This window comes from Nonomuraea sp. NPDC049141 (genome assembly GCF_040648415.1).
Classification (GTDB): domain Bacteria; phylum Actinomycetota; class Actinomycetes; order Streptosporangiales; family Streptosporangiaceae; genus Nonomuraea.
In genome coordinates this window covers 455519-682519 of record NZ_JBEZDR010000001.1, presented here as the reverse complement: position 1 = coordinate 682519, position 227001 = coordinate 455519, and the positions used below count along the sequence as shown (strand labels likewise).

At 70.5% G+C, this 227001-nt stretch carries 212 protein-coding genes (2 of these 212 only partly in view); 111 read left to right on the top strand and 101 right to left on the bottom strand.

Annotated features, from left to right (window positions below):
* On the top strand, nt 1-295 hold the final stretch of the coding sequence (locus AB0B91_RS03160) for an ABC transporter permease (RefSeq protein WP_358314461.1). Its footprint begins 968 nt before the window's first position; the window shows 295 of its 1263 coding nt (coding positions 969-1263); its start codon lies beyond the left edge, outside the window; the stop codon is at nt 293-295.
* A 35-nt stretch (nt 296-330) separates the two neighbouring features.
* Nucleotides 331-1536 (top strand): ROK family transcriptional regulator, encoded by a 1206-nt coding sequence (locus AB0B91_RS03155; protein WP_358314458.1) that lies wholly within the window; start codon nt 331-333, stop codon nt 1534-1536.
* Here the strand turns inward: AB0B91_RS03155 and AB0B91_RS03150 are convergent.
* Together AB0B91_RS03150 and AB0B91_RS03145 are read right to left on the bottom strand one after the other, a co-directional pair.
* The gene (locus tag AB0B91_RS03150; protein ID WP_358314456.1) at nt 1533-2303 is read right to left on the bottom strand and encodes a neutral zinc metallopeptidase; all 771 of its coding nucleotides are present in this window, start codon (nt 2301-2303) and stop codon (nt 1533-1535) included. The genes AB0B91_RS03155 and AB0B91_RS03150 overlap by 4 nt on opposite strands.
* A gap of 110 nt (nt 2304-2413) precedes the next feature.
* The gene (locus AB0B91_RS03145; RefSeq protein ID WP_358314454.1) at nt 2414-3250 is read right to left on the bottom strand and encodes a neutral zinc metallopeptidase; all 837 of its coding nucleotides are present in this window, start codon (nt 3248-3250) and stop codon (nt 2414-2416) included.
* A gap of 147 nt (nt 3251-3397) precedes the next feature.
* Between AB0B91_RS03145 and dxs the strand changes: the two genes are divergently transcribed.
* Nucleotides 3398-5278, top strand: coding sequence for a 1-deoxy-D-xylulose-5-phosphate synthase (dxs, locus tag AB0B91_RS03140; protein WP_358315684.1), 1881 nt, complete (start codon nt 3398-3400; stop codon nt 5276-5278).
* 58 nt (nt 5279-5336) lie between these two features.
* Nucleotides 5337-6803, top strand: coding sequence for an amino acid permease (locus AB0B91_RS03135; RefSeq protein WP_358314452.1), 1467 nt, complete (start codon nt 5337-5339; stop codon nt 6801-6803).
* A 33-nt stretch (nt 6804-6836) separates the two neighbouring features.
* Here AB0B91_RS03135 and AB0B91_RS03130 read toward each other — a convergent pair whose 3' ends face one another.
* From AB0B91_RS03130 to AB0B91_RS03115, 4 genes are all read right to left on the bottom strand, one after another.
* The gene (locus AB0B91_RS03130) at nt 6837-7217 is read right to left on the bottom strand and encodes an SSI family serine proteinase inhibitor (protein WP_358314449.1); all 381 of its coding nucleotides are present in this window, start codon (nt 7215-7217) and stop codon (nt 6837-6839) included.
* A gap of 92 nt (nt 7218-7309) precedes the next feature.
* Nucleotides 7310-9403 carry a 3-hydroxyacyl-CoA dehydrogenase NAD-binding domain-containing protein gene (locus AB0B91_RS03125; RefSeq protein ID WP_358314446.1) on the bottom strand — a complete coding sequence of 698 codons (2094 nt, stop codon included), beginning with the start codon at nt 9401-9403 and terminating at the stop codon, nt 7310-7312.
* Entirely contained in the window at nt 9400-10584 is a 1185-nt protein-coding gene (locus tag AB0B91_RS03120) for a thiolase family protein (protein WP_358314443.1), read from the bottom strand. The genes AB0B91_RS03125 and AB0B91_RS03120 overlap by 4 nt, the downstream gene beginning before the upstream one ends.
* Before the next feature lie 39 nt (nt 10585-10623).
* Nucleotides 10624-11391 (bottom strand): hypothetical protein, encoded by a 768-nt coding sequence (locus tag AB0B91_RS03115; protein ID WP_358314441.1) that lies wholly within the window; start codon nt 11389-11391, stop codon nt 10624-10626.
* Between the two features lie 338 nt (nt 11392-11729).
* Between AB0B91_RS03115 and AB0B91_RS03110 the strand changes: the two genes are divergently transcribed.
* From AB0B91_RS03110 to AB0B91_RS03090, 5 genes are all read left to right on the top strand, one after another.
* Nucleotides 11730-12881, top strand: a complete 1152-nt coding sequence (locus tag AB0B91_RS03110) for a hypothetical protein (RefSeq protein WP_358314438.1) — start codon at nt 11730-11732, stop codon at nt 12879-12881.
* A gap of 103 nt (nt 12882-12984) precedes the next feature.
* A complete protein-coding gene (locus AB0B91_RS03105) occupies nt 12985-13977 on the top strand; it encodes a LacI family DNA-binding transcriptional regulator (protein WP_358314435.1) in 993 nt (330 codons plus the stop codon).
* 68 nt (nt 13978-14045) lie between these two features.
* Nucleotides 14046-14822 (top strand): sugar phosphate isomerase/epimerase family protein, encoded by a 777-nt coding sequence (locus AB0B91_RS03100; RefSeq protein WP_358314433.1) that lies wholly within the window; start codon nt 14046-14048, stop codon nt 14820-14822.
* A 3-nt stretch (nt 14823-14825) separates the two neighbouring features.
* Nucleotides 14826-15755, top strand: a complete 930-nt coding sequence (locus tag AB0B91_RS03095; RefSeq protein ID WP_358314431.1) for an alkaline phosphatase family protein — start codon at nt 14826-14828, stop codon at nt 15753-15755.
* Between the two features lie 86 nt (nt 15756-15841).
* The gene (locus AB0B91_RS03090) at nt 15842-18517 is read left to right on the top strand and encodes a PEP/pyruvate-binding domain-containing protein (RefSeq protein ID WP_358314428.1); all 2676 of its coding nucleotides are present in this window, start codon (nt 15842-15844) and stop codon (nt 18515-18517) included.
* 33 nt (nt 18518-18550) lie between these two features.
* On the opposite strand, the gene AB0B91_RS03085 is transcribed toward AB0B91_RS03090, so the two are convergent.
* From AB0B91_RS03085 to AB0B91_RS03065, 5 genes are all read right to left on the bottom strand, one after another.
* Complete coding sequence (locus AB0B91_RS03085; RefSeq protein ID WP_358314425.1) at nt 18551-19402, bottom strand: sugar phosphate isomerase/epimerase; 852 nt, start codon at nt 19400-19402, stop codon at nt 18551-18553.
* Nucleotides 19399-20526 carry a dihydrodipicolinate synthase family protein gene (locus tag AB0B91_RS03080; RefSeq protein ID WP_358315681.1) on the bottom strand — a complete coding sequence of 376 codons (1128 nt, stop codon included), beginning with the start codon at nt 20524-20526 and terminating at the stop codon, nt 19399-19401. The genes AB0B91_RS03085 and AB0B91_RS03080 overlap by 4 nt, the downstream gene beginning before the upstream one ends.
* Nucleotides 20527-20555: 29 nt before the next feature.
* Nucleotides 20556-21701 carry a Gfo/Idh/MocA family oxidoreductase gene (locus AB0B91_RS03075; protein ID WP_358314422.1) on the bottom strand — a complete coding sequence of 382 codons (1146 nt, stop codon included), beginning with the start codon at nt 21699-21701 and terminating at the stop codon, nt 20556-20558.
* A gap of 72 nt (nt 21702-21773) precedes the next feature.
* Nucleotides 21774-23000, bottom strand: a complete 1227-nt coding sequence (locus AB0B91_RS03070; RefSeq protein ID WP_358314419.1) for a ribonuclease D — start codon at nt 22998-23000, stop codon at nt 21774-21776.
* A 45-nt stretch (nt 23001-23045) separates the two neighbouring features.
* The gene (locus tag AB0B91_RS03065; protein ID WP_219530972.1) at nt 23046-23642 is read right to left on the bottom strand and encodes a DUF3000 domain-containing protein; all 597 of its coding nucleotides are present in this window, start codon (nt 23640-23642) and stop codon (nt 23046-23048) included.
* Between the two features lie 652 nt (nt 23643-24294).
* Between AB0B91_RS03065 and hemE the strand changes: the two genes are divergently transcribed.
* On the top strand, nt 24295-25245 hold the full coding sequence (hemE, locus tag AB0B91_RS03060; RefSeq protein WP_358315678.1) for a uroporphyrinogen decarboxylase: 951 nt from the start codon (nt 24295-24297) through the stop codon (nt 25243-25245).
* Here the strand turns inward: hemE and AB0B91_RS03055 are convergent.
* Nucleotides 25233-26183 carry a DUF4349 domain-containing protein gene (locus AB0B91_RS03055; RefSeq protein ID WP_358314394.1) on the bottom strand — a complete coding sequence of 317 codons (951 nt, stop codon included), beginning with the start codon at nt 26181-26183 and terminating at the stop codon, nt 25233-25235. The genes hemE and AB0B91_RS03055 overlap by 13 nt on opposite strands.
* A 114-nt stretch (nt 26184-26297) precedes the next feature.
* On the opposite strand from AB0B91_RS03055, the gene hemG reads away from it, so the two are divergent.
* The 4 genes from hemG (at nt 26298) to AB0B91_RS03035 (ending at nt 30699) form a co-directional block, all read left to right on the top strand.
* The gene (gene hemG / locus AB0B91_RS03050; RefSeq protein ID WP_358314391.1) at nt 26298-27701 is read left to right on the top strand and encodes a protoporphyrinogen oxidase; all 1404 of its coding nucleotides are present in this window, start codon (nt 26298-26300) and stop codon (nt 27699-27701) included.
* A 4-nt stretch (nt 27702-27705) separates the two neighbouring features.
* Entirely contained in the window at nt 27706-28407 is a 702-nt protein-coding gene (hemQ, locus tag AB0B91_RS03045; RefSeq protein ID WP_358314388.1) for a hydrogen peroxide-dependent heme synthase, read from the top strand.
* A 398-nt stretch (nt 28408-28805) separates the two neighbouring features.
* A complete protein-coding gene (locus AB0B91_RS03040) occupies nt 28806-29543 on the top strand; it encodes a hypothetical protein (RefSeq protein ID WP_358314385.1) in 738 nt (245 codons plus the stop codon).
* A gap of 331 nt (nt 29544-29874) precedes the next feature.
* Complete coding sequence (locus tag AB0B91_RS03035) at nt 29875-30699, top strand: patatin-like phospholipase family protein (protein WP_358314382.1); 825 nt, start codon at nt 29875-29877, stop codon at nt 30697-30699.
* Between the two features lie 235 nt (nt 30700-30934).
* On the opposite strand, the gene msrB is transcribed toward AB0B91_RS03035, so the two are convergent.
* From msrB to AB0B91_RS03020, 3 genes are all read right to left on the bottom strand, one after another.
* A complete protein-coding gene (gene msrB / locus AB0B91_RS03030; protein WP_358314379.1) occupies nt 30935-31336 on the bottom strand; it encodes a peptide-methionine (R)-S-oxide reductase MsrB in 402 nt (133 codons plus the stop codon).
* A gap of 466 nt (nt 31337-31802) precedes the next feature.
* Complete coding sequence (locus tag AB0B91_RS03025; RefSeq protein WP_358314376.1) at nt 31803-32651, bottom strand: ABC transporter permease; 849 nt, start codon at nt 32649-32651, stop codon at nt 31803-31805.
* Nucleotides 32651-33568 (bottom strand): ABC transporter ATP-binding protein, encoded by a 918-nt coding sequence (locus tag AB0B91_RS03020; protein ID WP_358314373.1) that lies wholly within the window; start codon nt 33566-33568, stop codon nt 32651-32653. Before AB0B91_RS03020 ends, AB0B91_RS03025 begins: the two co-directional genes overlap by 1 nt.
* A gap of 367 nt (nt 33569-33935) precedes the next feature.
* Between AB0B91_RS03020 and ligD the strand changes: the two genes are divergently transcribed.
* Nucleotides 33936-34943, top strand: coding sequence for a non-homologous end-joining DNA ligase (gene ligD / locus AB0B91_RS03015; RefSeq protein WP_358314370.1), 1008 nt, complete (start codon nt 33936-33938; stop codon nt 34941-34943).
* 13 nt (nt 34944-34956) lie between these two features.
* Here ligD and AB0B91_RS03010 read toward each other — a convergent pair whose 3' ends face one another.
* Nucleotides 34957-35565 (bottom strand): TetR/AcrR family transcriptional regulator, encoded by a 609-nt coding sequence (locus AB0B91_RS03010; RefSeq protein ID WP_358314367.1) that lies wholly within the window; start codon nt 35563-35565, stop codon nt 34957-34959.
* A 134-nt stretch (nt 35566-35699) separates the two neighbouring features.
* Between AB0B91_RS03010 and AB0B91_RS03005 the strand changes: the two genes are divergently transcribed.
* The 3 genes from AB0B91_RS03005 (at nt 35700) to AB0B91_RS02995 (ending at nt 37714) form a co-directional block, all read left to right on the top strand.
* Complete coding sequence (locus AB0B91_RS03005; RefSeq protein ID WP_358314364.1) at nt 35700-36317, top strand: VC0807 family protein; 618 nt, start codon at nt 35700-35702, stop codon at nt 36315-36317.
* Nucleotides 36318-36471: 154 nt separating this feature from the next.
* Nucleotides 36472-36960, top strand: a complete 489-nt coding sequence (locus AB0B91_RS03000) for a hypothetical protein (protein WP_358314361.1) — start codon at nt 36472-36474, stop codon at nt 36958-36960.
* A 46-nt stretch (nt 36961-37006) separates the two neighbouring features.
* Complete coding sequence (locus AB0B91_RS02995) at nt 37007-37714, top strand: class F sortase (protein ID WP_358314358.1); 708 nt, start codon at nt 37007-37009, stop codon at nt 37712-37714.
* A gap of 15 nt (nt 37715-37729) precedes the next feature.
* Here AB0B91_RS02995 and AB0B91_RS02990 read toward each other — a convergent pair whose 3' ends face one another.
* Nucleotides 37730-39835 (bottom strand): acyl-CoA dehydrogenase, encoded by a 2106-nt coding sequence (locus AB0B91_RS02990; RefSeq protein WP_358314355.1) that lies wholly within the window; start codon nt 39833-39835, stop codon nt 37730-37732.
* A gap of 61 nt (nt 39836-39896) precedes the next feature.
* Nucleotides 39897-40778 carry an SDR family oxidoreductase gene (locus AB0B91_RS02985; RefSeq protein ID WP_358314353.1) on the bottom strand — a complete coding sequence of 294 codons (882 nt, stop codon included), beginning with the start codon at nt 40776-40778 and terminating at the stop codon, nt 39897-39899.
* An 84-nt stretch (nt 40779-40862) separates the two neighbouring features.
* Between AB0B91_RS02985 and AB0B91_RS02980 the strand changes: the two genes are divergently transcribed.
* Nucleotides 40863-41435: a TetR/AcrR family transcriptional regulator gene (locus AB0B91_RS02980; protein ID WP_358314350.1), complete on the top strand. Its 573-nt coding sequence runs from the start codon at nt 40863-40865 to the stop codon at nt 41433-41435.
* Nucleotides 41436-41482: 47 nt separating this feature from the next.
* Here AB0B91_RS02980 and AB0B91_RS02975 read toward each other — a convergent pair whose 3' ends face one another.
* Complete coding sequence (locus tag AB0B91_RS02975) at nt 41483-42262, bottom strand: type II CAAX endopeptidase family protein (RefSeq protein ID WP_358314347.1); 780 nt, start codon at nt 42260-42262, stop codon at nt 41483-41485.
* A gap of 128 nt (nt 42263-42390) precedes the next feature.
* Between AB0B91_RS02975 and AB0B91_RS02970 the strand changes: the two genes are divergently transcribed.
* A complete protein-coding gene (locus AB0B91_RS02970; RefSeq protein WP_358315676.1) occupies nt 42391-43506 on the top strand; it encodes a sensor histidine kinase in 1116 nt (371 codons plus the stop codon).
* Nucleotides 43503-44138, top strand: a complete 636-nt coding sequence (locus AB0B91_RS02965) for a response regulator transcription factor (RefSeq protein WP_358314345.1) — start codon at nt 43503-43505, stop codon at nt 44136-44138. Before AB0B91_RS02970 ends, AB0B91_RS02965 begins: the two co-directional genes overlap by 4 nt.
* 9 nt (nt 44139-44147) lie before the next feature.
* Here the strand turns inward: AB0B91_RS02965 and AB0B91_RS02960 are convergent, their stop codons facing one another.
* From AB0B91_RS02960 to AB0B91_RS02950, 3 genes are all read right to left on the bottom strand, one after another.
* The gene (locus tag AB0B91_RS02960) at nt 44148-45026 is read right to left on the bottom strand and encodes a tetratricopeptide repeat protein (protein ID WP_358314342.1); all 879 of its coding nucleotides are present in this window, start codon (nt 45024-45026) and stop codon (nt 44148-44150) included.
* 17 nt (nt 45027-45043) lie between these two features.
* On the bottom strand, nt 45044-46483 hold the full coding sequence (locus tag AB0B91_RS02955) for an aldehyde dehydrogenase family protein (protein ID WP_358314339.1): 1440 nt from the start codon (nt 46481-46483) through the stop codon (nt 45044-45046).
* Nucleotides 46484-46635: 152 nt separating this feature from the next.
* The gene (locus AB0B91_RS02950) at nt 46636-47580 is read right to left on the bottom strand and encodes a hypothetical protein (RefSeq protein ID WP_358314336.1); all 945 of its coding nucleotides are present in this window, start codon (nt 47578-47580) and stop codon (nt 46636-46638) included.
* Between the two features lie 211 nt (nt 47581-47791).
* Here AB0B91_RS02950 and AB0B91_RS02945 point away from each other — a divergent pair, with 211 nt between their 5' ends.
* The 5 genes from AB0B91_RS02945 to pgeF all read left to right on the top strand — a co-directional run bounded on the left by AB0B91_RS02945 (nt 47792) and on the right by pgeF (nt 55248).
* Nucleotides 47792-48802, top strand: a complete 1011-nt coding sequence (locus tag AB0B91_RS02945) for a hypothetical protein (protein WP_358314334.1) — start codon at nt 47792-47794, stop codon at nt 48800-48802.
* Between the two features lie 98 nt (nt 48803-48900).
* Entirely contained in the window at nt 48901-50106 is a 1206-nt protein-coding gene (locus AB0B91_RS02940; RefSeq protein WP_358314331.1) for a histidine kinase, read from the top strand.
* Nucleotides 50103-50774 (top strand): response regulator transcription factor, encoded by a 672-nt coding sequence (locus tag AB0B91_RS02935; protein WP_358314329.1) that lies wholly within the window; start codon nt 50103-50105, stop codon nt 50772-50774. The genes AB0B91_RS02940 and AB0B91_RS02935 overlap by 4 nt, the downstream gene beginning before the upstream one ends.
* A gap of 242 nt (nt 50775-51016) precedes the next feature.
* Nucleotides 51017-54220 (top strand): efflux RND transporter permease subunit, encoded by a 3204-nt coding sequence (locus AB0B91_RS02930; protein WP_358314326.1) that lies wholly within the window; start codon nt 51017-51019, stop codon nt 54218-54220.
* Nucleotides 54221-54540: 320 nt separating this feature from the next.
* The gene (gene pgeF, locus AB0B91_RS02925) at nt 54541-55248 is read left to right on the top strand and encodes a peptidoglycan editing factor PgeF (protein WP_358314323.1); all 708 of its coding nucleotides are present in this window, start codon (nt 54541-54543) and stop codon (nt 55246-55248) included.
* 135 nt (nt 55249-55383) lie between these two features.
* Here the strand turns inward: pgeF and AB0B91_RS02920 are convergent, their stop codons facing one another.
* Genes AB0B91_RS02920 through AB0B91_RS02910 form a run of 3 tightly spaced genes read right to left on the bottom strand, consistent with a single transcriptional unit; the run spans nt 55384 to nt 57673 of the window.
* On the bottom strand, nt 55384-55731 hold the full coding sequence (locus tag AB0B91_RS02920) for a hypothetical protein (RefSeq protein WP_358314320.1): 348 nt from the start codon (nt 55729-55731) through the stop codon (nt 55384-55386).
* 26 nt (nt 55732-55757) lie between these two features.
* A complete protein-coding gene (locus AB0B91_RS02915) occupies nt 55758-56954 on the bottom strand; it encodes an ATP-dependent DNA ligase (RefSeq protein WP_358314317.1) in 1197 nt (398 codons plus the stop codon).
* The gene (locus tag AB0B91_RS02910) at nt 56951-57673 is read right to left on the bottom strand and encodes a pyrimidine reductase family protein (protein WP_358314314.1); all 723 of its coding nucleotides are present in this window, start codon (nt 57671-57673) and stop codon (nt 56951-56953) included. The genes AB0B91_RS02915 and AB0B91_RS02910 overlap by 4 nt, the downstream gene beginning before the upstream one ends.
* Before the next feature lie 167 nt (nt 57674-57840).
* On the opposite strand from AB0B91_RS02910, the gene AB0B91_RS02905 reads away from it, so the two are divergent.
* A complete protein-coding gene (locus AB0B91_RS02905) occupies nt 57841-58245 on the top strand; it encodes a hypothetical protein (protein ID WP_358314312.1) in 405 nt (134 codons plus the stop codon).
* A 261-nt stretch (nt 58246-58506) separates the two neighbouring features.
* On the opposite strand, the gene glgX is transcribed toward AB0B91_RS02905, so the two are convergent.
* Both glgX and AB0B91_RS02895 read right to left on the bottom strand, forming a co-directional pair.
* On the bottom strand, nt 58507-60609 hold the full coding sequence (gene glgX / locus AB0B91_RS02900; protein ID WP_358314309.1) for a glycogen debranching protein GlgX: 2103 nt from the start codon (nt 60607-60609) through the stop codon (nt 58507-58509).
* Between the two features lie 33 nt (nt 60610-60642).
* On the bottom strand, nt 60643-61068 hold the full coding sequence (locus tag AB0B91_RS02895) for an OsmC family peroxiredoxin (protein WP_358314306.1): 426 nt from the start codon (nt 61066-61068) through the stop codon (nt 60643-60645).
* A gap of 151 nt (nt 61069-61219) precedes the next feature.
* Here AB0B91_RS02895 and AB0B91_RS02890 point away from each other — a divergent pair, with 151 nt between their 5' ends.
* Nucleotides 61220-61777 (top strand): sigma-70 family RNA polymerase sigma factor, encoded by a 558-nt coding sequence (locus AB0B91_RS02890; RefSeq protein WP_358314304.1) that lies wholly within the window; start codon nt 61220-61222, stop codon nt 61775-61777.
* Nucleotides 61777-62670, top strand: a complete 894-nt coding sequence (locus AB0B91_RS02885) for a maleylpyruvate isomerase family mycothiol-dependent enzyme (RefSeq protein ID WP_358315673.1) — start codon at nt 61777-61779, stop codon at nt 62668-62670. Before AB0B91_RS02890 ends, AB0B91_RS02885 begins: the two co-directional genes overlap by 1 nt.
* Nucleotides 62671-62728: 58 nt before the next feature.
* On the opposite strand, the gene AB0B91_RS02880 is transcribed toward AB0B91_RS02885, so the two are convergent.
* A complete protein-coding gene (locus tag AB0B91_RS02880) occupies nt 62729-64072 on the bottom strand; it encodes an ankyrin repeat domain-containing protein (RefSeq protein WP_358314301.1) in 1344 nt (447 codons plus the stop codon).
* A gap of 173 nt (nt 64073-64245) precedes the next feature.
* On the opposite strand from AB0B91_RS02880, the gene AB0B91_RS02875 reads away from it, so the two are divergent.
* From AB0B91_RS02875 to AB0B91_RS02865, 3 genes are all read left to right on the top strand, one after another.
* Nucleotides 64246-64926 carry a DUF1707 domain-containing protein gene (locus AB0B91_RS02875; RefSeq protein WP_358314298.1) on the top strand — a complete coding sequence of 227 codons (681 nt, stop codon included), beginning with the start codon at nt 64246-64248 and terminating at the stop codon, nt 64924-64926.
* A 152-nt stretch (nt 64927-65078) separates the two neighbouring features.
* On the top strand, nt 65079-65576 hold the full coding sequence (locus tag AB0B91_RS02870; protein ID WP_358314295.1) for a SigE family RNA polymerase sigma factor: 498 nt from the start codon (nt 65079-65081) through the stop codon (nt 65574-65576).
* Between the two features lie 2 nt (nt 65577-65578).
* On the top strand, nt 65579-66292 hold the full coding sequence (locus tag AB0B91_RS02865; RefSeq protein WP_358314292.1) for a hypothetical protein: 714 nt from the start codon (nt 65579-65581) through the stop codon (nt 66290-66292).
* On the opposite strand, the gene AB0B91_RS02860 is transcribed toward AB0B91_RS02865, so the two are convergent.
* The gene (locus AB0B91_RS02860; protein WP_358314289.1) at nt 66287-66682 is read right to left on the bottom strand and encodes a nuclear transport factor 2 family protein; all 396 of its coding nucleotides are present in this window, start codon (nt 66680-66682) and stop codon (nt 66287-66289) included. The two genes, AB0B91_RS02865 and AB0B91_RS02860, sit on opposite strands and share 6 nt — an antisense overlap.
* 86 nt (nt 66683-66768) lie before the next feature.
* Between AB0B91_RS02860 and AB0B91_RS02855 the strand changes: the two genes are divergently transcribed.
* Nucleotides 66769-67329, top strand: a complete 561-nt coding sequence (locus AB0B91_RS02855) for a TetR family transcriptional regulator (protein ID WP_358314286.1) — start codon at nt 66769-66771, stop codon at nt 67327-67329.
* A 22-nt stretch (nt 67330-67351) separates the two neighbouring features.
* On the opposite strand, the gene AB0B91_RS02850 is transcribed toward AB0B91_RS02855, so the two are convergent.
* The 5 genes from AB0B91_RS02850 to AB0B91_RS02830 form a co-directional block, all read right to left on the bottom strand.
* Complete coding sequence (locus AB0B91_RS02850) at nt 67352-68155, bottom strand: sirohydrochlorin chelatase (RefSeq protein WP_358314283.1); 804 nt, start codon at nt 68153-68155, stop codon at nt 67352-67354.
* A 23-nt stretch (nt 68156-68178) separates the two neighbouring features.
* On the bottom strand, nt 68179-68907 hold the full coding sequence (locus tag AB0B91_RS02845) for a phosphoadenylyl-sulfate reductase (RefSeq protein ID WP_358314280.1): 729 nt from the start codon (nt 68905-68907) through the stop codon (nt 68179-68181).
* Nucleotides 68904-69074, bottom strand: coding sequence for a DpnI domain-containing protein (locus tag AB0B91_RS02840; protein WP_246651562.1), 171 nt, complete (start codon nt 69072-69074; stop codon nt 68904-68906). Before AB0B91_RS02840 ends, AB0B91_RS02845 begins: the two co-directional genes overlap by 4 nt.
* Nucleotides 69071-70747: a nitrite/sulfite reductase gene (locus tag AB0B91_RS02835; protein ID WP_358314278.1), complete on the bottom strand. Its 1677-nt coding sequence runs from the start codon at nt 70745-70747 to the stop codon at nt 69071-69073. The genes AB0B91_RS02840 and AB0B91_RS02835 overlap by 4 nt, the downstream gene beginning before the upstream one ends.
* A gap of 109 nt (nt 70748-70856) precedes the next feature.
* On the bottom strand, nt 70857-70940 hold the full coding sequence (locus AB0B91_RS02830; RefSeq protein WP_311132608.1) for a putative leader peptide: 84 nt from the start codon (nt 70938-70940) through the stop codon (nt 70857-70859).
* Between the two features lie 243 nt (nt 70941-71183).
* Between AB0B91_RS02830 and AB0B91_RS02825 the strand changes: the two genes are divergently transcribed.
* The 5 genes from AB0B91_RS02825 (at nt 71184) to glyA (ending at nt 76135) form a co-directional block, all read left to right on the top strand.
* Complete coding sequence (locus tag AB0B91_RS02825) at nt 71184-71960, top strand: TIGR03084 family metal-binding protein (RefSeq protein WP_358315670.1); 777 nt, start codon at nt 71184-71186, stop codon at nt 71958-71960.
* A gap of 33 nt (nt 71961-71993) precedes the next feature.
* The gene (locus tag AB0B91_RS02820; RefSeq protein WP_358314275.1) at nt 71994-72368 is read left to right on the top strand and encodes a YccF domain-containing protein; all 375 of its coding nucleotides are present in this window, start codon (nt 71994-71996) and stop codon (nt 72366-72368) included.
* 61 nt (nt 72369-72429) lie between these two features.
* Entirely contained in the window at nt 72430-73365 is a 936-nt protein-coding gene (locus AB0B91_RS02815; RefSeq protein WP_358314272.1) for a YihY/virulence factor BrkB family protein, read from the top strand.
* 15 nt (nt 73366-73380) lie between these two features.
* Nucleotides 73381-74730: a serine/threonine-protein kinase gene (locus tag AB0B91_RS02810; protein WP_358314270.1), complete on the top strand. Its 1350-nt coding sequence runs from the start codon at nt 73381-73383 to the stop codon at nt 74728-74730.
* A gap of 151 nt (nt 74731-74881) precedes the next feature.
* Nucleotides 74882-76135, top strand: a complete 1254-nt coding sequence (gene glyA, locus AB0B91_RS02805) for a serine hydroxymethyltransferase (RefSeq protein WP_219530927.1) — start codon at nt 74882-74884, stop codon at nt 76133-76135.
* 1024 nt (nt 76136-77159) lie between these two features.
* On the opposite strand, the gene AB0B91_RS02800 is transcribed toward glyA, so the two are convergent.
* From AB0B91_RS02800 to AB0B91_RS02790, 3 genes are all read right to left on the bottom strand, one after another.
* Nucleotides 77160-78461, bottom strand: coding sequence for a CHRD domain-containing protein (locus tag AB0B91_RS02800; protein ID WP_358314266.1), 1302 nt, complete (start codon nt 78459-78461; stop codon nt 77160-77162).
* A gap of 160 nt (nt 78462-78621) precedes the next feature.
* Nucleotides 78622-79338, bottom strand: coding sequence for a zf-HC2 domain-containing protein (locus AB0B91_RS02795; protein ID WP_358314263.1), 717 nt, complete (start codon nt 79336-79338; stop codon nt 78622-78624).
* Nucleotides 79335-79883, bottom strand: coding sequence for a sigma-70 family RNA polymerase sigma factor (locus AB0B91_RS02790; RefSeq protein WP_358314260.1), 549 nt, complete (start codon nt 79881-79883; stop codon nt 79335-79337). The genes AB0B91_RS02795 and AB0B91_RS02790 overlap by 4 nt, the downstream gene beginning before the upstream one ends.
* Before the next feature lie 291 nt (nt 79884-80174).
* On the opposite strand from AB0B91_RS02790, the gene rsgA reads away from it, so the two are divergent.
* A complete protein-coding gene (gene rsgA, locus AB0B91_RS02785; RefSeq protein WP_358314257.1) occupies nt 80175-81272 on the top strand; it encodes a ribosome small subunit-dependent GTPase A in 1098 nt (365 codons plus the stop codon).
* A 17-nt stretch (nt 81273-81289) separates the two neighbouring features.
* Nucleotides 81290-81919: a phosphoribosyltransferase family protein gene (locus tag AB0B91_RS02780; RefSeq protein WP_358314254.1), complete on the top strand. Its 630-nt coding sequence runs from the start codon at nt 81290-81292 to the stop codon at nt 81917-81919.
* A gap of 16 nt (nt 81920-81935) precedes the next feature.
* Here AB0B91_RS02780 and AB0B91_RS02775 read toward each other — a convergent pair whose 3' ends face one another.
* On the bottom strand, nt 81936-82268 hold the full coding sequence (locus tag AB0B91_RS02775; protein WP_358314251.1) for an ATP-binding protein: 333 nt from the start codon (nt 82266-82268) through the stop codon (nt 81936-81938).
* Between the two features lie 274 nt (nt 82269-82542).
* Between AB0B91_RS02775 and AB0B91_RS02770 the strand changes: the two genes are divergently transcribed.
* Together AB0B91_RS02770 and AB0B91_RS02765 are read left to right on the top strand one after the other, a co-directional pair.
* Nucleotides 82543-83430 (top strand): helix-turn-helix transcriptional regulator, encoded by an 888-nt coding sequence (locus AB0B91_RS02770; RefSeq protein WP_358314248.1) that lies wholly within the window; start codon nt 82543-82545, stop codon nt 83428-83430.
* 115 nt (nt 83431-83545) lie between these two features.
* Nucleotides 83546-83779 carry a DUF397 domain-containing protein gene (locus tag AB0B91_RS02765; protein ID WP_358314245.1) on the top strand — a complete coding sequence of 78 codons (234 nt, stop codon included), beginning with the start codon at nt 83546-83548 and terminating at the stop codon, nt 83777-83779.
* 258 nt (nt 83780-84037) lie between these two features.
* Here AB0B91_RS02765 and AB0B91_RS02760 read toward each other — a convergent pair whose 3' ends face one another.
* From AB0B91_RS02760 to AB0B91_RS02745, 4 genes are all read right to left on the bottom strand, one after another.
* The gene (locus tag AB0B91_RS02760; RefSeq protein ID WP_080036407.1) at nt 84038-84349 is read right to left on the bottom strand and encodes a WhiB family transcriptional regulator; all 312 of its coding nucleotides are present in this window, start codon (nt 84347-84349) and stop codon (nt 84038-84040) included.
* A 101-nt stretch (nt 84350-84450) separates the two neighbouring features.
* Complete coding sequence (locus tag AB0B91_RS02755) at nt 84451-85365, bottom strand: sucrase ferredoxin (protein WP_358314242.1); 915 nt, start codon at nt 85363-85365, stop codon at nt 84451-84453.
* Nucleotides 85366-85426: 61 nt separating this feature from the next.
* The gene (locus tag AB0B91_RS02750; RefSeq protein WP_358314239.1) at nt 85427-86938 is read right to left on the bottom strand and encodes a glycerol-3-phosphate dehydrogenase/oxidase; all 1512 of its coding nucleotides are present in this window, start codon (nt 86936-86938) and stop codon (nt 85427-85429) included.
* Nucleotides 86931-87440, bottom strand: a complete 510-nt coding sequence (locus tag AB0B91_RS02745) for a TetR/AcrR family transcriptional regulator (RefSeq protein WP_214636010.1) — start codon at nt 87438-87440, stop codon at nt 86931-86933. Before AB0B91_RS02745 ends, AB0B91_RS02750 begins: the two co-directional genes overlap by 8 nt.
* Nucleotides 87441-87471: 31 nt before the next feature.
* Here AB0B91_RS02745 and AB0B91_RS02740 point away from each other — a divergent pair, with 31 nt between their 5' ends.
* Complete coding sequence (locus AB0B91_RS02740; RefSeq protein WP_358315667.1) at nt 87472-89049, top strand: FAD-binding oxidoreductase; 1578 nt, start codon at nt 87472-87474, stop codon at nt 89047-89049.
* Between the two features lie 10 nt (nt 89050-89059).
* On the opposite strand, the gene AB0B91_RS02735 is transcribed toward AB0B91_RS02740, so the two are convergent.
* Nucleotides 89060-89470, bottom strand: coding sequence for a tetratricopeptide repeat protein (locus AB0B91_RS02735; RefSeq protein WP_358314236.1), 411 nt, complete (start codon nt 89468-89470; stop codon nt 89060-89062).
* Nucleotides 89471-89619: 149 nt separating this feature from the next.
* Here AB0B91_RS02735 and AB0B91_RS02730 point away from each other — a divergent pair, with 149 nt between their 5' ends.
* Both AB0B91_RS02730 and AB0B91_RS02725 read left to right on the top strand, forming a co-directional pair.
* Entirely contained in the window at nt 89620-91107 is a 1488-nt protein-coding gene (locus tag AB0B91_RS02730) for a metallophosphoesterase (protein WP_358314233.1), read from the top strand.
* A 21-nt stretch (nt 91108-91128) separates the two neighbouring features.
* Complete coding sequence (locus AB0B91_RS02725; protein WP_358314230.1) at nt 91129-92694, top strand: bifunctional 3'-5' exonuclease/DNA polymerase; 1566 nt, start codon at nt 91129-91131, stop codon at nt 92692-92694.
* A 16-nt stretch (nt 92695-92710) separates the two neighbouring features.
* Here the strand turns inward: AB0B91_RS02725 and AB0B91_RS02720 are convergent, their stop codons facing one another.
* Together AB0B91_RS02720 and AB0B91_RS02715 are read right to left on the bottom strand one after the other, a co-directional pair.
* Nucleotides 92711-93991: an MFS transporter gene (locus tag AB0B91_RS02720; RefSeq protein ID WP_358314227.1), complete on the bottom strand. Its 1281-nt coding sequence runs from the start codon at nt 93989-93991 to the stop codon at nt 92711-92713.
* Between the two features lie 113 nt (nt 93992-94104).
* Nucleotides 94105-94920, bottom strand: coding sequence for an MOSC N-terminal beta barrel domain-containing protein (locus tag AB0B91_RS02715; RefSeq protein ID WP_358314224.1), 816 nt, complete (start codon nt 94918-94920; stop codon nt 94105-94107).
* A gap of 123 nt (nt 94921-95043) precedes the next feature.
* Here AB0B91_RS02715 and AB0B91_RS02710 point away from each other — a divergent pair, with 123 nt between their 5' ends.
* A complete protein-coding gene (locus AB0B91_RS02710; RefSeq protein WP_358314221.1) occupies nt 95044-95826 on the top strand; it encodes an alpha/beta fold hydrolase in 783 nt (260 codons plus the stop codon).
* Between the two features lie 60 nt (nt 95827-95886).
* Here the strand turns inward: AB0B91_RS02710 and AB0B91_RS02705 are convergent, their stop codons facing one another.
* The 4 genes from AB0B91_RS02705 to AB0B91_RS02690 form a co-directional block, all read right to left on the bottom strand.
* Nucleotides 95887-98304 (bottom strand): serine/threonine-protein kinase, encoded by a 2418-nt coding sequence (locus AB0B91_RS02705; protein ID WP_358314218.1) that lies wholly within the window; start codon nt 98302-98304, stop codon nt 95887-95889.
* A gap of 159 nt (nt 98305-98463) precedes the next feature.
* Entirely contained in the window at nt 98464-99846 is a 1383-nt protein-coding gene (locus AB0B91_RS02700; RefSeq protein ID WP_358314215.1) for a DUF1116 domain-containing protein, read from the bottom strand.
* Complete coding sequence (locus tag AB0B91_RS02695) at nt 99843-101228, bottom strand: FdrA family protein (protein ID WP_358314212.1); 1386 nt, start codon at nt 101226-101228, stop codon at nt 99843-99845. Before AB0B91_RS02695 ends, AB0B91_RS02700 begins: the two co-directional genes overlap by 4 nt.
* On the bottom strand, nt 101225-102118 hold the full coding sequence (locus AB0B91_RS02690) for a DUF2877 domain-containing protein (RefSeq protein ID WP_358314210.1): 894 nt from the start codon (nt 102116-102118) through the stop codon (nt 101225-101227). Before AB0B91_RS02690 ends, AB0B91_RS02695 begins: the two co-directional genes overlap by 4 nt.
* A gap of 131 nt (nt 102119-102249) precedes the next feature.
* Here AB0B91_RS02690 and AB0B91_RS02685 point away from each other — a divergent pair, with 131 nt between their 5' ends.
* The 9 genes from AB0B91_RS02685 (at nt 102250) to AB0B91_RS02645 (ending at nt 111802) form a co-directional block, all read left to right on the top strand.
* Nucleotides 102250-103896: a PucR family transcriptional regulator ligand-binding domain-containing protein gene (locus AB0B91_RS02685; RefSeq protein WP_358314207.1), complete on the top strand. Its 1647-nt coding sequence runs from the start codon at nt 102250-102252 to the stop codon at nt 103894-103896.
* An 11-nt stretch (nt 103897-103907) separates the two neighbouring features.
* Complete coding sequence (locus AB0B91_RS02680; RefSeq protein WP_358028224.1) at nt 103908-104111, top strand: RNA-binding S4 domain-containing protein; 204 nt, start codon at nt 103908-103910, stop codon at nt 104109-104111.
* A 146-nt stretch (nt 104112-104257) separates the two neighbouring features.
* Nucleotides 104258-104902 carry an NYN domain-containing protein gene (locus AB0B91_RS02675; RefSeq protein ID WP_358314205.1) on the top strand — a complete coding sequence of 215 codons (645 nt, stop codon included), beginning with the start codon at nt 104258-104260 and terminating at the stop codon, nt 104900-104902.
* 195 nt (nt 104903-105097) lie between these two features.
* The gene (locus tag AB0B91_RS02670) at nt 105098-106468 is read left to right on the top strand and encodes a solute carrier family 23 protein (RefSeq protein WP_358314203.1); all 1371 of its coding nucleotides are present in this window, start codon (nt 105098-105100) and stop codon (nt 106466-106468) included.
* Nucleotides 106465-107346, top strand: coding sequence for an FAD binding domain-containing protein (locus AB0B91_RS02665; RefSeq protein WP_358314200.1), 882 nt, complete (start codon nt 106465-106467; stop codon nt 107344-107346). The genes AB0B91_RS02670 and AB0B91_RS02665 overlap by 4 nt, the downstream gene beginning before the upstream one ends.
* 13 nt (nt 107347-107359) lie before the next feature.
* Entirely contained in the window at nt 107360-107836 is a 477-nt protein-coding gene (locus tag AB0B91_RS02660; protein ID WP_219530900.1) for a (2Fe-2S)-binding protein, read from the top strand.
* A gap of 2 nt (nt 107837-107838) precedes the next feature.
* Nucleotides 107839-110241: an aerobic carbon-monoxide dehydrogenase large subunit gene (cutA, locus tag AB0B91_RS02655; protein WP_358314197.1), complete on the top strand. Its 2403-nt coding sequence runs from the start codon at nt 107839-107841 to the stop codon at nt 110239-110241.
* The gene (locus AB0B91_RS02650; protein WP_358314194.1) at nt 110228-111277 is read left to right on the top strand and encodes a leucine-rich repeat domain-containing protein; all 1050 of its coding nucleotides are present in this window, start codon (nt 110228-110230) and stop codon (nt 111275-111277) included. The genes cutA and AB0B91_RS02650 overlap by 14 nt, the downstream gene beginning before the upstream one ends.
* A 183-nt stretch (nt 111278-111460) precedes the next feature.
* Nucleotides 111461-111802 (top strand): hypothetical protein, encoded by a 342-nt coding sequence (locus AB0B91_RS02645; RefSeq protein WP_358314191.1) that lies wholly within the window; start codon nt 111461-111463, stop codon nt 111800-111802.
* Between the two features lie 44 nt (nt 111803-111846).
* On the opposite strand, the gene AB0B91_RS02640 is transcribed toward AB0B91_RS02645, so the two are convergent.
* From AB0B91_RS02640 to AB0B91_RS02615, 6 genes are read right to left on the bottom strand one after another with little or no spacing between them, the layout of a single operon-like run.
* On the bottom strand, nt 111847-112785 hold the full coding sequence (locus tag AB0B91_RS02640; protein WP_358314188.1) for a hypothetical protein: 939 nt from the start codon (nt 112783-112785) through the stop codon (nt 111847-111849).
* A complete protein-coding gene (locus AB0B91_RS02635) occupies nt 112782-114233 on the bottom strand; it encodes a PQQ-dependent sugar dehydrogenase (RefSeq protein ID WP_358314185.1) in 1452 nt (483 codons plus the stop codon). The genes AB0B91_RS02640 and AB0B91_RS02635 overlap by 4 nt, the downstream gene beginning before the upstream one ends.
* Nucleotides 114234-114269: 36 nt before the next feature.
* A complete protein-coding gene (locus AB0B91_RS02630; protein ID WP_358314182.1) occupies nt 114270-115007 on the bottom strand; it encodes a hypothetical protein in 738 nt (245 codons plus the stop codon).
* A 48-nt stretch (nt 115008-115055) separates the two neighbouring features.
* Nucleotides 115056-115838, bottom strand: a complete 783-nt coding sequence (locus AB0B91_RS02625; RefSeq protein WP_358314179.1) for an ABC transporter ATP-binding protein — start codon at nt 115836-115838, stop codon at nt 115056-115058.
* A gap of 2 nt (nt 115839-115840) precedes the next feature.
* Nucleotides 115841-116863 carry an ABC transporter substrate-binding protein gene (locus tag AB0B91_RS02620; RefSeq protein ID WP_358314176.1) on the bottom strand — a complete coding sequence of 341 codons (1023 nt, stop codon included), beginning with the start codon at nt 116861-116863 and terminating at the stop codon, nt 115841-115843.
* Nucleotides 116864-116870: 7 nt separating this feature from the next.
* Complete coding sequence (locus AB0B91_RS02615) at nt 116871-117710, bottom strand: ABC transporter permease (protein WP_358314173.1); 840 nt, start codon at nt 117708-117710, stop codon at nt 116871-116873.
* A gap of 135 nt (nt 117711-117845) precedes the next feature.
* On the opposite strand from AB0B91_RS02615, the gene AB0B91_RS02610 reads away from it, so the two are divergent.
* Nucleotides 117846-118871: a LacI family DNA-binding transcriptional regulator gene (locus AB0B91_RS02610; RefSeq protein ID WP_358314170.1), complete on the top strand. Its 1026-nt coding sequence runs from the start codon at nt 117846-117848 to the stop codon at nt 118869-118871.
* A gap of 59 nt (nt 118872-118930) precedes the next feature.
* Here AB0B91_RS02610 and AB0B91_RS02605 read toward each other — a convergent pair whose 3' ends face one another.
* Nucleotides 118931-119923, bottom strand: coding sequence for a hypothetical protein (locus AB0B91_RS02605; RefSeq protein WP_358314167.1), 993 nt, complete (start codon nt 119921-119923; stop codon nt 118931-118933).
* A 237-nt stretch (nt 119924-120160) separates the two neighbouring features.
* Between AB0B91_RS02605 and AB0B91_RS02600 the strand changes: the two genes are divergently transcribed.
* Nucleotides 120161-121129, top strand: coding sequence for a hypothetical protein (locus AB0B91_RS02600; RefSeq protein WP_358314164.1), 969 nt, complete (start codon nt 120161-120163; stop codon nt 121127-121129).
* 51 nt (nt 121130-121180) lie between these two features.
* On the opposite strand, the gene AB0B91_RS02595 is transcribed toward AB0B91_RS02600, so the two are convergent.
* On the bottom strand, nt 121181-121774 hold the full coding sequence (locus tag AB0B91_RS02595) for a short chain dehydrogenase (protein WP_358314161.1): 594 nt from the start codon (nt 121772-121774) through the stop codon (nt 121181-121183).
* A gap of 392 nt (nt 121775-122166) precedes the next feature.
* Here AB0B91_RS02595 and AB0B91_RS02590 point away from each other — a divergent pair, with 392 nt between their 5' ends.
* From AB0B91_RS02590 to AB0B91_RS02570, 5 genes are all read left to right on the top strand, one after another.
* Entirely contained in the window at nt 122167-123060 is an 894-nt protein-coding gene (locus AB0B91_RS02590; RefSeq protein ID WP_358314158.1) for a helix-turn-helix transcriptional regulator, read from the top strand.
* 214 nt (nt 123061-123274) lie between these two features.
* Nucleotides 123275-124153: a VOC family protein gene (locus AB0B91_RS02585; protein ID WP_358314155.1), complete on the top strand. Its 879-nt coding sequence runs from the start codon at nt 123275-123277 to the stop codon at nt 124151-124153.
* 3 nt (nt 124154-124156) lie between these two features.
* Nucleotides 124157-124354, top strand: coding sequence for a carboxylesterase family protein (locus tag AB0B91_RS02580; protein ID WP_358314152.1), 198 nt, complete (start codon nt 124157-124159; stop codon nt 124352-124354).
* A gap of 112 nt (nt 124355-124466) precedes the next feature.
* Nucleotides 124467-124754: an AsnC family protein gene (locus AB0B91_RS02575; protein WP_358314149.1), complete on the top strand. Its 288-nt coding sequence runs from the start codon at nt 124467-124469 to the stop codon at nt 124752-124754.
* A gap of 145 nt (nt 124755-124899) precedes the next feature.
* Nucleotides 124900-126192: a tetratricopeptide repeat protein gene (locus tag AB0B91_RS02570; protein WP_358314146.1), complete on the top strand. Its 1293-nt coding sequence runs from the start codon at nt 124900-124902 to the stop codon at nt 126190-126192.
* A 6-nt stretch (nt 126193-126198) separates the two neighbouring features.
* On the opposite strand, the gene cydB is transcribed toward AB0B91_RS02570, so the two are convergent.
* Both cydB and AB0B91_RS02560 read right to left on the bottom strand, forming a co-directional pair.
* A complete protein-coding gene (cydB, locus tag AB0B91_RS02565; protein WP_358314143.1) occupies nt 126199-127077 on the bottom strand; it encodes a cytochrome d ubiquinol oxidase subunit II in 879 nt (292 codons plus the stop codon).
* Nucleotides 127078-127087: 10 nt separating this feature from the next.
* The gene (locus tag AB0B91_RS02560; RefSeq protein ID WP_358314140.1) at nt 127088-128431 is read right to left on the bottom strand and encodes a cytochrome ubiquinol oxidase subunit I; all 1344 of its coding nucleotides are present in this window, start codon (nt 128429-128431) and stop codon (nt 127088-127090) included.
* A 180-nt stretch (nt 128432-128611) separates the two neighbouring features.
* Here AB0B91_RS02560 and AB0B91_RS02555 point away from each other — a divergent pair, with 180 nt between their 5' ends.
* On the top strand, nt 128612-128752 hold the full coding sequence (locus AB0B91_RS02555) for a hypothetical protein (protein WP_358314137.1): 141 nt from the start codon (nt 128612-128614) through the stop codon (nt 128750-128752).
* 211 nt (nt 128753-128963) lie between these two features.
* On the opposite strand, the gene AB0B91_RS02550 is transcribed toward AB0B91_RS02555, so the two are convergent.
* Nucleotides 128964-130010 (bottom strand): hypothetical protein, encoded by a 1047-nt coding sequence (locus tag AB0B91_RS02550; RefSeq protein ID WP_358314135.1) that lies wholly within the window; start codon nt 130008-130010, stop codon nt 128964-128966.
* A gap of 238 nt (nt 130011-130248) precedes the next feature.
* On the bottom strand, nt 130249-131136 hold the full coding sequence (locus AB0B91_RS02545; RefSeq protein ID WP_358314133.1) for a polysaccharide deacetylase family protein: 888 nt from the start codon (nt 131134-131136) through the stop codon (nt 130249-130251).
* Nucleotides 131137-131499: 363 nt separating this feature from the next.
* Between AB0B91_RS02545 and AB0B91_RS02540 the strand changes: the two genes are divergently transcribed.
* The 3 genes from AB0B91_RS02540 (at nt 131500) to AB0B91_RS02530 (ending at nt 134327) form a co-directional block, all read left to right on the top strand.
* A complete protein-coding gene (locus AB0B91_RS02540) occupies nt 131500-132327 on the top strand; it encodes a carbon monoxide dehydrogenase subunit G (RefSeq protein ID WP_358314130.1) in 828 nt (275 codons plus the stop codon).
* A gap of 308 nt (nt 132328-132635) precedes the next feature.
* Nucleotides 132636-133532: a hypothetical protein gene (locus AB0B91_RS02535; protein ID WP_358314127.1), complete on the top strand. Its 897-nt coding sequence runs from the start codon at nt 132636-132638 to the stop codon at nt 133530-133532.
* A gap of 123 nt (nt 133533-133655) precedes the next feature.
* Nucleotides 133656-134327, top strand: a complete 672-nt coding sequence (locus AB0B91_RS02530) for a DsbA family oxidoreductase (RefSeq protein WP_358314124.1) — start codon at nt 133656-133658, stop codon at nt 134325-134327.
* Here AB0B91_RS02530 and AB0B91_RS02525 read toward each other — a convergent pair.
* A complete protein-coding gene (locus AB0B91_RS02525) occupies nt 134312-135181 on the bottom strand; it encodes an LLM class flavin-dependent oxidoreductase (protein ID WP_358314120.1) in 870 nt (289 codons plus the stop codon). The genes AB0B91_RS02530 and AB0B91_RS02525 overlap by 16 nt on opposite strands.
* 59 nt (nt 135182-135240) lie before the next feature.
* On the opposite strand from AB0B91_RS02525, the gene AB0B91_RS02520 reads away from it, so the two are divergent.
* Nucleotides 135241-135645 (top strand): MarR family transcriptional regulator, encoded by a 405-nt coding sequence (locus tag AB0B91_RS02520; protein WP_358314117.1) that lies wholly within the window; start codon nt 135241-135243, stop codon nt 135643-135645.
* On the opposite strand, the gene AB0B91_RS02515 is transcribed toward AB0B91_RS02520, so the two are convergent.
* Nucleotides 135642-136277, bottom strand: a complete 636-nt coding sequence (locus AB0B91_RS02515; RefSeq protein WP_358314114.1) for a thymidine kinase — start codon at nt 136275-136277, stop codon at nt 135642-135644. The two genes, AB0B91_RS02520 and AB0B91_RS02515, sit on opposite strands and share 4 nt — an antisense overlap.
* A 76-nt stretch (nt 136278-136353) precedes the next feature.
* Between AB0B91_RS02515 and AB0B91_RS02510 the strand changes: the two genes are divergently transcribed.
* The 6 genes from AB0B91_RS02510 to AB0B91_RS02485 all read left to right on the top strand — a co-directional run bounded on the left by AB0B91_RS02510 (nt 136354) and on the right by AB0B91_RS02485 (nt 143650).
* Nucleotides 136354-136728 (top strand): hypothetical protein, encoded by a 375-nt coding sequence (locus AB0B91_RS02510; protein ID WP_358314111.1) that lies wholly within the window; start codon nt 136354-136356, stop codon nt 136726-136728.
* A gap of 6 nt (nt 136729-136734) precedes the next feature.
* Nucleotides 136735-138741 (top strand): hydantoinase/oxoprolinase family protein, encoded by a 2007-nt coding sequence (locus tag AB0B91_RS02505; protein ID WP_358314108.1) that lies wholly within the window; start codon nt 136735-136737, stop codon nt 138739-138741.
* The gene (locus AB0B91_RS02500) at nt 138734-140542 is read left to right on the top strand and encodes a hydantoinase B/oxoprolinase family protein (protein WP_358314056.1); all 1809 of its coding nucleotides are present in this window, start codon (nt 138734-138736) and stop codon (nt 140540-140542) included. Before AB0B91_RS02505 ends, AB0B91_RS02500 begins: the two co-directional genes overlap by 8 nt.
* Before the next feature lie 61 nt (nt 140543-140603).
* Nucleotides 140604-141491 carry a Gfo/Idh/MocA family oxidoreductase gene (locus tag AB0B91_RS02495; RefSeq protein WP_358314053.1) on the top strand — a complete coding sequence of 296 codons (888 nt, stop codon included), beginning with the start codon at nt 140604-140606 and terminating at the stop codon, nt 141489-141491.
* A gap of 58 nt (nt 141492-141549) precedes the next feature.
* Entirely contained in the window at nt 141550-142557 is a 1008-nt protein-coding gene (locus AB0B91_RS02490; RefSeq protein WP_358314049.1) for an NAD-dependent epimerase/dehydratase family protein, read from the top strand.
* 64 nt (nt 142558-142621) lie between these two features.
* Complete coding sequence (locus AB0B91_RS02485) at nt 142622-143650, top strand: dihydrodipicolinate synthase family protein (protein WP_358314046.1); 1029 nt, start codon at nt 142622-142624, stop codon at nt 143648-143650.
* Between the two features lie 121 nt (nt 143651-143771).
* Here AB0B91_RS02485 and AB0B91_RS02480 read toward each other — a convergent pair whose 3' ends face one another.
* Nucleotides 143772-144998 carry a hypothetical protein gene (locus AB0B91_RS02480; RefSeq protein WP_358315664.1) on the bottom strand — a complete coding sequence of 409 codons (1227 nt, stop codon included), beginning with the start codon at nt 144996-144998 and terminating at the stop codon, nt 143772-143774.
* A 39-nt stretch (nt 144999-145037) separates the two neighbouring features.
* Here AB0B91_RS02480 and AB0B91_RS02475 point away from each other — a divergent pair, with 39 nt between their 5' ends.
* The 5 genes from AB0B91_RS02475 (at nt 145038) to AB0B91_RS02455 (ending at nt 150130) form a co-directional block, all read left to right on the top strand.
* The gene (locus AB0B91_RS02475; RefSeq protein ID WP_358314043.1) at nt 145038-146186 is read left to right on the top strand and encodes a DegT/DnrJ/EryC1/StrS family aminotransferase; all 1149 of its coding nucleotides are present in this window, start codon (nt 145038-145040) and stop codon (nt 146184-146186) included.
* Between the two features lie 101 nt (nt 146187-146287).
* The gene (locus AB0B91_RS02470; RefSeq protein ID WP_358314040.1) at nt 146288-147529 is read left to right on the top strand and encodes a sugar ABC transporter substrate-binding protein; all 1242 of its coding nucleotides are present in this window, start codon (nt 146288-146290) and stop codon (nt 147527-147529) included.
* Between the two features lie 3 nt (nt 147530-147532).
* A complete protein-coding gene (locus AB0B91_RS02465) occupies nt 147533-148399 on the top strand; it encodes a sugar ABC transporter permease (protein WP_358314038.1) in 867 nt (288 codons plus the stop codon).
* On the top strand, nt 148396-149205 hold the full coding sequence (locus tag AB0B91_RS02460; protein ID WP_358314035.1) for a carbohydrate ABC transporter permease: 810 nt from the start codon (nt 148396-148398) through the stop codon (nt 149203-149205). The genes AB0B91_RS02465 and AB0B91_RS02460 overlap by 4 nt, the downstream gene beginning before the upstream one ends.
* A 10-nt stretch (nt 149206-149215) precedes the next feature.
* On the top strand, nt 149216-150130 hold the full coding sequence (locus tag AB0B91_RS02455) for a dihydrodipicolinate synthase family protein (RefSeq protein ID WP_358314033.1): 915 nt from the start codon (nt 149216-149218) through the stop codon (nt 150128-150130).
* Here the strand turns inward: AB0B91_RS02455 and AB0B91_RS02450 are convergent, their stop codons facing one another.
* Entirely contained in the window at nt 150131-154084 is a 3954-nt protein-coding gene (locus AB0B91_RS02450) for a S8 family serine peptidase (protein ID WP_358314031.1), read from the bottom strand.
* A 135-nt stretch (nt 154085-154219) separates the two neighbouring features.
* Here AB0B91_RS02450 and AB0B91_RS02445 point away from each other — a divergent pair, with 135 nt between their 5' ends.
* Nucleotides 154220-155188 carry a helix-turn-helix domain-containing protein gene (locus AB0B91_RS02445; RefSeq protein WP_358314028.1) on the top strand — a complete coding sequence of 323 codons (969 nt, stop codon included), beginning with the start codon at nt 154220-154222 and terminating at the stop codon, nt 155186-155188.
* Between the two features lie 4 nt (nt 155189-155192).
* On the opposite strand, the gene AB0B91_RS02440 is transcribed toward AB0B91_RS02445, so the two are convergent.
* The 3 genes from AB0B91_RS02440 to AB0B91_RS02430 all read right to left on the bottom strand — a co-directional run bounded on the left by AB0B91_RS02440 (nt 155193) and on the right by AB0B91_RS02430 (nt 158731).
* A complete protein-coding gene (locus AB0B91_RS02440) occupies nt 155193-157142 on the bottom strand; it encodes a hypothetical protein (protein ID WP_358314026.1) in 1950 nt (649 codons plus the stop codon).
* A 66-nt stretch (nt 157143-157208) separates the two neighbouring features.
* The gene (locus AB0B91_RS02435) at nt 157209-157955 is read right to left on the bottom strand and encodes an amidohydrolase family protein (RefSeq protein ID WP_358314023.1); all 747 of its coding nucleotides are present in this window, start codon (nt 157953-157955) and stop codon (nt 157209-157211) included.
* A complete protein-coding gene (locus tag AB0B91_RS02430; RefSeq protein WP_358314021.1) occupies nt 157952-158731 on the bottom strand; it encodes an amidohydrolase family protein in 780 nt (259 codons plus the stop codon). Before AB0B91_RS02430 ends, AB0B91_RS02435 begins: the two co-directional genes overlap by 4 nt.
* 83 nt (nt 158732-158814) lie before the next feature.
* Here AB0B91_RS02430 and AB0B91_RS02425 point away from each other — a divergent pair, with 83 nt between their 5' ends.
* From AB0B91_RS02425 to AB0B91_RS02410, 4 genes are all read left to right on the top strand, one after another.
* Nucleotides 158815-160791 carry a hypothetical protein gene (locus AB0B91_RS02425; protein ID WP_358314018.1) on the top strand — a complete coding sequence of 659 codons (1977 nt, stop codon included), beginning with the start codon at nt 158815-158817 and terminating at the stop codon, nt 160789-160791.
* A gap of 10 nt (nt 160792-160801) precedes the next feature.
* A complete protein-coding gene (locus AB0B91_RS02420) occupies nt 160802-161500 on the top strand; it encodes an amidohydrolase family protein (RefSeq protein ID WP_358314016.1) in 699 nt (232 codons plus the stop codon).
* Nucleotides 161497-162213 carry an amidohydrolase family protein gene (locus tag AB0B91_RS02415; RefSeq protein WP_358314013.1) on the top strand — a complete coding sequence of 239 codons (717 nt, stop codon included), beginning with the start codon at nt 161497-161499 and terminating at the stop codon, nt 162211-162213. The genes AB0B91_RS02420 and AB0B91_RS02415 overlap by 4 nt, the downstream gene beginning before the upstream one ends.
* Nucleotides 162214-162332: 119 nt before the next feature.
* Nucleotides 162333-163667, top strand: coding sequence for a DegT/DnrJ/EryC1/StrS family aminotransferase (locus tag AB0B91_RS02410; protein WP_358314011.1), 1335 nt, complete (start codon nt 162333-162335; stop codon nt 163665-163667).
* A 134-nt stretch (nt 163668-163801) separates the two neighbouring features.
* On the opposite strand, the gene AB0B91_RS02405 is transcribed toward AB0B91_RS02410, so the two are convergent.
* Nucleotides 163802-165421 (bottom strand): acyl-CoA dehydrogenase, encoded by a 1620-nt coding sequence (locus AB0B91_RS02405; RefSeq protein WP_358314008.1) that lies wholly within the window; start codon nt 165419-165421, stop codon nt 163802-163804.
* Nucleotides 165422-165569: 148 nt separating this feature from the next.
* Nucleotides 165570-166151 carry a hypothetical protein gene (locus AB0B91_RS02400; RefSeq protein ID WP_358314005.1) on the bottom strand — a complete coding sequence of 194 codons (582 nt, stop codon included), beginning with the start codon at nt 166149-166151 and terminating at the stop codon, nt 165570-165572.
* Nucleotides 166152-166380: 229 nt separating this feature from the next.
* Here AB0B91_RS02400 and AB0B91_RS02395 point away from each other — a divergent pair, with 229 nt between their 5' ends.
* Nucleotides 166381-167778, top strand: a complete 1398-nt coding sequence (locus AB0B91_RS02395; RefSeq protein WP_358314002.1) for an MFS transporter — start codon at nt 166381-166383, stop codon at nt 167776-167778.
* A gap of 256 nt (nt 167779-168034) precedes the next feature.
* Here the strand turns inward: AB0B91_RS02395 and AB0B91_RS02390 are convergent, their stop codons facing one another.
* The gene (locus AB0B91_RS02390) at nt 168035-168568 is read right to left on the bottom strand and encodes an AAA family ATPase (protein WP_358313999.1); all 534 of its coding nucleotides are present in this window, start codon (nt 168566-168568) and stop codon (nt 168035-168037) included.
* A gap of 78 nt (nt 168569-168646) precedes the next feature.
* On the opposite strand from AB0B91_RS02390, the gene AB0B91_RS02385 reads away from it, so the two are divergent.
* Both AB0B91_RS02385 and AB0B91_RS02380 read left to right on the top strand, forming a co-directional pair.
* A complete protein-coding gene (locus AB0B91_RS02385) occupies nt 168647-169831 on the top strand; it encodes a CoA transferase (protein ID WP_358313996.1) in 1185 nt (394 codons plus the stop codon).
* A 70-nt stretch (nt 169832-169901) separates the two neighbouring features.
* Nucleotides 169902-171392, top strand: a complete 1491-nt coding sequence (locus AB0B91_RS02380) for a carboxyl transferase domain-containing protein (protein ID WP_358313993.1) — start codon at nt 169902-169904, stop codon at nt 171390-171392.
* Here AB0B91_RS02380 and AB0B91_RS02375 read toward each other — a convergent pair.
* The 7 genes from AB0B91_RS02375 to AB0B91_RS02345 are packed head-to-tail and all read right to left on the bottom strand — an operon-like array spanning nt 171389 to nt 178205.
* On the bottom strand, nt 171389-173398 hold the full coding sequence (locus AB0B91_RS02375) for a hypothetical protein (protein ID WP_358313990.1): 2010 nt from the start codon (nt 173396-173398) through the stop codon (nt 171389-171391). The two genes, AB0B91_RS02380 and AB0B91_RS02375, sit on opposite strands and share 4 nt — an antisense overlap.
* A complete protein-coding gene (locus tag AB0B91_RS02370; RefSeq protein ID WP_358313987.1) occupies nt 173395-173874 on the bottom strand; it encodes a SigE family RNA polymerase sigma factor in 480 nt (159 codons plus the stop codon). Before AB0B91_RS02370 ends, AB0B91_RS02375 begins: the two co-directional genes overlap by 4 nt.
* 51 nt (nt 173875-173925) lie before the next feature.
* Complete coding sequence (locus AB0B91_RS02365; RefSeq protein WP_358313984.1) at nt 173926-174324, bottom strand: hypothetical protein; 399 nt, start codon at nt 174322-174324, stop codon at nt 173926-173928.
* Entirely contained in the window at nt 174321-174767 is a 447-nt protein-coding gene (locus AB0B91_RS02360) for a hypothetical protein (protein WP_308127475.1), read from the bottom strand. Before AB0B91_RS02360 ends, AB0B91_RS02365 begins: the two co-directional genes overlap by 4 nt.
* 9 nt (nt 174768-174776) lie before the next feature.
* A complete protein-coding gene (locus AB0B91_RS02355; protein ID WP_358313981.1) occupies nt 174777-175568 on the bottom strand; it encodes a carbon-nitrogen hydrolase family protein in 792 nt (263 codons plus the stop codon).
* Nucleotides 175528-176478, bottom strand: coding sequence for a DUF418 domain-containing protein (locus tag AB0B91_RS02350; protein ID WP_358313978.1), 951 nt, complete (start codon nt 176476-176478; stop codon nt 175528-175530). Before AB0B91_RS02350 ends, AB0B91_RS02355 begins: the two co-directional genes overlap by 41 nt.
* Complete coding sequence (locus AB0B91_RS02345; protein ID WP_358313975.1) at nt 176475-178205, bottom strand: alpha/beta fold hydrolase; 1731 nt, start codon at nt 178203-178205, stop codon at nt 176475-176477. Before AB0B91_RS02345 ends, AB0B91_RS02350 begins: the two co-directional genes overlap by 4 nt.
* Before the next feature lie 25 nt (nt 178206-178230).
* Between AB0B91_RS02345 and AB0B91_RS02340 the strand changes: the two genes are divergently transcribed.
* The 3 genes from AB0B91_RS02340 to AB0B91_RS02330 all read left to right on the top strand — a co-directional run bounded on the left by AB0B91_RS02340 (nt 178231) and on the right by AB0B91_RS02330 (nt 180593).
* Complete coding sequence (locus AB0B91_RS02340) at nt 178231-179397, top strand: pyridoxal phosphate-dependent aminotransferase (protein ID WP_358313972.1); 1167 nt, start codon at nt 178231-178233, stop codon at nt 179395-179397.
* A 111-nt stretch (nt 179398-179508) separates the two neighbouring features.
* Nucleotides 179509-180060, top strand: coding sequence for a peroxiredoxin (locus AB0B91_RS02335; RefSeq protein WP_358313969.1), 552 nt, complete (start codon nt 179509-179511; stop codon nt 180058-180060).
* Complete coding sequence (locus AB0B91_RS02330) at nt 180057-180593, top strand: carboxymuconolactone decarboxylase family protein (RefSeq protein ID WP_358313967.1); 537 nt, start codon at nt 180057-180059, stop codon at nt 180591-180593. The genes AB0B91_RS02335 and AB0B91_RS02330 overlap by 4 nt, the downstream gene beginning before the upstream one ends.
* A 56-nt stretch (nt 180594-180649) precedes the next feature.
* Here AB0B91_RS02330 and AB0B91_RS02325 read toward each other — a convergent pair whose 3' ends face one another.
* The 3 genes from AB0B91_RS02325 to AB0B91_RS02315 form a co-directional block, all read right to left on the bottom strand.
* Nucleotides 180650-181747, bottom strand: coding sequence for an FUSC family protein (locus AB0B91_RS02325; protein WP_358313965.1), 1098 nt, complete (start codon nt 181745-181747; stop codon nt 180650-180652).
* A 102-nt stretch (nt 181748-181849) separates the two neighbouring features.
* A complete protein-coding gene (locus tag AB0B91_RS02320) occupies nt 181850-182920 on the bottom strand; it encodes an FUSC family protein (RefSeq protein ID WP_358313962.1) in 1071 nt (356 codons plus the stop codon).
* Nucleotides 182921-182954: 34 nt separating this feature from the next.
* The gene (locus AB0B91_RS02315; protein ID WP_358313959.1) at nt 182955-183620 is read right to left on the bottom strand and encodes an alpha/beta fold hydrolase; all 666 of its coding nucleotides are present in this window, start codon (nt 183618-183620) and stop codon (nt 182955-182957) included.
* Nucleotides 183621-183772: 152 nt separating this feature from the next.
* Between AB0B91_RS02315 and AB0B91_RS02310 the strand changes: the two genes are divergently transcribed.
* From AB0B91_RS02310 to AB0B91_RS02280, 7 genes are all read left to right on the top strand, one after another.
* Entirely contained in the window at nt 183773-184870 is a 1098-nt protein-coding gene (locus AB0B91_RS02310; RefSeq protein ID WP_358313956.1) for a ring-opening amidohydrolase, read from the top strand.
* A gap of 98 nt (nt 184871-184968) precedes the next feature.
* The gene (locus AB0B91_RS02305) at nt 184969-185496 is read left to right on the top strand and encodes an SseB family protein (RefSeq protein ID WP_358313954.1); all 528 of its coding nucleotides are present in this window, start codon (nt 184969-184971) and stop codon (nt 185494-185496) included.
* A 9-nt stretch (nt 185497-185505) separates the two neighbouring features.
* Nucleotides 185506-186141, top strand: a complete 636-nt coding sequence (locus tag AB0B91_RS02300) for an A24 family peptidase (RefSeq protein ID WP_358313951.1) — start codon at nt 185506-185508, stop codon at nt 186139-186141.
* A 43-nt stretch (nt 186142-186184) separates the two neighbouring features.
* Nucleotides 186185-187366, top strand: coding sequence for a chorismate synthase (gene aroC / locus AB0B91_RS02295; protein ID WP_358313949.1), 1182 nt, complete (start codon nt 186185-186187; stop codon nt 187364-187366).
* Nucleotides 187363-187863 (top strand): shikimate kinase, encoded by a 501-nt coding sequence (locus AB0B91_RS02290; RefSeq protein WP_358313946.1) that lies wholly within the window; start codon nt 187363-187365, stop codon nt 187861-187863. Before aroC ends, AB0B91_RS02290 begins: the two co-directional genes overlap by 4 nt.
* The gene (aroB, locus tag AB0B91_RS02285; protein WP_358313943.1) at nt 187860-188936 is read left to right on the top strand and encodes a 3-dehydroquinate synthase; all 1077 of its coding nucleotides are present in this window, start codon (nt 187860-187862) and stop codon (nt 188934-188936) included. The genes AB0B91_RS02290 and aroB overlap by 4 nt, the downstream gene beginning before the upstream one ends.
* 103 nt (nt 188937-189039) lie before the next feature.
* Nucleotides 189040-189798 (top strand): SGNH/GDSL hydrolase family protein, encoded by a 759-nt coding sequence (locus tag AB0B91_RS02280; protein WP_358313941.1) that lies wholly within the window; start codon nt 189040-189042, stop codon nt 189796-189798.
* A 419-nt stretch (nt 189799-190217) separates the two neighbouring features.
* On the opposite strand, the gene AB0B91_RS02275 is transcribed toward AB0B91_RS02280, so the two are convergent.
* The gene (locus AB0B91_RS02275; RefSeq protein ID WP_358313939.1) at nt 190218-192188 is read right to left on the bottom strand and encodes an ATP-dependent DNA helicase; all 1971 of its coding nucleotides are present in this window, start codon (nt 192186-192188) and stop codon (nt 190218-190220) included.
* A gap of 250 nt (nt 192189-192438) precedes the next feature.
* Between AB0B91_RS02275 and AB0B91_RS02270 the strand changes: the two genes are divergently transcribed.
* A complete protein-coding gene (locus AB0B91_RS02270) occupies nt 192439-193593 on the top strand; it encodes a hypothetical protein (protein WP_358313937.1) in 1155 nt (384 codons plus the stop codon).
* Nucleotides 193594-193656: 63 nt separating this feature from the next.
* Nucleotides 193657-195234 (top strand): Na+/H+ antiporter, encoded by a 1578-nt coding sequence (locus tag AB0B91_RS02265; RefSeq protein ID WP_358313935.1) that lies wholly within the window; start codon nt 193657-193659, stop codon nt 195232-195234.
* Here AB0B91_RS02265 and AB0B91_RS02260 read toward each other — a convergent pair.
* Entirely contained in the window at nt 195231-195488 is a 258-nt protein-coding gene (locus AB0B91_RS02260) for a UBP-type zinc finger domain-containing protein (RefSeq protein WP_358313933.1), read from the bottom strand. The two genes, AB0B91_RS02265 and AB0B91_RS02260, sit on opposite strands and share 4 nt — an antisense overlap.
* Before the next feature lie 99 nt (nt 195489-195587).
* On the opposite strand from AB0B91_RS02260, the gene AB0B91_RS02255 reads away from it, so the two are divergent.
* The 5 genes from AB0B91_RS02255 (at nt 195588) to AB0B91_RS02235 (ending at nt 197591) form a co-directional block, all read left to right on the top strand.
* Nucleotides 195588-195977 carry a hypothetical protein gene (locus tag AB0B91_RS02255; RefSeq protein WP_358313931.1) on the top strand — a complete coding sequence of 130 codons (390 nt, stop codon included), beginning with the start codon at nt 195588-195590 and terminating at the stop codon, nt 195975-195977.
* A 45-nt stretch (nt 195978-196022) separates the two neighbouring features.
* The gene (locus AB0B91_RS02250) at nt 196023-196349 is read left to right on the top strand and encodes a DUF202 domain-containing protein (RefSeq protein ID WP_358313928.1); all 327 of its coding nucleotides are present in this window, start codon (nt 196023-196025) and stop codon (nt 196347-196349) included.
* A gap of 7 nt (nt 196350-196356) precedes the next feature.
* Nucleotides 196357-196686: a DUF202 domain-containing protein gene (locus tag AB0B91_RS02245; protein ID WP_358313925.1), complete on the top strand. Its 330-nt coding sequence runs from the start codon at nt 196357-196359 to the stop codon at nt 196684-196686.
* Between the two features lie 52 nt (nt 196687-196738).
* Nucleotides 196739-197047: a hypothetical protein gene (locus AB0B91_RS02240; protein ID WP_358313923.1), complete on the top strand. Its 309-nt coding sequence runs from the start codon at nt 196739-196741 to the stop codon at nt 197045-197047.
* Between the two features lie 160 nt (nt 197048-197207).
* A complete protein-coding gene (locus AB0B91_RS02235) occupies nt 197208-197591 on the top strand; it encodes a hypothetical protein (protein WP_358313920.1) in 384 nt (127 codons plus the stop codon).
* A 49-nt stretch (nt 197592-197640) separates the two neighbouring features.
* Here the strand turns inward: AB0B91_RS02235 and AB0B91_RS02230 are convergent, their stop codons facing one another.
* Both AB0B91_RS02230 and AB0B91_RS02225 read right to left on the bottom strand, forming a co-directional pair.
* Complete coding sequence (locus tag AB0B91_RS02230) at nt 197641-199476, bottom strand: ABC transporter ATP-binding protein (RefSeq protein WP_358313917.1); 1836 nt, start codon at nt 199474-199476, stop codon at nt 197641-197643.
* Complete coding sequence (locus tag AB0B91_RS02225) at nt 199473-201269, bottom strand: ABC transporter ATP-binding protein (RefSeq protein ID WP_358313914.1); 1797 nt, start codon at nt 201267-201269, stop codon at nt 199473-199475. Before AB0B91_RS02225 ends, AB0B91_RS02230 begins: the two co-directional genes overlap by 4 nt.
* 174 nt (nt 201270-201443) lie before the next feature.
* Here AB0B91_RS02225 and AB0B91_RS02220 point away from each other — a divergent pair, with 174 nt between their 5' ends.
* Nucleotides 201444-202331: a GNAT family N-acetyltransferase gene (locus AB0B91_RS02220; protein WP_358313911.1), complete on the top strand. Its 888-nt coding sequence runs from the start codon at nt 201444-201446 to the stop codon at nt 202329-202331.
* 12 nt (nt 202332-202343) lie between these two features.
* Here AB0B91_RS02220 and AB0B91_RS02215 read toward each other — a convergent pair whose 3' ends face one another.
* Both AB0B91_RS02215 and AB0B91_RS02210 read right to left on the bottom strand, forming a co-directional pair.
* Nucleotides 202344-203804 (bottom strand): benzaldehyde dehydrogenase, encoded by a 1461-nt coding sequence (locus tag AB0B91_RS02215; protein WP_358313908.1) that lies wholly within the window; start codon nt 203802-203804, stop codon nt 202344-202346.
* A 69-nt stretch (nt 203805-203873) separates the two neighbouring features.
* The gene (locus AB0B91_RS02210) at nt 203874-204674 is read right to left on the bottom strand and encodes an IclR family transcriptional regulator (protein WP_358313906.1); all 801 of its coding nucleotides are present in this window, start codon (nt 204672-204674) and stop codon (nt 203874-203876) included.
* Between the two features lie 101 nt (nt 204675-204775).
* Here AB0B91_RS02210 and AB0B91_RS02205 point away from each other — a divergent pair, with 101 nt between their 5' ends.
* Both AB0B91_RS02205 and AB0B91_RS02200 read left to right on the top strand, forming a co-directional pair.
* Nucleotides 204776-206233, top strand: coding sequence for an aldehyde dehydrogenase family protein (locus AB0B91_RS02205; RefSeq protein WP_358313903.1), 1458 nt, complete (start codon nt 204776-204778; stop codon nt 206231-206233).
* 77 nt (nt 206234-206310) lie between these two features.
* Complete coding sequence (locus AB0B91_RS02200) at nt 206311-207153, top strand: DUF1206 domain-containing protein (RefSeq protein ID WP_358313900.1); 843 nt, start codon at nt 206311-206313, stop codon at nt 207151-207153.
* A gap of 70 nt (nt 207154-207223) precedes the next feature.
* On the opposite strand, the gene AB0B91_RS02195 is transcribed toward AB0B91_RS02200, so the two are convergent.
* Nucleotides 207224-208978, bottom strand: a complete 1755-nt coding sequence (locus tag AB0B91_RS02195; protein WP_358313897.1) for a right-handed parallel beta-helix repeat-containing protein — start codon at nt 208976-208978, stop codon at nt 207224-207226.
* Between the two features lie 64 nt (nt 208979-209042).
* On the opposite strand from AB0B91_RS02195, the gene AB0B91_RS02190 reads away from it, so the two are divergent.
* Nucleotides 209043-209948 carry a TetR/AcrR family transcriptional regulator C-terminal domain-containing protein gene (locus AB0B91_RS02190; protein WP_358313894.1) on the top strand — a complete coding sequence of 302 codons (906 nt, stop codon included), beginning with the start codon at nt 209043-209045 and terminating at the stop codon, nt 209946-209948.
* Nucleotides 209949-209955: 7 nt separating this feature from the next.
* Here AB0B91_RS02190 and AB0B91_RS02185 read toward each other — a convergent pair whose 3' ends face one another.
* The 9 genes from AB0B91_RS02185 to AB0B91_RS02145 form a co-directional block, all read right to left on the bottom strand.
* Nucleotides 209956-211560: a fused response regulator/phosphatase gene (locus AB0B91_RS02185; protein WP_358313891.1), complete on the bottom strand. Its 1605-nt coding sequence runs from the start codon at nt 211558-211560 to the stop codon at nt 209956-209958.
* Nucleotides 211553-213217, bottom strand: coding sequence for an ATP-binding protein (locus tag AB0B91_RS02180; protein ID WP_358313888.1), 1665 nt, complete (start codon nt 213215-213217; stop codon nt 211553-211555). The genes AB0B91_RS02185 and AB0B91_RS02180 overlap by 8 nt, the downstream gene beginning before the upstream one ends.
* Nucleotides 213204-214229 carry an ATP-binding protein gene (locus tag AB0B91_RS02175; RefSeq protein WP_358313885.1) on the bottom strand — a complete coding sequence of 342 codons (1026 nt, stop codon included), beginning with the start codon at nt 214227-214229 and terminating at the stop codon, nt 213204-213206. Before AB0B91_RS02175 ends, AB0B91_RS02180 begins: the two co-directional genes overlap by 14 nt.
* A 1-nt stretch (nt 214230) precedes the next feature.
* Nucleotides 214231-214632, bottom strand: a complete 402-nt coding sequence (locus tag AB0B91_RS02170; RefSeq protein WP_358313882.1) for an anti-sigma regulatory factor — start codon at nt 214630-214632, stop codon at nt 214231-214233.
* The gene (locus tag AB0B91_RS02165) at nt 214629-214994 is read right to left on the bottom strand and encodes an STAS domain-containing protein (RefSeq protein ID WP_358313879.1); all 366 of its coding nucleotides are present in this window, start codon (nt 214992-214994) and stop codon (nt 214629-214631) included. Before AB0B91_RS02165 ends, AB0B91_RS02170 begins: the two co-directional genes overlap by 4 nt.
* The gene (locus tag AB0B91_RS02160; RefSeq protein WP_358313876.1) at nt 214994-215830 is read right to left on the bottom strand and encodes an STAS domain-containing protein; all 837 of its coding nucleotides are present in this window, start codon (nt 215828-215830) and stop codon (nt 214994-214996) included. The genes AB0B91_RS02165 and AB0B91_RS02160 overlap by 1 nt, the downstream gene beginning before the upstream one ends.
* Nucleotides 215831-215988: 158 nt before the next feature.
* The gene (locus AB0B91_RS02155; RefSeq protein ID WP_358313873.1) at nt 215989-217140 is read right to left on the bottom strand and encodes a DegT/DnrJ/EryC1/StrS family aminotransferase; all 1152 of its coding nucleotides are present in this window, start codon (nt 217138-217140) and stop codon (nt 215989-215991) included.
* Between the two features lie 253 nt (nt 217141-217393).
* Nucleotides 217394-218632 carry an NAD(P)/FAD-dependent oxidoreductase gene (locus tag AB0B91_RS02150; protein WP_358313870.1) on the bottom strand — a complete coding sequence of 413 codons (1239 nt, stop codon included), beginning with the start codon at nt 218630-218632 and terminating at the stop codon, nt 217394-217396.
* Nucleotides 218633-218720: 88 nt separating this feature from the next.
* Nucleotides 218721-219833, bottom strand: a complete 1113-nt coding sequence (locus AB0B91_RS02145; protein WP_358313867.1) for a ferritin-like domain-containing protein — start codon at nt 219831-219833, stop codon at nt 218721-218723.
* A gap of 84 nt (nt 219834-219917) precedes the next feature.
* On the opposite strand from AB0B91_RS02145, the gene AB0B91_RS02140 reads away from it, so the two are divergent.
* Nucleotides 219918-220562, top strand: coding sequence for a TetR/AcrR family transcriptional regulator C-terminal domain-containing protein (locus AB0B91_RS02140; protein ID WP_214636128.1), 645 nt, complete (start codon nt 219918-219920; stop codon nt 220560-220562).
* A gap of 20 nt (nt 220563-220582) precedes the next feature.
* Here AB0B91_RS02140 and AB0B91_RS02135 read toward each other — a convergent pair whose 3' ends face one another.
* Nucleotides 220583-221104, bottom strand: coding sequence for a lytic transglycosylase domain-containing protein (locus AB0B91_RS02135; protein WP_358313864.1), 522 nt, complete (start codon nt 221102-221104; stop codon nt 220583-220585).
* Between the two features lie 336 nt (nt 221105-221440).
* On the bottom strand, nt 221441-221878 hold the full coding sequence (locus AB0B91_RS02130; RefSeq protein WP_358313861.1) for a transglycosylase SLT domain-containing protein: 438 nt from the start codon (nt 221876-221878) through the stop codon (nt 221441-221443).
* Between the two features lie 188 nt (nt 221879-222066).
* Here AB0B91_RS02130 and AB0B91_RS02125 point away from each other — a divergent pair, with 188 nt between their 5' ends.
* Entirely contained in the window at nt 222067-222552 is a 486-nt protein-coding gene (locus tag AB0B91_RS02125; protein WP_358313858.1) for a glutathione peroxidase, read from the top strand.
* 337 nt (nt 222553-222889) lie between these two features.
* On the opposite strand, the gene AB0B91_RS02120 is transcribed toward AB0B91_RS02125, so the two are convergent.
* Complete coding sequence (locus AB0B91_RS02120; protein WP_358313855.1) at nt 222890-223987, bottom strand: LacI family DNA-binding transcriptional regulator; 1098 nt, start codon at nt 223985-223987, stop codon at nt 222890-222892.
* Nucleotides 223988-224157: 170 nt separating this feature from the next.
* On the opposite strand from AB0B91_RS02120, the gene ugpC reads away from it, so the two are divergent.
* On the top strand, nt 224158-225375 hold the full coding sequence (ugpC, locus tag AB0B91_RS02115) for a sn-glycerol-3-phosphate ABC transporter ATP-binding protein UgpC (protein WP_358313853.1): 1218 nt from the start codon (nt 224158-224160) through the stop codon (nt 225373-225375).
* Nucleotides 225376-225724: 349 nt separating this feature from the next.
* Here ugpC and AB0B91_RS02110 read toward each other — a convergent pair whose 3' ends face one another.
* Complete coding sequence (locus AB0B91_RS02110) at nt 225725-226474, bottom strand: SDR family oxidoreductase (RefSeq protein ID WP_358313850.1); 750 nt, start codon at nt 226472-226474, stop codon at nt 225725-225727.
* Between the two features lie 105 nt (nt 226475-226579).
* Between AB0B91_RS02110 and AB0B91_RS02105 the strand changes: the two genes are divergently transcribed.
* Nucleotides 226580-227001, top strand: partial view of an LLM class flavin-dependent oxidoreductase gene (locus AB0B91_RS02105; RefSeq protein ID WP_358313847.1) — the 5' end (the start) only. 745 nt of this gene lie beyond the right edge of the window; only the first 422 of its 1167 coding nucleotides appear in the window; its start codon is at nt 226580-226582; the stop codon falls past the right edge of the window.

Below are 227001 nucleotides of genomic sequence, written 5' to 3'. Positions count from 1 at the left end.
CGGCATCATCGCCGCCTCCCGGGCCAGCTCGGTCGACCCGAACACCGGCGGCAGCTCCGTGCTGCTGTACGCGGTCGGCGCCGCCGTCATCGGCGGCACCAGCCTGTTCGGCGGGAAGGGGCGGGTGCTCGACGCGATACTCGGCGGTGCCGTGGTCGCGGTCATCGAGAACGGCATGGGGCTGATGGGGTACGGTGCGAGCGTGAAATACCTGGTCACCGGGTTCGTCCTGCTCCTGGCCGCGGGTGTCGACGCGCTGGCGCGCAAGCGGGCGGCTGCCGCTGGTCTAAGGTGATCAGCGACTCCCACCCCTTTAAGGAAGCTCAGACGATGCGTGCCGGCCCTTCGCAGGAGGACATCAGGCGTCACAACCTGGGTGCCCTCCTGCGCCACGTTCATCTGGGCGGGCCGATCTCCCGCGCCGAGCTGACGTCGAAGATGGGTCTCAACCGCAGCACGATCATGGCGCTCACCTCCGACCTCACCGCCGCCGGGTTGGTCCGCGAGGAGCTGCCGCGAGAGACGGGCCGCGCCGGCCGTCCCTCGCTCGTGGTGCGTCCGGAGTCGGCGCGGGTCTACGTGTTCGCCTTCGACGTCGGCCCCGACCGGCTGGCCGTCGCGCGCGTCGGGCTGGGCGGGGTGATCCTCGACCGCAGGGAGGCCGTACGGCTGCGCGGCCCGTTCGAGCTGGACGAGCTGACCGGGATCCTGGCCGGCTTCGCCCGGCAGATGCGGCGCAAGACCAGGGACGACACGGTCTGCGTGGGCGCGGCGGCGGCGGTCTCCGGCGGGGTGCGCAAGGGCGACGGCGTGATCAGATTCGGCCCGAACCTCGGCACCCAGGACGTGCCGTTCGGCGAGGAGCTGGGCCGCAGGCTGGGCCTGGGCCTGCCCGTCAGCGTGGGCAACGACGCCAACCTGGCCGCGCTGGCCGAGCACAGCCGCGGCGTCGGAGCCGCCGTCAGAGACCTGATCTACCTGCACGGAGACGTCGGCATCGGCGGCGGCATCATCGCGGGCGGCCACCTGCTGGGCGGCCATGACGGCTACGGCGGCGAGGTCGGCCACATGGTCGTCAACCCCGGCGGGCGGGCCTGCGGCTGCGGCTCGCACGGCTGCCTGGAGGCCGAGGTGGGGGAGCGGGCCCTGCTCGAGACCGCGGGCCGGCTGACCGGTGAGCAGCACGGCAGGGACGCGGTGCGTGCGGTGGTCGACGCCGCCGACCGGGGCGACATCGTGGCGCAGGAGGCGCTCAAGAGGGTCGGCGACTGGCTCGGTCTGGGCGTCGCCAACCTGGTCAACATCTTCAACCCGGAGATGGTCATCTTCGGCGGGATGCTGCGGGAGATCTATCTCGGATCGGCCGCTCAGGTGCGTACCAGGTTGACGCTGCACGCCATGGCGCCGCAGCGCGAGAAGCTGCGGCTGCGCACGTCGTCATTGGCCGATGACGCGACGCTCGTGGGCGCGGCCGAGCTGGCCTTCGCCCACGTGCTCGCGGACCCTCTGGAAGTGCTGGCCAGGGCGACCGGTTAGGAGACCCGGCTCTTCGGCGCGGTCCAGGTGTTGCAGGAACGGGCCGACGCACCGCTGTAGCCGCGCTCCTGCCAGTAGGCGAGGTTACGCGGCTTGCCGTGGACCTTGCTCTCCCCGGCCCTGCTCACGGCGTCGGTCCACTGGTCCCAGGTGATGCCCGGGTCGATGGAGTCGAGCGTGGCGCTGTAGAAGACGCCGGCGAAGCACTCGGCCTGCATCTCCAGGCGATGGCTGAGTATCGTGCGCGCGCTCCCTCCGGCACGCCAGTAGAGCCTGTTCTGCTCGTCCAGCATGCCGGTGAGCTGCTGGACGTGGTGGCCGATCTCGTGGGCGATGGAGTGCGCGAGGTTCATCCGGAACGGGTCCCGCAGGTCCCGCTTCATGATCCGGATGGCGATCGTGCGCTGCGCGGGGCAGTACTGGGCGCCGTTGCTGGTGATCTTGCCGCAGACCGACTGGCTGCCGGTCGTGATGGCGATCTTCGGCGGGCGGTAACGCAGTCCGGCGGCCTTGAACCTGGTGGCCCAGAAGGTGTTGGCGCACCTGGCCATGGCCAGGTGGAAGGTCTTGAGCGAGGCGGCGCTGCCCTGGCGGATCCCGGGGATCGCGCACGACTGCGCCGACGGGGTGCCAGACCCGTAGATCTTGTTCTTGGCCAGTACGGCGGGCGGCGCGGCCTGCGGAGCCTTGGTCTCTGCGTTGGCCGTCCCGGAGAGGGCCAAACCCACGACCATGCCGACAGATGCGGCGATAAGGGGTATACGCACGATCGCGGATACTAGACCACTAGATGGGGCTACGTTCGTGAGTCTTGTGCTTTGTCCGGAAAGCGCAATGCGGCCGCGCCAGTAAGGCACGGCCGCATCAGGGCGTGAAATTACGTGACGGTGCGCGTCGGCGCGGCCCAGGTGTTGCAGGAGCCGGGCGAGGCCGAGCCATAGCCGCGGTTCATCCAGTACGCCTGCGTCGGGCCCCGGCCGTGGTCGTTCTGCGGCCAGCCCTTGGCGCCGTTCTTGCGGAACCAGTCGACGGTGTAGTCCCACTCGCGCGAGTCGACGGGCAGCGTGTTCGTGACCGTGCGCATGAAGACCGAGGAGAAGCACTCGGCCTGCAGCTCCGAGCGGCGCGACAGCGCGAGCTGGCCGGACTTGCCACTGGCGTTCCTGGCGGCCCAGTAGTAGTTCCAGATGCCCGACACGCTCTGGACGTGGTGGCCGTACTCGTGCGCCATCAGCCGGGTGATGCCGAGCGCGAACGGCTGGCGCAGCTGGGTCTTGGTGATCAACATGTACATCGTGCGGTCGGTCGAGCAGTAGACGCCGTCGGCGCCGGTGCTCCACGGGCCGCAAGGCGTGCGGACCTTCCTGGTGATGATGCGCAGCCGCGGCTTGCTGAACGAGAGCCCGGCCTTACGGAACTGGGAGGCCCAGGAGCGGTTGAGGCAGTTCGTCACGGTGGTGAGGAAGCGCTTGTAGGCCGTCGTGCTGCCCTTGGGCAGGGAGCCGGGCGAACAGTTGGAGCTGGCGAGCCTTCCCGTCTTGTACAGCGGGTTCGCCGTCGCGGCGGCCTTGCCACGGGGCGGTGCCGCCTGCTGGGCGGCCTGCTTGACGACCTGCTGACCCGCGCTGACGGGCGTTGTGGCGGCTGTCGCCGTACCCGCGCCGGCCAGCGCGATGACCGCGCCGGCGACCACGAGGGACGACAGTTTCTTCATGGGGAGAGTGTTCATAGTGAAGGAAAGACTAGGTCAAGATCGGACAAATGTGGGTGGATTTGACTCGATGGAGTCAGTGAGGCGCGCACGAACTAGACTCGGTCCCGTTAGCGCACAGGAGCAGAGGGGATCGCATCCGTGAGCGGGTTGCTGGGCTCGGTAAAGGGACCTCACGACGTCAAACGCCTGGATGCGGAGGAATTGCCGCTGCTGGCGGGGGAGATCCGAGACCTGCTCGTCGACTCGTGCGCCCGGTTCGGCGGCCATCTCGGCCCCAACCTAGGTGTGGTGGAGCTCACCATCGCGCTGCACCGCGTCTTCGACTCGCCGCGCGACCCGATCGTCTGGGACACGGGCCATCAGTCGTACGTTCATAAACTGCTCACCGGAAGAGTCGCCGGCTTCGGCGCGCTGAAGCAGGAGGGCGGCCTGTCCGGCTACCCGAGCCAGGCCGAGTCCGAGCACGATTTCGTCGAGAACTCCCACGCCTCCACCGCGCTGTCCTACGCCGACGGCCTGGCCAAGGCGTTCAAGCTGCGGGGCGAGCACGACCGCACGGCCATCGCGGTGATCGGCGACGGCGCGCTGACCGGCGGCATGGCCTGGGAGGCGCTCAACAACATCGCGGCGGGCAAGGACCTGCGGCTCGTCATCGTGGTCAACGACAACGGCCGCTCCTACTCGCCGACGATCGGCGGCCTGGCCTCCCACCTGTCGTCGCTGCGGGTCAACCGCCGCTATGAGGACATGCTCGAGTTCGTCAAGGAGAAGCTCGGGAACGTTCCGGTGCTCTACGACGCGCTGCACGGCATCAAGAAGGGCGTCAAGGACGTCCTGGCCCCGCAGGTCATGTTCGAGGACCTCGGCCTGAAATACGTCGGCCCGATCGACGGCCACGACGAGCAGGCCATGGAGGCGGCGCTGCGCAAGGCCCGCGACTTCCGCGGCCCGGTCATCGTGCACGCGCTCACCCAGAAGGGCCGCGGCTACTCACCGGCCGAGAACCACGACGAGGACCAGTTCCACTCGCCCGGCGCCTTCGACCGGGCCACCGGCGCCGAGAAGCCCAAGGGGCGCATCTGGACCAACGTGTTCAGCGAGGAGCTGGTCAGGCTCGGCAAGGACCGCGAGGACCTGGTCGCCATCACCGCCGCGATGCTCCACCCGACCGGCCTGGCCGCCTTCGCCGAGGCCTACCCCGACCGCATCTACGACGTCGGCATCGCCGAGCAGCACGCCCTGACCAGCGCGGCCGGGCTGGCGCTCGGCGGCATGCACCCGGTCGTGGCCGTCTACGCGACCTTCCTCAACCGGGCCTTCGACCAGCTGCTCATGGACGTGGCGCTGCACCGGCTGCCCGTCACCGTGGTGCTCGACCGGGCGGGCGTCACGGGCGACGACGGCGCCAGCCACAACGGCATGTGGGACCTGTCGATCCTGCAGGTCGTACCCGGCCTGAAGATCGCCGTGCCGCGCGACGGCGAGCGGCTGACCGAGCTGCTCGGCGAGGCCGTGAAGATCTCCGACGGGCCGACCGTGCTGCGCTTCCCCAAGGGTCCGGTCGCCGAGCCGATCGAGGCCGTCGGCAAGCTGGGCGAGATGGACGTGCTGCGCGCGGGCGACCCCGACGTGCTGCTGGTGGGCGTCGGCCCGATGGCGCGGGTCTGCATGGACGCCGCCGTCCTGCTCGACGCGCAGGGCATCTCGGCCACCGTGGTCGACCCGCGCTGGGTCAAGCCGCTCGACGAGGCACTCGTGCTCGCCGCGAGCGCCCACAAGCTGGTCGCGGTCGTCGAGGACAACGGCCGCGTGGGCGGCGTCGGCGACGCGGTGTCCCGCCTGCTGCGTGACGCCGACGTGGACGTGCCCGTACGCGGCTACGGCATCCCGCAGCGCTTCCTCGACCATGCCAAGCGGGCCGCGATCCTCGGCCAGATCGGGCTGACCGCCCAGGATCTGGCCCGTGAGATCACCGAGGCGATCGCCAAGCGGAGCAGCCAGGTCGAGAGCCAGTCCGCGCCGCGCTGAGCGCCCTCCTCACCCTCGGGACAGGAATGATCACCGAGGGTGGGGGAAGACGCTGGATGTGGACATCTTTCGCACCAAGAGCGTCGAGCAGTCGGTCCGCGACACCGAAGCCCCCGAGCACCGGCTGCGAAAGCGACTGACCGCCATCGACCTCACGGTCTTCGGCATCGGCGTCATCGTCGGCACCGGTATCTTCGTGCTGACCGGACGCGTGGCCAAGGAGACGGCCGGCCCCGCCGTGGCGTTCTCCTTCATCGCGGCGGGCATCGTCTGCGGCCTGGCCGCGCTGTGCTACGCGGAGTTCGCCTCGACGATCCCCGTGGCCGGGTCCGCCTACACCTTCTCGCTGGCCACGCTGGGAGAGTTCCCGGCCTGGGTCATCGGCTGGGACCTGATGCTGGAGATGGCGCTCGCGGCGGCCGTGGTGGCGGTCGGCTGGTCGGGCTACTTCGCGTCGCTGATGTCCTCCATCGGCCTTGAGCTGCCCGCGTGGATGGCCGGGGACGAACCGGTGGTCAACCTGCCGGCGATGATCGTCGTGCTGATCCTCACCGGCGTCCTGGCCGCCGGGATCAAGCTGTCAGCGCGCGTCAACCTGGTGATCGTGACCATCAAGGTGGCGGTGATCCTGCTGGTCATCGTGGCCGGGCTGTTCTTCGTCAAGGTGGCCAACTACTCGCCGTTCATCCCCCCGCCGGTGTCCACGCCCGGGGTCGAGGGGCTGAAGGCGCCGCTGATCCAGGTGCTGTTCGGCATCACGCCCGTCGCCTTCGGCGTGATCGGCATCTTCTCGGCCGCCGCGATCGTGTTCTTCGCCTTCATCGGCTTCGACGTCGTCGCCACCGCCGCGGAGGAGACCATCGACCCGCAGCGCGACCTGCCGCGCGGCATCATCGGCTCCCTGGTCATCTGCACCGTGCTGTACGTCGCGGTGTCGGTGGTCGTGGTCGGCATGCAGCGCTACGACCAGCTCAGCGAGAAGGCGCCGCTCGCCGACGCCTTCACCGCGGTCGGGCAGTCATGGGCGGCCGCGCTGATCAGCATCGGCGCGATCGCCGGCCTGACCACCGTGGTGATGATCCTCATGCTGGGGCAGAGCCGGGTGCTGTTCGCCATGTGCCGCGACGGGCTGCTGCCGCGCGGGCTGGCGAAGGTCCACCCCAGGTTCGGCACGCCGGCCCGGCTGACGATCATCATCGGGCTGGTGTCCGCGGCGCTGTCCGGGTTCATCTCGCTCGGGGCGCTGGCCGAACTGGTGAACATCGGCACGCTCTTCGCGTTCGTCGTGGTCTCGGCCGGTGTGATCATCCTGCGCCGCACGCGGCCCGACCTGCACCGGGCCTTCCGTACGCCGTTCGTGCCGGTGCTGCCGATCCTGTCGGTGCTGGCCTGCGTCTACCTCATGCTCAACCTGCCGGTCGAGACGTGGCTGCGGTTCGTGATCTGGATGATCATCGGTGCGGCGCTCTACTTCGTGTACGGCTACCGCCACAGCCGGGTCGAGGCGCCCAGCCCGAAGGGGTAGACGCCCGGAAGCCCCCACCCCCTCGGCGGGCCATCAGAAGGTGAAGACCGCTCCGCCCGCTGCCTTCATCCGGCAGGAGTTGGAGTAGGCGTGGGCCCACTTGACCGTCCGGTCGTGCCACCTGCCCCGCACCATGACGGTGTGGCGCTCGTACTCGTCGGTGCACACGGGGTTGGGCACCACGTTCAGCTTGGCCGGGTCGCCGTCGACCTTCCGCAGCAGCTCGCAGGCCGCGGCCGGGGTGGGGTGCCCGCCGCCGTCGGGGTCGCAGGTGAGGACGACCCCCTTCAGCGGCCGGTCCTTCACCATGACGACGATCCTCAGTGTCGCCTGGGGGCCGGGTTCGGCGAGTGCGGGGGACGCCGTCGCGAGGACGGCGCCGCACAACGCGATCGTGCCGGCTGCTCTCATCATTCGATCTTCTCCGTTCGTAGCGCGGCGAACACGCTATGTGACGGAGTGCCATGCCCGGGGAGGCCCGCCGTGCGGGCCTCCCCAAGCTTGGGTCAAGCGGGTACGGAGGCCACGCCGGGCGCGAGGAAGCGCGGCCGGGCCAGACCCGACCTGTCCAGGTACGGGGTGATCCCGCCCAGGTGGAACGGCCAGCCGGCACCGAGGATCATGCACAGGTCGATGTCCTGCGCCGCCGCGACCACGCCCTCGTCCAGCATGATCTGGATCTCCTCGGCCAGCGCCCGCAGCACGCGCAGCCGTACCTCGGCGGCGGTGGACGGCGTGGCGCCACCCGCGAACAGCGCCACCGCCTCCGGGTCGAGCGAGAAGTCGGGCAGGTACACGCCCGGCTTGCCGGAGGCGACCAGCTTGGCCATGTTCGCCGAGACGCCGAAGCGCTCGGGGAAGGCCGCGTGCAGGGTCTCGGCCACGTGCAGTCCGACGGCCGGGCCCACGAGCTGCAGCAGCGCGAACGGCGTCATCGGCAGCCCGAGGTCGTCGAGCGAGTGCTCGGCCGTCTCCAGCGGCGTGCCCTCGTCGACCGCGGCGATCACCTCGCCCATGAAGCGGGTGAGCAGCCGGTTCACCACGAACGCCGGAGCGTCCTTCACCAGCACCGACGACTTCTTCAGCGACCGGCCCACGGCGAAGGCGGTGGCCAGCGTCGCGTCGTCGGTCGACGGCGCCTTGACGATCTCCAGCAGCGGCATCACCGCGACCGGGTTGAAGAAGTGGAACCCGACCAGCCGCTCCGGACGCTCCAGCCCGGCGCCCATCTCGGCCAGCGAGAGCGAAGAGGTGTTGGTCGCGAGCACGCAGCCGGGCGAGACCACCGCCTCCACCTCCGCGAACACCTGCCGCTTGACCGACAGCTCCTCGAAGACCGCCTCGATGACGAAGTCGGCGTCGGCGAACGCGTCCTTGGTCAGCGAGCCGGTCACCAGCCCCTTGAGCCGGTTGGCCTGGTCGGCCGAGACGCGGCCCTTGGCGAGCAGCTTGTCGACCTCCGCGTGCACGTGGCCCACGCCCTTGGCGAGCCGGGCCTCGTCGAGGTCGGTCAGCACGACCGGCACCTCCAGGCGGCGGGCGAACAGCAGCGCCATCTGCGAGGCCATCAGCCCCGCGCCCACCACGCCGACCTTGGTCACCTTGCGGGCCAGCGCGGCGTCGGGGGCGCCCGCCGGGCGCTTGGCCCGCCGCTGCACCAGATCGAAGGAGTAGAGCCCGGCCCGCAGCTCGTCGCCCATCAGCAGGTCGGCCAGCGCCTCGTCCTCGGCGGCGAAGCCCTCGTCGCGCGAGGCCGTACGGGCCAGGGAGATCAGGTCGAGCGCCCGGTAGGGCGCGGGGGAGGCGCCGCGCAGCTTCATGTCGACCAGGAACCGCGCGTCGGTGACCGCCTTGTCCCAGTCGTCGGCCTCATGCGAGGCGCGCTCCACGACGGTGTCGCCGGTGAGCACCCGGGCGGCCCAGCGCAGCGACTCCTCCAGGAAGTCGGCCGGCTCGAACATCGCGTCGGCGACGCCCAGCTCGAACGCCTGGGCCCCCTTCAGCATGCGGTTCTGCGACAGCGGGTTCTCGACGATCAGCTTGATCGCGCGGGCCGGCCCGATCAGGCGCGGCAGCAACTGGGTGCCGCCCCAGCCCGGCACCAGCCCGAGGAAGCACTCGGGCAGCGCGATCGCCGGAACGCCCGAGGAGATCGTCCGGTAGGTGCAGTGGAGGGCCACCTCCAGCCCGCCGCCCATCGCCGCCCCGTTGACGAAAGCGAACGACGGGATCGGCAGTTCGCCCAGGCGGCGGAACACGTGATGCCCCAGCGCGCCGATGGCCTGCGCCTCCTCGCGCGCGGCCATGCTCGCCGCGCCCTTGAGGTCGGCGCCCACCGCGAAGACGAACGGCTTGCCGGTCACGCCCACGGCGGCCAGGTCGGTGCGGGCGGCGATCTCGGACAGCGCGCCGTTCAGCGCGAACAGCCCGTGCGGGCCGAACGTGCTGGGCTTGGTGTGGTCGAAGCCGTTGTCGAGCGTGATGAGCGCCATCGTGCCGGCCCCGCCGGGCAGCTCGACGTCGCGGACCAGGGCCTTGGTGACGACTTCGCCGGTGTCGCGCTCGGTCAGCAGCGAGCGCCAGGTGTCGAGGTTGCTCATGCCAGGTTCTCCCAGATCACGGTGCCGCCCATGCCCATGCCGACGCACATGGTGGTGATGCCGTAGCGCACGTCGGGACGCTCGCCGAACTGCCGCGCGAGCTGCGTCATCAGCCGCACGCCCGAGGAGGCCAGCGGGTGGCCGAAGGCGATCGCCCCGCCGTAGGGGTTCACCCGGGGGTCGTCGTCGGTGATGCCGAAGTGCTCCAGGAAGGCCAGCACCTGGACGGCGAACGCCTCGTTGATCTCAAACAGCCCGATATCGGAAATATCAAGATTTGCCAGGCGGAGCGCCCGCTCAGTGGACGGGATCGGGCCCACGCCCATCACCTCGGGGTCCACCCCGGCGAAGGCATAGGAGACCAGCCGCATCTTCGGCGCCAGGCCGAGCTCGGCGGCCGTCTCGGCGGCGGCCACGACGCAGCCGGTGGCGCCGTCGTTGATGCCCGAGGAGTTGCCCGCCGTGACGTTGCCGTGGGAGCGGAACGGCGTCTTGAGCGCGCTCAGCCCGTCCAGCGTGGTGCCGGGGCGCGGCGCCTCGTCCTCGACCGCCAGCCCCCAGCCCTTCTCGGCCGTCCTGATCGCCGTGGGCACCAGATCCGGCTGGATCCTGCCGTCGGCGTACGCCTTGGCCACCTTCTCCTGCGACAGCACCGCGTAGGCGTCGGCGCGGTCCTTGGTGATCGTCGGGAAGCGGTCGTGCAGGTTCTCGGCCGTCATTCCCATGACCAGAGCGCTCGGGTCGACCAGCCGCTCCGACAGGAACCTCGGGTTGGGGTCGACGCCCTCGCCCATCGGGTGGCGGCCCATGTGCTCGACGCCGCCCGCGATCGCCACGTCGTACGCGCCGAACGCGATGCCGCCCGCGACCGTGGTCACCGCGGTCATCGCGCCCGCGCACATGCGGTCGATCGCGTAGCCCGGCACGGTCTTGGGCAGCCCGGCCAGCACCGCCGCCGAGCGGCCGATGGTCAGGCCCTGGTCGCCGATCTGGGTGGTCGCGGCGATCGCGACCTCGTCCACGCGCTCCGGTGGCAGTCCCGGGTTGCGCCGGATCAGCTCGCGGATGACACGCACGACCAGGTCGTCTGCGCGGGTCTCCGCGTACATGCCCTTGGGCCCGGACCGGCCGAAAGGTGTGCGTACGCCGTCGACGAACACGACGTCACGAGAGGAAGGCACGGATTCGCTCCTCGTTGCTCGGCAGTTACCGCGCCTATGCTACTCGCCAGTAACCACGCCGCAGACGAGGACGGCCGCCAGCAGCACGTACAGCGTCACGGTCGCCGGCTCCCACAGATGAGCCCGCGCCCCGACCAGAGCCACAACCGCCCCCACCTGGAGCCCAGACCCCACACGGAGCGCCGCGCTCGCATCGAGGGTCGTGCCTGTGCGAAGCGTCCGGCCTTTTCGCCGACGCGTGAGCCGGTCGGGGTCCCACGGATCGTCAGGTGATCCACCCGGCCGGTTGGCACGCGTCGGCTGCCCCCATGCCTCACGTGCCCACCAGGCGACGAAGCACACGCCCGCCGCCGAACCCGCCAGCGCCAGCGCCTCGGTGGCCTGGCCCAAGGCGTGGGCGAGGTCGTACAGGCCCGACTCGCGGAACGGGCGCGGCGCCGTACAGCCGAGCAGCAGTGTCACCGCCCATCCGCAGCCGACGCCGAGCCTGCTGAGCGCCCGTAGCGGCGTGCCGGGCGGGCTCGCGTACAGCTCGTGCTCGCGTCTGCGCACGGCCCGTGTCCGCGCGCCCCAGACGGCCTGGGTGACCGCCAGCGCGGGCAGCGCGAGGAGAAAGAGCGTGAGCGCCAGTACAGCCAGCGGCAGGGTCTCCTCGCCCGCCGGGGCCCGTTCGGCGAGCGATTGGGAGAAGGCGATCAGCGCGAGCGAGCACGAGAGCGTGACGATCGCGGTCCGGCGCGCGGCGCGGGCCCGAGCGCGTAATCCGGTCATCGCCAGGGCGCCGGGAGGGGGTGAAACCTCGGTCATACTGGTCATGATGTCGTCACGCCGCGTAACGGCGCCCCGGATTCCGGTCTTTTGGCTGGAGCCCTAGATGAGACCGTAATTCCCGTCCTGACCGAGATCAGCGCCGTCATATGCGGCATTTGTTGGCTTTGGGTCGGCCGTGTGTCGTTACGGTGCGTATGGGGGTGGACCAGGTGCGTGGCCAGGTGCAGGCAACCATTGGACATACCCTGAGGGGGGTTTCTGAAACAGTTGTGACACCAGGTTATTTGTGAGCATCTTGTGAAATTTCCGGACAAGTGGTGGTGGAGTCTGTTAGGAAAGGTCGCGGTCCAGATTCGTATTAGAGAGGTTCCATCGTGGCGCGCGACGAGAACGACAGGCCATATGAGGATGGGCAGGGAAGGTCGCTGAACCCGGATTTGACCGGCGACGTTCTGTCCCCGCGGTGGAGCACGGATGACACCGACGAGCAGCCGGCCATTGTGGTCTCGGGCAACGAGACCTACATCCTCCCGCCGGACAGGGGCGCGCCCGAGCTGTACACCCCGCATGCCGAGGGACAGCACCGCGTTGAGAGCGTCGAGGGTGACGGCCCGCTTTACACCGGCGACTCGCCCAGTGGCGCACTCTATGGGGACTCGCTCTACTCGGGCGGTGACCAGCTCTACACGGGCGACGCGCCCAGTGGCTCGCTTTACACCAGTGACGCCGCCAGTGGGCCGCTCTATTCCGGTGACGCGCCCAGCGGTCCCCTTTACGGCGGCGACGCGCCCAGTGGTCCGCTTTACACCGGCGACGACAGGGAAGGCGCCCCGCTCTACACCGGCGACCAGCCGAGCGACGCCTACCTTCCGCTCGACAAGAGCTACGAGTCCCCGTACGACGATGACGAGCCCGAGGCGCCCAAGCGTGGCTTCCTCGGCTCCGGCTGGACCGACAGCTCCCAGGGCGGTGGCGGCCACCAGGCCGAGGGCGACAAGGAGGTGCGCCGCCGTACCAAGGTGCTGCTCATGGCGGCCGTCGCGGTCGTCGTGCTCGGCGCGGGGGCCGGCTGGATGCTGACCGGCACGTCGTCCGACGACCCGTGCGCGGGCGCGAAGTGCGCCAGCGCCGAGCAGGTGAAGAAGCCCGCCACCTCTCCCGCGGAGATCGAGGACACCGAGGAGCCGGTCGCCGATCCCACGGACACCGACACGGCGGAGCCGACCACGTCGCGGACCGCCGCCCCGTCGCCGACCGCCGCCAAGGTACGCGCCACCCGTACCCCCACGCCCCGGGCCACCCGCACGCGCATCGGCCAGCCGACCGCCAAGCCGAGCAGCCGGGCCACCAGGGCGCCGCAGGAGACCATCAAGGACACGGACGCCGACACCGCGACCGAGACCGAGCAGCCGACGGCCAAGCAGCCGACCAGTCAGCCGACGCAGGCGGTTCAGACGCAGGCCCCGGTGCCGGCCCCGACGCAGACCAGCAAGGGCCTGTTCGACATCCTCTTCCCCTGGTCCTGATGCTTTTCGGCGGCGGCTTCCTGTCGCGCTGGGCCCGAGGCGTGTAAGGATGCGGACCCAGGTGTCGATCTGGCACACTGGAAACCGCTTTCCTGGAGGTCTCGTGGTCACGCTGGAAGACGTCGCCAAGCAGGCGGGCGTCTCGCTCGCGACCGCCTCGCGGGTGCTCAACGGCAGCACCCGCCAGGTGGGCGCCGACCTGCGAGCCCGAGTCGAGCGGGCCGCGTACGAGCTCGGCTACCGCGCCAACATCGCGGCGCAGACGTTGGCCCGCGGGGCGAGCAACGTCATCGGCATCGTGGTGCACGACCTGACCGACCCCTACTTCGCCGCGCTGGCCGACGGCGCGATGCGGGCCGCGGCCGGCGAGAACCTGCTGGTCATGGTGGGCACCACGCACCGCGACCCCGACCAGGAGATCGCCTACGTCGCGACGCTGAACGCCCAGCGCGTGCGCGCCGTGCTGCTGGTCGGCTCCCGGGTCGCCGATCCCGGCGTGACCGAACGGCTCCGCGGCGAGCTGGACCGCTACCGGACCAGCGGCGGCCGGGTCGCCTGCGTGGGCCAGGACCTGCTCGGCGTCGACACGGTCGCGCCCGCCAACTACGAGGGCGCCGCCGCGCTGGCCCGTTCGCTGGCCGAACTCGGCCACACCCGCTTCGCCATCCTGGCCGGGCCGCCGCACCTGATGACCGCCCGCGACCGGTGCGCCGGATTCGCCTCGGCACTGGCCGAACTCGGCCTGCCGGAGCCGCGCGTCATCCAGGGCCCCTTCGACCGCGACGGCGGCTACCGGGCGGCTCAGGAGACAGGTGACGCGACCTGCGTGTTCGCCGTCAACGACGTGATGGCCGTGGGGGCGCTCGCCGCGTACCGGGAGCGGGGGGTCCGGGTGCCGGACGACGTGTCGGTGGCCGGCTTCGACGACATCGCGACGCTGCGGGACCAGGTGCCCGCGCTGACCACGGTACGGCTGCCGCTGCAGGACATGGGCGCCCGCGCCCTTGAGCTGGCGCTGGCGTCGGGGGAGGAGCCGACGGTGGAGCAGGTGGCGGGCGAGGTGGTGTTGCGGGAGAGCGTACGGGCGTTGGGGTGAGCGCGGGGCAAGGGGCGCTTCCGAAGGGGAGGTGCCGCACAGGCGGTACGGTCGCTCGGGAGGGCGCGATGAAACTGGCGGTCAGCACGCTCGGGATGCCGGGAGACGGGCTCGACAGGGCGATCGAGGTGGCGACCGGGCAGGGTTGCCAGGGCCTGGAGCTTCGGTTGCACCCCGACACCGGCGTACACCGGGGCCTGTCGGCGGCCGAGCGGTCGTCGGTGCGGGAACGGGTCGAGGCAGCCGGTCTGGAAATATCCGCGCTCGCCGGATATGTCGGCGTATGCGAACCAGGTCCCGACGAGCCGCTCGTCGAGGCGCTCATCGCGGACCTGACGCTCGCCGCCGACCTCGGTGCCCCGGGCGTCCGGGTGTTCCCGCGCGGCGACGACCCCACGATCGGCGCGCGCAGGCTCAAAGCCGTCTCCGCTACGGCCGCCGAACTCGGCCTGCGGGTCCTCGTCGAAACCCACGACCGCATGGCCACCGGCGCGGCCGTCGCCCGGCTGCTCGGCGAAGCGGCCTGCCCCGAGACGACCGGAGCACTCTGGGACCTGCTCCACCCTTGGCGTCACGGCGAGTCCCCGGCCGACACCCTGGCCCTGCTCGGCCCGTACCTCGCCTACGTCCAGGTCAAGGACGCGGTCTCCGCCCAGGACACCACACCGGTGCCGATGTGGACCGGCACGGTACCGCTGGACGAGTCCGGCGAACTGCTGCGCGCGTGGGGCTACTCCGGCTGGGTGTCGCTCGAGTGGGAGCGCACCTGGTATCCCCAGGTCGCCCCGGTGGAGGAGATACTGCCTGGGGCCGCCGAATGGGTGCGGCGTTTCCGAAGGGAGTAGCCATTGAAGGACAAGGTGCTGGTCGTCGGCATGGACGGTCTCCGCTTCGACCGCCTGCTCGCGGTGGGGCCACCGGAGTTGACCGGACTGATGTCCAGAGGCGCGTACGGAACGAGCCTCCTCCCGTACGGCGAGGCCACCGCCCCGCGCACCGAGTCCCCCGGCGAGATCGTCCCCGAGACCACCAGCGAGCCCGCCGAGCCCGACCAGCGGAGTGCCGTCCGTGTCATCAGGTCTCGGACCGACTCCGGGCCCGGGTGGTCGTCGATCGCCACCGGGGTGTGGCCCGACAAACACGGCGTCGTCGACAACGCGTTCACCCGCCAGCAGTTCGCGAAATATCCGGACTTCTTGACTCGCGCCAAGACGGCCCGCCCCGACCTGGACACCGCGGCGTTCTTCTCCTGGGCGTCGCTGGCGGAGCACGGCGCGTTCGGCCCGGCCATCGACACCCGCTTCGTCCTCGACGGCTACACGATCGACTGGCCGATCGCCGACAAGCAGGTCGCCGAGGCCGCCGAGCGGCACCTGGCGAGCGCGGGCGCCGACCTCACGTTCGTGTACCTGGGCGAGACCGACGAGGTGGCCCACGACCTCGGCCCGCACTGCCCCGAATACACCAAGGCGCTACATACCCAGGACTCCTACCTGGGCCGCCTCCTCGACGCGATCCGGGGAAGGCGGACGTTCGCCGACGAGCGCTGGACCGTGCTGGTCACCACCGACCACGGTCACATCGACGACGGCGGCCACGGCGGCACCTCCGTCGAGGAGCGCACGGTCTTCGTCATCGCCGCCACTCTCGGCGAGGACCTGGGCGGCGCCGACCTCGGCGGCCCGAGGCTGGTGGACGTCGGCCTGACCGCGCTCGCCCGGCTCGGCATCGAGCCCGACCCCGGCTGGGGTCTCGACGGCGTGCCTCTGGAGGTGTGAGCGACGCCACTGTTCATCAAGTGTTGAATTCTTTGCCGCGAAGCGTGAGACTCGTAACCAGACGCTGAACGGTGGGGGTACACCCAATGAAGACGGCACTGGACTTTTCCGAGATCGACGGCGGCATGCTGGCCGAAGTCGGTGGCAAGGCGGCCAACCTCGGTGAGCTGACCCGGGCCGGGCTCCCGGTCCCGCCCGGCTGGGTGCTCACCACGGAGGCCTACCACGAGGTGGCACAGGCGGCGGGCCTGGACGACGTCATCGCGACCGGCGGTCCGGGTCTCGCGGAGGCCGCGAGGACCCGGCTGCTGGAGGCCCCGATCCCCGAGGCCATCGCGGAGTCGATCCGCGAGGCCTACACCACGCTGGGCAAGGCCGTACAAACACCAAAGGCGGTGCCGGTCGCGGTGCGGTCGTCGGCCACGGCGGAGGATCTGCCGTTCGCCAGCTTCGCCGGGCAGCAGGACACCTACCTCAACGTCGTCGGCGCCGACGCCGTGCTCGACGCCGTACGTCGCTGCTGGGCCTCGCTCTGGACCGACCGCGCGGTCGCCTACCGCGACTCCAACGGCATCGACCACGCCTCCGTACGGCTGGCGGTGGTCGTCCAGGTCATGGTCGACTCGCGTACGGCGGGCGTGATGTTCACCGCGAACCCGCTCACCGGACGCAGGCACGAGGCCGTCATCGACGCGAACCCCGGCCTGGGCGAGGCCGTGGTGTCCGGCGCCGTCAACCCCGACCGGTTCGTGGTCGACGCGGCGAGCGGCGAGATCCTCGACCGGCACGCGGGCGACAAGCGACTGGCGATCCGAGCCCTGCCCGGCGGCGGCACGGAACGCGTCGAGTCCGCCCACGACGGCCTCTGCCTGACGGATGATCAAGTACGCGATCTGGCCGCGCTCGGCGCTCGTGTCGAGGACCACTACGGTGCGCCGCAGGACACCGAGTGGGCCATCGACGCCGACGGCACGCTCTGGCTCACGCAGGCGAGGCCGATCACCACGCTCTACCCGCTGCCCGAGACCACCAGGGAGGGCCTGCGGGCGTACTTCTCCATCAATGTCGCCCAGGGCGTCATGGGCCCGCTCACCCCGATGGGCCTGTCCGCGTTCCGGTTGATCAGCGCGGGTGCCGCCGGGGTGTTCGGCTACGGTCCGGCCGAGGCGCGCGATGGGGCCGCGTTCATGTTCGAGGCGGGTCAGCGCACCTGGCTGGACCTGACCACGGCCCTGCGCAGCCGTATGGGGCGGGCGATCCTGCCGCGCGCGCTGACGATGGGCGAGGCCAGGGCCGCGGCGGTGCTGACGGACCTGTTCGAGGAACCACGGTTCTCGGTGATCCACACCTCGCGCCGCCCGTTCTTCCGCGCGGTGGCGCACTTCGCCCGCCGCGTGCACGCCCCGACGCGCGTCCTACAGGCACTGATCAGGCCCGATCGGGCGCTCGCCTACACCAGGCGACTCGGCGAGGAACTGGACCGGCGGCTGCGCGTGCCCGGCTCCGCCACGCCCGTCCAGCGCCTCGACCACGCGGAGCGGATGCTCAGCGGCACGTTCCCGGTGATCGTCTCGCTCATGCCGATCGCGATCACCGGCTACGGCCTGTTCGGGCTGGCCTCGAAGCTCTCCGGCCGGTCCATGAGCGACATGCAGGACGTGCTCCGCAGCGTCCCCAACAACCCGACCACCGAGATGGACCTCGAACTCTGGGCGCTGGCGACGCGGATCGAGCCGGAACCGTTCAGGAACGAAACGGTGAGCGAGCTCGTACGCCGCTTCCGGGCCGGCGAACTGCCCCCGAAGGCCCAGCAGGGAATCACCGCTTTTCTGGATAAGTACGGGCATCGCGGTGTCGCCGAGATCGATCTGGGCGTTCCGCGCTGGTCCGAGGAGCCGGCGCACATCCTCGGCGTACTGGCCAACTACCTGCGCATGGAGGACGGCGGCGACCTCGCGCCCGACAAGCTGTTCGCGAGGGGAGCGGCCGAGGCCGAGGCGGCCGTCGCGCGGATCGTGGCGGCGGCCCGCGGCAAGGGCGCGTTCCGGGGCGCCGTCGCCGGGTTCGGGCTGCGGCGCACCAGGTTGTTCGCGGGGGTGCGGGAAATGCCGAAGTTCTACCTGGTCAAGACCCTGGCCGCGGTGCGGCGGAGCCTGCTCGTCGTCGGCGAGCACCTGGTGACCACCGGCGTGCTGGAGACGGCGGACGACGTGTTCTTCCTGCGGATCGAGGAGGCGCGGTCGGCGCTGGGCGGAGGCGATCTGCGGGAGCTGGTGATCGAGCGGCGGGCGGCCTACGAGCAGGAGTCGCGCCGCAGGCACGTACCGAGGATCGTGCTGTCGGACGGCACCGAGCCCGAGGCGTTGTCGACCGTGGCCGCGGAGGGCGCGCTGATCGGCAGTGCCGCCTCCGCGGGCACGGTCACCGGCCGCGCCAGGGTGGTGCTCGACCCGATCGGTGCGCACCTGGAGCCGGGCGAGATCCTGGTCTGCCCGTCGACCGACCCCGGCTGGACGCCGCTGTTCCTCACCGCGGGTGGGCTGGTGATGGAGATGGGCGGCGCCATGTCGCACGGCGCGGTGGTGGCCCGCGAGTACGGCATCCCGGCGGTGGTCGGCGTCCCGGACGCCACCCACCGCATCGTCACCGGCCAGGAGATCACGGTGAACGGAGCCGCGGGCACGGTGACGATCACCGAGCCCGAGCCGGGCGTCGAGAACGAGGACGCGGCGGAGAACGCACCGGCCACCAGCCCGGCCTGACCCCCAGCGGCCAGGCCGGCCACACTCGGGGCGTTACGGGGTGCCGGTCACCACCTGGGCGTAGCGGCGCTTCATGGTGGCCACCACCTCGTCCGGGTCGGCGGCCCAGACGTCGGCGTTGAAGATCTCCACCTCGACGTCCCCCGTGTAGCCGGCCTCGGCCACGGCACGGGTGATCGGCGGGAAGTCGATCACTCCGTCGCCCATCATCCCCCGCCCCAGCAGCACGTCCGCCGGAAGGGGCTGCAGGAAGTCGCACACCTGGTACGACGCGATCCGCCGGCCGGCCCTGGCGATCTCCTCGAACACCCGAGGGTCCCACCACACGTGGAAGGTGTCGACCACCACCCCCACCTGCTCCTCCGGGTAGGGCAGGCACAGGTCGACCGCCTGCGCCAGCGTCGACAGGACGGCCCTGTCGGCGCAGTACATCGGATGCAGCGGCTCCAGCGCCAGCTTGACGCCCCGCTCACCGGCGTACGGGGCCAGCACCTCCAGCGCCTCGGCCACCTGCCCGCGGGCCCCGGCCAGATCCCGCGAGACCCCGGCGTCCGGCAGCGGTTCGCCCGGCTTCACGCCCGGGAGGCCGCCGACGACCATGACCAGGCAGGCCGCCCCCAGCTCCGCGGCTTCATCGATGGCCCGCCGGTTGTCGTCCAGCGCCCGGCCCGCGCCGTCACCCGGGGCCGTGAGGAAGCCGCCACGACACAGCGACGACACGCGCAGCCCGGCCTCGCGGACCAGCTTGACGCTCTCGGCCAGGCCCTGCTCGGCCACCTCCTCGCGCCACAGCCCCACCGCCTCCAGGCCATGCCGTACGCAGCCCTCGACGGCCTCCGCCACCGACCACCGCTTGGTCGTCCGCTGGTTCAGGGAGAGGCTCACAGCCCGTTCACCTCCAGCAACGCCTTCATCCTCCGTACGGCCAGCTCCTGGTCGGCCAGCAGCCCGGCCTGGTCGGCGAGCCGGAACACCTCCGACAGGTGGACCAGCGAGCGGGCCGACTGGGCGCCGTTCACCATGGCGAACGCGTCCTGGTGGCCGTTCAGCCAGGCCAGGAAGACGATGCCGGTCTTGTAGTTGTACGTCGGCGACTCGAAGATCTTCCGGGAAAGCGGCACGGTCGGGGCCAAGATTTCATCGTAAAGTGCGAAATTTCGGGCGGCCTCCGCGCCGGTGCCCTGCTCGGCCGCGTCCAGTGCCCGCAACGCCGCGGCCGCCGCCGGAGCGATGGCGTCGAAGATGCCCAGCAACGCGTGCGAGCCCGACTTGATCAACGACGGGTAGTTGAAGTCGTCCCCGGTATAGAGCCTGACCCCCGTGGGCAACGCGGCCCGCAGCCCCACCTCGTGCTCCTCGTCGAGCAGCGACACCTTCACCCCGTCCACCATCGAGGCGTGGGCGTGGATCAGCTCCAGGAACGACTCCGTGGCCGCGCCCACATCCGGCGAGCCCCAGTAACCGGCCAGCTGCGGATCGAACATCTCGCCCAGCCAGTGCAGGATCACCGGCCGGTCGGCCCGCCCGAGCAGCTCCCCGTACACCTGGTGGTAGTCCTTGGGCCCGCTCGCCACCCGCGCGAGCTGCCGCGAGGCCATGATGATCACTCCGGCGCCCGCCGCCTGCACGGTCTCCAGCTGCTCCGCGTACGCGGCGGTGATCGCGCGCAGGTCGGCCGCGCCGGGGGCGTGGTCGGTGCCCGCGCCGCAGGCCACCAGCGCGGCGGGGTCGCCGAACGAGCGGGCCTCGGCGGCGCTGCGCCGGATGAGCTCCTTCGTGGCGGCCCAGTCCAGGCCCATGTTGCGCTGGGCGGTGTCCATGGCGTCGGCCACGCGCAGGCCGTGCGACCAGAGGTGCCTGCGGAACCGGAGCGTGGCGTCCCAGTCGACCGCGGCGGGGGAGCCGGGCGTGTTGTCGCCGAGCGGGTCGGCCACCACGTGCGCGGCCGCGTACACGACCCGGCCGGTCGCCGGCTGCTCGACGACGGGCCAGGTCACGGGCTCACGCAGGGTGTAGGCGCCGCCGGGCAGGTTGATGTTCACAGGTGGGGCACCTCGATCCGGCGGCCCTCGGCGGACGAGCGCAGGCCCAGCTCGGCGAGCTGCACGCCGCGCGCGCCCGAGGCGAAGTCGTTCGGGAACGGCGCGTCCTCGAGCACGTGGCGGATGAACTGCTCCCACTGGATCTTGAAGCCGTTGTCGAAGTCGGCGTTGTCCGGCACTTCCTGCCAGCCCTCGCGGAAGCGGGCCGTGGCGGGCAGGTCGGGGTTCCAGACCGGCTTGGGGGTGGCGGCGCGGTGCTGGAAGCGGCAGTTGCGCAGGCCCGCGACCGCGCTGCCGTGCGTGCCGTCCACCTGGAACTCCACCAGCTCGTCGCGGTTGACGCGGACGGTCCAGGAGGAGTTGATCTGGGCGATCACGCCGCCCGCCAGCTCGAAGATGCCGTACGCGGCGTCGTCGGCGGTGGCCGCGTAGGCCCTGCCCTGCTCGTCGACCCGCTGGGGAACGTGCGTCACGGCCTTGGCGTAGACGGACTCGACACGGCCGAACAGGTTCTCCATCACGTAGTGCCAGTGCGGGAACATGTCGAGCACGATGCCGCCACCGTCCTCGGCGCGGTAGTTCCACGACGGCCGCTGGGCCTCCTGCCAGTCGCCCTCGAACACCCAGTAGCCGAACTCACCCCGCACCGAGAGGATCTGGCCGAAGAAGCCGCCGTCGATGAGCCGCTTCAGCTTGAGCAGGCCCGGCAGGAACAGCTTGTCCTGCACCACGCCGTTCTTGACACCCTTGGCCTCGGCCGCCTCCGCCAGCGCGACCGCCTCCTGGACGGACTCGGCCGTGGGCTTCTCGGCGTAGATGTGCTTGCCGGCCTCGATGGCCTTGAGCACCGCCTTCACCCTGGCGCCCGTGACCTGGGCGTCGAAGTAGATGAGATTGTCGTCGTCGGCCAGGGCCGAGTCGAGGTCAGTGGTGTAGCGGGAAATGTGGTGATCGGCAGCGATCTTGGAAAGCTTGTCCGCGCTCCTGCCCACCAGGACCGGCCTGAGCTTGACCCGGCTGCCGTCGGAGAGGACCACCCCGCCCTGCTCGTTGATGGCCAGAACCGAACGGACCAGGTGCTGGCGGTAGCCCATCCGGCCGGTGACGCCGTTCATCACGACGCCGATGGTGCGCACGCTCATGAGGATCCTTTCACGGAAAGCGCTTTCCCGAACGGTAAGGCCGCCCCCGTGGGGGCGTCAAGGGGGCCGTACCTAGAGCTCGCCCTTGGTCTCCAGGCGGGCCAGGGCCTTGGCGAGCGGATGGGCGGTGAGGGAGAGCTGCCATTCGCGGGCGCCGAGCCCGCGCAGCCGGGTGGTCACGGCGTCGTCGGTGATCTCTTCCGGCGGCTCCCAGGTGAGCCTGCGCACCGCGTCGGGCTGCAGCAGGTTCTCCGTGGGCATGCGATGCTCGTCGGCGAGCGCGGCCACGACGGCGCGGGCGGCGGCGAGTCGTTTGGCCGCCGCCGGATCGCGGTCGGCCCAGCGGTTGGCCGGGGGCGGCCCGTCGCCGGGCGTGCTCGGCTGTGGCAGCTGGGATTCGGGCAGCCCGCGCGCCCTGCTCACCGCGGCCAGCCAGTCGGTCATGTGCCTGCGCGCGCTGCGTCCGGTGAACGCCGAGATCTCGGTGAGCGCCTTCTTGGTGCGCGGCACCTCCAGCGCGGCCGTGACGATCGCCGAGTCGGGCAGTACCCGGCCGGGCGCCAGGTCGCTCTCGCGGGCGATGCGGTCGCGCATGGTCCACAGCTCACGCACGATCGCCAGCGCCCGCATGTTGCGTACCTTGTGGATGCCCGACGTACGCCGCCACGGATCGGAGCGGGGGACCGGCGGCGGGGTGTTGAGCACGGCGGCGAACTCCTCGCGCGCCCACTCCAGCTTGCCGCTCTCCACCAGTTCGCCGTGGAGCACGTCGCGGAGCTCGACCAGCACCTCGACGTCGAGCGCGGCGTAGCGCAGCCAGTCTTCCGGCAGTGGCCTGGTCGACCAGTCGGCCGCCGAGTGGCCCTTCTCCAGCCGCAGCCCCAGCACGGTCTCGACCATCGTGCCGAGCCCCACCCGCTCGTAGCCGAGCAACCGGCCCGCCAGCTCGGTGTCGAACATGTCACGCGGCCTGAACCCGACCTCCAGCAGGCACGCCAGATCCTGCGAGGCGGCGTGCAGCACGATCTCCGCGCCCGACACGGCCTCGTCCAGCTCCGACAGGTCGGGGCAGGCGATCGGGTCGATCAGCGCGCTGCCCGCGCCCGCCCGGCGCAGCTGCACCAGGTAAGCGCGGTTGCCGTAGCGGTAGCCGGAGGCCCGCTCGGCGTCGACCGCCACGGGACCGGTGCCGGCCCCGAAGGCCTCGACGACGCGCGCCAAAGACGCGGCATCCTCGACGACCGGCGGGATGCCTTCACGCGGCTCCAGCAGCGGGACGACGGTTCGTTCTTCTGTCATGAGTTCACCGACCTCATGACCCTTGTGCGGTATTGACTGGTGCCCTCACTTCGTACGGTCACTCTCCGGATCTTCACGTCGGCGTGGCATGGCGGCCACGTCGGGAGGGAGCGGCGGGATCCCGGCCGCCAGGCACATGAGATCGCACCAGGCGGCCACATGGCCGGAGAGATCCTCATGCGCGGGCGACCAGGACGCCCTCAGCTCTAGCTCGGTGGTGACCGGATCTTCGGCCTTGTTGCCGAACCCCTCGGACACGGCTCTAGTCACGGTACCGCCAGCGGCGGAGTAGTCGGCCTGATGGGCCTCGAGCGCCTCGGTGAGCCAGCTCCACGCGACGGGACCGAGCAGGGGGTCGGAGGTGATCTCCGGCTCCATGTCGGCCCTGACGTAGGCGACCAGCCGGAACGGGCCCTCCCAGCCGCGCTGGCCGTCGGGGTCGAAGAGCAGGATCAGCCTGCCGACCGCGAGCTCGTCGTCCTCGCGGTAGACCGAGGCGCCGATCGCGGCCGCGAAGGGGGCCAGCCGCTGGGGCGCGGGCAGGTCTTCGAGCTCGATCTCCGGCCGGACCTCGGCCTGACGCAGGCTTTCGACCGCGCGCCTGAAGGAGGCGGGGGCCGGTGGCTGCTCACCGAGGGTCATAGCCGAAGCGTAGGTCGAAGACGGGCGGAAGGGGACCACGGGGGTGCTCATAGTTCGCGATCAAACCGATGCCATAGCTAGCTGACGGACCGGCAGAGTGATCCCGCCGAGGATGATCGCGTGACCGCAGTCGAGGCAGGCCCACTCCGGACAGTCGCCCGGCTCGTGCCCGTCGAGACACGGAGGCTGCTCGAACAGCCGCTCGCCGGCGCAGAGAGCGCAGTGCTCACTGCGGTGTCCTGGGGAACCCCACAACGCGGTCATCGCACCGGAGCCTTTCTTCGGGTCGTCGCTCCGACGTTGGCACGGCACGCTGACAATTCGCCGCAACGCGCTCGGCGTGTCCCGAAAGTGGATGCTGAATCGATGCCGCGCGGTGGCTTGGTCAACTTTTGGTCCAGACGAGACCGGCTTTCTGGTCGCCCATGGGGTGCCGACGACCCGTGTGCGCCGCCGATGCCGAGCCGACCGGTAAACATCCATCTGGCTATCTGATCATGATTTGGCCCAATCAATGCATACTTTTCCGACACCTCGCACCGGTTGCCGGACCAGCGCGAGGTCATGGCACCCTTGGAGGGTGAATCTCGCCGACTCAGCGTTCCTGCGCGCCTGCCGCCGCCAGCCCACTCCGCACACCCCGGTCTGGTACATGCGGATGGCAGGGCGCTCGCTACCCGAATACCTGAAGGTCCGCGAGGGCGTGCCGATGCTCACCGCGTGCGCGACGCCCGACATGATCGTCGAGATCACCCTGCAACCCGTCCGCCGCTACGGCGTCGACGCGGCCATCTTCTTCAGCGACATCGTCGTGCCGCTCAAGGCCATCGGCGTCGACCTCGACCTCAAGCCGGGAGTCGGCCCGGTCGTGGCCGACCCGATCCGCGACGCCGCCGGGATCGAGGCACTGCGCCCGCTGGAGCCCGGCGACGTGCCCTACGTGAGCGAGGCGATCAAGGCGCTGACCGGCGAGCTGGGCGCCACTCCGCTGATCGGCTTCGCGGGCGCGCCGTTCACGCTCGGCGCGTACCTCATCGAGGGCGGCCCGTCCAAGAACCATGACCGCACCAAGGCCATGATGTACGGCGACCCGAAGCTGTGGCACGCGCTGATGGACCGGCTCAGCGACATCGTCCTGGAGCACCTGCGCATCCAGATCCGGGCCGGGGCGTCGGCCGTCCAGCTGTTCGACTCTTGGGTGGGCGCGGTGGCCCCCGACGACTACCGCGAGTTCGTGCTGCCCCACACGCGCCGGATCTTCGACGGGCTGGCCGACCTCGACGTGCCGCGCATCCACTTCGGCGTGGGCACCGGCGAGCTGCTGAGCCTGTTCGGCGAGGCCGGGGCCGACGTGGTGGGGGTCGACTGGCGGGTGCCGCTCGACGAGGCCGCCCGCCGGGTGGGGCCGGGCAAGGCGCTGCAGGGCAACCTCGACCCCGCCCTCCTCCTGGCCCCGTGGGAGGTCGTCGAGCGCAAGGCCCGCGAGGTGCTGCGCCGTGGCGAGGCGGCCGAGGGCCACGTCTTCAACCTCGGTCACGGCGTGCTGCCCTCGACCGACCCCGACCAGCTCAAGCGGCTGACCGACCTGGTTCACGAAGCCTGAGTCTCCGCCGGGGTCGGTGCCGGGCGCGCCGGGCGGCGGCGCCGTACGAGGAAGACCACCAGGGCGGTCAGGGGCACGACCACGATCAGCCACGGCAGCAGCACGCCGACGACCGTCAGCGCGACCTTCACGAACCCGACCAGCGCCGCCCAGCCCGACTTCAGGCCGCCGAGGAAGCCGGCCGGCTCCTCCGACGGCTCCTCCACGACCGTGACGGGGCCGACCAGGCGGAGCGTGAGCGTGGCCATGCCGACCTGGGTGGCGAGCTCCTTCTGCTGGGACTGCAGTGACTCCAGGTCGGCCTCGCGGTCGGAGATCTCCCGCTCGACCTGTAGGACCTGGCCGATCGTGTCGGCCTTCTTCAGCAGCGTGCGCAGCGATTCGAGGGCCTGCTGCGCTGACTTCAACCGGCTGTTGACGTCGGCCACCTGCAGCGTGACGTCCTGGGTGCCCTGCTGGACCGACAACTGCTTGCCGAGGTTCTTGCCGAGCGTGGTGAGCACCTCGCCGTAGCGGGCGGGCGGGATCTTGAACTCCAGCATGGCGCTGGCCTCGCTGCCCTCGGCGGAGTTCGACTCCTCCTTCGACAGGTAGCCGCCGGCCGCGGTGACGATCTGCTTGGCCTGGAGCGCCGCCCCCGTGACCTCCTTGGCCCGTACGGTCATGCTCGCGGTGTAGATGACCTGGCGGTCCTGCTGGGTGACTTTGACGTTCGAGGCGATGTTCTCGGCGGATTTGGCGGCCGGCTGCTTTTGCGGGGTGGACGCGCTGTCCTGGGCGGCCGTCGAGTCCCTGCTCTGGCCGGACGCCGCGTCGGGTGCCGACGCCGGGGCGATGGCCTCGCCGGATTGGAGGGACGCCTCGCCACCACCACAGCCGGACAGGACCAGGACCGCGCAGGCGGCCGATAACGCTACGCCGTACCGGAATCTCTCCATGTACATAAGACGGGCGGCGGCTCGGGCGGGTTTGACGGCGGGCGTCACGGTCCGGTCACACGCGTGCTTCCCCCGAAAGGCTGGTCGAGCACATAAGGCGGTAGCGTCTGGAGCGTGGTAGGGAAACAGGCGCACGTGGTCGTCATCGGGGGCGGGATCTCCGGGCTGGCCGCCGCGTGGTACCTCAAGCAGGGCGCGGGCGAGCGCGTGAAGGTGACCGTGCTGGAAGGCAGCCCGCGCATCGGCGGCAAGCTGCTCGTCTCCGAGGTCGCGGGCGTCGACGTCGACGCCGGCGCGGAGGCCATGCTGGCCAGGCGGCCCGAGGGCAAGGAGCTGGCCAAGGCCGTCGGGCTCGGCGACGACCTGGTGGACCCCGGTGTCACCCGCGCCGCCATCTACACCCGGGGCGCGCTGCGGCCGATGCCCAAGGGGCAGGTCATGGGAGTGCCCGCCGACCTCATGGAGCTGGCGAAGTCCGGCATCGTGTCGCCCGGCGGGCTGGCGCGCGTGCCGCTCGACCAGATCCTGCCTCCCACCCTGGTACGCACCGACGTCTCCGTGGCCTCCTACATCCGGGCCAGGATGGGCGGCGAGGTGCTCGACCGGCTGGTCGAGCCGCTGCTCGGCGGTGTCTACGCGGGCCGGGCCGACCGGCTGTCGCTGGAGGCCACGATGCCGGGGATCGCCGCCGCCGCGCGCGCCGAGCGTTCGCTGCTCACGGTGACCAGGCAGATCGTGGAGGAGACGCCCCGGGACGCGGGTCCCGTCTTCACCTCGCTCAGAACCGGGCTCGGCAGCCTGCCGGAAGCGGTCGCCAAGGCGTCGGGCGCCGACGTCAGGACCGGCGTCACCGTACGCGAACTGCACCGCACCGAACACGGCTGGCAGCTCGTGACCGGGCCCGTTCCGAGGCCCGAGATCATCGACGCGGACGCGGTGATCGTCGCCACGCCGGGCGCCCCCGCCGCCAGGCTGCTGCGGGCCGAGGTGCCCAAGGCGGCGAGCGAGCTGGACCGGATCGACTACGCCAGCATGGCCATCGTCACCCTGGCCTATCCCGTCGACGCCTTCCCCTCACCGCCGACGGGCAGCGGCTACCTCGTCCCGCCGGTCGAGGGGCGGCCGGTCAAGGCGGTCACGTTCAGCTCGGTCAAGTGGCCGCACCTGGCGGGCGACCTGGTGCTGGTGCGCTGCTCCATCGGCCGGATCGGCGAGGAACAGGTGCTCCAGCGCGACGACCCCGAACTCGTCTCGCTGGCCACGGCCGAGATGGGCGGCGTGATGGGCGTACGCGGGCTGCCGGTCGACACCCGGGTGTCGCGCTGGGGCGGGGCGCTGCCGCAGTACAACGTCGGCCACCTCGACCGGGTGGCCCGCATCCGCGCGGCGGTCGCCATGCAACCCGGGCTGGCGGTGTGCGGGGCGGCCTACGACGGGCTCGGCATCCCCGCGTGCGTCTCCACCGCGCGTACGGCCGCGGCCCGGATTCTGGACCACCTCTCGCCGGAAGGACAATGAACTCATGACTGAAGGCGCACCGCGGCCGAAGGCCCGCGATCTGAACCAGGTGATCCGTTACACGATGTGGTCCGTCTTCAAGGCGACCGACGCGTGTCCCGACAACCGCGAGAGCATGACCGGCGAGGTGGTCGACCTGCTGGAGGAGGCGGCGCTGAAGGACGTCGTCACCCGCGGTCTCTACGACGTGGCGGGGTTCCGGGCCGACGCCGACTACATGTTCTGGTGGCACGCGCCGACGGCCGAGGACCTGCAGGACGTCTACTCCCGCTTCCGCCGCACCGCGCTCGGCCGCCACAGCGCGCCGGTCTGGTCGGCGATGGCGCTGCACCGGCCGGCCGAGTTCAACAAGTCGCACATCCCGGCCTTCCTGGCCGAGGAGGAGCCGCGAGCCTATGTGAGCGTCTACCCGTTCGTCCGTTCGCTGGAGTGGTACCTGCTCGACGACACCGAGCGGCGGGCGATGCTGGCCGAGCACGGTCACATGGCGCGTGACTATCCGGACGTACGGGCCAACACGGTGTCGTGCTTCGCGCTGAACGACTACGAGTGGATGCTGGCGTTCGAGGCCGACGAGCTGCACCGGATCGTCGACCTGATGCGTCATCTGCGGGGGGCCAAGGCGCGCGAGCACACGCGCATCGAGGTGCCCTTCTACACGGGTGTACGCAAGCCCGTCCAGGAGCTCGTCGCGGCGCTGCCGTAGCCACTCTCGTCACTGGCGCCCCAAGTTGGGGATCCAACTGAATTGATCTACCGCCTCTTGTCACAATCATGGGACTTCCCTTGCCTGTGCGGTGCTGAGCGAGGGTGTCACGTTCCAAGGGGGCGGGCGGAGTGCGGCGGTCGGAAGGGCACGGCTCTGGGCGACACGCGGCGGAACGATCCAGCACGCCCCCGCCGGGCCGTCGCACGCTCTTCGAACCTCCACGGAGTGCGGCGGGTCGTCGCACGCTCTTCGAACCTGCCGAGCGGCCTCCGCCGGGCCGCCGCACGCTCTTCGAACCCCCCGAGCGGCGTGCGGCGGTCTCCGCGTACGAGCCGTCGCCGAGGTCTCGGCGGGCTGGGCGGCGGCGCCGTCCCCAGGCCCGGCGTCCATGGGCCGTGGGGCTGTTCGCGGGGGCGGTGGTGCTGGCGGGCACGGCCCTGTGGCTGCTCGGCACGGACGGCACGCCGGCGCCCCGATCGGAGGCGAGCCGGAGCGTCTTGGAAGACGTGCGCCCGTCCGGAGGTACGAATTCCGGCACCGACAGCGGTTCGGCCGGGGACGGCGGTTCGGGAGAGCCGGACCTCGCGCGGGGCGGCACGACCCGCATCCCGATGAGCGTCGTCCCGACCCCGGCGAGCACCCCTCGCTCCGGAGGCGCTCTACCCTCGGGCGGCTCGAAGAACGGCACCCCGGCCGGCGCCACGCCGGGGTCGGTCACAGGAGGCGAACCCCAGGCTGAAGCTCCCCTGGACGCCGGGGCCGTCGACCCGTCGACGGGAGACGACCCGTCCGACTACAAGGCCGACGGGCCCTCGACGCACACCGACCAGGAAGCGGCCGAGTACTTCCGTACGCATTGGCCCCCGGACGACAAGGCGGCCAAACGCCTCAAGGACATCCGCAGCGTGGGCGGATATCTCCGCATTTATACCGACCTCCCGGAGTCGGCCGGCAACTCCAGCCAGGCCATCACCCTGTGCGAACGCGGCCTGCAGTACCTGAGGGAGATCGGTGAGCCGAACCCGATCGTCTTCGTCCAGGCCAAGTTCGGTGAGAACGGCAACCCGGTCCTGGCCAACATCCTCGGCCCCGCCGACAAGAGCTGCCGCGTCACCCACCCCGAACCCGACTAACCGCGCCCTCCGCACGTACCGCTTCATCCCCGGCACCGCGACCGATCGCCGCTCCCGCTCCCGCTCCCCAGGAGGTCCCGAGCGGTCGCCGTTCCCGCTCTCCGGAAGGTCCCGAGCGGTCGCCGTTCCAGCTCCCCAGAAGGACCCCAGCGCTCCCGCTCCCCAGAAGGACCTCAGCCGAAGTACGGCGGGGAGTGCGGAAACGTGGGCCAGTCGTGATGACATGCGAAATACGGGACCAGCCGCCCGCCCGCACCAGGGAAGACGACCGGCTCCCGGCTGGTTGGATCTGTGTGATCGACATTTTTGACAGCGGGCGAGGGGGCCTTTCGTGAGCGAGATCAAGCGAGCACTGGTGATGGGCGGCGGCGGGGTCGTCGGGATCGCGTGGACCACCGGCGTGCTGGCCGCCCTGGCTGTCGGCGGAGTGGACGTGGCCGGCTCCGCCGACAAGATCATCGGCACCTCGGCGGGATCCACCGTCGCCGCGCAGATCACCAGCGGCCTGTCGCTCCCCGAACTCCTCGAACGCCAGACCAACCCCGCCCTCCAGGCCCCCGAGCTCCAGAGCGGCGTGCCCATGGACCAGTTGTGGGCGACCTTCCAGCAGATCTACGAGAGCACAGAGGACCCGGCCGAGCAGCGGCGCAGGATCGGTGCGATGGCTCTGGCCACGGACACCGTCAGCGAAGCCGAACGCCGCAAGGTGATCGAGGCGCGCCTGCCCGCGCACAGCTGGCCCGACCGCGACCTAGTCATCGTGGCCGTGGAGGCGGTCACGGGCGAGCCCGCCCTGTTCAGGCCCGGCTCGGGCGTGGCGCTGGTCGACGCGGTCGCGGCGAGTTGCGCGGTCCCGGGCGTCTGGCCACCGGTGACGATCGACGGCGTGCGCTATGTCGACGGCGGTATCCGCTCAACGATCAACGCCGACCTCGCCTCCGGCTACGACCGGATCCTCATCCTCGCGCCGATGCCCGAACTTCTTCCCGGCTTCGAGGCGGTGGGCGGACAGATCGAGGTGATCGAGCCCGACGAGGCGTCAGTGGCGGCGGCCGGCGCCGACCCGCTCGACCCTGGGGTGCGCGGCGTCAGCGCCGAGGCGGGATACGCCCAGGGCGCCGCGCTCGTCGACCGCGTCGCCGCGCTGTGGACGTGACCAAGACGTTCTCCTGAGCGAGAACGGCTCTCTTCAGGCAGGCAGCCTCGACCGGGCGCTCGTCGGGAGCGCCCGGTCAGCGCACTCGGGTGCGGGTCTTGAAGCACACTTCGCACCGCTGGGTGACGATGCGGCCGATGGCCTCGATCGTGAACCAGCGGTGGCGGAGATGAACAAGGTTCACGGCCGTGTTCTTACCCGCCCCGCACGGTCGATACGCGGTGTCGCCGGTTGTTCACGCACTGGGTTCGAGTCGCAGGGACACGGAGTTGATGCAGTAACGGTCGTCCGTCGGTGTGGCGTACCCCTCGCCGTGGAAGACGTGGCCCAGGTGGGAGTCGCAGCGCGCGCACCGCACCTCGGTCCGCACCATGCCGTGGCTGGAGTCCTCGATCAGCCGGACCGCCGCCGAATCCGACGGCTGGAAGAAGCTCGGCCACCCGCAGTGCGACTCGAACTTCGTGTCCGACCTGAACAGCTCAGCCCCGCACGCCCGGCAGGAGTAGACGCCCTCGGTCTTCGTGTCGACGTACTCGCCGGTGAACGGGCGCTCTGTGCCCGCCTCCCTGAGCACGTGGAACTCATCGGGAGAGAGCTGGATGCGCCACTCGGCATCGCTCTTGACCACCTTTTCCATGCTTCCAGCGTACGAGATACGGCAAAAAGAGATCTCCGTCGGGTGAAGCATCCCTTCTGGGACTAATTCGCGTCTTTGACGACAAGGGGGTGTCGTCACCTCCTGCCCAGAGGTGAGATCACTCGCCGGAACGTCTGGGCGGCACAGCCCACGCCCGTGCTGGCGCCGCCGACGATCCGACAACCGGCCGGGTGGCGCGCCAGCGCCCGGAACGGTGCTGAGTGATCTTTAGGTCCGTCCCGTCGAGCCCCCGGTCCCGCCACCGCGGCGGCTCCGGGCCGGGCCGCCTCACCCATCTCACATTCACAATCTTTGTTCTTCTTTACGGCAGGCACGGTGAGCCCCACCCGCCTTACGAGGCTGGGGTCTGTCCAGGGGCACGCTCCTCCGGTGGAGGGGGCTGGGCGCCGTGACGTGCGCATGATGGGCCGAGTTTCGTGGTCGATGCGTGGGCAGGCGTTCGGCCTTACCCGATCCGCTGCAGGGCCTTCTCGCGGCGTTCGGCCACGCTGGAACCTGACTCCCGGCGGGCCATCCGGCGCAGGACGATCGGCGCGAGTAGCAGGCCGAGTACGGCCCAGGCGCCGAGCACCCCGATGGTCTCCGGGTGTCGCCAGGATTCGCCGATCTCGACGGCGGCCGCGCTGCCGGGCAGCAGGGCCGAGCGCATGCCGAGGCCGAGCCAGTAGATCGGGAAGGCCTGGGCGATCCACTGCACCCACTCCGGCAGCACCGTGAGCGGGTAGAAGATTCCGGAGATCGCGATCATGCCCAAAATCGGGAGCGTGAGCAGTCCCTGGCCGCGCACGCTGACGAACACCGATCCCAGCACCGCGCCGATCGGCAGGGTCGCCACCAGCCCCAGTGCCAGCACCCAGCTCAGGGTCAGCCAGGAGCCCGGGTCGCTGATCGCGAGACCGGAGACGAGGAACATGCCGGGAATCAGAAAGATCGCAAGGTCGACGAGCAGGCCGCCGGACACCGAGACGATCTTGCCGAGCAGGTAGCCCACCATTCCGTTCGGCGTCGCCTTCGCGCGCAGCAGGGTCCCGTCCTCGCGGTCGGCGGTGAGCTGCTGGCTCATGCTCATCATGGACATCGCGGCGTTCATGCCGAGGATGCTCGGCAGTGCCAGGGTGCCGAGGGAGAACCCGCTCTGCCCGAAGGACACGTCCCGCAGGAAGAACGTGGTGATCAGCATCAACGTGGGCCAGAAGAAGTGGTTGACCAGATCTCCGGCGTTGGTGAGCGACTGCCGCAGCTCGATCAGGCCCCGGGACCAGCCCGCACGCCATGCCATCGCGGTCGGACTCATCAGGCCACCTCTTCCGTGGGCACAGTCTCATTCGGGGTGGATTCCGCCTGGCGCACCAGGGAGAGGTAGGTGTCCTCCAGCGAGGCCCGGGTGACCTCGAGGTTCTCGATCGATTCGCCGTACTGCTTGAACAGGTCGAACACCAGCCGGGTCGACTCGGTGGTCGACTGCCGGAAGCTCTGCCCGTCACGAGTCCAGCGCACCTCGTCCTGACCGGCGATCTGCCGGGCGAGCTCCGCCGCCGTGCCGTCGGCGATGATCCGGCCTCCGTCGAGGATCAGGATGCGGTCGGCGAGTTTCTCGGCTTCGGCGAGATCGTGGGTGGTGAGCAGGATCGTGGTCTCTCCCGCGTCGGAGAGGCCTTCGATGAGTTCGTGGAAACCGCGCCGGGCCACCGGGTCGAGCCCGGCGGTGGGCTCGTCCAGGAACACCAGCTCAGGGCGGCCCACGAGACCGATCGCCACATCCAGCCGGCGCCGCTGGCCGCCGGAGAGCATCCTGACCTTCTTGTCCGCCTGCTCGGTCAGGCCGACCGCCGCGACGAGCTGATCCGCCTTCCACGGCCGTCTGATCGACTTGGTGGAGTAGGCGGCGTAGTACAGGCCGAGATGCTCCAGCAGCTCGCGGACCCGCCATTTGCCGTGGTCGCGCCAGGACTGCAGGACGATCCCCACCCGTGCCCGCCAATGCTCGTCGGCGTGTGCCGGATCGGTGCCGAGCACCTCGACCCGGCCTGCCGACCGTATCCGGAACCCCTCCATGATCTCGATCGAGGTGGTCTTTCCCGCGCCGTTCGGCCCGAGCAGGCACAGCACTTCGCCGTGATGCGCTCGGAAGTTCACGTCGTGCAGGACGTCGGTGGTGCCGTAGCGCATACGCAGGCCGCCGACATCGAGCACGACTTCGCTCGTCGCCATCGTCTCGCCTCTCGTGTGGTCGTGGTGGTTAAGGGCGCGCGGCTGGACCCGGCGAAGCATGTGAAGCCGATGGGCCGGGCTCTTGGGAGACGGGGGTCTCAGCCGCGGGCATGCAAGCAACTGTAGTTGACTAATTTGAAGTTAGTCAACGCGGGTTGCTTGGCGAGGGTGATCGCCGAGGTGGGAGTGCGGTGTGTGGTCGCTCGTCTCAGCCATTCCACGCGGATGGTTGTGCCGTCACGTCACGGCGCCCGGCCATCTCCACCGGAGGAGCGTTTCCCTGGACAGAGCCGGGCCCTGTGCGGTGGGTGGGGCTCACCCGGCCTGCCGTACAAGATCGAAAAAACAAAAGCGGTAAGTTGGGCGCATGGCGTCGCCGTTTGTTGAGATTGAGGTGGGGGAGCGGACCGTTAAGGTCACAAATCCCGACAAGGTGTACTTCCCGGAGATCGGGGCCACCAAGCGCGAGCTCGTCGAGTACTACGTGAGCGTCGGTGACGGCGCCCTGCGCGCGCTGAAGGACCGGCCGACCAACCTGAAACGCCATCCCGACGGGGTGCACAGTCCGGCGATCTACCAGAAGCGGATGCCGCCCAAGCATCCCGACTGGCTCCAGACCGTGACCGTCACGTTCCCCAGCGGGCGCAAGGCCGACTCGCTGCGCGTCACCGAGGTGGCCGCCATCGCCTACTGCGCGAACCTCGGCACCATCGACTTCCACCCCTGGCAGGTGCGCGCCGCCGACACCGAACACCCCGACGAGCTGCGCATCGACCTCGACCCGCAGCCCGGCCTGGAGTTCGACGCCGCGCGCAAGGCCGCGTTCCTGACCCGCGAGGTGCTGGACGAGCTGGGGATGACCGGGTTCGTGAAGACCTCGGGCAACCGCGGCGTGCACATCGCCGTGCGGATCGAGCCGCGCTGGGACTTCGTCCAGGTGCGGTACGCGGGCATCGCCCTGGCCAGAGCCGTCGAGGCGCGGGACCCCGGCCTGGTCACGACCGCCTGGTGGAAGGAGGAACGCGGCGAACGGGTCTTCATCGACTTCAACCAGAACGCCCGCGACCGCACCATAGCCAGTGCCTACTCCGTCAGGGCCAGGCCGGACGCCACCGTCTCCACCCCGCTCACCTGGGACGAGCTGGCGGACGCCGACCCGCGTGACTTCGACATCCGCACCGTCCCGGCCCGCTTCGCCAAGCTGGGTGACGTCCACGCCGCCATCGACGACCAGGCGTACTCGCTCGACACCCTGCTCGAATGGTTCGACGGCGACGAACGCGGCGACATGCCCTATCCCCCCAACTACCCGAAGATGCCCGGCGAGCCCAAGCGCGTGCAGCCCAGCAAGGCCAGGGACAGCGACCAAGACTGAGCTGACGGCGATCTCAGAGCCGCACCATCGGCAGGAACACCTGGTCGACGATCTCGATGAGGGTCTCGTCCGTGATCTCCGCGGCCTGGCCGAGCAGGTACTCCTGGCGCAGCATGACAACGGGCACGGACGCGACGCGCGGCCTCAGCGCCTCGGGGCGGGCCTCGCCGCGCGCGACCGCCCGGCCCAGGATGGTCATCATGAGGTTCGGCTCCTGGGCGAACTCCTCGTGCAGGTGGCGTCTGAGCTCAGGGTGGGCATGGATCTCGGACATCACGCCGCGCAGGATCTCGCCGCCGGTCGACGATCCCATGCGGGCCACCGCTCCGCGCAGTAGCAGCAGGACGTCGGATCGCAGCTCGCCCGTGTCCGGCAGGGCCGCCGGTCGTCGTACGAACTCGTGGTACGCGGCGAGCGCCAGCGCGGCACGGTTGGGCCAGCGGCGGTAGATCGCGGTCTTGTTGGTGCCGGCGCGCTGCGCCACCCGGTCGATGGTCAATCGGGTGTAGCCGCCGTCGGCCAGCTCGTCGAGGGTCGCCTGCAGCAGCGCCCGCTCCAGCTCGGCTCCTCGACGCCGGGAGCGCTTGTCGCCGGCGGCCTCCCTGACTGATGGCACCGTCACGGCTACTCCTTCTGGTTACGGTCCGGTTGGTCCCTTATTGCATCCTAGGGCCTCCAACTGTAAGGTCCTATCCGTCCCTTAATAGGGGACTTAAGTTGCATGCAACAGGCCTTCATCATCTCGGGGAGCCACCGATGAACAGATCCACCCTGCTCAAGACCCTCCTCCCGGATGTGGCGCTGCCCATCGCGGTGTACTACGCCTGCCGCAGGTTCGGCGTGGACGAGCAGGTCGCCCTCCTGCTGGGGGCGGCCGCCGCCCTCGTCCGGGTTCTGCTCGTGGCGGCCGTAAGGCGCCGGTTCAACGGCCTGGCCGCCCTGGTCTGCGGCGGTTTCGCGATCGGGCTGCTGCTGGCGTTCCTCACCGGCGACCCGCGATTCGTCCTGGCCAAGGAGTCGATCCTGTCGGGCTCGCTCGGACTCCTGCTGCTCGGCTCCTGCCTGGTGGGCCGCCCGCTCATGTACGCCCTCATGCGCCGCCTGACCGCCGACAACCCGCAGAAGCTGGCCGAATGGGAACGGCTCTGGCATTCCGCACCCGAGTTTCGGCGGCTGTTCCGCACGCTGACCCTCGTTTGGGGCGTCGGACTGCTCGCCGAGGCGATCATCCGGATCCCGCTCATCTATCGCCTGCCGCTCGACGTGATGACCGGCCTGTCCACGGTGCTGCAACTGGCCACGTTCGCGCTTCTGATCGGCTGGTCCCTGCTGTATCGGCAGCGGCGGATGGCCAAGGCCGCCCACTCGCGGTAACTGCCTGTCAGTCACTTCCGTGGTTTTCAGCCTGGAGGAAACGCTGAGTAAGTGACTGATTTCACTTCGGTCTCATTACTTGACTCTTGGTCTAATAATTCGCGAGGCTCTCTTTCTATCTCGGGGGCGTGACAACCGATTCGGGAGCCTTGTTATGACAAGAGCGCGACGTCTCGCAGCCGCCGGAGCCTTGGCGGCCTTCGTGGCCGGTGGCGTGAGCATGGTGGCGGGCATCGGAACCGCTTCAGCCGCCACACGGGACGAGCCGGCCACCTGCCTGCTGCCCATCCTGCCGTGTGAGGTCCAGCCGTCGCTCGCGGTGCCTGACCTGCCCATCCCCAACCTGCTCGACAGCAGGTCGAGTGCGCCCGAGCCGGACGACTCGTGGTCGCCGCCGCCGGACGAGCCGGAGCCCTCCAAGGAGCCCGACCGGCCGTGGAAGCCGGTCGACGAGGACGAGCACCGGATGCCGCAGGGCCATCCCGAGACGGGCGCGGGTGGACTGGTCCCCGAGCCGCCGGTGTGGCCGTTCGCCGCAGGCGGCGTCACGCTGCTCGCCGGGGCCGTGCTGACCGGGTTCGCCGTACGGCGGGGCAAGGGCGAGGAGGACGCGGAGAGGATGGCGCAGGCGGGCCTGCGATGACACGGGCACAGGCCACCGGCGGTGACACGGGCGCGGGGCAGGCGGTGTGGGCGATGGCGTGGGTGACGGGCCGGTGAGCCGGGCGGCCGGGGCGAAGCTGATCTGGGCCGGGGCGGGCGTGGTATCGCTGGCCGGGGTGCTGCTGATCGGGTTCGGGATCAACGGCATGCTCGGCGACGGCGAGCCCGAGTCCGCGCCCGTGGCGGCCGCCGGGCCCCAGGCGCTCAAGGCCACCAGCCTGCCGTCGCTGGACGTGCCGCTCGACAAGGTCGCCAAGCCGATGAAGGCCGCGCGGCCCACGGCCGTCTACATCCCCTCGATCGGCGTGTCGGCGCCGCTGATGGAGCTCGGGCTCGACGCCGCCGGGGCGATCCAGAACCCGCCCTTCGACCCGCCGAACCTCGCCGGCTGGTACCGCTACGGCGCCGTCCCCGGCGGGCGCGGCGCCGCCGTGATCACCGGTCACCTCGACACGAAGAACGGCCCGGCCGTGTTCGCGAGCCTCAAGAACGTCAAACGCGGCGAACAGGTGCAGGTGCTGCGAGCCGACCGGTCCGTGGCCGTGTTCGTGGTGGACCGGGTCGAGCACACGCCGAAGAAGGGCTTCCCCGCCAAGAAGGTGTACGGGAAGATCAACTACCCGGGGCTGCGGCTGGTGACCTGCGGGGGGACCTTTGACCGGCAGGCGCACAGCTATCGCGACAACACCATCGTGTTCGCCCACCTGGCGGCGCCGTACTATCCGAAAAGCTAGGGGCTATCCGAAAAGCTAGGGATCGCGGGGGAGGCCGAGGGCGCGTTCGGCGATGATGTTCAGCTGGACCTCGGCGGTGCCGCCGCCGATGGTGAACGCCCTGGTGGTCAGGATCGTCCGTGACCAGCGGGCGTTCGACGGGTCGAGCGACCAGCAGAACTCGGAGATGGCCTGCGCGTGGCGCATGACGAGGAGTTTGCGCACGCTGGGAGCCGTTCCCGGGTCGGCGCCCGAGAGCTGGGAGAGCGTCACGCGCAGGCCGAGCGCCGAGATGGCCTGGCCCTCCGCCCAGAGGCGGCCCGCCTGTTCGCGCTGGGACTGCCGGAGGCCGGGCAGCTCGCCGACGAGTTCGATCATGTCGGTGTGCTGGGAGCCGGGGCCCCAGGAGTCGCCGAGCGCGACCCGTTCGTGCGACAGCGTGTCGCGGGCCACCCGCCAGCCGCCGTCGACCTCGCCGACCACCAGGTCATCGGGTACGAAGACGTCATCCAGGAACACCTCGTTGAAGACCTCCTCACCGTTGATCTCCTTGAGCGGCCTGACGGTGATCCCCGGTGTCGACATGTCCACCAGGAAGTAAGTGATGCCCTCATGCTTGGATTTTTCGGGAGATGTCCGCGCCAGACATATCCCGAAATGTGCGTACTGGGCGAGGGAGGTCCAGATTTTCTGGCCGGTCAGGGACCAGCCGCCCTCCACCCGCGTCGCCTTCGTCGAGAGGCCCGCCAGGTCGGAGCCCGCGCCCGGCTCGCTGAAGAGCTGGCACCACACGATCTCGCCGGCGAACGTTCTGGGCAGGAAGCGTTCCGCCTGCTCGGGGGTGCCGTACTTGATGACGGACGGCACGGCCCACGCCGCGATGCCGAGGTTCGGGCGGTTGAGGTCGCGGAACTCCTGATGGATGATCACCTGCTCCAGCGGTGATGCCGCCCGTCCCCACGGCTTCGGGAGGAAGGGCATGATCCACCCCTCCCGGGCGAACCTCCCCAGTCTGGCTCCCCGCTCCATCGCCCGCAGGGACGCCGCCTCGGCCCGGATCACGTCCCGTACGTTCGCCGCCTCCTCGGGCAGATCGGGTTCCAGGCGCCGCCGCACCCCCGCCACGGCCAGCCCGGCCACCTTCTCCGCCCACATGCCCGGATCGTCGGCCAGCATCCTGTCGGACAGGGCCCTGCGGTAGTAGCGATGGGCGTCGTGCTCGTAGGTGTAACCGATGCCGCCGAGAACCTGGATCGCGTCGGCCGCGCACCGTACGGCCGCGTCGGGCCCCAGCACCGCCGCCACCCCGACCGCCAGGCGCGCCTCATCGTCGACCATCCACGATCCCGTAAGGTCTGCGGCCGGCGGGTTCCTGACGCCGGTGCGATTGCCGGCACCTGAGGAGGGGATCGTCTCGTCCAGGGCCCTGGCCGCGTCCCATACGGCCGCGCGTGCCTGCTCCAGCGCCACCAGCGCCGCCGCCACCCGATGCTTGACCCCCTGGAACTGCCCGATCGGCCGCCCGAACTGCTCCCGCACCTTGGCGTACTCGGCGGCCGTCGCCACGGCCCACGCCCCCACCCCGCACGAGTCCGCGCCCAGCAGCACGGCCGCCACCTCACGTACCGGTACGGCACCGAGCGGCCGCCCCCGCGTCTCGGCGAACCCCACGATCGAGCACCCGGCCCGGTCGAGATCCACGCCCTCGAACGGCTCGGCGGTGACGTCCGCCCGCTCGAACAACGACCACTCCCCGTCCCCGACGGGCAGCAGGAAGACCTCGGCCTCGGCGGACCCCAGCGCGAGCAGCGTGTCGCCGCCGGCCGTACTGTGCAGAGCGACCGCCGCGGTGAGCGACCCGTCGGCGAGAGCGGTGAGCAGGTCCGTCGACCCCGAGGACCGCGCGAGCACCGCGGAGGCGAGCACGGTCGGCAGGTAGGCGCCGGACACCCGCCGCTCGCCGAGCACCTCCAGCGCCACGGCCAACTCCAGCAGCCCGTAGCCCTGCCCGCCGTACTCCTCGGGCAGGTGCAGCCCGAGCACGCCCTGCTCGGCCAGCGCGCGATGGCTCATGTCCCGCCCGGCCTGCCCGCGTACGGAGGCGGCCAGCGCCCGGTGCTCCTCGGTCAGCCCGATCCCCATGCGACCGAATCTAGAACCCTATTCGGTAGATCTCCAGAGATCAGCGGGAACGTCGCTGATCTCAGACCGGGTAGTTTCCGGCTTCGAGGTCTTCGAGCAGGCTTGGGTGGGTGGGCCGCCAGGTGAACTTCTCGCGGGTGATCGCGCTGGCGGCCGGTTGGTCGGCGGCGAAGACGTTGCCGAGGAAGCCGAAGTTCTCCCTCGGCACGGCCTCAGTGGGCAGGCCGAGCCGGCGGCCGATGACCTCGGCGATGGCGCGCATGCTGTCGCCTTCGCTGCCGACCGCGTGCGCCACCGTGCCGGGAGCGGCCTCTTCCAGGAGCAGGCGGATGAGCCGGGCGGTGTCCAGGCGGTGCACCGCCGGCCAGCGCTGGGTGCCGTCACCGACATAGCCGGAGACCCCGGTGCGCCGGGCGGTCTCGATGAGTATCGAAGCGAACCCGTAAGGCCCGCCCCGGGCGTGTACCGATCGCGGCAGACGGACGACCACGGAGCGGACGTCTTCAGTGGCCAGATCGAGGACCGCCTGGGCGTTGCGTCCGCGACCGCCCACAGGTCCCTCGGTCGGCGCCGGGTCTTCCTCGGTCGAGGGGCGGCCGGGGACGGCGGGGGTGCCGGACGCGATGACGAGCGGCTTGCCGGTCCCCTTGATTGCGGCGCCGAAGGTCTCGACCGCGAGGGACTCCTCGGCGACGCACCTCCCGAAGTCGGTGAAGTCGTTGCCGAAGGCGAGGTGGATCACCCCGTCAGCCTCGGTGGCGCCGGCGCGCAGGCTGCCGGGATCGTTGAGGTCGCCGCGGAGGGCAGTGGCCCCCGCGGCGGTGACGGCCCGCGCTGAGGCGTCGGAGCGGGCCAGGGCGAGAACCTCGTGGCCGGCGCCGATGAGCTCGGGGACGACCGCGGAGCCGATCCCGCCGCTGGCACCGGTGATGAAGACACGCATGGGAGACTCCCCAAAGTGATGAGACCTTTGTCCCATCACCGTAGCAGAGTGATGGGACAAAGGTCTCATTGATATGATGGCGCAATGCCCCGATGGGAACCCGACGCCCGCGAGCGGCTTGTCGCCGCCGCGCTGCACCTCTTCTCCGAACGGGGATACGACGAGACGACCGTCACCGAGATCGCCGAGCGCGCCGGGCTCACCAAGAGCACCTTCTTCCGCCACTTCCCGGACAAGAGGGAAGTGCTCGCCGCCGGTCAGGAGACGCTGTCGCGGCTCCTGACCGAAGGCATCGCCGCGGCACCCGAGGGCGCCACCCCCCTGACCGCGGTTGCCGCCGGGCTCGAGCGGGCGGCCGGGGCGATGACGCCGTTCAACCGCGAGCTCGCGCCCCGAGTCCGTGCCATCATCGCGACCAGCGCCGAGCTCCAGGAGCGTGATCAGCTCAAGCAGGTCGGCATGGCCGCGGCCATGGCGGACGCGTTGCGCGCCCGCGGCCTGCCGGACCCGGCGGCCACCCTGGCGGCCGAGCTGGGCATGCTCGCCTTCAAAGAGGCATTCGCCACATGGGTCACGACGGACAACCAGCAGGAGCTGGGCGAACTAGCCCGAACGAGTTTGGACCGGCTGCACGGCGCGCTCACCGAGCTCGGCTGACCATCCGCCGCTCCGGCCTGCTCACGTGCGCGGCGGCCTGATGGAGGCTAGGACAGGGCGCCCGGGACCGGATGTTCGGCGCCGGACCCCCTGCTGCGGACCGCCGGGAACGCGAGCACCAGGACGGCCGACAGGGCGAGAGCGGCGGCCTGAAGGGTGAGCTGCACCCCGTAGTCGATGTCCCGCGTGGGGAACAACTGGCTCAGGTAGACCGCGTTGTGCACCCCCACCGACATCCACAACGCCCCCGTCCGCTCCCGAGCCGCCCCGCACAGCAGCCCGAGCGCGATGGCCATCACGACATAGAGCAGCTTCTCCGTGATCCCAGAGGCGGGGCTCTGCGACAGGATGTGGATCGAGCCGAAGGACAGTGTGGTGACCGCCAGGACGGCGCGTGGGCTGAGCCGGTCGGACAGCGTGTCGTACAGATGGCCGCGGAACAGCAGCTCCTCCGGGAACGAGGCTTTCAGCGCGATCACGATGACGACGAGCGGGATCATCAGGGGTGGGAAGTCCGCGGGCGGCAGCCACGTCGCCGCGCCCACCCAGACGGAGACGGCGTTGGCCCCGAGCAGGGCGGCCAGGCCCACCACCATGCCGAGCACCGCCTGGGGCAGGGCCCACCAGGTCAAGCTGATCCGGAGGCCGGACCAAGGGCGATGGCTCACGAAGCGCCGGTAGGCGTAGACGAGCAGGAGCACCAGCACCGTGATCAACGGCGCCACCGCCTGGGAGCCGCCGGGCAGGACGTTGCCGATCGCCATGACTCCGAACGTGGCCGCGAACAGCATCGCGATCGTGACCAGCACAGCACTGAGGATTCGCATGATCGGCACGCTAGGGCCGACCCGTTGGGGCGCACATCGAGCGCAGGGTAGATCCGGACATGACCGAAGTACCGTGTCGCTGGGGGGATGCCCCGAAGACCGGCATCCGCGTAGGGTCCGCAGCTGTGATGTTTCGCGACCCGGACCGGCCTGTGCTGCTCTCTGTGGTGTTCTGGGTGGTATTCGCGACGGTCCTGGCCGGTGGCGCCGGCGCCGCCGGTTCCTGGCCGCGTTTCGGGCTCTTCGCCGGTGTGATGGCGCTGGTGGCGGCGCTCTGGCTGATCATGCCGTGGAGCCCGGCAGCCGGCTCGGTGCGTAAGCTGGCCGCCCCGGTGCTGATGGTGACGGTCCTGCTCATCGGCCAGGTGCTGAGCGGATGGCACATCGCGCTGGTGTTCGTCGCGATCGTGAACCTCGCCTTCGTGTACGGCATGCGCACCGCGATCGTGATCACGGCGATCTACTTGCTCTCCGTGGGCGCGTTCATCCTGTTGTTGTCGGACGGGAGCTGGCGCCAAGCGCTCGACGAGTTCGTACCGATGACGCTGCTCGCCGTCTTCTCCCTGGTCATGACGTCCGCCCTACTGGAAGCGGGCAGACAGCGCGCGGCGGCGCAGCGCCTGATCGAGCGGATCAGGGAGCTGGCGGTGGCCGAGGAACGCGCCCGGATGGCCAGGGACATGCACGACTCGATCGGGCACCAGCTCACCGTGATCAAGGTGAACCTGGAGAACGCCGAGCGCTACCGCGAACGGCATCCCGAGCTGATCTGGGAGGAAGTGCGCCAGGCCAAGGAGATGACCGTCCGGGCACTGGCCGAGGCGCGGCGGTGGGTGCGCGCGCTGCGTCCCCTCGCGCTGGACGGCCAGCTCGGCAGCACCGCGCTCGGCCGGCTGGCCCGCTCCTTCGAGGGCGCCGGGGTCGAGGTCAGCTTCACCGTCGACGGGATCGAACGCCGCATCGACCCCGACTCCGAGCTGGTCCTCTACCGCGTACTCCAGGAGGGGTTCACCAACGCGCTGCGGCACGCCGAGGCCCGCCAGGTGCGCGCCCGCCTGGATTTCGGCGAGGATCGGGTGGTGCTGGTGATCGGTGATGACGGCAAGGGCGCGGTGGACACGGCCGGGTTCGGCCTGTCCTCGCTGGCCGAGCGGGTGCGGGCCATCGGCGGCAGCTTCCGGGCGGCCAACGCGCGGGACGGCGGGTTCGAGCTGCGGGCCGAGGTGCCGGTGGCCCGGCCATGATCCGGGTGCTGCTCGTGGACGACCAGGAACTCATGCGCCGCGGACTGCGCAAGCTGCTGGAGATCGAGGACGGGATCGAGGTGGTGGGCGAGGCCGCCGACGGCTGGGAGGCGCTGGCCGCCGTGCCGCGCAGCACGCCCGACGTGGTGCTCGTCGACGCCAGGATGCCGCGGATGGACGGGGTCGAGCTGACCGCCCGGCTCGCCGCCGAGCACCCGCGCATCGCCGCGCTGGTGCTCAGCACCTTCGAGGAGGACGCGTACATCTTCGGCGCGCTGCGCGCCGGAGCCCGTGGCTACCTGCTGAAGGATTGCACTCCCGAGGAGCTGATCGCCGGGATCCGCAAGGCGTACGAGGGCGAGACCGTGCTCGACGGGCCGGTGGCCACCCGGCTCGTGGCCGAGCTGCGCGGGTGGCCGCGCGGCCCGGTGAGCCCGTTTCGTGGTCAGGAACTGCTGTCGGGCCGGGAACTGGAGGTGGCCAGGATGATCGCGGTGGGCGCGACGAACCGGGAGATAGCCGCCCGGCTGTTCATCACCGAGGGCACGGTGAAGAACCACGTGTCGAGCATGCTGCGCAAACTCGGCCTACGCGACCGCACCCAACTCGCCCTGCACCTGTCCGGCTCGTGAACGGCTGACTCAGGAGTCGCCGAACTCCAGCTCCAGCGCCCGGGTGAAGTCGGCCACCGCCTCCTCGTGCCGCTCCATCTCCTGCAGGACCTCCCCGCGCACCCGGTACGCCCAGGTGTAGTCCTCGTCCAGCTCGATCGCCCGGTCCAGGTCCCGCACCGCCGCCTCGTTGTCGCCCATCTCGCTGAGGACCGCGCCACGGCTGCCCAGCGCGCGGTCGTTGTCCGGGTCGAGCTCGATGGCCCGGTTCAGGTCGGACAGGGCTTCGTCGTAGCGGTCGATCATGCGTAGCGCCTCGCCGCGCCTGCTGAACGCCCGTACGTACTCGGGCTCCACCTCCAGCGCCCGGGTGTAGTCGTCGATGGCCTCGGAGTACAGGTGCATGCGCTGGTAGAGGTCGCCTCTGGCCAGCCACGAGTACGCGAGCTGCTCGTTCAGGGCGATGATCTTCGCGTGCTCCTCCAGCGCCTCGTCCAGGCGGTCGAGATCGGCAAGAGCGTCCGCCTTGGCCTCCAGGATCCACAGCGACTCGGGCGAGAGGGTCAGCGCGTGCTCGAAGTCGTCCATGGCCTCCTCCAGACGGCCGAGCGCGGCGTACGTCTGGCCGCGCGAGCCCAGGGCGTACCCGCTGTCCGGCTCCAGCTTCAGTGCCTCGTCGAAGTCGGACAGCGCGGCCTCGTAGCGTTCGATGATGCGATGGCTCTCACCCCGCAGCCGCCAGGCTCGGGCATTGTCCGGTACGAGCGCGATCGACTCCGTAAGATCGGCGATGGCGGCGTCGTGTCTTGACAGCGCGATGTACGACTCGGCCCGGCTGCGCAGCACCGAGGCGCGAGACTGTGCGGCAGCCTCGGAAAGCTCCGGCTTTTCGTTGATCCCCTCGCTCATGAGGGGAATCTATCCAACTAAATCTGGATGATGGCCGCCTTTTCCCGGGTGTACGCGAGGACCGAGTCGTGCCCGTACCCGCTGTCCTTCACGCCGCCGAAAGGCAGCCCCGGCGGCATCTGCCGGAAGGTGTTCACCCACACCGTCCCGCTCCGCAGATCGCGGATGAACCTGTGGGCGCGGCCCAGGTCACGCGTCCACAGACCGGCCGCCAGCCCGTACGGCGAGTCGTTGGCGATCGCCAGCGCCTCCTCGTCCGTGTCGAACGGGATCGCCACCGCCACGGGCCCGAAGATCTCCTCCTGGCAGATGCGCAAGGCGTTGTCGCCGGTCGTGTAGAGGGTGGGCGCGACCCAGTAGCCGCCGGGCAGATGCGGCACCACCTCGGCCCCCGCACGGCCGCCGAACACCAGCTCGGCGCCCTCCTTCTCGGCCACCTCCAGGTACGACACGACGCGTTCGTACTGACCGGCCGACACGATCGGCCCCATCGTGGTCGCCAGGTCGAGCGGTTCGTCCAGGACGAGGCTCTCCGCGATCTGCTGGGTACGGCCCAGCACCTCATCCCAGATGGACCGATGGATCAGGATCCGCGAACCGGCCACACAGACCTGTCCGGCGTTGCCGGTGAAAATGGAGTTCACGGTGATGCCCTGGGCCGCCGCCTCCAGATCAGCATCAGGAAAGACGATATTTGGCGATTTGCCGCCCAGCTCGAAGGTCATCGGCTTGAGCGAGTCGGCGGAGGCGCGGGTGATGGCCTGACCGGTGGCGGTCGAACCGGTGAGGCTGATCTTGCCGACGCCCCGATGCCGTACCAGAGCGTCACCCACGTCCTCACCCATGCCGCTGACGATGTTCAGCACCCCCGGCGGGAACACCTCCGCGAGCAGTTCGCCCAGCCGCAACACCGACACGCTCGCCTGCTCGGCGGGCTTGACGATGACCGTGTTGCCGGCCGCGAGGGCGAATGCCGCCTTCGCGGAGAAGGTCGAGATGGGGGAGTTCCAGGGGATGATGCACACGGCCACGCCGTACGGCTCGCGACGCGTCATGCCCAGGGCGTCGGGCCCCAGGATGACGGTGTCCCCCTTGACCGCGTCGAGGCACTGGCCCGCGGCGAGCTGCCACAGGTAGGTCATGCCCGGAAGGTCCTTCTTCAGGGTGTCGCGCAGGATCCTGCCGTTGTCGCGCGTCTCCAGCCGGGCCAGCTCCTCGGCATGCTGGGCGAACAGCTCGGACACCTTGCGCAGGAAGTGCGCCCTGCCCAGCGCCGGCATGGCCGACCAGCGGGGGAACGCCTCCTGAGCCGCCGCCACGGCCGCCTCGGCGTCCTTGGGGCCGCTGGCCGGGATGGTGGTCCATACCTCGCCGGTGGCCGGATTGACGGAGTTCATGGTCTTACCGTCGGCGGCCGGGACGAGCTTGCCGCCGATGAGATTGCGATAGTCAGCCACGGGGCCAAGCATATGCTTGCTTGCCTCGTACGGGCTAGATCTCCCATGATCATCAGGGGCCGGCCGGAGCTGCGGCAGGGCCCGCAGCTCCGGGACTTCCGGCGGTCCCACCCGGCGAACGGAGGGCCGGGTGGTCGGTACGGCAGGAGCGGTCACGGTCCCGCGTAGGCGGCGATCCTCTCGCGATCCTCCTGGGTGAGCGGCACCATCAGATCCGCGTGCTCGCGTGCCATGCTCGCCAGAAGTGGCTGCATGTTCTGGACGGACACGGTGATGTCGACGAACGACACACCCGCGCTCACGTCGACACCGGCCGGAAGTGGAACCGTCATGCTCGTCACTCCGCCGTTCGCCGACGGTGGCGGCTCGATGTTGGACAACCGGCCTTCGGTGCGACCCGCTCCCCTGATGGTGAACAGGTAGATGCCCGTCAGGACCAGACCGCCGACGACGCTGACCATGGCCAACCGCTCCGACCCGCTCACCCTCATGCGGATGAAGGGGCCGATCTTGAATTCCGCGTTCGCGGGCTGGTTCGAAGCCGACGCTTGGATCGTGTTGTTTTTCTCGCCATTGCCGATCCCCGCCGAGTTGTTACCCGTACGTGGGGTGACGACGAACTCGTCCACGTCCGCCAGCGAGTACGCATTGAACGCGCCTGAAATGGGGAACCTATTATTCCCGGTGATCGTATAATTCTCTCCCTCAGGTTCGCCGCTCTTGGCGGCCGGGAAGTAGATCCCCACCTCATCGTCCGATTGATTTACCGCCCAGATATGGTTGAATTCATCCAGCCAGAAAATCACCTGACCTATCTTCGGGTTGATGCCGCTGCCTGTCGGACCGATATGAGTCAGCGTCCCCGTGCTTCCCTGAAGAGCTCCCGCGATCTTGCCGATGGTCGTCCCCACGGAGAGAGCAGCATCCAGCCAGCCCATTATGGACTCCTTTTGTGTGATTTTTCCGACCGCACCGGGCAGGGTTCGGCCAGTCCATGCGCTGAAAGTATCAGCGCCGTCCAGATTGCCTGGAAATCGCGTGGGCTTCATTCTGCACAAATCAGCAAGATCTTCCTTTCGCTGATCGACGGTCGCCATGGCGATGTTTTGACCGATGGCGAGGCTTGCCGGCGTTCATCCCATTCATGAATGTCCCGCCAGGCAAGGGTTGATGGCCGAGGCGAGGCGGCCGGAAGTCCGGCAGACGCCTTCTGTCCTCAGGCCTGTCGCCGAGGCCCGCCCGTCGCGCCCTCCAAACGCTGTGATTGACTCTCTGTCATCAATCAACTCCACATTGTGAGGAGAGGCCATGCTTCTGGATCCCAAACTCGCCGGCATCCACGTCGCGCTCAACGCCGATGGGCGCCTGGAGGTGGTCGCCCGAGGCATCGACAGCACCTTGCAGCACGTCTGGCAGACCACCCCCAACGGCAACTGGAGCGATTGGGACAGCCTCGGCGGTGTGGTCATCGCCGCCCCGACCGTCTTCCGCGACGCCGAAGACTGCCTGGAGGTGCTCGCCCCAGGCATCGACAACCGCATCCACCACATCCAGCAGACGGCCCCTGGCGTATGGGGCGAGTGGAACGACCTCGGTGGCGAGTCCTTCGGCGGCGAAGTCGCGATGTTCCAGGACGCCGGCGGAGGGCTGGTCGCCTTCATGCGCGAGATCAACAACACCCTTCAATGCGCCTGGCAGACCACCCCCGGCGGCGAATGGACCGGGTGGAAGGACCTCGGCGGCAAACTACGCAGCAACCCGGCGGTGTTCCAGAACGCCGACGGACGGCTGGAGGTGTTCGTGCGGTGGGACGGCAACGCCGTATGGCACATCGGGCAGAGCAGCGTCAACAACGGCTGGGGCGCATGGGAGAGCCTCGGCGGCAGCGTGGACACCGATCCGGCGGTGTTCCGGGACGCCGAAGATTGCCTGGAGGTGTTCACGCACCGCTCCGACAACACCCTGTGGCACATCAGGCAGACCAGCGCCAACGGCCCCTGGGGCGAATGGGAGAGCCTCGGCGGGAAGGTCTACGGCGTTCCGGCGATCTTCCGGGACCGTGACGACCACCTCGTCGTCCTCGCCCGAGGATCCGAGGACTCCGCGATCTACGCGATCGCCCAGACCGAGGACGGCTGGGGCCCGTGGAGCTCCCTCGGCGGCGAGGCGGCCGGCGATCCGGTTCTGGCCCGCAACGCCGACGGCCGTCTGGAGGCCTTCTACCTCGGCTACGACTCCGCTGTGTGGCACAAGTGGCAGGTAGACGGCACCTGGAAACCCGACTGGGTATCTCTGGGAGGCGACATAGCCGACTTCTGACCCCAGCTGAGACCCCGGCCCGCGTACCGCGGTCGCAGTAGCGCGGGCCGGTACCACCGGATGAGGGAATGCGCCCAGCTCACACCTAACGTGTAGGGGTGCGTCCGCTGACCTGGCTGAGACAGGAACTCCGTTCCCGACCCTACGTGGCGGACACGATCCTGGCCGTGTTCCTGTACGCGGCCATGCTGCTGACGCCGGTCGCGCCCCAACCGCCGGGGGCGATGTGGCGCGGCCAGGTGCAGCCCCTCACCACGTACAGCATCGCGCTGGCGGCGGTCGTCTGCGGGGCGCTGGCCTTCCGGCGGCGGTGGCCGCGCGCCGTTCTCGCGGTCACGGTCGCCGGGTTCGTGGCCCAACTCATGGTCGGCGGCGGGCGCAGCCCCTTGGACCTGGGGCTGGGGATCGCGGTGTACACCGTGGCCGCGCGCCACCCGCGCCGGGACGCGTGGATTTACGGTGGGCTCGTCGCGTTGGTGGTCACCGTGGCCAAGGTCGTGTTCAACGGTGACACGTGGCTGGCGCCCGAGGTGCTGGCACAGGTCGCCCCCATCGGCATGGCCACCGCCATCGGGGACGCGCTGCGCAGCCGCCGGGCTTATGTGGCCGCCATCGAGGAGCGGGCGCGCAGGGCCGAGGAGACGCGCGAGGAGGAGGCCGAACGCCGGGTGATGGAGGAACGCCTGCACATCGCCCGCGAGCTGCACGACGTCCTCGCCCACCACATCGCGCTGATCAACGTGCAGGCGCAGGTCGCCGCGCACCTGCTGGCGACCGAACCCGAGCAGGCCCGTACGGCGCTGGGCCATGTCCGGCACGCGGGCAAGGAGGCGCTGGACGAGCTGCGGACCACCGTGGGGCTGCTGCGCCGTCCGGGCAGCCGCGACGAACTGCTGACCGAACCCGCCCCCGGGCTGGATCGGCTGCCCGACCTGGTCGACTCGTTCACCGGCGCCGGGCTGAAGCTGGGCTGGCTGATCTACGGCGAACCGAGGCCGCTGCCCGCTCCCGTGGGCCTCGCCGCGTTCCGGATCGTCCAGGAGGCGCTGACGAACGTGAGCAAGCACGCGCCACGGGCGACCGCGACCGTGCGGATCGACTACACCTCCGACGCGGTGGTCGTCGACGTGGCCGACGACGGTGAGAGCGATCCGGGTGGAATCTCCTCCGGGACCGGTCACGGGCTGATCGGCATGCGGGAGCGGGCCCGGTCGGTCGGCGGGACGTTCGTCGCCGGACCCGTGGAAGACGGTGGGTTCCGGGTACGCGCCGTGCTCCCCACCTCCAGGAAGAACAGCCCATGACGATCAAAGTGGTACTGGCCGACGACCAGGCGCTGGTCCGCGCCGGTTTCCGGGTGCTGGTCGACTCGGCGCCCGACCTGGAGGTGGTCGGCGAGGCCGCCAACGGTCATGACGCCGTACGGCTGGCGCGGGAGACCATGGCCGACGTGGTGCTGATGGACGTCCGCATGCCCGGAATGGACGGTCTCGCCGCGACGAGTGAGATCACCTCCGACAAGGCCATGGCCGGGGTCCGGGTGCTGGTCCTGACCACGTTCGAGATCGACGAGTACGTCTTCGCCGCGCTGCGGGCGGGCGCCAGCGGGTTCCTCGGCAAGAGCGTGGAGGCCGGCGAGTTGCAGGAGGCCATCCGGGTGGTGGCCAGGGGCGAGGCGCTGCTGTCGCCGTCGGCGACCAGAGGACTGATCACCCGGTTCCTGGCCAGCCCCGGCGCCTCGGCCGAGCACGTGCCGGACGACCTGGCCGTGCTGACCGAGCGCGAAAGGGAGGTGATGATCCTGGTGGCCTGCGGGCGTACCAACGATGAGATCGCCGACCTGCTGGGGATCAGCCGGATGACCGCCAAGACGCACGTCAACCGGGCGATGATCAAGCTGAAGGCGCACGACCGCGCCCAACTGGTGATCATCGCCTACGAGACCGGTCTGATCCGCCCCCAGGCCCGCTGACCCGTCCTCAGGCTCGCTGACCGGCCGGGAACCGCGGGCGCGGTAGCCCGCCCCCCGCGTCTACCGCGATCGCCGCAGATCAAGACCCTCCTCCAGGGGGACGTTCTCCCGGGACGAGGCCACGAGTCTTGAGTAGGGACCACGACGATGCCGTGCTGCTCGCCCGTGGTGAGGCGTCGCCTCCGGCTCTCCCGTTCCTGCGCGATGTGCGGTCTGACACCCAGCTGAAGAGAAGTGGAAAGATGTCGTTTCTGGCTAGATTGAGCCTCGCGAATCGAGGGCTCATCGCGCTCATCACGATCGTGGTGGTCGCGTTCGGCGCCTACATCACCCCGGCGTTGCAACAGCAGCTCTTGCCCTCACTGTCGTTTCCGCAAGTGTCGGTCGTGGCGACGTACGCCGGTGCCGCGCCGCAGATCGTCGAGGACCGGGTCACGGTACCGCTGGAAGAGGGGGTACGCGGGGTGGCCGGCGTCACCGGCGTGACCTCGACCTCGCGGGAGGCCAGCGCGACGATCCAGGTGGCCTTCGACTTCGGCACCGACATCGACGACGCGCAGAGCAAGATCCAGCAGGTGGTCGGCGGGTTGTCCAGCCGGCTGCCCGACGGGGTGGATCCGCAGGTGGTCGTGGGCAGCACCGACGACCTGCCGGTCATCCAGCTCGCCGCCGCCTCCGACGGCTCCCAGCAGCGGCTCGCCGAGCGCCTGGACACCCAGGTGGTGCCGACGCTCACCGGCATCGAGGGGGTGAAGGAGGCCTCGGTCACCGGTACCCGGGATCAGGTCATCACCATCACCCCCGACACCGATGAGCTGAAGGAACACGGGCTGGACACCGCCGCGATCTCCACCGCCATCCAGAACGCGGGCCAGCCGATTCCGGCCGGCACCCTCACCAAGTCGGACACCACCCTGAGCGTCCAGGTCGGCGCCCGGTACGCCTCGATCGAGGACCTCAAGGACCTCTACCTGACCCCCGCCGCCCAGGCGTCCCCCACCCAGGCGTCCCCGGCCCAGCCCACGGCTCAGGGTCAGCGTCCGGGCGCGCCGCAGGCCAAGAAGACCCCCGCGAAGCCGAAGCCGGTACGACTGGGCGACGTGGCCACCGTGAAGCTCGGGCTGGCCGAAGCGGCCACGCTCACCCGCACCGACGGCAAGCCCAGCCTGGGCGTCTCGATCACCATGAAGCCCGACGGCAACGCGGTGTCGATCTCGGAGGACGTACGCGCCAAACTGCCCGCCCTGGCCACCGCGCTCGGCACGGACGCCGCGCTCACCATCGTCTTCGACCAGGCGCCGCAGGTGGAGAAGTCGATCGAGAGCCTGACCACCGAGGGCCTGCTGGGCCTGGCCATGGCCGTGCTGGTCATCCTGGTCTTCCTGGTCTCGCTACGCTCCACGCTGGTGACCGTGGTCTCCATCCCGCTGTCGGTGCTGATCGCGTTGATCGGGCTGTGGGTCAAGGACTACTCCCTGAACATGCTCACCCTAGGCGCCCTCACCATCGCCATCGGCCGCGTCGTCGACGACTCGATCGTGGTCCTGGAGAACATCAAACGCCACCTGTCCTACGGCGAGCGCAAACGCCAGGCGATCGAGAACGGCGTGCGTGAGGTCGCGGGCGCCGTCACCGCCTCCACCCTCACCACCGTCGCGGTGTTCCTGCCGATCGCCTTCGTCGGCGGTTTCGTCGGCGAGTTGTTCGGCCCGTTCTCCATCACCGTCACCGTGGCCCTGATCGCCTCCCTGCTGGTGTCGCTGACCGTCGTACCGGTGCTGAGCTACTGGTTCCTCAAGCCGCCCAAGAACGGCGACCGCGACAAGGCTGAGGAGAAGGAACGCCGCAGCCTGCTCCAGCGCGCCTACGTCCCGGTGATCCGCTTCGCCACCCGGCACCGGCTCACCACGGTCGCCGGCGCCCTGGCGATCCTCATCGGCACCCTCGCCCTGGTCCCCAGCCTGCAGACCAGCTTCATCGACAACGCGGGCCAGAACACGGTCAGCGTCACCCAGAACCTGCCCGCCGGCATGTCCCTGGCCTCGGCCGACGCGAAGGCCAAAGAGGTCGAGAAGATCCTGACCGGCCTCGATGACATCCAGTCGTACCAGGTCACCGTAGGGGGCGCGAGCGGCGTCGGCTTCGGCGGCGGGCGTCCCGGCGGCGGTGGCGGCGGAGGTACGGCCCGCGCCAGCTACTCGCTCACCCTGCACGAGGGCAGCGACACCGCGGCCGTGGAGAACACCCTGCGCGATCGGCTGAGCAAGCTGACCGACGCGGGCCAGATCAGCATCGGCGAGAGCGGCGGCTTCGGCGGCGACAAGCTCGAGGTCCTGGTCCACGCCAGTGAGCAGGACACGTTGGACGACGCGGCGCGAGTCGTCCAGCAGACCATGGCGGCGATGCCCGGCGTCACCGAGACGACCAGCACCCTGGCCGACACCGCGCCCCGCGTCGACGTCACCGTCGATCGCAAGAAGGCCGCCAAGCACGACCTGTCCGAGGCCGTCATCGGCCAGGCGGTGTCCCAGGCGTTCCGCGACAGCACCGTGACCCAGCTCACCTTCGACGGCACCACCGCCGACGTCGTCGTACACACCGGCGACGCCCCTGTCTCCCTCGCCGAGCTGCGCAAACTTGATCTGCCCGGAAAGGTGGAACTCTCCGACGTCGCCGAGGTCAAGCAGGTCAACGGCCCCGTATCGGTCACCCGCATCGACGGGGATCGCACCGTCACCGTCTCCGGCAAGAGCACCGGCGCCAACCTCGGCGCCATCAGCGCGGACCTGGAGACCCGGCTCGCCAAGCTGACCCTGCCCGCCGGCGCCACCTACTCCATCGGCGGCGCCAGCGCCGACCAGGACGAAGCCTTCGGCAGCCTCGCCCTGGCCCTGGTGGCGGCCATCGCGCTGGTGTTCTTCGTCATGGTCGCCACCTTCCGCAGCCTCATCCAGCCGCTGCTGCTCCTGGTATCGATCCCGTTCGCCGCCACCGGCGCGATCGGCCTGCTGCTCATCACCGACACGTCCCTCGGCCTGGCCGCCATGATCGGCCTGCTGATGCTCGTCGGCATCGTCGTCACCAACGCCATCGTGCTCCTCGACCTGATCAACCAGTACCGCCGCCAGGGCATGCCGCTGTACGAGGCGGTCGTCGAAGGCGGCCGCAACCGGCTGCGCCCCATCCTGATGACCGCACTGGCCACGATCTTCGCCCTGCTGCCGATGGCCCTGGGCATCACCGGTGGCGGCGGATTCATCTCCAAACCCCTCGCCATCGTCGTCATCGGCGGCCTGATCAGCTCCACACTGCTCACCCTCGTCCTGGTCCCGACCCTCTACACCATGGTCGAAAGCCGCAAGGAGAAAATCCGCACCCGCCGCGCCGGCCGCCCCGACACCCCACCCCTGGCCGAAACCCCCAAGGAACCGGCCCACTCCAGCTAACCCCGACCCATAACGCAGCCACCCCGACGCCCCCGTGCCCCTGAGCCCCGAAAGACAGGCCAGGGGCACGGGGGTACGGCCGCGGCCGACACGCAGACAGCCCAGCGCCGCAGGCAGGCACTGAGCAACCGGGCAGGGCCGCACTGGGTCGCGCCGCACTGGGTCGCGCCGCACTGGGTCGCGCCGCACCCCGCCGCCCCGCACCCCGCCGCCCCGCACCCCGCCGCACGGCACCGCGCCGGGCCGCACCGTCGAGGGCAAGGCCACGTGAGGCAAGGCCATCGTCGGCGGGAGGGCGGGGCGGCCCTAAGATCGGAGGCATGGAGCTCGCCCCCGGAGTGCACGTCGCCATCACCGATCGTCACGGGGGAGTGAGCGCTCCGCCGTACTCGTCGCGCAATCTCGGCGGCCTCGTCGGCGACGACCCCGACGCGGTGCGCGCCAACCGGGCGGGTGTCGCGGCCGAGCTGGGCGTGCGGGCCATCGTGTTCATGCGGCAGGTTCACAGCGCCGACGTCGCGTACGTCAGCGAGCCGTTCGGCGACGACGCGCCGCCGCTCGACGGTGTCTTTACCACCGAGCCCCGGCTGGCGCTCGCCTCACTCGGCGCCGACTGCCCGGCCGTGCTCGTCGCCGACCCGGTCGCGGGCATGGTCGCCGCCGCCCACTCCGGACGACCAGGCACCGAAGCGGGCATCGCCACCGCCCTGGTCGAGGCGATGGCGGCCAAGGGCGCGGCCCCCGGGCGGATGGTGGCGCTGATCGGGCCCGGCGCGTGTGGCCGCTGCTATGAGGTGCCCGCCGAGCTGCGCGAACGGGTCGCGTCCCGGGTGCCGGCGACCTGGTCCACCACCTCGTGGGACACGCCCGCGCTGGACCTCCGGGCAGGCATCGAGGCCCAGTTGCGCACAGCGGGCGTCGCCGACGTACGGCACGACACCCGATGCACGATCGAATCGCAGGAGCTCTACTCCCACCGCCGCGAACAGCCGGGCGGCCGCTTCGCCGGCCTGATCTGGCTCACCTGACCCCGGCTGGGCCTGTAGCGGACCCGGCTCAGCTGACCTGGCCCACCTGACCCCGATTGCGCCTGACCCAGCGGACCTGGCTCGGCTGGGCTCCCGGTTGATCTGGCGTGCCCGCCACGGCGGTGGGCGTCGAGGTCAGTTACGGCTACCGAAGATCCCGTTGAGCATGACGACGCCGATCCAGATCGGCGCGATCACCCACATCTCCTTGCCGCCGAAGATCACGGCCAGGGTCACGACGGTGCCCAGGGCGAGCGACACGATCGCCAGCGCCAGCCGCTGACCCTCGCTCGGCCCCTGCCTGGCGACGTCTTTGCCTTTGCCCTTGCCCTTCGGCCCCAAGGTGGCGAGCCGTTCGTCGACTCGCCGGTCGACCTCCTGCCCCATCTTCTCGAGGAAGGATTCGACTATCGCGTCCTCGAAATCGGGCCCAAGGTCGCGACGGGCGCCCACCGCCGCCCGTAACTCATCACCGGTACTCATATGTCGAGATATAACGGGTTGAGGGGCTATCGAGCAAGGATGTCGTCGAGGTTGTACGAGACCGGTCTCTCCAACTGCTCGTACGTGCACGATTCCGGCGTGCGGTCCGGCCGCCACCGCCGCCACTGCGCGGTATGCCGGAACCGATCGCCCTCCATCTGGTCATAGGCCACCTCGATCACCAACTCCGGCCGGAGCGGGATGAACGACAGGTCCTTCTTGGCGTTCCAGCGTGACACCGCGCCCGGCACCCGCTGCCCGCCCGTCGCGGGCCCGGCCGCCGGCTGCCCGACGGTGGCCGCCGCCTGTTCGGCCCAGTGGCCCCACGGATGCTCGCCCAGCTCGGCGATGTACGGCTTGAGCTCCTCGACCAGCTCGGCCCGGCGCGCCATCGGGAACGACGCCGCCACGCCCACATGATGCAGCCGGCCGTCATCACCATAGAGGCCGAGCAGGATCGAGCCCACGATCGGCCCCGTCTTGTGCTCGCGGTAACCGGCCACCACCACGTCGGCGGTGCGCTCATGCTTGACCTTGAACATCGTGCGCTTGTCGGGGAGGTATGGCTGGTCGCCGGGCTTGACGATGATGCCGTCGAGCCCCGCGCCCTCGAACATCTCAAACCATTCGGACGCCTGCTCGGTGTTGGTCGTGACCGGGGTCAGCCGGATGGACCTGCCCTTCTCCGGGAAGATCTGCTCCAGCCGGGCCCGCCGCTCGCTGAACGGCGCCTCCATCAGCGACTCGTCGCCCAGCGCCAGCAGGTCGAACGCCACGAACGACGCGGGAGTCCGCTCGGACAGCATGGTGACCCGCGACGCCGCCGGATGGATGCGCTGCTGCAGCGCGTCGAAGTCGAGTTGCGAGCCCTGCGGCAGCACGATCTCGCCGTCGACCACGCACCTGTCCGGCAACTCCGCCCTGACCGCCTCGACCAGCTCGGGGAAGTAGCGGGTGAACGGGCGCTCGTTGCGGCTGCCCAGATAGACCTCGTCACCGTCGCGGAACACGATGCACCGGAACCCGTCCCACTTAGGCTCGTAGAACAGCGTGCCGTCCTGCTCGGGCATCTTCTTGACCGGCTTGGCCAGCATCGGCGCCACGGGCGGCCGGACCGGCAGATTGGGCACCGGCTCCGGCTCTTCGGCGACCGCGACCTTGGCCTCGATCTTGGCCTCGATCTCGGCCTCGATCTCGGCGGGCGGCTGGGTGGGCTCGGTCATGTCGTTGACTCCCTCGTGTACTTGCAGAAGAGGACCCCCTCCTCCTCCAGCACCTGGCTGAGCCGTAGCTCGACCTGCGATGCCTCGCCGTTCAGAATCCGCGCGGCCCCGCCCCCGACCAGCAGCGGGCTGATCGACAGGCAGAGCTCGTCGATCAGGTCGGCCGCCGCGAGCTGTCCGTTGAGCCGGGGGCCGCCCTCGCACAGGATCCGCGTCAGACCGCGCTCGTGCAGCTCGCGCACGGCCACCGACATGTCGACCGCGTCGCCGCCCGCCACCACGACGTCGGCCACCCGGGAAGCGTCGGCGCGGCGCTCGGCGGGCGCGGCCTCGCAGGTGATGACGATCGTCCGGCTGACGGCCTCGGTGAACAGCGGGCTGCCCAGATCGAGGTCGAGCCGGCGGGTGACCACCGCGAGCGGCGGGGCCGGCGGCCTGCCCTCCCGCAGCGTCCGCCAGGATTCGCGCGGCTTGACCGCTCCGTACCCCTCGGTGCGTACGGTCGCTGCGCCCGCCATGACCACGTCGGACAACCCGCGCAGGACCCGGAAGATCCGCCGGTCGCCCTCACTGGACAGCCCGCCCGACAGCCCCTTCAGCCAGGCGGCCCCGTCGGCGCTGGCGACCATGTTGAGGCGCAGCCATGGCCGCCCCTCCGGGTAGGCATAAGCCTGCTCGATGTCTGGTTCGTCTTGGATGTCGGGATGGATGCGACGCACTCCTCCACCTTGGCACACGCCTCCGACAACGAGCCGATGTAGGGGCCTTTGGCGGGAGGGATAGCACTTTTGTGTATCGAGGGACACACGCAGCGTGATGCGCATACCGTGGCGGCAGGCACATGGGGATCGGGGCACTTGGGGATCGGGCACGCGAGGGAGGCCCAATGGGGCTGATCACTGCCGTGACATGGCTGTTCACCGCGCTCGTGGGGATCTACCTGCTCTACCTCTGGCTGTCGGGCGGCGGGCTGCGGCAACAGGCGACGAAGGTCACGCGCTTTCCGGTGACGCTGATCTTCTCCCACCCGGTGCTGGCGCTGTCGGCGCTGACCTGCTGGATGGCCTTCCTGATCACGGGCAGCCGCCTGCTGGCCTGGACCGCGTTCGGGGTGCTGGCGGCGGCGGCCCTGCTGGGCTTCACGATGTTCACCCGCTGGCTGGGCACAGGCCGCCACGCCCGAGGCGCGGAACGCCGCTTCCCACTCCTGGCAGTGCTTCTGCACGGCCTGGCTGGCGTGGCGACATTCGTCCTGGTCCTCCTCACCGCAAGCCTGACCGGCCACCTCTGAACGACCGGTCGGCGAGCAGACAGTCCAGAAAAGCTCGCCCACCCTGAACGTCTACCGGCGGGGGAGAGAGGCGGACCGGAAAAGCCCGCCACTCCTGAACGTCTACCGGCCCCTGAGGCAGGCGGACCGGGAAGGCCCCGGTCTCACCGTCTCGTCACGGCGCCCAGCCACGTGAACCGCAGGAGCGTTCCCCTGGACAGACGCCGACCACGTATGGCGGGTGGGGCTCACCGTGCCTGCCGTAAAACAAAATGGTGGAAATCAGCGCGGCCGATGAAGCACCTGCATGCTGCGGGAGGTCACCACCACTTGAGCAGCGCACTCATAATCTCCGTCGGAGACGCCCTTGTCGTCGGTGTTGAGGATCGGCAGCCAGTGGTCGCCGAACTCCGCGCCCGGCAAGGTGAACGTCATGTCCTCATGGTGGGCGTTGATCAGCAACAGGAAGGAGTCGTCCACGATCCGCTCGCCGCGCGTCCCCGGTTCGGTGATCGCCTCGCCGTTGAGGTAGACCATCAGCGACTTGGCGTAGCCGATGTTCCAGTCGCCGGCCGTCATCTCCGTGCCGCCGGGCGTGAGCCACACCAGGTCGCGCTTGCCGTCCTCCGGGTGGCGCCCGTGGAAGAAGCGGCGGCGCTGGAAGACCGGGTGCTCGCGCCGCAGCCGCGACAGCTCGCGGACGAAGTCCAGCATCTCCGACTCGGTGTGGAGCTGCGACCAGTCGATCCAGGCGAGCTCGTTGTCCTGGCAGTAGCCGTTGTTGTTGCCCCGCTGCGTGCGGCCGAGCTCGTCTCCGTGGGAGAGCATCGGCACGCCCTGCGACAGGAACAGCGTCGTCAGGAAGTTGCGGCGCTGGCGGAGGCGGAGCCGGACGATCTCGGGGTCCTCGACGGGCCCCTCGGCGCCGCAGTTCCAGGAGCGGTTGTCGTCGGTGCCGTCGCGGTTGTTCTCGCTGTTGGCCTCGTTGTGCTTGCGGTCGTACGACACCAGGTCTGTGAGGGTGAAGCCGTCGTGGCAGGTCACGAAGTTGATGGAGGCGACGGGCCGGCGGCCGGAGGAGGCGTAGAGGTCGGCGGAGCCGGTCAGGCGGGAGGCGAATTCGGGCAGCGCCGAGTGGGTGCCCCGCCAGAAATCTCGCACTATGTCGCGGTATTTCCCGTTCCACTCCGTCCACAATGGCGGGAAATTTCCGACTTGGTAGCCGCCGGGGCCGACATCCCACGGCTCCGCGATCAGTTTGACCTGCGAGATCACCGGATCCTGCTGGATCAGGTCGAAGAAGGCGCTCAGCCGGTCGACGTCGTGCAGTTCCCGCGCCAGCGCCGCCGCCAGGTCGAACCGGAACCCGTCGACGTGCATCTCCAGCACCCAGTAACGCAGCGAGTCCATGATGAGCTGGAGCGCGTGCGGCGACCGGACGTTCAGTGAGTTGCCGCAGCCCGTGTAGTCGAGGTAGTAGCGCCGGTCACCGTCGTGCAGCCGGTAGTAGGCCGCGTTGTCGATCCCCCTGAACCCCAGCGTGGGCCCCATGTGGTCGCCCTCGGCCGTGTGGTTGTAGACCACGTCGAGGATGACCTCGATGCCCGCCTCGTGCAGCGCCCGCACCATGGCCTTGAACTCCAGCACCTGCTCGCCCCGCGTGCCCGAGCTGCTGTAGCGGCCGTGGGGGGCCAGGTAGGCCATCGTGTTGTAGCCCCAGTAGTTGGTCAGCCCCCGCGCCACCAGGAAGTGCTCGGGCATGTAGTGGTGCACCGGCATCAGCTCGACCGCCGTCACGCCGAGCGAGAGCAGGTGGTCGATGATCGCCGGGTGTCCCACGCCCGCGTACGTGCCGCGCTGGTCCTCGGGCACCGCCGGATGGCGCATGGTGAGCCCCCGCACATGCGCCTCGTAGATCACGGTCTCGTGGTACGGGATGTGCGGCGGCCGGTCGTTCCCCCACTCGAAGAACGGGTTGACGACCACATTTTTCGGCATAAAGGGGGCGCTGTCGGCCGTGTTCAGCCGCGTCGGGTCGGTGAAGTGATACGGGAACAATGCCTCATTCCACGTCAGATCACCGTCGATCGCCTTGGCATAGGGATCGAGGAGCAGTTTCGCCGGATTGCACCGGTGCCCCTGCGACGGCTCGTACGGGCCGTGCACCCGATATCCATAACGTTGTCCTGGCGCGATGCCCGGCAGGTAGCCATGCCAGACGAATCCATCGACTTCCGGCAGATCCACGCGTTCTTCGGAGCCGTCATCGTGAAAAAGGCATAGCTCAACTCGCTCGGCCACCTCGGAGAACACCGCAAAACTGGTGCCCACGCCGTCCCAGGTGCCGCCAAGTGGATAGGGCTCTCCCGGCCAGACTTCGCGCATGTGACCCAATTGTCGCACGCGATCGCGGTCCCGCTAGAGGAGTTCGGCGTTGAGGGTGATCGTCGTGCCCGTCAACGCCTTACTCACCGGGCAATTGGCCTTCGCGGTTTCCGCCGCCTCCTGGAATTGCTCGGCCGTGATCCCGGGCACGTGTCCCTTCACGCTGAGGACGATTCCGGTGATGCCCTCACCCGGCTGGAACGTCACGTCCGCGCTGGTCTGCAGCGACTCCGGCGGCGTGCCGGCGCCGGCCAGGCCGTGCGAGAGCGCCATCGAGAAGCAGGAGGAGTGGGCGGCCGCGATGAGCTCCTCGGGCGAGGTCTTGCCGTTCGCCGCCTCGGCCCTGGAGGCCCAGGAGACCTCGAACGTGCCGACACCCGAGGTGTCGAGCGACACCGTGCCCGACCCGTCGAGCAGCGCGCCCTTCCACTGAGTGGTGGCGGTGCGAGTGGTGGCCATATCGGTTGCTCCCTCTGGTCGTGGGATTCCGACCCTATCGCGAGCTCGACAAAGTTCTGCGGCTCGGTCATCCGTGTGCACTTTTCCGGCGAATAATGACATGCTCGGGTCGCGGCGCACCCGCCGCCTTGGTCCGGATCACGGGAGTGTGGTGCCAGTGGAGGCACCGTACGACGACCGCCTGCTGCATCAGCGGGTGGTCGGCGGCGACGAGGCCGCGCTCGGGGAGGTCTACGATCGGCTCTCCTCGCTGATCTTCGGTCTCGCCCTGCGGGTCACCAGGGACCGTGTGATCGCCGAGGACATCACGCAGGAGGTGTTCCTGGTCTTCTGGGAACGGCCGCTGGCCTACGACCCGGACCGTGGCACGCTGCGCGCGTGGCTCGCCACGATCGCGCACCGCCGCGCGGTCGACCACGTACGGGCCGAGGAGCGCCGGCGGGTCTCCACGCTGGGTCCCAGGCTCTACGAGCCGGAGCCCGCCAGGCTGGAGGACAACGTGCTCGCGGCCGACGAGGCCGAACGGGTACGGCAGGCGGTGACGGCGCTGCCCGAGGGCCTGCGGGAAGCGGTCGAACTGGCCTACTACGGTGGTAGGACATACCGCCAGGTGGGCGAGGAACTGGGCGTGCCCGAGGGCACGGTCAAGTCGCGGATCCGGCTGGCGTTGCGCCGCCTGGCCGACGCGCTGGCAGAGGAAGAGGTGTGATGGAGCCCGTCGAGCGTCTCTATCTGGACGCGCTGATGGAGGACCCGGCCGTACCGGAACGCTCTCTGCGACCCCAGCTCCTCGCCGGGGCCAGGGCCCGCCGAAGGCCCGCCGCTCCCACCGCGCCCTGGGCGGAGCCGTACGCGGGGCGGGTCGCCGCCATGGACGCGCTGCTCGCCTCCGCCGGTGAGGACGACTGGTCACGGGTCATCGTCGAGGGCTGGACGCTTCAGGAGCTCGTCGCCCACCTCGCCGCCAAGGACGGCCTGCTGGCGGCCTCGGTCGGCGCCCCCGTACTGGGCCCGGCCATCGGCGCGAACGACGCGCTGGGCCGTACCGCCGACGTCCAGAACTACGAACGGGCCCGCAGCCCGGAACAGACCAGGCGCGACTGGCGCGCCCAGGCCGACGCCCTCTGCCGCCACCTGACCGACCTCGCACCCGGCACCGTCGCGAGCCTCGACGGCCTGGACGCGCCGGTGTCCGACCACGTGCTGGCCAGATGCCTGGAGACGTGGGTACACGCCGACGACGCCGCCCGAACCGCGAGCCTCCGGCTGCCGCACCCGATCCCCGAGCACATCCACCCCACGGCCGACCTGTGCGCGCGGCTGCTGCCGTGGACGATGCTCCTGTCCGGCCTGGACGGCAGCGGGCGCACGCTCCTGCTCACGCTGACCGGGCCAGGGGGCGGCGAGTGGCACGTGCCGCTGGGCGTGGGGGACGCCGCCGGTGGCGACGCCCCGGACGCGCACATCACGGCGGACGTGGTGGGGTTCTGCTTCCTGCTGGGCGGGCGGGGCGACCCGCGATCGTTCCCCGCCGACCTCGAAGGCGACCTCGCCCTGGCCCACGACGTCCTCGACACCGCCCCGGCCCTCTCAGGCCCCTGACGCGGGGCCGGCGTCCTCGCCGGAGTCGAGGCGCCTGCGTCTCCCGCAGAGCGGGCGGTCAGGACTGAGCCTGGGTCACCAGATCCCTGGCGTACTCGTCGTCGCTCTCCGCCAGCACCCGCTTGGCGCCCTGTTCGGCCCGCGCGTCGCCCCGGTCGGCGAGCCCCCGCGTGGCCTCCGCCACCGTACGGAAGTCGGTGTCGTCGAGCCGGTCGGCGAGTGCCTCGCGGATCCGCGGCGTGTCGGCCTTGAGCGAGGCCAGCCCGGCCGTGGCCCAGTCGCGGACCTCCGCCTCGTCGTCCCGCGTCATGCCGATCAGCAGCTCCAGCCCCTCCTCGTGGTCCGGCGGCAGCACGTCGGCCAGCGCGATCGCGTCGGTCATGGTGCGCCGGTGGTCCGGACGGCCGATGATGTCGAGCACCTGCGGCAGCCCCCGGGGGTCGCCCTGATGGCCGAGCGCCGCCAGCACCGAACGGAGCACCTGCGGGTTGCCCTCGGTGGTGGCCATCTTCTGCAGCAGCGGCAGCGTCTGCTCCAGGTATGGTTTGGCGTCGTCGGCGAACCCGAACTGGGCGATCGCGTCGACCCCGAACTCCCGCTCCCTGGCGTCCTCGCTCACGCAGAGCCCGGCCAGCACCTCGTAGGTCTCGTCGTCGGCCCGCTTGCCCAGCGAGTCGGCGACGATCCACCACGTCTCGGCGTCCTCGTCGGTGTCGCGGTGCGCCAGGGCCCGCGCCACGAGCTGGTCGGCCGCCGTGTAGACGCTCGTGGCGTCCTCCAGCAGCGTCGCGATGGCGGCGTGCCCGCGCTGTGCCTGCACCTGCTCGGTCTGCTCGCCGTCGGGGGCGCGCCCGGCCACGGTGACGAGCTCGGTGCCGTCCTTGGCGAACTGGCGCGCCACGACGTACTCCCAGTCGTCCTGGCCGATCTGGTCGACCAGCGCGGTCTCCAGGTGCACGCCCACCCAGTCGATCGCGATGTCGAGCGGGCTGTCGCCGTCTCCGTCGTACTTGCCGGCGTCGGCCCCGCTGTCCAGCAGCAGCCGCACCACGCCCAGAGCGCCGCGCCTGGCCGCCAGCGAGAGCGGGGTGTCGCCGTCGTCGTTGGCGGCGTCGACCTCGGCCCCGGCCTCGATGAGCGCCTCGGCCGTCTCGGCGTGCCCCTTGGCCGCGGCCCAGAGCAGCGCGGTCCAGCCGCCGTTCTCCCGCCCGTTCACCTCGGCGCCGGCGGCCAGCAGCATGCCCGCGACCTCGGCCCGATCCCAGGCGGCGGCCGCGCAGAGCGGCAACCCGCCTTCCTCGCCCGCACTGGCCTGGTTGGGGTCGGTGCCACCGGCGAGCAGCTCGCTCACCTTCTCCGACTCGCCGTTCAACGCGGCCCGGTAGAGCTGTTCCTCATGCATAACTGGACCCTAGCTTGGATCGGGCCACTCCCGGGTCCGGCCCCCGCGAGGCTCGCCGCCCCCCCGCCCGCCGGTTGCCGGCGCGGGGTGGTGCTCCGGATCAGCTGTCGGAGGTATCACTGTTCCTCCCACGGGAGGAGCCAGATCATTCGGAAACGCGATATGTTGCGAGTATGACTGACCCTGGCGAGGTTAGGGCCTCGGACGCCGAACGTGAAGCAGTCGTGGAGCAGCTCCGGGTCGCCTCGGTCGACGGGCGGCTGACGCTCGTCGAGCTGACCGACCGCACAGAGGCCGCCTACACCGCCTCCACCCACGCCGAGCTGGCCATGCTCACCCAGGACCTGCCCGCCTCCGGCGCCGCGCCCATGCCGCCGGTCCACCAGCAACAGCCCGTGCGCAAGCGGCGCTGGTTCGTCGGCATCATGGGCGACTCCAAGCGGCGCGGTAGCTGGCGGATCGACCAGGAGCTGGGCGCGGTCGCCGTGATGGGCGACGTGCTGCTCGACCTGCGCGAGGCCGAGGTCCGCACGAACATGGTCGACATCATGGCCGTCTCGGTGATGGGCGACGTGAAGATCATCGTCCCCGACGGCGTGAACGTGGATCTCGACGGCATGGCCATCATGGGCGACAAGCGGGTCGACGTCTTGGAGGCGGCGCCGGGCACCAACGCGCCGGTCATCCGGGTGCACGCGTACGCGGTCATGGGCGACGTGAAGGTGATCGGCGACTCCCGCGCCCAGCCGCTGCAGCGCGGCCTGGCGGCTTGGCGCGAGCAGTGGCGCAAGCTGCACGGCGACGACTGGCGCGGCATGCGCAGGCAGCTCCGCGACGACCACCGCGGCTACTGACGCGTCAGGTGCTGGGCGGCGGCACGTCGTCCGCGGGGGCGGCGACCAGGCCGCGGCCTTTGATGCAACGTTTCGGGGGTTCTGGCGCGTAGAGATCGGTGACCTCCACCGAGCGGCGTCCCGGTGGACATCACCGATGAGTAAGGACTCCGATGCGGGATCGAGCCGATTTCGAGCGCTACGTCGAGCAACGCTCGGCCCGCCTCCTGAGGACGGCGTACCTGCTCTGCCGCGACTGGCCCACAGCCGAGGACCTGGTGCAGACGGCCCTGGCCAAGGCGTGGCTGGCCTGGCGGCGGGTCGGCGGCAACCCCGACCCGTACGTCTACCGCATCCTGGCCAACACGCACGCCTCCTGGTGGCGGCGGCGCTGGCACGGTGAGACGCCCACGGAGGACGTCCCCGACCTGGCCGGGCAGGACCCGAACGCCGATCTCGGCACCCGCGAGGCACTCAGGGCGGCCCTGGCCGCGCTGCCCGCCAGGCAGCGGGCCGTGATCGTGCTGCGGTATTTCGAGGACCTGCCCGACACGGTGATCGCCGGGATACTCGGCTGCTCGGTGCCGACCGTCCGCAGTCAGGCGAGCCGTGCGCTGGCCAAGCTGCGGCTCGACCCCGCGGCCAGGGCCGCGATCCAGACGGGGAGCTGACCATGACCATCACCGAACAGGACCTGCGCGAGTTGCTGGACCACGACAGCCACGACGGTCCCCACGGGGGCGTGACCGTCGCCGACGTCGACCGCAGGGCGGGTGCCATCCGCCGCAGGCGCGGCCAGGTGGCGGGCTCGATCGCCGCCGTCGCGCTGGCCGTCACGTTCCTGACCGGCACACCGGCTGAAACCCCCGAGGAGACCTGGCGCGGCACTCTGGCCGTGCCCTCGCCGACCTGGACCGAGGACTTGAACAACAGGTTCGTGTTCCTGGAAAGCTACCGGGAGGGGGGCAAGCCGAAGACGTTGACGTTCTCGACCGGGGCGAAGGAGGTCTCGGTCGCGGTCAGTTGCCCCGTGGGCTCGTACGCGCTGGCCTGGCTCAACGGCAAGCTCGTGGCGCACGGACGCTGCGATCGGGTGCACGCGGTTGTCGCCGGCCCGCTGGCCGCTCTCCGGGGCGAGAACAAGGTCGTCGCGGCCCTCATCCCCGTCGCGTCGGCTGCCGGTGCCGACCGGACGGCCGCCCAGTGGGCCGACGAGGCCCTGGCCTTCGCCCGGCCATACCCGGCGCGGTGGACGGCCGTCGTCCTGAAGGGTGCGGTGGATTCGCTGGCGACGTGCCAGATACCGCAGGACGGCGGCCGGATGCCGCAGCACGCCATGGTCAACCCCACTACAGGTGCGATCGAGGACTGCCGGCCCGGCTCATGAGCCCAGCACCGCCATCAGCGGGAGCGGGTTGATGTAGTCGCGATAGTGCACGATAAGTCCGTCACGCACCCGGATCACGGCGATGACCCGCTGGGTGAACGGCGCCCCGGTGGCGGCGACGTGACCATGGACGGTGTACTCGACGATGACCACCTCGGGATCGGCCGTCTCGTGGATCACCACATCGACGTGCTTCTCGAACTCGATCAGCCGCCCACCCGTCGCCATGAACGCGCGGATCTCGTCCCGCCCGTTGAGGGTCTCCGGGACGCCCTCGGGACGGTACGGCCACTCGATGACCCCGTCGGGAGCCATCAACTCCACGAACCGCTCCACATCCGCCGACAGGCTCGTCTCCAGCACCCGCTCGGCCACCTCACGTGCGTTCACGGTCACACCTCTTTCGTTGAACACGTGTTCATTGAACGACCGTATAACGAAGATCGTGGTTCAGTCAACGCCCGTACAATGAATCGGTGTCCGACGAGAAGCCGCGCCGTACCCGCGCCGAACAGCGCCGTGAGACCGAGGCCCGGATCCTCGCCGCCGCTCGCGCCACCTTCGCCGAGCTCGGCTACGAGCGCACGACGATCCGGGGGGTGGCGTCCGCCGCTGGGGTCAACGCGGGGCTGGTGATGCACTACTTCGGCAGCAAGGAGGAGCTGTTCTCGCGCGCGGCCATGCTGCCGGAGGAGGAGCTGCCGGTGGGGCATCCGGCGGAGGCCCTGCTCGCCTCGCTGCGCCGGCGACTCGACGACGAACCGGTCGCGTCGCTCGTCGTGCTGCGTTCGATGCTCACGCACGCGGAGGCGTCGGGGGAGTTCCGGGTGGCGGCGTCGGCCTGGCTCGACCGGGTGGGGGCGGCCATCCCGGCCGCCGACGCCGAGCTGCGGGCCGGGCTGATCAGCGCGATCATCAACGGAGTGGTGCTCGATCGCTACCTGCTCAAACTGAGTTCGCTGGCGGACGCTCCCGCCGACGACATCCTCGCCCTCCTGCGCCCGTGCTTCGAGAGCCTGGCGGGGGAGTCGGGCTGACGCCCTGGGCCCTGGGCCGCCGTTACGAGGCCGCCGCGCCGGCGGGCGCGCGGGCGGCGGTGGTGTAGCGCTCCAGGAGGACCTCGGCCAGTTCGGGAGCCGGGCCGAGCACGTCGGCGACCACGTCGGCGCCTGCTTCGAGGGTGGTCCGCCGCACCTTGTCGGCGAAATAACCGGGCGCCAGCAGGTACGGCGCGACGGCCACCCGCGGCGCGCCCGCCTCACGGAGGAGCGCCACCGCCTGCGCGGGCGTCGGCTCGGCCGCCGACGCGTACGCCGCGGTAACCGCCCACCACCCTCGCCCCACCACACCCGAGCCACCGCTGAAGCCCGAGCCTGTCCGGGAGAGCGAAGGCCGCCCCCAGTCGCGGGCCATCCGCGCGACCACGCCGTTGGCCCGCGGATCGCTGGACCCGGCCGACACCAGCACGATCGCCGTATCCGGATCTCCGACCACCACTCCCGCCTCAGCCAGCCGCCGTTCCAGCGTCGTCATCAGCAGCGGGTGCGGTCCCAGCGTCGCGCCGTAACGCACGCGCAGCAGCGGGTCGCGCGCCCTGGCCTCGTTGAGCGCCGCCGGCAGGTCCACCCGGCTGTGGTACGCCTCGGTGAGCAGCAGCGGCAGCACCACGGCCTCGTCCAGCCCGCGCAGCGCCTGCGCCAGGGACGGGGTCGCGTGGTCGAGGTACGCCGTACGCACCGGCAGCCCGGGCCGGGCCCGCCGTACCTCGTCGAGCAGGGCTTCCACGGTCGCGGCGGCGCGCGGATCACGGGACCCGTGCGCCACCGCGACCAATGGGACGTCCTGGCCCGTCCCGTCTGCCAACGAGACGGGCCACATGCTGGGGTTTACAGGTGAATGCCGCATTCGACCTTCCCCAGCCCCGCCCAGCGGCCGCTGCGCGGGTCCTCGCCCTCCGCGACCTGCCGGGTGCAGGGAGCGCAGCCGATCGAGGGGTAGTTGTCATAGTGCAACGGGTTGATCAGCACCCCGTTGTCGGCCATGTAGTTGTCGACGTCGTCCTGGGTCCACTTGGCGATCGGGTTGACCTTGACCATCTGCCGCTTGGCGTCCCACTCCACGACCTTGGTGTCGGCGCGGGTGGCCGCCTCGTCGCGGCGGATGCCCGAGATCCACGCCAGGTACGGTTCGAGCGCCCGGTTGAGCGGCTCCACCTTGCGCAGATAGCAGCACAGGTCCGGATTGCGGCCGAACAGGCGCGGCCCGAGCTCGCGTTCCTGCTCCTCCACCGTGCGCGGCCCCCGCACATTGATCACATTGACGTCATAGACCTGCTGAACCGCGTCACGCGTGCCGATCGTCTCGGCGAAATGGAACCCGGTGTCGATGAACAGCACGTCAACCCCGGGCTTGACCCGGCTGACCAGATCGATGAGCAGGGCGTCGCTCATCGAGGAGGTCAGGCACAACCGGTCGCCGAACGTCGCCGCCGCCCACCGGATGATCTCGCGGGCGGACGCGTCCTCCAGGAAGACCGCGGCGGACTCGACGATGTCCTGCAGGTCGAGCGTGCCGCGTTGATCTCTTAGACCGACCTCGATGTCGACGAGCGTCATATCTTCACTCCGATTCCGAGAAATTTAAGCTTGAAGGCGCGGGCGCAGGACCGGCAGTACCAGCCGCCGTGCGCCGCGGAGTCGGGGGCGTTGGGATCGCCTTCGTAGGGCTCGAGGTCCTCGTCGCCGCAGTAAGGGCAGTGGAAGGGAACGGCACGCGTGGTCATCTCAGGTCCGCCTCGTCCGCTCGCTGCACCCAGTCGGCGAACGACTCGCCGTCCTTCTTCTGGGCGTCGTAGTGCGTCACGACCCGCTCCACGTAGTCGGGCAGCGCCTCGGCGGTGGTCTTGAGCCCGCGTACCTTCCTGCCGAAGCCGGGGTTGACGCCGAGCGAGCCGCCCAGGTGGATCTGGTAGCCCTCGACCTGCTCACCGTTCTCGTCGACGACGAGCTGGCCCTTGAGGCCGATGTCGGCGACCTGGATGCGGGCGCAGGAGTTGGGGCAGCCGTTGACGTTGATGGTGAGCGGCTCGGCGAAGTCGGGCAGGCGCCGCTCCAGCTCGTCGATCAGGTTGGCGGCGGTGGCCTTGGTCTCGACGATGGCCAGCTTGCAGAACTCGATGCCGGTGCAGGCCATCGTCTGGCGGCGGAACGTCGATGGGTTGACCTGGAGGTCGTTCGCCTCCAGCTCGGCGACCAGGGAGTCGACCTGGTCGGGCGCGACGTCGAGGACGACCATCTTCTGCTCGACCGTCGTGCGGACGCGGCCGGAGCCGTGCCGCTCGGCGATGTCGGCGATCACGTGCAGCTTGTCGCCGTCGAGCCGGCCGACCTTGGGCGCGAAGCCCACGTAGAAGTTGCCGTCCTTCTGCGGGTAGACCCCGACATGGTCGCGGCGCGAGCCTCGGGGCGCCTCGGGCGCGGGCCCGTCGGGCAGCGCCTCCTTGAGGTATTCGGTCTCGAGGACTTCCCGGAACTTCTCCACGCCCCAGTCGTTGACCAGGAACTTGATCCGCGCCCGGTGCCGCAGCCGCCGATACCCGTAATCACGAAATATCCCGATCACGCCGCCGTAGACGTCGCCCACCTGGTCAGGTCGTACGAACACCCCGAGCCGCTTGCCGAACATCGGGTTGGTGGACAGCCCGCCGCCGACCCACAGGTCGTAGCCCTTCTCCCCGCTGGGCAGCTCGACACCCACGAACGCCACGTCGTTGATCTCGTGCACCGTGCAGTGTGACGGGCACCCGCTCAGCGCCGACTTGAACTTGCGCGGCAGGTTCGAGAAGGCCGGGTCGCCGATGAACCGCTCGTTCAGCAGGCGGATCTCCTCGCTGGCGTCCAGCACCTCGTCGGTGTCGATCCCGGCCAGCGGGCAGCCCAGGATGACGCGCGGGGTGTCGCCACACGCCTCGGTGGTCGACAGGCCGACCGCCTCGAGCCGCTCCCAGATGTCGGGGACCGACTCGATCTCGATCCAGTGCAGCTGGACGTTCTGCCGGTCCGTCAGGTCCGCGGTGCCCCGGCCGTAGTCGTTGGAGATGTCGGCGATGACCCGCAGCTGCGGGATGCTGAGCTGACCGCCGTCGATCCGCACCCGGAGCATGAAGTAGCGGTCATCGAGCTCCTCGGGCTCCAGGATCGCGGTCTTGCCGCCGTCGATCCCGGGCTTGCGCTGGGTGTAGAGGCCGTACCAGCGCATCCGGCCGCGCAGGTCGGCCGGGTCGATCGAGTCGAAACCACGCTTGGAGTAGATGTCGATGATCCGCTGGCGGACGTTCAGGCCGTCGTCGTTCTTCTTGTTCTCTTCATTCTTGTTCAGCGGCTCCCGGTAACCGAGAGCCCACTGGCCTTCGCCGCGCGGGCGTTTGTGATGCCGGCTGGTGGCAGGGGTGCTCATTGCGCGTCCTTCGGTTGGTGGGCGCGCGCAGGCTTCCTCCCGCCTCATCATTGAGTGCAGGGGTGAAGGAGGAGATTTTGCGACGCGCGCAACGGAGAAAACGGGTGGGTTAGCGGGCGTCGCAACAGATGGCACTGCGGACACGCTGAAGATCGACGTGTCGTCGACCGACAAGCATGGGGTCCGCTGGCATATCTCGAAGATACGCTAGGTATCCGTTATGTCCAAGACAGGGTCCAGACTGTGGACGCCTCACTACCCCTGACGAGGCCAGTCCAGGTCCGACTCGGCCGGCTCCTCCGCCTGCTGGTGCTGGCAATCGCACCAGGATCCGCCGCGACACTCCTCGTGGCGCTTGTCCTTGCAGTTCTCGCAGATCACTCTTGCATTATTCCTCGTAGAACGTTGTTCGGTTAGGCTGGCCCGCGTGGACCTGATGGGCGAGTTGCTGGCCGACCTGCGCGCGGAGACCGCGTCACTCGACGATCTGTTACTGACCCTCGAACCCGGAGACTGGGAGCTCGCCACGCCCGCCGAGGGGTGGGCCGTGCGCGACCAGGTGAGCCATCTGGCCTGGTTCGACGAGGCCGCGCGCACCGCCGCGACCGACCCCGACGTGTTCCGCACGGCGGCGGCGCACTTCACCTCCACCGACGACCTCGCCGCGGAGTTCCGCGGGCTGGCCCCTGACGAACTGCTCCACTGGTTCCGTACGGCCCGCGCCCGCAGTATCGCGGTGTTCGCGCGGCTCTCCGCCCGCGACCGGCTGCCGTGGTACGGGCCCGATATGTCGGCCGCGTCCTTCGTGACCGCCCGGCTGATGGAGACCTGGGCGCACGGCCAGGACGTGGCCGACGCGCTCGGCGTCACCCGAGAGCCCACCCGCCGGCTGCGGCACGTGGCGATGATCGGGGTCAGGGCCATGCCCTACGGTTTCGCCGTACGGAATCTGCCCCTTCCGGAGCGGCCGGTCCGCGTGGAGCTGACGATGCCCGACGGGACGCCGTGGACGGCGGGGCCCGAGGACGCCGCCGACGCGGTGCGCGGGCCGATGCTGGACTTCTGCCTGCTCGTCACCCAGCGCGTCCACCGGGACGACACCACCCTGGAGATCACCGGCGAGACGGCCCGTGCCTGGATGGAGACAGCGCAGGCGTTCGCCGGACCGCCGGGTAAGGGTCGATCAGGGAAAGGCCAGGGGCATACCCGATGATCTGAGGAGCGTTCGCGGTGTCATGCTGGGGTTATGCGGACAATCCTGAACATCATCTGGCTGATTTTCGCGGGGGTCTGGCTGGCCATCGGCTACACGATCGCCGGGATCATCTGCTGCATCCTGATCGTCACGATCCCCTTCGGCATCGCCTCGTTCCGGATCGCGGCCTACGCGCTGTGGCCGTTCGGCAGGACCGTCGTCCGCGACCCGGACGCCGGGGCGCTGTCCACCATCGGCAACGTCATCTGGCTCATCTTCGCCGGCTTCTGGCTGGCGGTCGGGCATGTGGTCACCTCGATCCCGCTGTTCCTGTCGGTCATCGGCATCCCGCTGGGCGTGGCCAATCTGAAGCTCATCCCCGTCTCGCTCCTACCGCTGGGCGCACGCATCGTCGACGTCGACTAGGGCAGTACTCCGGGGACGTAAGCTGTCCCGAAGAGTCACTGCCACACAACCGTTGGGTGCCATGACGTCCACCGATGCGCCTAGCCGGTCGAAGCGGAGGCGGCTCGCCTCCAACGCCCGGGCCAGGCTGAGCTGGGTGCGCGACACGAAGTCGTGGGCGACCGTCCGCGCGACCACGAACGCGGGCGTCACCTACCGCGTGACGGGTCTGGCGGGCGAGGCGGCCTTCTTCGCGCTGCTGTCCCTGCCGCCGTTCGTGCTGGGTCTCATCGGTGTCCTGGCCAAGCTCGGAAGCTGGCTGGGGCCTCAGGTAATCGGGCAGGTCAAGGCCTGGGTCATCGAGCAGGCCGGGCTGCTGTTCACCGACGACGCCGTGCACAAGGTGGTCAACCCGCTCATCACCGACGTCCTCAGCGACGACGCGAGCAAGGTGTCGATCATCTCGGTGGGCTTCCTGCTGTCACTCTGGTCGGGCTCGCGGGCACTGTACGTCTACGTCGACCTCATCTCCGTCTCCTACGGGCTCGGCGAGGCGCGCGGCATCATCAGGACCAGGCTGATGTCGTTCGGCCTGTACGTGATCGGGCTGGTCATCGGCATCATCGTGATGCCGGTGCTGGTCATCGGGCCGACGCTGCTCAAGGACGCGCTGCCGGGGGAGTACGGCGTCCTCGTCGACCTGCTGTACTGGCCGGTGGTGGTCATCGGCTCGGTGCTCTTCCTGACCGTGCTCTACCACGTGAGCGTGCCGATCCGCACGAAATGGTACCGGGAGCTGCCGGGGGCGATCCTGGCGCTGTTCCTGTGGATCGTGTGCGCCGCCGTGCTGCGGGCCGTGCTCGCCGCGTGGTTCTCGCCCGTGTCCGTCTACGGCTCCCTGGCCGCGCCCATCGCGCTGCTGCTCTGGCTCTACATCACCGCGCTCGCCGTGTTGATCGGGGCCATTCTGAACGCCGAGATCGATCGGCTCTGGCCGGGCGCTGGCCGTACCAAATAGGAAATAATCCCCCCGATGGACGGACAGCAGCGGGTCGGGCCTTACACCCTCGTCCGCAAGCTGGGCGAAGGCGGGATGGGGTTCGTCTACCTGGCCACCGAATACGTCGAGGGCCCCGACCTGTCCGGCGTGGTCGCCCGGCAGGGGCCGCTGACCGGCTCGAACCTCGAGGCGCTGGCCGTCGGCGTGGCCACCGCGCTGGCCGCGATCCACCAGGCCGGGGTCGTGCACCGTGACCTGAAGCCGTCGAACGTGCTGCTCAGCGCGGTCGGGCCGCGCGTCATCGACTTCGGCATCGCCCAGCTCGCCGACACCGGGCGTGCGCCCGTCACCATCGCCCAGCACATGGGCACGCCCGCGTACATGTCACCCGAGCAGGCCAAGGGCGAGCAGGTGACCTCGGCGAGCGACATCTTCTCCTGGGCCGCCCTGGTGACGTACGCGGGCATCGGCAGGCCGCCGTTCGGCGCCGGAGGGGTGGCCGAGGTCGTCTACCGGGTCATCAACCACGCGCCGGTGCTCAACGGACTGGACGAGCGGATCAGGCCGCTGGTCGAGCGGGCCCTGGACAAGGACCCTGAGCGGCGGCCCAGTGCTCAGCAGCTCCTGGACCGGCTGCTCGACCGCGCCGAGGTGCCGGTGGACGCCGCCACCCGGCTGGTCACGGACAACTGGACGCCGATCGCACCGACCCCACCGGCGTCCCCCACGCCCGCTGTCACGCCCGCTGCCACGCCAGCCCCAGCGCCCGCTGCCACGCCAGCCCCAGCGCCCGCTGCCACGCCTGACCTGCCGGGGTCGTCTGGCTCGCCTGGTTTATCCGGCTCGTCTGGCCCAGCTGGCGGGACGCGGGCGGTGCGGCGCGGCTGGAAGGGCCCGCTCGCCGGCGCCGTCCTCGCGGCCGTCCTGGGCGTGGCCGCCACGCTCGCCGTCCTGCGTCCGTGGCAGGAGCGGAGCGCCGAGCCGAACACCCCCGCCGTCACCCGCACGGTCGACGCCCTGAGCACCACCTTCCAGGTACGGATCGACTCGCTCGTACGGCAGGGCGCCACGGCCCGCCTGCAGTGGACGGTCAAGAACGTCGGCAAGCAGAACGCGCCCCTTTACGACAGGTTCGGCGGGGACACCTTCGACAACACCGTGTCGAAGGTGAGCATCGTCCCTCCCGGTGTGGGCAAGCCGATCTACCCGGCCAGAAAAGACAACGCCTGTCAGTGCGCCGACGTCCCCAAGGCCGCGTTCGAGGGCGGCATGCAGCTTCAGTTATGGGCCGTCTTCGAAGGCCTGCCCGAGGACGCGGAGCACGTGGACGTCAACCTGGGACCGCTCGGCATGATCAAGAACGTGGCCCTCTCATCCGCCTGATCACCTGATCCGTGCCCGGCCGCCCCCATGGGATCCGCTATCGTCTAGAACGTAGCGACTGGCGCGTTAGGTGGGGCGAACCACCGGGGAGCGGAGGGGCGAAGGCCGTGCGCCTGGGTCTTCGCGCATTGTCAACGATGACAGGAGAGTCATGAGTTCTCTCGCTACCGTAGACCCGCAGATCGCCGAGCTCATCAAGGCGGAAGAGCGTCGTCAGGCCGACACCGTCAAGCTCATCGCGTCGGAGAACTACGTCTCCAAGGCCGTCCTTGAGGCCACGGGCACCGTCCTGACCAACAAATACTCCGAGGGCTACCCCGGTAAGCGCTACTACGAGGGCCAGCAGGTCATCGACCAGGTCGAGACCCTGGCCAACGAGCGGGCCAAGGCACTGTTCGGCGTCAACCACGCCAACGTCCAGCCCTACTCGGGCTCGCCCGCCAACCTGGCCATCTACATGGCCTTCCTGCAGCCGGGCGACACCGTGATGGGCATGGGCCTGCCGTTCGGCGGCCACCTCACGCACGGCTGGTCGGTCTCGGCCACCGGCAAGTGGTTCAACCCGGTCCGCTACGGCGTGCGTCAGGACACCGGCCGCATCGACCTCGACGAGGTCAGGGCGCTGGCGCTGGAGCACCGGCCGAAGCTGATCTTCTGCGGCGGCACCGCGATCCCGCGCACGATCGACTTCGAAGGCTTCGCGTCGATCGCCCGCGAGGTGGGCGCCGTACTCGCCGCCGACATCGCGCACATCGCCGGCCTCGTCGCGGGCGGCGCGCACCCGTCGCCGGTGGGCCACGCCGACGTGATCTCCACGACCACGCACAAGACGCTGCGCGGCCCGCGCGGCGCCATGCTCATGGCCACCACCGACGAGCACGCGACCGCGCTCAACAAGGCCGTCTTCCCCGGCCTGCAGGGCGGCCCGCACAACCACACCACCGCCGCCATCGCCGTGGCCCTGCACGAGGCGTCCACCGACGACTTCAAGGCCTACGCGCACCAGGTGGTGACCAACGCGAAGGCGCTGGCCGAAGAGCTGTCGAGCCGCGGCTTCGACCTGGTCTCCGGCGGCACCGACAACCACCTCATCCTGCTCGACCTCACGCCCAAGGGCATCGGCGGCAAGCCGGCCGCGCAGGCGCTCGACCGCGCGGGCCTGGAGACCAACTACAACACGGTCCCCTTCGACACCCGCAAGCCCTTCGACCCGAGCGGCATCCGCATCGGCACCCCGTCTGTCACGTCGCGGGGCATGGGGCCGGCCGAGATGCGGCAGATCGGCGCGTGGATGGACGAGGTCGTCACCGCCCTGGCCAAGGGTGACGCCGAGCACGTCATCAGCCGCGTCCACCACGAGGTCAGCGAGCTCACCGCCCAGTTCCCGGCCCCCGGCCTGGCCTGATTTCGGTCCACCGCTTGCCGCACGTGGCTGGGGGCCTCCAGGAAGACGCCCGCTGAACCCGGCTTGCCTTTTCGCGTGAACCGCTTTCATCCGTTACGGCAAGCCGCACTCACCGCCACCCACCGCACGTGGCTGGGGGCCTCCAGGAAAACGCCCGCTGAACCCGCACAGGGTCAGGCGCCGTTACGTGCGTTCAGTTGGCCGGTGGCGTGGTTCGGCGGGCTGGAGGCGCCCCTCCCGGGTGGTGATCACCGGGAGGACGCGGCGGGTGGGCGGGCGGCGGGTTCTGCGGGTGCCCACACATGCGCGGTTCGGCGCCTCGCCCCACAGCCGGGCCCCGGGGGCGTGCCGTGCCATCGTCTGCCAGCTCGCGGGGAGTCGTGGGCGCGCTGTGTTGTCGTCTGCCAGCTGCGGGGAACTGTTGGCGTGCCGTGCTGTCGTCCGCCGACTGCGGGGAGCTGTCGGGTGCCGCGCTGTCCGGCGACCCGAACCGGCTGAGCACTGACGCGAACCATGGACCGCTCCCATGGTCAACAATGCGCACGTAACGGCGCCCGACCCCGTAAACCGGAGGAGCGTGCCCCTGGACAGTCCTCAGCCCCGGTCGGTGGGTGGGGTGGGGGTGGCCGGCCGTAACAGATCGGCCTTTGAGAGCGCTGGTCGGTGTGGGGGGCGGCTGGTCGTAAAGATGTAAAAAGCCCTGGTCGGCGGGCGGGGCGGGCGCGGCGGCCCGTAACGAGAGAGGCCGTAAGAAGCGAGGAGGCACACGGACGCCCCGCCGTACGGAGGGTTACGGCGGGGCGTCGGGTGCCTTCGGGGATGGGCCGGTGTACCCCGAAGGCGGTGGCCGGTGGCGGGCGGGGGAAAGTCGCCGCCATCAGCCGGGGGGTCCTTGCGGGCGGGACCGAATCGCCCGCGCGAACCTGGTCTTCAGTTGGTCGGTCAGTTCAGGAGTGGGTGGTCGGGCGGGACCGGATTGCCCGCGCGGACCTGGTCTTCAGTTGGTCGGCCGGCTCAGGAACAATCAGCCCAGGAAGAGATAGTCGGCCTGGTAGTCGACCTGGGTCTTGGCGCCCACGGTGCAGGTGCCCGTGGGGGCGACGCCGCCCTCGGTGTTGAGGCGCAGGATCGTGGTGGCGTGGGCCAGCAGTCCGGTGTTCTTGCCGGACTGGGTGGCGTCCAGGACCAGCTCGGGGATGTTGCCGTCGCCGTTCGGGGTCTTGGTGACGAGCGTTCCGCGCACCGCGCTACCGTCTGGAGCGATCCACTGCGGTGGTCCCGCGGCGGGGGTCACGAAGGAGTGGTCGATGCCGCGCCGCAGCTTGGCGGACACGCCGAACTGGGTGAAGGCGGGGGCCGCGCCGGGCTGCTGGGTGCAGGCGTAGATCTGGGCGCCCTTCAGGACCTCGGCGGTGACCGCGCGGGGGTGGTCGAACGGGTCGCCGGAGAGCTGGCCGCGCACCGCGCCGCCGTTGAACTCCGTGGTGTGCAGGTTCGTGTAGTAGCGGCCGGGGTTGGCGGCGATGCGCTTGACGATCGGCGCGGCGACCTTGGTCTCGCCCGCGATGCCGGTCAGGTTCGACGGCAGGCCCGCGGCGTCGGCGAACAGGTCGGCGACCACGTCGCCGTTCTTGCCGTTCACGCCCTTGTGGATGTGGCCGTTGGTCACCGGGGCGAGCCCGGTCCAGAAGGCCGTGTAGCCGATGGCCGAGCCGTTCGGGCGCAGCCACCAGGTGGCCTGACCGTCCTGGTCACCGCGCTTCTTGCCGTCGTCGGCCGGCACTTCCTTGGTGCCGTCGGCGCGTGAGGAGAGCGTGGCCTGGTTGCTGCCCTGAAGGACGCCGTTGAGGTCGATCGGCTTGTTCAGCCGGTGGAACTGGCCGCGGACCGCGCCCTTGGGGTGGGCGGCGTCGTGCAGGTTGGCGTAGAAGCCGGCCGGGTCGTCGATCAGCGCCTTGACCAGCGTCGGGTCGGCCGTGACCGTGCCGGTCACGCCGAGCGCGGACTTGGGCAGCGGCTTGGTGAAGAACTCGAGCTTGACGTCGCCGTTGGCGCCCTTGGCGGCCTGGTGGATGTGCCCGGCGGTAGGGGAGTCGATCTTGTTCCAGCGAGCCGCGAACGTGACCTCGTTGCCACTGATCTTGATGACCACGGTCGAACGGCCATCGGCGTCACCCTTGACGCCCACCTCGTTGGCGCCGCGCAGTCCGGCGGCGAGGTACACGTCGTCACCGGAGGCCTTGGCAGTCGCCTGAGCTGCGGTGACGGGAGCGAGCAGGCCGGTGGCGAGCAGTGCCCCGGACAGGGCGAGCGTGCGAATCGACATGATGAAACCTCTTAAAGGATTGTCATTCGGGTTGGTACGGCAAGCAGTACGCGACCCGGCCTCGAAGAGGTTCAATCGAGTTATCGGTAAAAGTACACATAGGGAGAGGGATACAAAAAAGCCCTCCCACCTGCGGCGGAAGGGCTTCTGAAGAGCTGGTTCAGGCTCTGACGGTAAGTAAAGTCTTACCTGTGGTGGTGACCACTTCGAAATGATCGATTTCCTGAATCTTCCACGGACTGCCGCCGTGCATGTAGAGAGGATCGGGCGAACCGGGCACGCCATATCCGGCGGGCGGCACCGACCAGCCCGTCATGATCCGCTTCTGGCCCGACTTGGACACCGAGATCAGCTCACATTCGAGCGGGCCCTTCACCCCCGAGAGCTTGAGCGCGGCATGCGTGCCCCAGCCCTTGGACTCCAGCACCAGCCCGCCGCTCACGCCGTCCGCGCCGACGCCCGCGATCGGCGTGCCGTCGGCGTAGAACTGCTCCGCGGGACCCAGATGGGCGTGCTGGTCCGACGCCACGACCGGCGCCGCGTCACCGCCCCCGAGCTGCGTGCCGACCGCCAGGCCGCCGGCCACCAGCGTGACCGAGGCAGCCAGCCCGATCACGAACGTGCCCCTCCTGGACCGCCGGTCCTCCGCCTTCTTACGCCGGAGCAGGTCGACGACATCGGCCTGCCCGTAATCAGGAGGGGGATCTTCTCGCACCGGCCCGATCCCTGTCAGCACGCTGGCCACCCCGGCCAGCTCGGACAGCTCCGCCGTACACGACGGACAGAAGGCGAGGTGCGCTTCGAAGGCCAGCCTGTCGTCGTCGTCCAGCAGGCCGAGGGCGTAGGCGCCCACGTCCGTATGCTCGACTCTGTTCACGCCGTCACCCCTCTCTCCTGCAGTGCGACGCGCAACGCGCGGACCGCGTAATAAACCCGGGACTTCACTGTGCCAACGGGTATGCCGAGCGCCAGCGCGGCGTCGTTGACCGACCGGTCTCGCAAGATCGTCTCGTTGAGGATCTCGCGGTGGGCCGGTGATAACGCCATCAGCGCCTCGGATACGACCACCTGGTGCAGCAGTCCCTCCATCTCGTCCGGCACGGGCATGCTCTCCAGCGGGCCGTCGCCTGATTCCGGCGGGCGGGCTTCCTTGCGCCGCCGGTCATCGATCACGATACGGCGCGCGACCGTCGCTAGCCAGGGCATAAGGGAAGCTGAGTTCGGATCGAGCTGCTCGGAACTTCGCCAGGCGCGGATCATGGTCTCCTGCACGACGTCCTCGGCCCATTGCCGATCGCCCGCCGTCAGCCGGATCACGAATGCCAGCAGCGGCCGGTGGTACTCCCGGTAGAGCGTGGAGACGACCACCTCGTCATCCGGACGTACTCGCCTCATCCGGTGGCGTGAGCGTGGCTTGCCCATGGGGGCGGCTCCCTCGGCCGAGGGCGGGGGACACGTGCTGACTCGCATCATTCCCCTTTCAAAGTGCAGTCGGCAGGAAGTACGGACAGAATGTGGCCCCAGGTTCAATAGATCGGGAAGAAACTCGTTGCGAATCCCCAGGGGAGATGCGTAGAGTCTGTCCCCAACAGGAGCGAGGAGGTGAAGACCATGCGGGTTGTTCTGTTCCGCTTGTCGTCTGTCAACCTCCGGGTGCCCGCGTAGTCACGCGTAGAGACCCGGGTCCTTCTCGACCACAAAGGTGTCACTCCGTTGTATTCCGATCTGTTCCTGCTCGGCTGGACCGAATCCCGCGCCGCCGAGCTGCCACCGCTGACCGTCCCGGCCCGGGTGTCCCGGGTCGATCGCGGCGCGGCCGAGGTGATCGCCGCCGACGGGCAGCATCACGTCAAATACGGCGCCCGCGTCCGCAGGGCGTCCGCTGACGACCCCGTGGCGCTGCCCTGTGTCGGAGACTGGGTCGCGATCAAAGAGCTCCCAGAAGGCCGGTACGAACTCGACGCGGTCCTGCCGCGAACCAGCGCCTTCGTCAGGGGCGGCGTCAGCCGCGACTCGCGCGGCGGGCTGTCGGGCGACGGCCAGGGCCAGGTGCTCGCGGCCAACGTCGACATCGTCTTCGTCGCCGAGCCGTCCATGCACGCCACGGACTTCGCCGACCTGGGCCGCATCGAGCGGCTCGTCGCCCTGGCCTGGGAGTCCGGCGGCACGCCGGTCGTGCTCGTCACCAAGTCCGACCTGTTCGAACAGGGCCTGGACGAGCTGCTCACCGACGTGCGCACCGCGGCGCCGGGCGTCGACGTGCACGCCGTCTCCTCGGTGCTCGGCGACGGCGTCGAGCTCGCCCGCGGCTACCTCGAGGGCTCGCGCACGGCCGTCGTGCTCGGCCCGTCGGGCGCGGGCAAGTCCACGCTCGTCAACGCCATGGCGGAGGGCGCGGTGATGGACACCCAGCAGGTCCGCGCGGCCGACGGGCGGGGCCGCCACACCACCGTGCACAGGGAGCTCATCCCGCTGCCTGGCGGCGGGCTCGTCATCGACACGCCGGGCATCCGCCGGGTCGGCCTCTACGAGATGAGCGAGGGCGTCGAACTCGTCTTCTCCGACATCGAGGAGCTGGCGGCCGGCTGCCGGTTCGACGACTGCGGTCACGAGAGCGAGCCCGGCTGCGCGGTGCTCGCCGCGATGGAGAACGGCGAGCTGCCCGAGCGGCGGCTGCTGAGCTGGCGCAAGCTCCAGCGCGAGGCCACCTGGATGGCCTCGCGCACCGACGCGCGGCTCCGCAAGGAGCAGCGGGACAAGTGGAAGATCATTCACAAGGAGATGCGCCGGACGGGCAGAAACCGGCCCTGATCGGGTAATACCCCTGCATGGACCTGCTGTTCGCGGACCGTGCGCAAGCGGGGACGATGCTCGCGGACCGCCTGCGCGGCGCGCGGGACCCCCTGGTGCTGGCGCTCCCGCGCGGCGGCGTGGCGGTGGCCGTGCCCATCGTCCGCGGCATCGGCGGCCGGCTCGACGTGCTCGTCACCCGCAAGATCGGCTATCCGCCGACGCCCGAACTGGGCGTCGGCGCGATAGCCGAGGGCGGCGAGCCGGTGTTCGACCTGGTCCTGCTGCGCCGGCTCGGGATGACGCCCGCGTCGGTGGCGGAGGTGGTCGCGGAGGAGCGGCGCGAGCTGGCCCGCCGGGTCAAGGTCTACCGGGGTGACCGCCCGTTGCCCGACCTCGCCGGTCGCGAGGTGATCGTGGTCGACGACGGCCTGGCCACCGGCGCGACCGCGCGGGCCGCGCTCCGGGCGGTCCGGGCGGCCAAGCCGGGCCGGGTGACGCTGGCCGTCCCGGTGGGCGCCCGCGACACCGTCGAGGCCATGCGCGCGGAGGCCGATGAGGTGGTGGTGCTGCGGGTTCCGGCGGATTTTCGGGCGGTCGGGCAGTGGTACGAGCACTTCGACCAGCTCAGCGACGCCGACGTGCTCGAACTGCTGGCAGAGGTTTGAGGCGCTCAGACCAGAGTCAGGCGGACAGGACGGCCCAGACGAGCTTGCCCTGGCCGCCGGGGGTGAGCCAGCCCCAGCCCGTGGTGAGCGCCTCGACCAGCCGCAGACCGCGACCGTATTCGGCGAAGATGTCGGTGGCGGGGGCGGTGGCCGGCGCGTGCCGGCTGTAGTCGCTCACCACGCACGCCACCTCGCGCAGCCGGCTCAGCAGCCGGAGCTGGATGGCGCCGCCGCCGTGCCGCATCGCGTTGGTGACGAGCTCGGAGACCACGAGCTGGGCATCGAAGACGATGCCGTCGGAACCCCACGAGGTCAGCGTCCGGTCGACGAACCGCCTGGCAGAGGCCACGCACTCGGGCTCGAATGTACTGAGTTCGTGAAAGGGGAAGGCCGCGTCACACGGTCCGCGTCGCCCTTCGAGCAGAATGGGCAGCAGCCAACCCGGTGCCTCAGCACCGGCGGCGGCTTGCGGCCGAGCGTCGAAAGTCGTCATTCTGGCCCCCGAAGCGCGGTCTAGGTGATCCAATGCCCATCTTTACGGCGTGTGCTTACCGATGCAAGACTTTTCGTGTTTTACAGATGCAAATCGCATCTGCACGTGCAGATGATCTGGGAGCGGTAGTGTGAGCGCACTGAGTGCGGAAGGGAACGTCATCGGCCACTCGCCGGGAAGCCCGACGGTGCTGCGGATTCTGCTGGGTACGCAGCTGCGCAGGCTCCGTACGGAGCAGCGTATCTCGCGGGAGGACGCGGGGTACGCGATTCGCGCTTCTCACGCGAAGATCAGCCGGCTGGAGCTCGGTCAGGTCAGCTTCAAGGAGCGCGACGTGGCCGACCTGCTCACGCTCTACGGCGTCACCGACCCCGCCGAGCGGGCGCCGCTGCTGGAACTGGCCCGGCAGGCCAACGCCCCCGGCTGGTGGCACAAGTACGGTGACCTGCTGCCCGGCTGGTTCGAGGTGTACATCGGGCTGGAGGGCGCGGCCTCGGTCATCCGGACCTACGAGAACCAGTTCGTGCCCGGCCTGCTCCAGACGCCCGCGTACGCCAGAGCGGTGATCAAGCTGGCGCACGAGACGACTCCCGCCGCGGAGCTCGACCGGCGCGTCGCGCTGCGCATCAGGCGCCAGGACCGCCTGACCGGCGACCGGGCGCTCAAGCTGTGGGCGGTCATCGACGAGGCCGTGGTGCGGCGCGCGCTGGGCGGCCGCGAGGTGATGCGCGGGCAGATCGAGCACCTGCTGGAGATGACGGCACGGCCCAACGTCACCGTCCAGGTCGTCCCGTTCGAACGCGGCGGGCACGCGGCCGCCGGCGGGCCGTTCAGCATCCTGCGCTTCCCCGAGCGTGACCTGCCCGACGTCGTCTATCTGGAGCAGCTCACCAGCGCCCTCTACCTCGACAAGCCGGCGGAGTCCGAGCACTACATGCAGGTCATGGACCGATTGAGCGTCCAGGCCGACTCCCCTGAGCAGACCAAACGCTTCCTGGAGCGGCTTTTGTCGGTGTGATCCACACCATAAGAGGATTTTGGTCATCACCTATATGGCGATCTTGTCGCTACCGTATCGTGATCTCGCAACCACGGCTGCACGTGCATCCGTAAGCGCGCGAGGGAGCTTCCCCATGCATGAGTTCCGGAACGGAACGCCCGCCGGTCGCCTTTCCGCCGTCTGGCGCAAGAGCAGGCGGAGCAACCCGAACGGCAACTGCGTCGAGGTGGCCGATCTGCCCACGGGGGAGGTGGCGATGCGCAACTCGCGCTTCCCCGAGGGGCCCGCCTTGGTGTACACGCGGGCTGAGATCACCGCGTTCGTGCTGGGCGCCAAGGACGGCGAGTTCGACGACCTGATCGTCTGAGCCGGCAGCACCGAGCCGTAACGATCCAGCGGCACCTGTCCCCGGAAGGTGCTGAACCTGGGGATTCAGATCCGGAAACCACTTCAGCCCGGCGTCACGGATGACGCCGGGCTGAAGCGCGTGCTCGGGGTAGAGCTGGTGCTTGATCAAGCAGTTGTCCCGACCGGGTTCACCGGAGCCTGGACGTGGCGGGCCAGGCTTCGGCTCATCGGGACAACTGCGTGATCATGCGGTGATCACGGACGCTGCCGGGTGGAGTCAGGCGGCGGAGATGCCGGCGCTGGCCGCGCGGCGCATGCGACGGCGACGCTCGGAAGCGCGCTCGTCCTCGTTCAGGCCACCCCACGTGCCGTACTTCTCCGGACGGGACAGCGCGTAGTCCAGGCACTCGTTGCGGACAGGGCACTGGGCGCAGATCGCCTTGGCCTTCCGCTCGCGCACGTCACGCTCGGGCTGCCGCTCCCCATCGGGGCCGAAGAAGAGCACGAGGTCCTCACCCCGGCACGCGGCATCATCCTGCCAACCCCAGCTGGGGCGCGGGCGGGCGAGCTGCCGACGTACCTGAGACATGAGAAAACCACCTTCGTGAGAGGTATTTCAGTAATTGAGCCGCATTGGACGCTTTCGGCGTCACTGTTCCAACGCAAAGGTAGGCCGTGATGTTCCCGTGATCAGGTAAGCGCGGGCGTGGCGTACCGCACAGGCCTGAGCCTGTCCAGCGAAACCAGCCGGTAGGTGGTGATCTTCTCGGCGCAAGCCGTACCACACGGCGCTTGGAGCACCGATGGCTCAACCACAACCTGGAACCGGACGTCGCCGCAGCGCACGATGGCTTCGGTGACGTCGCCGTCCGACCTGGAGGATTCCACGGCCACTGCGCCGACAGAACGCTCTCCCGTATGGGTTCGGGCGAAGTGCTCGACGGCTTGCAATGGCTCAGGGATGCCTGCGCGTCCCCGGTAACGGTCGAGAATGATCTCGCCCGACCGGTACGCGTTAGCCGCTGCGATCGCAGCAGCCTGAGACATGCTGCCGTAGAAAATTCCGTGTGGCAAGCACACGAGGTTGGCGGCGTAGCGATCGCCGCCAACGTGTGACGTTTCCCACACTCTGTCCGGCCAGTTTTCGGCCAGTGTCCGAGCGAGGGGTAGTCCAATGCGGGCGCAACACGCATTGCGCTTGGCGTGCGTGCAGACCAGAAATACCGGCTCGTCTTCAAGTATGCAGGACTCCGGGACCACTCCGGCCACCAGTGCGTCGAGGTCAAGATCTTCGGGACCTGCGATGACTCCGCTGGCCAGCCAGGGGTTGGGGCCTATGGCGTAGCCCACTAGCACACGCAGGTCCTGCTCCTGCGGGCGGGCTCGCCGGCCGGGGCGGCGGATGAGCTGGGGCCGGATGCCACGTTCGAGGGCGCGCTGCACGAGTTTCGAGATTCTCTCAGGAAGCTCGAAGCTTTCCAGATGCGACGGCCACGGCCCGTCGTACTCGACGAGTAGCCACAGCCGGGCTCCCACGGTGGCGCTGGCCAGATTCGGCACAGCGCCGGTGTGGGAGCCGTCCGGATGCTCGCAGGCCCTGGTCAACGCCTTCCTCCCTCACTTGCGAATTAGGTAAGACTAACCTAACGGCGAGGGGGTAAAGGTGTTATCCGGCAAACGCCGCCCGCGCGGCGGGCAGCGCCGCCGCCCTGTCCTCGGGGACGAGCCCGATCCTGGTCCTGCGGTCGAGCAGGTCGTCCGCGTCGAGCGCGCCCTCGTGGGCGACGGACCACCGCAGCTCGCCCAGGGTGATGCCGAGACAGACCTCTTCGGGATGCGCCTTGACGAGCTCGTGCACGGCCGCCGCCTCGAAGCCGTAGCGGGCGACCAGCCGCTCGGGCGTGCGGTCCGGCCCGCCGGCCGGGGGCGGGGCGCCATGATTCTGGACGGCTCCGACGAGCGGGAGCGAGGTGGTGCGGCTCGGGCCCGCCCGGAGGTTCCGCGCCGAGACCGCTCGATCCACCGCGTCCTCCGCCATCCGCCGGTATGTCGTGAGCTTGCCGCCCACGACCGTGATGAGGCCTCCATCCGCGAACACGGCGTGCTTGCGGGAGACGTCGGCCGTCCGCCCGTCCGCCGCCAGGAGCGGCCTGAGCCCCGCGTAGGCGCCCGCGACGGCCTCGCGGGCCACCGGTGCCGCCAGAACCGTGTTGAGCACGCTCAGGAGCGCCCTGATGTCCTCCTCGGGCGCCTCGGGCACGTCGGGGACGGGGCCGTCGAGAGGTTCGTCGGTCAGGCCCACGTACACGCGGCCGTCGGCTTGGGGGAGTACGAGCGCGAATCGGTTGCTCTCTCCGGGTATCGGGATGTGCAACCCGGACAGGAGGCCGGGCAGGGTCCCGGGGCGGAGCACGAGGTGTGTGCCACGTGACGGGCGCAGCTCCACCTGGGGATCCAGCAGGCCCGCCCACACGCCCGCCGCGTTGATCACCGTCCTGGCCCGGATGCCGAACTCCGCGCCGGTCAGCTCGTCGCGGACCTTGGCGCCCTCGCCGGTCAGCTCCAGGGCGCGGCAACGGGTCAGGATCCGCGCCCCGTGCGCCGCCGCCGTCCGGGCAATGGCGACGACCAGCCGGGCGTCGTCGAGCACGCGGCCGTCCCAGGACAGCAGCCCGCCCCGCAGGCCGTGCTCGCTCAGCATGGGCGCGAGCGTGTGCGCCCGGGCGGCCGTCAGCCGGGACGGGCCGGGCAGCAGGCGGCGCGGCGTGAGGGCGGTGGCGCGCAGGGCGTCGCCGAGCCGGTAGCCGGTCATCAGCAGCTTCGCCTGGGGCCTGGAGACCTCCGGCGTCAGCGGCAGCACGTACGGGTGCGCCTTGACCAGGTGCGGAGCCGTCCGCCGCAGCAGGATGCCGCGCTCGACGGCGCTTTCGCGGGCGACGCCCACCTGGCCCCTGGCGAGGTAGCGGAGCCCGCCGTGAATGAGCTTGGAACTCCACCGCGATGTGCCGAAAGCCAGGTCGTGCGCGTCGATCGCCGCTACGGTGAGACCACGCGAAGCGGCGTCGAGCGCCGCGCCCGCACCCGTCGCGCCCAGGCCCACGACCAGCACATCGACGGTCTCCTCCGCGACCACGGCCAGCTCGCGGGCCCGTCGCGGCGCGTTCAGCGAGCTATCCAAGGTAGGCCTCCAGCAGGGTGGCGAGTTCGGCGTCGAGTTCGTCGAGTGTCACGGGGTCGAGCATGGTGGGCGCCGACAGCAGGAACGACTGCGCCACGAGCAGCACCGCCCTGGCCTTGCGGCGGTCGCCGACGACGTCTTCGAGCACGGCCAGCACCGCCTCGTGGGTGGCGCCGCGCCGATCCAGCAGGTACGGCAGGAGCAGCTCCGGATCCGCTTCCACGATCTTGCGCCAGAGCGGATGCCCGCGCAGCCGTCGTACCCCTTCGACGACCGCCGCGACCGGATCCGACATGTCGAGATCCGTGACCGCCAGCACCCACTCCCGCGTCATCACGTCGGCGACCAGGCTCCGCACGTCGGGCCAGCGGCGATAGAGCGTCATCCGGGACACCCCCGCCCGGCGCGCCACGTCGGTGAGCGTGGTGCGCCGCACCCCGTAGGCGAGCACACAGTCGCGGGCCGCGTCCAGCACGCCGTCATTGTGACGAATCGACGTCATATGTCACAGTGTAGACGTGCTGAACGAACCCATGCTCTGGTCGGGCTGGGGCGACCCCGCCAAGGCCCGCGAGCTGCCCCAGCAGATCCGCGCGCTGCTCCACGACCTGCTGGGCGTGCGCGAGCCGGCCGCGCCCGCCGCCTCCTTCGAGTCCGTACGGCTGGCCCCGGTCGCGCTCCCGCCCGCGCGCCTGGCCGCGCTGGCCGAGGTGGTGGGCCACGAGCACGTGCTGACCTCGCGCGCGGCCAGGATCGGGCACACGCGCGGCAAGTCCACGCCCGACCTGCTGCGAATGCGCGCGGGAGACGGCTCGGACGCGCCCGACGCCGTGGTGCTGCCCGGGTCGCACGACGAGGTGGCCGCGCTGCTGCGGCTGTGCGCCGCCGAGCGGATCGCGGTGGTGCCCTTCGGCGGCGGCACGTCCGTGGTCGGCGGCCTGGCGGCGGCCCGGTCCGGCTTCGCCGGGGTGGTGGCGCTGGACCTGGCCCGGCTCGACCGGCTCGTCTCGGTCGACGCCGAGTCGATGGTCGTCACCGTCGAGCCGGGGCTCCGGGCGCCCGAGGCCGAGCGGCTGCTCGAACGGCACGGGCTGACCCTGGGGCATTTCCCGCAGTCGTTCGAGTACGCCACGCTGGGCGGGTTCGCGGCGGCCCGGTCCAGCGGGCAGGCTTCGGCGGGGTACGGGCGGTTCGACGACATGGTGGTGGGACTGACCGTCGCCACGCCCTCCGGCGACCTGTCCCTGGGGCGCGCGCCGAAGTCGGCGGCCGGGCCCGATCTGCGGCAGTTCCTGCTGGGGTCGGAGGGGGTGTTCGGCGTGATCACGGCACTGCGGCTGCGGGTGCGGCGGGTGCCCGAGCGGCGGGTGTACGAAGGGTGGCGCTTCGGGTCGTTCCAGGAGGGGACGGCCGCGCTGCGGGCCCTGGCGCAGGAAGGGCCGCTGCCGACGGTGCTGCGGCTCTCGGACGAGACGGAGACCATGATCGGGCTCGCCCGGCCGGACGCCATCGGGGGCGGGGACTCCGGCTGCCTGGTGATCGCGGGCTACGAGGGACCGGCGGCCGGACCACCGGAGACGTCGGCCGAGGGGCGGCGGGCCGGGGCGGGGGCGGTGCTGGCGCGGATGGGCGGGGTGCCGCTCGGGACCGAGCCCGGACAGGCGTGGGAGCACGGCCGGTTCGCGGCGCCGTACCTGCGCGACTCGCTGCTGGCCGTCGGCGCGACGGTGGAGACCGTGGAGACGGCCGGGTTCTGGTCCGCGCTGCCGCGCCTGTACGACGCGGTGCGGCTGGCGCTGCTCGGGGCTCTGGAGTCGCCGCTGGTCATGTGCCATGTCTCGCACGTGTACGAGACCGGGGCCTCGCTGTACTTCACCGTCGTCACCGCGCAGAAGGGGGACCCGGTGGAGCAGTGGGAGCGGGCCAAGGAGGCGGTCAGCGCGGCCATCGTGGCGGCTGGCGGCACGATCTCGCACCACCACGGCGTCGGCCGCGACCACCGCGAGGCGTACGCGGCGGAGCTGGGGCCGGTGGGCGTGGACATCCTGCGGGCGGTCAAGTCCCGGCTCGACCCCGCGGGCATCCTGAACCCCGGCATCCTGATCCCCTGAGCCCCCGTGGTCAGTCGGGTGGGTCGACCGCCGTGGCCTCCGTCATGGCCTCCGCCGCGTCGCCGTACCGCTGGAGGGCCTCGTAGACGTCCGACAGGCAGGCCAGCGAGACGATCAGCGGCGCGCCACCCGACGGGCGGCAGAGTTCGACGGCCTCCTGGGCGAGTGGCAGCGCCTCCTGGGCCTGGCCGCGCCGCAGCAGCAGCTTGGCGGCGGCCCGCAGGCAGCGGGCGAGCAGCACGGAGTGCTCGTCGGGGTCCGCGGCGACCAGCTCCCGGCTGAGCCCGATCGCCTCGTGGACTCTGCTGAGCGCGCCCCCGCCCCAGCGTGACCGTCTGCCGGCGTACGCCAGCAGTCCCTCGACGGCGGCCACCCCCATGGTGCCTTTCCGGGTGGCGTCGTCCGAACCGTTCCGGGCCATGGCAGCCCCCCTCGGCGGCGACGAACCGCTTGCTTGGGGCGTGAGGTTACACCATCACGAACCGATTGTGTTCCCCACGGCACGCTGCGTTCCGGATGTGCTTGGGGAAGAGGGTGCGGCTTGGGGAAGATCGCGGTAAAGATGTGGTCATGGTGGAAGTCGCGGCTGAGCGTGGAAAGCAGCTCTCCTCCCGGGTGTCGGAGGAAGGCGCGGGGTGGGCGTGCCAGCGGATCGGCACGTTCACCGGGCTGAGACCGGACACGAAGGGGTTCACCTGGTTCAGCCCGCGCACGCTGTGGCACTCGCGCAACCAGATCGTCGCCGGGCTCTTAGGCGACCCGTCCGGGCAGGTGCGCCGCAGGTGGGTGGCCGAGCAGGCGGCCCGTGGCGCCGACCCGGACTTCCGCGTCCGGCCCGAGGTGGGGGAGAGCTTCAGCTTCCTGCTGCTCGGCGACACGGGTGAGGGTGACGCCTCCCAGTACGCGGTCGTGCCCGGCCTGCTCAAGGTGGGCGAAGGCACCTCCTTCGCCGTCATCGCCAGCGACGTGCTGTATCCGGCCGGGTCCGGCAACGAGTACGAGAACAAGTTCTTCCGGCCGTACAAGGACTATGACGCTCCGATCTACGCGATCCCCGGCAACCACGACTGGTACGACGGACTCGGCGGGTTCATGCGCGTGTTCTGCGACGCCCCGGCGCTCAAGTCCAAGCGGGAGTCCGGGCTGCGCGGCCTGCTCTGGCGCAAGTCGGACACGATCGACGAGCGGCTCCTGGCCGAGGCGCGCAGGTTCAGGGAGCGGCCGTCGCAGCAGGCCGCGCAGCCGGGGCCCTACTGGGTGATCGAGACCCCCAGCCTGCTCATCGTGGGCGTCGACACCGGCATCCAAGGGGGGATCGACGCGCAGCAGACCGAGTGGCTGCGCCGCGTCTCGCTGGACCCGCGCCCGAAGATCCTCGTCACCGGCAAGCCGATCTACACGCGCAACGACTACAAGCCGTCCCCGCTGGAGGGCGGCGGCACGATCGACGACATCATCCGCGCCCCCGAACACCGCTACGTGGCCGCCATCGGCGGCGACGTGCACAACTACCAGCGCTACCCCGTCAGAGTGGGCGACCGGGTGATCCAGTACATCGTCTCCGGCGGCGGGGGCGCGTTCATGCACGCCACCCACACCACCCGCCGGGTGGACGTGGCGGGCGTGCACGAGGACGACTTCAAGTGCTATCCGCTGCGCGGAGACTCGCTGTCCTTCTACAGCCAGCTGTACGCGAAGCGGCTCCGGATGAAGTGGATCTACCTCACCCCGGCCGAGGCCGCCTGCATCATGGCGGAGCAGATCAAGAACACCCCGGTCCGGCCCGTCGCGGGGCCCATCAAGATCACCCGCAGGATGAGGTGGGCGGCCCGGCTGCTCGGGGCCTGGCCGATGCCGTTCCGGCTGCCCGTGGGGACGGTCTTCCACCGATACCTCTCCGAGCTCTCCGACTGGGACACCCCACCGTTCTTCAAGCAGTTCCTGCACCTTTCGGTCACGCCCGACCTGCTCAAGGTGCGCTGCTTCGCCGCCACCGGCTGCCTGCCGCAGGAGGTGGATCCGCCGATGGAGGACGAGGTGCACATCAGTTTGTCGTAGTCACCTGGCAGGCTGGACGGCGTGCACGTAGTGGTGACAGACCGGACGATCCTCCCGGTCGGCGGCCCGGCTCGTCAGGTCGACGACGTGGCGCGGGCCGTACGAGAGCTCGAAGCCGAGCGGCCGCGCTGGGTCTGGGCGGACGCGCGCGAGGCCTATCCGCCCCTGCTGCGCAGCGGCGTGCGGGTGTCACGTTGTCACGACCTGGCCCTCACCGAGGGCCTGCTGCTCGCTCATGAGGGACGCTACGGCCAGCCGCGCTCGGCCAAGGCCGCCCACGCCAGGCTGCACGGCCTGCCGGTGCCCGACGAGCAGCCCAACATGCCCGACACCCTGTTCGCGCCCGAGCCGCTCGGCGCGGAGGCGGTGGCGGAGGTGCTGGCCGACCAACTGCGCCGGATCGAGGCGCTGCCGGACCCCGGGCGGTTCCGGCTGCTGGTGGCGGCCGAGTCGGCGGGCGCGCTGATCGCCGCCGAGATGGGTTACGACGGCATGCCGTGGCGCCGCGACGTGCACGAAGCCCTGCTCACCGACCTGCTCGGGCCGCGCCCGGTGCACGGCATGCGCCCGGCCAAGCTCCAGGCGCTGGCCGACGAGGTGTCGGCGGCGTTCGGGCATCCGGTCAATCCCGACTCGGTGCAGCAGCTGGTCAAGGCGTTCAAGGCGGCGGGCGTCGCGCTCAGGACCACCCGGTCGGAGGAGCTCAAGCAGATCGACCATCCGGCCGTCGCGCCGCTGCTCGCCTACAAGGAGCTGGCCCGGCTCCACAGCTTCCACGGGTGGGTCTGGGCCGACCAATGGGTGCGCGACGGGCGCTTCCGTGCCGAGTACGTGGTGGGCGGCGTGGTGTCGGGGCGGTGGGCCACCAGCGGTGGCGGCGCGTTGCAGATCCCCAAGGTGATGCGCCGCGTGGTGGTCGCCGACGACGGCTGGACCCTGATCGTCGCCGACGCCGCCCAGCTGGAGCCGCGAGTGCTGGCCGCGATGGCCGGAGACAACGGGCTGGCGCGGGCGGCGGGGGAGATCGATCTCTACTCGGCGCTGGCCAAGTCGTTCGGGGGCGAGCGCGACCACGCCAAGATCGCGATGCTGTCCGCCATGTACGGCGGCACCAGCGGTGACGCGCCCAAGCTGCTGGCGGTCATGCGGCAGCGCTTCCCCAAGGCGTACCAGTTCGTCGAGGACGCGGCCAAGGCGGGGGAGGAGGGGCGGCTGGTGCGTTCCTGGCTCGGCCGCACCAGTCCGCCGCCGTCCGACCGGTGGAAGTCCCTGGTGTCGGGGCCCGAGGGGAGCAGGGCGCTGCGCGATCGGGGGCGGTTCACCCGCAACTTCGTCGTGCAGGCCACCGCCGCCGAGTGGGCGCTGGTGCTGATGGCGGTGCTGCGCGGGCGGTTGTCCGGCCCGGCCCGGCTGGTGTTCTTCCAGCACGACGAGATCATGGTGCACTGCCCGCTCGGCCAGGCCGAAGAGATCATCGCCGCGGTGTCGGAGTCGGCCGCCGAGGCCAGCCGGCTGCTGTTCGGGCAGACGCCGGTGCGGTTCCCGATGGAGGCGGTCGCGGTCTCCTGCTACGCCGACGCGAAGTGACGCGTTTTTCCATACGTCAGGCGGTGACTTCTCCCGGCGCGCGGTGCCAGGTGATCGCCAGCCAGACTCCGGCCAGTGTCACCATCACGCCCACCACCAGCCCGAGCACCCCGTACGACAGCCCGCCCACGATCGCGCCCGCGACGATCGTGCCGGTGGCGCCGCACACGTTCATCAGCAGGTCGGACAGGCCCTGCACGGCGGGACGGCTCCCGACCGGCACTGACTCCGAGACCAGCGCCGACCCGGCCACCAGGCCGCACGACCAGCCCAGGCCGAGCAGGATCAGCGCGGTGCTCACCTGCCAGACGCGGTGCCCGGCCGTACCCGCCAGAACGGCGGAGCTGAGCAGCAACGCCATGCCGAGCAGCAGCACCGGCACCTTGCCCGCCTTGTCGGCCAGCCAGCCCACCACCGGCGACATGACGTACATCCCGGCGATGTGCAGGCTGATCACCAGGCCGATGACGTCCAGGTTCGCGCCGTCGTGGTGGAGTTTGACCGGGGTCATCGACATGACCGACACCATCGCCGTGTGGCTGATCGCGATCATGACCAGGGCCTTGCGGGCCATGGGGGTGGTGCGCAGGGTCGTCCAGGCGTTCCTGATCGTCCGGTTCCGGCCGGGGGCGGGGGGCTGCGTGCCGTTCAGCTCGCGGGCCAGTTTGAGCGGGTCCGGGCGCAGGCCCACCAGGATGATGAGCATCGCCAGCGCGAACGCCAGCGCCGCGAACGCGAACGGCCCGGCCTTCTCCACCAGGCCGGCGGCCATGCCGATCTGGTCGGCGGGCTTGGCCAGGTTCGGGCCGGCGACGGAGCCGATGGTGGCCGCCCAGACGACCAGGGACAGGTGCCTGGCGGCGTGCCCCGACGGTGACAGGTCGGTCGCCGAGTAGCGGGCCGCCAGGTTGCCCGCGCTGCCGCCGCCCACCAGGACCAGCCCGGCCAGCAGCAGCGGCCAGTTGCGGAGGCTGATGGCGCCGACCGACACCACGCAGCCCGCCAGCGCGGCGACGTACGCCAGCGCCAGGCCCGCCCGCCGGCCGCCCCGGCCGGACGCCTTGGCGGTCGGCAGCGCCAGCAGGGCCGCGCCGAGGACGGTCGCGGTGCCCGCGAAGCCGCTGATCACGGTGGAGCCGGAGAGCTCGTCGACGACGACCGAACTCAGGGCCAAGCCGACGGCGACGCCTACGCCACCCACTATTTGCGCGGCGGACAGGATCGCGAGAGTGCGCCGCTGGACGACCCGGATCCGGTCAGGGGATGAAATATAGGGCTTAATAGGGGCGCTGGTCACGTGTGAAGTCTCGCATAGCCCCCGAGATCCCCCTAAAGACCCAAATCACCCCACGCGGTGGTATTCGGCCATATGCAGGATGCTTTCGGGTGCTCGATCGCCCGCCGCCGCGCTCAAAGGACCGCTACCGGATCGCCCTGCGTGATCCGGCCCGGTGCCTCCGGGATGAGGTTCCTGCCGAACCAGACCTTGCCGTCCCACCGGCGGTGCTTGGCCAGGGTGCGGATGGGCTCCTTGCCTTTGGTGTAGGTGCGGGTGTCGACGGTGGTCAGCACGCAACGGTCGCAGCTCTTGACCACCCGGAACTCCGTGTCGCCGATGCGGATCCGCTTCCATCCGTCCTCGGCGAAGGCGGTCTCCGCGCCGTCCACGACCACGTTCGGCCGGAACCTGCTCATGGGTAGCGGCGCGGGCAACTCCTCGCCGCGCTCGACCGCCGTCTCCGCGATCCAGTCGTTGAGCCGCGCCAGCGAGGCCGTGGACGTGAGCAGCAGCGGGTACGCGTCGGCCAGGCTGACCCGGTCGTCCGGCCGGCCGTACTCGGGATCGACGGGACGGCGGGTCGGGTCGTCCAGCCAGGCCAGCCGGGCGGGGCGGTCGATCAGCGCGGTCAGCCACGCGGCGGCGTCGTCACCGCAGTCGGTCAGCTCCACCGGCGTGTTCCGCATGTTGATCACGGAACGGGTGGAGGTGGGGGTGACCCGCAGCGGCGCGGCATGCGGGCCGGTGAGCGTGAGCGTCTCGCCGTCCAGCTCCGGCAGGCACATCAGCAACCGGGGGAACTCGCGGGCGGTCAGTATCACGCCGTGCTCGTCGAGGACGAGGTAGCGCCGGTCACCGGCCAGGCCCCAAGGCTGGACCTCGGCCTCTCGCACGTCGTGTCCGCTCGTCGACTTGACGGGATAAAAGTGGATGCTCGCCAGCTTCATGCGGCCGACGGTACCTGACGCTCACCTGCGGGGACATCCGGCGCTTCGCCGAGGGCCGAGGCGTTGGGGGTGGGTCGTCGGGCGGCTGTTAGCGTACTGATCGTTCCGAGAGAGGAGAGGTGTATGAGGGCTGCCACACCTGGGGTGACGTTCGACAGCGACGGGGTGCCGTTGCTGGGGGTGCTGCACCTGCCGGCGGGCGAGGGGCCGCATCCGGTGGTGGTGCTGCTGCACGGTTTCCCCGGGAACGAGCGCAACTTCGATCTCGCCCAGGCGCTGCGCCGGGCCGGGTACGCCAGCCTGGTCTTCCACTACCGGGGCTCCTGGGGAGTCGGCGGGCACTGGTCGTGGGCGAACGGCCTGGCGGACGCGGCGCGGGTGGTGGCGGCCGTGCGGGACAAGCCGTTCGCGGTGGAACACCGGCTCGACCCGGAGCGGGTCGCCGTGGTCGGACATAGCTTCGGGGGGTTCGTGGCGCTGATGACGGGCGCCGCCGATCCGGGCATCGCGGCCACCGTGTCGGTGTCCGCCTTCGACTTCGGTACGGTCACCCGCGGGCTCGACGCCGAGGGGCGGCGGGCGTACGTCGAGGCGTTCGACGACGAACTGCTCCCGCTCACCGGCACCAGCGGCGAGGCGCTGGTGGCCGAGATGGAGGCCGCGGGGGAGCGGTGGAGCCTGGCCTCGCTGGCACCCGCGTTCGCCGGACGCCCGGTGATGCTCATCGGGACCGGACTCGACCCCGTGACGCCCGCCGAGGTGCACCACCGGCCGCTGGTGCCCGCGTACGCGGGGGCCGCGCTCGAACACCATGAATGGGCCACCGACCACGCCCTGTCCGACCACCGCGCCGAACTGGCCACGACGGTCCGCGACTTCCTCGACCGCGCCCTCGGCGCGCGGTGACCGTTCAGATCCCGGCCGCGTGACCCGCCCACCCGCGCTCATGGCGCGGTGGGCGGGGGGTCAGGTCGTCTGGCGGAAGGTGTCGAAGAAGACCTTGCGGGTTTCGGCCTGGTCGTCCCACTTGAGCTCGGGCATGGTAAAGATGATCTTGAAGGCGTTGGTGTCGTCCATCGTGACGTACCGGGTCAGGGCGTGCATGGGGACGCCGTTGGCCAGCGTGTAGGTGTACTCCCAGTCGGCCGCCTTCCAGTCGCGATACCGCGTCGCCTGGAGCTGGACCTGGATGTAACCGTCGACGCGGCCGTCCGCCTCCTCGCGGGCCAGCTCCGCCAGGCCGCCGTCCGGCTGCGGGGTCGCCTGCTCGACCCGGGTCGTCATGCCCGAGTCCTTGGGGCCGGTGAACGTGGCGTCACCGCCTGACGCGGTCAGCTTCCAGCCGTTGGGCACGGCGGCGGAGAAACCGGGTGGGGTCTGCTCGCCGAAGCCGTCGGGCACGGTCGCCGTCAGGGGGTCATCGGCGGCGGGCTGTGACGAGACGGTGGTCGCCGCGCTCGGCACCGGAGCGGGCGTGCCATCCGTGCGGACGTACAGGACGACGGCCACGATCGCGCCGAGTGCCGCGATGGCGGTGACGATCAGGCGCGGGGTGGGGCGGCCGTCGCGGAGCCAGCCGCCGTCGTCGTCCTCGACCCTGCGCCTGCTCTTGGTCAGGCGTTGCGAGGCGCTGGGCAGGCTGGCCAGGCGGTTGTGGGTCAGATCGCGCGACAGGTCGATGGCCTGGTCACGCAGGTGGTCGGACGAGGCCAGGGGCCAGGGGGCGGCGCGGCTGTCACTGGTCAGGGGCAGGATCGGCTGCGGTCCCGACGGGCCGAAGGCGCCGTCGCGCGATTCCGGGCCCGCCGAGCCGCGGCGCGGGCCCGAGGGGCCGCCGAACGGTGAGCTGTCGGGCACCCGATGCGATCCCGATGGGCCGCCGAACGAAGGCGGCGCACCGGACGGCGACGAAGGCGGCGCTCCGAGCGGCCCGCCGGACGCGAAGCCCGGCGACGACGGTGGCCCTCCTGGCGGGAAGCCCGGCGACGACGGTGGCCCGCCCGACGGGTAGTCCGGCGGTGGGAAGCCCTGCGACCCGTAGTCCTGCGACGCGTAGTCCTGGGACGCGTAATCCTGGGACGGGTAGCCCTGCGAGGTGTAGTCATGCGACGGGAAGTCCCGTGACGGGGGGCCGCCCAGCGGTCCTGTCTGGCCGCCGGTGAAGGGGCGTACCACCGACGGGCCGGCCGGGTCGCTCTGCGACGGATGCGGGCCGGTCCCCGGTACCCGGTGCGACCCCGACGGGCTGGTGAACGCGTCAAACCCGTCCGCCCGGGGCAGCGCGTCCGTGCGGTGGCTGCCGGACGGGGTGGACATCCCGTCGTACGGCATGGAGTAGCCGCCCGACGGGCTGTTCAGCGGGTCGTACGGCACCCGTACCGGCCCCGAGGGGGTCTCCACGATCCGCGACGGCATCGGCCCGGACGGCATGTCCAGCGGCGGCAGCAACTCGGCCGGCGTCGAGTCCGTCCGCGTCGGCAGGGACCGCGCGGATTCGGCGGGGCGCGGGCGGACCGAGCCGTGCGCGTGCAGGACCCGTTCCAGCATGTCGCTGACCTGTTCGGCGGTGAGGCGTTCGGCCGGGTCCTTGCGCAGCAGGCCCTCGATCACCGGTGCCAGCGCGCCCGCCCGCTGCGGCGTGACCGGTTCCTGCGTGAGGACCGCGCCCAGCACCGCGATCGGGTCCGGCCCCTCGTACGGCGGGCGCCCCTCGACCGCGGCGTACATCGTCGCCCCGAACGACCACAGGTCGGCCGCCTGGGTGATCGACTGCCCGGACAGCCGTTCCGGCGGGATGTAGGCGGGCGAGCCCATGAGCAGTCCGGTCTGGGTGATCGTGACGTCACCCTCGATCGCGGCGATGCCGAAGTCCGTGAGGATCACGCGGTCCGCGGTGAGCAGGACGTTGCCCGGCTTGATGTCACGGTGCAGGATCCCGGCCGCGTGCGCGTGCCTGACCGCGTCGAGCACCCGGATGCCGATCTCCGCCGCCTGGATCACCGGGAGCGGTCCGCTCTGCCGGACCGCCTGTTCGAGGGACCAGGCCCGGACCAGTTCCATGACGATCCACGGCCGGCCGTCCTCTTCGACCACGTCGTGCACGGTCACGATGCCCGGGTGGGTCAGCCGTGCGGCGGACCTGGCCTCCCGCAGCACGCGCCGGTGGGCCACTTGCCTGCCCGTCTGGTCCAGTCCGTACGGGAGGATCAGCTCCTTGACCGCCACGTCGCGGGCGAGAAGCACGTCATGCGCGTGCCACACGATCCCCATGCCGCCTCGGCCGACCGGTGACATCAACCGGTAACGCCTGCCGATCAGACGACCCTGGCTCTGTGAAGCGTTTCCCTCCGCACCGGTGCCGCTGAGCAAGCGGTCGGCTGCCATGTTCCCGCCCCAATCTCCAGCCTCATCGGTCACAAGCGTCGCGCCGCCATACTTCCAGATTATGAGCGTTGGCCACGATATAGGCAGGTCATCGCCAAAGGAACCCAACGCGCTTCTTACAAATGCCTTGACGTGCGGAAATATCATCCATCAAATGGATCAGTCAGAGCGGTCGGCCAGTGCTATCAATGCGCTGGTGAATGCCTCTACGGGCGGTTTCACCAGGCCCGCTCCTACCTGACCGGTGCCCGCCACGCGGCCCGCGATACCCGTGTTGACGACGGGCAGGACACCGGTCCTGGCCACCAGCGTGAGGTCGATGCCGACCGGCGTGCCGCGGAAACCGAGCCCCGGGATCTGATAGGCGGGATGCTCGGCCAGCGTGATCTCGTACATGGACCGGGTCGCCGCCACCGCGTCCGCCACCTCACCGCCGACGAAGCGGACGATGGCCGGAGACGCCGCCATCGCGAACCCGCCCAGGCCGGACGTCTCGGTGATCGTGGAGTCGCCGATGTCCGGGTTGGCGTCCGCCGGGCCGTACGCGCCGAGGTAGAGCCCGTCCGGTACGCCCGCCGGACCGGTGAACCACTGATCGCCCAGCCCCGAGACCTGCACCCCGAAATCGGTGCCGTTGCGGGCCATGGCGACGACCATCGAGGAGCCCGGCACGTTTCTGGCCGCGTCGGTGCTCACCTTGCCCGCGGCCATGGCGGCGTTCAGGAAGAAGTGGTCGTTGCCGTTGACGAAGCGCAGCACCTCGGCGGCGCTGCCGGCCGCGGCCTCGACCACCCACGGGGCCAGCTCGCGCAGAAGCAGTGAGGTGGCCGCGCGGTTGCGGTTGTGCAGCTCGTCGCCCATCTGCAGCGCCTGCGCGATCAGCGCGCGCAGGTCGATGGGCCCGCTCAGCTCGATCGCCGCCGAAAGGACGGGCCCGAGCACCCGGTCCATCCAGTGCAGCCGGTCGAGCACCTCGGGCCCGTACGCGCCGTAACGCAGCACCTTGCCCAGGCCTTCGTTGAGCGAGCAGTACGCCGTGCCGCCATGCTCGGTGTCGCGCACCTCCAGCATCCACATCGACGGGCTCACCACGCCCGCCATCGGGCCGACGGTCGCGTGCCGGTGGCAGGGCTCCAGGCGCACCTGCCCGGAGGCGAGCAACTGCTCGGCCGACGGCACGTCGCGGGCGTACTCCTCGAGCAGCATCGCGCCGATCAGCGCCCCGCGCATCGGGCCCGACGCGCGTTCCCAGTCGATGGGCGGGCCCGCGTGCAGGAACATCAGCTCCGGCAGGCCGAGCACCTCCGAGGCCCGCCGTACGCCGACGAGCTGGGGACGGGCCGAGGTCAGGCGGCCGACGGCGCGCTCGTTGGCCGCGGGCAGGCGCGGGTCGGCGAGCACCCGGGCGAGCGCGTCCGCGGTGCCGGGCAGGGGCGGGCGCCACGCGACGGCGGTCGTGGGCACGGCCTGCGCGTCGAGCGACTCCTGGAGGAGGCCGGCGCCGACGGTGATCACGTGGGGCGGGCCAGAGAGCAGGGTCATAGGAGGTTCCTGGCGTGCCGGGCGGCTTGGGCGTTGGACGTGAAGACGGTCGCGCCCGCCTCGCGGAACGCGGCGGCCTGCCGGTGCAGGCCCTGCGGATCGCCCTCGGTGCCGATGAGCGCGACGACGACGGTGGCGGCCCCGTGGCCGCTCGCGTGGCTGGGGGCGTGATAGGTGGTGCGGGCGGTGACGTGGGCGATGGCCGAGGCGAGCGAGGCCGCCGGGTCGGGGTCGGCGCCGTGGCCGAGCACGACGTCCATCAGGATCACGTCGCCCGGCTCCACCTGGGCGAGGGCCTCCAGGCGCAGCGTCGGGTCGATCATCGGATGGGCGCGTCCCCGGGTGTAGGCGTCGTCGCCGTAGTCGGTGAACTCGCCCGACCCGGCGATCAGGCTCGCCTCGGCGCAGAGCGTGCCGCCCGAGTAGATGCCCTTGAGCTTCGTGTACGTCGACGTGGGCGACCAGCCGGGCCACGACTCCCATGCGGGGACCGGCCGGCCGAGGGCGCGCAGCGCCTCCTCTGTCGCCGACGTCAGGTCGCGCTCCCCGAGCAGCGCGGAGACGACCGGCGTACGCAGCGTCTCCACCACCTCCTGTACGGCCCGCGCCACCGCCGGGTCGGGCGGCTTGGAGACGAGCACGATCAGCTCGGTGGCCGGGTCGTCGTCCAGCATGCGCAGCGCCCGCATCGTCGACAGGCCGCCCACCTCGGCCGACAGGTCCCTGCCGCCCACGCCGAGCACGTGGCTCACCCCGGCCCCCGCCTGGTCGAGCAGGGACGTCACCTGCTGGGCGCCGGTGCCGGAGGCCGCGACGACGCCGACCGGGCCCGGCCTGAGCACGTTGGCGAAGCCCAGCCCGGCGCCGGCGATCACGGCGGTGCCGCAGTCGGGGCCCATGACCAGCACGTCCCGCTCCTCGGCCAGCAGCTTGAGCCGCCGCTCCTGGGCGACCGGGACGCCGTCGCTGAAGATCATCACGGGCAGGCCCGCGTGGACCGCGTCGAGCGCCTCGCAGAAGGCGTGCTCGCCGGGGACCGACACCAGCACCAGGTCGGCCGGGGTCCTGGCGGCCGAGCGAGTGGTGAGCGGGGGCTGGTCGGCCGCCTGGGTCCGGGAGGCGGACAGCAGGGCCAGGGCCTGGTCGAGCTCGCCGGCGGCGGCCTCCACGCCGTCGCCGCGCAGCGCGACGAGCAGGTCGCCCGGGTCGGCGGGAGGCAGGTCGAAGCCCAGGTCGCGGGCCAGGCCGAGGTTCAGTTCCGTGGCCATGGCGACGATGGCCACCTGCATGCCGGGCAGGTCCGACAGCGAGCGGCTCACCCGCATGAGGGTGACCGAGTCGTGGTAGACGCCCTTGCGGATGAGCACCGCGTCTCGGGTCATCCGAGCACGCTCAAGGCGTCGGACGGGGTTCCGGTCCCGCTCAGGCTTTCGGTCATGGCTAGGACGGCGTTCAGGCCGATGGAGATGCCCTGGAGCAGGTCGGATCCGGAGGTGTGGCCGAGCGCCCGCAGCCGCCGCCACGCCGGTTCGAGCTCCTGCCGCCCGGCGAGGCCGCGCAGCACGGCGATCACCTCGGGGCTCGCCTCGCCTCTGGCCGCGCAGTGCAGGAGCGTCGCCGAGATCGGCGTCGTACGGGCGCGGGCGTCGTACGTCACGGTCGCGGCCAGCCAGTCCGCCAGCCACACCGCCCGGTCCGACCCGGTCGCCGCGCCGAGGTGCCTGAGCGTGACCAGCAGCCCGGCGAGCACGTCGTCCCCGCTCGGCGTCAGCCCCGGACCGAGGCCGACCAGCTGCTCGGCCGCCGTCACCGCGCCCAGCAACCGGCCGCTCACGCAGCTGGTTGCCAGGAGTTCGATGGCGGCGTTGCTGGCCAGTCCCGGTTCGCCGGGGGCCAGGTGAGGGGCGGTCTGTCTGAGCCGTACCGGATCGACCTGACCGAGCGGCGGCGCGGGATCCCACCAGCGGCGCGCCCGCAGGCTCAGCCGTCCCAGCTCGATGGAGCCGTCGCCCACGGCGGCCTCGTCACCCACGGTGAGGTGCGGCAGCTCGGCGGCCAGCAGCACGGAGTTGGGCAGCCGGGTCGCCGCGCCCGTGATGACGGCGATCACGGACGGCTCAAGATCAGTCCTGACCTCCACGTACGCCCCGGCGGGGAAGACGGCCAGCACGCGGGCGGGGCTTCGCGGCGCCTCCAGCACAGGGCGTACCGCCGCGCTGGCCGCCCCTGTCACATGGGTACGCGGGCGCCTCGCATGAGTACCGACGGTCACTGAACCTCCCTGCTGACGTTGGACCTGACCGTAGAACGTCTCGGACAACCCTCCGTACGGATAAATTTGCCAACAGTCAGCGAGAAGGTTGGCTCTTCCTGACAGACCGCTTCTGGGGTCACAATCTTCACATGGAGCCCCCCGTCCGACTCGCCAGCACGGGCACGATCACCCACGGTGTGTCCGTGGGCGAGGTGCTCGGCGTATCGACCCTCGCGGACGCCCGCCTGATCGCGGGGGAGAGCGGGCTGGGCCGCATCGTGCAGCGCCTCAACGTCATGGAGGTGCCGGACATCCTGGCCTGGGTGAAGCCGCACGAGTTGCTGCTGACCACCGGCTACCCGCTGCGCAACACCCCGCAGTCGCTCGGCCGCCTGGTGGCCGACCTCGACGAGCGCAAGCTGGCGGCGCTGGCCATCAAACTCGGCAGGTACGTGGACAAACTGCCCGACGAGATGGTCGAGCAGGCCGACCGGCTCGGGTTCCCGCTCATCATCCTGCCGAACGACGTCGGCTTCGACGACATCCTGAACCAGGTCCTGACCGACATCCTCAACCGGCAGGCCGCCGTGCTGGCCCGCGCCGAAGAGGCGCACCGGGCGCTGGTACAGGTGGTGCTGGCCGGCGGCGGGCTCGACGAGGTGACCGCCGAGGTGGCCGCGCTGCTCGACGTCGCGGTGGCGGCGGTGGACGGCGGCGGGCGGGTGCTCGCCACGGCCGGGCCGGCCGACCACGTGACCCTCCTGTGGGAGTCGATCGCGCACGAGGGACCGCCGCTCATCCCCGCCCCCACCTCGGGCCGGACCCCTTCAGGCACGCCCGCCTCCGGTACGGCCGGCCGCACGCGGGCGTTCGCCTCCGTGCCCGTCGTCGCGGGCGGGCACCACCACGGCCGCATCGTCGCCTACAGCCCGGCCGGGACGATCCGTGACAGCGACGTCGGCATCCTGGAGCGCGCCGCGACCGTGGCCGCGCTCGTCGTCACCAGGCAGGAGGCGGTCAACGCCGTCGAGAGCAAGTACCGGGCGGACTTCCTGCGCGACGTCCTCACCGGCCGGGCGGGCACGGCCGAGCGCGTCACGGCGCGGGCCAGGGCGTTCGGCTGGGACCTGGAACGGCCGGTCACCGTGCTCGTCGCCGAGCTCGACCCGGACGGCGACGAGCGCGCGACCCAGGACCGCCTCGTCGCGTGCTGGGTCGCGGCGATGCGCCGCCACGACCCCCAGGGCGCGGTCGCGGGTTTCTCGCACGAGGTGGTGGCCGTGCTGGACGCCACGGTGGACGCCGCCAGGGTGGCCAAGGACGCCGCCTCCGCGTTCGCCGACGTGCCGCCCGCCACGTTCTCGACCGGCACCTCCCGCCCCTCGCCCGGCGCCGAACTGCTGCCCGAGGCGTACTCGCAGGCCCTGAAGGCGGCCCGCGTCGGCCGCCAGCTCCACGGCCCCGGCGCGGTGGCCCACTTCGACCAGCTCGGCGTCTATCGGCTGCTGTCGCTGGTGAACGACACGGAGGAGCTGCACGCGTTCGTCCGCGAGACGCTGGGACCGCTGGCCCTGGACAACGACGCCGAGAACTCCGACCTGCGCCGCACCCTGCAGGTGCTCCTGGAGACGAACCTCAACGTGGCGGAGACGGCCAGACGGCTGCACTTCCACTACAACACGCTGCGCTACCGCATCGGCAAGCTGGAGCGCCTGCTCGGCAACTTCACCGACGACCCGCACCTGCGCCTCAACCTGACCCTGGCCCTGCACGTGCTGCGCATGCGGGGCATCTAGGCTGAGTGGTCGTGGACTTCGAACTGCGCTCCGAGTACATCCCGCTGTGTGACCTGCTGAAGTACTGCGGGGTCACGGAGACGGGCGGCATGGCCAAACACCTGATCGCCGAGGGGCTCGTGTCGGTGGACGGGGAGGTGGAGCTCCGCAAGACGTGCAAGATCCGGGCGGGGCAGGTGGTCACGGGGGACGGCTTCTCGATCCAGGTGCACTGAAGTCACGGGAAGTCACTACGAGATTATTCGCTGTTTACTATCCTCGAACATGAGAGTGAAAAAGAAACGGCCCCCGTCGCCGGGGGCCGTAGAGCCCGGGAACGTAGCCCCGGGCGTTGCATGACTCCATGTTAGGGAAGGTCGCCGTGGGTGACAAGTCAAACACCGAAACAGCGCGCGTCGGAGTGTACGTCGACGGCTTCAACCTCTACTACGGTCTCAAGCGCCTCAGCGGTCGGCGTGACCTCTGGCTCGACCTGGCGGCGATGGCCCGGGACCTGCTCAGGCCCGGGCAGCGGCTGGAACTGGTCACCTACTTCACCACGCTGGTGCGCGGCGACCCGACTTCCGTGGAGCGGCAACGGGCCTACCTGGCCGCGCTGAAAGCCCACGGCGCCGACGTGGTGCTCGGCAGGTTTCAGGAGCAGCTGAGGAGATGCCGGAAGTGCGGCGCCACCTGGCGGTCCTACGAGGAGAAGAAGACCGACGCCGCCATCGCGAGCGCCATGGTCGCTGACGTCGCACTCAGTGCGATCGATGTCGTCATGCTCGTGTCGGCCGATTCGGATCTCTGCGCGGCGGTCGAAAAGATCCGCGAGATCGACGTGCTGCGTGGAACCAAGACGCGGGTCGTCGCCGCCTTCCCACCGGGCAAAAGCTCGGACGGCCAGCGCAGGTGTAGCGACGCGTGGTTTCCCATCGGAGCGGCCGTCGTGCGGCGCTCCCAGTTCCCCGATGTGGTGAGCGGCCCTGGAGATGCCGTCTACCATCGCCCCCCGCACTGGAACTGACCGTTCACCGAACCCTCCGAAGGTAGTGCGCAACCACACCTCTGGTCAGGAAAGCGAATTTGGCAGATCATGCCCGTGTACGAGCACGCCCACGGGCCTAATGTGCCCGCAACGGCAGCACGAATCTCAGGCGGGATGCAGAAGGAGCCTGCGGGGCGGCACTGGAAGCGGCGGCCCGGGTGAAGAGGGGCTCACATGGTTTTCGGTTGGACCAAGCACGGCGACGGCAAGCACCTGGCTCCCGGTGAGATCGTCCGGCCCGACGAGCGGCTGACCTGGCCGCGCATGATCGGGTTCGGCGCGCAGCACGTGATCGCGATGTTCGGCGCGACGTTCGTGTTCCCGCTGGTGATGGGGCTGGACCCCAATGTCGCGATCATGATGTCGGGTGTGGCCACGATCCTGTTCCTGCTGATCGTGAAGGGCAGGATACCCAGCTACCTAGGCACCAGCGCGTCGTTCGTGGGCGGGGTGTTCGCCATCAGGGCGATCTTCGGCGGCGACACCGCGGGCGCGGACGCCATCGTGACCGGCGCGATCCTGGTCGTCGGGTTGGTGCTCGCGCTGGCCGGGGTGGCCGTGCACTTCCTCGGGGTGGAGATCATCCACCGGATCTTCCCGCCGGTCGTCACGGGCGCGGTGGTCATGCTGATCGGGTTCGGGCTGGCGTACGTGGTGGCGGACGTCTACTGGCCGCAGGACCAGTGGATGGCGCTGATCACGATGCTGGTGACGTTCGTGGTCGTGGTGGCGTTCAAGGGTTTCATCGGGCGGATCGGCATTCTCATCGGCCTGATCGTCGGGTACGCGCTGTCCTGGGTCGCCGACCAGCTCTTCGGCCAGGTCCCGGCCTACACCGACGGCACGCTCAAGATCGCCCCGCACCTGCGCGTCGACTTCTCCAAGCTCGCTGACGCGCCTTGGGTGGGCCTGCCGTCGTTTCATCTGCCAGACTTCAGGTTCTCGGCCGTGCTGCTCGTGCTGCCCGCGGTGATCGCGCTGATCGCGGAGAACATCGGTCACGTCAAGGCCGTGGGAGAGATGACGCGGACCGACGTCGATCCTTACGTCGGCCGCGCCATCGCCGCCGACGGCGTCGCCACCGTGGTGACCAGCGCCGTCGGCGGCTCGCCCACCACCACCTACGCCGAGAACATCGGCGTCATGGCCGCCACCAAGGTCTACTCCACCGCCGCCTACTACATCGCCGGCCTCATCGCCATCCTGTTCGGGCTCAGTCCGAAGTTCGGCGCGCTGGTCTCCGCCACTCCCTCTGGTGTACTGGGCGGTGTGACCGTCATCCTGTACGGCATGATCGGCCTTCTCGGCGCCAAGATCTGGATCGAGAACCGGGTGAACTTCGCCGACCCGGTCAACATGGTCCCCATCGGCGCGGGCATCATCCTGGCGATCGGTCCGGTGAAGCAACTGATCAGCGGCGACTTCCGGCTGGAGGGCATCGCGCTCGGCACCATCGTCGTCGTGGGCGGCTATCACCTGCTGCGCGCCATCGGCGGGCGGGCCCCGGACGAAGGACCGGCCCCTCTCGGGAGCGACGCCGGGTGAAGCCGCCGCCGTTCGAACACCACGCGCCGCGCGACCTCGGCGAGGCCCTCGACGTCCTCGCCGAGGTGGGTCCGCACGGCAAGGTGCTCGCCGGCGGCCAGAGCCTGATCCCCATGCTCAACATGCGGCTGGTGGCGCCCGAGCACCTGGTCGACATCAACCGCGTCGAGTCGCTGGCCACCGTCGACCCGTCCGCGGAAGGCGTCACCGTGGGCGCGCTGGCCAGGCACTCCCAGGTGGAGCGGCAGGCCGGGCATCCGCTGCTGCGGCAGGCGCTCCGGCTGGTCGCCCACCCGGTGATCCGCAACCGGGGCACGGTGGTGGGCAGCCTGGTGCACGCCGACCCGGCCGCCGAGCTCCCCGCCGTGCTGGCCCTGCTCGGCGGGACCGTGCGGCTGGCCCGGCTGGGGGGGAGCCGCGAGGTGGCCGCCGCCGAGTTCTTCGTCGGGCCGATGGAGTCGGCCGTCCAGCCGGGCGAGCTGGCTGTGTCCGCATATTTCCCGTCACCCCCGCCGAGGTCCGGCACGGCGTTCCGCGAGGTGGCCAGGAGGCACGGTGACTACGCCCTGGCCGGGGTGTGCGCGGTGGTCACGCTGGACGACGACCTGCGCATCGCCGCCGCCCGGGTGGCCTGCGTCAGCGTCGGGCCGGTGCCGGTCGTCGTGGACGTGGGCGGGCTGTGCGAGCGCCGTCCCGCCTCGACCGTCGACTGGGCGGCCGTGGCGCAGGCCGTACGAGAAGAGACCGAGCCGGAAGGCGACATCCACGCGAGCGCCGCCTACCGCCTGCACCTGGTCGGCGTCCTCGCCGAGCAGGCGCTGAAGGACGCGGCCCGTGAGGCGGCGGAACCGTGGGGTAGCGATCCAGCAGGGACGTGAAAGGGAGGCCGGTTTGGAGCGCGAGATCACGCTGGTGGTGAACGGCGCCGCGCGGCGGGTGCGGGTGCCCGGGCGGCGGCTGCTGTCCGACTGCCTGCGCCACGACCTCGGGCTGACCGGCACGCACGTGGGCTGCGAGCACGGCGTGTGCGGGTGCTGCACCGTGCTGCTGGACGGCGAGCCGGTGCGGTCGTGCCTGACGTTCGCGGTGACCGTCGACGGGCAGGCGATCACCACGGTGGAGGGGCTGGCCGGACCGGACGGGATGTCGGCGGTGCAGCGGGCGTTCGCGGAGTGCCACGGGCTGCAGTGCGGCTTCTGCACACCGGGCTTCCTCTGTACGGTGACCGCGCTGCTGCGGGACAACCCGGCGCCCACCGACGAGGAGGTGGTCGACGGCATCTCCGGCAACCTGTGCCGCTGCACCGGCTACCAGAACATCGTCAAGGCCGTCCACCGGGCGGCGGAGCTGATCGCCGAGGAGACCTAGGGATGACCACCAGGCTGTTCGGGGAGGCGGTCCAGCGCCGGGAGGACCCCAGGCTGCTCACCGGCGGCGGCCGGTACCTCGACGACCTGGGCTCCGGCGCGCTGGAGGCGGCGTTCGTGCGGTCGCCGCACGCCCACGCCCGCATCCGCGACATCGACGTGAGCGCCGCGCTCGACGTCGACGGCCTGGTCGCGATCTACACCTGGGAGGACCTGCCCGAGCGGGTGGGCCGCCCCCTGCCCCTGCTGATCCCGCATCCCGCGCTCACCCACGGCCGCACCGCCTACCCGCTGGCCAGGGACGTCGTCCGGCACGTGGGCGAGCCGGTGGTGATGGTCGTGGCGAGGGACCGCTACCTGGCCGAGGACGCGTGCGGGCTGATCGAGGTCGACTACGAGCCGCTCAAGCCGGTGGTGGGGCTGGAGGAGGCGGTTCAGGGCGCCCAGCTCGTGCACGAGGACGTACCGGGCAACGTGGGCGCCCATCTGGTGCAGGAGGTACCGAGCCGGACGGGACGGAGCGCCCGCGAGGCCATCGAGGCGTCGCCGCACACGCTGTCCTTCCGGCTCGACATCGAGCGCAGTGCGAGCATGCCGCTGGAGGGCCGCGGCGTGTACGCCCGGTGGGACGGCTCCGACCTGCGTGTCTACACCAGCACCCAGACCTCGACCAGCGTCCGCATGGCCGTCGCCGCCGCCCTGGACCTGCCCCTGCCGCACGTCGAGGTGATCGCGCCCGACGTGGGCGGCGGGTTCGGGGTGAAGATCGTGCACCCGTGGCCGGAGGAGATCCTGGTGCCGTGGGCGGCGATGCGCCTCGGCCAGGAGGTCAAGTGGACCGAGGACCGGCGCGAGCACTTCATCTCCTCGGCGCACGAGCGGGGCCAGGTGCAGCACGTCAAGGTCGGGTTCGACGACGACGGGGTGGTCAACGGGCTGGACGTGACGATCCTGCACGATCACGGCGCCTACACGCCGTACGGGATCATCGTCCCGATCATCACCTCGACGCAGTTGCTCGGGCCGTACCGGATCGGTGCCTATCGGGTCGAGTTCTCCGCCGTCTACACCAACACCGTGCAGGTCACCCCGTACCGGGGGGCGGGACGGCCGCAGGCCGTGTTCTGCATGGAGCGGACGATGGACAAGATCGCCCGCTACCTGGGCAAGGACCGCACCGAGGTGCGCGCGGCGAACTTCATCGGGCCCGACGAGTTCCCCTACGACCAGGGCATGATCTTCCAGGACGGGCGCCCGCTGATCTACGACAGCGGTGACTATCCCGAGATGCTCCGCATGATCAAGGAGCTCATCGGCTGGGACGACTTCGAGCCCGCCGAGCACCGGGGCATCGGCATCGGCTGCTACGTCGAGGGCACCGGCGTCGGCCCGTACGAGGGCGGCCACGTCCAGATCACCTCAGACGGCCGCGTACACGTCTCCACCGGGCTCACCTCGCAGGGGCAGGGCCACGAGACCGTGTTCGCCCAGATCGCCGCCACCGAGCTGGGCGTGCCCATCGAGCGGATCTCGGTCGTCACGGGCGACACGCGCAGGTTCGGGTACGCGGTGGGCACGTTCGCCTCCCGCGCGGCGGTGATGAGCGGCAACGCCATCGCCCTGGCCTGCCGCAAGGTGCGCGAGAAGGCGCTGCGCATCGCCGCCGAGGCGCTGGAGGCCGACCCGGGCGACCTGGAGATCGCCGACGGCCTGGTGCACGTGGTGGGCGCCCCGTCCGCCTCGATCCCGCTGTCCACGGTGGCGGTCCTGGCCAACCCGCTGCGGTACGCCTTCGACGAGGAGGCGGCCAAGGCGACCCAGTTCTCCGGCAACTCCTCGCCCGACAAGCCGCCGGTGGCCGAGGGCGACGAGCCGGGGCTGGAGGGGCGCGACTACTACTCGCCGATCAGGTCCACGTTCGCGGCCGGGATGCACGCCGCCATCGTCGAGACCGACCCGCTGACCGCCGAGATCAAGGTGCTGCGCTACGCGGTCGTGCACGACTGCGGCCGGCTGATCAACCCGATGATCGTGGAGGGACAGATCCACGGGGGAGTCGCCCAGGGCATCGGCGGCGCCCTGTACGAGCGGATGGTGTACGACGGGCACGGGCAACTGCTCAACGCCTCGTTCATGGACTTCCTCATGCCGTACGTCACCGAGATCCCGCACATCGAGACCGCCCACCTGGAGACGCCGTCGCCGCTCAACCCGCTCGGCATCAAGGGAGCGGGGGAGGCCGGGGTGATCCCGGTCTCGGCGGTGATCGCGGGGGCGATCGAGGACGCGGAGGGCATCGAGATCGACCGCATGCCGATCTCGCCGTCCGAGCTGTTCGACCTCAGGAACCTCGCCGGACAGGCCGGCGGCGGCGCGTGCGATGATCGGCGCCGTGACGATCCATGACGAACTGCGCGCACCCGGCGCGGGTCTGACCACGTTCCCCGGCTCGGCCGCCGAACTCGGCGAGGTGCGACTGATCGACCTGGCCTGGAACGAACTCGCCGAGCTCCCCGCGTGGCTGGGCGGCCTGACGTCGCTGGCGGAACTCCGGCTGGACGGCAACCGCCTGAGCTCACTGCCGAGCCTGGCCGCACTCACCGGACTTCGGGCGCTGCACCTCGACGGCAACCGGCTGACCGAGGTCCCCGGCTGCCCGCCGTCACTGGAGACACTCTCCCTGTACGGCAACGCCATCGAGACGCTGCCGGAACGGCTCAGCACCGGGCTGCGGCACCTGGCGGCGGGCGGCAACCGGCTGACCGGCGTCCCCGACGCGCTGTGGAAGCTGACCCGGCTCGAATCGCTCAACCTGGCCGAGAACGCGCTCACCGAGGTGCCCGCGGCGATCGGCGGCCTGACCCGGCTGCGCATGCTCGACCTCGGGCACAACCAGCTCACCGCGATCCCGCCGGAGATCGGCGACCTGGGCCTGACCGACTACCTCTACCTGAGTGACAACCGGTTCACCGAGGTGCCCGCCGCGATCGGCCGGCTCGACCGGCTCGCCTACCTCAACGTGACCGACAACCTGCTGACCGGCCTGCCCGAGGCGCTCGGCGGCATGGCGTCGCTGGTCGAGCTCCGGCTCTACAACAACCGGCTGGCGGAGCTGCCCGGCTCCATCGGCGGGCTGGGCCGGCTGCGCGAGCTGCACCTGCAGGGCAACCGGCTGGCCGCGCTGCCCGCCTCGATCGGCGAGCTCGGCGAGCTGCGCGTGCTCGACCTGCGAAACAACCAGTTGCGCTCGCTCCCCGGCGCGGTCGCGGGGCTGGCCCGGCTCACCCACCTGGACCTGCGCAACAACCGGCTCAGGACGCTGCCCGAGAGCCTCGGCGACCTGCCCGCGCTGGAGAAGCTCGACCTGCGCTGGAACAAGCTCGACGGCGAGCCTGACGCGCTGCGCCGCCTGGCCGAGCGCGGCTGCGTCGTCCTGCGGTGAATCTCGGTTTTATCTCAAGCGAAAGTGAACCGGCCCTATGAGGGTTGCGTATCTCGGCACATGACGACATTTCCACGTCTGGCCGCTACTGCGCTGCTGGTCGGGCTCGTCGCTGGCTGTACTAACGCCAGCGGCTCAGTAGGCGCGGGCGAGAGCGCCGCGAATGCTGGGGGCGAAGCCATCGTGCAGAAGCCCAAGGTGGTCGACAACAACGTGTACACCGTCGAGCAACTGTCCGAGAAGGTGGGCTGCAAGCCGAAGATCCAGGTGAACGCCAAGGAGCTTCGTACGGGTTTCTGCAAGACCCAGGACGGCGAGTTCTTCGTGAACACCTTCGCCACCCAGGAAGGCAAGGACGCCTGGATGGACACCGCGCCCGAATACAACCCGCACCTGGTCGGCAACCGGTGGACCGTGCTGTCCAGCCGCAAGGTGCTCGATCTGATCAAGGAGCGGCTGCACGGTGAGCTCCATCTCAAGGACCACAGGACCAAGCAGATGCAGACTAGCGGCACCACCGGCTGACGGAGGGCTGGGAAGGCGGTGGGAGTCCTCCCAGCCCCAGCCGTTCAGCCTCGGGTCGCCAGCTTGTACTGGGCCCAGACCTCTATGGGCGCGGCGACCCTGTCGAGGAACATCAGGTCGTCCATCCGGCAGTTACACGGGTTGTTCTCTCTGGTGTTCTGCGGGTAGCTTCCGCCGATCTTGATGCCTCGGGGGTCGGTGGCCGAGGTCAGATCGGGTTCGGGCGCGCCCTCCACGGCCCACGGGTCGCCGGTGAGGGTGTAGAAGCCGTCGAGCGGCCGGCCGTTCTTGTAGAGCTTCATCGTGGCGTTGTCGAAGTCGAACGTGGCCGCGAGGAAGACCCATTCGTTCAGCGGGAGCACGCTCTGCCAGGGCTCGCTCGCGGCGAACGTCTGGGAGCTGCCGCCGTCGACGCGCCTGCCCAGCGCGACCACGCGCAGCTCCCCGTTCACCGTGATGAGTTCGAGCAGGGCCCGCACGTCGTGGCCCTGGGAGTTGCCGCTGAGCACCCCGGCCAGCCCGATCGCTCCGAACTGGTCGGCCGGGTCCTCGGTGTTGGAGTTGGGGCTGGGGTTCTGGCCGGTCATCTTGAACCAGCCCATGACGGTGGCGCCCTTGACGGCGTTGAAGGCGTGCAGGGTGGGCACTCCGGTCTCGGAGTAGATCCCGGCCTTCCAGTCGTCGTTGCCCATCGTGGCAGGGTTCACCTGCTGGAGCTGGATGGCGTGTCCGCTGCCCCGGTGGGCGTCGTCGGCCACGCGCATGGCTGCGCCGCCGTTGATCAGCGTGATGTCCGTCCCCGACCTGCCCTGGTCGCGCTCCCGCGCGGGGTCCGCGGGGACCGGGTGGTCGAAGTCGTACGCGGCGACGAGGTTGTGGCGCAGCGTGGGCAGCACGCCGGGCCGGTCGTGGGCGGCGGCCGGGGTGGCGAGCGTCGCCGTCAGCACGAGAGCCACCACGGGGGCCAGATACCGGTATCTCATGGCGTCGCCGTCATGCAGGCGCCGGTGACCTTCCAGATCTTGCCGTTGGCCTTGGACAGCAGGTAGAGCTCGCCCGCGGCGTCCCGGCTCAGGCGCAGGTCCACCCGGGTGTTCCCGGCCAGGTCGCGCATGGTGACCGCGGTGCCGCTCGCGTTCACCAGCTTGGGCTGGTAGATCGTGGCGCGCGGGGCGCCCTGCTTCATCTGACCGGCGATGGTGAAGAAGACGCGGCCGTCGACGATGTCGCCGAACAGGTACTTGCCGTAGAGCAGCGGCAGCCGCGAGCCGCGGTAGACGAATCCACCGGCCACCGCGTGACCGCTGTCGGCCGTGCAGGAGTGCCCGGGCGGCGGGTCGTGGTCGTAGGCCGCGACCGGGTAGGTGTAGCCGAACGTCGCGTCGTTGTCGGGCAGCGTGTACAGGTGGCAGCGGTCGGCCTTGTTGAACACGAAGGATCCCTCGCGTTCGCTCCAGCCCAGGTTGTTACCGGCCTTGACCTCGTAGATCGCCTCTATGGCGTGCTCGCCGATGTGGCCGAGGAACAGCCTGTTGCCCTGCGGGTCCCAGCTGAACCGGTGCGGGTCGCGCATGCCGTAGGCGTAGATCTCGCCGATCGCGCCCGCCTTGGTGACGAACGGGTTGTTCGCCGGGATGCCGTACTTGCCGTTGGCCGCGTTCGTGCCCAGCGGGTCGATGCGCAGCAGCTTGCCCTGCGGGATGGCCAGGTTCTGCGGGTCGTCGCTCGACACGCCCCGGCCGCCGTCGCCGGCCGCGATGTAGAGCTGGCCGTAGTCGGCGTCCCTGCGCCGCGCGAACGGGTTGAAGTCGATCTGCTGGATGCCGTGGACCTGGCCGTTGAAGCCGAGCCTGAGCACCTCTCTGCGGGTGCCGCTGAAGGTGTCGGCCTTCGGGTTCGTGGCCGTCCACTCGGTGAGCACGCCGTGGAACTTGGTGTCGGGCTGCGGGGTCAGGTCCGGCGTCTTGGTGGTGAGCGCCGCTCCCCATTCAGTGTGTACGGTGTAGAACTTCCCGTTACGGGCGAAGTCCGGGTGGAAGGCGACGTACCCGAACCCGGAGCCCAGGCCGCGGCCGGAGAGGAAGTCCGGCGCGAACGTGGCGCCGACGTCGAGGTACTCCTGCGGCTGGCCGTTCTTCAGCAGGTACAGCTTGCCGTTGAGGTCGTTGACGAACTGGCGGTGCGACCCGTCGGGGATCTCGCCGATGTTGTTGATCCTGGCCCAGCGCATCAGCCGCTGGTCGGTGGGTGTGGGGACCGGCTCGGTCTTGGGAAAAGTGGCGTACTCGGTCAGCGTCAGCGTGAGAGCGGACGCGGTGGGATTCTCCGGGATGGGATCGTCGAGCGGGGTCGAGTCCAGCGCGACTGCGGGTGACGCCCATAACGCGGTCGCCAGCATCGCGGCAAGGAGGTACCGGAGGTATTTCGGCATTCCTGTCCACCACCTGAGGGTTGTTGGGAGTGTTGTTCAGCCGGTCTTGCAGGCGGGGGTGCCCGTGACGGTCAGGCCGCGCACCCTGCCGATGTTGTCGAACGAGCCGAAGCCGACCCGGCCCGAGGTGAAGGTGCGGTCCGTGGCCGTCATCAGCGGCGTGGCCGAGCCGTCGACGAAGACCGAGATGCGGCCGGTGTCGGTGCAGAACCGGACGCGGACCTTGTGCCACTGCTCGTCGGTGACCGCGGGAGGCGCGCCGACCTGCCCGTTCCACTGGTCGTCGATGCGGAGCCGGTCGGCGTTGTTCACTACGAAGATGCCGTTGTGCGGGTAGATGGTGTTGTCCTGGGAGAGGTGGGTGTAATAGAACTCCGTGTCCGAGCGGTAGCCGAACACGATGATCACGTCGCGGTTGCTGACGCTGGTCGGGGTGTCGAGGCGCACTTCTGCGTCGATCTGCACCGAGCCGAAGGACGGGCCCTTCTGGAGCACGGCGTACTCGAAGGGACGGCGCGGGCCCGGACGCTGCTCGCCCGCCTCGGCCAGGATCACCTGGTCGCCGGGGAACTGCCACTTCGCCGGGGTCACCGGCGCCCAGTTGGCGCCGGCGTTGGTGTTGCGGACGACCGTACGGCCCCTGCCGCACTCGGCCGCGGCTGCGGCCTGGCCGGTCGCCGGCTGATCCGCGGCGGTCGCGTGGGCGGTGGGCGCGATGAACTGGGCCAGGATCAGCACCAGGCCGAGCGCGCATAGGCGGATGAACGTGGGCATCGGAATCCTCTCAGTGGGGGGAGGGGCGGATCCGAGTGGCCGGGGCGGTCAGTCGCTGTGGCCGGCGGCCCCCAGCAGGTCGCGGATGTGGCTGGTCGCGGCGGCGAACGCGGGCTGCGACATGGTCGCCGCGTAGTCACGCACCCGCGGCAGCGCCACGTCGATGACCTCGGCGATCGTGCCCGGCCGCGGCGTCATGACGACCACCCGGTTGCCGAGGTAGACCGCCTCGGCGATGGAGTGCGTGACCAGCAGGACCGTGGTCTCGGTCTCGTGCCAGATGCGGTGCAGCTCGACGTTCATCTGCTCCCTGGTCAGCGCGTCGAGCGCGCCGAACGGCTCGTCCATGAGCAGCACCGGCGGCCGGTGCAGCAGCGCGCGGCAGAGCGCCACCCGCTGCTGCATCCCGCCGGACAGCTCGTGCGGCAAGGAGTCCTCGAAGCCCGTCAGCCCGGTCATGGCGATCAGCTCGTCCGCCCGGGCGGCGGCCTCCTTCTGTGGCATGCCGCGCATCTCGGCCTGCAGCAGGATGTTCTTGCGCGCCGTACGCCACTCCAGCAGGGCGGCGCGCTGGAAGACGTACCCGACGTCATGACGTGGGCCGCCGACGGTCCCGCCGAGCAGCCGCACCGCGCCCGCCGACGGCTTGAGCAGCCCGGAGACCAGCTTGAGCAGCGTGGACTTGCCGCACCCCGACGGGCCCACGATGGACACGAACTCGCCGGGGCGGACGTCCATCGACACGTTCTCCAGCGCGAGCACGTCGCGCTTCTTCGATCGGAACCGCACCGCCACCGTGTCGATCTCGACGGCGGGGGCCTGTTGCGTCACGGTCATCCCTTCGGCGCCACGCTGGAGTCCCAGTAGGCGCTGGGCGCCTGCGGGTTGGAGACCAGGCCGGCCTTGGCGAACGTGTCGATCGTCTTCTGCCAGTCGGCCTCGGTGTTGACCCCCGGGGCCTGGCCCTGGGTGGCGTCCGTGTGCAGCAGCGTGGTCGTGGTCTTGAACTGGTCGAGCAGCACCTGCGCCGGGGGCAGCTGCTCCGAGGCGCCCTTCATGGCGTCCACCGCGGCCTGCTGGTCCTTCTCCGCCGCCGCCCACGCCTCGCTGGTGGCCGCGACCATCCGCTTGGCCAGGTCGGCCTTGCTCTGCAGGAAGCTGGCGGAGGTGAGCAGGCCGTTGCTGTAGTAGTTCAGGCCGAACTCGGAGAAGCGCAGGTACGCCACCGGCTTGCCGGCCTTGTTCTGCATGGTCGGGCCCTGGTCGGAGGCGTAGCCGAGCAGCGCGTCCGTCTGCCCTGACATGACCGCCGCGATCTTGCCGGCCGGGTCGGTGTTCTGCAGCTTGACGTCGGCGTCGGTCATCCCGTTGGCCTTGAGGAACACCGGGAACGTCTTGGTGAGCGCGTCACCGGCCGTCGAGGCGATCGTCTTGCCCTTCAGGTCGGCCGGCTTGGTGATGTTCTTCTCCTGGAAGAACTGCACCGAGGCCGGGGTCGTCTGCAGGAAGACGCCCAGGCTCTTCACCGGCACGCCCTGGCTCACCCCGCCGAGCAGCGCGGGGGTGTCGGCCCAGCCGAAGTCCGTCTGGCCGGCGCCGGTGGCCTGCACGGTCTTCTGGGAGCCCTGCCCGGCCTGGATCGTCAGGTCGATGCCGTGCTTCTCGAAGATGCCCTTCGACTTGCCGTAGTAGAACGGGGCGTGCTCGCCGTACGGATACCAGTTGAGCGTGAGCGTGGCCTTGTCGAGCTGCTTGCCCGACGAGCTGGTGGTCTTCTCGCCGCCGCCGGAGCCGCACGCGGTGGCGAACAGGAGCAGGGCCGGGGCTAAGGCGGCGATCAGCGTGCGTGTCTTCATGGCGTCCTCAGTAGGTCACGGTTACGGCGTCACCGCGGCGGCTGGCGTGCCAGGGCAGCAGCAGCCGCTCGGCGAACTCGACGGCGACGAAGAGCACGACGCCGAGGAATGACATGACAAGGAGTCCCGCGAACAGCATGGGCGTGTCGATGTTGCCGTTGGCCTGCAGGATGACCGAGCCGAGCCCGTCGTTGCCGCCGACGAACTCGCCCACGACCGCCCCGGTGACCGCGAGCGTCACGGCGACCTTCAACCCGGAGAACAGGAACGGCAGGGAGGCGGGAAACCTGATCTTGACGAAGGTCTTGGCCGGGCTCGCGCCCATGGTCGAAGCCAGCTGGAGCATCTCCGGGTCCACCGACTTCAGGCCGGTGACCATGGAGATGACGACGGGGAAGAACGCGATCAGCACGGCGACCACGATCCTCGGAGTCAGCCCGAACCCAAGCCAGACCACGAACAGCGGGGCGATCGCGATCTTCGGGACGACCTGCGCGAACAGCAGCAGCGGATAAAGGGTCTTCTCGACCTCGGCCGAGGCCACCATCAGCACGGCCGCGGCGATGCCGACGACGACGGCGATCGCGAAGCCGAGCACCGTCTCATAGCCGGTCACCAGTGTGTGGTGACCGAGGTAGCCGGCCTTGTCGGCCATCACCTGGAGGGTGACCCCGGGCGACGGTACGAGATATCGGGGCACGATCTCGAACTCGGTGATCGCCCACCAGATCGCATAGCAGGCGGCGAGCAGGGCGAGGGGCCGCCAGGAGCGGTCCACCAGTTCCACGACGCGGTCGCGCGAGCTCGGGCTCTCGCGCCGCATGATCCCATCAACAGTCTGTACCACGATCGAAGGTCTCCCTTCACCGCGTGCCATCAGGCCATATGCGAGAAAGCGCTATCTGAAAGCGCTTTCCTGCGGTACGCTAACCCGGTACGGTCGAGGGGTCAAGGTCGTGAACTTCCTGTTACAGGAGGGCGAGTGGCCGATCGCGTTCACGTCACTCTGCGGGATGTGGCGACGGCCGCCGGAGTCTCCCTCGCCACCGCCTCACGCGTCCTCAACGGCACCGCCAAGGTCCGCGAAGACCTGCGCGACCGGGTCGAGGCCGCCGCCTCCGAGCTCGCGTACACGCCGAACGCCCACGCCCAGGCCCTCGTCCGGGCCTCCAACGAGACCGTCGGCGTGATCTGCCACGACGTCAGCGACCCCTACTTCTCCGGCATCGCCAGAGGCGTCATGCGCGCCGCCGCCCAGCGCGACCTGCTGGTGATGCTGGCCAGCACGTTCCGCGACAGCGCGCGCGAGGTGGCCTACGTCTCGATGCTGCGCGCCCAGCGGGCCCGCGCGATCCTGCTGATCGGCTCCGGCTTCGAGGACCGGCGGTGGGAGCGGGCCATGGACGTCGAACTGCGGCCCTACCTGAACGCCGGCGGCCGGGTCGCGGTGGTCAGCCGGCACCGCAGCCTGCGCGTCGACACCGTACTGCCGGAGAACCGCGAAGGCGCCGCCGCCCTGGCCAGGGCCCTGCTGGCGCTCGGCCACCGGCGCTTCGCCGTGCTGTCCGGGCCGTCTGGCCTCAGCACGGTCGTGGACCGGGTCGGCGGCTTCCGCGACGCGCTGGCGGCGGCCGGGGTGTCGGCCGGCCAGGTCGTGGAGGGGCCGTTCAGCCGCGAGGGCGGCTACGCCGGGGCGTCCGCCCTTTTGGACCGGGGGCTTGATGCCACGTGCCTGTTCGCCGCCACCGACGTGATGGCGGTGGGGGCGCTGGCGGCGTTGCGGGAGCGGGGGCTGCGGGTGCCGGATGACGTGTCGCTGGCGGGGTTCGACGACATTCCGGTGGTACGTGATCTGACGCCGCCGCTGACCACGGTGGCGCTGCCGTTGGAGGAGATGGGGGAGCGGGTGATGGCCCTTGCTTTACGGGGTGGGAGCCGGGGGCGGCGGCGGATCGAACGGATCGCGGGCCGGGTCGTTCTCCGCGCCAGCACCACCGGCCCTCCCTAGTCTCATCAGCCCTGTACAACGCCATTCACCCACGAATTCCTGATCCCGCGACAGCGCCCTCATTTGCCAGGCGGTTGGGAGAGTGTCCCATGCGGCACCGTCCCCGGGGCGACCTGCAGCAAGGCGGCCATGAGAGTCAGGCCGACACCGATGCTCAAGGCGTGCTCAATGATTGCGACCATCACGTATTCCGCGGTCACGAACCCTCCGGGTCGCAGAATCGCCATGGGAAGCTTCCAGCAACTCCACGCGAACAGCGACCCTGACGCCCCGAAGGCCAGCGTCATGGGGATCCACCGTCGGAGCCGGACAGGCCGGCGCCGCGTGACCGTCCAGATGCTCCAGGCTCCGAGCAGGGCCCACAGTCCCGAACTCGAGTTCAGCAGCCGCCCGTTGAGATCCCAGTGATCGCGATGAGCCGGGTCAAGGCCCAACGTCCCGCCCAGCGCCCAGTAGGACCAGAGCAGGCCCAGCCCGACGGCCACCGCCATCGCCGCCGTGACGGGCTTCGATGAGCGGGCGGTACCGTCCCCGACCCGGCCGAGAAAGGGACGCGGCCATCGCTCTCTCAGGTAGATCGGCAAGGCCACGGCCAGCCCCACGGCCATCGCGGCGAAGCCGATGGTGATGAAGATCTCCTCTCCTCGCGGACTCGAGGCTGAGTCGTCACCACCACCCAGGTCGATCCGGAGCGCGCCGAGAACATTACTGATCACCACATAGGGCAGCATCGGGACCAGGAACCCCGCACCCACCCAAGAAACGAAGATCACTGGGATGGCCGGCAGCCGACGGCCCCACGGCTGGGCCAGCGCCAGCCCCAACCCGATCCCGGTCACCGCCATCAGCACGGTGACGGCGTTGAGCGCCACCCAGTCGCCGGTGCTGTAGTCGTCCGGACCATGCCCCAGTAAAGCCGCGACGACCCAGACCACCTTGACGGCCAAATAGAGCGCCATCCCGAGCGCCGCGGTATAGCCCGCGAGCCTGCGCACCCCACTCCATCGCGCGCCTACAGCCGGAAAGCTCGCCGAATCCTGTGCCACCTGCACCCGAACCCCCAAAGCCGGTCGATCTCGACACCGTCGATCTTTCTGGAGCCGTCGACCGGGCAGGATCCCTCTCCGGCGTGAACCGCGATGGTCTCGTCCCCCGCACGGGGGAGGTCGGGTGTCTCGTCGCGGCCGGCGTTTCGGCGAGCATGTCTCCCAGCTAATAGATAGATCATCGGTATATAATGATCAAATGAAACCCATGCGGCTGCGCGCCGCCGGCCTTGGAGGAACGGCGTGAGATCCCTCGAAGCTCGATACCGGCGGATCCTGGCCTGGTATCCCCAAGATCATCGTGCCCGGCACGAGGAAGACATGATCGGCGTACTGCTGGCCGGATCACGACTCGGTCAAACCCGCCCGCACATCGCTGACATGGCCGATCTGCTGGCAGGCGCGATTCGGATGCACTGCCGGCGGGCCTTCGGTACGGTGTCGGCGCCCGCCTGGCGGGACGCCATGGCCGTGGGCATGGCGCTGTGGCCGCTTCTCGTCCTGACCGACGCGCTGGCCCGCCAGGTTCTGTCGCTGGGGCAGAACCTCGTCCTCGTCCCCGACCTGCCTCACTACTGGATGCAAGAGCCGTGGTCGCTCCTGCACTGGGCCCGACCGATCATCGTCTTCGCCCTGCCCGTGCTCGCGGTCGCGTTCCGTCACCGGGGGATCGCCGTGCTGGGCGCACTCGCTTTCCTGCTGTATCTGTCGGACGGGTCAGGCTCCCCCCTGCCCTTCGGCGAACTGGACGGGCTGTTACTGCCGAGCGTTGGTCTGCCTCTCCTGGCGCAAGTGGTGGCGGTCGTCGCCGCCTTCACCCGTCAGGCTCCCACCGGGATGTCGCTCATCTCCCGGCGTACGCTCATGCTCTGGATGCCGCTCGGCCTGATCGGGTTGGCGGCCAGCAAGGTCGGCAGGCACTTGCTCGACGCCGCCACCCATCATGAGATCGCGCTCTGGAAGCCTGTGCCCTGGCTCATCATCATGGCGGCGGCCGCGGGATCCGCGGCGGGGTTCGCGGTGGGACGGCGCGTGGCACTGCTGATGTTCCTGCCCGCGGCGGCGCTGGGTGATCTCGGGAGGCTGCCTTCCGTACCCGCCTCCCTGGCCCTTGTGCAGATCGGCTGCGTGCTCAGCGCTTTCGCCATCGGAACGGTGCTGGTCTCTCGGCGTGGAAGCCGAGCGAGTGCCTCGCCGGAGATCCGGGCGTAGCGGGTTCGCGAGGCGATCGACGTCGTACTCTGGCCCGCCCGGTCGCGCGGTTCACGACGCGGCCACCGTGAGCGTACGGCCGTGGGCGGTGCCTTCCACGGCCTCCACGTAGACCCGGGCGACCTCGGTCACCGGGGTGCCGGGAGCCGGGTCCATGCCGAGGCTCAGGAGGGTTTCGCGGACCCAGCCGGGGCTGACGGTGTTCAGGCGGACGCCCCGCGGCATCTCCGTCGCCGCGGCGTGTACGAACGCCTCCAGGCCGGCGTTGACCAGATAGCCGAGCGAACTCCCCGGGATGGGCTCGGCGAACCGGCCGCTGGTGAGCGTCACGGATCCGCCGTCGCGTACGTGGGTGAGCGCTCGCCGTACCAGGTTCACCTGCCCGATGAGTTTGCCGTCGAGGCCGTTCCAGAAGTCCGGGTCCGACGGCGCGTCCAGCGGGGTGAGGCCGCCGCTCGCGGCGCAGCACACTACCGCGTCCACCTCGCCGACCTGCGCGAACAGGGCGTCGATCGACGCGGCGTCCGCCATGTCCACCCGCGCTGGGCCACGGCGGGACGCACGCAGCACCTCATGGCGCGCCGCCAACGCATCGGCGACCGCGCTGCCGATGGTTCCCGTCGCACCGATCACAAGAATCTTCACCGTAGGTCCGTTCCGTCTGGTGGCTGGTAGGGACCAGATTGCGACAGGTCGGCATGCCGGGCCCAGCCATCTGCCGGGTGTACACCTGCGGTGACTACATCTGGCAGGTGCAGGCTCGGCTCGCGGAACTCGGAGTCGCCCACACCGCGGCCCGTACCTGGTGCCATCCGGTGGGCGCTCATGGCCGAGGTAGCCAGCCCTCCGGATTTCCCCTGTCCTCGATTGCGAGCCTTCTCCCATCCGATGTGATCATCTCGATGGTCAAGGTGCACCTCCCGCGGCAGTGGCGCCTCTCGGTTGGCTTTCCCAGATTTACGACAAAGGTCACGTACGAGGCGTTGGCGATCGGCCGGTGAAGGCTCGACGGTCTTGGCTCCGCGACACTGGTACGTATGGCGGAGTTGGGGGAGTTTCTGCGATCGAGGCGGGCGCGGCTGCGGCCGGAGGATGCCGGGCTGCCCACGTACGGGGGGCGGCGCCGGGTGCCGGGGTTGCGCCGCGAGGAGCTGGCTCAGCTCGCCGGGGTGAGCGCCGGATACTACACGCGGCTCGAACAGGGGCAGAGTCCCAATGCCTCGGATGCCGTGCTCGACGCCGTCGCCCGCGTTCTGCGTCTGGACGATGACGAGCGCGCCCACCTGTACTCACTGGCCCGGCCGAAGCGTTCGGCAACCCGCCGTAGGGTCGCCGCCAAGCCCGAGCAGGTACGGCCGGGTGTACGACTCATGATCGAGTCGTTCGGGGACGTGCCCGCTCTCATCATGGGGCGCTTCCTCGACGTCCTCGCGTGGAACCCGATGGCGCACGCTCTGCTGGCCGGCCATCTTGACGCGGCCGCGCCGAACCGGGCCACCGAGCGGCCCAACATCGCCCGCATGCTGTTCCTGGACCCCCACATGCGGGAGCTTTATCCAGAGTGGACCCGTAAGGCCCGGTCCACTGTCGAAGACCTGCGGCTGATCGCCGGACGCCACCCCGGCGCCCCCGAGCTGAGCAGGCTCATCAGCGAGCTGACCCTCGGCAGCCCCGAGTTCGCGGAGCTCTGGGCCGCCCACGGGGTGGGTGACTGCGGCACCGCAGCCCGTACCTACTGCCACCCGGTGGTGGGCGGCATGACGCTCATGGCCGAGTTCATGGTCCTGCCGAACGACGAGGGGCAGCGCGTGGCCGTGTTCAACGCCGAACCGGGCTCACCCTCCGAAGCCGCCCTGCGGATGCTCGCCGGCCTGACCGCCACCGCTACGCCGCTCGTCGGGTCACTGGACATCAAGGCGCGCCGCCTCTGAGGGGGGCAGACCAAGTACGAGACTGAAGGAGGCCGACTTCACCCGGAGTGGTGATCGTCCGCAGCGACGTCGCTGAACCCGAGGCTGCTCCCGTGAAACGGCAGGTTGGCGCCAGCACGTGGGATTCCATCGCTATGGGGCCTTGAATGTCGAAAGACGTCAATCGCACCCCGTTGGCTAGAACCGGCGGCCGCCGGGCGGCAGCCTGTCACCCGTGATTACTCGTGACATCGACCGGATCGACCACTCCGTCCTCTACACCACCGACATGGACGCCACCGCGGCGACCTACGAGGCGCTCGGCTTCACGCTCAGCCCGCTGTCCATGCACATGGGCTCCGACCGCCCCGGCGGCGAACGCGGGCCGATGGGTGCCGGAAACAGATGCGCCCTGTTCGGCCGCACCTACCTGGAACTGCTCGGCCTGTACGGGGACGGCTCGGTCGACCCCTGGAACATCCGCCCGCTCATCGCCCAGTACGAGGGCCTGCACGGCTACTCCTTCGGCTGCACCGACATCGAAACCGCCGAAAAGCGCCTGCGCGCGACCGGCTTGTCCTCCTCCGGCGTGCTGCCGCTGCAGCGGGATGTAGACACCCCTGACGGTATGGAGAGCGCCCGCTTTCAGGCGGCCCACCTCGACCGCGCACTCACACCCGAAGGCCTGATCCACGCCGCGTACCACCTGACCCCCGAACTGATCCACCAGCCGCGCTACCTGGAGCACGCCAACGGCGCCACCGGCCTGTACAGTGTGCTGCTCGTGGTGGACGAGGCCGACTTGGAGTCCACCGTCGCCCGCTACGCCCTCATCCTGGACACCGAACCGGTGATCGAGGGGCCGGCGCACGTGCTGCCGCTGCCGCTGGGACGGGTGCAGGTCGTCGCGGTGTCCACCTTCCGCGCGATGATGCCCGGCGAGCCGGTGCCCGCATTGCCGTACATGGCCGGGCAAGCCGTGTCGGTACGGGACGTGCGGGCGGCCCGCGACCTGGTGGAGGGGAACGGGTTCACCACGGGGGACATGCCCGGCGGGTTCTTCGTCGGGGCCGCCCAGGCCCGCGGCGCCGCGCTGGCCTTCCTGGAGGTGTGACCGGTGACCGGCCTGATCCACGCACCCGCCGGGACGTTGCGCGGCGTCCCCGCGGGCGGCGCGGTCACCGTCTTCCTCGGCATCCCCTATGCCCGCGCCGAGCGGTTCGCCGCGCCGCAGCCGACGCGGTGGAACGGCGTGCTGGATGCCGTCCGACCGGGCCTGGCAGCCCCGCAGCCGCGCAGCTTGAGCAGCTCGTGAGGCAGGTGCAGGACGCCTGGACGGCCTTCATCCACGACGGCTCGCCTGGCTGGCCCGCCTTCCCTCACGTCGAGCACATCACGCTGGCCTGACCACCGTGGCTGCCCTGGCCATGGACGAGCTCGATCGCGCCATCGTCCACGCCCTGCACGTGGACGGCCGCGCGCCCTTCAGCCGTATCGCGTCCGTGCTGGAGGTGTCCGATGCGGCCGGACCCATCGCTGAGGCACTGGCTCGTCGGGCACGCTCTACGCCAAGCCCGGCGCCGAGGCCATCGCGGCGGTCACCCCCTATCTTGGCTCGCCACGCCGTATCCACTGAACCAGCTCCTCTCCCTGGGCAGGTCTGGCCACTGCCCCTTTCCGGCGTGCTTGGTCTGCCCCCTGAAGGGCTCCGCTGACCGGTCTGCCGTTGGACGCCTGATCGCCGATGGTAGGCACCGGCATGGAAACGCCGGGGAAACGTGCCTCCGGGTTGTGTGGCCTCACGACCGCTGCGATTACCGCGGCAGTGCGACGTGTCTAGCACGACGTGAGGACCTTGATATGACCCCTTCGGCCGATTTCGATGCCCCCGACCGGCGCGCGTTCCTGCGGGGCCTGGCCGTGGCCGCGAGCCTTCCCCTGCTGGGTTCCGTCCCGAGCCCGGCGTTCGCCGCCGCGGACGATCCTGACCAGTTGTTCAAGGACGGCAGGTTCGCCGCGGCCGAGCGCGGCTATCGGCGCCTCCTGCGCGAGGATCCGCGGAACGCGCACGCCTACGCCCAGGCCGGATACATCGCCCTGCTGTCCAACCGCTTCGGCGAGGCGGAGAAGCACCTGTCCAAGGCCGTCGCCCTGCAGCCCGGCGACGTCGCCTCGGCGCAGCGGCTGGCCGAGTGCTTCGTCCGGCAAGATCAGCTCGCCCCTGCTATACCGCTGCTCCAGGGGACCGGCCGCCCTCGTGACAAGGCGTACGCCGACCTCTACTCCCAGATCAGCGGCTCACCATGGCAGATTCACGGGGCGCGGAGCGCGCATCTGCCCTTCGTCACCCTGGATCCCGTGCCTGCCGTCGAAGCCAGCCTGAACGGGGGGAGGCCCGGGACGTTCTGGCTCGACACCTACGCGACGCTCGACCTGTCGCGCGAGGTGGCGGAAGCGGCGGGGCTGCGGGCGGTGGCGAGCCACTCGGGAGGCGTCGCCAACAATCAGCCGATCACCATCTGGCTCGGTGTCCTGGACTCGTTCAAGATCGGCAACATTGAGATCCGGAACCTTCCGGTGCAGTGGAGCGACGCGCAGCGGCCGTCCCTGCCTGACGGGTCACCGGCGGCGGGCGCGTTCGGAACGACGATCTTCTACCACTTCCTGACCACGATGAACTACGCCGGCCGCGCCCTGATCCTGCGGCCCAAGGCCAAGGCCGCGCCGCGCGCGGGCGCCGCCGACCGGCTCCCGCTGTGGCTGGCCGGGGACCACTACCCGTGCACGCTGGGCAGTCTGGGTGACTACGGGCCGCGGATGGTCACCCTCGACACCGGCGGCATCGGCGTCGGCCTCGACACCACGGTGGAGATCGCCGAGCGGGTGGGCATGAAGGTGGACTACGACCATCCCATCCCACAGCCCGGAACCAAGCTCTATCCGATCACGGCCGAGCGCATCAGCCTGGGCGGGGCCGTCGGGCGCGAGGTGCGCGGCCATGCCGCCGAGCAGGTCTTTCCCGGGTTCCCCGGCCCAGGTCAGTCCGCGCAGTTCGGCTTCGATCTGATCGCCAACTTCACCCACGAGTTCTTCAAGCCTTTCGCGATCACCTTCGACTACACCGACATGCACCTGTACATCACCCGCGGGTGAGTCCTGTCAGTGCGTCAGGACCACGCGCTTACGGAACACCCAGTACGTCCACCCCTGGTACACCAGCACGAACGGCAGCGTGATCAGCCCGATCCAGCTCAGCATCGTGAGGGTGTACGGCCCCGAGGCCGCGTCCGTGAGGGTGAGGCCGGGTAGAGGAGCCCACCGAAGTTCGGCGAAGAGCGCCACGGAGGCCAGGGCGATGGCGCCGGCGGTGGCGGCGAAGGCCCAGCCCTCCCTGCGGCGGAACGTCAGTGCCGCCGCGGCGGCCAGCGCCGCCATGGAGATCAGGGCGGGGATCGAGCCCAGGGCGGACAGCGCCGCCACGGCCAGCGGCAGGACCACGGCGCTCGCGGCCAGCGCGGTCGCGCGGGCGCGTCGGCGTACGGGGCCGTCGGTCTTGAGCGACAGGAAGACGGCGCCGTGCAGGACGCACGTGGCCAGTGTGAAGAGGCCGCCCACGAGCGCGGCGAGCGCGCTGTCGAACAGCAGGTCGGCGAAGACCGCGCCCCACAGGAACGCCGGAAGGGCACTGCCGGCCACGATGCCCAGGTCGCACCAGAACGGGTTGGTCACCTTGCCGCGCCATTCCAGGCCGACGCCGCGGACGATCAGGCCGACCAGGATCAGCACCACCGGCAGGTAGAAGGCGCTGAACATTCCGGCGTACCAGGCGGGGAAGGCCGCGAACATGGCGCCCACGGCGGTGATCAGCCACACCTCGTTGCCGTCCCAGACCGGGCCGATCGTCTCCAGGCTCTGCCGGTGCTGCTCGGGGCCCCTGCTCACGAACGGTGCCAGCAGGCCCACGCCGAAGTCGAAGCCCTCGAGCACGAAGTAGCCGGTCCAGAGGAAGGCGATGATGACGAACCACAGATTGATCACTGTCTGCACCTCAATACATCAGCGACGGCTGGAGTCGCTCGGTCGCGGGGACGGGCTCCGTCTGCTCGGGGCCCTTGCGTACGTGCCTGGTCAGGAGTACGGCTTCGGCCACCGCGAGCCCGCCGTACAGGAGGGTGAAGATCGTCAGTGAGGTGGCCACCTCGGCGAGGCTCACGCCGGGCGACACGCTGGCGGCCGTGAGCAGTTCGCCCGCCACCGTCCACGGCTGGCGGCCTATCTCGCTCAGCAGCCAGCCGGCGATCATCGCGAGGAACGGCAGGGGCAGGGCCAGCACCATGGTCCGGGCCAGCCAATCGGGCAGGTCGCGTCTGCGGCGGGTGAGCCAGAGGCCGAGCACCGACAGCGCCACCGTGGTCAGGCCGAAGACGATCATCACCCGGAACGACCAGAAGACGACGGTCTGGTTGGGCCGGTAGTCGCCGGGGCCGAACTGCCGCTCGAACTTGGCCTGCAGGTCCTCGGTGCCCTGGACCGTGGCGGTGAAGTCGTGGGTGGCGAGGAGGCTGAGAAGGTTGGGGATCTCGATGCCGGGGGCGATGGAGAACGGGGCTCCGGCCGTGTCGTGTTCGAGGCCCTCGGCGGAGGCCAGCTTCATCGGCTGCTGCTCGTACAGCAGCCTGGCCGAGGTGTCGCCGGTGCCCGCGACGACGGCCCCGGCCAGCGCGGTCATGACCAGCGCGGCCCGCGCGGCGCTGCGCCACATGGGTGCTTTCGTCTTCAGCAGCCAGTAGCCGCTCACCGCCAGCACGAACCCGCCCGCCACGATGAAGGCGGCGGCTATGACGTGCGGCACCTGGGCGATCGCGGTGGGGTTGGTGAGCACGGCCCACAGGTCGGTCATCCTGGCGCGGCCGCCGACCACCTCGTAACCGACCGGGTGCTTCATCCAGGCGTTGGCCGCGAGGATGAAATAGGCCGACAAGTTGGAGCCGATGGCGGCGGCCCAGATGCACGCCAGATGGACCTTCTTCGGCAGCCGTTCCCAGCCGAAGATCCACAGTCCCAGGAACGTGGACTCCATGAAGAACGCCAGCAGCGCCTCCATGGCCAGGGGCGCGCCGAACACGTCGCCGACGAACGTGGAGTATTCGCTCCAGTTCATGCCGAACTGGAACTCCTGCACGATGCCGGTGACCACACCCATGGCGAAGTTGATCAGGAACAGCTTGCCGAAGAACTTCGTCAGCCGGAGGTAGCGCTCCTTGCCCGTCCGGTGCCAGGCGGTCTGCAGCCCGGCCACGAAGATGCCCAGGCCGATCGTCAACGGCACGAACAGAAAGTGGTAAACGGTGGTCACCCCGAACTGCCACCGCGCGAGATCGAGCGCGTCCATCTTCCCCCCACCGGGTGCTTTGCTCTACAAGCTGTAGTGCGTCTACTTACAGTAGTACTACAGGCTGTAGAGCTGGGCTATGCGATCTTCGTCACAAGCCTGCGATCGGTGGTCTCACGATGGCGTGCGGGGGTGTTCGGGCGCGTCAGCCGAGGGGCTGATTCGTGCGTACGTCTTGGGGTGGACCTGGTCCACGGTGCTGGGTGTCAGCCGGTTACGCCGCTCGAGATCTCCGGCGCCTTCGACAGCATGGGCATGGACGCCGGCCAGCTGCTGGCCGCAGAGATCGAGACGATGGTCGCCGCGGCAGACGCCCGCTGACCCTCCCTCGTCGGGGCGCGGTCAGCTGGCGTTTGTCCGGCTTGCCGCGGTCGCTGCCGCGCTTCTCACGGTTGCCGCGGCTTGCCGCGGGGCAACGTGATGGATCATGGCCGGCCTGTACTTCCTGCGCGGTGGGCCGGAGCCCGCGTCTCCCCGGGGCGGGGCGCTTCTGGCAGGCGCGGGGGATGGCGCATGGGGATCGGCGTGATGCTCAGGTGATGCGGCCGGTCCAGGAGGCGGCCGCGGCCTTGAAGATCATGGCCAGTTCAGTGTCGAAGTACGGGGAGACCCCCGTGTCGTAGCGGCCGTCGCCGTCGGTGTCGGAGACCCCGGTCGTGATGCCGTTGAGGTAGCCGAGGCCGTGCTCGTCGCTGTAGTCCTTCAGCCAGGCGGAGCCGAGCGAGCCGTCGCCGGTGAACGGGGACTCGACGCCGACCAGTTGATCGGCGGGCGGACTGGTCAGGCTCATCGCGGATGTCCTGCCGGTGGACCGTTCGAGGCTCTGGCCGGTGTAGGGCCGGGTTGCGTCGGGGTGGGGGCCGGCGGGGAAGCCGAAGATGTCCACAGCGGGGGCCGTCGTCTCGTTGATCTCCTGATTGAAGGTCAGGCCCTGCCCGCCGACGATGTCCGCCAGCCTCCCGTTGGTGGTCAGCGTTCCGTCGGCGGACGGGACGACGCCGCTGTAGACGTTGACGAAGGCGAAGTCGCGGTCATGGTCCTGGTACTGGGTGAAGTCGTAGTGGGTGAACGCCCGCTTGCCGACGTAGAGGCCGAACGGGGTCGCGCCTTCGGCGGAACCGGGGATGAAGACCCAGTTGTGGGTCGTGACGGGCGCGCCCACCGTGTCGTACACACAGTGCGCGGCCGTGGCGACGACGTTGCGGTACTGCGTGTGCACGGCGGCTCCCGAGCACCAGTGTGGCTGCTCGTCACCGCCGACGAAGAACACCTTGCCCGCGGTCTGGGGCAGGTCGCCCTCCGCCAGCGGAGCCACGGGGTTGTACTGGACGGGCTGGGTGGACGGCACGATGGCCCCGGACGTGCGTTCCCCGCGGACCTCGTGCGGCGGGGCGAAGGGGGTGGCGGCCCTGAGGTTGGCGGCCCCGTCGGCCAGCCAGAACGCCGCGACCTGCTGGGCTTCCGCCGCGCTGAAGGCCAGCGGGGCCGACACCACGTTCGCCGCATGGGCGGGTGTGGCCAGAGCGGTGGCGCCCAGCAAGCCTAAGGCGACGCCGGACGTGAGCAGCTTGCGTCTCATATCGATCTTCCCCGTTCCGTCGTGGGGCCGTTGTGACGACCTCATCTACGTGGAGCAGCAGGAAGATCGTAAACTTTGGCGAGTGCACAGGGAAGCCTTTATGCGAACCTGTATTCGATTAAGGCGCTGCCTTCGAATATAAGCTTTCGTACGCGCTCGATCACCGCGTGGTGGGCAGGCGTGCGAAATGGCCAGGGGGTGTCCTGGTCTTTTCGGGCTGAGGTCGGGACGGCCGGTGTCAGCGGTTGGTGGCGGCGTCCAGGTACGCCTGGAGGTTGCCCAGTTCGTAGCCGCGGCGCTTGATCTTGTTGACCAGGATGCGGAAGTCCCTGGCCAGGTTCGGGCGGAAGTGGATCAAGAGGATGTCGCCGGGGCGCAGCTTCTTGTCCGGCACCTGGTAAGCGATCTTGCCGCCGGGTTGCACGGTAGCCGTCCAGAGCAGGAGCGTCTTCAGGCCGCAGTTCTTGACGGCTCTGAGCGTGTCGGTGTTGTAGTTGCCGAACGGTGGTCTGAACAGCGTCGGCCGGGTCCCCAGCTCTTTCCTGATGATGGTGGAGGCGCCGCAGATCTCCCGTCGCTGGGCGTCGTAGCCGAGGAGGCGGAGGTTCGGGTGGGTAAGGGTGTGGTTCTCCACGGGGACCTGTGCGTCACGTAACGACCGGAAATATCCCCATTTCCCGGCGCCTACGAACTGGCCGGGGCCGCCGGCGGGGTCGGGCGTGCCCTTGGCCTCCACCGCGTCCCGCATGGCGAACGCGGTGATCGGGATCCGCTGGTCGCGTACCTGCTGGACGAAGCCGGGGTCCTGTTCCCAGCCGTCGTCGATGGTCAGGAAGACGACCTTGCGGGTGGTGGGAATGGAGCTGATCACCTGGGGCAGGGGGCCGGTGGCCGGGAGCTCGCGTACCTCGCCGCGACTGGGCACCGCGCCGGGCGGGCCGTCGAGTTGCTGCGTGGTCGCGTCGGATCTGGGGGCGGTGGTGCTGGTGGCCGTGCTGCCTGGCGTGGCGCCGGTCGTGTCGCCTCCTGGGCCGTCTACCGTACCGCCTGACCCGCCGCTGGTCGCGCAGCCGGCCAGCAGGACCGCGACCGCCGCCACGGCGGCCACGCGGATCGGCCGGGCCACGGGGGCCAAATCGTCCGCTTGGGCCGCTCGCGTCAGGGCCGCTTGGGGCGGGGCCGTTCGCGTCGGGGCCGTTCGCGTCAGGGTCGCTCGGGCCAGGGCCGCTCGGGCCATACCGGCCGCGCGTACTGCGGGGACCTGCGCGCGTACTGCGGGGAATGCGCGGGCGACTCGGGACACTCGGGCACCCAGCACATCGGCCACATGGGCCACGATCGACACGTTTCGTCCCCTGACTCGACCCTTCAACATCGGTCCCATCCTGCCAGCCATGATCGCGGGGTGGGCGCATCCGATAAGGAGCGATCGTCCGGCTGGCGAGTGTTGCCCTTATCGCGAACGTCCCTTCGTCCCTAGAGTGGCGATGTGAAGGTGGCAGGTAGCGCCATGATCGGCGTCGAGAGACATCGCGTGTGGGACGCGCTCCAGGATCCGGCGGTGCTGGTGCGCACCATCCCGGGCTGTGAGCGCCTGGAGGAGACGGGGCCGGACACGTACAGGATGACGGTGACGGCGGGGGTCGCCTCCATCAAGGGCGTCTACCAGGGCGAGGTGTCGCTGGCCGAACCGTCGGAGCCGGAGAGCTTCGTGCTGCGGGCGCGCGGCCAGGGCGCTCCGGGGACGGTGGAGGCGACCGTTCTGGTACGGCTCAGCGAGGTGGACGAGGGGACTCGGGTCGACTACGACGCCGACGCGGTCATCGGCGGCATGATCGGCGGGGTGGGGCAGCGGATGCTCGGCTCGGTGGCCAAGAGGACGGCGGGGGAGTTCTTCGCGGCCGTCGAGGATCATCTGCGTGCCCCGGAGGATGAGTACGCCGTGCGCGGCGGCGTACCCGCGGCCGGAGAGGCCGGGTCGCGAGCGGCGGCGGACCGTGGGGCCGGGCAGGGCGCGGTGGTGCGTTCCGGAGCCGGGCAGGGAGCGGTCGCCGAGGGAGGAGTAGGGGTGGACGAGTTGGCCGCCCGCCGAGCCGCGGTGGCGCGTACGGCCGGTGAGGCCGCGGATGCGGAGGGGCGCCGGGCGCCTGCCGTGTACGAACGCCCATCCGCCGTCTACGAGCGCTCGCCCAGGAGTCACACGGAGACACGCCCGTGGGTGATGCTGGCGTCGTTCGGGATGGGGGCGGGCATCGCCCTGACCGGCGTCGCCGTGGGCTGGCTGCTCGGCCGGACAGGCCGTCGTCCACGCCCCTGAGCGCTGCTCGGCCGGAAGGGCCGTCGTCCGCGCGCGCCCCTGACCGCCGCCCCACCGGACCAGCGCCATCCTGGCGCGTCGAGACGGCGATACGGGAAAGGACGGCTGCGCCTGCCACCGGGTTCCGTCTCGAAGGATGTCGGGATCTTCTTGAGGGACGTCCGGCATCGCCTCGGGGATGGCGGTGCCGACGGATTGGCCGCCGGCGAGGGCTGAGGCCTTGAAGGGGGCCGGGTCGTCAAACCGGCTGCTCATGAGGGTGGGAATGAGCTCTCGCGGAAAAGGATCTCCAGGCGTAGCGTGGCTGTATGCGGCAGGCACACGCTGAAGACGCACGAACCGAGGCCCGGCGAGTCATACGCAACCTACTTGGAGAGGAGCGCCCGACCGCCGAGGCGCTGATCGGCGACGCGCGCCCCGCCCTGGGCGACGAGCGGACCGAACGCTGTCTGAGTCTGGCGCTCGGCGCGTCTCTCACCAGGCGGTCCGCCGAGCTGGCCGCCATCGCCGCGCTGCTGGTCGGCGCCCGCGAGCTGGGTGCCGAGTGGTGGACGCGGCCCCGGGGCGGCAAGTTGCCCGCACCCGACGAGGTGCTCCGTACGGCCGTCGCGATCGAGCCGTGGACCGATCTGACCGCGCTGGAGATGCTCGCCGCCTGGATCTCCGACGACGCGGCCGACCAGCTGTGGGGCGAGCCCGTCGCCCAGGTCGACCTGAACTCGTGGCAGGCCGAGGACCGTTTCGAGCTGCCCGAGGGGGCGAAGCCGGGTCAGCGGCTCGTCGTGCACTTCGATGCCGGCGGGCGGCTCGACGCGGTCGTCACCCGGCGGCCTGACGAGGACCTGGGCTCGAACCTCGACTTCCACTCGTTGCGTTATTCGCGTCCGGCCGAGGCGCAGTGGAGCTGGGGAGTGGCGGCCGGGCTCGGGCCGCACCGGCTGCCGGGGGAGGACCCCGATCCGTACGCCCGCGAGGTCCCCAGCGCCGCCGCCGGCATCCTGCGTGCCTGGGCGCTACGGCACGGCGCCACGCGCGAGCAGCTGGGCGAGCGGTGGCAGACGGTCGGCGACGTGGTGGCGGCCATTGAGAGGGTCGACTGGATGTGGCGGAGCGGGGAGTGGTTCGGCTGGTGGCGCGGCGCCTCCGCTCTGGTGGACGACTCGGCCTACCTCCCCTATCGGCTGGAGGAACTGGCCGCCGGGTGACCGGCCCGTAAGGGAACGGCCGACGGGTGACCGGCCTGTCGGGAACGGCCGCTGGGCCACCGGCCTGATGGGGCGTACCCGGCCGGTGGAATGGGGGCCGGGTTCCGGAGGTTGTCATCGAGCGTGAAAGTCGAGATATTTTCGGACATCGTCTGCCCCTGGTGCTACATCGGTCATGCCCGCTTCGCCCAGGCCGCCGACCGGTTCCGCGCCAAGGGCGGCATCGTGGACATCACCATGCGCCCGTTCCAGCTGAACCCGGACGCCCCCGCCGAAGGCGAGCCGCTGCTCCCCGCCCTGGAGCGGAAGTTCGGCGGGAACGTCGCGCAGATGACCTCCCGCGTCACCGGCGTGGCCGCCGAAGAGGGGCTGGACGTGCGCTTCGAGCAGGCCGTCAGCGCGAACACGTTCGAGGCGCACCGGCTGGTCGAGCTCGCCACCCGGCAGGGGCGCGGCCAGGAGGCGGTCGATCGGCTGTTCCGCGCGCACTTCACCGACGGGCTGAACGTCGGCGACCAGGACGTGCTCACGAAGCTGGCCGCCGAGGTGGGCGTGGAGTACCCACTGGGTGAGGGCGTCCAGGAGGTGCGCGAGCAGCTTGACCGGGCGCGGGCGCTGGGGATAACGGGTGTGCCGCTGTTCCTGTTCGAGGGGCAGTTCGCGGTGTCGGGGGCGCAGCCGGCGCAGACGTTCGACGCCGCGTTCGACGAGGTCGCGGCGCGCACCGGCCAGACGCCGGTGACCGTCCTCGCGGACCCGGCCGACGGCTGCGACGACGGTTACTGCGCCGTCTGAGCGATGATCTCCTCGGCCAGCCACTCGGCCACGTTCGCGGGGCCGGGTGGGCGGACGCCGAGGACGAAGTGCGTCACACCGGTGTCCGCCAGCTCGCCGATCAATGACCGGGAGGTGGCGGGGTCGTCGGCGGAGATGACGAGCTGCGTCGAACGGGTGATCTCCGCCGGATCGCGGCCGATGGCGGCGCACTTCTCGTCGAGCACCTTGTTCCGCTCCCTGATGAACTCGACCGTGTTGTGCGGCGGCCCCGGCACGTTCCAGATATCGGCGTGCTCGGCCACCACACCGAGCGTCCTGTCGCCCCACCCGCCGATCAGGAGCGGTGGCGGCACGGCGGGCTTCGGCGCGCACACCACGTCGCGCAACTGGTAGTAGCGGCCGGAGAAGTCGAACCGGTCCTCGGTCCACATCCGCTTGATGATCGTGCAGGACTCGGCCAGCCGGGCCACGCCCTCGGCGGGTGAGGCGATGTGCAGGCCGTACGCGTTGTACTCCCTGGGCACCAGCGTGTCGCCCGGCTGGTGCGTGCCGCCGACGCCGAGGCCGAGGACCAGCCGGCCGGGCGCGATGGCGTCCACGGTCGCCGCGATCTTGGCGAGTACGGCCGGCGGCCTGGTGAGGTTGCTCGTCACCATGAGCCCAAGCTGGAGCCGTGAGGTCCGCGCGGCCAGGGCGGCGAGCATTGTCCAGCCCTCGTGGATCGGCGCGTCCACCGGCCCGAACAGCGGCAGCATGTGGTCCCAGAGCCAGGCGTGCTCGATGGCCGGTACGGCGTCGGCCTGCTGCCAGGTCCGCAGCAGCGCGTCATAGGTGACCCCGACGGGGACGGTCTTCATTCCGAAACTCAGCATGGATCAGCTCCACTGATTGTCAGTAATGCTGATGATTAGGCTAGTGCGAGAATCGGGAGGTGTCGAGACGTCGCCTTGGATACCTGCTGAAGCACGCGAACCTGCGCCTGACCCAGCTCACCGGCCCGGCCCTGGAGCCGTTCGGGATTGACGGCCGTGAGCTCGCCGTGCTCCACGTGCTCGACGAGGCCGACCCGCTGTCCCAGCAGGAGGCCGCGCGGCGGCTGCGGATCGACCGGACGACGATGGTCGCCCTGGTCGACGCGCTCGAAGGCAAGAAGCTGGTCAGCCGCCGGCCGCACCCGGACGACCGCCGCAAGAACATGGTCGAGCTGACCACGCGCGGCCGCGACACGCTGCGCGACGGGGGTCAGGCCGTGGAGGAGGCGGAGCGGGCGTTCCTGGCGAAGCTGCCGGCAGACGACGCGGTCCTCCTCAGAGAGCTGCTCGACCGGCTGATCTAGATGGTGCCCTCGCCCAGGAGTCCGGAGCGGTGATGGCGGCGGCAGAGCACCTGGTAGCGCACTGGAGAGGCGTCCGTGTCGCCGATCACGACCTGCTCGCCCGTACGGACCAACTGGCCGCCCACGATCCGCCCGTTGAGTAGCCCGGGCCGCCCGCACCAGCACAGCACCTCGACCTGCAGCCGGCACACCTCGTCCGCCAGCTCGAACAGCCGCTGCGCCGCCGGGAACATCACCGACCTGAAGTCGGAGGCCAGCCCGAAGGCGTAGACGTCGACGCCGTGGTCGTCCACCAGGTCGGCGAGTTGCTCGATCTGGTCGACGGTGTAGAAGCAGACCTCGTCGCAGATCAGGTAGTCGATCCGGTCACGCCCGGTCACCAGCGCCACCAGATCGAGCGAGTCCACGACCTCGATCGCGTCCAGACCGAGCCCTATCCTGCTGGTGACCTGGGGTCCGCCCGAGCGGTCGTGCTTGGTCAGGACCAGCCCGCGCCTGCCCTGGCGGCCGTGGTTGTAGTTCATCTGGAGCGCGAGCGTGGACTTCCCGCAGTCCATGGGACCGAAGTAGAACTTCAGCACGGCATCACGAGCGCCGGACGGGACGGCGGACAGGGCAAACGATTCGGTCACAGGGGGCCACCTTAGCGGCTTGGCTTGTTCCATGACCTCGTGGGACATTTCTCCCCTGGAGTTATCAGGAGGATCCGTGGTCACAGAGAAGCCACCACCCGCGCTCGACGCGATGATGACGACCGACGACCTCACGGCGGCGCAGGCCGACGCCACGAGGTGGCGGTACGGCTTCCTCGTCGTCGTGACGGGGATCATCGCGATCCTGGTGGCCTTCGGGGCCGCCGTGTTCGCCACGAGGGAGTTCGCGGCGTTGTTCGCGGGCGTGGCCGGGGTGGTCGGCACGATCATCGGCGCCTACTTCGGCGTGCAGGCCGGGCAGTCGGGAAAGGCCAGGGTTGAGGCCGAACTGGCCAGGTCACAGGAGTTGGTAGTGCGGTTGGCGGCATATGTTGGCACTGAGAACGCGCCCCGTGTCATCGATGAAGTGCTCGGCCGGCGCCGAAGCTGAGGAGCCATGCGTAGCGTCCGTATCGGAGTCGACACCGGAGGCACCTTCACCGATGTGGTGGCGGTGGACGACCAGACCGGTGAGATCGTCACGACCAAGACCCCCTCGACCCCGGCGAACCCGGCCGACGGGTTCGTCAGGGGCATCGAGAAGCTGGGCCGGCTCGACGCGAGTTCCGTCGTGCACGGCACCACCGTGGCCACCAACCAACTGCTAGAGGACCGGATCGCGAACCTGGGGTTCATCACGACCGAGGGTTTCGAGTACATCCTGGAGATCGCCCGGCAGAGCGTGCCCGACGGCTATGGCAACTCCTACTTCTGGGTCAAACCACCGAGGATCGTCCCGATCCACCTGGTCAAGACCATCGGGGGGCGCCTCGACCACACCGGCGCCGAGGTGCGGCCGTTCGCCGAGGAGCAGGCCGCCGAGGTGGCGCGCTGGTTCAAGGCCAAAGGCGTGACCGCGATCGGCGTGTGCTTCCTGCACTCGTACGCCAATCCGGACCACGAACGGCGCATGCGGGACGTGCTGGCCCGCGAGCACCCCGAGGCGGTCGTCTCGCTGTCGAGCGACGTGCTGCGCGAATACCGCGAGTACGAGCGGTCGGTCACCACGCTCGTGGACGCGGCGGTCAAGCCGACGATGCGCCGTTACCTGGCCAACCTGTCGGCCCGGCTCGGCATGCCGTTCTCGGTGATGAAGTCGAACGGCGGGGTGCTGTCGGCCCGCGAGGTCGTCAACCAGCCGATCACCACGGTGCTGTCGGGACCCGCGGCCGGCGCGCTGGGCGCGGCGCTCATCGCGTCCACGGCGGGGCACCCGTCGGTGATCACCCTGGACGGCGGCGGCACCTCCACCGACGTCTCGGTGGTGATCGACGGCGAGCCGTCCATCACCACCGAGGGAGCCATCGGCCGGTACCCGTGCAAGATCCCGATGATCGACATCGTCACCGTCGGCGCGGGCGGCGGCTCGATCGCCTGGATCTCGCCCGAGGGCACGCTGAAGGTCGGCCCCAAGTCTGCCGGGGCCGATCCGGGGCCGCTCTGCTACGGCCGGGGCGGCACAGAGGTGACGGTCACCGACGCGCACGTCTTCCTCGGCCGCATCCCGCCGCACCTGCTCGGCGGCGAGATCCCGCTCGACGTGGCGGCCGCGCGCACCGGCATCGAGGCGCTGGCCGACAAGCTCGGGATCGGCGCCGAGCGGACCGCGACCGGCATCCTGGAGATCAGCGCGTTCAACCAGAGCAACGCCATCCGCCAGCTCACCGTCAAGCGCGGGCTCGACGTGCGGGACTTCCCGCTGGTGACGTTCGGCGGCTCGGGGCCGCTGCTGGCCTGCCGGCTGATCGACATCCTGGGCCTGCCCGCGGTGATCGTGCCGCCGGATCCCGGCAACGTGTCGGCGTTCGGCCTGCTCACGGTGGACGTCAAGAACGACTACGTCCGTACGTACGTCACCCGCGACCTGTCCCTGGAGACGGCCGGGGAGATCTTCCGCGAGCTGGAGGGCGAGGCGGCGCAGGCGCTCGACCGGGAGGGCTTCGACGACCCGGTCTACGCCCGCAGCGCCGACCTGCGTTACTACGGCCAGGCGTACGAGGTGCGCGTGGCCGCCCCGGCGGGCGAGGTGGACGAGGAGTGGCGCCGGGAGGTGCTGGACCGCTTCCACGCGGCGCACGAGAAGCTCTACGGCTACGGCTACCGCGACGACGAGCGGCACGGCGTCGAATGGGTCAACCTGCGTGTCTCCGGCATCGGCCCCATCACTCGCCCGGTGATCCGCCAGAGGTCGCCGCGCACCGAGGAGCGGCCAGCGGCGGGGACCAGGAGCGTGCACTTCGAGTCGGCCGCCGACACGCCGATCCACCAGCGGTCCGACCTGGACCCCGGGACCGTGGTCGAGGGGCCGGCGGTCATCGAGGAGTACGGCTCGACGATCCCCATCCATCCCGGCTTCACCGCCGAGGTGGACGAGTACGGCAACGTGGAGGTGCGGCGTGGCTGACCCCGTTCTCGTCGAGATCGTCGAGGGCACCCTGGCCTCCGTGGAGAAGGAGGTCGAGACCGCGATCGCGCGGACCGCCCGCTCGCCGATGATCCGCGACGCGCACGACTTCCGCGCGGGCATCCACGACGCCCGGCTGCGCAAGCTGACCGGCCGCTCCTACAGCGCGCTCGTCCAGCCGATCGTCCGCGACTTCCCGATCGACACGATGAAGCCCGGCGACGTCTACTTCCACAACGACGTCTACCTGTCCGAAGGCGGGATCGGCCACCTGCCCGACCTGTGCGTCACCGTCCCGGTCTTCCACGAGGGCTCGGTGGTGGCCTTCGTGCAGGCGTTCGGGCACCACGACGACATCGGCGGCTCGGTGCCCGGCTCGATGCCCTCGCACGCGCGCAGCGTGTTCGAGGAGGGGCTGATGGTCCCGCCGATCAAGCTGTGGGACGCGGGCGTGCCCAACGAGGCCGCGCTGCGCATCATGACCCGCAACTCGCGCATGCCCGACTCGCTGGCGGGCGACCTGGACGCCGAGTGCTCGGCCTGCCTCATGGGGGCGCGCCGCCTGGGCGAGCTGTTCGACAGGTACGGCAAGGCCGAGGTCGAGGAGTGCTTCGACGCGATCATCGGCAAGACGACGGAGACGTTCCGGCGCGAGCTGCTGGCCAAGATCCCCGAGGGCACCTACGCCTGGGAGGACTACGCCGAGCACGACGGCGTGGACGAGCCGAGACTGCACGCCCAGCGGATCACGCTCACCGTCGACCACGCGGCGGACGCCCCGCTGAAGATCGACTTCACCGGTACGTCACCGCAGGCCAAGGGGCCGATCAACCACGCGGGTGACTACGCCGACGGTGTGTTCCTGAAGAAGTGGCTGGCCCCCATCCTGCGCAACCTCGCCGACACCCCCGAACGCATGGCCGAGCTGGATGTCAACGAGGGCGTCGTCCCCCTGATCGAGATGGTCTTCCCGGAGAAGGGGACGCTGCTCACGCCGATCTTCCCCGCGCCCACCAACGCCCGGACGTTCGTGATCCTGCGCCTGCTCGGCGTGCTCGCGGGCGTGCTGGCCAAGGCCACCGGCGGCCGCATGCCGGCCGACCAGGAGACGATCCGCTACACCGGCGTCCACGGCGCCGACGCCGACGGCCTGCCGTACCTGATGAGGGAAGTGCTCGGCGGCGGCTCCGGCGGGCGCTGGTACGCCGACGGCGAGGACACCATCCACGTGGTGCCCGACTCGCGCAACATCCCCGTCGAGTTCGCCGAGGCGCGCTGGCCGTTCCGGGTCGAGCGGCTGGCGCTGGCCTGCGACTCGGGCGGGCCGGGCATGTTCAGGGGCGGGCTCGGCTACGACAAGCACATCAGGATGCTCAGGGACGCCTCGTACATGTCGATCGCCGACCGGTCGATCCTGTCGTGCTGGGGCGTCAACGGCGGGCTGGCCGGGCGGCCGTTCCGGGTCGAGATCGCGGGTAAGGAGATGGAGGGCCTGGTGGACGACCACCAGGTGCAGGCGGGCGAGACCATCCGCATCCGCACGACCGGGGGCGGCGGCTGGGGCTCGCCGTACGACCGGGACCCGCGCGCGGTGGCGGCGGACGTCCGCGACGGCAAGGTGTCGATCGCGGGCGCCCTGGGCGACTACGGCGTGGTGCTGGACGGCGACCGCATCGACGAGCAGGGCACCGCCGAGCTCCGCGCCAATCTGCGCCCGCCGGCGGGCCGCTTCTTCGACCGCGGCCCCGGCTACGCGAAGCTGTCGGGCGGCCGCTCCCACGCGGAGGTGGACGAACTCTAGGCTGCCATGATGGGCACCATTTCCTGGGTTGTCACGGATTTATCCAGAAATGGAGGACGCCATGCGCGTCGCCCTCGCCGGTCTTGCCACCAGCCACCCCTTCACCGACGCCCACACCCTGGCCCGCCACGCGGACCTGCTGGTGTGGGAGGAGGACCCGGAGCGGCTGACGCGCTTCACCGAGGAGCACCCCGCCGCCAAGGTGCTGCCGAGCCTGGCCGCGCTGCTGGCCGCCGAGCCCGACGGCGTGGTGCTGACCGTGCCGAACCCGCGGGTGCCCGAGGCGCTGGCGGCCGTGCTCGACACCGGCGCGGCCTGCTTCGTGAACAAGCCCGCCGTCGCCACCCGCGCCCAGTTGCGCGAGCTGGACCGGCTGCCGATCCACGACCGCGTGCTGTCCAGCTCGGTGCTCCGCTTCGCTCCGGCCTTCGCCGGAACGCGGGTGGATCCCGCCGACGTGCTCGCGGTCCGGGCCACCGTACGGCATGACGTCGGCCTCTGGGCCAACGGCTACAACGCCTGGCAGGATACCCCCGGCGAGGGCGGCGGGACGCTGGTGACCATGGGGATCCACGGCGTGGAGCTGCTGGTCGCGCTGCTCGGCCCGGACGTACGGTTGGCCGGCGCCGCCTCGGCCACCAGGCACTACGCGGGACTGCGCTCGGAGGACACCGGCGTCATGGCCCTGCGCTGGGACAACGGCGTCACGGGCACCGTCGAGATCCTCGGCGTCTCGGACGCGGAGTCCTATGTCGTCACCGTCCACCGCCGCGGCGGCAGCGACACCATCGTGATCGAGGGCGGCGACGACCACGTCCAGGGCCTCGGCTACGAGGGGACGATCGAGGCGTTCCTGGCCATGATCGGGGGCGCGCCGAGCCCCGTCCCGTGGGCGGAGACCCGGGCCATCCTGGAGGTTCTGGTCGCCGCGCGCGAGAGCGCCCATTGACAGCCGAACTCCGGCGCAGTTACGGTCTGGACCGTAAATACGTAACGGAGGAGAGTGCGTGCGGACGACAGTGGAACTCGAGGAGCGGCTGGCGCGGCCGGGCGACGCCCTCGTCGAAGACCTGGGCAGGCTCGACGGCGACATCCTGATCCTCGGCGCGGGCGGCAAGCTCGGCCCGAGCCTGGTCCGGCTGGCGCTCAACGCCACGCGCGGCGACCGGCGGATCATCGCGGTGTCCCGGTTCTCCGAACCCGGGCTGGCCCGGGCGCTCCAGGACGACGGCGCCACCGTGGTCGCCGCCGACGTGGCCGACGAGGGAGCGCTGCGCGAGCTTCCCGACGCGCCGAACGTGGTGTTCCTGGTCGGCGCCAAGTTCGGCACCGAGGGCCGCGAGCACGCCACCTGGTTCACCAACGCGTACCTGCCCGGCCGGGTCGCGGACAGGTACCGGGACGCCAGGATCGCCGCCCTGTCCACCGGCAACGTCTATCCGCTCGTCCCCGTCACCAGTGGCGGCAGCATCGAGGACTCGCCGACCGGGCCCGTCGGTGACTACGCGATGAGCTGCCTCGGCAGGGAGCGGGTGCTGTCGCACTTCGCGGAGGCGAACGCCACGCGCATGTCGCTGATCCGGCTCAACTACGCCGTCGAGCTCCGCTACGGCGTGCTCGTCGACCTGGCCGGGAAGATCCTGGCCGGGGAGCCGATCGACCTGTCCACCGGACAGGTCAACGTGGTGTGGCAGGGCTACGCCAACGAGGTGGTGCTCCGTTCGCTGCTGCTCGCCGAGTCGCCGCCGTACGTGCTCAACGTGACGGGACCCGAGCTGATCTCGGTGCGGCAGGCGGCGCTGGACCTCGGCGCGGCGCTGGGCAAGGAGCCGGTGTTCACCGGGGAGGAGGCGCCCACGGCGCTGCTGTCGAACGCCGGCAAGTGCCACCGCCTGTTCGGCTACCCGGAGCTCACGCCCGCCGAGCTGATCGAGCACACGGCCCGCTGGGTGGCGGACGGTGGCCCGCTGCTCGGCAAGCCCACCAAGTTCGAACGCCGTGACGGCCGTTTCTAACCGCCCGCCCTGCTCATTGACCCAAGGGGGATTCGACGTGCTCAGCACGGTTCCAGATGCGCAGATGTCCGTGCGCGACCTGTTCAGGCGCGGCCTGGTGATTCCGGCCCACCCGCTGGCGCTGACCGAGGACAGGAAGCTGGACGAGCGCCGCCAGCGGGCGCTGACCCGCTACTACGTCGAGGCCGGCGCGGGCGGGCTGGCGGTGGGCGTGCACACCACGCAGTTCGCCATCCACGGCACCGACCTGCTGCCGCCGGTGCTGGAGCTGGCCGCGCGGACGGCGGGCGAGTACGAGCGCGAGGTCGTCCTGGTGGCCGGGGCGACCGGGACCACGCGGCAGGCCGTGGCGGAGGCCGAGCTGGCCAGGTCGCTGGGCTACCACATGGTGCTGCTGAGCCCGTGCCGTGAACTGGACGAGGACGGGCTGATCGAGCGGGCGCGGGCGGTGGGCGAGGTGCTGCCGGTGATCGGCTTCTACCTGCAGCCCGCCGTCGGCGGACGCACCTTATCCCGAAATTTCTGGACAAGGTTGGCGTCGATCGAGTCCGTGGTGGGCATCAAGGTCGCCCCCTTCGACCGTTACCGCACGCTCGACGTGCTCCACGGCGTGGTGCGGGCCGGACGCGCGGCCGAGGTCGCCCTGTACACCGGCAACGACGACCACATCCTGGCCGACCTCGTCACCACGCACCGGGTCGTCGTGGACGGGCGCGAGGTCGAGATCGAGTTCGTCGGCGGCCTGCTCGGTCAGTGGGCGGTCTGGGTGCGGCGGGCGGTCGAGCTGCTGGAGGAGGCCAAGCTGGCCCGTGGGGGCGACGACGCGGCCGTCCGGCGGCTGCTCACCCTCGACGGCCACCTCACCGACGCCAACGCCGCCATCTTCGACTCGGCGAACGGCTTCCACGGCTGCATCCCCGGCATCCACGAGGTGCTGCGCCGCCAGGGGCTGCTGGCCGGCCGCTGGTGCCTGGACCCGGCGGAGGAACTGTCGCCGGGGCAGTTCGCGGAGCTCGACCGGGTCTGGGCCGCCTACCCGTGGCTGCGCGACGACGACTTCGTCAGCGACGGCCTGTCCCGCTGGCTGGCCTGACCTCATGCGAGCCCGCGCCGTCCCGACGCATGCGGTCCCCGAGCGCGCGGCTCACGCGATCCGCGAGCCCGCCGTTCTCGAGTGTGCCGTCCCCGAGTGTGCCGTCCCCGAGTGTGCCGTCTCAGAGAGTGAGGCGGTACAGGGTCAGGGGGCGGCCGCTGGAGCCGCTGGTGAGGTTGCCCGTGCGCTCGGCCAGCCCGGCCAGCTCCAGCCGGTGCAGCATGCGCCGGGCCGTGCGCTGCTGGACCTCGAGGCGGTCGGCGATCTCCCTGGTGGTGAGCGGCTCGTCGCCCGCCGCCGCCCGCGCCTGCAGCAGGCGCTCGATCGTCGCCACCGACAGGCCCACACGGCGGGCGATCACCGAGAGGTTCCGTCCCGACGCCGGGACGCCGGCCACGGATTCCAGGACGATGTCCGTGTCGGCGCGCAGCGACAGGACCGCCGCGACGTCGCCGATGCGCCGGGCGCGGGCCAGGGCCCGGCGGGCCAGGCTCTCCGCCTCCGCCGCACTGCGGCCCAGCCCGAAACCCACGCGTACCGCCTGGTTGTGCGCCGCCAGGCGGCCCAGCATGGGCAGGCCGGTGAAGCCGCCCGTGGCGTCGTACAGCGGGCCCCGGGTGGTGACCAAGAGGTGGATGCCGCCCCGGAAGGCGGCCAGCGTGCCGCCCAGCGCGGTGGCCTCGCGCAGCAGGCCCTCCTCGGTCTCGACCTCGATCAGCCCGAGCGCGATCTGCGCGTCCTCCTGCGCCTGCCCCTCGGCGGTCAGCAGCAGCTGGCGCAGCGCCACCCGGACCGAATGGACGGACGGCGCCAGGCGCAGCACGTGCATCTCGCCGCGCAGTGCCTCGTGCACCGAGCTGAGGCAGGTGATCACGGGATGGTCGGGACCGCGCCGGTGGAAGGCGACCGCCTTCTTGGAGGTCATCTCCGGCCGGTAGGAGAGCGTGCGCAGGGCGTCGGCGGGCAGCCCGGCCTCGGCGAACGTGGCGACCACGTCGGCGGTGGGCAGCGTGTCGATCGACAGCCTGGTCACGTCCTGGCCCTCGTGCTGCAGCCGTACCAGGGCGCTGAGCAGCGTCGCGCCCGAGTAGTCGACGAACGCGGCGGGACGGGTCAGCGTCTCGGCGTCGCGCGACAGCATGTACGGCACGATGCCGGTGAACAGCCACCCCTCCACGGCGGCGGCGTGCGCCTCGACGATCTCGGGTGCCTGCGACTCGTGGTCGTAGTCGAGCCGCAGCGCGCTGACGCCGGGCTGCTCCTCGCACGTGGCCGCGACGTCGTCGACCAGATCATGCGGGCCGACGACCCCGATGACGATTCCCACCCACGCCTCCCTCTCGCTCATTTCGGTCAAGACCGCAATCATATCTTGTGAGGAGCCCCTGTGAAGTTCCCGTCCATGGCGGAGGCCGCGGGCCGCACACTCGGCGACGAGGAGGTGGCCGCCGCGACGCGGGTGATCCGCTCGGGCATGCTCAGCTCGGTCTGGGGGACCGAGACGCGAGCGCTCGAACGCGAGGTCGCCGCAATGTACGGCGTCCGCCACGCCGTCGCCTGCGGTTCCGGCACGGCGGCCCTCCATCTGTCGGTCGTGGCGGCTGCGCCGGACCCCGGAGACGAGGTCATCACGACGCCGATCACGGACTTCGGGACCGTGGCCCCCATCTTGGCGCAGAACGCGGTCCCTGTCTTCGCGGACGTCGACCCCTCGGACGGCAATCTGGACGCCGCCGCGGTGGCGAAGCTGATCGGCCCGCGGACCCGGGCGATCATGGCCGTCCACCTGTTCGGCGCGCCGGCCCGGGTGGCGGAGCTGCGGGCGCTGGCCGACGAGCACGGGCTCGCGCTGATCGAGGACTGCGCCCAGGCGTGGCTCACCGAGCTGCCGGGCGGTCGGCTCGCGGGCACGGTGGGCGACGTCGGCACCCTCAGCCTCCAGCAGTGGAAGCACATCACCTGCGGCGACGGCGGCCTGACGCTCACCGACGACGACGAACTGGCGCGTCGGATGCGGCTGTTCGCCGACAAGGGCTGGGACCGGGCGGCCGGGCGGTCGCACGCCGGTTTCGGCCTGAACTACCGCATGACCGAGCTGCAGGCCGCCGTCGCGCGGGCCCAGCTCGCCAAGCTGCCGGGCGTGGTCGCGGCCCGCCGCCGCACGGCCGTACGGCTGCTCGAAGCCCTTCAGGACCTGCCAGGAGTACGGCTGCCGCGGCCGGAGGGGCACGCCTGGTGGCTGTTCCCCATCGTGCGGCCGGCGGGCGACGCCCGGGAGCTGGCCGCGCACCTGGCCGCGGCCGGGATACCCGCACGGGCGGGTTACCTGGAGGAGCCGCTGAACCGCGCCCCTTTGTGGGGCCGGCCCATCTACGGCACCTCGCGCTACCCGCTGGACGGCTACGTCCCGAATCCGTGCCCGGAGGCCGAGCGCCTGGTCGCCGAGACGCTCCTGATCATCGATTGGAACGAGAACTACACGACCGAGCACGCCGACGCCGTCGCCCGCGAGATCACCCGCTTCGCCAAGAGATAACCGTGTGGCGGTAGTTACGTTCAGGCATCAGCCATTGACCCCACCGGCCCGCCGTCATTAGGTTTCGGTCAGGACCGGTATTACGTGAAAGGAATCCGCCGATGAGGAAGACCGCGGCACTCGGCCTGACGGCCGCCCTGGCCCTCGCCGCCGCAGGGTGCGGATCCAGCGGCTCGGACAAGAGCACCGTGACTCTCTGGATGTACCCCGTCATCGGGGACCAGGCCAAGAGCCAGGCGTTCTGGAGCAAGATCGAGAAGGACTTCGAGGCCAAGAACGCGACGATCGACATCAAGATCGACCAGCAGCCGTGGGAGGGCCGTCAGGAGAAGGTCACCACGGCCCTGGTCTCGAAGAAGGGCTTCGACCTGGTCGTCCTGGGTCCCGACCAGATCCCGCAGTACGCCCAGCAGGGCACCATCGAGGCGGTCGACGACGTGGTGGCCAAGGACAAGGCGTCCTACCTGCCCAGCGCGCTCACCGCGCTGACCGTGAACGGCAAGCTGTACGGCGTGCCGATCTACCAGACGATCACCGCCCCCATCTACAACAAGAAGCTGTTCGCCGAGGCGGGCGTCGACAAGGTGCCGGAGACGCTGGCCGAGCTCAAGGCGGCGGCGCCCAAGCTGGCCGCCAAGAAGGTCGCCGTCCTCGACTACCCCGGCAAGCCCGAGGTCAGCCTCAACCAGAGCTTCTACCCCATCCTGTGGGCCAACGGCGGCACGGTCTTCACCCCCGACGGCAAGCAGGCGGCCTTCAACGGCAAGGAAGGCGTCGACAGCCTGCAACTGCTGCTCGACCTGAAGGCCGCCGGCGGCCTGCCCGCGGACGCCGCCAGCAAGGGCAACGAGATCGAGGGCGGCGCCCTGGCGAGCGGCAAGAGCGCGATGTACCACGCGGCCACCGCCCTGCAGGCCACCCAGCTCGGCGCCGCGATCGGCGCCGAGAACGTCGGCATCGGCCTGCCGCTGGAGGGCACCAAGCGGGTCGCGTTCGGCATCCCCGGCGCCCTGGTGCTGGCCAAGCACACCGAGAACAAGGACGCCGCGAAGAAGTTCGCCACCTACCTGTCCTCGCCCGAGGTGGCCGCCGACCTGGCCAAGGAGTCGGGCTTCTTCCCCGCCCGCACCGGCGTGACCGTGCCGGGACAGTCGGCCGCGGCCACGGAGTTCGCCAAGTCTCTGCAGTACGCCTTCCCGGGTGACGCCCACCCGAAGGCCCGCCCCGTGATGGCCATCATCGCCCCGCACATCCAGGCGGCCCTGCTCGGCAAGGAGGACGCGAAGACGGCGCTGGACGCGGCGGCCAAGGAGGCCAACGCGCTGCTGAGCAACGGCGGATAGGGGATGCGCCATCGCCTGCGTGATCCGGTCACGGGACTGCTGTTCGTGCTGCCCGTGCTGGTGCTCTTCCTGATCTTCCGGATCTTCCCCTCCCTCGCGGCGGCGGGGATGAGCCTGACCAACTGGAACATCGGCGGCGAGTGGGACTTCGTCGGCGCCGACAACTACGCCCGGCTGCTCGACGACGCGATCTTCTGGACGAGCCTGCGCGTGACGCTCGTGTACGTGGCCGTCTACGTGCCGCTCACCCTGCTCGTCTCGCTGGGCACGGCGTTGCTGCTGAACCAGGTCGTGTTCCTGCGCGGCCTGTTCCGCGGCATGCTGTTCCTGCCGTACGTGACCAGCTTCGTGCTGGCGGGCGTCATCTGGCGGTGGATCTACGAGTTCGACGGGCTGATCAACGGGATCCTGGGCAAGGCGGGCCTCGGCCCGGTGGCCTTCCTGGAGCAGTCGTCGCTGGTGCTGCCGGCCCTGGCCGTGGTGTCGGCGTGGAAGGGCTTCGGCTACTCGATGCTGATCCTGCTGGCCGGGCTGAAGGCGATCCCGGGCTCCTACCTGGAGGCGGCCCGGGTCGACGGGGCGTCGGCGTGGCAGCGGTTCCGCCGGATCACGCTGCCGCTGCTGAAGCCCGCGATCTTCTTCGTCCTGGTGATCGAGACGATCAGCGCGTTCCAGACCTTCGACACCGTCTACGTGATGACCGGCGGCGGTCCCGCCAGGGCCACCTACACGCTCATCTACGGCATCTACGACCACGGCTTCAGGTCCTTCGACTTCGGCTACGCCGCCACGTGGGGGATGGTCCTGTTCGCCCTGGTGCTCATCGTGTCGCTGATCCAGCGCCGCTTCCTGGACCGGGGGAACACATGACGCGCACGCGGCGCCGCTGGCCGCTGATCGCGCTGCTCGCCGTGCTGTCGGTGCTGACCGTCAGCCCGTTCGCCGCCATGCTGGTCGTCGCGCTGTCGCCCGCGGGCCAGCCGACCCTGCCCGCGCGGTGGCCGGACTCGCTCACACTCGACAACATCACGCGGGTGCTGTCGGCGTCCGGCTTCGTGGGGTGGACGGTCAACTCGCTGGTATATGCGGTGGTCTCGGTGGTGATCATCCTCATCACCGCCTCGATGGCCGGGTACGCCTTCGCCAAGAAGCGCTTCCCCGGCCGCCAGGCGATGTTCTGGACCTTCCTCGCGACCATGATGGTGCCCTTCCAGGCCACGCTCATCCCGACGTTCGTGCTGGTCAACAGCCTCGACGGGGTGGACACGTTCTGGGGGCTGATCGTGCCGACGCTGGCCAACTCGCAGGCCGTGTTCCTCATGCGGCAGTTCATCCTGGGGCTGCCCGACGAGCTGTTCGACGCGGCCAAGGTGGACGGCGCCTCCGAGCTGCGGGTCTACTGGACGATCGTGGTGCCGCTGACCCGGCCCGTGCTGGCCACGCTGGGCGTGTTCGTGTTCCTGTGGCACTGGAACGACTTCCTGTGGCCGCTGGTCGTCGGGCAGAGCGACGCCACGCGTACGCTCACCGTCGGTCTGACCACGCTGCGGACCGAGGAGCTGCAGCTGTCGGTGCTGATGGCGTCGGCGGCGGTCTCCGTGGTGCCGTGCCTGCTGGTCTTCTTCCTGTTGCAGCGGTACCTGGTCAACAGCATCGCGATGACCGGGCTGAAATAAGCTCTCTCGGGTGGATATTTCGGCACAAGCCCTCCGTGATCGTCTTCGCGGCACTCTGCTCGCCGCCGCGGCCACCCCCATGACCGAGTCGGGCGAAGTGGATCTCGGCGTGGTGTCGCGCTACTTCGCCGGGCTGGTCGAGGACGGTGCCGACGGGCTGGCGGTGCTCGCCCACACCGGCCGGGGGCCGTACCTGGCGCCGGACGTACGCGCCGGCGTGATCGAGCGCGCGGTCGCGCTGGGCGTGCCGGTCCTCGTCGGCGTCGGCGGCTCGCCTGACCCCTCCGGCGCGGCTGGGCCTTTCGCCAAGGCCGCGGAGGAGGCGCGGGTGGCCGCGAGCCTCGGCGCGCACGGCGTCCTGGTCTTCCCCGCCGAGGGCGACCGGCTGGGCGGGCACGACGCGATCTGGCGGGCGGCCCGGCTCCCCATGATCGCCTTCGACCTCTACACCCGGCCCTGCCCGCCTGACACCATGCGGGACCTTCTCCGGCACCCCGGCGTGGCGGGGCTCAAGACCGCGCTGCTGTCCGACGCCATGGGCTGCCAGCGGGCCATCGCCTTCGCCAGGCAGGAGGGCAGGCTGGCCATCACCGGCGAGGACCGCATGTTCGGCCCGTCGCTCCTGTGGGGTGCCGAGGCCGCCCTGGTGGGCCTCGCGGCCGCGTCGGTGGGCGTGACGGCCGCGGTCATGGACGCCTACCGGGGTTCGGACCTGCGTGCCTTCGACGCCGCGTCGGGCCGCCTGGACAGCCTGGCCACGGCCACGTTCACCGAGCCCATGGAGGGCTACGTGCAGCGGATGCTGTGGCTCGCGGCGGCCGAGGGGCGGATCCCCGAGTCCCACGCCCACGACCCGTACGGCCCGTCCCTGCCGGAGCGGGAACGGGCCGCGGTGGTGAGCGCGGGCGGCTTCGCCGCCCGCTAGTTACTTCGCGAGGTAGGCGTCGGCGACGGTCTGCGAAACGGTGTTGCCGTCCTTGTCCTTCGCCTCCGCCTTGATCGTGATGCTGCCCGCGGGGTTGAGCGTGAGCACCTTGTACGAGCCGCCCAGCCCCGGAAGGACCGTGGCCGGCGACCAGTGGGCGCCCTTGTCGGCCGAGGTCCAGATCCGCAGCGCGGACGCGCCCTCCGCCTTGACGGTGAAGGTGAACAGGCGGCCCGCCGCCACGGTGTCGTTCCCCGGCAGGTTGAGCTGGTACCGGAGCTGGATCAGCGGCAGCTTGCCGCAGGGCTGCTTGTCATCGAAGAGCACGCTGTCGATGCAGGTGTAGGGCGCGTTGTTCTTCACCGGCCGGGCCGAACGGAACGTCCAGGTGGACTCGACGCTGGTGCCGGAGTGCTTGCCGGCGAAGGCGTCCTTCCACACGTCGGTCAGCCGGTACGTGCCCGACCCGGCGGGCACGCTGTAGTAGGGCACGCCGATCTCGTCGACCTGGGGCTGCACCTCCGTGTCACCGCTGAACAGGTGGGTCTGCTCGTCGCCCGGCGCGCCCACGTAGGTGTGGCTGGGGTCGGAGGCGTCCGTGTAGTAGCCGAGACCGAACGGGGCGAGCGCGCGCAGCCGCATCCGGTCGCCCTGGCGGCAGGTGTCGCAGAAGACCCCCGGATCGGCCCAGTCCGGCCGGTCGGGCCCGTTGGCGATCTGGGTGGGCAGGAGAGCCTCGTTCCAGTTCTCCCGCTCCTGGGTGGCGCGGGTGAACCCCCGCTCGGACGTGGCCAGCCGGGTGGTGTCCGTGGCGGGGTCGCGGAACTGGTAGTCGCGCTGCCACAGCACCTCGCTGCCGGTCGTGTTGTAGTACTCGGTCCGGGTCAGGGGCGCGCCGAACAGGTGCGAGCCGCGGACGCTGAGCGGCTGGACGGGGATGAAGGTGTGGTCGACCTCGTTGAAGTTCGGGTACGGCCCCCACGTCCCCTGCTGCATGGGGAACTCGGCGTGGTAGGTGGTGTCGATCTCGGTCAGCTCGCGGGCCTTCGGGGCGAAGGTCAGACGGCCGGCGGTGGTCCCCTTCAGGTAGTAGGCCAGCTTGTACTCGAACGGGCTGGTCGGCTGGACGGTCAGCTTGCCGGTCGGGTACGGCTTGCGGGCCATGGCCTTGCCCAGGGTGTCGGCCTCGGCGCTGTCGATCCACAGGAGGGGCAGCTTGTTCTGGGCGGTGTACGCGGTGGCGCTGAGGATCCAGGCGAAGCGGTCGCTGGTGATCACACCCGCCGCGCCGCCCTTGATCGCCAGGTCCAGGTCGGCCAGGAGGAGCTGCAGCGAGTTCCTGGCGGGGAGGTAGACCAGTTTGCCGCGGACGTCCGCGCCGGTGGTGGTCAGGCTCAGGCGCTGGTCGGCGGCGAACTTGGGCACCAGGGCGTCGTGCTCACTGATGTAACTCGGGTGCAGCCGCAGGCCCGGCACGCTCAGCGAGACCTCCGGGGCCCGGCGGATCTCGTCGAACAGGAACGTGAAGGTGCCTATGGACGGCTTGGACTTGAGGGGCGTGACCCAGTAGCCGCCCGCGATGACCGGCTCGTAGCTCAGCAGCGAGGCGCCGGCGTACATCCGCCCCGAGGCGGTCGTCCGTACGTTCATCGTGTTCAGGAAGACCGGCTCCGACTCGCGCGGCGTGCTGATCTGGAGCTGCTCGGCCTTGGTCGCGTCCAGGGTGATCGTGGTGTCGCCGTCGAGCTTGGTCTCCGGGGCGATCAGCAGGCCGTACTGGAGCTGGTGGGCCGGCATGGTGTACCACCACGGCGCGGCGCTCGTGGAGTAGACGCCGCCGTGGGCGAGCTTGATCACGGTCTCCACCGTGCCGGGCACGTCGGTGGTCCGCCAGTTCTCGGTGACCACGGTGAGCGGCTCGCCGGCGAGGAGCGGATCGGTGTCGCCGACCCTGATCACGGACAGGGGTCCGGGGTGCAGCGCCCACTCGGGCTTGCCGACCAGCTTGACGCGCACCGTGTCCATCTGGGCCTGCTTGCGGAAGGCGATGGGCGCCGTCAGCCGGTCGGTCCCGGCCGTCGCCGTCAGCCGGCCCTCGTACCATCCGGGCTCGCCGAGCGTGGGCTCGATGGTGAGGTCCGCGGAGGCGGTGCCGCCCGCGGGGACGGTCAGCGACGACGGCGTGATCGAGGCCATCCCGGCGGGCGCCTGCGCGTCGCCGTGCGTCAGCGCCAGCGACAGGGCCAGCGTGACGGGGTCCTTGCCGGTGTTGCGGTAGGTCACCTTCTTGGTGAGCGTCTGGCCGGTGTACGGGTCGGTGAACCCGGCCGAGACCACCGACAGGTCGTCGAAGACCTGCTGGGTGACGGCCCGGCCGATGTCCAGCCGCCCGGCGCCCTGGTCGTACGGCGAGGTGGCGCCGAGGGGCTGGGCGGTGCCCACCAGGGCGGTCTTGAGCTGGTCGGCCGTCCAGTCGGGGTGCTGGGCGGCCAGGATGCCCGCCGCGGCGGCCACGTGCGGGGTGGCCATCGAGGTGCCGGACGCCGCGGTGTAGTTGTCGTCGATCGGGCCGCCGCCCGGGACGCTGCTGCCCTCGCCGAGCGAGGTCCCGGCCGCGCGGGCCGCGACGATGTTCACGCCGGGCGCGGTGATCTCCGGCTTGATCGCGAAGTCGTCGCTGAGGCGCGGGCCGCGGCTGGAGAACGACGCGATCTTGTCGGCGGAGTCGACCGCCCCGACCGTGAGGGCCGAGGTCGCCGCGCCGGGCGCGGCCACGGTGAACCGGCCGGGGCCCGAGTTGCCGGCCGCGACCACGAACAGCGTGCCGTACTCGGCGGTCAGGTCGTTGGCCGCCTGGCTCAGTGGGTCGGTGCCGTCGGTCGCGCCGTTGCTGCCCAGGCTCATGTTGACCACCCGGGCGTGCTCGGTGGCCGCCTGCCACTCCATCGCCGCGATGATCTCGGAGTTGTTGCCGCTGCCGGTGTCGTCCAGCGCCTTGGCGATGGTCAGCCGGGCGCCGGGCGCGACGCCCTTGTAGCGGCCGCTGGAGGCGGCGCCGCTGCCCGCGATGATGCCCGCCACGTGGGTGCCGTGGCCGAACTTGTCGGTGGCGTTGGCCGGGTCGCCACCGCCGGGGCTGCCCGCCGGGACGAAGCTGCGGGCCGCGGCGATCCTGTCCTGGAGGTCGGGGTGCTTGTCGTCGATGCCGGTGTCGATGATGCCGACCGTGGCGCCGGTGCCGTCGAACCCGGCGGCCCACGCCTTCGGCGCGCCGATCTGCGGGTTGCTGACGTCGTCGAGCGCCTTGACCTTCCCGTCGAGCCACACCTTGCGCAGGCCGTTCTCGAGGGCGGGGCTCGCCTTCGCCTTGGCCTCCGGGGTCGTCTCCCCGGTGACGGACTGCCAGAAGGCTCGGGCCTGCTTCTTGTCGACCTTCAGCGCGGCGCCGTCGATGCTCTTCAGGACCAGCGGCTCCGCGCCGCCCTTCAGCGACCGGGCCTTGCCCGCGACATCGCCGGACTTCACCTGCGGCTGGTACTGGACGATGAGGGGGAGCCGGTCGGCCTTGGCGTCGCCGTACCCGTTGACGGCCAGGTAGTCGACGTTGAACAGTTCCTTGTCCAGCAGGCCGCTGCTCACGTACGGCCCGGCGTCGGCGGGGATCACGTAGTAGCCGTGCTCGTCCTGCTCGGCCTGGTAGGTCCGTGCCTCGCGGCCGTCGTCGGGGTCGACCACCACCGAAGCGCGGCCCGAGCCGTCCTTGGAGTAGGTGACGGTGTCGCCGGTGATCAGGGTGACCTTGACCGGGCCCGTACCGACCGCCACAGGGACGGCGGCGGTGGTGGCGGTCGCCGCGGCGGTGGCCGGTCCGGGCACCGCGATCAGCGGCACCGCCAGGGCCAGCCCGACTAAGGCCCCGAGTCCACGGCGCGAGGGGAGGGGCAGAATGGGCACAACACACTCCAGAGGTGTATGGAGATCGTTTCTTCGCTGACCTAATCTGGGAATCAGTCAGGGCACAAGTACGCCGAACGGGCCAAAACCCGCCAGGTGGCGGCATCCCGCCACCGGCGGGAGGATGGTGACACCATGCTCGAAGCGATCGGCCTGTCACCGGCCGAGAGCCGCCTGTACGCGATGCTCGTCGAGAACCCGAGGTCGTCGGCCGCCGAACTGGCCACGCACTGCGCGGTGTCGACGCCGCTGGCAGCGCGCATGCTCGCGGGATTCGCCAGGCGCGGGCTGGCCAGCCGGCTGCCGGGCCGCCGCGCCCGGTACGTGGCGGTCGCTCCGGACATCGCCATCCGGCCGATGCTCAGCCGCCAGGAGGAGGAACTGCACCAGGTGCGGACGGCCATCCACGACCTCACCACGTCGTTCCAGCGCGCCTCGCGATACGCCGCGCACCCGGCCGAGCAGGTGGAGGTGGTCATGGGCACCGACAACATCATCAGCCGGGCGTACGCGCTCCAGGAGAGCGCGCAGAGCATGTTCCGCAACATCGACAAGCCCCCCTATGTCATGCCGGACCTGTCCGGCAATACGGAGCGCGAGCTGCGGATGCTCCAGGCGGGGGTCGACTACCGCAGCGTCTACGACCTGGAGGCGCTGGCGATGCCGGGCCGGCTGGAGCTGATCCAGGCCGCGGCGGCGCGCGGCGAGAAAATCCGCGTGGTGGCGGACGCGGCGGTGAAGATCTGGATCGCCGACGACGAGCTCGCGCTGATCCCCATCCGCAGCGGGGCGTACTCGATCGACGCGGCGTTCATCCTGCACCACTCGGCGCTGCTGGACGCGCTGATCGCGCTGTTCGAGCGGGAGTGGCGGCGTGGCTTCCCGTTACGGACGGCGCCCCGGCCGCCCGCCGACGGGCCCGACGATCTGGCCAGGGACCTGCTGGCGCTGATGGCCGGCGGGCTGACCGACGAGGGCATCGCGCGGGCGCTCGGGCTCGGGTTGCGCACCGTGCAACGCCGCATCCACGACCTCATGCAGGAGCTGAACGCCATCACCCGCTTTCAGGCGGGGATGGCGGCCAGGGAGCGCGGCTGGATCTGATGGCTCAGCGGTGGCCCGAGATGGCGATCCGGACCAGGTCGCGGCCGCGCACGCCGTACAGGGCCCGTCCCGAGGGGTCCAGCGCCAGCTTCGGCTCGCCGCCGAACCACTGACCCGCCAGGCCCTCGACGATCGTCTTGGCGGTGAACGTGGCCAGGTCCAGCTTGTACACCTTGTCGCCGTCGGTGCAGTAGGCGACGCGGCCGGTGACGAACAGCTCGCCGCCCTTGGCGCCCACCCTGAGCGTCCTGGTGACCTTCCTGCGGATCAGGTCGAACTCGAACACGTCCCCCGTGCTCGCCATGCCGTACAGGGTGATCGGGCCCAGCGCGAGGGAGGAGATGTACCGCGCGCCCGGGATCGGCTCGACCTGCCACAGCAGCTTCCGCTTGACCAGGTCGAACGCGGCAAGCCTGGCGCTCGTGGTGACGGGCGGCAGGCCGAGGCCCTCCTGGGTGGTGGTGCCGAGGTAGGCGGTGCCCCGGCGGGCGGTGACGGAGTAGACGGTCTGCCGCTCGACGGCGGGCCGGTAGGTCTCATACTTGCCGGAGCGCGGTGAGTAGAGCGACAGCGCGCCGTTCATGTGGCCGGGCTCCGGCTGCGTGGGCATCACGATCAGGCCCGTCCGCGAGTCGTAGGCCAGGTCGCGCGGGCGGTCCTGCTCGTTGCCCGTGCGGGCGAGCAGCTTCGGCTCCGCGTCGCCCGGCCGGTAGGAGTAGAGCGCGGCCTGGGTGTAGACGCCGAGGTAGGTGGTGCCACCGACGGTCAGCAGCGTCTTGGGCTCGCCCGAGATGCCGAGCCTGCTCACCTTGCCCGTGGCCAGGTCGTGGATGTCGGCGCCGCCCTTGCCGCCCACGTAGACGCGGCGGCCGTCGGAGTGGACCGACATCGGCTCCTCCGGCGCCGCCTTGAGCCCGCGCTGCACCAGGTTGAGGTAGTCGAGGGTGCCCGTCGCCGGGTCGTACACGAAGACGGCGCTGTCCTGGATGCCGTACACGCGCCCCTCGTGGGCCAGCAGCCGGTGCGTGAGCGCCTCGAAGTACGGCACGCCCAGCACTTCCAGCGTGCCCGTGGCCAGCTCGTAGCGGTAGAAGGTGCCCGAGGGGCGGCCGGCGAAGTAGACGTGGCCGTCATGGATCAGCACCGCGACGACGTACTTCTCGCCCGGGGCCGTGGCTTTGACGACCTTGTAGTTCTTGTTGGTCTTGTCGATGACGACCAGCTCGGCGAGGGAGTTCATGCCGCCCGCGATGTGCGTGTCTGAGACGTTCATGCTCGACACCCAGTCGCGGTCCGCCAGCGCGGCCGGGAGCAGTTCCCGCTTCTCGCCGGTCGCCCGGTCGATCGCGATGAGGTGGGCGTGGGAGCCGACGCCCGCGTAGACGTACTTGTCGTCGGCCTGGATGCTGCGTACGTACGCCTCGCCGGGGGCGGGCTGGCCCAGGTCGCGGCTGGTGCCCGTCGCCGGGTCGTACTCCCAGACGCGGCCCGGCTCCGACGTGCCCATGTAGACCTTGCCGTCGGGGGAGGAGGCCATGGTCCAGATGTAGTGGTCGGGGTACTCGGCGACCTTCGTCACCTGGCCCGCGACCGTGTCGATGCGGTAGAGGTCGGAACGGGCGTGCGTGCCCACGTAGACGTCGGTGCCCACCCGGCACATCGCCCAGATGCCCACGCCGGTCGGGATGTCGTAATGGGTGGTGACCGCATCCTTGGCCAGGTCGTAGGCGCCCACGACGTTGGGGGACAGGCCGCGGGAGCCCACGTACAGGACCCCGCCCACGAACTCGCCGTTGCCCAGCGGGCTGGCGACGCTCGCGGGCCCGAGGCCGGTGACGGTGCCCTCGGGCTCGCTCATCGCGGCTTGGGCCTGGGCTTCAGCGGCGTGGACCGGTATGGCGGCCAGGGAGACGGTCGTGGCGGCCGCTTGCAGGAAACGACGACGGGGGATCATGGCGGCTCCCTTGGTGAAGTTTCGCCGCACGCTATAACGGACCGGGCCGTAATGTCCAGATCGTTGTCAATGCGGCTGGGTCGCCGTCAGGCCGAACAGCTCCGTCGCGTTGCGCCACGCGATCCGCTCGGCCGTCTCGCCGGTGAGGTTCGCCGCGGCGACCGCGCCGAAGGCCGACGACGGGTCGATCAGCGTCGCGTCGGTGCCGAACAGCAGTTGCCGCGCGTCCACCTTCGCCGCCACCTCGGCGATGCGGCCCGCCGGGGCGTGGGACCAGCAGGGCTCCAGGTAGAGGCGGTCGCAGGCGCGGGCCGCCTCGATCGCGTACCTGAACCCGTCGGCGCCCATGTGCCCGGCGATCACCCTGAGCCCCGGCGTGTCGAGGCAGACCTGGGCCAGATCGAGCACCGAGGCGCCCCAGGTGTGGACCAGCGCCGGGCAACCCGCCGAGGCGACCAGTTCGAGGGCGTCGCGCAGTTGCGGCGAGGTGGCGGGCGAGCCCGTGTAGTCGGTGTGGATCTTGACGCCGACGAACCGGCCGGTCGGCAGGTATCGGCGCAGGTCACGGTCCGCCTCGCGCAGTCGGCGCGGGTTGACGGTGACGTAGCCGAACAGCCGCCCCAGGCCGTCATCGTGTCCGCCCAGCGCCGCGGCCAGGGCGCGGTTGCCCGCCGGGGCGTCGTAGATGACGGCTTCTGTGGACGACACGACGGCGCGGTCGATGCCGTAGCGGTCCATGGTGGCGAGGGTCGCCCCGGCCACGTCCATGGTGAAGAACCAGGGCCCCCAGTGGGCGTGGACATCGATGATCATCCGAGCAGCCTCCTGGCGTTGCCGCCCGCCACGGCGGCCACCTCGTCGGCCTTCAGGCCGCTGGTCGCCAGCCTGAGCAGGGGGACGAGGGGTTCGTAGTGGGGGGTCCGGGAGCCGTACAGGAGTCGCTCGGCGCCGAGCTCCGCGGCGACGGTCTCCAGCGCGTCGGGGGAGTTGAGCAGGCGGGTGGAGGTGTGGAAGCCGGGCTCGTCGGCGGCGGCCACCAGGAAGTCGCCCAGGTGGTAGAAGTGCGTGTCGAGGAAGACCACGCTGAGGTCCAGCCCGGCGAACGGCTGCCAGAACCTGCGCACGTCACCACCGGTCAGCACCGTCATGTCCAGCCGCGCCGCCCGCCGGGCGACATGCCGGACCGACGGAAAACCGGCCTCCACCCCCTGCTCGTCCGGGAACAGCCGGATCGCCCGGACCCCCGCCGCGGCCAGGCGGTCCATCTCGCGGCCCGCTCCCACGGGATCGCGCAGATCCACCACCCCGACCGGCGTGAACCCCACCGGCTCCTGTTCGCCGGCCGCCGTCAGGGCGAGAGTCGCGTCGTTGCCCGAGCGCATGTCGAAGAGCGCCGCGCGCAGGCTCGCCACCACGCCCGCCCGGATCCGGTGCTCGGCCAGCATCGCCCGTACGGAAGCCGGAGTCCCGGGCGGCCCGTCGCGGTCCGGGTAGGCGCCCACGAGCACGTCGACGTCGAGGGCCACCTCCAGCCCACCGATCAGCCCCCAGGCGTCGAACGCTATACCGGCCTTGTCCCTAATCGCCATGCGAGCAATCATGCCATTGACGAACAGCGCGCATAAGATTACGGTCAGGGCCAAAATTGCTCAGAAACGAACGCGAGGCCCACATGCTCCGCTCCCTCCTGGTCGTCGTGGCAGGCCTGTTACCCGCGCTGCTCACGGCTCCCACCGCTGCCGCCGCCGTCGCCGTCGATTGTGACAGCCCGGGGGTGGAGACCTTCGGACCGGCATCGGTCACCGGCGCGATCGTCGGCGCCGTCGTCCACGAAGGACACGCCTACGTCGTCGAACGCGGCCCCAAGCCGCCCGTACTCGCCGACATCGACCTGGCCACCCGCAAGGTCGTCAGGAGCGTCACGCTCCCCGACGGACCGGCCGCGGGCGAGGCCGAGGGCGGCTGGGCCACCGCCGTGTCCGGCGGCAAGATCTATGTCGGTACGTACCCGGTGCCCGACCTCTACAGCTTCGACCCGGCGACGGGCGAGGTGAAGCGGCTGCACTCGTTCGGGAAGAACGGCGGTTTCGTCTGGAGCCTGACCGCGGCGCCCGACGGCACCCTCTACGCCGGGACCTATCCGGACGGCAAGGTCTGGGAGTACGTCCCCAGCACCGGCGCGGTCCGCGACTTCGGCGTGCTGGCAGCCGGTGAGCGATACGTCAGGGCGGTCGCCGCGGACGCCGGGCACGTCTACGCCGGCCTGCTCGACAAGGCGCAGCTCGTGTCGATCGACCGGGCGACCGGCGCGGTCACGCGGCTCGCCACCGGCCCCACGGGAGTCGGCGCGGTCGCGGAACACGGCGACCGCGTGCTGGCGGCCAGCGGCGGCACGCTCATCGACGTGCGCAAGGACGGCACCGACGCCAAGCAGCCCACCCTGGCGGATGGCAGCCTCGACATGCTCACGGTGGCCGCCGACGGCACCGTCTACACCACCACCCGCCCGGACGGCGCGGTCTACCGCTACCGGCCCGGCGACACCACGCTCACCAAGATCGCCGAACCGCCGTCCCCCGGCGACGAGACCAGGCGGCTGCAACTGCTCGATGACAACACCCTCTTCGGCGTCTCGGGCAGCGGCGGCATGTGGTGGCTCGACCTGCGTACGGGCAAGTCGGAGTTCGTGGACCTGATCGAGGCCGGACTGCCCGCCGGTGCCGAACGGCCGCAGAGCATGCTGCTCGTGCCCAACCGCGCCCTCTACATCGGTGGTCACTTCTCGATGGAGGTCCGCGACCTCCGTACGGGTGCCAAGCGCAGGTTCCGCCTGCCCGGCGAGCCCAAGGACCTGGTACGGCACGGTAACAAGATCTACGCCGCCATGTACCCCAGCGGCCAGATCCTGTCCATCGACATCCGCACCGACCAGGTCCGCGGGCTCGGCTACCTGGGCCACGACCAGCAGCGGCCATGGGACATCGAGTACGACCCGCTGACCGACAAGCTCCTGGTGGCCAGCGCCCCGCTCGGCGCGAAGCTCTCGGGCGCCCTGTCCGTGGTCGACCCGGACACCGGGAAGATGGACGTGTACGTGGACGTCATCCCCGGCCAGAGCCTCATGAGCCTCTCACTGGGCTTCGGCGTCGTCTACCTGGGCGGCGACGTGCTGGGCGGCGGCGGCACCCCGCCGGTCAAGACCTCCGCCTCGGTGGCGGCCTTCGACCTGCGGACGCGCAAGGTGCGCTGGCAGGTCGATCCGGTCCCCAATTTCCGTACGTTCCAGGACATCAAGGTGCACAACGGCCTGCTGTACGGGGTGTACAAGCGCGACTCGGGCTCCTGGATCGCGCTGGACCTGGCCACCAAGAAGGTGGTCAGCCAGGGCAAGCTCTCCGGCTACGGCGAGCTGACCGTCCATCGGAACAAGGTGTTCGTCTCCACCTTCTTCGGCGGCGGCAACGCCTACGAACTGGGCACCACGGAAAAGCTCCTGGCCACCGGCCTGGGCGACGAGTGGTACACCAACCCCCAGCTCCACTTCGAGCCCGGCACCTGGCGGGCCTGGGCCCTGGTGGGCAGGAACCTGGCCAGGATCAGGCTGGACCCCGCCTGCCCGCCCTTGACCGTCCCGACGACCACTGGCTAGATTTCGGTCTGTGCCGAAATCTGTGATCGATGCCCACCGGCTCATCGGCCCCGTACCGTTCGACGATCTGCCGTCGGACCCCCGGGCCGAGATGGACCGGCTGGGCATCGACCGGGCCTGCGTGACCCACACGCTCAGCCTCTACTCGGACGCGCAGGCGGGCAACGACGCCCTCCTCCGGCTGGACGACCCCCGGCTCATCCCGGTGCCCGTCGTGGTGCCCGGCGTGCCGGGGGCGTCCGCGCCCGCCGACCTCCACCAGGTGCTGGAGTGGAACGTCCGCATGATCAGGCTCTGCCCGGAACGGCACCGCTTCGACCTCACCGGCCCGATCGCCCTGCGCTGGCTGGCCGCCCTGGCGCTGCCCGTGGCGATCGACCTGGAGGAGACCTCGACCGCCCAGCTCCACACACTGTTCTCGCGGCTGCCCGAACAGCGCGTCCTCCTCCTCAACCCCGGCTACCGCCGCCTGCGCGCGGTGGCCGAACTGATGGCGGAGACCCGCCACGTCTGGGTGGAGATGGGCACCGTGAACACCCAGGGCGGCGTCGAATGGCTCGCCCACCGGTTCGGGGCGGACCGGCTCGTCTTCGGCACGGGCGCCCCGATCGCCGACGACTGCGGCCCCCGCTTCCTCCTCGACCACCTCGACCTGGAGCCGTCCGCCGTCGACCTGATCGCCGCCGGCTCCCTGAGCGGGCTCCTGTGATCCTCGACGCGCACGGCCACGTAGGCTCCTGGCCCGACTTCCTCATCCCCGACCCTTCCGCGGAGGGGCTGGTGGCCGTGATGGACCGGATCGGCGTCACGGCGATGGGCATCAGCCACCTGCTCGCCGTCGGCCCGGACGCCGAACGCGGCAACCGGCTGGCCACCGAGATCGCCGAACGCTTCCCCGGCCGGTTCGGCGTCTGGCAGGTCTACAACCCGCACCACCGCACACCGCTGGTCTCTGACGGCGTTTGGGGCGTCAAGCTGCATCCCGACGTACACCAGTGCCGTCTGGACGATCCGCTCTACGACCCGGTGTGGGACCTCGGCCTGCCCGTTCTCGCCCACGGCCAGACCGACTCGCCGTGGAGCGACCCCGCCCAGTTCGCCGCCGTCGCCGCCCGGCATCCGGAGGTGCCGCTGCTCATGGGACACACCGGGCTCTGGCCGTACGGCTTCGCCCGCGCGGCCCGCCTTGTCGCCGACCACCCGAACGTCTACCTGGAAACCTGCGGCTCCAAGATGACCGGCCGCTGGATCGCCCGCCTCGCCGCCATGATCGGGGCGGACCGGGTGGTGTTCGGCTCGGACGCCTGCTTCCTCGACCTCCGTACGGGCCTCGGCCGCATCGCCCTCGCCCCACTCACCACCCCCGACCGCACCCTCATCCAGGGCACCAACCTCGCCCGCCTCCTCACCCTTCCCACCTGACCGCCTTCCCGACTGACCGCCTTCTCGGACGTCCGCCCCCGTGACTGCTCCCTCTTTCTCCGAAGTCGCTTTTTCCGACGCCTGTCTGCCTCGACCTCGTCTCGAAAAGGATGCTTGCCGTGACACTCGCCCTCCACGGTGGTACGCCGGTCCGCTCGGCGCCCTGGCCCGCGTGGCCGCCGCCGCTCGACGCGGCCCAGCGCGCCCTCGTCACCGAGGTCCTGGAGAGTGGCCGGTGGGGCGCCACCCAGGGTGGCTCCGCCGTGACGGACCTGGTCGCCGCGTTCGCCGGCAGGTCCGGCGTGCCGTACGGCGTGGCGGTCGGGAACGCGACACTGGGCCTGTTCGCCGCGCTCCGCGGACTGGGCGTGGGGCGAGGCGACGAGGTGATCGTGCCCGCCTACACGTTCGTCGCCTCGGCCACGGCGGTACTCCTCACCGGAGCCACGCCCGTGATAGCCGACGTGAACCCGGTGGACCTGCACCTGTCCCCGGAGGCCGTCGAAGCCGCGCTGACCGGCAGAACCGCCGCCATCATGCCCGTCCACCTGGCCGGCAGCCCCGCCGACATGGACCCGCTCAACGCGCTGGCGGCCCGCCACGGCCTGGTCGTGGTCGAGGACGCCGCCCAGGCACATGGCGCGACCTACAAGGGCCGCCCGGTCGGCGGCTTGGGCGACGCCGGGGTGTACAGCTTCCAGGCGAGCAAGGCCATGACGGCGGGCGAGGGCGGCCTGATCGTCTGCCGCGACGAGGCCACGTACGAGGCGATCTGGTCGGTATGCAACCTCGGCCGCAAACGCGGCGGCCAGTGGTACGGCCACCCCACGATCGGCTGGAACCTCCGGCTCACCGAGATCCAGGCCGCCCTCCTCCTGCCCTGGCTCGACCGCCTCGACGCCGAGATCGACCACCGCGAGTCCTTCTGCACCGCCGCCGAACACGCACTCACCGCCGAGCCGTGGATAGCGCCCAGTCGTGAGCCGGCAGGTGTGGGGCCGGCGGGCGCCGGTGACTGGGCGGGTATGCGCTCAGCGCCGGACTGTGAGTCGGCAGGGGTGCAATCAGCGTGCGGTGGCGGCCCGTCTGGTGCGCGGCTGCCGTACGGCGCTGAGCTGCCCGTGAGTGTGGTGCCGCAACCGCCGGGTACCACTCGTGACTCCCGCCACCTGCTCATGCTCCGCCTCCACGTGCCGGTGGACCGGGAGTTCCTGCTGGCCGCGATGGCCGCCGAGGGGGTGCCGCTCGATGCCGGGTATCCGCCGCTCGGGACGTTCGAGGCGCTCGCCCGGGAAGGTGCCCGCGTGGAGCAGTGCCCGGCCGCCGAGGCGGCTGCTCAGGAGGTGGTCTGGGTCCGGCAGTCGATGCTCATGGACGATCCCCGCAACGCCGTCCACCTGGCCGAGGCCCTGGCCAAGGTGCTGGCCGCCATGCCGCCGCGCGACCAGGCGTGATCTCCGCCGTCATCCAGGGCCGTGCGCGCGCCCTCCGGGCCCGTCCTCCACGGCTGTCCTCCACGGCTGTCCTCCGGAGCTGTCCTCCGGGGTCGTGATCCGGGGTCGTCCTCCAGGATCGTCTTCCGGGGCCGTTATCCGTGTCCGCTCAGTTCGGTCAGCGGGGCTCCGGGAGCGCTCTGGGTGGATTTTTCGGAAAATATGGCGATCGGGTAGCGATCAAGGATCTCCTCCGGGATGGCGAAGGCGTCCACGAGGAGCAGCGCGTACGGCGCGAGCTGCGCGACGGCCTCGTCGAGGACGATGGGAAGCTGCTCGACCTGCTCGGCCGACAGGTGGCCCGCGGCCATCAGGCTTCCGCTGTGCGGAGAGATCCGCCGCACGGCGAAGACCCGGTGGAGGAGGTGGAGCAGGTCCTGCCCCGCGGCGTCCGAGACGATGTCGTCGGCGGCGTTGATCAGGGCATCTCCGGCCAGCCGCTGGGCATGGGCGGCGACGAGTTCCAGGGCGGGGTTCGTGGCGGCGTTCCAGCGGCTCAGCGGGTGGGGGTCGGCGCATCGCGCCAACGCGGCGCGGGCCCGCCGGTCCCAGATGCGTTCGAGGCAGACCATCAGGTGGCGCAGGAAGCGCGGGCTGGTCAGGAGCGGGGCCGGCGCGGGCGGAGGCGGCGGCAGCGGCTCGCTCAGCAGCATCTTTCCCGCGGCTTTGAGCCAGATGGGCAGGTTGTCGCCTTCGGCGGTGATGGGCAGCTCGCTGCCGGTCAGGAAGTCGGCCAGCCCGTTGACCAGGAACAGCCCTTGGGCGCCGCAGCGCTCGCGGCACTCGATGAGCACGTCCCTGCACTGCCAGGTGATCCAGCCCTTGGAGATCGCCACCAGGTTCTCCGCTTGGCCGCGGTCGTGCGCCGAATGAGCGGCCCATCGCCGTACCGCGGTCCGGTGCAGGAGCGTGGCGGCGTACACGGTGGCCAGCGCGTCGAGCAGCCGGGCGTGGTGGCTGCGGTAGGCGAACAGGGGCACGCTGCCGCCCACGCCCCGGGTGAGCCCGGAGGTGTGCCTGACGTGCGCGTAGCGGATGGCGATGGCGAGCGCGGCGCGGGTGCCGCCCAGGCTGGTCGCGCTCATGCAGAGCTTGCCTTCGGTGACGCGGCCGATCGAGTACAGGAACCGTCGCCGGCGCTCGACGTCGCCGGCGAAGGAGCCGTCCGGAAGGATCCGGCCGTGGTCTGACTCCAGCAGAGCGTGACGGGGCAGCCGAACGTGGTCGAACCCCGTCAGGCAGTGGTCGATCGGACTGCCCATCCTTTCGGGCAGCCGCTGGATCTCCACCCCGGGAAGCGGTCCTGCTTCGTCGCTCAGCGGAGTGAGAAAGAGGAACACGCCCTCGTCCGCACCGTCGACGATCAGACGGGCGGCGACCAGCGCGGTCTTCGGACCGCCGATCGGGCTGGTGTTCGGCATGAACTTCCGGGCGCCGGGGTTGGGGGTGTGCAGGTCGAAGCATTCGGCCAGCGGGTCGTAGACGGCGGTGGTCTCCAGCTCGGCGGCGCTGTTGCCGTGGGCGAGCTCGGTGCACAGGAACGTACCGGTCCGCTGGAGCGGGGCGTAGTCGCGCAGGCCGCGCCGCTCGTGCGGGGCGTGGTCGTACAGGCTGCCCAAGAACAGGTTGTAGTGGATCCCGGCGAGCATGGTGGTGCCGCAGTCCACGGGGCACGCCCACTCGTGCAGGGCGGTGAGCGACTCGATGTCGGACACGAGGTCCTCGACCGACCGCACGCTCTTGTCGACGTGCCTGAGCCGCTGGTAGGAGCGGTGCGTGCCCGCCCAGGTCGCGTGGGACGCGATCCTGACGCCACGCGTACGCCTTCAGGCTCGCCGGCATGCTCTGCGACGTGGTTTACAACTAGAGGAGGTGGAAGGGCGGGCCCTGCACGCAACCGGGCGGAGTGTTGTTGCCGCTGATATCGAAATCAGCGCAGGTGAGGAACAGATAATTGAATTTGCCGAGCAGGAAGGCCAGGAGTCCGACGACGATTATGACGGCGATGGCCCGCAGCCGGTGCAGTGCGGGGAGTTCGGCGTATTCGGGCAGCAGGATTCTCGTCAGAAGCCAGGCCAGGGCCGGCGCGCCCGCCAGGGTGAGCACCACCTCGAAATAGTGGAGGTAGCGGAACCCGTGCGTTCTCGGCGCCAGGACGGCCACCACGATCCAGGTCGAGGGAAGTGCCAGCGCGACCCAGCCTGCCCAGGGTAGGGCGCGTCTGCTGCGCAGCAGCAGGCCCGAGAGCAGCATGGCCGCGGCCACGGCCCAGATCCCCATCACGGAGTCGAAGAAGATGGCGTCGTACGCGCCGAGCGTGAACGCGGGCCACCAGATGGCGAGTGCGCCGGCCGCAGACGCCGCCGCGGTGGCCCGAAGAGTGGGGTCGATTTCGGGGAGGCCGCGCTTCCTTTCCGGGCTGGACCCTTCACCATCCATGTCCACTGTTCGAGAATATAGAGACGCCCAGCGCATTCCCGGCTCGGTACCTCACCGTGCGTACCGAGAAATGGCCATGTTTTCGCATTGATCTACTTTGTAAAGGCGAGCCGCCGCGCGAATTAACTCGGGAGTTCGCGCTGGAGCAAACGGATCACCCGCGTGTCGAGGGCCAGGAGCGGCGGTCCACTGACCGAACCCGCCGGATTGATTCGATCGGCCAGGCTGCACACCCTTGGTCGCAATCTCAGAGCAGGTGCGGTATCTGCCGAACGACTTCAGCCCGAACCTCGGAGGCACCCCCATGTCAGCCCCCATTCCACCGCGGCGCCAGCCGGCCAAGGCGGTCCTCGCCAGCTGGATCGGCACCACCGTCGAGTACTACGACTTCGCCCTCTACGGCTTCGCGGCGTCGGTGTTGTTCGCGAAGATCTTCTTCCCCGCGACGAACCCCGTGGTCGGCACGTTGATCTCGCTGTCCAGCTTCGGGGTCGGCTTCGTCGCGCGCCCGGTCGGCGCGCTCATCTTCGGCCACCTCGGCGACCGCGTGGGCCGCAAGACGATCCTGGTCATCACCTTGACGCTGATGGGCGCCGCGACCACGGCCATCGGCCTCCTGCCGTCCTACGCCCAGATCGGGCTCGCCGCACCGGTGCTGCTGGTCGCTCTCCGCATCATTCAGGGCATCTCGCTCGGCGGCGAGTACAGCGGCGCCGTTCTCATGACCGTCGAGCATGCCGAACCGCACAGGCGGGGCCTGTTCGGGTCCATCATCAACACGGGGACGACCGCGGGCATGATCCTGGCGAACAGCGTCTTCCTCCTGGTGAGCCAGTTGCCCGAGACACAGCTGATGTCCTGGGGATGGCGGGTTCCGTTCCTGCTCAGTTCCGTGCTCGTGATCGTCGGCCTGCTCATCCGGATGACGCTGGGGGAAAGCCCGGAGTTCGCCACCGCCAAGGACCAGGGCTCGGTCCGCAAGCTGCCGATCGTGGACGTGCTGCGCCGCTGCGGCGGCCGGGTGGTCCTGGTGGCCTTGGGGACGATCGCGGCGGGCGTGGTGTCCTCGATGACGTCGGTCTTCGCGCTCACCTACGGCAAGGCGGCGCTCGGGATGAGCACGGGGGCGACGCTCGGAGTGCTGCTTCCCGCATGGGTGGTGGCCCTGGTCTGCGTGCCGCTGTTCGGCAGGATCGGCGACCGGATCGGCGTCCGCCCGCTGTTCCTGTACGGGGCGGCCTCTCTCATCGTGCTGCCGTTCGTGTGGTTCGCGCTGCTGGGCACCCGCCAGTACGGGCTGATGCTGCTCGGGTTCGGCCTGCTGTTCTTCGGCTACTCGGCCAATTACGCGGTGTTCCCCGTGTACTTCTCCCAGGTCTTCCCGACTCCGCTGCGGTTCAGCGGCATGTCGATCGGCTTCACCGTGGGCACGATCGGGGGCGTCGCCTTCGCGCCCGCGATCGCCGCATCGATCCTGGAGGCGTCCGGCGGCTGGATCGGCATCGCCGCCTACATGGCGGGGACCGCGGTCGTGACGCTCGCGGCCGGCCTCTTGCTGCGGGCGCCCGAAGCCGAGCCGGATGAGGCGACGGTCACGCGACCCGGGCTCGATCCTGAAGCCGCGGCGACGTGAGAACCGAGCGGCGTCGGCAACAGCTCCGTGGCGCCGGTCGGGCTCGCTCCGTCCACCCAGGCAGAGCTGCGCTCGCGCCGCAGGTGCACGCTCACGGTGTGGACGCGGTGCTGCCGCAGCACGTGGGGTCCTACGATCTGCCTCGTCAACCAGGGAGACAGCCTCTGACCCGCACGTGACGGCCCGCCGAACCCGGTGGCGTGGTAGCCCGCGACCGGGTTCGCACGAGCGCCGATGAGACCCGAAGCAACAGAGATCAACAGTTGACGTTGACCAGATCCGCCCGCGCCCGCGTGTCGTCGGCGTCGAACCATTCCTGCTCGGTCGCGAACCAGGCCCGCCACCGGGGTTCGAGCTCAGGACCGTCGCGCTCGACGACCCGCCGCAGCCGCACATCTTCGGGAGCCTCCACCCAGATGGTGAACGCCAACAGGTGAGCCGCCGACCTGCGGGCCGTCCCCACACCTTCGATGATCAGGACCGGCGCGGCAGGGACGGTGATCAGGTCGGTGTATTCACCGCGTACCCAGTCATACCGGCGGAACGCGCCCGGGAGCCCGCGCTGGAGCGGGCGGAGCACCTGCGTGTCGAGGGCGTCGAACCAGCCGCCGGGACCCTCGTCCCACGGGACGGGGAAATCGTCGCTGTGCACCACCTGGCAGCCGAGTTCGGCCGCCAGCTCGCCCGCGAACGTCGTCTTGCCGGACCCGGCGGGCCCGTCGACGGCGACCAGGCGGACCGGCCCGCACGACGGATCGAGTGCCTGGATGCGGCGGGCGGGCGATTTCACGGCTCCCAGGGTAGGTGAGGAGAACACGAAGCCTGAAAGAATACTCTTTCGCCACGAACGCGATTCTGGAGGCTGACCTTGTCCGGACCCCTTGGTGGCATTGTGGTGCTGGATCTGTCCAGGGCCCTGGCGGGTCCGCATGCCGCCCAGATGCTCGGTGACCTCGGCGCGCGGGTGATCAAGGTGGAGCATCCGGACGGGGGTGACGAGTCTCGGGGCTGGGGACCGCCTTTTGTCGGGCCGGATCACGATATTTCCACTTATTTTCTGGCGGCGAACCGCAACAAGCAGTCCATCGCCATCGACCTGAAGTCCGCCGAGGGCAAGCGGCTGGTCGAGCGGCTGGTACGGCAGAGCGACGTGCTCATCGAGAACTTCCGTACCGGCGTGCTCGACCGCCTGGGCTTCTCCGTCGAGCGGCTGCACGAGCTCAACCCGCGCCTGGTCATCCTGTCGATCACCGGGTTCGGCCACGACGGGCCCGAGGGCGGGCGGCCGGGCTACGACCAGATCGCCCAGGGCGAGGCCGGTCTGATGTCGCTGACCGGCCCCTCGCCCGACCAGCCGTACCGGGTCGGCGCGTCCATCGCCGACCTGCTGGCGGGCATCCACGGCGCGTACGGCGTGGCCGGAGCGCTCTACGAGCGTGAGCGGACCGGCAAGGGCCGGGTGGTGCGGACCTCCCTGCTGGCCGCCGTCACCGGGGTGCACTCCTACCACGGCACCGCGTGGACCGTGGGCGGTCAGGTGCCTGGCGCGAACGGCAACCACCACGCCTCGATCGCCCCCTACGGGGCCTTCCACTGCGCCGACGGGATGCTGCAGATCGCCGCCGCCAACGACGGTCAGTGGAAGAAGGTCGCGGCCCTACTGGACATAGATCCAAATATGGCTAAATATGCGACAAACAGGGAGAGATTTGCGCACCGGGATGAGCTGATCGCCGACATGGAGAAGGCTCTGGCCGCGCACGACCGTGGCCACTGGCTGGCAAGGCTGGGCGAGGCCGGAGTGCCCGCGGGCGCGATCCGTTCGATCGACGAGGTCTACTCCTGGGACCAGACCCGCTCGCAGGGCCTGGTGATCGAGGTGGACCACCCCGTACTCGGCCGCATCGAACTGCCGGGCCCGCCCCTGCGCTTCGAGGACGGCCCAGCAGAGAACGGCCCAGAGGACGGTCCCGAGGTGGTGCACACCGCGCCGCCCGCGCTCGGCCAGGACGGCGACGCCGTGCTCGGCTGGCTCGAAGAGCGCGAGGGGTGATGCGGATCAGGTGGCACCGGCGGGCACTCTCGTGCGTCAACATTGCAACATCGCCGGATAGTAGGGAGCCATGGTGAGCCGTCCGGACGCGCGCACGCTGATCGAAACGGTCCTCGACGCGGGATCGTGGAAGTCGTGGGACGCGCCGCCCGCCGATCCGGTGGCGCCGGGCTCTTCCTATGCCGACGAGCTGGCCACGGCCCGCGCCAAGTCCGGCTACGACGAGTCGATCATCACCGGGGAGGGCCTCCTCGACGGGCGCCGGGTCGCCGTCGTGGTCTCGGAGTTCTCGTTCATGGCCGGGTCCATCGGGGTGGCGGCGGCCGAGCGGGTCGTCCTCGCGGCCGAGCGGGCCACCCGTGAGCGGCTGCCGCTGCTGGCCGCGCCCGCCTCGGGCGGCACCAGGATGCAGGAGGGCGCGCTCGCGTTCGTGCAGATGGTGAAGATCACCGCGGCGGTGCAGGCGCATCGCGCGGCGGGCCTGCCGTTCGTGGTCTATCTGCGGCATCCGACGACCGGTGGGGTGTTCGCGTCGTGGGGGTCGCTCGGGCATGTCACGGCCGCGGAGCCGGGGGCGCTGATCGGGTTCATCGGGCCGCGGGTGTTCGAGTCGTTGCACGGCTATCCGTTCCCCGAAGGCGTACAGGTGGCGGAGAACCTGCACGAGCACGGCCTGGTCGACGCGGTGGTGTCGGCCGGCGACGCGCGGGGAATCGCGATCAGCGCGTTGAACGTGCTGTGCGCCGAGCGCACCGGGCTGGTCGCCGGTGAGCCGCCTGAGGAGGATCTGCGGCCGGTGGAGGCGTGGGAGGCGATCACCCGCTCGCGCCGCGACGACCGTCCCGGCGCGCGCACGCTGCTCAAGCTGGCCGCCACGGACGTGACCCCGCTCACCGGCAACGGCGCGGGCGAGAACGAGCCGGGCCTGGTGCTGGCGCTCGCGAGGTTCGGCAGCGCGCCGGCCGTCGTGCTCGGCCAGGACCGGCGCAGGGCGCGGCCCAGCTCGCCGCTCGGCCCCGGCGGGCTGCGGATGGCCAGGCGTGGCATGCGGCTGGCCGCCGAGCTGGGGCTGCCGCTGGTCACCGTGATCGACACGCCGGGCGCGGCGCTGTCGAAGGCGGCCGAGGAGGGCGGGCTGGCCGCGGAGATCGCCCGCTGCCTGGCCGACCTGGTCATGCTCGACGCGCCGACGGTGTGCCTGCTGCTCGGCGAGGGCGCGGGCGGTGCGGCGCTCGCCCTGCTGCCGGCCGACCGGGTGCTGTGCGCCCAGCACGCGTGGCTGTCGCCGCTGCCGCCGGAGGGCGCCTCGGCGATCCTGTATCGCAGTGTGGACTTCGCGCCGGAGATCGCCCAGTTGCAGGGGGTGCGCGCGACCGACCTGCGGCGTAACGGGATCGTCGACCGGGTGATCCCGGAGGTGCCCGACGCCGCGTACGAGCCGCGCGCGTTCTGCGAGCGGGTGGGGCGGGCGCTGGAGTACGAGATCGCCGGGTTGCTGGCGCGGAGCCCGGCGGACCGTCGTGCGGCCCGCCAGGCCCGTTTCCGTAGCTTGGGCGCTTAGTAGTCCAGCCCCTTCGGCTCGTACGTCCAGAGCACGCGGCCGTCGGCGCCGTAGCCGGTGAACCGCACGCCCGGCCAGAACAGCCCCTGCCTGATGGCCGCCTCGGGCGCCGGCCCGGCGAACAGCAGCACGCCCTGCCCCCACGGGTCGGGCACCGTGTTCGCGGTGGCGCGCCCGCCTTCCTTGAGCGTGATGTCGACTTTGGCCGTGCCGGGCACGGTGAAGCCGTACCACTGCCCCTTGTTGGCCGACCACTTCAGTGGCAGCTCCGGGGCGGCGATCAGGTCGCTCAGCTTCCCGCCTGGGGCGGGCTGGAAGGAGCTGGGCTGTTCCTTGCCGTTCTTCCACCACTTGATGCACGCGCCGTCGTGCAGGTTGGCGGTGAGCCCGCCGTCGAAGACGTGGCCGGCGTCCAGGGGCTTGTTGTCGCTCCAGCACCATTCGCGGTGCCGATCGAGCTGTTCGATTTGCTTGCCACGTACCTTGTACGCGAAGGCGCCGATCTTGGCGTCGCGCGGATACTTGACCCACCACACGGGCGCGGGCAGGTCCTTGCCGCGCATCAGGGTGGCCGGGAGGCGTCGTCCGTCCTCCAGCACCGCGTCGACGGACAGCCAGTCGTCCTGGGCCGTGCCGAAGGCGACGACACTGCCCGGCAGCGGCAGGTAGGTCTGCACCTTGCTGCTGGAGAACGAGCCGGACGGGGCTTCGGACTTCACACTGGAGCAACTGAGCTGGGGGGCGCCCTCGGGGTAGGTGCCACCGGTGGCGCACAGCTGCAGGTCGTTCTCCCGGCCCTTGTAGGTGTAGGTGCCGAACAAGATCTGTACCGGCCCGTTGGTGAAGTCGTCGGTCCCGGGGATCGTGATGGGCTCGCTGGTCCGCTTGAACCTCGACTTCGGTTGCCCGGTACGACGCGGGTAGTCCTTGCGCCAGAGCTGCTTGCCCGCGGCGTCATAGCCCGCCACCCGGCCGCCGGCGGTCCAGTCGAGCGGCGCGAGGTGCGCGAGGGTGAACAGGTTGCGGTCGAGGTCCCACGGATCCGGGACGCCCACCAAGGTGATCGGCGCGTCGGAGCCGGTCGTCAGCACGATCTTGGCGGTGTCCCTGCTCGTGGCGGTGTAGATCAGGCCCTCCTCGGACCAGATCATCGGCACGGGGTCAGGTGTCGGGTCCTTCGTGTCCAGGTTGATCCAGCCGAGCTCTTTGCCCTGGCGGAACCAGAAGATCCTGCGGCCCAGGACCTTGAAGTCGTAGGGGCGCATGGTGACCTCGCCGGGCAGCCGTATCGCCTGGCCGATCGGCGTGCCCCTGCTGCTCTCGTGAGTGAGGTACGTGTGCGACATGTCCGAGCCCTGCCTGCCCTTGGCGTCGGCGAACTGCACCTTGGACACCCGGTCCTGGGCCGACAGCGCCAGCGTCCAGATGACCATCGGGGCGCCCTCGGACCGGTGCAGGGTCGCCTCCACCCGCCTGCCGTCCGTCAGCACGGCCGTGACCTTCGTCACGTCGGTCTGGGCCACGCCGTAGTCCACGTAGGCGGACGGGGTGTCGGTCCGGGTGGAGCCCTCGTACGTGCCGCTGCGCTCCATGATCTCGGCTACTCGCAGGTCGTGGCACGAGCCGAAGGGATCGCCGTCCACGGGCTGGGCGACGTAGCACACCAGGGGGGCTCCGACCCGGTCCCGGGCGAACCACAGACGCAGCGGCTTGCCCTGTGCCGGGTCGTTCACCACTACCTCCTCACCGGCTGCCGTCCTGCCCTCCATGAGCTGCTTGTAGACCCCGTCGGGATCGTTCGCGCTGTTCCGGCCCAGGCCCCCGTTGAGCAGGAAGGGGACGAAGACGGCGAGCAGGGCGATGGGCAGGGCGGCGAGCAGCCACCGCCCGCGGGGCACCGGCGGGGGAGTGCGGCGCTGGACGTCGAGCCAGGCGTTCGGACTGGCCGGGAAGGTCTGGGCGCGGGCTTCGAGGGCCGCGCGCAGCCGTGCTTCCAGATCGCTCACTGGTCCTCCTCCTTCAGCGCCTTGCCCAGCGCGGCCAGGGCTCTGCTGGCGTGGGTCTTGACCGAACCGGCCGAGACGCCCATGACGTCGGCGATCTCGCGTTCGGACAGGTCGAGCCAGTAGCGCAGGACGAGGGCCTCGCGTTGCCTGCGCGGGAGGCGGTCGAGCGCCGCCAGCAGTTCGCGGTGCTCCTCGGCGACGATCACCGCGTGCTCGCTGCTGTGTTGCGGCTCTGGAGGATCGGGGCGGCGTAACCGGACCAGCCTGAGGTGCCGCAGGCGGTTGCGGGTGAGGTTGCAGACGATCGTGCGCAGGTACGCGACCGCGGCCCCGTCGTCGCGCAGCCGTCTGACGTGCAGCCGGGAGAACGCCTCCTGGGCGATGTCCTCCGGGTCGTCGGCGCCGAGCAGGCCCGCCAGCCGTACCAGCGGCTGGTAGTGGGCGGCGAACAGTTCGGCGAATGACGGCTGCGCCATGGTGGAGGAGTCGATCACAGTACAGAGACACCCAAGGCGGGTGTCGGTTGACTAGGTGACCGGAATCCGTTCGACGCGGATCGAGAAGACCTCCTCGCGGGGCACCACGACCTCGTAGGCGCCGTGGTCGACCATCCAGTAGCCGAGTGCCTCCGCCTTCATGCCGCTGTGGCCGGTGTAGGCGATGTGCAGGCCGTCGTCGTCCTCGTCGAGCACGATGCACGGCTCGCCGCCGAACGCGCCCACGGTGCGGATCAGCACCAGCCATTCGAGCTCGGAGCGGTCGACCGAGCGCCGCCAGTAGCCGCCGGAGCCAGCCTCGAACCCGTCGAGCTCCTCCTCGCTGAACAGCACCACCTGGTCGCTGTCGGGGCCGAGCGCGGCGGGCAGCGTGCGCTCGGCGAAGCGGGCGACGAAGCCGGAGGCCACGGGGGTGATGTCGTCGCTCATGTGGCGGGCCGCCAGGTGAGCCCGTCGTAGGCGGCGAAGGGGCGCTCCTGCTCGGGCGTGATGTGCACGATCTCCGCGCCCGCGGGGATGGGGATCGGCGTGGTGTGGAACTGCGGGATCACGTGGTCGCGTGAGGTGGTGAACCCGTTTCCGGCGAACGGTGGCGCGTCGCTCCAGTCGCCGCCCATATGAGGTCCGTACGGGACGGCGTAGGTGTCGGCGTCGCGGGCGTACCAGCGCATGACATAGAGCTCGGGCACGTCCGCCGTCAGCTCCGATCCCTCGAAGGAAAGGTCGAGTCCGTAGTAGAGCTGCCTGGGAGTCGTCAGCCGGGCGCAGTCCTGCAACCGGTAGACGTAGCCGGAGATGACCGTGCGTTTACCTGAAAGGTAGGGCACGAGCAGACGCGGCGGGACGACCTTCTGCATCTGCGTTCTGCTCACTGTTCCACTTTACGATCGCTTGACACCTAGTACGCGATGTTCCAGGCATGGCAGGGCGGTCCTGGCCGAGGCGGTCACCTCGGGGTCCACCTCCACGACCTGGATGCCCGGGCCGGTGCCCAGGTCCGCGCGGACCACGCCGAGCGGATCGACCAGCATGCTGCGGCCTACCCCGAATCCGTCACTCGACTCGGCCGGATTGGGCGCCTGCCCGACGGCGGCGGTCCACATCGTGTTCTCCAGCGCCCGCGCCCGCACCAGCGTGATCCAGTGGTCCTCCTTGAGCGGGCCCGACCCCCATGCGGCGATGACCGCGAAAAGCTCGGCGCCCTGGTCGACCAGGGCCCTGGCCAGCTCGGGGAAGCGGACGTCGTAGCAGGTGATCAGCCCGACGCGGAGCCCCGCCAGCTCCACCACGACCGGCTCGGCGCCGCGGGCGACCAGCTCGGACTCCTTCGCGCCGAACGAGTCGAACAGGTGGATCTTCCGGTACGCGGCCTGGATGGCGCCCTGCGCGTCGATGGCCACGGCGGTGTTGTGCACCCGGTCCGGGCCCGGCTCGAACACGCCGGCGATCACCGCGACGCCGTGTTCGCGGGCCGCCTCGGCCACGCCGGAGACGAACGGCCCGTCGAGCGGCTCGGCCAGCTCGGTGATGCGGCTGCCGTAGCGGGTCAGCGTCGCTTCCGGGAAGATCGCCAGCTCGGCGCCGTCCGCTTTGGCGAGTGCTTCGCGGACCCTCTTGAGGTTGGCCGACGGGTCAGGAGACACCGGGATCTGGCAGAGGGCGATTCTGGTCACGGCCCGACTCTAACCGGTTGGGCACCCGTCGAAACCAGGTCAGGCATCGCCAGATCCACTCGAGCGGGCCGTACCTGTATCTCGACTGCCACCACACGCTGAACGGAATCTGTACGGCCAGCGTCGCAGTCGTGACCGCGAGCACCGAGAGGCGAGTCGGGTCGGTCTTGAGCAGGTGACTCGTCAGGGCGATCACCAGCGTGCCGGAGACATAGGTGGTCAGCGCCATCCGCCCGAGCGGCTCCAGCACCGCCGACAGCGGCGCCGCCCACCGGGCCCGCAGCGCGAGCAGCAGACCGGTGGAGTAGGCGGTGGCTCCGGCGAGCGCGGCGACGCTGTAGAGGGTCCAGTTGCCGGGAGCGCCCGGGGCGCGGGTGACGAACCAGGCGGCGGTGAGCAGGGCGGAGGCCAGCGCGCTGACCGCGAAGACGGGCAGCAGCAGCCGACCGGGCGGGCGCGACTCCATCAGCGCCATGCCGAGCAGGAACAGCGCCGGGATGAGAATCGGCCCCGCCCCGACCCACACCGCCCACACGACCGCGGCCGCTCCGAGAATCAGCAGGGGCGGCCCCCCGGCCAGGAACGAGGCGGGCAGCAGCACCAGCGCCCCGAACACCGCGTAGTCCGTCAGCACCTCGCCGCTGTAGAACACGTGCTGGACCAGCCCGAAGCAGAGCAGCCAGAACAGCCGGCTCAGCAGCACCCACCGTCCGGCCCGCTCCAGCACCAGGACGAAGCTGATGCCGAACAGCAGCGAGAAGATCGGGTAGAACCGGCTCTGGGACAGTGCCTCAAGGGTCCAGTCGATGCCGTTCCTGGGGTCGTGCACGGCGTGCTGCCAGGTGTTGACCAGCATGATGCCGCACACCGCGAAGCCGCGGAGCGCGTCGAGCTCTCGGATACGGCTCACAGCACCCAAGCGAACCACCATACGAGGAATCCGGCCGCCGTTACTGCTGACACCGCCTGTGGCCAGCCCGGCCGCCGGGCGAGCGCGCCGAGCGTCAGCACGGCCGAGCCCACCGCCACCCAGGTGTACGGCCAGGCCGACGCGGGCAGGCCGACGGCCAGCGCGGTCTCGTTCTCCTTCACCAGGCTCCACACCGCCGCGCCGGTCAGCCCCGTGAACGCCGTCCCGGCCAGCCCGGCGAAGGCGGCCAGCGCCCGGCCCTTCAGCGCGCCGGTGACGAACTGGATCAGCGACACCAGCGCGAACAGCGCGAGCGGCGCGGCCAGCCAGGGGGACAGCGAGATCTGGTAGGCGGCGCCGGTCACCCGCACGTCGCCTGGGTCCAGCCGGGGGAAGACGGCGGCCTGCCCGGGTGAGCACGGAGCGGCGGCCGGGGTCGCCGCGCCACCTGACAGGGTGTCCACGAAGGCGAGGATGTGGCGGCGGGCGCAGCCGTTGACCAGGAACACCGCGTGTCCCGTGCCGGCGAACTCCACGAAGCGGGCGTTGGGGAGGGCTTTGGCGGCGGGCTCGCTGGTCCTGGTCGGGGTCGTGGGGTCGTACTGGCCGCCCACGACGAGCACCGGGGCCTTGGTCGTGGCGTTGACGGGCGCCGACTTGGGAAGCTTCCAAGCATCACACACCGCTTTGTCACTGTTTACGGTGAAAAGTCGGGATTTTGTGGTGAAGGTGTTGAACGGGACCTCGTCCTGGCACTGCACCGCGTGATACAGCCCGAACTCGTGCGAGACCAGCGCGTCACCCACCGCGTCGGCCAGCGGGCGCAGCAGTTCGTCGTGGCCCTTGCCCAGCGCGTCGATCAGCGCGGGCGCCACGGCGATCACGTCGGCCTCGTGCAGCGCCTCCGCCATGATCGTCGCCACGTCGTCGCCGGTCAGCCGGGCGGTGAACCCGGTGCCGAGCAGCGGGTCGGTGGTCGGCACCCGGGCGGGGCGGGCGTTCAGCCGGGTCACCATCGCCTCGAACGGGGCGCGCAGGCCGAGCTTGGCCACGGTGTCGGTCAGGTTGCGGTCGGCGTCGTCGTACCAGCCGACGTTCTCCGGCAGGTACGAGTCGAGCACCACCGATCGCACGCCCGCCGGGTCGGCGGCGGCCACGTCCATCATGACCCGGGTCGAGTAGCTGACCCCGAACAGGTTCCAGGTGGGGTAGCCGAGCGTCCTGCGCAGTTGGACGACGTCGGCGGTGATCTCCTTGGTGGTGTAGCCGCGCAGGTCCACGCCCTGCTGCCGGAGCCGCTCCCGGCACGTCAGCGCGGCGGCGCCGACGTCGGCCGACGGCCGGCGCAGCCGGTCCAGCATCGCCTCGGCCGTCTCCGGGCAGCCCAGCGTCGGCTGGGAGTACTTGCTGCCGCGCTGCTCCACGGTCACCACGTCGCGGTCGGGGAACATCTGGCTCAGGAACCCCGTCAACTGCATCGACGCCGAGGCCGGGCCGCCGCTCATGTAGACGACCGGGTCGGGCTTGCGGTCCTTGGCCGTCGAGGTGTGCACGGCGTAGCCGACCTTGATGGTCTTGCCCGGCGTGTCCCTGCGCTCGGGAACGACCAGGAAACCGCAGGTCGTGTGATCGGGCATGGCGACGGGGCACGCGCTCTTCTCGGCGCCGCCCGGGTCCATGACGGGCGGCACGGACAGGATGAGCGCCAGCAGGAGCCGAGTGATCACAGGAGGAGACTAATAGTCTGGGGCCGTGACGGAACCACTTGTATCTCGGATGCGCGCTTTCGGTACGACGATTTTCGCGGAAATGAGCGCGCTGGCCGTACAGACCGGGTCGATCAACCTGGGCCAGGGGTTTCCCGACACCGACGGCCCCGCGGCGATGCTGGACCGGGCGGTGCAGGCCATCGTGTCCGGCGCGAACCAGTACCCACCCGGCCCCGGCGTCCCGGAGCTGCGGCAGGCCGTCGCCGAGCACCGGGCCGCGCACTACGGCCTGGACTACGCGCCCGACGGCGAGATCCTGGTGACGGTGGGCGCCACCGAGGCGATCGCGGCCAGCGTGCTGGCGCTGTGCGAGGCGGGCGACGAGGTGATCGCGTTCGAGCCGTACTACGACTCCTACGCCGCCTCGATCGCGCTGGCCGGGGCGCGGCTGGTGGCGGTGACGATGCGCCCCGTGGAGGGACGCTTCACCTTCGACCCGGACGAACTACGCGCCGCCGTCACTCCGCGGACCCGGGCGATCCTCGTCAACTCCCCGCACAACCCGACCGGGACCGTGTTCACCCGCGCCGAGCTGACCGCCATCGCCGAGCTCTGCCAGGAGGCCGGGCTGATCGCGATCACCGACGAGGTGTACGAGCACCTGACGTTCGACGGGGTCGAGCACATCCCCCTGGCGACGCTGCCCGGCATGCGCGAGCGCACGGTGATGATCTCCTCGGCGGGCAAGACGTTCTCCGTCACCGGATGGAAGACGGGCTGGATCTGCGCGCCCGCCGCGCTGATCACGGCCGTGCAGACGGTCAAGCAGTTCCTCACGTTCACCGCCAGTGCGCCGTGGCAGCTCGCGGTGGCCTACGGCCTGCGCAACGAGCTGGAGTGGGTGTCGGCGCTGTGCGACGGGCTGCAGCACAAGCGGGACCGGCTGATGGACGGGCTGGCCACGGCCGGGTTCGAGGTGCTCAGGCCCTCCGGGACGTACTTCGTGCAGACCGACATCCGCCCGCTGGGCTTCAGCGACGGGCTGGAGCTGACCCGGCGGCTGCCGGAGCTGGTGGGGGTGGTGGCCATCCCGACGCAGGTCTTCTACGACCACCCCGACCGGGGACGGCACTTCGTCCGGTTCGCGTTCTGCAAGAAGGACGAGGTCATCGACGAGGCGGTCACGCGCCTCAAGCGGCTGTCGGCCTAGACGTCCCTCACGAAAGTGAATCTGATCGGTTACAGAGAGAAATGAGCCCAGCTGGGCTAGGGTTGGCGGCGCCTCACTGAGTTGGGATCACCTCCTAAAGGAGACGAAACGTTGCTCACCGTCGGTGACCGCTTCCCCGAGTACGAGCTCACCGCCTGCGTCGCCCTCGACCCCGGGAAGGCGTTCGCGGAGATCGACCACAAGAGCTACGAGGGCAAGTGGCGTGTCGTGTTCTTCTGGCCGAAGGACTTCACCTTCGTCTGCCCGACCGAGATCGCCGAGTTCGGGCGGCTCCACCGTGAGTTCGCCGACCGTGACACCCAGGTGCTCGGCGTCTCCGTCGACTCCGAGTACGTCCACCACGCCTGGCGCAAGCACCACGACGACCTGCGTGACCTGCCGTTCCCGATGCTGAGCGACGTCAAGCGCGAGCTGTCGGCCGCGTGCGGGGTGCTCGGCGACGACGGCGTCGCCCAGCGCGCGACGTTCATCGTGGACCAGAACGACGAGATCCAGTTCACGATGGTGACCGCCGGTTCCGTGGGCCGCAACGTCCAGGAGGTCCTGCGGGTCCTCGACGCCCTGCAGTCCGACGAGCTCTGCCCCTGCAACTGGAGCAAGGGCGAGGCCGGTCTCGACGCGCGCGGGCTGCTGGCTCGGTGAGCATCGACGAGCTGAAGGCGGCGCTGCCCGACTACGCCAAGGACACCAGACTCAACCTGAGCTCGGTCACGACCACCTCGTCGCTGACCGGCCGGCAGCTGTGGGGCACGGTGCTGGCGAGCGCGCTGGCCACCAGGTCCGGGCTGGTCATCGCCGCGGTCTCCGAGGAGGCCACCGCCCGGCTGTCGGCCGAGGCGTTCACGGCCGCCAAGGCCGCCGCCTCCATCATGGCGATGAACAACGTCTACTACCGGGCCGTCCACCTCATCGGCGACGAGACGTACGCGACGCTGCCCGCGCGGCTCAGGATGACCGTGATCGGCGATCCGGGCGTGGACAAGGCCGACTTCGAGCTGTGGTGCCTGGCCGTCTCCGCGATCAACGGCTGCGGCCGGTGCCTGGAGTCGCACGAGCAGGTGCTGCGCGGCTCCGGCCTGCCCCGCGACCGCATCCAGGAGGCGCTGCGGGTGGCCGCCGTGGTCAACGCCACCGCGATGACCCTCGACGCCGAGGCGGCGCTGCTCACCGCCTGACGCCTGGGACCTCCGTGGCGGAGGTGGGCTCTCCGGGTGTCCACCTCCGCCACGGGTCAGTTCTTCGCGTCCTCGTCGTGGGGCGCGTCCAGCGAGGTCAGCGTCGCCGTCGCCGCCTCGTGGTCCATCCCGGTCGCCTGGAGCAGGTCCACGGCGATGGAGCGCAGCTGCGCGATGATGACGTGCGCCGAGAAGCCCAGCCGTTCAGGGCGCTTCCGCGCCGCGACGGCGAGCAGCGCCTGCCGGGCCAGCATGGGCTCGCGGCCGGCCGCCAGTTCGAGCTGGAGCAGCAGTGCCGCCTCCGACACCTCGCGCATCGCCTCGGCCAGCGAGGTCGGCGGCGGGCTCGTCTCGCCCAGCGCCGCCAGCGTCCGGCGGGCCAGCACCCTGGCGTTGCGCAGGGCCAGGTCCACCGGCACGGCCGCGGTCTCGTACCTGGCCAGCCTGGCACGGCGGTGCCAGTGCAGCGGTGAGATGAGCGTGATCTCCTTGCTGGTCTCCACCGCCCGTTCGAACTCCTCGACCGCCGCCTGGGTGGTGCGGGCCTCCTCCAGCGCCTCGGCGGCCAGGTCCACGTCGCGCTTCTCGATCGCCTCCGCGGCCCGTTCGAGCACCGTGGACAGCGCGTCGAGCACGCCCGACAGGTGCTTGGCGGCGATCGTGAAGGGGCTGGCGGGAAGCAGCGCCGCCGTGGCGACGGCGATGAGGCCGCCGGTGAGCGCGTCGGCCATCCGGTCCAAGCCCCCGGCGCCGTTCGTGGGCAGCAGGGCGGCGACCAGCACCGCGGACGATCCGGCCTGCGCCACGAAGAGCGCGCCGCTGTTCAGCAGCACCGCCGTGGTCATCGCCAGCGCGACCACCAGCGCGATCTGCCAGGCGCCCGAGCCGATCCAGGACACCAGCAGGTCGCCGACACCGACGCCGAGGCTGACCCCCACCACCAGCTCGGCCACCCGGCGCAGCCGCTGCCCGAGCCCCACACCGACGCAGATCAACACGGAGATCGGCGCGAAGAACGGGCGGGCGTGGCCGAGCAGATGGATGGCGACCGTCCAGGCGAGTGCCGCGCCCACCGCGCACTGCGCGATGGAGGGCGCCATCATGCCGAACCCGCTCAGCCGTTCCCGTACATGATCGCTGAGCTTCGTTCGCACCCCTCTACCCTGGCGGATCCTTGTGACATTGAGGTCACATTGCCCGGATTTGCGGCTCCGCTGAGCATCCGGAAAGCGCCCTTCACCGGCGGTGTCGGACGGTTAGGGGATGTCCTGATCGCCGGGCGTGTCGAGGGGCGGGAGGGCGGCCACCGCCTGCTCGCGGTCGCCGCCGCTCGCCTGGAGCAGGTCCACGACGATCGACCGGAACTGCGCGACCATCACGCTGGCCGAGAACCCCCACCGCTCCGTCCCCTGCCGCCCCGCCACCGCCAGGATCGCGTCGTGGGCCCGTTTCGGCTCCTGCCCGTGGGCCAGCTCCTGCCGGAGCAGCAGGGTCGCGTCGGCCAGTTCGCGCAGCGCGTCCGGCATCCAGGCGGGCGGCGGGTCCTGCCCCTCAAGAGCCGCGACGGCCCGCCGGGCCAGCACCCTGACGTTCCTGACCGCGTGATCGAGCGGTACGGCGGCCGTCTCGTACCCGTCCAGCCGGGAACGGCCGTGCCGGTGCAGCGGTGAGATGGTGGCGATCTCCCAGCTGGTCGCCAGCGCCTGCTTGAACTGCTCCACGTTCGCCTGGGTGCTCCGCGCGCCGTCCAGGGCCTTGGCCGCCAGGCCGGGGTCGGACTTCTCGATCGCCTCCGAGATCTGCCGCAGCGCCCGGGCCAGCGCCTCGAACATCCCCGACGCCTGCTTGGCCACGAGGGTGAACGGGCTGGCCGGCAGCAGGGCCAGCGCGATGATCCCCACGACGCCGCCGGTCAGCGCGTCGAGCATCCTGTTCAGCCCGCCGACGCCCGAGGGGGGCAGCAGGGTGGCGACCAGGATGGCCGAGGACCCGGCCTGCAGGACGATCAGGGATCCGCTGTCGAGCAGGACGCCGACGGCCATCGCCAGTGCCACCACGAGCGCGATCTGCCAGGCGCCCGAGCCGATCCAGGACACCAGCAGGTCGCCGACGCCTACGCCCACGCTGACCCCGACGACCATCTCGACCATCCGGCGCAGGCGCTGCCCGAGACCCACGCCGATGCTGAGGATCACCGCGATCGGGGCGAAGAACGGGCTGGGGTGCCCGAGGACGTTCTTGGCCACCAGCCAGGCCAGAGCGGCCCCCACGGCGCACTGCCCGACCGTCGGGGCCATCAGCGCCAGCCTGTTCAGGCGCTTCTTCACTTGCACGAACCCTTGCCTACCCAAGCTGGGACGCTCAATCGGCCAGGTAGTCGTCGACGGCCCGCAGGAACGCCTCGCGCGCGGAGACGTGGATGAGATGCCCGACGGCGATCGTGACCAGCTTGGCCCCCGGAATCCCCGTCGCCACCCGCTCGACGTCGAGATGGCTGGCGCCCGACACCACCAGCGTCGGCGCGGTGATCGAGGCGAGCCCCGCGGCCCACGCCGGATCGGGCGCGAGGAACTGCCGCTCGGTCTCGTGCACCATCCGCCAGTCGAACCCGGGGGACTCGCCGTCCTCCACGATCGGCGGACGATCCGTCATCGCGTACGGCGGGGCCGGATCCTCCAGGACCAGCCGCTCGACGCGATCGGGCCAGGTCATGGCGATGAGATAGGCCACCGCGCCGCCCAGCGAGTGCCCCACCAGCGTCGCCCGATCGAACCCCAGCTCGTCCAGCAGCGCGACGACGTCCCGCGCCATGTCGGGCAGCGCGTACGTGCCCGGGTAGTCACTGGCGCCGTGACCCCGCAGGTCGAGGGCGATCACGTGATAGCGGGCGGCGAAGTGCTGGGTGACGCCGTTCCAGTCGTTGTGGTTGGCGGTCCGTCCGTGGATGAGCACCAGCGGGGGAGCGGCCGGGTCGCCCTCCTCGCGATAGACGAGCCTGATCCCGTTGACGTGTGCTTCGCGAATCACACCGGTGACCCTATCGCCGAGGCCGCCCGCCACGTTGGGCAGACATTGCCGGTGAAAGGCCGATTCGCTGGTGGATAGCGTGTCCTGCGGGCCGCCGGGGTACATCTGGGAGTTCCGCGGGCTCGCCGCCGAATAGCCGAACAGGGGTTGTGATGCCGGATCCGATAGAAGTGCGCAAGGTGCCGATCGAGAGCGTGACGGACGCCTCCGGCCTGGCTCGGCTGATCGATGACGGGGTGATCGAGGCGCGCCGGGTGCTCGCGGTGGTCGGCAAGACCGAGGGCAACGGGGGCGTGAACGACTACACCCGCATCCTGGCCGATCGGGCCTTCCGTGAGGTGCTCGCGGCCAAGGGGCATCCGGCGCCGGAGACCGTACCCCTGGTGTGGTCCGGTGGGACGGACGGCGTGCTCAGCCCGCACGCGACCGTGTTCGCCACCACCGACCCGGCGCGCGCTCCCCAGTCTGATGAGCCGCGGGTGTCGGTCGGGGTCGCGATGAGCGAGGTGATCCTGCCGGAGGACATCGGCCGCCCGGCGATGGTGGAGAAGGTCGCGGCGGGAGTACGCGAGGCGATGAAGATCGCGGGCATCGACGACCCGCGCGACGTCCACTACGTGCAGACCAAGACGCCGCTGCTCACGCTGGCCACCATCACCGAGGCCAAGAGCCGCGGCCAGGACACCGCCATCGAGGAGACCGGCCCCTCCATGGACCTGTCGAACTCCACCACCGCCCTCGGCATCGCCGTCGCCCTCGGCGAGATCGACATGCCGCGGGCCGACCAGATCCACAAGGACCTGTCCCTGTACTCCTCGGTGGCCTCGTGCTCGTCCGGGGTCGAGCTGGACCGGGCGCAGATCGTGCTGGTGGGCAACGTCCGGGGCATCGGCGGGCGCTACCGCATCGGTCACGGCGTGATGCGCGACGCCCTGGACGCCGACGGCATCTGGGACGCGATCCGCGACTCCGGGCTTCCGCTCCCCGAACGGCCGCACCACAGCGACCTGGGCGACCGCCTGGTGAACGTCTTCATGAAGTGCGAGGCCGACCCGTCCGGCCGGGTCAGGGGGCGGCGCAACATCATGCTCGACGACTCCGACGTGCACTGGCACCGCCAGATCAAGGCCACCGTCGGGGGAGTCGCGGCGGCGGTCACGGGCGACCCTGCGGTGTTCGTCTCGGTCGCCGCCGTCCACCAGGGCCCGTCGGGCGGCGGCCCGGTCGCCGCCATCGCCGACCTGGGATAGCGAACCTGCCGCCGGCCCGCGTTGCGTCCGGTCGAGCGCCGGGTCGCGGGCCGCGTCGCGGGCCGGGCCGTGAGCCGCCGCCGGTAGTGTCGAGGGTTGTGCCCAGCATTCCGCAGCCACTCGACCCCGGCGACGACGGCACGGCCGCGCCCGCCGTGGCCGCCGCCCTGGCCTCCTACGAGCGAGGCGCGGCGGACGCCACCGACGTGCTGAACGCCCTGACCGGCGCCCGGCTCCTGGTCCCCGTGGTCGCTCTGCTGACCGAGTCGGAGGTGGGCGAGCACGGGCTGCGCCAGGAGAAGGAGAGCGAGATGGCGCTCCCCAAACTGGTCGGCAAGGACGGCAGGGAGGCGGTGCCGGCCTTCACCGGCGCCGAGTCCCTGGCCAGGTGGCGGCCCGACGCCCGGCCCATCCAGGCCGGCCTGCTCCAGGTCTGCCGGGCCGCCGCCGGTGAGCGGGTCGCGGCGGTCGTGGTGGACGTGGCGGGGCCGGTGCCGTTCGTGATCGAGGGCGAGGTGCTGCAAGCGCTCGCCGCCGTCGAGTCCGGCACGCTCGACCAGCTCTCCGGCGCGACCGTGGCCCGCGTCGAGCCGGAACGCAAGCGCCGCTGGTTCACCAGGAAGTAGGGTCGGCGGGTGGTAGCACTCGTGGCGCTGCTCGGCCTGATCGTCGGCCGCTACGTCAGGACGCTTGCCGACTGCTTCGTGGCCAACCCCTTCGACACCCGCGAAGAGGCGCACGCCGCCCTGGACGCGTTGGTGCGCACTGCTCCCGTGCCGCGCTGGCCGCCCACCGTCGAGGTGGCCACCGCCGCCGTCGCCGCGCTGGTCGCCTGGCGCGCGGGCCTGCCGTACGTCTACTTCGCCCTGATCGGCACGGCCCTGGCGATCATCGACTGGCGGACCACGAGGCTACCGGACGTGATCACCCTGCCGTCGTACCCGATCCTGGCCTTGACCCTGCTCCCCACGGGAGAGTTGTCCAGGGCGCTGCTGGGCGCGCTGGCGCTGGCCGCCGCGTACGCCGTGCTCTGGTTCGCCAGGCCGGAGGCCATGGGCCTGGGCGACGTCAAGCTCGCGGGGCTGATCGGCATGGCGGCCGCGGCGATGAGCTGGCAGGCGTGGGTCGTCGCGGCCGTCGGCGGCCAGCTGTTAGGCGCCCTGTACGCCATCGCCCTGCTCGTCGCCAGACGCGCCACTCGCGACACGCAGTTCCCTTTCGGCCCGTTCATGCTGCTCGGCGCGTTCACGGCGCTCTGTCTCGGCCAGTGAACGCCGGACATCCCACTAGGCGGCACGTGGAAGACTTGTACGCATGTTGCGCTGGTTGACTGCCGGAGAGTCCCACGGCCCTGAGCTCGTTGCCGTTCTGGAAGGCCTGCCGGCCGGGGTCGAGGTGACCACGGCCGCCATCGACGAGGCCCTGCGCCGCCGCCGGCTCGGCTATGGCCGCGGCGCCCGGATGAAGTTCGAGCAGGACCAGGTGACGATCGCCGGCGGCGTCCGGCACGGCCGCACCATGGGCAGCCCGATCGCCGTCCGCATCGGCAACACCGAGTGGCCCAAGTGGGAGAAGGTCATGTCGGCCGACCCGGTCGACCCGGCCGAGCTCGAAGGCCTGGCCAGGAACGCGCCCAGGTCCCGCCCCCGGCCGGGCCACGCCGACCTGGCCGGGATGCAGAAATACGGCTTCGACGACGCCCGCCAGGTCCTCGACCGGGCCAGCGCCCGCGAGACCGCGGCCCGCGTCGCGCTCGGCGAGGTGGCCAGGCGCTTCCTCAAGCAGGCGCTCGGCGTCGACATCGTCAGCCACGTGACCTCCATCGGCGGCGCCCAGACGCCCACCGAAGACCTGCCCGGCCCCAACGACCTGGAGCGCATCGACGCCGACCCCGTCAGGTGCGCCGACCCCGAGGGCAGCGCCGCGATGGTCGCCGTCATCGACCAGGCGCACAAGGACGGCGACACGCTCGGCGGCGTCGTCGAGGTGCTGGCCTACGGCCTGCCGCCGGGGCTCGGCAGCTACACCCACTGGGACCGGCGGCTCGACTCCCGGCTGGCCGGGGCGCTCATGGGCATCCAGGCGATCAAAGGCGTGGCGGTCGGCGACGGCTTCGAGACCGCGCGCAGGCCCGGCTCGCGCGCCCACGACGAGATCGAATACACCGCCGCCGACGGCGTCAAGCGCATCACCAACCGCGCGGGCGGCGTCGAGGGCGGCATGACCAACGGCGAGATCCTGCGGGTCAGCGCCGCGATGAAGCCCATCTCCACCGTCCCGCGGGCGCTGGCCACGATCGACGTCCTGACCGGCGAGGCGGCCAAGGCGCACCACGAGCGTTCCGACGTCTGCGCGGTCCCGGCCGCGGGCATCGTCGCCGAGGCCATGGTCGCGCTGGTGCTGGCCGACGCGGCGCTCGAGAAGTTCGGGGGCGACTCCGTCGAGGAGGTCGCCCGCAACCTGTCCGGCTACCTCTCATCGATGGTGATCAAATGACGAAGGCCGTCCTCATCGGCCCACCGGGGTCCGGCAAGACCACCCTCGGCCGCCTGCTCGCCGACCTGCTCGGCGTCACCTTCCGCGACACCGACGCCGACGTCGAGGCGGTCGCGGGCAAGCCCGTGGGCGACATCTTCATCGAAGAGGGCGAGGCCCGCTTCCGCGAGCTCGAACTGCAGGCCGTACGCCAGGCGCTGGCCGAGCACGACGGCGTGCTGTCCCTCGGCGGCGGCGCGGTGCTCAACGAGGAGGCGCAGGCGCTGCTGGCCGGCCACCCGGTCGTCTACCTCCAGGTGGGCCTGGCCGACGCGGTCCAGCGGGTCGGCCTGGCCTCCGCCCGGCCGCTGCTCGTGCTCAGCCCGCGCAGCCAGCTGAAGAAGCTCATGGAGGAGCGCCGCCCGATCTACGAGCGGCTCGCCGTCCTGACGGTCGTGACCGACAAGCGCGAGCCCGCCGAGCTGGCCGAAGAGATCATGAAGGGCCTCCAGTCATGACCGCGACCAGGATCACCGTACGCGGCGACAGCCCGTACGAGGTGGTGATCGGCACCGGGGTGCTGCCGGAGCTGGCCGGGCTGTTCAAGCCGGGCGTACGCACGGTCGCGGTCATCCACCCGGCGGGCCTGCCCGAGCTGTCCCGCCCGGTCTGCGAGGCGCTGTCCGGCGCCGGATACGACGTGGTGGAGCTCCCCGTGCCCGACGGCGAGCGGGCCAAGTCGGTCGAGGTGGCCGCCGAGCTCTGGTCCGCCCTCGGCCGCTACGGCGTGACCCGATCCGACGCCGTCGTGGGCGTCGGCGGGGGAGCCACCACCGACCTGGCCGGGTTCATCGCCGCGACCTGGCTGCGCGGCGTCCAGGTGGTGCTGGTGCCGACGACGCTGCTGGCCATGGTCGACGCGGCGGTCGGCGGCAAGAACGGCATCGACACACCCGAAGGCAAGAACCTCGTCGGCACCTTCCTGCCCCCGGCGGGCGTGCTGTGCGAGCTGGGCACGCTGTCGAGCATGCCGCGCGCCGACTACGTGGCCGGGCTCGCCGAGGTCATCAAGGGCGGCTTCATCGCCGACCCGACCATCCTCATGCTGGTCGAGGACGACCCCGACGCCGCCGCCACGCCGGAGGGGCCGCACACCCGCGAGCTGATCGAGCGGAAGATCCAGATCAAGGCCGACGTCGTCGGCGCCGACCTGCGTGAGGCCGGGCTGCGCGAGATCCTCAACTACGGCCACACGCTCGCCCACGCGATCGAGCGGGCCGAGGACTACCGCATGCGCCACGGCGAGGCCGTCGCCATCGGCATGGTGTTCGCCGCCGAGCTGTCGAGGCTCGACGGGCGCATCGGGCTCGACCTGGTCGAGCGGACCAGGTCCATCCTCACCTCGGTCGGGCTGCCCACTTCCTACCGGGCCGACGCCTGGCCGCAACTGCGCGACCACATGCGCCTCGACAAGAAGAACCGCGGCGCCAAGCAGCGCTTCGTCGTCCTCGACGGGCTGGCGAAGCCGGGACGGCTGGAAGGCCCGTCCGAGGAGCTTCTGGAGGCGGCCTACCGGGCGGTCGCCCGATGACGCCTTTCGCTCGTTTGGGGGTGGCGCCGGGCGTGGCGGCGGGGTTGGCACTACAGTCGGATGTCCTGAAGCACCACGGCACGGCGGAGATGAACAGCAGGTCATGAGGCAATACGACTCATTCGTCGCTCTTGGTGACAGCTTTACCGAAGGACTGAACGACCCCGGCACCAACGGCCACTACCGCGGCTGGGCCGACCGGGTGGCCGAGCGGCTGGCGGCCGACAACCCGTCCTTCCGCTACGCGAACCTGGCCGTACGCGGCAGGCTGCTCGACCAGATCGTCACCGAGCAGGTGCCGATCGCCGTCGAGATGGCGCCCGACCTGGTCAGCCTGTGCGCGGGCGGCAACGACCTGCTCCGGCCGGGCAGCGACCCCGACCTGATGGCCAAGCGGCTCGCCCGCGCCGTGCGCGAGCTGCGGGCCAGCGGCGCCGACGTGCTGCTGTTCACCGGCGTCGACCCGCGCGACACACCGGTGATGCGGCGGCTGCGCGGCCGGTTCGCCATCTTCTACCTGCACATCCGCTCGATCGCCGACCTGTACGGCTGCCGGCTCGTCGACCAGTGGTCCATGCAGGGGCTGCGCGACTGGCGGGCGTGGAGCGAGGACCGGCTGCACATGAACCAGGACGGGCACCGGCTGGTGGCCGCCCGGGTCCTGGACGTGCTGGGCGTGCCGTTCGACGACTGGCAGAAGGCGTGGCCCGAGCGCACCCTCGACCCCCGCGCCAGGCGCCGCGAGGACGCCCAGTGGATCCGCGAGCACCTGGTGCCGTGGGTGTCCCGCCGCCTCCGCGGCGCCTCCTCCGGCGACGGCCTGGACCCCAAACGCCCCGACCTCACCCCGTGGACCCTCTGACCGGCCCATACCTTAGGACGGAGGCCGGACCACCCGCGAAAGCAGATCCGCCCGGACACCTGGCCCCATTGCGGGGGCGGGCCGCACCGAAAGGACACCCCACCACGAGGGCGGGCCGCGCTGCGAGGGCGGGCCGCACCCAGAGGGGCCGCGCCATGAGGACGGCCCCACACGCGAGTGCGAGCGGCGCCGCGAAGTCCGACCACACCGTGAGGGCGGGCCACACTGAGCGGACGCCACGCCGCAAAGGCGGGCCACCCCAGGGGCCGCGCCGTAGCGGCGGGTCGCATGCGATTGCGAGCCGCCGCGAAGTCGGGACACGCCGCGAAGGCGGGACACCCCGTGAGGGCGGACACCTCGAAGTCGAGCCACCCCGAGAGGGCGGACACCCCGAAGTCGGGTCACGCGCTGAAGGTGGGTCAGTCTTCTGTTGACAGGCGTTTGAGTGCCGCTCGCGGGATCGCCGGGTCCGTGGTGCGCCAGAACGGTGGCAGGGAGCCCAGCAGGAAGCTGCTGTAGCGGGCGGTGGCCAGGCGGGGGTCGAGGACGGCGATGACGCCCTTGTCGTGCTGGGCGCGCAGCAGCCGGCCGGCGCCCTGGGCGAGCAGCAGGGCGGCGTGGGTGGCGGCGACCGTCATGAAGCCGTTGCCGCCCTTGGCCGCCACGTGCCGCTGCCGGGCCGAGGTGAGCGGGTCGTCGGGGCGCGGGAACGGGACGCGGTCGATGATGACCAGGCGCAGCGACGGGCCGGGGACGTCGACGCCCTGCCACAGCGACAGCGTGCCGAACAGGCAGGTCGCCTCGTCCTCGGCGAACTGCTTGACCAGCAGCATCGTGGAGTCGTCGCCCTGGCAGAGCAGCGGTACGTCGAGCCGGTCGCGCAGCGCCTCGGTGGCTGCCTTGGCGGCCCGCATCGAGGAGAACAGGCCGAGCGTGCGCCCGCCCGCCGCCTCGATCAGCTCGGCGATCTCGTCGAGGTAGGCCTGGGGCAGCCCGTCACGGCCGGGCTGCGGCAGGTGCTTGGCGACGTACAGGATGCCCGCCCGTGGGTGGTCGAACGGGGAGCCGACGTCGATGCCCTGCCAGCCCTTGTCGCCCAGCCCCCACTGGCGGGCCAGGCCGTCGAAGGTGCCGCCGAGCGCCAGCGTGGCGGAGGTGAGGACCACCGTGCGGTCGCCGAAGAGCCGGTCGCGGAGCATGCCGCCGACGTTGAGCGGGGCCACCCGCAGCGCGGGCGGGCGGCGGTCGGTGGCGCCTTCCAGCCAGACCACCTCGGCGCGGTCCTCCTCCGAGGCGTGGCCGTAGGCCTCCAGCATGCGCACCGCCGTGTCGTGCACCTCGTCGAGCGCGGTGAAGGCGGCCTTGCGCTGGCCTGCCTTGTCCGGATCGTCCTTGTCGCCGCCGCGTGGGCCGAGCGCCGAGACACACCGCGCCGAGGTGTCGCGCAGCAGTGCCAGCGTGAGCCCGAGCACCTCGGGCAGCTCGTCGACGCGGCCGGGGGGAGCGGCGGCCAGCAGTGCCTTGAGGTCCTCGGACGCCTCCAGGAGCTGGTCGGCGATCGGCTGCTCGATGAGCCGGCCGACCCGGCGTACGGCGAGCGCGGCCGAGCTCTCCGACAGCTCGGCGGTCACCACCGAGGTCACCCGGTCGACCAGCTCGTGGGCCTCGTCGACGACCACCATGTCGTGCTCGGGCAGGAGCGGGATGTCGCCCATCGCGTCGATCGCCAGCAGCGCGTGGTTGGTGACGACCACGTCGACCTCGCCGGCCCGGCTCCTGGCCATCTCGGCGAAGCACTCGGCGCCGCTCGGGCAGCGGGTGGCCCCCAGGCATTCCTGGGCGCTCACCGAGAACTGCCGCCACGCCTGTTCGTTGACCCCGGGCACCAGCTCGTCGCGGTCGCCCGTCTCGGTCTCCTCGGCCCATTCCTGGATGCGCTGGACCATCCGGCCCGTCGCGCCGACCTCGCGCGGGTCGAAGAGCTGGTCCTGCTCGTCGTCCTCGGGCCAGCCGGCCGTCGCCTTGTAGCGGCACAGGTAGTTGCGGCGGCCCTTGAGGATGGCGAACGTCGGCTCGTGCGGCAGCTCCTTGCCGAGCGCCTCGGCCAGCCTCGGCAGGTCGCGGTCCACGAGCTGCCGCTGGAGCGCGATCGTGGCCGTGGAGATGACCACCGGTTTGTCGGCCGCCATGGAGTGCCTGATCGACGGCACCAGATAGGCGAGCGACTTGCCGGTGCCCGTGCCCGCCTGGACCGCCAGATGCTCCTCATCGTCGATGGCCCGCTGCACGGCCTGCACCATCGTGATCTGGCCCCGTCTTTCGCTCCCTCCGAGAGCGTTGACCGCGATGCTGAGCAGTTCTTCGGCTGGGGGCAGATGGGAGTCCGGCACGGCAGTAAACGGTACCGGCAATCGGGGGTCGACGCGCCGAACGCGGTGTGATCGTGTGGACGCATCCCGGCGTTCCCGGTCGGCTCAGGTGGCTCGCGTGGCACACTGGACGATCGGAACTCCAACTGGTCCCAAAGATCTACCATAGAAGGGGCCAATGGGGTACGAGCTCAGGTGGGGAAAGCCGGTTCAGTAGGGTTTACCGGGGTTGAGTGGACGGATAAAGGCTGGTTAAAGCAGTATGTCTGCCATGTCGGAAGTTGTCCCGTTGCCGTCGTTCGGCGAAGTGTTCTTCGATGCCCGAGGTCAGGAGCGGTGCCTCCGGGTCACGTGGCATGAGGGCACCTTGGTGCTCAGCCTGTGGCGAGGTGAGATGTGCACCGCCAGCTTCCGCATGCCGATGGACGATGTCGGCCGGTTGCTCGACACCCTCGACGACGGGTTCGCCGAAGCCACGGGTGAGCAGCCCGCCGTGCCTGCGCACGACCCGGGCACCGAGGTGATCCCCGGCACCGGCCAGTACCAACGGCCGCACCAGAGCTCCCCGCCGCCGCATGACGAGCGGCCCACGGCCGCCCTGTCTCCCAACGACGTCCTGGTGGCCAGGGGCACCCCGCCGCCGCCGGACAAGCTGGTGGCCTCCTACCCCGAGACGACCGGGGCGCGCGACCCCCATGGCCAGCAGTACGGCGAGCGGGCGTCCTTCGGCGCCCCGCAGTACGGCCAGCCGAATCCGCGCGAGCCGTTCACCGGCCCCCAGTACACCGAGCCCGAGGCGCCCGAGCCCTTCACCGGCCCGCAGTACGCCGTCCCCGGCGCCCCGGAGCCCTACAACGGCCCCCAGTACACCGGAGACCCGTTCACCGGCCCCCAGCAGTACGCGCAGCCGGCGCAGGACCCAGGCGAGCCCGTCTACCAGATGCCGGGTGAGCGCCGCCGTCAGGCGCCCACGTCCACCGACCCGCTCGGCTTCCCCTCCCAGACCGCCCAGCCGAACCGGCAGCAGCCCGACCCCTTCCCCCAGCAGCCGGCTCACGACCCCTACGGCCAGCGCGGATACCAGCCGCAACAGCCGCCCCCGGCGGCGCTGCCGGACTCGGGTGCCGCCGGGCTCGGCACCCCGATGCACGGCATTCCCGGCGCGGGAAGGCGCCAGGAGCCCATCACCTACCGCGAGAAGTACCCGCAGGTGCCCTACCCGTCCACGGACGGCTTCCCGGCCTACCAGACCCCGCCCAACCCGGTCGACCCGCTGTTCTCGATGGGCAGCAACCAGCAGCAGGTCCCGCCGTACCAGGCGGACCTGTCCCGCCCCTACGTGGGCGACCCGATGTTCTCCACCGGCGAGCGGCTCCGTCCCGACCAGGAGTACGACGACGACAGGGACCGCCGCAGGGAGTGGTGAGCCGGCACACCTTCAGGAGCGGTACGCTGCGATCGCGTGCCCGTGCCGACGTGGAGGAGCGCCGTGAACACCACCATGGGCCTGCAACTGCTGCTGATGGCGGCAGGAGCGGTCGCGGTCTCCGCCGTCGCCCGCCGCAAGGGCTGGCCGGCGCCGCTGCTGCTGGTGGCCGCCGGGCTGCTGGTCTCGCCGCTGGTGCCGGGCGTGCCGCTCGACCCCGACCTTGTGCTGTACGTGTTCCTGCCGCCGCTGCTCTACTCGGCCGCGCTCGACAGCTCCTACCTGCGCCTGCGTGACGTCAAGCGGGCCGTGGCGCTGCTGTCGGTCGGGCTGGTGCTGTTCACCACGGCCGTCATCGGGCTGGTCGTCCACCTGCTGCTGCCGGAGCTGTCGCTGGCGGCGGCGTTCGCGCTGGGCGCCATCATCGCGCCGCCCGACGCCGTGGCCGCCGTCGCGGTCGGCAGGCGGCTCGGCCTGCCGCGCCGGGCGCTGACGATCCTCATCGGCGAGAGCCTGTTCAACGACGCGACCGCGCTGACCCTCTACCGCGTGGCGATCGGCGCGGCCGTGGGCGGCACGGTGGACCTGCTCGAAGGCGTCGGCGAGTTCCTCTACTCGGCGGCGGTCGGGGTGGCGATCGGGCTGGCGCTGGCGTTCCTGTTCGCCTGGGTGTTCCGGCACACCCGTGACTCGCTGGTCGAGAACACGCTGATGCTGCTGATCCCGTTCGCCGCCTACCTGGCGGCCGAGTCGGTGCACGCCTCGGGCGTCATCGCGGTGGTGATCGTCGGACTGTATCTCGGCAACCAGATGCACCAGCGGGGGTTCGGCACCCGGCTGGTGTCCGACGCGGTGTGGAAGGTGACCGACTTCTTCCTGGAGGCGATCGTCTTCGCGCTGATCGGCCTGCAACTGGTCACCGTGATCAAGGGGATCGGGGGCGGCGGCTACGGCGCGTGGGAGGTCGCGCTGTACGCGGGCGTGGTGTTCCTGGTGACCGTGCTGGCGAGGTTCGTCTGGATGTTCCCCGTCACGTACCTGACCAGGCTGTTCAGAAGGAACGAGCCGGGGCCCGCGGTCTCCCATGTCGTGATCATCAGCTGGGCGGGCATGCGCGGGGTCGTCTCGCTCGCCGCCGCCTTCGCCATCCCGGTCGGCACGCCCAACAGGGACATCCTGCTCTTCCTCACGTTCACCACGGTGATCGGCACGCTGCTCGTCCAGGGCACGACGTTCCCCATGTTGATCAGGCGGCTGCGCGTGTCGAGCGATCAGGAGCAGTATGAGGACCGGCTGGCCGAGGCGTCGGCGCAGCAGGCCGCGCTCGCCGCGGGCCTGGAGGTGCTCGACCGCCTGGCCGAGGCCGAAGGCGAGCCCGACGAGATCCAGAAGCAGGTCATCGATCAGCTCAAGGAGAAGTCGTGGCGGCGCTCGCTGACGGCGTGGGAGCGCCTGGGCGGCGGCACCGCCCAGGGCGGCGCCGAGACGCCCAGCTCCCTCTATCGCCGGCTGCGCCGCGAGATGCTGCAGACCGAGCGCGAGACGTTCGTCCGGCTACGCGACGAACGCCGGCTCGACGACGAGGTGCTCCGCGAGGTGATGGCCGAGCTCGACTTCGAGGAGGCCATCCTGGAGCGTTAACCCATCGCGTTGTCGACGAAGCACCACTTCCACGCCTCGCCGGGCTCGAACGACTGCATCACCGGGTGGGAGGTGCCATGGAAGTGCTTGGTGGCGTGTTTGCTGGGCGAGGAGTCGCAACACCCGATATGACCGCACTCCAGGCAGCGGCGCAGGTGCACCCAGCGGCCACCGGCGGCCAGGCACTCCTCGCAGCCTTCGGGCGTGCGTGGAGGCGGGTCGCCTGCCTTGAGAAGATGCTCACACGTTGTCATGGGGAAATCCTAGAACGCCGGCCGTGTCCCCGTGTGCCCGGACTCCTTGCCGCCGGATGACAAGCCGGGGGCGCGAATCCGTTGGGTAGGGTCCCCAGTATGCGTCGCCTCAAAAGCCGGTTCGTGCCCCTCGCAGCCTTCGCCATGTTCGTGCTCGCCGCCGGATGCGGTGAGGTCAACAACACCATCGACAAGGCTCAGTCCTGCCTGGAGGCCCCGAAGATCGTCACCGAGCTGGGCGCCAAGATCACCCAGCTCAAGGACGACCCCAAGGCCATGGAGAAGGCCCTCGACGACAGCGCCGCCAAGCTCAACGAGGTGGCCGACAAGGCCGCCAACACCACCCTCAAGGAGGCTTCGGACGACCTGGCCAAGACGCTGAGCGGCATCGACGTCAAGGACGTCAACGGCGCCGTCGACGCGGTCCAGAAGGTCGGCACCGAGACCGCCACCTACCTGAAGACGGTCGCCCAGGCCTGCGGCGGCTAACCCCGGCTTCTCTAGGGGGAATATGTGCAAACTAGCGTCGTTCGTATGGAGCCTGACCCGCGTTTCACCCTTGCGAATGAACGCACGTTCCTCACGTGGTTGAGCACCGCGCTGGCACTCAGCGCGGGTGGGGTGGCCATGGCCGCGCTCCCGGACGGTCTGTTCATCCCATGGGTGCGCACCGCTCTGGCCGTCGTCCTGGTCACCCTCTCCGCGCTGGCGGCGGGCATGGCCTACCCGCGCTGGCGCAACATCCAGCGCGCGCTGCGCGAGCGGGCGCCGCTGCCGCCACCCGCCCTGGCCGCCGTCTTCGGGTACGGCGTGGCGGCGGTCGCGGTGATCGCCCTGGTGGTCATCGTCATGGGGGCCTGATCCGGCCGTGTCCGACGAGATCTGGGACCCCGGGCTGCAGAGCGAGCGGACCCGCCTGGCCTGGGTACGCACCGCCGTGGCCCTGTCGTCCGGCGGCCTGGGCGCGATGGGCCTGTCGGCGCGGCACGGGCTGCCCCTCGGCGTCATCGCCGCGTTCGTGCCGGCCGCGTTCTGCGGTGCCGCGCTGCTGCTCAGGACCGGGATCCGGTTCCGTCGCGTCCAGGAGGCGCTGCACGGCGGCAGGTCCGTGGACGCCGGGCTCGACGCGTTGTTCGCCTGGCTCGGCACGCTCAGCGTGGTGGGCGGAGCGCTCGCGTTCGTGCTGGCTCTCGCGTAAGCGGTTGCGATTTTCCGACAAATAGGACGACACTCGAAGGAGGGGGTGACTCATGGAAGAAGAGATCAGGAGTCTGCCGTTCGAGTGTCAAGAGTGCTGGTACGTGTGGGAAGAGGAATACCACGTCAGGCACTTCGACGATCGCCACGGCAATGAGCGCGAGATCTGGTTGCGCTGCGGTGTGCCGGTCCCACCGCCTTCGTCGGGGGCGCTCTGCCCCAAGTGCGGCTGCCAGCACGTCACGATGTTCCCGGCAGGCTACCTCAGACGGCATCCGGAGCTGATGTCTCCGGCCGAGCCCGCGCCGCCCGACGCGACGCCGCTGCTCAGTCCGGTTCAGAGACGGGTTTACCCTCTCTAACCTGACAGTAGGTGAGCATTTCATAGCCCTGAGTGTCATAGTGCCGTCTTGTCCGGGTCACGGGTGGGGCGGACACTCGAAATCGGATGGCGGTACCTGACCGGGGGTGGTCCTGGTGCGCGAAGGGTTCAATACCCAGGAGACATGGCCTTTCGAGTGCATGCGCTGTTTGCATGTCTGGGAGGAAGAGTACGTCGTCAGGCATCTGACCGACGACTACGGCAACCAGGTCAAGATCTGGTTGCGAGGCAGTGTGACCGTACAGCCGCCAGGGTCGGACACGTGCTGTCCGGGCTGCGGGGCGTACCACGTCACCTCGTTCCCGACGGGATACCTCTCACGTCACCCCGAGCTGGTGCCCATGCCGGCGCCGGAGCCGGAGCCCGTGGCGGAGCTGCCCGCCGCGCGAGACGTGGTGGTGCGGGCGCCCATGGCGCGGGCGGCCCTCCCCGGACGGCTGCTGCTGGCGGTCGGGCTGCCCGTGGCGCTGTTCGTGGGCTACGAGCTGTACGAGAACATGACGCGCGTGGTGCACCCGCGCTGACGGCCGACTTCGGGCGCCCGCCGCCGATTGCCGCGAGCGCCCGAGGCCGTTAGCTGAGGCTGTCCAGCCAGGCCTGGTGCAGGCCGGCGAAGCGGCCGGAGGCGGCGATGAGCCGGTCCGGCGAGCCGTCCTCGACGATCTCGCCCCGCTCCATGACCAGCACCCGGTCGGCGATCTCCACGGTCGACAGCCGGTGCGCGATGATCAGCGCCGTCCGGTCGGCGAGGATCGTGCGCAGCGCCCGCTGCACCAGCCGTTCGCTCGGCACGTCGAGGCTGGAGGTCGCCTCGTCGAGGATGAGCACCGCGGGGTCGGCCAGGAACGCCCTGGCGAACGCCACCAGCTGGCGCTGACCGGCCGACATGCGCCCGCCCCGCTGGCCCACCTCGGTGTCGTAGCCGTCGGGCAGCGCGGAGATGAACTCGTGCGCGCCGATCGCCTTGGCCGCCTCGCGCACCTCGCGGTCGGACGCGCCGGGGCGGCCGAACCTGACGTTGTCGGCGACCGTACCGCTGAACAGGAAGTTCTCCTGCGTCACCATGACCACGGCCTTGCGCAGCGTCGGCTCGTCGAGCTCGCGCAGATCGACGCCGTCGAGCAGGACGCGGCCGGCGGTCGGGTCGTAGAAGCGGGAGATCAGCTTGGCCAGCGTCGTCTTGCCCGCGCCGGTCGAGCCGACCAGCGCGACACTCTGCCCGGCCGGGATCGTCAGATCCAGCCCCGGCAGGATCGGCCGCTCCTCCACGTAGGCGAACCGGACGCCCTCGAACTTGACCTTGCCGCGGGCCTTGGGCAGAGCCTGCGGCTCGCGCGGCTCCGGCACGGCCGGCTCCTCCTCCAGCACGCCCGACAGCTTCTCCAGCGCGGCACCCGCCGACTGGAGCGTGTTGTAGAACTGGCTGATCTCCTGCATCGGCTCGTAGAACTGGCGCAGGTAGAGCAGGAAGGCCGCCAGCACGCCGACCGTGACCTCGCCGTGCAGCGCCAGCCAGCCGCCGTAGACCAGCACGCCCGCCACGGTCACGTTGCCGATCAGCTTGATGCCCGGCATGAACACCGCGATGAGGTGCATGCTGCTGGCGTTGGCGCCGCGGTAGTCGTCGTTGAGCTGCTTGAAGATCTCCTGGTTACGCGGCTCCCGGCGGAACGCCTGCACGGCGCGGATGCCGGTCATCGACTCCACGAAGTGCACGATGACCAGCGCCACCGTCTCCCTGGTCCGCCGGTAGACGATCGCCGACTGACGGCGGAACCACCGGGTGAACAGCAGCAGCAGCGGCAGCGGGATCAGTGCCACCAGCCCTAGGTGGACGTCGAGCACCAGCAGCAGCGCGGCCGTGCCGAACATGGTGAGCACGGCGGTGACCAGGCCGTCGAAGCCCGACTGCAGCAGCTCGGCGATGGCGTCGATGTCGGAGGTGAGCCGCGAGATGACCCGGCCGGAGGTGTACTTCTCGTGGAAGCTCAGCGACAGCCGCTGGAAGTGGTCGAACACCCGTCTGCGCAGCTCCAGCAGGATGTTCTGGCCGATGCGGCCCGACAGCTGCAGGAACACCTGCCGGGTGAGGGCCTGCGTCACCGCCGCCGCCAGGATCACCCCGACGACGGTCAGCAGCGTGCCGGGGCCGGTGCCCTTGAGCATCGGCGGGATGCCCGCGTCGATGCCGACCTTCACCAGGTAGGGGATCGCCAGGCCGGCCAGGTTGGACACGATGATGATGCCGGTGAGCAGGGCGATCGCCTTGCGGTGCGGGGTGAGCAGGTCGCCGAGCAGTCTGCGGGAGCGCTCCCGCAGTAAGACCGTCACCGTCTCGGACAAATCATCCTGATTCTCGGAGGCGACACCCCGCCAGTCGGCCGCGTTCGGGGTCGTGGTGGTCGTCATCGGAGTGCTCCTTCCGAGGGGTCGAAGTCGGCGTCCTGGGCGAGCAGCTCACGGTATTCGGGCACCTCGTCGAGCAGGTCGTGGTGCCGCCCGACGTGCGTGATCGTGCCGTCCCTGAGCAGCGCCACCTTGTCGGCCAGCAGGACCGTGGAGGCGCGGTGGGCGACCACGATGCCGGTCGCCTCGCGCAGCACGTGACGCAGCGCCTCCTCCACCAGCGCCTCCGTCTCGACGTCGAGCGCGGACAGCGTGTCGTCGAGGACCAGGACGCGCGGCTTGCTCAGCACGGCCCGCGCCAGCGCCAGGCGCTGCCGCTGGCCGCCGGACAGGGACATCCCCTGCTCGCCGATCCGGGTGTCGAGGCCCCAGGGCAGGTCGTACACGAACATGGCTTGGGCGGTGCGGATGGCGTCGTCGAGCTCCTCCTCGGTGGCGTCGTGGCGGCCGAGCGTGAGGTTCTCGCGCACGCTCATCGAGAACAGCGTCGGCTCCTCGAACGCCGTGGCCACCACCTCGCGAAGCGCGGGCAGCGACAGGTCGCGCACGTCGTGTCCGTCGATCGTGACCCGCCCCGCTGTGGGGTCGATCAGCCGGGGTACGAGCGAGGTCATCGTCGTCTTGCCCGAGCCGGTCGCGCCGACGATGGCGACCGTCTCGCCCGGCCGTACTTCAAGCCATACGTCACGCAGCACCGGCTGGTCGGCGCCGGGGAAGCGGAACTCCACGCCCTCGAAGCGCAGGTGGCCGCGCGGCCGCTCGATCGAGTCGGTGCCGCCCTCGATGGCCGGGACCGTGTCCATGACCTCCATGACGCGGTCGGCGGAGGTCATCGCCTCCTGGGCCATCGCCAGGATGTAGCCGAGGCTGGCGATCGGCCAGACGAGCTGCAGCATCAGCGTGGTGAAGGCGACCAGTGTGCCCAGTGTCATCGAGCCGCTCCCCACGGCCAGCGCGCCGAGCAGCAGGACCAGGGCGAGGGTGAAGTTGGGGATCATCTCGAGGAAGGTGAAGAAGCGGGCGGACAGCCGTACCTTGTCCATCGAGGTGCCGTAGACCTTGCGTGCCGTGTCGTCGAACTGGTCGAACACGTGGTGCCGGCGGCCGAACGCCTTGATCGTCCGGATGCCGATCGCCGACTCCTCGACGACCGTGGCGAGGTCTCCCTGCTGGTCCTGCACCTGGCGGGAGATCCTGATGTACTTCTTCTCGAAACTCAGCGACGTCAGCACGATCGGCACCGCCGACGCGGCCACCAGCAGCCCGAGCGGCCAGTACATGTTCAGCAGCAGCACCGTCACGGTGGTCAGCTGCAGGATGTTCATGACCAGGAAGAGCATGCCGAAGCCGAGGAAGCGGCGGATCGTGGACAGGTCGGTGGTGGCCCGCGAGAGCAGCTGGCCCGACTGCCAGTCGCCGTGGAAGCCCATCGGCAGGCGCTGCAGGTGCGCGTAGAGGTCGTCGCGGATCTGGGTCTCCAGCCCGAGGACCGGGCCGGTCTGCGTCCAGCGCCTGAAGAAGATCAGGAACGCTTCGAGCACGCCCACGCCCAGGGCGATGAGCCCGAGGGGGAGCAGGGCACCGGAATCGCCGTGGAGCACGGGCCCGTCGACGACCTCCTTGCCCACGAGAGGCAGGGCGATGCTCGCCCCGATGCCGATGATCGCGGCCAGCCAGATGAAGACCAACCTGAGGACGTAGGGGCGGAGATAGGGCTTCATCCGCCACAGGGCGTTGGAGGTGAGTGGCTTGGAGATGGGCAGGGGACGGCGAGGAGAACGCGTATCGGGAGGCATCCCATCCAGGCTAATACGTCGGATCAACCGATTTTCTTGCAGGTACCGCCTGCTCCGTGCCCCCAAAGCGGAACAGTTTTCCAACCACACAGCCCATTGAGAGGCCAGGTCCAAGGGCTGTGGGGTGATAAATCCGGATGCGTCCGGGGCCGTCGATCGGGTTGACTGCCTCGCATGATCTCGTCGCGGCAGGTGTCGGTGAGCGGCTACGCGGGCGAGCGGGATCTGCGGGCGATGCAGGAGCTGAGCAGCCGCCTGTGGTCCCCGGGCGCCCGCTGGCACGTCGGCGATCTGGCCTGGGGCCGCTTCCAGCACACCGGCAGGGAGCCGGAGTGGCCGACGCGGCTGTGGCGGGCGGGGGAGCGGACGGTCGCCTGGGGCTGGATCGAGCTGCCCGACCATCTCAACCTGGCGGTCGATCCGGCGTACGACGGGCTGGCCGGGGAGGTGCTGGACTGGTTCGCCGCGACGGCGCCCGACGTACGGCGGTCGGTGAGCGTGCTCGACTCCGAGCCGCACCTTCTGGCGGCGCTCGACCGGCACGGCTATCGGGACGCCGGTGATGTGCCGTTCTTCGTCCAGCTCGCCCACGACCTGCGAGACCTCGCCGAGCCGGATGCGCCGCCCGGATACCGGCTCAGGACCGTGGGGGAGGCCGACGTGCCCGGCCGGGTAGCCGCGCACCGGGCCGCGTTCCACCCCTCGCGAGTGACCGAGGAGAGCTACCGGGTCGTACGGGCCGCCTGGCCGTACCGGGCGGATCTGGACTGGATCGTCGAAGCGCCAGGCGGGGAGGTGGCCGCGTACTGCCTGGTCTGGCTGGACGAGGCCAGGCAGGCGGCGGTGAAAGAACCGGTGGGCACCGTCCCGGGACACCGGCGGCGCGGGCTCGCGCGCGCCGTCTGCCTGGCGGCCCTGCACGCGGCCCGGAACGCGGGCGCGACACGGGCCGTGGTCGGGCCGCGTGGCGACGCCGCCTACCCGGCCCCGGCGCGGCTGTATCGCGGCCTCGGCTTCCGCGACGTCGCCAGAAGCCGCCTTCTGTGCTCCCGACCGCGTTGAGGCACGCGAATCCTAGAAGGGGTACGTGGGTGGCTCGCCGCGCATGGTGACCCAGCGGGTCTCGGTGAACGCCTCGATGTTGGCGGCGGCGCCGCCGAAACGGGCTCCCGTGCCGGAGGCGCCGATGCCGCCGAACGGGCTGTTGGCCTCGTCGCTGACCGTCTGGTCGTTGATGTGCACGATGCCGGTCGGGATGCGGTCGGCCAGGGCCAGGCCCTTCATCACGTCCCGGGTGACGATCCCCAGCGACAGCCCGTACTCGGTGGCGGTGGCCAGCCGTACGGCCTCCTCCACGCCGGAGAACCGGGTGACCGGCGCGACGGGCCCGAAGATCTCCTCGGTGAAGGCGGGCGCGTCCGGCGTCACCTCCGACAGCACGGTGGCCGGGTAGAACAGCCCGTCGTAGGTGCCACCCGCGGCGAGCTTCGCGCCGGCGTCCACGCTCGCGGTGACCACCCGGTGGATCCGGTCGCGCTGCCCGGCGTCGATCAGCGGGCCGAGCGCGACCTCCTGGCCGGCCGGGTCGCCGACCGGCAGGTTCGCGGCCTTGGTGGCGAGCCGTTCCACGAAGTCGTCGTAGACGCGCTCGTGCACCAGGTGCCGTCCGGTCGTCATGCAGATCTGGCCCTGGTGGAAGAACGTGCCGAACGCGGCGAGGTTGGCGGCCTGGTCCACGTCGGCGTCGTCGAGGACGATCAGCGCCGAGTTGCCGCCGAGCTCCAGGTGCGCCCGCTTGAGGTGCCGGCCGGCCAGCTCGCCCACCCGGCGCCCCGCGGCGGTCGAGCCGGTGAAGGAGATGACGCGCACCAGCGGGTGCGTCACCATCGCCTCGCCCACGTCGGTCCCGCCGGGCAGCATCTGGAAGACTCCCGGCGGCAGGCCCGCCTCCTCCAGGACGCGGGCGATCGTCACGCCGCCGGTCACGGCGGTCCTGGGGTCGGGCTTGAGGATGACCGCGTTGCCCAGGGCCAGCGCGGGCGCGACCGAGCGGATCCCCAGGATGATCGGCACGTTGAACGGCGAGATGACCCCGACGACGCCGACGGGCATCCGCCTGGCCATCGACAGGCGCGGCTCCTCGCTCGGCAGCAGCTCCCCGTAGGACCGGCTGGGCAGGCTCGCCGCCTCGTAGCACTCCTGCTCGGCGACATGCACGGCGAACCCGGCCATGGCGGGCACCGCGCCGACCTCGCGGACGTTCCACCAGGTGATCTCTTCGGCGTGCTCGGCCCAGAGCCGCGCCGCGCGCCGCAGCACGTCCGCGCGCCGGGGGTGCGGGGTGGCGGCCCATTCGCGCTGCGCCTCGGCCGCGCTCTCGGCGGCTCTGCCGAGGTCGGCCGCGTCGGCCAGGCCGGTCTGCCCGAGTACGGATCCCGTCGCGGGCTCGGTCACGTCGATCGTGCCGCCGCTGCCGGGGGACCAGGCCCCGGCGACGAAGATCCGGCCCTGCCAGGTTGCTGAGTCGAGGAACACCTGCGCCCCCTTCGCTCGCGGACAAGGGCCGAATGTAGTTCGGAGGTGCGGCGCAATCAATACGGCGTTTCAGCTACTGGAACACAAATTTCCGCCGCGGAAGCCGAGCCCGCTGGAGATCTCTCCGGCGGTACGGCGCAGCGGCCCCTCCAGGCGGCCCACGACCGAGTCGACGGGGACGTTCCAGGTCGTCAGGTGCACCGCGATGTTGATGGCCGCCACGACGTTGCCCGACCTGTCGCGCACCGGCGCCGCCAGGGACCGCAGCCCCGGGGCGAGCTCCTCGTCGTTGACCGCGATGCCGCTCTGCCGTACCCGCTCCAGGGCGGCGACGAGCTGCTCGCGCGCGGTGATGGTACGGGGGCCGCGCCGGGCGAAGTCGGTACGGTCGAGCAGCGCGCGCAGCGCGGCGGGCTCGCGGAAGGCGAGCAGGACCTTGCCCATCGAGGTGCAGTAGGCCGGCAGCCGCGAGCCGACGTGCAGGTTGAGATCGACCGCGAACCCGCCGCCGCCCCTGCCGCTGCGCCGCCGCTCCACGTAGACGATGTCGGGCCCGTCGAGCACGGCCATGCTGGCGGCGTAGCCGGTCTCGTCGGACAGGGCCTGGAGGTGGCGGGCGGCGACCCGGGTGATCTCCATCGAGTTGATCGCGGCGAAGCCGAGGTCGACGACCCGCGGCCCCAGCGAGTATTTCTTCGTCTCGGGGTCCTGCTGGACGTAGCCGAGCTTGGCCAGCGTGGCCACGTAGCGGTAGGTCGTGCTCTTGTTCAGGCCGGCCGAACGGGCCAGGTCGGCGATGCCGAGGATCGGCCGTGCCTCGCTGAACGTCGAGAGGATCAGCAGCCCGCGCTCCAGCGACTGGGAAGTCATGCGTCAAGCGTTTCATATGCTCGAACGCTGCGTTGACTTGTGGCACGGCGGGCGCAGGTCCCGTTACTGCCGGTCGGATACCGTCTGGAAGACTCGGCCCCGTGACCCTGGCGGTACGGCACTACATCGACGGGCGCTGGTCCGACTCAGGCACCGGGCGGCGATACGACAAGCACAACCCGTGGACGGGCGCCGTCCTGGCCGAGGTCGCCGCGGGCGACGCCGAGGACGCCCGGCACGGCGTCGAGGCGGCGCACGCCGCGTTCGCCTCCTGGTCGGCGACGTCGCCGACGGACCGGCAGCGCGTCCTGCTCCGCGCCGCCGACGTCGTCGAGCGGCGGACCGAGGAGATCGCCGGGCTCCTGACGGCCGAGATCGGCTGCACCCGGCAGGTCGCCATGATGCACATCGGCTTCTGCGCCTCCCTGCTGCGCCAGGCGTCCGGGCTGGCCCACGGCCCGATCGGGCAGATCATGCCGTCGGACGTCCCCGGCACTCGCGCGTACGCCATCAGAGGGCCGGTCGGCGTGGTCGCCGCCATCGCGCCGTGGAACGCGTCGCTGGTCCTGGCCGCGCGGGCCATCGTGGGGCCGATGGCGCTGGGCAACACCGTGGTGCTGAAGCCCTCCGAGGAGTCACCGCTGACCGGTGGCGCGCTGTGGGCGGAGGTGTTCGCCGAGGCCGGACTGCCTGCCGGGGTGCTCAACGTGGTCACCCACGCGCCCGGCGACGCCGGCGCCATCGCCGAGGAGCTGATCGGCCACCCGCACGTCCGCCGCGTCAACTTCACCGGCTCGACCGTCACCGGCCGGCGGCTGGCCGAGGCGGCCGGGCGGCACCTCAAGCGCATCGTGCTGCAGCTCAGCGGCCACAACCCGCTGATCGTGCTGGCCGACGCCGACCTCGGCTACGCGGTGAACGCCGCCGCCTACGGCGCCTTCGTCCACCAGGGGCAGGTGTGCATGTGCGCCCGCCGCATCTACGTCGAGCGGGCGATCGCCGGTGAGTTCACCGAACGGTTCGCCGCCAAGGCGGCCACGCTGCCGATGGGCGACCCGGCCGACCCGCGCACGGTCATCGGCCCGCTGATCAACAAGTGGGCGCTCTCGCTCGTCACCCGCCGTGTCGAGGAGGCCGTCGCGATGGGCGCCGGCCTGCTCGCGGGCGGTACGCCCGAGCCACCGTGCTACCCGGCCACCGTACTCACCGGAGTGCCGGCGGGCGCCGAGCTCGCCTTCGACGAGACCTTCGGTCCCGTCGTCATCCTCGACGTCGTCGAGGACGCGGACGAGGCGGTACGGCGGGCGAACGAGTCCCGCTTCGGCCTGACCGCGGCCGTGTTGACCGGGCAGCCGAGCCGGGGACTGGAGATCGCCCGGCGGCTGGAGGCGGGGATCGTGCACATCAACGACCAGCCGGTCAACGACGAGCCGCAGATGCCGTTCGGCGGGGTCAAGGACAGCGGCTGGGGGCGCTTCGGCGTGGGCTTCGCCGCCGAGGACTTCACCGAGCTGCAGTGGGTGACCTCCCGCGACACCCCACGGCCCTTCGCCTTCTGACTTTCAGACCGGGGTGACCGCCTAGACGGCCGGATTCCGGGCATTTGTTGGGGTCTTGCGTGAAGAAGGAGCCCTCGATGAAGAGTTCGGAGAAGACGGTGACCGCGGCGGGGAAGGCGGGGCGGGAGGCGCGGACCGCCGCCAGGAGGGCGGCCCGGCATCCGGCGCTGAACCGGCTCACCAGGGTCGGGCTGGCCTGCCGCGGTGTCCTGTACGCCCTGATCGGGGTACTGGCCGTGCAGATCGCGCTCGAAGGAGGGGGCCAGGAGGCGGACAAGGCGGGAGCGATCTCGACGGTGGCGCGGTGGCCGTTCGGGGAAGTGGTGTTGTGGGTGATGGTGGCGGGGTTCGTCGCGCTGACGCTCTGGCAGTTTTCGGAGGCGCTGCTCGGCGGTCCCGGAGTGGCGGACCGGCTCGCCTCGGCCGGCCGGGGCGCCGTGTACGTGCTGATCTGCAGCACGCTGCTGAGCGTGCTGCTGGCCGGGAAGACCTCCTCCGACGACGAGAAGTCGCGCGACGCGACGGAGGCGCTGCTCGGTCTGCCGGGCGGCCCGTTCCTCGTGGGCGCCATCGGACTGGGCCTCGTCGCGCTCGGCGTCCACTGGGTGCGTGAGGGCGTCACGAAGGGCTTCCGTGAGGAGCTGAACCTCGGCCAGATGTCCCGGCGAGCCCGCTCCGTCATGGACAAGCTCGGGCTCGCCGGGTACGTCGCCCGTGGGGTCATCGCCGGCTTGGCCGGGGTCTTCGTCGTCCAGGCGGCGATCACGTACGACCCGGACAAGGCGGGCGGCCTGGACGCGACGCTCAGAGCCTTCGCCGACACCCCCGCGGGGCCCTGGCTGCTGGTGACGGTCGCCTTGGGGCTGGTGTTGTTCGCGGGATACTGCTTCGGCGAGTCACGCTGGCGCCGCGTCCACTGATGGCGAGGCGAGTTACCTGGGCGCCGCGTCCATGAGACGGGTCACGCGGGCGTCGCGTCCACGAGGTTCGTCACGCGGGCGTCGCGTCCGCTGACGGGCGGGAGCGGAGCAGGCCGGCGTGCCGGCGGATGTCGGTCGTGGCCGCGTCCAGTTTCTCCTCGTCGGGGAGCGTGGTGTTGCCCTCGTACGTGACCCCCTCCGGCACCTCACCCGACCCGACCGGGTCGGCGTCCCAGAAGTTGCCCCGGTAGACGACGTTCTCCAGCGGCGGCGACACCTGCAGGACGGCCGTGTTGTCGGCGCCCGCGACCACGTTGTCCTCGACGGTCACCCACGCGGCGCCGTAGTCGGTGTAGAGGCCGAAGTTGTACGGCGTGCGGGTGTCCTTGATGACGTTGCCCCGGATCACCGCGCCGTTCTCGTACGAGTCGCCCTGCGGGCCCGACAGGTAGACGCCGCCGCCGTCGGCCAGCACCAGCATCGTGCCGGCGGTGAGGTTGCGCAGGATGCGGGTGCCCTGGGCGGGCCCGGCCACGATGCCGCAATGGGGCACGTCCCCGACCTGGTTGTGGGCGACCGTGCAGCCCTTGGTGCCCATCAGCGCGACGCCGGGGGAGCCGGCGAACTCCAGGCCGGTGTGGTGGATCCAGTTGTCCTCGACCAGGGCGTTCTCGGTCCCGGTGACGGAGACGGCGGTGGCCGAGAGCGTGTCGAAGTCGCACCCGCGCACGCTGACGTCCGCGCCGCCGGTGAGCCCCAGCCCGGCGGCGCCCATCCGGGTGAAGCGGCAGCGCTCGATCTCCACGCGTACGCCGCCCTCGACCACCACGCACGCGGGGATCGTGGCCGACTCGCGCGGAACCGTCACCCACGCCTGCCCCTCGACCAGCGACACCTTGTCGACGGGGCCGCCCTCGTAGTAGCCGCTGCCGTGGTAGTGCGGGAAGCCTTCCGCCCGGCCGGGCCGCAGCCAGGTGGCGTCGGCGAAGACCAGGCCGCGGAAGGACACGTCGCTCGTGCCGGTGGCCCGCAGCAGCGTCTCCAGAACCGGGGCGACCACCCGCGTACGGTCCGGCGCCTCTCCCGGGAGGGGCAGGTAACGCAGGACGTGGTGGCCGGGCCGCGAGCGGTCCAGGACGAAGGTGCCGGGCTCGGTGAGGAAGGTGACGTCGTTCTCGATCCGGGTCGGCAGGCCGGGTCCGCGTGAGACGTTGCCTTCCCAGGCGTAGTTGTAGAGGTCGAGGGCCCGCTCGAAGCCGGGCTGAGCCATGGTGATCGCGGTCCGCCCGTCATGGCCGGTGACCGTGGCGACGCCGAAGCGGGCCTCGGTCCACGGGTAGACGCCGCGGTAGACGAACTCGACGTCGCCGGGGCTGTGCCAGGTCCCGGGGACCGCGCTGTCGGTCTCGTAGCCGGTGTCCGTCATGGTCGCGGTGCCGGGCAGGCCGTCCATGGCGGCGCGCTCGGACCGGCGGCCGTCGACGTACAGCTGGCGCGTGTCCAGCTCGCCCACGTCGGCCAGCCAGACGCCGTCCTCGACCCGCCAGCCGGTGATCTCCCGCCCGCCGCTGACGACGACCTCCTCCTGCTCGGCGGTCCCGTAGCCGAAGGCCTCGTAGACGACCCGGTGACCGTCACGGCCGGAGTCGGCCTCGGTGAGCTCGAACGGCGTGGTCAGCACGTGGGTCCCGGCCCGTAACCGGATGACGACGTCTCCGCCCGCGTCCCGGGCGGCGTCCCGGGCGCGGTGCAGGCCGGCGAACGGGCGCTCCGCAGTGCCGGGCCAGGAGTCACTGCCCGAAGGATCGACATGGAACTCGGTCATGATGCACCGCCTTTGCTGTTTATGATGTACACAGTGTTTTATACCATAAACAAGGGAGGCGCCAATGACCAGAGGCGGCACGGATGATTCCGACGACGGGGTGGAGCTGCTGTGGCAGGACGGCGACGGCGAGCCACGACCGGGGCTGAGCCTGAGCCGGATCGTCCGGGCCGCGATCGAGCTGGCGGACGCCGACGGGCTGGAGGGCCTGTCGATGCGCAAGGTCGCCGAACGGCTCGGGTTCACCACGATGTCGCTCTACCGCCACGTGCCCGGCCGCGACCGCCTGCTCGACCTCATGCGCGACGCCGTCATCGGCCTCCCGGGCACGATCCCGCCCGAAGGGACCGCCCCGGGGCAGGCCGGCGAGGCGGCCGAGGCGGGAGGGTGGCGGGCGCGGCTGGAGGCGTGCGCGCGTGAAGGGTGGGAGCTGCGTAAACGGCACCCCTGGGTGGCCGAGGTGCGGGGCACCCGCCGGGTGCCGGGTCCCAACGCCGTCGCCCACTACGAGTACATGCTGAGCGCCGTCTCCGGCACCGGCCTCACGCCCGCGGAGATGATCGCCGTCGTCGGGCTCGTCGCCCGGTTCGTCGACTCCGAGGCCGTACGGCTGGCGGAGGTGGCGCGGACCGAGCGGCTCAGCGGGGTGAGCGAGGAGGAGTGGTGGGGCGCTCGCGACACGCTCTACGCGCGCCTCGACCGCTACCCGACCCTCTCCTACCTGTGGGAGGCGGGGGGCTACGACGAGCCGGAGGACCCGTTCGAGTTCGGCCTGCGCCGGGTGCTGGACGGCATCGAGGTGCTGGTGCGAGAGCGTGATGAAATGCGTGATGAAAGCTGTCAGGTGTGTGGCGCCCCGGTCGAACGGGCCGCTTCTGGACGGCCGCGCGCGTACTGCTCGCGGGCCTGCCAACAGCGCGCCTACCGCGAGCGCAGATCCGGGGTCACGCGTGGTCGAGAAGGTTCATGACGGCGCGTCAGATCCCGCGCCGTACCGCCACGATGGCCACGTCGTCCTCCCGCGAGCCGAACGCGGCGAGCAGCCGGTCGCAGAACTCCTCCAGATCGTCCTCGACCGTCTCGGCCACCTGCCTGGCCTGCTCCAGGCTGTCGTCGAGCAGGATGCCGCGGTCCTCCACCAGCCCGTCGGTGAACAGCAGCATCGTGGCGCCCGCGGGCAGCTCCAGCCGGGTCACCTTGTAGTCCTCGTGCGCCACGCCCAGCAGCAGGTTGCCCAGGCCCAGATAATGGGCACCGGGACCGGCCAGCATCGGCGGGATGTGCCCGGCGTTGGCCATCTCGACCACGCCGGTCTCCGGATCGATGAGCAGCAGGCAGACGGTGGCCGTCATGCCCGGGTGGTAACGGCGCAGCACCTTGTTGAGCAGGTCCATCGACGCGCTCAGGTCGACCGAGTCGATCAGCGAGGCCCGCAGCGCGTGCCGGAGTTCGGCCATGATGGTGGCCGCGTGCAGCGAGTGGCCGGCCACGTCGCCGATCGCCACCAGCACCCGGTCGCCCAGCCGCAGCACCTCGTAGAAGTCGCCGCCGACCTCGATGTTGTCCACGGCCGGCTGGTAGCGGAACGTCACCGTCAGACCGGGCACGTCGGGGATGCGCTTGGGCAGCAGGCTGCGCTGCAGGGTGAGCGAGATCGTGTGCTCCTCGGTGTAGACGCGCAGCGCGTCGACCGCCAGCGCCAGCCCCTGGCCGAGCTGCCTCAGCACGTTCATCTCGTCGCCGTCCAGCGGCGGGTCTGCCTCCAGCCCCAGGTAGACGGGCGGCTGGCCCCTCTTGGTGCGGCACAGCACCCCCGTGACCGGCGCGCTGATCCGCACGTCGTTCACCAGCTCGACCCACTCGGCGGCCGCCACGGTGAAGACCTGGGCCCCCGCCGCCTCGCCCAGCGACATGGCGCTGAGCCGGTCCAGCAGCTTGGGGATGGCCGACCGGCTGCTGGCCGTCTCGCCGGGCCGGGCGCGGACGCGGCGCATCCGGCCGTCCGGTGGCAGCGCCAGCGCGCCCGTGAAGCGGCCCAGGATGTCGACCAGGCCCTCGACGGCTACCGTGAGCAGCCGGTCGAAGGAGTCGGCCGCGTTCATCTTCGAGGTGACGTCGGCCAGCTTGGCCATGCGCTCGGCCATCAGCTCCGCCCGCCGCCGCGCGCGGTAGTAACGCAGTGTCGCCTCTACCGTCGCCGCGAACTCCGCCGGTTCGATCGGCTCCGACAGGTAGGCGTCGGCGCCGCGTTCGAGACCTTCCGTACGGTCGGCCGAGGTGATGGCGTTGCCCGACACCTGGATGACCGGGATCGAGGTCGTCGCCGGGTTCGCCTTGATCCGCTCGCACACCTCGAAGCCGCCGAGATCGGGCAGTCGTACGTCGAGCACGACCAGGTCGGGCCGGTGCGCGGCGAGCACGGCCAATGCCTCCTCGCCGCCCGCGGCCTCGACCACGGTGTGGCCCGCCCGGCGCAGCCAGCTCGACAGGATGTAGCGCTTGGTCGGGGTGTCGTCGACCACCAGCACGGTCGCGGATCCGCCCGCGGGCTCGATCGCCGCCCTTGGTTCGTGCTCAGCCACGATCGGTCACCACCGCGTCGCGTACGGCCTGAAGCAGCTGGTCGCGGCGGAGCCCCTGCTTGGACAGCACCGGATGGCCGGACGGCGCGGTGTCGGGCCGTATCGTCACCACCACCACACCCACCTGCCCCAATGCCTCGTCCTCGGCCATGCGCTGCAGCAGCGCGTGGCCGTCCAGCCGGGGCATCAGCATGTCCAGCAGGATCACATCCGGCGGGTTCGCTGTCATCATCTCCAGCGCGGCGGTCCCGTCACCCGCCTCCTCCGTCTCGACGGCGAAGCCGTACAGCATCCTGCGGGCGGCGGCGCGGAACGCCTCGTCGTCGTCGGCGATCAGCACCCGGCGCACCTCGGGCGTGCCGTCGTGATGCGGCAGCCGCATCGTCACGGAGGTGCCCCGCCCGACGTCGCTCTCCAGCTCCAGCGTGCCGCCCAGCGCCTCGGCCAGCCGGCGGGCGTACGGCAGGCCGAGCCCGGTGCCCTTGGTCTTGACCTGGAGCGCGCTCGGCACCTGGAAGAACTCCTCGAACACGCTCTTCAGATAGTGCTCGGGGATGCCGATGCCGGTGTCGCTGACCGTGATGACCACCTCGTCGGTGGCCGTGTCGGCGTGGACGCTCAGCCGTACCTCGCCCTTCGGGGTGAACTTCAGCGCGTTGGACAGCAGGTTGCGCAGGATGCGGGCCAGCATCACCTCGTCGGTGTAGACGTCGTCGACGCCGGGCGCGAGGTCGACGTGCAGCGTGACGTCGCCGGGCTCGCTGGTGGGCTGCATCGTCAGGCGCAGGTGGTTGGCCAGCGTGGGCAGGTGGACGACCGACGACTGGGGGTCGAGCCGCCCGGACTCGGCCTTGGCCATGTCGAGCAGCTCGCTGACCAGCTCCAGCAGCGTCTCCGCCGAGCCGCCGATGAAGCGCACCTGACGTGACTGCTCCTCGCTGAGCGGCTCACTGCCGGGCCCGACCAGCAGCCTGACCAGGCCGATGATGGAGTTGAGCGGGGTGCGCAGCTCGTGGCTGACCGTCGCCCAGAACCGGCTCCTGGCCTCGCCCGCCTCGCGGAGCTGGCCGGACTTCTCGTCCAGCTCCGCGTAGAGGGCGACCACGCCCCTGTTGGTCTCCTCCAGCTCGGCCGACAGCTGGTTGTACAGGGCCAGCACGCCGGTGTTGGTCTCCTGCAGCTCGGCGTTGAGCTGCAGCACGTCCTCCAGGGTCGAGGCCAGTTCCTTGTTCTGCTGGCGCAGCTCTTCGATCGCGCTGACCGGCGCCATCCCGGCCAGGCGCTCGCGGATCTGGTCGATCCGGAGCCGGGGGGAGTGGGGAGGCAGCCGCTTGGCGATGGTGACCCGCCCACGGTCGGCCTCGAGGGTGACCGCGTCGACCAGGCGGGCGGCCAGCGCCAGTCCCTCGGACCGGGCGAGGCCGGCTCCCGGTGCGTGATCCATGGTGATCAGTAGATTCCCTTCGTCCAGCGAGAAGACGACGACCGCTCCGGCGCCGATCAGCTCCCTGCAGACCTCGCTCAGCGCGGTGGCCACCCTGACCTGGTCCTGCGTCTCCAGCCCGGCGAGCTCGGCGGCGGCCCTGCCCAGGCGGCGCACCGTGAAGACGTCCTGGTCGTGTTCGAGCCGGGCTCTGGCCAGCTCAGTCGCGGTCATCGCCGGACCTCACGGTCACCACGCAGGCGTCGTCCCTTCGGCTGCCCGCCTCGCGCAGCAGTCCGGCGGCGACGACCGCGGGGGAGCGGGCGAACAGGCCGGGCACGGCGGAGGGGTGCCAGCGTTCGGTCAGCCCGTCGGAGTGCAGCACCACGGTGGAGTGCTCGGGCAGGTCGAAGTCGTACTGGCGCAGGTGCCTGGCCTGGTGCCCGGCGATGCCGGGCACCGAGACCATCCCCCGGCGGCCCTCGGCGTTCGCGATCCAGCCCGAGATGTTGCCCAGCCCGGCGTAGGACACGCTGGTGGCCCTGACGCGCGCCACCGCGACCGCTCCTCCGCGGGTATGTCCGAGGCCCCGGTGCAGGCGTTCGAGTGTCGCCAGCGGCTCCTCGTCCGCTGCCCGCAGGAACAGCTCCACCGCGGTCCTGGACGCCTGGGCGGCGAGCTCGCCGTGGCCCAGGCCGTCGCACAGCAGCACCGTCGTCTCGGGCGCGGCGCCGTCACCTGTCGCGGCGATCGCGAAAGAGTCGCCGGAGACCGTCTCCTCGCCGATGGGGCGGCTCAGGCCGCTGGCGCGCGGCGCCGCGCTGGGCGCGTCGGCGGCGGCGAAGTGCATGACCAGGATGGTTCCCTTGCCAGGCCGGGAGTGGACGTCGTACCAGGAGGAGATGCGGGCCATCGCCCCCATCCCGATGCCGAGGGTGCCGGAGGTGGAGTAGCCGTCGCGCAGGGCGCGGGCGACGTCGGGCATGCCCGGTCCTCTGTCGATGGCGACCAGCTCCACGACGGCCGGGTTCGTGGGCTGCGTACGGACCATGACGACGCCCTCCACCGCGTGCTTGACCAGGTTGGAGACGGCCTCGGTGACCGCGACCGCCGTCTGCCCCGTACGCTCGGCGTCGAACCCGGCGGCCTCGGCGAGATCGACGGCCATCCGGCGGACGGTGCCCACCGCGCTGGAGTTCTCGGCTCGTACCCAGGTGTCGTCGTGCGCGTATCTCACCGCCACCATGTCATCGAGCCCATTTCGTCACCGTCACCGTCGTGCCCTTGCCGGGCGCGGAGACCAGGTCGAACTCGTCGACCAGCCGCCGTGATCCGCTCAGCCCGAGACCCAGGCCGGTGCCGGTGGTCCAGCCGTCGGTGAGCGCCTGCTCGATGTCCGGAATCCCCGGCCCCTCGTCGCTGAAGGCGATTCTAAGGCCCTGGCGTGCCCCGTTCTGGACGAGCTCGATCTTGGCCAGGCCGCCGCCCGCGTACACCAGGGCGTTGCGGGCCAGCTCGCTGGCCGCGGTCACCACCTTGGTCTGATCGATGAGAGACAGCCCCACCTCGACCGCGACGCTCCGCACCCGCTGGCGGACCATCACGACGTCGGCGTTGCCGGCGATGGGCAACTCCCAGCCGGCGGTCACGGGGTCGCGCCTCTCACATGGTCGAGGCGCGCGATTCCCTTCTCCAGATTGAGCGCGGTCTGTACGCCGCCCAGCGACAGGCCGAGCTCGACCAGGGTGATCGCCACGGCGGGCCGCATGCCGACGACCACGGTCTGGGCGTCGAGCATCCGCGACATGGCGGCGATGGTGGACAGCATCCTGCCGATGAAGGAGTCGACGATCTCCACGCCGGTGATGTCGATGATGACGCCGCGCGCCCCGGTGGTGACCACGGCGTCGGCCAGGTCTTCCTGCAGGGCGAGGACGCTCTGATCATCGAGGTCGATCTGGATGGAGATGATCAGGATGTCGCCCAGTTTGAGGATGGGCACCCGGTCCATCAGACGTGCTCCGTCCGCACCGCGATGCGGGTCGCCTTCGGCGCGATCACTTCGATGCCGCTCCGCCTGAGCGCGTAGGCCAGCGCGTCGGCCAGAGAGGCCTTGGTCACGATGTCGCCGAACTCGATGCCGAGTGTGACGATGGTGTGCGCGATCTGCGGGCGGATGCCGGAGATGACACACTCGGCGCCCATCAGCCGGGCGGCGACGACGGCCTTCAGCAGGTGCTGGGCGACCTGGGTGTCGACGGCCGGAACACCGGTGATGTCGATCACCGCGTGCTCGGCGCCGGTGTCGACCAGCGTCTGGAGCAGCTTCTCCATCACGACCTGGGTCCTGGCCGAGTCGAGCGTGCCGACCAGGGGCACCGCCACGATGCCGTCCCACAGCTTGACGACCGGCGTCGACAGCTCCAGCAGCTGCTCGGCCTGGTCGAGGATGATCCGCTCGCGGGCTGTCGTGTACGACTCGAAGGTGAACAGGCCGAGGTCGTCGATGAGCCGGGAGAACCAGATGAAGCCGCGCAGCGCGTCGGGGGCGCCGTCGGCCTCGACGACCTCGTACAGCGCCTCCTTCAGCCCGAAGACGGCCCTGGAGGTGTCGGCGGGGGTGAAGCCCTGGCGGGCGCGGGTGCGCGACAGCTCGGCGAGCAGGCCGCGCAGGTCGGCGAGGTCGCTGCTGCCCTGCTCAAGGGCGGAGAGCAGCGATCGGTAGATCTCCGTGAGCTCCTCGCCGGACGCCTTGGCGATCAGGGTCCACCGGTGCAGGATCTGCGCCTCGTTCTCACGGAGCAGCTCTTCGATACGTCGCCTGGCGACATCGGCATCGACGGTCAAGATCACTCCTGGAAGAGAGAATTCACCGGCATTGCCGGGGATGCTAACGACACTGTTCCGCATCGGCGGGCGGTTGGCGAAATCGCCCGCTTTCATGCGTCGAACGACAATATCCGACGTTATAAACGCTTACGTCCTGGTTTTTGGGAAATGTCGCCTCATGCCCTGGCGAATCTCGCGCCGTTGGCCGGGCGGGCGCCCAGCCGGGTCAGCAGCCGCACCATGCGCGGGGCGTCGAGCGGGTCGACCGGCAGCACGTGACTGGTCCACCAGTGGGCGACCTCGGGCGTGGGCCCCTGCCGGATCCTCGGCATGTAGTCGTCCAGCGGCGGATCGTAGACGAAACCGGGCACCACGCCCAGCCGCTCCAGCTTGGCGACGATCTCGTCCCGCCTCTCGACCATCAGGGGGACCCGCAGAAGCGGACGTATGGGGGCTTCGCGGACGCCCACCGCCACCCATGGGGTCCGGCGCAGCGCCTCGACCCCGGCCAGGCGGCGCTCCCGCTCGCGGTCGATCACCCGCAGGCGCGCGCGCTGGTAACGGCAGAGCGCGGGGCCGGGGCGCATGCGCCAGCCGTCATGGTCGATCCCCAGCCACGGGTCCATCGCCGTCAGATCGCCCATGACGGCCCGGAGGGTGTCCTCATGGGGCAGGGGGCGGTGCCCGGCCCACTTGACGATCCCGAGCCGCCGCGAGGCGTGCCACATCAGCCGGACCATGCCGGTGCGGTGGAGCGTCTCGCGGAGCATCGGCTGCAGCACAGCCTCCGCCTGGTCGCGCGGCTCACCGGGCAGCAGCAGCGCCTCCCTCGCCTCGGTCAGCGCCGCCAGCGCGCCCGCATTGGGGGTGGTCAGGAAGCCGCCGGACATCGCCCGGCCGTGCTTGGCCAGGCTGAACACGCCGGCCTGGCCGAACGTGCCCGCCGGGCGGCCGCCGACCATCGTCTGGAAGGCGTGGGCGGCGTTGTCGATGAGGACGAGGCCGCGCCGCTCGCACTGCTTCATCAGCTCCGTCATCTGGTCCGGCTGGCCGTACAGATGCGTGGTGATGACACCGGAGAGGCCGCTCCAGTTGACCCGTGGCGCGTCGATGTTGCCGTCGCGCCACGACACCGGCGCCATCACCGGCTCCAGGCCGGCGGCCAGCGCGATGAACAGCACGGTCTCGGAGGTGGTCGGCGCGATCAGCACCCGGTCGCCGGGGTCGAACCAGTGACGCAGCGCCAGCAGCAGGCCGAACCGGGCGGACGGCACGTGCAGGCAGTCCTGGCCGATCCGGTGCCGCATGAGGTCTTCCAGCGGGCTCATCGGCTGCCGCCCCGGGTGTGCGATCGGTCGTACCGCTTCAGCACGCGGTTGCTCTCGGTGACGGGAACGTTCCTACAGCACAGGGCGCGTTTGTCCGCTCGCTCGGCGGCACGACGGTGACTTTCGCCAAGGATTCCCCTTTTGTGGCTTTTGGATGGCTAATGGAGGTATATAGCAGCCGAGCCTCGAAGGGGCTTAGCGGGCGTAACAAAGTGATATCCGCTCGCGTTTGCCGGTCGCTCCTCCTACGCCATCACTCGACGACCGTGGCCGCGCTGCGCCGCGGCCCCACGTAACGCGTGAAGAAGGCGACCAGGACGCTCACCCGGTTACGCCCGCCCAGCAGGTACGTCACGTGCAGCCCGATCCAGGCCAGCCAGGCGGGCAGGCCGTGCATGGTCAGCCCGTTGGCCAGCTGCAGCACGGCCTGGCCCCGGCCGACGGTGGCCATGATGCCGGGATCGCGGTAGGAGAAGGGTGCCGCGGGACGGCCATGCGCGAGTGCCAGGATCTGCTTGCCCACGTGCTTGCCCATCTGGATGGCGGGCTGGGCGAGCTGCGGCAGCGGGTCGGGCGGCCCCGCCAGGTCGCCGGCGACGAAGATCTCGGGGTACTCCTCGACGTTGAGCGCCGGGGTGACCGTGATGCGGCCGCCCTTGCCCTGCGGCAGGCCCAGGTTCGACACCTCGGCGGGCGCGGCGACGCCGAGCGCCCACACGGTCACGTCGCTCGGCAGCCGGGTGCCGTCGCTCAGCACGACCGCGTCGGCCTCGACCGAGGCCAGCGTGCTGCCCAGCCGCAGGCGCACGCCGCGTTTGAGCAGCGCCTTCGCGGCCGCCTCGCGCAGCCGGGGCTTGTACGGCGCGAGCACGTAGTCGAACCGCTCGACCAGGGTGACGCTCGTCTGTTTGGGGGTGATCTCCGGAAAGGTCACCGGGAGGTTCCGGCGGCGCAGCTCGGCCATCGTGCCCGCCATCTCCACCCCGGTCGCGCCCGCGCCGACCACCACGGCGTGCGCGCTCTCACGCTTGCCCGCCGCGACCTCCTCCAGGAGTTGCTGCAGGCGCCGGCGCAGCACGATGGCGTCGTGAACCGAATAGATGGGATAGCTGTGCTCCCGCGCGCCCTCGATGCCGTACCAGTTGGTGGTCACGCCGGTGGTGAGCACGAGGTAGTCGTAGTCGAGCGAGGTGCCGTCGTCCAGGTCCACGCGCCGCTCGGCCGGGTGCACCTTGATCAGCGCGGCCCGGCGGGCGCGCGCCGTCGGATACTTGGCCGCGTAGGCCCGTGTCGGGTACGACACGTCGCCGGGGCCGAGCCCGGCCGTCGCCACCTGGTAGAGCAGCGGCTGGAAGGTGGTGTACGGGTGGCGGTCGACGAGCGTGACGCGCGCGCCGCCGCGGGCCAGCTCCCGCGTGGCGTTCAGCCCGGCGAAGCCCGCGCCCACGACGACGACGTGCGGCGGTCCGCCGGACCGCGGTTCCTGGACCATCAAGAGGTGCTCCCTCGTGCGAATGCCGTCTCGGTGCATATGGCACAAAAGGCAACTCTTAAACCACTCGCCTGTCAGGCCGCTGGTGTCAGGAGGCGCCGAGTTCGATGGTCTCGGCGACCTCGGCGTGCCGCTCGGACTCCTCCTCGGCGAAGCGGGCCTCGTCGAGCTTGTCGGCGATGTCCTCGTCCTGCTTCATCAGCGCGTCGAGCGACTGGCCCGCCATGTCCAGCACGCCCATGTCCGCGTACGCCTGCTGCAGGCGCGGGCTCCACAGCCCGATGTCCTTCACGCACGGCACGATCCGGCTGAACAGCAGCGATCGGAACAGCCGCAGGTACTCCGAGTGCTCCGTGGCCACCTCGGCCTCTTCGACCTCCGCCTTGGACAGGCCCAGGTTCTCCCATGTCTCCCGGCCCCTGAGCCGGTCGCGCATGAGGTAGCAGCCCTCGATGACGAAGTCCTCGCGCTCGCGCCGCTCGGCCTCGGTCAGGCTGCCGTAGTAGTCGCGCAGCGCCATCCGGCCGAACGCCACGTGCCGGGCCTCGTCCTGCATGACGTACGCGAGGATCTGCTTGGGCAGCGGCTTGGTGGTGATGTCGCGCATCACGCCGAACGCCGCCAGTGCTAAGCCCTCGATCAGCACCTGCATCCCCAGGTACGGCATGTCCCACCGCGAGTCGCTGAGCGTCGAGTCGAGCAGCGCCTTGAGATGCTCGTTGATGGGGTAGGCCAGGCCCACCTTCTCCTGGAGGAAACGGGCATAGGTCTCGGCGTGCCGGGCCTCGTCCATGGTCTGGGTGGCGGCGTAGAACTTGGAGTCGAGGTCCGGGACCGACTCCACGATCTTGGCCGAGCAGATCATCGCGCCCTGCTCACCGTGCAGGAACTGGGAGAACTGCCACGCCGCGCCGTGCAGGCGGACGTTCTGACGCTGCTTCTCGTCCATCCGGTGCCAGAGCGGCGTGTCGTAGATGGCGATCGTCTGGTCAGGGATGCCCAGGACGTTGTACGGGTCGACCTCCAGGTCCCAGTCGATGCGTTTGGTGGAGTCCCACTGCTTGTCCTTGCCCTTTTGGTACAGGGCGAGCATGCGATCCCTGCCGTCGTCGTACTCCCACGTGAACCTGCTGGCTCCGGCCATCTCCACGTCCCAGGTGGAGAGCTCGGCGGGGATGGTGTAGAGGCGGTGAGTCGACATGAGTCCTCCGCAGGGGGGTTACGTACACCGTACGTCCTCATCGAGGCTTGCACGTACGGCGTACGTCCGTCAATAGAATGAGCTATGCCCACCGAGCCTCTTTCGCGGACCCGCATCGTCGCCGCGGCGATCGATCTCATCGAGCGCGAGGGGGCCGACGCGGTGTCCATGCGGCGCATCGCGGCCGAGCTCGGCGTCGGGGTGATGTCGCTCTACAACCACGTGCCGAACAAGGACGCCCTGCTGAACGGCGTCGCCGAGGCGGTGCTCAGCCAGATCGAGTTCACCGACGATCCCGACGCCCACTGGACCGACCGGGTGCGGATGCAGGCTCGCGCCTTCCGCCAGATCGCGCACGGCCACCCGCGCTCCACGATGCTCGTCGTCAGCCGCCAGCTCCATTCGAACGCCGGGTTGCTGCCGGTCGAGCGGGCCCTGGCCACGCTGCGCAGCGCCGGGTTCGACGGGGTCGACGCGGTGCGGGTGCTGCGGATGTTCATCGCCTACATCGTGGGCTCGCTGCTGCGCGAGGTCGGGGTGACACCCACGTTCGCCCCGCTGCACCGGCACATGGTCAACCCGGACGACGTCGATCCGGCGCTGTTCCCCGAGGTGAGCGGGCTGGCGCCGCTGCTGGCCAGCTGCGACCACGACGCCGAGTTCGACTTCGGCGTCGAGCTGCTGATCCAGGCGATCGCCGTGCTGCCGAAGAGGGAGGGCACCCGGTGATCCCGGATGCCCTCGCCTCGCTAGTACCAGTTGTGTGATCTGAAGTGGCCCCAGGCGCCACACGGCCGGCCGTATCTCCCCTTGATGTAGGCCAGGCCCCAGCGGATCTGTGTCTCGGGGTTGGACTTCCAGTCCGGGCCTGCCCCTCGCATCTTCCCTCCCGGGAGGGCCTGTGGGATGCCGTAGGCGCCTGAAGAGCTGTTGTACGCGCGATGGTTCCAGTTGCTCTCTCTGGTCCAGAGATTGTCCAGGCACTGGAACTCCTGGTAGGACCAGGCCCGCTGGACGACTTGGTGGAGAGCGAAGCCCTTGCTGCTGGTCTTGCGCGTCGCGGCCTTGATCTTCGGCTTGGCGGCGGTGGTCCAGGTCCGGGTCTTGATCACGGGGGCGTGCCACGAGCCCTCGTATATCCGCGGTTTGGCGGTCCGCAGTTCGAATATTCGCGGTTCTGATGCGGCTCCGGCGAGCGTCGAAGGTCCGGTGACGGCCGTGAGCACGGTCAATGTGATGAACGTGTAGCGCAGGGCGCGGTTGCTGTCCATGTCGATCCTAGCTGTCGGGTCGCGTGCGGACGGGCGCTCTCGCTTCCCCGGCGCCCTGCCGGTCCGCGTCCGTGGCTCGGACGCGGAGGGTCCGCGCGGCCCTCCGGGCTTCGGTTGCGCCCGATAGTGCTGGGCGGCCCGGAGGGCTCCACGACGTTTCCTCTAGCCGGTTTTTATTACCGACAGTCACCATCAATCACGCTCAGTGATTGGCTTTGGGGAGACGTTGGCGCGATGCCTGGGGATATTTAGCGTTCTCGCTGGACCGCCATGGCGTGGCCCGTTCGCGCGTTGACCGTGCCTTTCGCGAAAACGGGGGCGGATCCGGGGTTTGGATCAGTACCAGTGGTGGGAGCGGAAATGCGCCCACGCGCGGCACGGGGAGCCGTACCGCTGCTTGATGTAGCCGAGGCCCCAGGCGATCTGCGTGCGCGGGTTGGTGCGCCAGTCGTGGCCCTTGGTGGACATCTTGTGGCCGGGCAGCGCCTGTGGGATGCCGTAGGCGCCCGAGCCGTTGCCGGCCCGGTGGTTCCAGCCGCTCTCCCTCGACCAGAGCCGCTCCAGGCAGCGGAACTGGGCCCTGTTCCAGCCACGCTTGCTGACCATGGGCTTCGCGATCGCCTTGTTCTTGGCGACGGCGGTCTTGGCGACGGCGGTCTTGGCGACGGCGCTCTTGAGGGCCTGGGAGCTCTGCGCCTGTGCGGCCGTCGCGCCGCCTGTCGCCACGAGCGTGGCCGACAGGATCAAGACGCTGGTACGGCGGAGCATGGGCATGCGGATTTCCCTTTCGATGGGTTCGGGGGACCGCGCCACCCTGCCCTATCCGCCCGATTTACCACGAATTGACCATGAAAAGGTAGATCGTTAGTAAAGATCACGCTTTATGGTTGTTCAGGGGAAATGTCCGGAAAATGTGGACTGCATCACAAACTGCGGGCGGAGGGGTTCTGTAGGGTCGGATCATGAGTCTTCGTGACATCCCGGTCCGTACCCTCGCGGACGCCCCGACCACGCTCGCCGAACTCGTCGGCGACAAGGCCCTGCTCATCGTGAACGTGGCCTCCAAGTGCGGCCTCACCCCGCAGTACACCGGTCTCGTCGAGCTGCAGCGGCAGTACGGCGAGCGCGGATTCAGCGTGGTCGGCATGCCGTGCAACCAGTTCATGGGCCAGGAGCCCGGCTCGGCCGAGGAGATCCAGGAGTTCTGCGCCACCACGTACGGGGTCGACTTCCCGCTGCTGGAGAAGGCCGAGGTGAACGGCCCCGGCCGGCACCCCCTCTACGGCGAGCTCGTCGAGACGCCCGACGCCGACGGGGCGAGCGGCGACATCCAGTGGAACTTCGAGAAGTTCCTCGTCGACCGCGACGGCGCCGTCGTGGCCCGCTTCCGCCCCGGCACCACGCCGGACGACCCGGCCGTCATCGCCGCGATCGAGAAGCTCGTCTAGCGGGCTAGGTCGGTCTTCCGCACGTCATCACGACTGGCCCAGGTTTCCGCACTCCCCGCCGTACTTCGGCTGGGGTCCTTCTGGGGAGAGGGAGCGACGATCGCTCGGCCTCTTCCGGGTGCGGGCGCGGGAACGCTCGGGTCCTTCCGGTGCGGGAGCGCTGGGGTCCTTCTGGGGAGAGGGAGCGGCGACCGCTCGGGTCCTTCCGGGAACGGGAGTGGCGATTGCTCGGGTCCTTCCGGGAAGCCGGAGCGGCGATCGGTCGGGTCTCTCTGAGGGGCGGGAGTGGCGATCGGTCGCGGTGCTGATGGCGGGGCGGTGCGTTTGGAGAGCGCGGTTAGTGGCGCGGGCCGCAGCTTCCGCGGACGATGAGCTCCGTCGGCAGCAGCACGCTGCGGGGCCGCCTGCTCCCCGCCCGCAGCACCAGCTCCGCCGCGCGGTAGCCCATGTCGCGGCCCGGCTGGGCGATCACGGTCAGCGGCGGGGAGCACAGCTCGGCCCACGGCACGTCGTCATACATCACCAGCGACACGTCGCGCGGCACCCGCAGATCCAGCTCTCTGGCCGCGAGCACGGCCGCCTCGCCCAGCACGTTGCCTCCGGTCACCACCGCCGTCAGGTCAGGACGGCTCTGGAACAGCACGGAGGCGGCGGCGTAGGCCGAGTCGCGACTGCCCGTGGCGAACACCACCAGTTCCTCGTCCACGGGCGCGCCCACGGCCTCGCGGAAGGCCGTCACCCGCCTGCCGTGCCCGGGGCCGCCGAGGAAGGCGATCCGCCGGTGGCCGAGCCCCCTCAGGTAGCGCACCGCCGTACGGATGCCGGCCCTGTCATCCGCCAGCACGGCGGGAACGTCCAGCGGCAGGGCACGCGACACGGGCGGCAGGCCGTCGAGCAGCATGAGGTCGGAGACGGTGGCCGCCCCGGAACCCTCGTCGGACGGCGAGCCGGGCCGATCGAGCCGTGCGTCGGTGGACGGGTCGGACGGCAGCCGGTCGGCGAAGACCACCGTCATGCCCGCCTTGATCGCCGGGCTCCACGTCTCGGCGCCGCCCGCCGGGACCGCGATCACCCGGTCCACGCCCTGCTCCAGCAGCATGCCGACCAGCTCGGCCTCCTGCTCGGGATCGTCGCCCGTCGAGCCGAGCACCACCGGCTCGCCGGCCGAGCGCGCGCAGGCCAGCACCCCCTCGGCCAGCTGGCCGTAGAACGTGTCGGTGAGGTCGGGCACGAACAGCCCCATGCCGCCGGTGCGGCGCTGGCGGAGGTTGCGGCCGAGCGCGCTCGGGCGGTAGTCGAGGTGGGCGGCGACGGCCAGCACCCGCTCCCGCGTTTCCGGACTGGCCGAGCCGCCGGACAGGACCCGGGACACGGTCGCGACGCCCACACCGGCCGCCTCGGCCACGTCCTTGATGGTCGCCCGCCTCGATTCCATGGAAACGATTCCATCATGGTTTCCGTCGCGCTGGAAGCCCGGGCCACCAACATCGGCTGCTCTCTTGACACCCTTGTCCGTTTCGGGTGAGATGCTTGAAAACGTATCCATGCGAGTGGGTACCCCCCGCACAACATCCGGGTCACTGCTCGGGAGCGCGAAGGAATGGCATGGCATCCATCGTTCTGACCAATGTCGACAAGATCTACGCCGGTGGCGTGAAGGCTGTGAACGGGCTCAACCTTGAGATCAAGGACGGCGAGTTCATGGTGCTGGTCGGCCCCTCCGGTTGCGGTAAGTCGACCGCGCTCCGGATGATCGCAGGCCTGGAGGACATCAGCGGCGGCGAGATCGCGATCGGCGAGAAGGTGGTCAACCACCTGCCGCCGAAGGACCGCGACATCGCCATGGTCTTCCAGAACTACGCCCTGTACCCCCACATGACGGTCGAGGAGAACCTCGCCTTCGGCCTCAAGCTTCGCAAGATGCCCAAGCCGGAGATTCAGAAGCGCGTCAACGACGCCGCCAAGATGCTCGGCCTGGAGACGTACCTCAAGCGCAAGCCGGCCGCCCTGTCCGGTGGTCAGCGCCAGCGTGTCGCGATGGGCCGCGCCATCGTCCGCGAGCCGCAGGCGTTCCTCATGGACGAGCCGCTGTCGAACCTCGACGCCAAGCTCCGTGTCTCCATGCGCGCCTCGCTCAACCAGATGCACGAGCGCCTCGGCGTCACCACCGTCTACGTCACCCACGACCAGGTCGAGGCCATGACGCTGGGCGACCGCGTCTGCGTCCTGCGCGACGGCATCCTGCAGCAGGTCGACACGCCGCAGAACCTGTTCGACAAGCCGGTCAACCTGTTCGTCGCCGGCTTCATGGGCTCGCCCGCCATGAACTTCGTCACCGCCGAGCTGGTCCGCGACGGTGGCGCCGCCGTCACGTTCGCCGACCTCAAGCTGGACATCCCGGAGTCCACCTTCACCGACAAGCCGGGCCTCGACCAGTACATCGGCAAGCAGGTCATCCTCGGCATCCGCCCGTCCGACTTCGAGGACGCCGCTTCGGCCGGCCAGAACGCCAACGGCTGGGCCACGCTGGCCGTCAAGGCGGAGGTCACCGAGGAGCTCGGCTCCGAGATCAACGTCCTGTTCCTGATCGACGCCCCGCCGGTCGAGCACAAGGACACCGTCGCCGCCGCCGACACGGGCGACGACGAGGAGGCGGCGCTGCCGCTGCTGGGCGACAAGTCGCTGTGGACCGCGCGCGTGAACGCCCGCAGCCACGCGCGTCCGGGTTCGAGCCTCGACCTGGTGCTGGACACGCACAACCTGCACTTCTTCGACCCCACCTCGGGCCTGGCCATCGGCCACGAGGCGAACGTCGGCAAGTGATCTCCACCGAATCTCGGTCGTGAGCCCGCTCGCGACCGACCGGGTGCCTCCCGCATCCGATCTCGGTCGTGAGCGTGCTCTCGACCGACTGGGCCCCCACCGCGACCCCCTCCCGCGGTGGGGGCCCGATCTCTTCCTCTTGTTCGTCTACGCCACGTTCTTCGCTCGGCGCCGTTCTTTCCGACCCGCCGTCCCGCCATTCGGCGAGACGCTTTTTGCTTTTCTGTACGGCAAGCCCGGTGGGCGCCAAACGCCGTTCCTGGCTGGCCTCTGTCCAGGGAGACGGCCGCTGAACCGGGTGCACCGTCCCGCCGTTACGGCCCGCGTTCAAGCCGTCGGCCCGCGTCGCCTAGCGGCCGATTTTCGCTCCCCTGTTGCCGATGAGCCTGCGGGGGATGAGTCTGCCGATCGCCACGATCGTCTTGTAGCGCACGTCGGGGATCGACACCCACTTGCCCAGGGCCAGGTCGCGCATGGCCGCGTTGACCACGTTGTCGGCCTTGAGCCAGAGGAAGCCGGGGATCTGCGAGGTGTCCATCGACGCCCGGTCGTGGAATTCGGTTCGCACGAAGCCGGGGCACAAGGCCATCACCTTGATCCGCGGACCGGCCACTTCGGACGCGGTCGATTCGCTGAAGTTGACCACCCACGCCTTGGAGGCGCTGTAGGTGCCTCGCGTGAAGAAGGCCGCGACGGAGGCCACGTTGATCACCGCGCCCCGATCGCGCTCCCGCATGCCGGGCAGCGCGGCCAGGGTCAGCCGGAGCACGGCTTCGCAGTGGAGCTTGAGCATGCGCGTCTCGTCCTCGACCGGCACCTCGAGGAAATTCCCTGGGTGGCCGAACCCGGCGTTGTTGACCAGGAGGTCGACCCCGTCGCGCAGCCGCCCTTCGACCCGGGTCAGGCCGTCGTCCGTGGCCAGATCGGCGGGCAGCGGCTCGACGTTCACGCCGTACCTGAGCTTGAGCTGACCCGCGACCTCCCTCAGCCGGGCCTCGTCGCGAGCCACCAGAACCAGGCTGAACCCGTCGGCGGCCAGCCGGCGGGCGAAGGCGGCGCCGATGCCGGCGGTCGCGCCCGTGATCAATGCGGTAGGCATGCCAGAACCTTAGCCTCTCTCCTGCCCGCCGCCTGGCGGGCCATATTGCCGCGGGGGACATTCTCGAGTGAACTGAAGCCATAGTCGAGATCACGAGGAGCAGCGGTGAGCAGGCTTCGCTTCGGCGTCTTCATGGCCCCCTTCCACACCGCGGGGCAGAATCCCACCCTGGCCATCGAGCGCGATCTGGCGTTCATGGAGCACCTCGACCGGCTGGGGTTCGACGAGGCATGGATCGGCGAGCATCATTCCGCCGGTTCCGAGATCATCGCGGCGCCGGAGATCTTCATCGCGGCCGCGGCGCAGCGCACCCGTCACATCCGGCTCGGAACCGGCGTGACCTCGCTGTCGTACCACAACCCGCTCTGGGTCGCCGATCGCATGGTGCTGCTGGACCACCTGACGCGCGGGCGGATCATGCTCGGCGTGGGTCCCGGCTCGCTGCCCACCGACTCGGCGATGATCGGGCTCAATCCCACTGACACCCGCGAGTTGCTCGACGACAACCTGGACATCGTGCTGCGGCT

Bases quoted from the DNA above. Each gene is read 5' to 3' on its own strand.
- AB0B91_RS03155 (WP_358314458.1), top strand. From the start codon at position 331: ATGCGTGCCGGCCCTTCGCAGGAGGACATCAGGCGTCACAACCTGGGT.
- AB0B91_RS03145 (WP_358314454.1), bottom strand. From the start codon at position 3,250: ATGAAGAAACTGTCGTCCCTCGTGGTCGCCGGCGCGGTCATCGCGCTG.
- AB0B91_RS03130 (WP_358314449.1), bottom strand. From the start codon at position 7,217: ATGATGAGAGCAGCCGGCACGATCGCGTTGTGCGGCGCCGTCCTCGCG.
- AB0B91_RS03125 (WP_358314446.1), bottom strand. From the start codon at position 9,403: ATGAGCAACCTCGACACCTGGCGCTCGCTGCTGACCGAGCGCGACACC.
- AB0B91_RS03115 (WP_358314441.1), bottom strand. From the start codon at position 11,391: ATGACCGAGGTTTCACCCCCTCCCGGCGCCCTGGCGATGACCGGATTA.
- AB0B91_RS03100 (WP_358314433.1), top strand. From the start codon at position 14,046: ATGAAACTGGCGGTCAGCACGCTCGGGATGCCGGGAGACGGGCTCGAC.
- AB0B91_RS03090 (WP_358314428.1), top strand. From the start codon at position 15,842: ATGAAGACGGCACTGGACTTTTCCGAGATCGACGGCGGCATGCTGGCC.
- AB0B91_RS03075 (WP_358314422.1), bottom strand. From the start codon at position 21,701: ATGAGCGTGCGCACCATCGGCGTCGTGATGAACGGCGTCACCGGCCGG.
- AB0B91_RS03070 (WP_358314419.1), bottom strand. From the start codon at position 23,000: ATGACAGAAGAACGAACCGTCGTCCCGCTGCTGGAGCCGCGTGAAGGC.
- AB0B91_RS03065 (WP_219530972.1), bottom strand. From the start codon at position 23,642: ATGACCCTCGGTGAGCAGCCACCGGCCCCCGCCTCCTTCAGGCGCGCG.
- hemE (WP_358315678.1), top strand. From the start codon at position 24,295: ATGCGGATGGCAGGGCGCTCGCTACCCGAATACCTGAAGGTCCGCGAG.
- AB0B91_RS03055 (WP_358314394.1), bottom strand. From the start codon at position 26,183: ATGGAGAGATTCCGGTACGGCGTAGCGTTATCGGCCGCCTGCGCGGTC.
- hemQ (WP_358314388.1), top strand. From the start codon at position 27,706: ATGACTGAAGGCGCACCGCGGCCGAAGGCCCGCGATCTGAACCAGGTG.
- msrB (WP_358314379.1), bottom strand. From the start codon at position 31,336: ATGGAAAAGGTGGTCAAGAGCGATGCCGAGTGGCGCATCCAGCTCTCT.
- AB0B91_RS03025 (WP_358314376.1), bottom strand. From the start codon at position 32,651: ATGAGTCCGACCGCGATGGCATGGCGTGCGGGCTGGTCCCGGGGCCTG.
- AB0B91_RS03020 (WP_358314373.1), bottom strand. From the start codon at position 33,568: ATGGCGACGAGCGAAGTCGTGCTCGATGTCGGCGGCCTGCGTATGCGC.
- ligD (WP_358314370.1), top strand. From the start codon at position 33,936: ATGGCGTCGCCGTTTGTTGAGATTGAGGTGGGGGAGCGGACCGTTAAG.
- AB0B91_RS03005 (WP_358314364.1), top strand. From the start codon at position 35,700: ATGAACAGATCCACCCTGCTCAAGACCCTCCTCCCGGATGTGGCGCTG.
- AB0B91_RS03000 (WP_358314361.1), top strand. From the start codon at position 36,472: ATGACAAGAGCGCGACGTCTCGCAGCCGCCGGAGCCTTGGCGGCCTTC.
- AB0B91_RS02990 (WP_358314355.1), bottom strand. From the start codon at position 39,835: ATGGGGATCGGGCTGACCGAGGAGCACCGGGCGCTGGCCGCCTCCGTA.
- AB0B91_RS02985 (WP_358314353.1), bottom strand. From the start codon at position 40,778: ATGCGTGTCTTCATCACCGGTGCCAGCGGCGGGATCGGCTCCGCGGTC.
- AB0B91_RS02980 (WP_358314350.1), top strand. From the start codon at position 40,863: ATGCCCCGATGGGAACCCGACGCCCGCGAGCGGCTTGTCGCCGCCGCG.
- AB0B91_RS02975 (WP_358314347.1), bottom strand. From the start codon at position 42,262: ATGCGAATCCTCAGTGCTGTGCTGGTCACGATCGCGATGCTGTTCGCG.
- AB0B91_RS02970 (WP_358315676.1), top strand. From the start codon at position 42,391: ATGTTTCGCGACCCGGACCGGCCTGTGCTGCTCTCTGTGGTGTTCTGG.
- AB0B91_RS02965 (WP_358314345.1), top strand. From the start codon at position 43,503: ATGATCCGGGTGCTGCTCGTGGACGACCAGGAACTCATGCGCCGCGGA.
- AB0B91_RS02960 (WP_358314342.1), bottom strand. From the start codon at position 45,026: ATGAGCGAGGGGATCAACGAAAAGCCGGAGCTTTCCGAGGCTGCCGCA.
- AB0B91_RS02950 (WP_358314336.1), bottom strand. From the start codon at position 47,580: ATGGCGACCGTCGATCAGCGAAAGGAAGATCTTGCTGATTTGTGCAGA.
- AB0B91_RS02945 (WP_358314334.1), top strand. From the start codon at position 47,792: ATGCTTCTGGATCCCAAACTCGCCGGCATCCACGTCGCGCTCAACGCC.
- AB0B91_RS02935 (WP_358314329.1), top strand. From the start codon at position 50,103: ATGACGATCAAAGTGGTACTGGCCGACGACCAGGCGCTGGTCCGCGCC.
- AB0B91_RS02930 (WP_358314326.1), top strand. From the start codon at position 51,017: ATGTCGTTTCTGGCTAGATTGAGCCTCGCGAATCGAGGGCTCATCGCG.
- pgeF (WP_358314323.1), top strand. From the start codon at position 54,541: ATGGAGCTCGCCCCCGGAGTGCACGTCGCCATCACCGATCGTCACGGG.
- AB0B91_RS02920 (WP_358314320.1), bottom strand. From the start codon at position 55,731: ATGAGTACCGGTGATGAGTTACGGGCGGCGGTGGGCGCCCGTCGCGAC.
- AB0B91_RS02915 (WP_358314317.1), bottom strand. From the start codon at position 56,954: ATGACCGAGCCCACCCAGCCGCCCGCCGAGATCGAGGCCGAGATCGAG.
- AB0B91_RS02905 (WP_358314312.1), top strand. From the start codon at position 57,841: ATGGGGCTGATCACTGCCGTGACATGGCTGTTCACCGCGCTCGTGGGG.
- glgX (WP_358314309.1), bottom strand. From the start codon at position 60,609: ATGCGCGAAGTCTGGCCGGGAGAGCCCTATCCACTTGGCGGCACCTGG.
- AB0B91_RS02895 (WP_358314306.1), bottom strand. From the start codon at position 61,068: ATGGCCACCACTCGCACCGCCACCACTCAGTGGAAGGGCGCGCTGCTC.
- AB0B91_RS02885 (WP_358315673.1), top strand. From the start codon at position 61,777: ATGGAGCCCGTCGAGCGTCTCTATCTGGACGCGCTGATGGAGGACCCG.
- AB0B91_RS02880 (WP_358314301.1), bottom strand. From the start codon at position 64,072: ATGCATGAGGAACAGCTCTACCGGGCCGCGTTGAACGGCGAGTCGGAG.
- AB0B91_RS02875 (WP_358314298.1), top strand. From the start codon at position 64,246: ATGACTGACCCTGGCGAGGTTAGGGCCTCGGACGCCGAACGTGAAGCA.
- AB0B91_RS02870 (WP_358314295.1), top strand. From the start codon at position 65,079: ATGCGGGATCGAGCCGATTTCGAGCGCTACGTCGAGCAACGCTCGGCC.
- AB0B91_RS02865 (WP_358314292.1), top strand. From the start codon at position 65,579: ATGACCATCACCGAACAGGACCTGCGCGAGTTGCTGGACCACGACAGC.
- AB0B91_RS02845 (WP_358314280.1), bottom strand. From the start codon at position 68,907: ATGACGCTCGTCGACATCGAGGTCGGTCTAAGAGATCAACGCGGCACG.
- AB0B91_RS02840 (WP_246651562.1), bottom strand. From the start codon at position 69,074: ATGACCACGCGTGCCGTTCCCTTCCACTGCCCTTACTGCGGCGACGAG.
- AB0B91_RS02835 (WP_358314278.1), bottom strand. From the start codon at position 70,747: ATGAGCACCCCTGCCACCAGCCGGCATCACAAACGCCCGCGCGGCGAA.
- AB0B91_RS02830 (WP_311132608.1), bottom strand. From the start codon at position 70,940: ATGCCAGCGGACCCCATGCTTGTCGGTCGACGACACGTCGATCTTCAG.
- AB0B91_RS02825 (WP_358315670.1), top strand. From the start codon at position 71,184: ATGGGCGAGTTGCTGGCCGACCTGCGCGCGGAGACCGCGTCACTCGAC.
- AB0B91_RS02820 (WP_358314275.1), top strand. From the start codon at position 71,994: ATGCGGACAATCCTGAACATCATCTGGCTGATTTTCGCGGGGGTCTGG.
- AB0B91_RS02815 (WP_358314272.1), top strand. From the start codon at position 72,430: ATGACGTCCACCGATGCGCCTAGCCGGTCGAAGCGGAGGCGGCTCGCC.
- AB0B91_RS02810 (WP_358314270.1), top strand. From the start codon at position 73,381: ATGGACGGACAGCAGCGGGTCGGGCCTTACACCCTCGTCCGCAAGCTG.
- glyA (WP_219530927.1), top strand. From the start codon at position 74,882: ATGAGTTCTCTCGCTACCGTAGACCCGCAGATCGCCGAGCTCATCAAG.
- AB0B91_RS02800 (WP_358314266.1), bottom strand. From the start codon at position 78,461: ATGTCGATTCGCACGCTCGCCCTGTCCGGGGCACTGCTCGCCACCGGC.
- AB0B91_RS02790 (WP_358314260.1), bottom strand. From the start codon at position 79,883: ATGGGCAAGCCACGCTCACGCCACCGGATGAGGCGAGTACGTCCGGAT.
- AB0B91_RS02780 (WP_358314254.1), top strand. From the start codon at position 81,290: ATGGACCTGCTGTTCGCGGACCGTGCGCAAGCGGGGACGATGCTCGCG.
- AB0B91_RS02765 (WP_358314245.1), top strand. From the start codon at position 83,546: ATGCATGAGTTCCGGAACGGAACGCCCGCCGGTCGCCTTTCCGCCGTC.
- AB0B91_RS02760 (WP_080036407.1), bottom strand. From the start codon at position 84,349: ATGTCTCAGGTACGTCGGCAGCTCGCCCGCCCGCGCCCCAGCTGGGGT.
- AB0B91_RS02745 (WP_214636010.1), bottom strand. From the start codon at position 87,440: ATGACGTCGATTCGTCACAATGACGGCGTGCTGGACGCGGCCCGCGAC.
- AB0B91_RS02740 (WP_358315667.1), top strand. From the start codon at position 87,472: ATGCTCTGGTCGGGCTGGGGCGACCCCGCCAAGGCCCGCGAGCTGCCC.
- AB0B91_RS02735 (WP_358314236.1), bottom strand. From the start codon at position 89,470: ATGGCCCGGAACGGTTCGGACGACGCCACCCGGAAAGGCACCATGGGG.
- AB0B91_RS02730 (WP_358314233.1), top strand. From the start codon at position 89,620: ATGGTGGAAGTCGCGGCTGAGCGTGGAAAGCAGCTCTCCTCCCGGGTG.
- AB0B91_RS02715 (WP_358314224.1), bottom strand. From the start codon at position 94,920: ATGAAGCTGGCGAGCATCCACTTTTATCCCGTCAAGTCGACGAGCGGA.
- AB0B91_RS02710 (WP_358314221.1), top strand. From the start codon at position 95,044: ATGAGGGCTGCCACACCTGGGGTGACGTTCGACAGCGACGGGGTGCCG.
- AB0B91_RS02705 (WP_358314218.1), bottom strand. From the start codon at position 98,304: ATGGCAGCCGACCGCTTGCTCAGCGGCACCGGTGCGGAGGGAAACGCT.
- AB0B91_RS02700 (WP_358314215.1), bottom strand. From the start codon at position 99,846: ATGACCCTGCTCTCTGGCCCGCCCCACGTGATCACCGTCGGCGCCGGC.
- AB0B91_RS02695 (WP_358314212.1), bottom strand. From the start codon at position 101,228: ATGACCCGAGACGCGGTGCTCATCCGCAAGGGCGTCTACCACGACTCG.
- AB0B91_RS02685 (WP_358314207.1), top strand. From the start codon at position 102,250: ATGGAGCCCCCCGTCCGACTCGCCAGCACGGGCACGATCACCCACGGT.
- AB0B91_RS02670 (WP_358314203.1), top strand. From the start codon at position 105,098: ATGGTTTTCGGTTGGACCAAGCACGGCGACGGCAAGCACCTGGCTCCC.
- cutA (WP_358314197.1), top strand. From the start codon at position 107,839: ATGACCACCAGGCTGTTCGGGGAGGCGGTCCAGCGCCGGGAGGACCCC.
- AB0B91_RS02640 (WP_358314188.1), bottom strand. From the start codon at position 112,785: ATGAGATACCGGTATCTGGCCCCCGTGGTGGCTCTCGTGCTGACGGCG.
- AB0B91_RS02635 (WP_358314185.1), bottom strand. From the start codon at position 114,233: ATGCCGAAATACCTCCGGTACCTCCTTGCCGCGATGCTGGCGACCGCG.
- AB0B91_RS02630 (WP_358314182.1), bottom strand. From the start codon at position 115,007: ATGCCCACGTTCATCCGCCTATGCGCGCTCGGCCTGGTGCTGATCCTG.
- AB0B91_RS02620 (WP_358314176.1), bottom strand. From the start codon at position 116,863: ATGAAGACACGCACGCTGATCGCCGCCTTAGCCCCGGCCCTGCTCCTG.
- AB0B91_RS02590 (WP_358314158.1), top strand. From the start codon at position 122,167: ATGGCGGAGTTGGGGGAGTTTCTGCGATCGAGGCGGGCGCGGCTGCGG.
- AB0B91_RS02575 (WP_358314149.1), top strand. From the start codon at position 124,467: ATGGACGAGCTCGATCGCGCCATCGTCCACGCCCTGCACGTGGACGGC.
- AB0B91_RS02570 (WP_358314146.1), top strand. From the start codon at position 124,900: ATGACCCCTTCGGCCGATTTCGATGCCCCCGACCGGCGCGCGTTCCTG.
- AB0B91_RS02560 (WP_358314140.1), bottom strand. From the start codon at position 128,431: ATGGACGCGCTCGATCTCGCGCGGTGGCAGTTCGGGGTGACCACCGTT.
- AB0B91_RS02550 (WP_358314135.1), bottom strand. From the start codon at position 130,010: ATGAGACGCAAGCTGCTCACGTCCGGCGTCGCCTTAGGCTTGCTGGGC.
- AB0B91_RS02535 (WP_358314127.1), top strand. From the start codon at position 132,636: ATGCGGCAGGCACACGCTGAAGACGCACGAACCGAGGCCCGGCGAGTC.
- AB0B91_RS02525 (WP_358314120.1), bottom strand. From the start codon at position 135,181: ATGCTGAGTTTCGGAATGAAGACCGTCCCCGTCGGGGTCACCTATGAC.
- AB0B91_RS02505 (WP_358314108.1), top strand. From the start codon at position 136,735: ATGCGTAGCGTCCGTATCGGAGTCGACACCGGAGGCACCTTCACCGAT.
- AB0B91_RS02495 (WP_358314053.1), top strand. From the start codon at position 140,604: ATGCGCGTCGCCCTCGCCGGTCTTGCCACCAGCCACCCCTTCACCGAC.
- AB0B91_RS02485 (WP_358314046.1), top strand. From the start codon at position 142,622: ATGTCCGTGCGCGACCTGTTCAGGCGCGGCCTGGTGATTCCGGCCCAC.
- AB0B91_RS02480 (WP_358315664.1), bottom strand. From the start codon at position 144,998: ATGAGCGAGAGGGAGGCGTGGGTGGGAATCGTCATCGGGGTCGTCGGC.
- AB0B91_RS02470 (WP_358314040.1), top strand. From the start codon at position 146,288: ATGAGGAAGACCGCGGCACTCGGCCTGACGGCCGCCCTGGCCCTCGCC.
- AB0B91_RS02465 (WP_358314038.1), top strand. From the start codon at position 147,533: ATGCGCCATCGCCTGCGTGATCCGGTCACGGGACTGCTGTTCGTGCTG.
- AB0B91_RS02460 (WP_358314035.1), top strand. From the start codon at position 148,396: ATGACGCGCACGCGGCGCCGCTGGCCGCTGATCGCGCTGCTCGCCGTG.
- AB0B91_RS02445 (WP_358314028.1), top strand. From the start codon at position 154,220: ATGCTCGAAGCGATCGGCCTGTCACCGGCCGAGAGCCGCCTGTACGCG.
- AB0B91_RS02440 (WP_358314026.1), bottom strand. From the start codon at position 157,142: ATGATCCCCCGTCGTCGTTTCCTGCAAGCGGCCGCCACGACCGTCTCC.
- AB0B91_RS02435 (WP_358314023.1), bottom strand. From the start codon at position 157,955: ATGATCATCGATGTCCACGCCCACTGGGGGCCCTGGTTCTTCACCATG.
- AB0B91_RS02430 (WP_358314021.1), bottom strand. From the start codon at position 158,731: ATGGCGATTAGGGACAAGGCCGGTATAGCGTTCGACGCCTGGGGGCTG.
- AB0B91_RS02425 (WP_358314018.1), top strand. From the start codon at position 158,815: ATGCTCCGCTCCCTCCTGGTCGTCGTGGCAGGCCTGTTACCCGCGCTG.
- AB0B91_RS02380 (WP_358313993.1), top strand. From the start codon at position 169,902: ATGGTGAGCCGTCCGGACGCGCGCACGCTGATCGAAACGGTCCTCGAC.
- AB0B91_RS02370 (WP_358313987.1), bottom strand. From the start codon at position 173,874: ATGGCGCAGCCGTCATTCGCCGAACTGTTCGCCGCCCACTACCAGCCG.
- AB0B91_RS02365 (WP_358313984.1), bottom strand. From the start codon at position 174,324: ATGAGCGACGACATCACCCCCGTGGCCTCCGGCTTCGTCGCCCGCTTC.
- AB0B91_RS02310 (WP_358313956.1), top strand. From the start codon at position 183,773: ATGCCGGATCCGATAGAAGTGCGCAAGGTGCCGATCGAGAGCGTGACG.
- aroC (WP_358313949.1), top strand. From the start codon at position 186,185: ATGTTGCGCTGGTTGACTGCCGGAGAGTCCCACGGCCCTGAGCTCGTT.
- AB0B91_RS02290 (WP_358313946.1), top strand. From the start codon at position 187,363: ATGACGAAGGCCGTCCTCATCGGCCCACCGGGGTCCGGCAAGACCACC.
- aroB (WP_358313943.1), top strand. From the start codon at position 187,860: ATGACCGCGACCAGGATCACCGTACGCGGCGACAGCCCGTACGAGGTG.
- AB0B91_RS02280 (WP_358313941.1), top strand. From the start codon at position 189,040: ATGAGGCAATACGACTCATTCGTCGCTCTTGGTGACAGCTTTACCGAA.
- AB0B91_RS02270 (WP_358313937.1), top strand. From the start codon at position 192,439: ATGTCGGAAGTTGTCCCGTTGCCGTCGTTCGGCGAAGTGTTCTTCGAT.
- AB0B91_RS02260 (WP_358313933.1), bottom strand. From the start codon at position 195,488: ATGACAACGTGTGAGCATCTTCTCAAGGCAGGCGACCCGCCTCCACGC.
- AB0B91_RS02255 (WP_358313931.1), top strand. From the start codon at position 195,588: ATGCGTCGCCTCAAAAGCCGGTTCGTGCCCCTCGCAGCCTTCGCCATG.
- AB0B91_RS02250 (WP_358313928.1), top strand. From the start codon at position 196,023: ATGGAGCCTGACCCGCGTTTCACCCTTGCGAATGAACGCACGTTCCTC.
- AB0B91_RS02240 (WP_358313923.1), top strand. From the start codon at position 196,739: ATGGAAGAAGAGATCAGGAGTCTGCCGTTCGAGTGTCAAGAGTGCTGG.
- AB0B91_RS02235 (WP_358313920.1), top strand. From the start codon at position 197,208: ATGCGCTGTTTGCATGTCTGGGAGGAAGAGTACGTCGTCAGGCATCTG.
- AB0B91_RS02230 (WP_358313917.1), bottom strand. From the start codon at position 199,476: ATGACGACCACCACGACCCCGAACGCGGCCGACTGGCGGGGTGTCGCC.
- AB0B91_RS02225 (WP_358313914.1), bottom strand. From the start codon at position 201,269: ATGCCTCCCGATACGCGTTCTCCTCGCCGTCCCCTGCCCATCTCCAAG.
- AB0B91_RS02220 (WP_358313911.1), top strand. From the start codon at position 201,444: ATGATCTCGTCGCGGCAGGTGTCGGTGAGCGGCTACGCGGGCGAGCGG.
- AB0B91_RS02210 (WP_358313906.1), bottom strand. From the start codon at position 204,674: ATGACTTCCCAGTCGCTGGAGCGCGGGCTGCTGATCCTCTCGACGTTC.
- AB0B91_RS02200 (WP_358313900.1), top strand. From the start codon at position 206,311: ATGAAGAGTTCGGAGAAGACGGTGACCGCGGCGGGGAAGGCGGGGCGG.
- AB0B91_RS02195 (WP_358313897.1), bottom strand. From the start codon at position 208,978: ATGACCGAGTTCCATGTCGATCCTTCGGGCAGTGACTCCTGGCCCGGC.
- AB0B91_RS02190 (WP_358313894.1), top strand. From the start codon at position 209,043: ATGACCAGAGGCGGCACGGATGATTCCGACGACGGGGTGGAGCTGCTG.
- AB0B91_RS02180 (WP_358313888.1), bottom strand. From the start codon at position 213,217: ATGACCGCGACTGAGCTGGCCAGAGCCCGGCTCGAACACGACCAGGAC.
- AB0B91_RS02175 (WP_358313885.1), bottom strand. From the start codon at position 214,229: ATGGTGGCGGTGAGATACGCGCACGACGACACCTGGGTACGAGCCGAG.
- AB0B91_RS02165 (WP_358313879.1), bottom strand. From the start codon at position 214,994: ATGGACCGGGTGCCCATCCTCAAACTGGGCGACATCCTGATCATCTCC.
- AB0B91_RS02155 (WP_358313873.1), bottom strand. From the start codon at position 217,140: ATGAGCCCGCTGGAAGACCTCATGCGGCACCGGATCGGCCAGGACTGC.
- AB0B91_RS02150 (WP_358313870.1), bottom strand. From the start codon at position 218,632: ATGGTCCAGGAACCGCGGTCCGGCGGACCGCCGCACGTCGTCGTCGTG.
- AB0B91_RS02145 (WP_358313867.1), bottom strand. From the start codon at position 219,833: ATGTCGACTCACCGCCTCTACACCATCCCCGCCGAGCTCTCCACCTGG.
- AB0B91_RS02140 (WP_214636128.1), top strand. From the start codon at position 219,918: ATGCCCACCGAGCCTCTTTCGCGGACCCGCATCGTCGCCGCGGCGATC.
- AB0B91_RS02135 (WP_358313864.1), bottom strand. From the start codon at position 221,104: ATGGACAGCAACCGCGCCCTGCGCTACACGTTCATCACATTGACCGTG.
- AB0B91_RS02130 (WP_358313861.1), bottom strand. From the start codon at position 221,878: ATGCCCATGCTCCGCCGTACCAGCGTCTTGATCCTGTCGGCCACGCTC.
- AB0B91_RS02125 (WP_358313858.1), top strand. From the start codon at position 222,067: ATGAGTCTTCGTGACATCCCGGTCCGTACCCTCGCGGACGCCCCGACC.
- AB0B91_RS02120 (WP_358313855.1), bottom strand. From the start codon at position 223,987: ATGGAATCGAGGCGGGCGACCATCAAGGACGTGGCCGAGGCGGCCGGT.
- ugpC (WP_358313853.1), top strand. From the start codon at position 224,158: ATGGCATCCATCGTTCTGACCAATGTCGACAAGATCTACGCCGGTGGC.
- AB0B91_RS02110 (WP_358313850.1), bottom strand. From the start codon at position 226,474: ATGCCTACCGCATTGATCACGGGCGCGACCGCCGGCATCGGCGCCGCC.